Source organism: Serpentinimonas barnesii (assembly GCF_000696225.1).
In the GTDB taxonomy this organism is placed as follows: domain Bacteria; phylum Pseudomonadota; class Gammaproteobacteria; order Burkholderiales; family Burkholderiaceae_C; genus Serpentinimonas; species Serpentinimonas barnesii.
In genome coordinates, this window is sequence record NZ_BAWN01000015.1 from 1 (window position 1) to 193,941 (window position 193,941).

The 193,941-nt window shown below is 66.3% G+C and carries 188 protein-coding genes, 1 tRNA gene, 1 pseudogene and 1 riboswitch; of the genes and pseudogenes, 75 read left to right on the plus strand and 115 right to left on the minus strand.

Annotation, left to right across the window (positions count from 1 at the left end):
* Nucleotides 1-118 precede the first annotated feature (118 nt).
* Together SRAH_RS04975 and SRAH_RS04980 are read right to left on the minus strand one after the other, a co-directional pair.
* Nucleotides 119-1,039 carry a methyltransferase domain-containing protein gene (locus tag SRAH_RS04975; RefSeq protein ID WP_171816032.1) on the minus strand — a complete coding sequence of 307 codons (921 nt, stop codon included), beginning with the start codon at nt 1,037-1,039 and terminating at the stop codon, nt 119-121.
* 132 nt (nt 1,040-1,171) lie between these two features.
* Nucleotides 1,172-1,762 (minus strand): GspH/FimT family protein, encoded by a 591-nt coding sequence (locus SRAH_RS04980; RefSeq protein ID WP_029462247.1) that lies wholly within the window; start codon nt 1,760-1,762, stop codon nt 1,172-1,174.
* 182 nt (nt 1,763-1,944) lie between these two features.
* On the opposite strand from SRAH_RS04980, the gene SRAH_RS12010 reads away from it, so the two are divergent.
* From SRAH_RS12010 to SRAH_RS13125, 6 genes are all read left to right on the plus strand, one after another.
* Nucleotides 1,945-2,574 (plus strand): GspH/FimT family pseudopilin, encoded by a 630-nt coding sequence (locus tag SRAH_RS12010; RefSeq protein ID WP_052369095.1) that lies wholly within the window; start codon nt 1,945-1,947, stop codon nt 2,572-2,574.
* Nucleotides 2,571-3,065, plus strand: a complete 495-nt coding sequence (gene pilV, locus SRAH_RS04990; RefSeq protein WP_045476252.1) for a type IV pilus modification protein PilV — start codon at nt 2,571-2,573, stop codon at nt 3,063-3,065. Before SRAH_RS12010 ends, pilV begins: the two co-directional genes overlap by 4 nt.
* A gap of 4 nt (nt 3,066-3,069) precedes the next feature.
* Nucleotides 3,070-4,203 carry a prepilin-type N-terminal cleavage/methylation domain-containing protein gene (locus tag SRAH_RS04995; RefSeq protein WP_082210073.1) on the plus strand — a complete coding sequence of 378 codons (1,134 nt, stop codon included), beginning with the start codon at nt 3,070-3,072 and terminating at the stop codon, nt 4,201-4,203.
* The gene (locus tag SRAH_RS05000; RefSeq protein WP_045476254.1) at nt 4,200-4,823 is read left to right on the plus strand and encodes a pilus assembly PilX family protein; all 624 of its coding nucleotides are present in this window, start codon (nt 4,200-4,202) and stop codon (nt 4,821-4,823) included. Before SRAH_RS04995 ends, SRAH_RS05000 begins: the two co-directional genes overlap by 4 nt.
* An 11-nt stretch (nt 4,824-4,834) precedes the next feature.
* Complete coding sequence (locus tag SRAH_RS12015; RefSeq protein ID WP_045476256.1) at nt 4,835-9,280, plus strand: pilus assembly protein; 4,446 nt, start codon at nt 4,835-4,837, stop codon at nt 9,278-9,280.
* A 72-nt stretch (nt 9,281-9,352) separates the two neighbouring features.
* A complete protein-coding gene (locus tag SRAH_RS13125; protein ID WP_029462252.1) occupies nt 9,353-9,760 on the plus strand; it encodes a type IV pilin protein in 408 nt (135 codons plus the stop codon).
* A 38-nt stretch (nt 9,761-9,798) separates the two neighbouring features.
* Here the strand turns inward: SRAH_RS13125 and dnaE are convergent, their stop codons facing one another.
* Nucleotides 9,799-13,428 (minus strand): DNA polymerase III subunit alpha, encoded by a 3,630-nt coding sequence (gene dnaE / locus SRAH_RS05015; RefSeq protein WP_045476259.1) that lies wholly within the window; start codon nt 13,426-13,428, stop codon nt 9,799-9,801.
* 104 nt (nt 13,429-13,532) lie between these two features.
* On the opposite strand from dnaE, the gene SRAH_RS05020 reads away from it, so the two are divergent.
* Both SRAH_RS05020 and SRAH_RS05025 read left to right on the plus strand, forming a co-directional pair.
* Complete coding sequence (locus SRAH_RS05020; RefSeq protein WP_029462254.1) at nt 13,533-13,757, plus strand: addiction module protein; 225 nt, start codon at nt 13,533-13,535, stop codon at nt 13,755-13,757.
* Nucleotides 13,757-14,053 carry a type II toxin-antitoxin system RelE/ParE family toxin gene (locus tag SRAH_RS05025; RefSeq protein ID WP_029462255.1) on the plus strand — a complete coding sequence of 99 codons (297 nt, stop codon included), beginning with the start codon at nt 13,757-13,759 and terminating at the stop codon, nt 14,051-14,053. Before SRAH_RS05020 ends, SRAH_RS05025 begins: the two co-directional genes overlap by 1 nt.
* Nucleotides 14,054-14,065: 12 nt before the next feature.
* Here the strand turns inward: SRAH_RS05025 and SRAH_RS05030 are convergent, their stop codons facing one another.
* From SRAH_RS05030 to SRAH_RS05040, 3 genes are all read right to left on the minus strand, one after another.
* Nucleotides 14,066-14,620 (minus strand): flavodoxin family protein, encoded by a 555-nt coding sequence (locus SRAH_RS05030; protein ID WP_029462256.1) that lies wholly within the window; start codon nt 14,618-14,620, stop codon nt 14,066-14,068.
* Nucleotides 14,621-14,693: 73 nt separating this feature from the next.
* On the minus strand, nt 14,694-15,101 hold the full coding sequence (locus SRAH_RS05035; protein ID WP_029462257.1) for a DoxX family protein: 408 nt from the start codon (nt 15,099-15,101) through the stop codon (nt 14,694-14,696).
* Between the two features lie 35 nt (nt 15,102-15,136).
* Nucleotides 15,137-15,838 carry a pirin family protein gene (locus SRAH_RS05040; protein WP_029462258.1) on the minus strand — a complete coding sequence of 234 codons (702 nt, stop codon included), beginning with the start codon at nt 15,836-15,838 and terminating at the stop codon, nt 15,137-15,139.
* A gap of 180 nt (nt 15,839-16,018) precedes the next feature.
* On the opposite strand from SRAH_RS05040, the gene SRAH_RS05045 reads away from it, so the two are divergent.
* The 6 genes from SRAH_RS05045 to gluQRS all read left to right on the plus strand — a co-directional run bounded on the left by SRAH_RS05045 (nt 16,019) and on the right by gluQRS (nt 21,527).
* The gene (locus SRAH_RS05045) at nt 16,019-16,960 is read left to right on the plus strand and encodes a LysR substrate-binding domain-containing protein (protein ID WP_029462259.1); all 942 of its coding nucleotides are present in this window, start codon (nt 16,019-16,021) and stop codon (nt 16,958-16,960) included.
* 206 nt (nt 16,961-17,166) lie between these two features.
* The gene (locus tag SRAH_RS13130) at nt 17,167-18,000 is read left to right on the plus strand and encodes an energy transducer TonB (RefSeq protein WP_045476323.1); all 834 of its coding nucleotides are present in this window, start codon (nt 17,167-17,169) and stop codon (nt 17,998-18,000) included.
* A gap of 9 nt (nt 18,001-18,009) precedes the next feature.
* On the plus strand, nt 18,010-18,747 hold the full coding sequence (locus SRAH_RS05055) for a MotA/TolQ/ExbB proton channel family protein (protein ID WP_029462261.1): 738 nt from the start codon (nt 18,010-18,012) through the stop codon (nt 18,745-18,747).
* Between the two features lie 17 nt (nt 18,748-18,764).
* Nucleotides 18,765-19,172, plus strand: coding sequence for an ExbD/TolR family protein (locus SRAH_RS05060; RefSeq protein WP_029462262.1), 408 nt, complete (start codon nt 18,765-18,767; stop codon nt 19,170-19,172).
* Nucleotides 19,173-19,306: 134 nt separating this feature from the next.
* Nucleotides 19,307-20,416: an NAD(P)/FAD-dependent oxidoreductase gene (locus SRAH_RS05065; protein WP_029462263.1), complete on the plus strand. Its 1,110-nt coding sequence runs from the start codon at nt 19,307-19,309 to the stop codon at nt 20,414-20,416.
* A gap of 46 nt (nt 20,417-20,462) precedes the next feature.
* The gene (gene gluQRS / locus SRAH_RS05070; protein WP_076606986.1) at nt 20,463-21,527 is read left to right on the plus strand and encodes a tRNA glutamyl-Q(34) synthetase GluQRS; all 1,065 of its coding nucleotides are present in this window, start codon (nt 20,463-20,465) and stop codon (nt 21,525-21,527) included.
* Here gluQRS and SRAH_RS12020 read toward each other — a convergent pair.
* Both SRAH_RS12020 and SRAH_RS05075 read right to left on the minus strand, forming a co-directional pair.
* On the minus strand, nt 21,475-21,918 hold the full coding sequence (locus tag SRAH_RS12020) for a PIN domain-containing protein (protein ID WP_076606987.1): 444 nt from the start codon (nt 21,916-21,918) through the stop codon (nt 21,475-21,477). The two genes, gluQRS and SRAH_RS12020, sit on opposite strands and share 53 nt — an antisense overlap.
* 3 nt (nt 21,919-21,921) lie before the next feature.
* Nucleotides 21,922-22,158 (minus strand): type II toxin-antitoxin system Phd/YefM family antitoxin, encoded by a 237-nt coding sequence (locus SRAH_RS05075; protein WP_029462265.1) that lies wholly within the window; start codon nt 22,156-22,158, stop codon nt 21,922-21,924.
* A 135-nt stretch (nt 22,159-22,293) separates the two neighbouring features.
* On the opposite strand from SRAH_RS05075, the gene trmB reads away from it, so the two are divergent.
* The 3 genes from trmB (at nt 22,294) to SRAH_RS05090 (ending at nt 25,240) form a co-directional block, all read left to right on the plus strand.
* The gene (gene trmB / locus SRAH_RS05080; RefSeq protein ID WP_045476263.1) at nt 22,294-23,016 is read left to right on the plus strand and encodes a tRNA (guanosine(46)-N7)-methyltransferase TrmB; all 723 of its coding nucleotides are present in this window, start codon (nt 22,294-22,296) and stop codon (nt 23,014-23,016) included.
* Nucleotides 23,017-23,091: 75 nt separating this feature from the next.
* Nucleotides 23,092-24,255 carry a bifunctional diaminohydroxyphosphoribosylaminopyrimidine deaminase/5-amino-6-(5-phosphoribosylamino)uracil reductase RibD gene (gene ribD, locus SRAH_RS05085; protein ID WP_045476266.1) on the plus strand — a complete coding sequence of 388 codons (1,164 nt, stop codon included), beginning with the start codon at nt 23,092-23,094 and terminating at the stop codon, nt 24,253-24,255.
* Nucleotides 24,256-24,292: 37 nt separating this feature from the next.
* The gene (locus SRAH_RS05090) at nt 24,293-25,240 is read left to right on the plus strand and encodes a pseudouridine synthase (protein ID WP_045476337.1); all 948 of its coding nucleotides are present in this window, start codon (nt 24,293-24,295) and stop codon (nt 25,238-25,240) included.
* Nucleotides 25,241-25,315: 75 nt separating this feature from the next.
* On the opposite strand, the gene alaS is transcribed toward SRAH_RS05090, so the two are convergent.
* On the minus strand, nt 25,316-27,955 hold the full coding sequence (alaS, locus tag SRAH_RS05095; RefSeq protein ID WP_029462269.1) for an alanine--tRNA ligase: 2,640 nt from the start codon (nt 27,953-27,955) through the stop codon (nt 25,316-25,318).
* 59 nt (nt 27,956-28,014) lie between these two features.
* Between alaS and SRAH_RS05100 the strand changes: the two genes are divergently transcribed.
* Nucleotides 28,015-28,542 (plus strand): dihydrofolate reductase, encoded by a 528-nt coding sequence (locus SRAH_RS05100; protein WP_029462270.1) that lies wholly within the window; start codon nt 28,015-28,017, stop codon nt 28,540-28,542.
* Here the strand turns inward: SRAH_RS05100 and SRAH_RS05105 are convergent.
* A complete protein-coding gene (locus tag SRAH_RS05105; RefSeq protein WP_029462271.1) occupies nt 28,539-29,216 on the minus strand; it encodes an energy-coupling factor ABC transporter permease in 678 nt (225 codons plus the stop codon). The genes SRAH_RS05100 and SRAH_RS05105 overlap by 4 nt on opposite strands.
* Nucleotides 29,217-29,253: 37 nt before the next feature.
* The gene (ffh, locus tag SRAH_RS05110) at nt 29,254-30,639 is read right to left on the minus strand and encodes a signal recognition particle protein (protein WP_029462272.1); all 1,386 of its coding nucleotides are present in this window, start codon (nt 30,637-30,639) and stop codon (nt 29,254-29,256) included.
* Nucleotides 30,640-30,673: 34 nt separating this feature from the next.
* On the opposite strand from ffh, the gene SRAH_RS05115 reads away from it, so the two are divergent.
* The 4 genes from SRAH_RS05115 to SRAH_RS12325 are packed head-to-tail and all read left to right on the plus strand — an operon-like array spanning nt 30,674 to nt 35,278.
* Nucleotides 30,674-31,474, plus strand: a complete 801-nt coding sequence (locus SRAH_RS05115) for a cytochrome C assembly family protein (protein ID WP_029462273.1) — start codon at nt 30,674-30,676, stop codon at nt 31,472-31,474.
* Nucleotides 31,471-31,725 carry a PP0621 family protein gene (locus SRAH_RS05120; RefSeq protein WP_029462274.1) on the plus strand — a complete coding sequence of 85 codons (255 nt, stop codon included), beginning with the start codon at nt 31,471-31,473 and terminating at the stop codon, nt 31,723-31,725. Before SRAH_RS05115 ends, SRAH_RS05120 begins: the two co-directional genes overlap by 4 nt.
* A gap of 7 nt (nt 31,726-31,732) precedes the next feature.
* Complete coding sequence (locus SRAH_RS05125) at nt 31,733-33,469, plus strand: ATP-binding protein (protein WP_149028931.1); 1,737 nt, start codon at nt 31,733-31,735, stop codon at nt 33,467-33,469.
* Between the two features lie 27 nt (nt 33,470-33,496).
* Entirely contained in the window at nt 33,497-35,278 is a 1,782-nt protein-coding gene (locus SRAH_RS12325; RefSeq protein WP_045476269.1) for a sigma-54-dependent transcriptional regulator, read from the plus strand.
* A 47-nt stretch (nt 35,279-35,325) separates the two neighbouring features.
* Here SRAH_RS12325 and SRAH_RS05135 read toward each other — a convergent pair whose 3' ends face one another.
* From SRAH_RS05135 to SRAH_RS05195, 13 genes are all read right to left on the minus strand, one after another.
* Nucleotides 35,326-36,135, minus strand: a complete 810-nt coding sequence (locus SRAH_RS05135; RefSeq protein ID WP_029462277.1) for an energy transducer TonB — start codon at nt 36,133-36,135, stop codon at nt 35,326-35,328.
* Between the two features lie 38 nt (nt 36,136-36,173).
* On the minus strand, nt 36,174-36,704 hold the full coding sequence (locus SRAH_RS05140; protein ID WP_029462278.1) for a biopolymer transporter ExbD: 531 nt from the start codon (nt 36,702-36,704) through the stop codon (nt 36,174-36,176).
* A gap of 22 nt (nt 36,705-36,726) precedes the next feature.
* The gene (gene tolQ, locus SRAH_RS05145) at nt 36,727-37,449 is read right to left on the minus strand and encodes a protein TolQ (protein ID WP_029462279.1); all 723 of its coding nucleotides are present in this window, start codon (nt 37,447-37,449) and stop codon (nt 36,727-36,729) included.
* Nucleotides 37,446-37,910: a tol-pal system-associated acyl-CoA thioesterase gene (locus SRAH_RS05150; RefSeq protein WP_029462280.1), complete on the minus strand. Its 465-nt coding sequence runs from the start codon at nt 37,908-37,910 to the stop codon at nt 37,446-37,448. Before SRAH_RS05150 ends, tolQ begins: the two co-directional genes overlap by 4 nt.
* Before the next feature lie 13 nt (nt 37,911-37,923).
* Nucleotides 37,924-38,481: a transcription antitermination factor NusB gene (nusB, locus tag SRAH_RS05155; protein ID WP_045476271.1), complete on the minus strand. Its 558-nt coding sequence runs from the start codon at nt 38,479-38,481 to the stop codon at nt 37,924-37,926.
* Entirely contained in the window at nt 38,478-38,981 is a 504-nt protein-coding gene (gene ribH / locus SRAH_RS05160) for a 6,7-dimethyl-8-ribityllumazine synthase (protein WP_029462282.1), read from the minus strand. The genes nusB and ribH overlap by 4 nt, the downstream gene beginning before the upstream one ends.
* Before the next feature lies 1 nt (nt 38,982).
* Complete coding sequence (ribBA, locus tag SRAH_RS05165; RefSeq protein WP_029462283.1) at nt 38,983-40,116, minus strand: bifunctional 3,4-dihydroxy-2-butanone-4-phosphate synthase/GTP cyclohydrolase II; 1,134 nt, start codon at nt 40,114-40,116, stop codon at nt 38,983-38,985.
* Nucleotides 40,113-40,733: a riboflavin synthase gene (locus SRAH_RS05170; RefSeq protein WP_029462284.1), complete on the minus strand. Its 621-nt coding sequence runs from the start codon at nt 40,731-40,733 to the stop codon at nt 40,113-40,115. The genes ribBA and SRAH_RS05170 overlap by 4 nt, the downstream gene beginning before the upstream one ends.
* Nucleotides 40,734-40,737: 4 nt before the next feature.
* Nucleotides 40,738-41,187 carry a transcriptional regulator NrdR gene (gene nrdR / locus SRAH_RS05175; protein WP_029462285.1) on the minus strand — a complete coding sequence of 150 codons (450 nt, stop codon included), beginning with the start codon at nt 41,185-41,187 and terminating at the stop codon, nt 40,738-40,740.
* A gap of 96 nt (nt 41,188-41,283) precedes the next feature.
* Complete coding sequence (gene glyA / locus SRAH_RS05180; RefSeq protein ID WP_029462286.1) at nt 41,284-42,528, minus strand: serine hydroxymethyltransferase; 1,245 nt, start codon at nt 42,526-42,528, stop codon at nt 41,284-41,286.
* Between the two features lie 57 nt (nt 42,529-42,585).
* Nucleotides 42,586-42,774: riboswitch (ZMP/ZTP riboswitch) on the minus strand.
* A gap of 7 nt (nt 42,775-42,781) precedes the next feature.
* Nucleotides 42,782-43,780, minus strand: a complete 999-nt coding sequence (locus SRAH_RS05185) for a lytic transglycosylase domain-containing protein (RefSeq protein WP_082210075.1) — start codon at nt 43,778-43,780, stop codon at nt 42,782-42,784.
* Nucleotides 43,781-44,413: 633 nt separating this feature from the next.
* The gene (locus SRAH_RS05190) at nt 44,414-44,848 is read right to left on the minus strand and encodes a DUF1841 family protein (RefSeq protein ID WP_029462288.1); all 435 of its coding nucleotides are present in this window, start codon (nt 44,846-44,848) and stop codon (nt 44,414-44,416) included.
* A 43-nt stretch (nt 44,849-44,891) separates the two neighbouring features.
* Complete coding sequence (locus SRAH_RS05195; protein WP_029462289.1) at nt 44,892-45,530, minus strand: trimeric intracellular cation channel family protein; 639 nt, start codon at nt 45,528-45,530, stop codon at nt 44,892-44,894.
* 51 nt (nt 45,531-45,581) lie between these two features.
* Here SRAH_RS05195 and SRAH_RS05200 point away from each other — a divergent pair, with 51 nt between their 5' ends.
* Nucleotides 45,582-46,199 (plus strand): nucleotide-binding protein, encoded by a 618-nt coding sequence (locus SRAH_RS05200; protein WP_029462290.1) that lies wholly within the window; start codon nt 45,582-45,584, stop codon nt 46,197-46,199.
* Nucleotides 46,200-46,212: 13 nt separating this feature from the next.
* On the opposite strand, the gene SRAH_RS05205 is transcribed toward SRAH_RS05200, so the two are convergent.
* From SRAH_RS05205 to SRAH_RS05225, 5 genes are read right to left on the minus strand one after another with little or no spacing between them, the layout of a single operon-like run.
* On the minus strand, nt 46,213-46,701 hold the full coding sequence (locus SRAH_RS05205; RefSeq protein WP_029462291.1) for a tRNA (cytidine(34)-2'-O)-methyltransferase: 489 nt from the start codon (nt 46,699-46,701) through the stop codon (nt 46,213-46,215).
* 35 nt (nt 46,702-46,736) lie between these two features.
* Nucleotides 46,737-47,489: a ComF family protein gene (locus tag SRAH_RS05210; RefSeq protein WP_045476274.1), complete on the minus strand. Its 753-nt coding sequence runs from the start codon at nt 47,487-47,489 to the stop codon at nt 46,737-46,739.
* 54 nt (nt 47,490-47,543) lie between these two features.
* Nucleotides 47,544-48,560, minus strand: a complete 1,017-nt coding sequence (gene ilvC, locus SRAH_RS05215; protein ID WP_029462293.1) for a ketol-acid reductoisomerase — start codon at nt 48,558-48,560, stop codon at nt 47,544-47,546.
* A gap of 58 nt (nt 48,561-48,618) precedes the next feature.
* Complete coding sequence (ilvN, locus tag SRAH_RS05220) at nt 48,619-49,110, minus strand: acetolactate synthase small subunit (protein WP_029462294.1); 492 nt, start codon at nt 49,108-49,110, stop codon at nt 48,619-48,621.
* A 23-nt stretch (nt 49,111-49,133) separates the two neighbouring features.
* Entirely contained in the window at nt 49,134-50,912 is a 1,779-nt protein-coding gene (locus SRAH_RS05225; protein WP_029462295.1) for an acetolactate synthase 3 catalytic subunit, read from the minus strand.
* 301 nt (nt 50,913-51,213) lie between these two features.
* Between SRAH_RS05225 and SRAH_RS05230 the strand changes: the two genes are divergently transcribed.
* The 3 genes from SRAH_RS05230 to SRAH_RS05240 all read left to right on the plus strand — a co-directional run bounded on the left by SRAH_RS05230 (nt 51,214) and on the right by SRAH_RS05240 (nt 52,873).
* Nucleotides 51,214-51,783: an RDD family protein gene (locus tag SRAH_RS05230; RefSeq protein WP_029462296.1), complete on the plus strand. Its 570-nt coding sequence runs from the start codon at nt 51,214-51,216 to the stop codon at nt 51,781-51,783.
* A gap of 3 nt (nt 51,784-51,786) precedes the next feature.
* Entirely contained in the window at nt 51,787-52,197 is a 411-nt protein-coding gene (locus SRAH_RS05235) for a diacylglycerol kinase (RefSeq protein ID WP_029462297.1), read from the plus strand.
* Nucleotides 52,198-52,264: 67 nt separating this feature from the next.
* Nucleotides 52,265-52,873 (plus strand): LOG family protein, encoded by a 609-nt coding sequence (locus SRAH_RS05240; protein WP_029462298.1) that lies wholly within the window; start codon nt 52,265-52,267, stop codon nt 52,871-52,873.
* Between the two features lie 45 nt (nt 52,874-52,918).
* Here SRAH_RS05240 and SRAH_RS05245 read toward each other — a convergent pair whose 3' ends face one another.
* The gene (locus SRAH_RS05245; protein WP_029462299.1) at nt 52,919-53,257 is read right to left on the minus strand and encodes a P-II family nitrogen regulator; all 339 of its coding nucleotides are present in this window, start codon (nt 53,255-53,257) and stop codon (nt 52,919-52,921) included.
* Between the two features lie 50 nt (nt 53,258-53,307).
* On the opposite strand from SRAH_RS05245, the gene SRAH_RS05250 reads away from it, so the two are divergent.
* The 5 genes from SRAH_RS05250 (at nt 53,308) to SRAH_RS05270 (ending at nt 58,264) form a co-directional block, all read left to right on the plus strand.
* A complete protein-coding gene (locus SRAH_RS05250; RefSeq protein WP_029462300.1) occupies nt 53,308-54,024 on the plus strand; it encodes an ABC transporter ATP-binding protein in 717 nt (238 codons plus the stop codon).
* Entirely contained in the window at nt 54,021-56,375 is a 2,355-nt protein-coding gene (locus SRAH_RS05255; RefSeq protein ID WP_029462301.1) for an ABC transporter permease, read from the plus strand. Before SRAH_RS05250 ends, SRAH_RS05255 begins: the two co-directional genes overlap by 4 nt.
* Before the next feature lie 2 nt (nt 56,376-56,377).
* Complete coding sequence (locus SRAH_RS05260; protein ID WP_045476277.1) at nt 56,378-57,601, plus strand: efflux RND transporter periplasmic adaptor subunit; 1,224 nt, start codon at nt 56,378-56,380, stop codon at nt 57,599-57,601.
* Nucleotides 57,602-57,703: 102 nt separating this feature from the next.
* On the plus strand, nt 57,704-57,970 hold the full coding sequence (locus SRAH_RS05265; protein ID WP_029462303.1) for a type II toxin-antitoxin system ParD family antitoxin: 267 nt from the start codon (nt 57,704-57,706) through the stop codon (nt 57,968-57,970).
* Complete coding sequence (locus SRAH_RS05270) at nt 57,971-58,264, plus strand: type II toxin-antitoxin system RelE/ParE family toxin (protein WP_029462304.1); 294 nt, start codon at nt 57,971-57,973, stop codon at nt 58,262-58,264.
* Nucleotides 58,265-58,287: 23 nt separating this feature from the next.
* Here the strand turns inward: SRAH_RS05270 and SRAH_RS05275 are convergent, their stop codons facing one another.
* Complete coding sequence (locus SRAH_RS05275) at nt 58,288-60,036, minus strand: NAD+ synthase (protein ID WP_439645538.1); 1,749 nt, start codon at nt 60,034-60,036, stop codon at nt 58,288-58,290.
* Nucleotides 60,037-60,075: 39 nt separating this feature from the next.
* Nucleotides 60,076-60,618 carry an inorganic diphosphatase gene (ppa, locus tag SRAH_RS05280; RefSeq protein ID WP_029462306.1) on the minus strand — a complete coding sequence of 181 codons (543 nt, stop codon included), beginning with the start codon at nt 60,616-60,618 and terminating at the stop codon, nt 60,076-60,078.
* Between the two features lie 157 nt (nt 60,619-60,775).
* Between ppa and moaA the strand changes: the two genes are divergently transcribed.
* Nucleotides 60,776-61,927: a GTP 3',8-cyclase MoaA gene (gene moaA, locus SRAH_RS05285; protein WP_029462307.1), complete on the plus strand. Its 1,152-nt coding sequence runs from the start codon at nt 60,776-60,778 to the stop codon at nt 61,925-61,927.
* Nucleotides 61,928-61,974: 47 nt separating this feature from the next.
* Here the strand turns inward: moaA and SRAH_RS05290 are convergent, their stop codons facing one another.
* From SRAH_RS05290 to SRAH_RS05330, 9 genes are read right to left on the minus strand one after another with little or no spacing between them, the layout of a single operon-like run.
* Nucleotides 61,975-62,676: a M48 family metallopeptidase gene (locus SRAH_RS05290; RefSeq protein WP_029462308.1), complete on the minus strand. Its 702-nt coding sequence runs from the start codon at nt 62,674-62,676 to the stop codon at nt 61,975-61,977.
* Nucleotides 62,677-62,681: 5 nt separating this feature from the next.
* On the minus strand, nt 62,682-65,897 hold the full coding sequence (locus tag SRAH_RS05295; RefSeq protein WP_029462309.1) for a type I restriction endonuclease subunit R: 3,216 nt from the start codon (nt 65,895-65,897) through the stop codon (nt 62,682-62,684).
* A 9-nt stretch (nt 65,898-65,906) separates the two neighbouring features.
* Nucleotides 65,907-66,746 (minus strand): DUF3800 domain-containing protein, encoded by an 840-nt coding sequence (locus tag SRAH_RS05300; protein WP_029462310.1) that lies wholly within the window; start codon nt 66,744-66,746, stop codon nt 65,907-65,909.
* Between the two features lie 2 nt (nt 66,747-66,748).
* Nucleotides 66,749-68,161 carry a Shedu immune nuclease family protein gene (locus SRAH_RS05305; protein ID WP_029462311.1) on the minus strand — a complete coding sequence of 471 codons (1,413 nt, stop codon included), beginning with the start codon at nt 68,159-68,161 and terminating at the stop codon, nt 66,749-66,751.
* Entirely contained in the window at nt 68,161-69,363 is a 1,203-nt protein-coding gene (locus tag SRAH_RS05310) for a restriction endonuclease subunit S (RefSeq protein ID WP_082210076.1), read from the minus strand. The genes SRAH_RS05305 and SRAH_RS05310 overlap by 1 nt, the downstream gene beginning before the upstream one ends.
* Nucleotides 69,360-70,370, minus strand: a complete 1,011-nt coding sequence (locus SRAH_RS05315) for a virulence RhuM family protein (protein WP_029462313.1) — start codon at nt 70,368-70,370, stop codon at nt 69,360-69,362. The genes SRAH_RS05310 and SRAH_RS05315 overlap by 4 nt, the downstream gene beginning before the upstream one ends.
* The gene (locus SRAH_RS05320; RefSeq protein WP_076606989.1) at nt 70,367-71,296 is read right to left on the minus strand and encodes a BRO-N domain-containing protein; all 930 of its coding nucleotides are present in this window, start codon (nt 71,294-71,296) and stop codon (nt 70,367-70,369) included. The genes SRAH_RS05315 and SRAH_RS05320 overlap by 4 nt, the downstream gene beginning before the upstream one ends.
* Entirely contained in the window at nt 71,293-72,852 is a 1,560-nt protein-coding gene (locus SRAH_RS05325; RefSeq protein WP_029462315.1) for a type I restriction-modification system subunit M, read from the minus strand. Before SRAH_RS05325 ends, SRAH_RS05320 begins: the two co-directional genes overlap by 4 nt.
* Entirely contained in the window at nt 72,849-73,430 is a 582-nt protein-coding gene (locus tag SRAH_RS05330) for a restriction endonuclease subunit S (protein ID WP_029462316.1), read from the minus strand. The genes SRAH_RS05325 and SRAH_RS05330 overlap by 4 nt, the downstream gene beginning before the upstream one ends.
* 199 nt (nt 73,431-73,629) lie before the next feature.
* Here SRAH_RS05330 and gbd point away from each other — a divergent pair, with 199 nt between their 5' ends.
* Entirely contained in the window at nt 73,630-74,781 is a 1,152-nt protein-coding gene (gene gbd, locus SRAH_RS05335) for a 4-hydroxybutyrate dehydrogenase (protein WP_029462317.1), read from the plus strand.
* A gap of 17 nt (nt 74,782-74,798) precedes the next feature.
* On the opposite strand, the gene SRAH_RS05340 is transcribed toward gbd, so the two are convergent.
* The 7 genes from SRAH_RS05340 to SRAH_RS05370 form a co-directional block, all read right to left on the minus strand.
* A complete protein-coding gene (locus tag SRAH_RS05340) occupies nt 74,799-75,869 on the minus strand; it encodes a patatin-like phospholipase family protein (protein ID WP_029462318.1) in 1,071 nt (356 codons plus the stop codon).
* A gap of 11 nt (nt 75,870-75,880) precedes the next feature.
* On the minus strand, nt 75,881-76,693 hold the full coding sequence (locus tag SRAH_RS05345) for an HDOD domain-containing protein (RefSeq protein WP_045476280.1): 813 nt from the start codon (nt 76,691-76,693) through the stop codon (nt 75,881-75,883).
* 6 nt (nt 76,694-76,699) lie between these two features.
* Entirely contained in the window at nt 76,700-77,527 is an 828-nt protein-coding gene (locus SRAH_RS05350) for an HDOD domain-containing protein (RefSeq protein WP_029462320.1), read from the minus strand.
* 80 nt (nt 77,528-77,607) lie between these two features.
* Nucleotides 77,608-78,513 carry an SDR family oxidoreductase gene (locus SRAH_RS05355; protein WP_029462321.1) on the minus strand — a complete coding sequence of 302 codons (906 nt, stop codon included), beginning with the start codon at nt 78,511-78,513 and terminating at the stop codon, nt 77,608-77,610.
* Nucleotides 78,514-78,532: 19 nt separating this feature from the next.
* Nucleotides 78,533-79,549 carry an NADP-dependent oxidoreductase gene (locus tag SRAH_RS05360; protein ID WP_029462322.1) on the minus strand — a complete coding sequence of 339 codons (1,017 nt, stop codon included), beginning with the start codon at nt 79,547-79,549 and terminating at the stop codon, nt 78,533-78,535.
* A gap of 74 nt (nt 79,550-79,623) precedes the next feature.
* On the minus strand, nt 79,624-80,415 hold the full coding sequence (locus tag SRAH_RS05365) for an SDR family oxidoreductase (protein ID WP_029462323.1): 792 nt from the start codon (nt 80,413-80,415) through the stop codon (nt 79,624-79,626).
* A 48-nt stretch (nt 80,416-80,463) separates the two neighbouring features.
* Complete coding sequence (locus tag SRAH_RS05370) at nt 80,464-81,819, minus strand: hemolysin family protein (RefSeq protein WP_029462324.1); 1,356 nt, start codon at nt 81,817-81,819, stop codon at nt 80,464-80,466.
* Nucleotides 81,820-81,872: 53 nt separating this feature from the next.
* On the opposite strand from SRAH_RS05370, the gene SRAH_RS05375 reads away from it, so the two are divergent.
* Nucleotides 81,873-82,712: a symmetrical bis(5'-nucleosyl)-tetraphosphatase gene (locus SRAH_RS05375; RefSeq protein ID WP_029462325.1), complete on the plus strand. Its 840-nt coding sequence runs from the start codon at nt 81,873-81,875 to the stop codon at nt 82,710-82,712.
* An 83-nt stretch (nt 82,713-82,795) separates the two neighbouring features.
* On the opposite strand, the gene SRAH_RS05380 is transcribed toward SRAH_RS05375, so the two are convergent.
* Both SRAH_RS05380 and SRAH_RS05385 read right to left on the minus strand, forming a co-directional pair.
* Nucleotides 82,796-84,280, minus strand: coding sequence for a DEAD/DEAH box helicase (locus SRAH_RS05380; RefSeq protein WP_045476283.1), 1,485 nt, complete (start codon nt 84,278-84,280; stop codon nt 82,796-82,798).
* Nucleotides 84,281-84,382: 102 nt separating this feature from the next.
* Nucleotides 84,383-85,537: a fatty acid desaturase gene (locus SRAH_RS05385; protein ID WP_082210077.1), complete on the minus strand. Its 1,155-nt coding sequence runs from the start codon at nt 85,535-85,537 to the stop codon at nt 84,383-84,385.
* Between the two features lie 223 nt (nt 85,538-85,760).
* On the opposite strand from SRAH_RS05385, the gene rpsT reads away from it, so the two are divergent.
* Nucleotides 85,761-86,063 carry a 30S ribosomal protein S20 gene (gene rpsT, locus SRAH_RS05390; protein ID WP_029462328.1) on the plus strand — a complete coding sequence of 101 codons (303 nt, stop codon included), beginning with the start codon at nt 85,761-85,763 and terminating at the stop codon, nt 86,061-86,063.
* Nucleotides 86,064-86,267: 204 nt separating this feature from the next.
* Here rpsT and SRAH_RS05395 read toward each other — a convergent pair whose 3' ends face one another.
* Complete coding sequence (locus tag SRAH_RS05395) at nt 86,268-86,612, minus strand: DUF3579 domain-containing protein (protein ID WP_029462329.1); 345 nt, start codon at nt 86,610-86,612, stop codon at nt 86,268-86,270.
* 258 nt (nt 86,613-86,870) lie between these two features.
* Here SRAH_RS05395 and SRAH_RS05400 point away from each other — a divergent pair, with 258 nt between their 5' ends.
* From SRAH_RS05400 to grxD, 4 genes are all read left to right on the plus strand, one after another.
* A complete protein-coding gene (locus SRAH_RS05400) occupies nt 86,871-88,082 on the plus strand; it encodes an aspartate aminotransferase family protein (protein ID WP_029462330.1) in 1,212 nt (403 codons plus the stop codon).
* Nucleotides 88,083-88,141: 59 nt separating this feature from the next.
* On the plus strand, nt 88,142-89,104 hold the full coding sequence (gene argF / locus SRAH_RS05405) for an ornithine carbamoyltransferase (RefSeq protein ID WP_029462331.1): 963 nt from the start codon (nt 88,142-88,144) through the stop codon (nt 89,102-89,104).
* Nucleotides 89,105-89,117: 13 nt separating this feature from the next.
* The gene (locus SRAH_RS05410) at nt 89,118-90,368 is read left to right on the plus strand and encodes a BaiN/RdsA family NAD(P)/FAD-dependent oxidoreductase (protein ID WP_029462332.1); all 1,251 of its coding nucleotides are present in this window, start codon (nt 89,118-89,120) and stop codon (nt 90,366-90,368) included.
* 106 nt (nt 90,369-90,474) lie between these two features.
* Entirely contained in the window at nt 90,475-90,801 is a 327-nt protein-coding gene (gene grxD, locus SRAH_RS05415) for a Grx4 family monothiol glutaredoxin (RefSeq protein WP_029462333.1), read from the plus strand.
* Nucleotides 90,802-90,813: 12 nt separating this feature from the next.
* On the opposite strand, the gene SRAH_RS05420 is transcribed toward grxD, so the two are convergent.
* Entirely contained in the window at nt 90,814-91,443 is a 630-nt protein-coding gene (locus SRAH_RS05420; protein WP_029462334.1) for a lytic transglycosylase domain-containing protein, read from the minus strand.
* A gap of 17 nt (nt 91,444-91,460) precedes the next feature.
* Nucleotides 91,461-93,206 (minus strand): proline--tRNA ligase, encoded by a 1,746-nt coding sequence (locus tag SRAH_RS05425; RefSeq protein WP_029462335.1) that lies wholly within the window; start codon nt 93,204-93,206, stop codon nt 91,461-91,463.
* A gap of 194 nt (nt 93,207-93,400) precedes the next feature.
* On the opposite strand from SRAH_RS05425, the gene SRAH_RS05430 reads away from it, so the two are divergent.
* Both SRAH_RS05430 and SRAH_RS05435 read left to right on the plus strand, forming a co-directional pair.
* A complete protein-coding gene (locus SRAH_RS05430; RefSeq protein WP_029462336.1) occupies nt 93,401-94,093 on the plus strand; it encodes an RNA pyrophosphohydrolase in 693 nt (230 codons plus the stop codon).
* The gene (locus SRAH_RS05435) at nt 94,090-94,704 is read left to right on the plus strand and encodes a CNP1-like family protein (RefSeq protein WP_082210078.1); all 615 of its coding nucleotides are present in this window, start codon (nt 94,090-94,092) and stop codon (nt 94,702-94,704) included. Before SRAH_RS05430 ends, SRAH_RS05435 begins: the two co-directional genes overlap by 4 nt.
* 51 nt (nt 94,705-94,755) lie before the next feature.
* On the opposite strand, the gene proB is transcribed toward SRAH_RS05435, so the two are convergent.
* From proB to SRAH_RS05500, 13 genes are all read right to left on the minus strand, one after another.
* Complete coding sequence (proB, locus tag SRAH_RS05440; protein ID WP_045476287.1) at nt 94,756-95,934, minus strand: glutamate 5-kinase; 1,179 nt, start codon at nt 95,932-95,934, stop codon at nt 94,756-94,758.
* A 75-nt stretch (nt 95,935-96,009) separates the two neighbouring features.
* Nucleotides 96,010-97,080, minus strand: a complete 1,071-nt coding sequence (gene cgtA, locus SRAH_RS05445; protein WP_029462339.1) for an Obg family GTPase CgtA — start codon at nt 97,078-97,080, stop codon at nt 96,010-96,012.
* Nucleotides 97,081-97,181: 101 nt separating this feature from the next.
* The gene (rpmA, locus tag SRAH_RS05450; RefSeq protein ID WP_029462340.1) at nt 97,182-97,439 is read right to left on the minus strand and encodes a 50S ribosomal protein L27; all 258 of its coding nucleotides are present in this window, start codon (nt 97,437-97,439) and stop codon (nt 97,182-97,184) included.
* A gap of 13 nt (nt 97,440-97,452) precedes the next feature.
* The gene (gene rplU, locus SRAH_RS05455) at nt 97,453-97,764 is read right to left on the minus strand and encodes a 50S ribosomal protein L21 (protein ID WP_029462341.1); all 312 of its coding nucleotides are present in this window, start codon (nt 97,762-97,764) and stop codon (nt 97,453-97,455) included.
* A 75-nt stretch (nt 97,765-97,839) separates the two neighbouring features.
* Nucleotides 97,840-97,915, minus strand: a tRNA-Thr gene (locus tag SRAH_RS05460).
* Nucleotides 97,916-97,929: 14 nt separating this feature from the next.
* Nucleotides 97,930-98,415 (minus strand): ClpXP protease specificity-enhancing factor, encoded by a 486-nt coding sequence (locus tag SRAH_RS05465; protein ID WP_029462342.1) that lies wholly within the window; start codon nt 98,413-98,415, stop codon nt 97,930-97,932.
* A gap of 13 nt (nt 98,416-98,428) precedes the next feature.
* Entirely contained in the window at nt 98,429-99,040 is a 612-nt protein-coding gene (locus tag SRAH_RS05470) for a glutathione S-transferase N-terminal domain-containing protein (protein WP_029462343.1), read from the minus strand.
* A gap of 117 nt (nt 99,041-99,157) precedes the next feature.
* Nucleotides 99,158-99,910: a cytochrome c1 gene (locus SRAH_RS05475; RefSeq protein ID WP_029462344.1), complete on the minus strand. Its 753-nt coding sequence runs from the start codon at nt 99,908-99,910 to the stop codon at nt 99,158-99,160.
* Between the two features lie 22 nt (nt 99,911-99,932).
* A complete protein-coding gene (locus tag SRAH_RS05480; RefSeq protein WP_029462345.1) occupies nt 99,933-101,357 on the minus strand; it encodes a cytochrome b in 1,425 nt (474 codons plus the stop codon).
* Nucleotides 101,358-101,378: 21 nt separating this feature from the next.
* The gene (gene petA / locus SRAH_RS05485) at nt 101,379-101,975 is read right to left on the minus strand and encodes a ubiquinol-cytochrome c reductase iron-sulfur subunit (protein WP_029462346.1); all 597 of its coding nucleotides are present in this window, start codon (nt 101,973-101,975) and stop codon (nt 101,379-101,381) included.
* 134 nt (nt 101,976-102,109) lie between these two features.
* Nucleotides 102,110-103,126 (minus strand): 4-hydroxythreonine-4-phosphate dehydrogenase PdxA, encoded by a 1,017-nt coding sequence (gene pdxA / locus SRAH_RS05490; protein ID WP_029462347.1) that lies wholly within the window; start codon nt 103,124-103,126, stop codon nt 102,110-102,112.
* Nucleotides 103,123-103,929 (minus strand): Nif3-like dinuclear metal center hexameric protein, encoded by an 807-nt coding sequence (locus SRAH_RS05495; RefSeq protein WP_082210079.1) that lies wholly within the window; start codon nt 103,927-103,929, stop codon nt 103,123-103,125. The genes pdxA and SRAH_RS05495 overlap by 4 nt, the downstream gene beginning before the upstream one ends.
* A 63-nt stretch (nt 103,930-103,992) precedes the next feature.
* Entirely contained in the window at nt 103,993-104,178 is a 186-nt protein-coding gene (locus SRAH_RS05500) for a DUF3149 domain-containing protein (RefSeq protein WP_029462349.1), read from the minus strand.
* 108 nt (nt 104,179-104,286) lie between these two features.
* Here SRAH_RS05500 and SRAH_RS05505 point away from each other — a divergent pair, with 108 nt between their 5' ends.
* The gene (locus tag SRAH_RS05505) at nt 104,287-105,444 is read left to right on the plus strand and encodes a S1C family serine protease (protein WP_029462350.1); all 1,158 of its coding nucleotides are present in this window, start codon (nt 104,287-104,289) and stop codon (nt 105,442-105,444) included.
* 35 nt (nt 105,445-105,479) lie between these two features.
* Here SRAH_RS05505 and tatC read toward each other — a convergent pair whose 3' ends face one another.
* The 7 genes from tatC to hisI form a co-directional block, all read right to left on the minus strand.
* Nucleotides 105,480-106,271, minus strand: coding sequence for a twin-arginine translocase subunit TatC (gene tatC / locus SRAH_RS05510; RefSeq protein WP_029462351.1), 792 nt, complete (start codon nt 106,269-106,271; stop codon nt 105,480-105,482).
* 24 nt (nt 106,272-106,295) lie between these two features.
* Complete coding sequence (tatB, locus tag SRAH_RS05515; protein ID WP_029462352.1) at nt 106,296-106,829, minus strand: Sec-independent protein translocase protein TatB; 534 nt, start codon at nt 106,827-106,829, stop codon at nt 106,296-106,298.
* A 59-nt stretch (nt 106,830-106,888) separates the two neighbouring features.
* Nucleotides 106,889-107,143 (minus strand): Sec-independent protein translocase subunit TatA, encoded by a 255-nt coding sequence (gene tatA / locus SRAH_RS05520; RefSeq protein WP_029462353.1) that lies wholly within the window; start codon nt 107,141-107,143, stop codon nt 106,889-106,891.
* Between the two features lie 177 nt (nt 107,144-107,320).
* Nucleotides 107,321-107,680 (minus strand): histidine triad nucleotide-binding protein, encoded by a 360-nt coding sequence (locus tag SRAH_RS05525; protein ID WP_029462354.1) that lies wholly within the window; start codon nt 107,678-107,680, stop codon nt 107,321-107,323.
* 63 nt (nt 107,681-107,743) lie between these two features.
* Complete coding sequence (locus SRAH_RS05530) at nt 107,744-108,136, minus strand: DUF4870 family protein (RefSeq protein WP_232840991.1); 393 nt, start codon at nt 108,134-108,136, stop codon at nt 107,744-107,746.
* On the minus strand, nt 108,133-108,621 hold the full coding sequence (locus tag SRAH_RS05535) for a phosphoribosyl-ATP diphosphatase (RefSeq protein WP_082210081.1): 489 nt from the start codon (nt 108,619-108,621) through the stop codon (nt 108,133-108,135). The genes SRAH_RS05530 and SRAH_RS05535 overlap by 4 nt, the downstream gene beginning before the upstream one ends.
* 4 nt (nt 108,622-108,625) lie before the next feature.
* Nucleotides 108,626-109,057, minus strand: coding sequence for a phosphoribosyl-AMP cyclohydrolase (hisI, locus tag SRAH_RS05540; RefSeq protein ID WP_029462357.1), 432 nt, complete (start codon nt 109,055-109,057; stop codon nt 108,626-108,628).
* 329 nt (nt 109,058-109,386) lie between these two features.
* On the opposite strand from hisI, the gene SRAH_RS05545 reads away from it, so the two are divergent.
* Both SRAH_RS05545 and SRAH_RS05550 read left to right on the plus strand, forming a co-directional pair.
* Nucleotides 109,387-112,302 carry a ribonucleoside-diphosphate reductase subunit alpha gene (locus SRAH_RS05545; RefSeq protein WP_029462358.1) on the plus strand — a complete coding sequence of 972 codons (2,916 nt, stop codon included), beginning with the start codon at nt 109,387-109,389 and terminating at the stop codon, nt 112,300-112,302.
* Between the two features lie 103 nt (nt 112,303-112,405).
* Nucleotides 112,406-113,542 carry a ribonucleotide-diphosphate reductase subunit beta gene (locus SRAH_RS05550; RefSeq protein WP_029462359.1) on the plus strand — a complete coding sequence of 379 codons (1,137 nt, stop codon included), beginning with the start codon at nt 112,406-112,408 and terminating at the stop codon, nt 113,540-113,542.
* A 714-nt stretch (nt 113,543-114,256) separates the two neighbouring features.
* On the opposite strand, the gene SRAH_RS05560 is transcribed toward SRAH_RS05550, so the two are convergent.
* Genes SRAH_RS05560 through accB form a run of 5 tightly spaced genes read right to left on the minus strand, consistent with a single transcriptional unit; the run spans nt 114,257 to nt 118,891 of the window.
* Nucleotides 114,257-115,144: a carbohydrate kinase family protein gene (locus SRAH_RS05560; RefSeq protein ID WP_029462361.1), complete on the minus strand. Its 888-nt coding sequence runs from the start codon at nt 115,142-115,144 to the stop codon at nt 114,257-114,259.
* 18 nt (nt 115,145-115,162) lie between these two features.
* Nucleotides 115,163-116,122, minus strand: coding sequence for a DUF3426 domain-containing protein (locus SRAH_RS12985; RefSeq protein WP_029462362.1), 960 nt, complete (start codon nt 116,120-116,122; stop codon nt 115,163-115,165).
* Between the two features lie 25 nt (nt 116,123-116,147).
* Entirely contained in the window at nt 116,148-117,032 is an 885-nt protein-coding gene (gene prmA / locus SRAH_RS05570; RefSeq protein ID WP_029462363.1) for a 50S ribosomal protein L11 methyltransferase, read from the minus strand.
* Nucleotides 117,033-117,051: 19 nt separating this feature from the next.
* Nucleotides 117,052-118,401 (minus strand): acetyl-CoA carboxylase biotin carboxylase subunit, encoded by a 1,350-nt coding sequence (accC, locus tag SRAH_RS05575; RefSeq protein ID WP_029462364.1) that lies wholly within the window; start codon nt 118,399-118,401, stop codon nt 117,052-117,054.
* A 13-nt stretch (nt 118,402-118,414) separates the two neighbouring features.
* A complete protein-coding gene (gene accB, locus SRAH_RS05580) occupies nt 118,415-118,891 on the minus strand; it encodes an acetyl-CoA carboxylase biotin carboxyl carrier protein (RefSeq protein WP_029462365.1) in 477 nt (158 codons plus the stop codon).
* Nucleotides 118,892-119,046: 155 nt separating this feature from the next.
* On the opposite strand from accB, the gene pilB reads away from it, so the two are divergent.
* The 8 genes from pilB to SRAH_RS05620 all read left to right on the plus strand — a co-directional run bounded on the left by pilB (nt 119,047) and on the right by SRAH_RS05620 (nt 128,861).
* Entirely contained in the window at nt 119,047-120,777 is a 1,731-nt protein-coding gene (gene pilB / locus SRAH_RS05585) for a type IV-A pilus assembly ATPase PilB (protein WP_029462366.1), read from the plus strand.
* A 41-nt stretch (nt 120,778-120,818) separates the two neighbouring features.
* A complete protein-coding gene (locus SRAH_RS05590) occupies nt 120,819-122,036 on the plus strand; it encodes a type II secretion system F family protein (protein WP_029462367.1) in 1,218 nt (405 codons plus the stop codon).
* Nucleotides 122,037-122,312: 276 nt separating this feature from the next.
* Nucleotides 122,313-122,495, plus strand: a complete 183-nt coding sequence (gene hemP / locus SRAH_RS12025) for a hemin uptake protein HemP (protein WP_045476290.1) — start codon at nt 122,313-122,315, stop codon at nt 122,493-122,495.
* A 242-nt stretch (nt 122,496-122,737) separates the two neighbouring features.
* Entirely contained in the window at nt 122,738-124,972 is a 2,235-nt protein-coding gene (locus SRAH_RS05600; RefSeq protein ID WP_052369099.1) for a TonB-dependent hemoglobin/transferrin/lactoferrin family receptor, read from the plus strand.
* A 16-nt stretch (nt 124,973-124,988) separates the two neighbouring features.
* A complete protein-coding gene (locus SRAH_RS05605) occupies nt 124,989-126,068 on the plus strand; it encodes a hemin-degrading factor (protein WP_029462369.1) in 1,080 nt (359 codons plus the stop codon).
* Complete coding sequence (locus tag SRAH_RS05610; RefSeq protein WP_232840992.1) at nt 126,065-126,988, plus strand: heme/hemin ABC transporter substrate-binding protein; 924 nt, start codon at nt 126,065-126,067, stop codon at nt 126,986-126,988. The genes SRAH_RS05605 and SRAH_RS05610 overlap by 4 nt, the downstream gene beginning before the upstream one ends.
* Nucleotides 126,985-128,064 carry a FecCD family ABC transporter permease gene (locus SRAH_RS05615; RefSeq protein WP_029462371.1) on the plus strand — a complete coding sequence of 360 codons (1,080 nt, stop codon included), beginning with the start codon at nt 126,985-126,987 and terminating at the stop codon, nt 128,062-128,064. The genes SRAH_RS05610 and SRAH_RS05615 overlap by 4 nt, the downstream gene beginning before the upstream one ends.
* Nucleotides 128,061-128,861 carry a heme ABC transporter ATP-binding protein gene (locus SRAH_RS05620; RefSeq protein WP_029462372.1) on the plus strand — a complete coding sequence of 267 codons (801 nt, stop codon included), beginning with the start codon at nt 128,061-128,063 and terminating at the stop codon, nt 128,859-128,861. Before SRAH_RS05615 ends, SRAH_RS05620 begins: the two co-directional genes overlap by 4 nt.
* An 11-nt stretch (nt 128,862-128,872) precedes the next feature.
* Here the strand turns inward: SRAH_RS05620 and SRAH_RS05625 are convergent, their stop codons facing one another.
* The 5 genes from SRAH_RS05625 to SRAH_RS05645 all read right to left on the minus strand — a co-directional run bounded on the left by SRAH_RS05625 (nt 128,873) and on the right by SRAH_RS05645 (nt 134,038).
* Complete coding sequence (locus SRAH_RS05625; protein ID WP_045476293.1) at nt 128,873-130,216, minus strand: branched-chain amino acid ABC transporter permease; 1,344 nt, start codon at nt 130,214-130,216, stop codon at nt 128,873-128,875.
* Complete coding sequence (locus tag SRAH_RS05630; RefSeq protein WP_029462374.1) at nt 130,213-131,226, minus strand: branched-chain amino acid ABC transporter permease; 1,014 nt, start codon at nt 131,224-131,226, stop codon at nt 130,213-130,215. Before SRAH_RS05630 ends, SRAH_RS05625 begins: the two co-directional genes overlap by 4 nt.
* Before the next feature lie 6 nt (nt 131,227-131,232).
* Complete coding sequence (locus SRAH_RS05635) at nt 131,233-131,937, minus strand: ABC transporter ATP-binding protein (RefSeq protein WP_029462375.1); 705 nt, start codon at nt 131,935-131,937, stop codon at nt 131,233-131,235.
* Nucleotides 131,934-132,716, minus strand: coding sequence for an ABC transporter ATP-binding protein (locus SRAH_RS05640; protein WP_029462376.1), 783 nt, complete (start codon nt 132,714-132,716; stop codon nt 131,934-131,936). Before SRAH_RS05640 ends, SRAH_RS05635 begins: the two co-directional genes overlap by 4 nt.
* A 104-nt stretch (nt 132,717-132,820) precedes the next feature.
* Nucleotides 132,821-134,038 carry an ABC transporter substrate-binding protein gene (locus SRAH_RS05645; RefSeq protein ID WP_029462377.1) on the minus strand — a complete coding sequence of 406 codons (1,218 nt, stop codon included), beginning with the start codon at nt 134,036-134,038 and terminating at the stop codon, nt 132,821-132,823.
* 258 nt (nt 134,039-134,296) lie between these two features.
* On the opposite strand from SRAH_RS05645, the gene SRAH_RS05650 reads away from it, so the two are divergent.
* On the plus strand, nt 134,297-135,985 hold the full coding sequence (locus SRAH_RS05650) for a response regulator (protein ID WP_045476296.1): 1,689 nt from the start codon (nt 134,297-134,299) through the stop codon (nt 135,983-135,985).
* A gap of 32 nt (nt 135,986-136,017) precedes the next feature.
* On the opposite strand, the gene SRAH_RS05655 is transcribed toward SRAH_RS05650, so the two are convergent.
* From SRAH_RS05655 to SRAH_RS05680, 6 genes are read right to left on the minus strand one after another with little or no spacing between them, the layout of a single operon-like run.
* Nucleotides 136,018-136,845 (minus strand): lysophospholipid acyltransferase family protein, encoded by an 828-nt coding sequence (locus SRAH_RS05655; protein WP_052369100.1) that lies wholly within the window; start codon nt 136,843-136,845, stop codon nt 136,018-136,020.
* 22 nt (nt 136,846-136,867) lie between these two features.
* On the minus strand, nt 136,868-138,208 hold the full coding sequence (locus SRAH_RS05660; protein ID WP_029462380.1) for a dihydroorotase: 1,341 nt from the start codon (nt 138,206-138,208) through the stop codon (nt 136,868-136,870).
* Nucleotides 138,209-138,228: 20 nt separating this feature from the next.
* A complete protein-coding gene (locus SRAH_RS05665) occupies nt 138,229-139,182 on the minus strand; it encodes an aspartate carbamoyltransferase catalytic subunit (RefSeq protein ID WP_029462381.1) in 954 nt (317 codons plus the stop codon).
* Nucleotides 139,179-139,751, minus strand: coding sequence for a bifunctional pyr operon transcriptional regulator/uracil phosphoribosyltransferase PyrR (pyrR, locus tag SRAH_RS05670; protein ID WP_082210082.1), 573 nt, complete (start codon nt 139,749-139,751; stop codon nt 139,179-139,181). The genes SRAH_RS05665 and pyrR overlap by 4 nt, the downstream gene beginning before the upstream one ends.
* Nucleotides 139,748-140,191, minus strand: coding sequence for a Holliday junction resolvase RuvX (gene ruvX / locus SRAH_RS05675; protein WP_029462383.1), 444 nt, complete (start codon nt 140,189-140,191; stop codon nt 139,748-139,750). The genes pyrR and ruvX overlap by 4 nt, the downstream gene beginning before the upstream one ends.
* Nucleotides 140,188-140,916 (minus strand): YqgE/AlgH family protein, encoded by a 729-nt coding sequence (locus tag SRAH_RS05680; protein ID WP_029462384.1) that lies wholly within the window; start codon nt 140,914-140,916, stop codon nt 140,188-140,190. The genes ruvX and SRAH_RS05680 overlap by 4 nt, the downstream gene beginning before the upstream one ends.
* A gap of 24 nt (nt 140,917-140,940) precedes the next feature.
* On the opposite strand from SRAH_RS05680, the gene SRAH_RS05685 reads away from it, so the two are divergent.
* A complete protein-coding gene (locus SRAH_RS05685) occupies nt 140,941-142,452 on the plus strand; it encodes a cryptochrome/photolyase family protein (protein ID WP_029462385.1) in 1,512 nt (503 codons plus the stop codon).
* Here SRAH_RS05685 and SRAH_RS12030 read toward each other — a convergent pair.
* The 6 genes and pseudogenes from SRAH_RS12030 to SRAH_RS05715 all read right to left on the minus strand — a co-directional run bounded on the left by SRAH_RS12030 (nt 142,413) and on the right by SRAH_RS05715 (nt 150,690).
* Nucleotides 142,413-147,638 (minus strand): hybrid sensor histidine kinase/response regulator, encoded by a 5,226-nt coding sequence (locus tag SRAH_RS12030; protein ID WP_052369101.1) that lies wholly within the window; start codon nt 147,636-147,638, stop codon nt 142,413-142,415. The two genes, SRAH_RS05685 and SRAH_RS12030, sit on opposite strands and share 40 nt — an antisense overlap.
* 14 nt (nt 147,639-147,652) lie before the next feature.
* Nucleotides 147,653-148,681 (minus strand): annotated as a pseudogene (locus SRAH_RS05695) (methyl-accepting chemotaxis protein); the annotation flags it as partial.
* Nucleotides 148,682-149,067: 386 nt separating this feature from the next.
* Nucleotides 149,068-149,655 (minus strand): chemotaxis protein CheW, encoded by a 588-nt coding sequence (locus SRAH_RS05700; RefSeq protein ID WP_052369102.1) that lies wholly within the window; start codon nt 149,653-149,655, stop codon nt 149,068-149,070.
* 21 nt (nt 149,656-149,676) lie between these two features.
* Nucleotides 149,677-150,084, minus strand: coding sequence for a response regulator (locus SRAH_RS05705; protein ID WP_232840993.1), 408 nt, complete (start codon nt 150,082-150,084; stop codon nt 149,677-149,679).
* Entirely contained in the window at nt 150,056-150,457 is a 402-nt protein-coding gene (locus SRAH_RS05710; protein WP_029462390.1) for a response regulator, read from the minus strand. Before SRAH_RS05710 ends, SRAH_RS05705 begins: the two co-directional genes overlap by 29 nt.
* A 59-nt stretch (nt 150,458-150,516) precedes the next feature.
* A complete protein-coding gene (locus SRAH_RS05715) occupies nt 150,517-150,690 on the minus strand; it encodes a rubredoxin (RefSeq protein WP_029462391.1) in 174 nt (57 codons plus the stop codon).
* A 91-nt stretch (nt 150,691-150,781) separates the two neighbouring features.
* Between SRAH_RS05715 and thiD the strand changes: the two genes are divergently transcribed.
* Complete coding sequence (gene thiD, locus SRAH_RS05720; RefSeq protein ID WP_045476303.1) at nt 150,782-151,732, plus strand: bifunctional hydroxymethylpyrimidine kinase/phosphomethylpyrimidine kinase; 951 nt, start codon at nt 150,782-150,784, stop codon at nt 151,730-151,732.
* Nucleotides 151,733-151,750: 18 nt separating this feature from the next.
* On the plus strand, nt 151,751-153,058 hold the full coding sequence (gene hemL / locus SRAH_RS05725) for a glutamate-1-semialdehyde 2,1-aminomutase (RefSeq protein WP_029462393.1): 1,308 nt from the start codon (nt 151,751-151,753) through the stop codon (nt 153,056-153,058).
* A 39-nt stretch (nt 153,059-153,097) separates the two neighbouring features.
* On the opposite strand, the gene SRAH_RS05730 is transcribed toward hemL, so the two are convergent.
* The 5 genes from SRAH_RS05730 to exaC all read right to left on the minus strand — a co-directional run bounded on the left by SRAH_RS05730 (nt 153,098) and on the right by exaC (nt 157,082).
* Entirely contained in the window at nt 153,098-153,427 is a 330-nt protein-coding gene (locus SRAH_RS05730) for a type II toxin-antitoxin system RelE family toxin (protein WP_029462394.1), read from the minus strand.
* Entirely contained in the window at nt 153,414-153,665 is a 252-nt protein-coding gene (locus SRAH_RS05735) for a type II toxin-antitoxin system prevent-host-death family antitoxin (protein ID WP_029462395.1), read from the minus strand. The genes SRAH_RS05730 and SRAH_RS05735 overlap by 14 nt, the downstream gene beginning before the upstream one ends.
* Nucleotides 153,666-153,731: 66 nt before the next feature.
* A complete protein-coding gene (gene trhP, locus SRAH_RS05740) occupies nt 153,732-155,111 on the minus strand; it encodes a prephenate-dependent tRNA uridine(34) hydroxylase TrhP (protein ID WP_029462396.1) in 1,380 nt (459 codons plus the stop codon).
* A 64-nt stretch (nt 155,112-155,175) separates the two neighbouring features.
* Nucleotides 155,176-155,562 carry a DUF779 domain-containing protein gene (locus tag SRAH_RS05745; protein WP_029462397.1) on the minus strand — a complete coding sequence of 129 codons (387 nt, stop codon included), beginning with the start codon at nt 155,560-155,562 and terminating at the stop codon, nt 155,176-155,178.
* Entirely contained in the window at nt 155,562-157,082 is a 1,521-nt protein-coding gene (gene exaC / locus SRAH_RS05750; protein WP_029462398.1) for an acetaldehyde dehydrogenase ExaC, read from the minus strand. Before exaC ends, SRAH_RS05745 begins: the two co-directional genes overlap by 1 nt.
* 282 nt (nt 157,083-157,364) lie before the next feature.
* Here exaC and SRAH_RS05755 point away from each other — a divergent pair, with 282 nt between their 5' ends.
* Nucleotides 157,365-159,413 (plus strand): sigma-54-dependent Fis family transcriptional regulator, encoded by a 2,049-nt coding sequence (locus SRAH_RS05755; RefSeq protein ID WP_029462399.1) that lies wholly within the window; start codon nt 157,365-157,367, stop codon nt 159,411-159,413.
* Nucleotides 159,414-159,635: 222 nt separating this feature from the next.
* Here the strand turns inward: SRAH_RS05755 and SRAH_RS05760 are convergent, their stop codons facing one another.
* The 5 genes from SRAH_RS05760 to SRAH_RS05780 all read right to left on the minus strand — a co-directional run bounded on the left by SRAH_RS05760 (nt 159,636) and on the right by SRAH_RS05780 (nt 166,606).
* Nucleotides 159,636-161,153: a Fic family protein gene (locus SRAH_RS05760; RefSeq protein ID WP_029462400.1), complete on the minus strand. Its 1,518-nt coding sequence runs from the start codon at nt 161,151-161,153 to the stop codon at nt 159,636-159,638.
* Nucleotides 161,154-161,370: 217 nt separating this feature from the next.
* Nucleotides 161,371-163,962 (minus strand): bifunctional aconitate hydratase 2/2-methylisocitrate dehydratase, encoded by a 2,592-nt coding sequence (acnB, locus tag SRAH_RS05765; protein ID WP_029462401.1) that lies wholly within the window; start codon nt 163,960-163,962, stop codon nt 161,371-161,373.
* A gap of 24 nt (nt 163,963-163,986) precedes the next feature.
* Nucleotides 163,987-164,547: a hypothetical protein gene (locus SRAH_RS05770; protein WP_149028933.1), complete on the minus strand. Its 561-nt coding sequence runs from the start codon at nt 164,545-164,547 to the stop codon at nt 163,987-163,989.
* A gap of 34 nt (nt 164,548-164,581) precedes the next feature.
* The gene (locus tag SRAH_RS05775; RefSeq protein WP_045476310.1) at nt 164,582-165,598 is read right to left on the minus strand and encodes an HpcH/HpaI aldolase/citrate lyase family protein; all 1,017 of its coding nucleotides are present in this window, start codon (nt 165,596-165,598) and stop codon (nt 164,582-164,584) included.
* Nucleotides 165,599-165,619: 21 nt separating this feature from the next.
* A complete protein-coding gene (locus tag SRAH_RS05780; protein WP_029462404.1) occupies nt 165,620-166,606 on the minus strand; it encodes a malate dehydrogenase in 987 nt (328 codons plus the stop codon).
* A gap of 121 nt (nt 166,607-166,727) precedes the next feature.
* Here SRAH_RS05780 and SRAH_RS05785 point away from each other — a divergent pair, with 121 nt between their 5' ends.
* The 11 genes from SRAH_RS05785 to leuB all read left to right on the plus strand — a co-directional run bounded on the left by SRAH_RS05785 (nt 166,728) and on the right by leuB (nt 176,367).
* A complete protein-coding gene (locus SRAH_RS05785) occupies nt 166,728-167,519 on the plus strand; it encodes a GntR family transcriptional regulator (protein ID WP_029462405.1) in 792 nt (263 codons plus the stop codon).
* Nucleotides 167,520-167,686: 167 nt separating this feature from the next.
* On the plus strand, nt 167,687-168,121 hold the full coding sequence (sdhC, locus tag SRAH_RS05790) for a succinate dehydrogenase, cytochrome b556 subunit (protein WP_029462406.1): 435 nt from the start codon (nt 167,687-167,689) through the stop codon (nt 168,119-168,121).
* Between the two features lie 31 nt (nt 168,122-168,152).
* Complete coding sequence (sdhD, locus tag SRAH_RS05795; RefSeq protein ID WP_029462407.1) at nt 168,153-168,518, plus strand: succinate dehydrogenase, hydrophobic membrane anchor protein; 366 nt, start codon at nt 168,153-168,155, stop codon at nt 168,516-168,518.
* Nucleotides 168,519-168,521: 3 nt separating this feature from the next.
* Nucleotides 168,522-170,330 (plus strand): succinate dehydrogenase flavoprotein subunit, encoded by a 1,809-nt coding sequence (sdhA, locus tag SRAH_RS05800; RefSeq protein ID WP_029462408.1) that lies wholly within the window; start codon nt 168,522-168,524, stop codon nt 170,328-170,330.
* Between the two features lie 36 nt (nt 170,331-170,366).
* Nucleotides 170,367-171,071, plus strand: a complete 705-nt coding sequence (locus SRAH_RS05805; protein WP_029462409.1) for a succinate dehydrogenase iron-sulfur subunit — start codon at nt 170,367-170,369, stop codon at nt 171,069-171,071.
* A gap of 169 nt (nt 171,072-171,240) precedes the next feature.
* Nucleotides 171,241-171,537, plus strand: a complete 297-nt coding sequence (locus SRAH_RS05810) for an FAD assembly factor SdhE (protein WP_029462410.1) — start codon at nt 171,241-171,243, stop codon at nt 171,535-171,537.
* 54 nt (nt 171,538-171,591) lie between these two features.
* Complete coding sequence (locus SRAH_RS05815; RefSeq protein WP_029462411.1) at nt 171,592-172,902, plus strand: citrate synthase; 1,311 nt, start codon at nt 171,592-171,594, stop codon at nt 172,900-172,902.
* A gap of 87 nt (nt 172,903-172,989) precedes the next feature.
* On the plus strand, nt 172,990-174,411 hold the full coding sequence (gene leuC, locus SRAH_RS05820) for a 3-isopropylmalate dehydratase large subunit (RefSeq protein WP_029462412.1): 1,422 nt from the start codon (nt 172,990-172,992) through the stop codon (nt 174,409-174,411).
* A 24-nt stretch (nt 174,412-174,435) separates the two neighbouring features.
* Nucleotides 174,436-174,561, plus strand: coding sequence for an entericidin A/B family lipoprotein (locus tag SRAH_RS12040; protein WP_076606990.1), 126 nt, complete (start codon nt 174,436-174,438; stop codon nt 174,559-174,561).
* A gap of 27 nt (nt 174,562-174,588) precedes the next feature.
* A complete protein-coding gene (gene leuD, locus SRAH_RS05830; RefSeq protein ID WP_029462413.1) occupies nt 174,589-175,239 on the plus strand; it encodes a 3-isopropylmalate dehydratase small subunit in 651 nt (216 codons plus the stop codon).
* A 45-nt stretch (nt 175,240-175,284) separates the two neighbouring features.
* On the plus strand, nt 175,285-176,367 hold the full coding sequence (gene leuB / locus SRAH_RS05835) for a 3-isopropylmalate dehydrogenase (protein WP_029462414.1): 1,083 nt from the start codon (nt 175,285-175,287) through the stop codon (nt 176,365-176,367).
* Here the strand turns inward: leuB and SRAH_RS05840 are convergent.
* Nucleotides 176,364-176,735, minus strand: coding sequence for a DUF2784 domain-containing protein (locus SRAH_RS05840; protein ID WP_029462415.1), 372 nt, complete (start codon nt 176,733-176,735; stop codon nt 176,364-176,366). The two genes, leuB and SRAH_RS05840, sit on opposite strands and share 4 nt — an antisense overlap.
* 296 nt (nt 176,736-177,031) lie before the next feature.
* Between SRAH_RS05840 and asd the strand changes: the two genes are divergently transcribed.
* The 7 genes from asd to accD all read left to right on the plus strand — a co-directional run bounded on the left by asd (nt 177,032) and on the right by accD (nt 185,467).
* The gene (gene asd, locus SRAH_RS05845; RefSeq protein WP_029462416.1) at nt 177,032-178,141 is read left to right on the plus strand and encodes an aspartate-semialdehyde dehydrogenase; all 1,110 of its coding nucleotides are present in this window, start codon (nt 177,032-177,034) and stop codon (nt 178,139-178,141) included.
* 196 nt (nt 178,142-178,337) lie between these two features.
* A complete protein-coding gene (locus SRAH_RS05850; RefSeq protein WP_045476373.1) occupies nt 178,338-180,875 on the plus strand; it encodes a FimV/HubP family polar landmark protein in 2,538 nt (845 codons plus the stop codon).
* A 32-nt stretch (nt 180,876-180,907) separates the two neighbouring features.
* Nucleotides 180,908-181,693, plus strand: coding sequence for a tRNA pseudouridine(38-40) synthase TruA (gene truA / locus SRAH_RS05855; protein ID WP_029462418.1), 786 nt, complete (start codon nt 180,908-180,910; stop codon nt 181,691-181,693).
* Nucleotides 181,694-181,721: 28 nt separating this feature from the next.
* Entirely contained in the window at nt 181,722-182,393 is a 672-nt protein-coding gene (locus SRAH_RS05860) for a phosphoribosylanthranilate isomerase (RefSeq protein ID WP_029462419.1), read from the plus strand.
* Nucleotides 182,394-182,466: 73 nt separating this feature from the next.
* Nucleotides 182,467-183,708: a tryptophan synthase subunit beta gene (gene trpB, locus SRAH_RS05865; protein WP_045476314.1), complete on the plus strand. Its 1,242-nt coding sequence runs from the start codon at nt 182,467-182,469 to the stop codon at nt 183,706-183,708.
* A gap of 11 nt (nt 183,709-183,719) precedes the next feature.
* Nucleotides 183,720-184,547, plus strand: a complete 828-nt coding sequence (gene trpA / locus SRAH_RS05870; RefSeq protein WP_029462421.1) for a tryptophan synthase subunit alpha — start codon at nt 183,720-183,722, stop codon at nt 184,545-184,547.
* Between the two features lie 41 nt (nt 184,548-184,588).
* The gene (gene accD, locus SRAH_RS05875) at nt 184,589-185,467 is read left to right on the plus strand and encodes an acetyl-CoA carboxylase, carboxyltransferase subunit beta (RefSeq protein WP_029462422.1); all 879 of its coding nucleotides are present in this window, start codon (nt 184,589-184,591) and stop codon (nt 185,465-185,467) included.
* A gap of 7 nt (nt 185,468-185,474) precedes the next feature.
* On the opposite strand, the gene nagZ is transcribed toward accD, so the two are convergent.
* From nagZ to lepA, 9 genes are all read right to left on the minus strand, one after another.
* Complete coding sequence (nagZ, locus tag SRAH_RS05880; protein WP_029462423.1) at nt 185,475-186,581, minus strand: beta-N-acetylhexosaminidase; 1,107 nt, start codon at nt 186,579-186,581, stop codon at nt 185,475-185,477.
* On the minus strand, nt 186,578-186,973 hold the full coding sequence (gene acpS / locus SRAH_RS05885) for a holo-ACP synthase (protein WP_029462424.1): 396 nt from the start codon (nt 186,971-186,973) through the stop codon (nt 186,578-186,580). The genes nagZ and acpS overlap by 4 nt, the downstream gene beginning before the upstream one ends.
* Nucleotides 186,970-187,797: a pyridoxine 5'-phosphate synthase gene (locus SRAH_RS05890; protein WP_029462425.1), complete on the minus strand. Its 828-nt coding sequence runs from the start codon at nt 187,795-187,797 to the stop codon at nt 186,970-186,972. Before SRAH_RS05890 ends, acpS begins: the two co-directional genes overlap by 4 nt.
* 145 nt (nt 187,798-187,942) lie before the next feature.
* Nucleotides 187,943-188,725, minus strand: coding sequence for a DNA repair protein RecO (gene recO, locus SRAH_RS05895; RefSeq protein WP_029462426.1), 783 nt, complete (start codon nt 188,723-188,725; stop codon nt 187,943-187,945).
* Between the two features lie 127 nt (nt 188,726-188,852).
* Complete coding sequence (gene era, locus SRAH_RS05900) at nt 188,853-189,899, minus strand: GTPase Era (protein WP_082210087.1); 1,047 nt, start codon at nt 189,897-189,899, stop codon at nt 188,853-188,855.
* Between the two features lie 62 nt (nt 189,900-189,961).
* Complete coding sequence (rnc, locus tag SRAH_RS05905; RefSeq protein ID WP_045476316.1) at nt 189,962-190,672, minus strand: ribonuclease III; 711 nt, start codon at nt 190,670-190,672, stop codon at nt 189,962-189,964.
* Nucleotides 190,672-190,962 (minus strand): DUF4845 domain-containing protein, encoded by a 291-nt coding sequence (locus tag SRAH_RS05910; protein WP_439645540.1) that lies wholly within the window; start codon nt 190,960-190,962, stop codon nt 190,672-190,674. The genes rnc and SRAH_RS05910 overlap by 1 nt, the downstream gene beginning before the upstream one ends.
* Before the next feature lie 111 nt (nt 190,963-191,073).
* Nucleotides 191,074-192,039 carry a signal peptidase I gene (gene lepB, locus SRAH_RS05915; protein ID WP_029462430.1) on the minus strand — a complete coding sequence of 322 codons (966 nt, stop codon included), beginning with the start codon at nt 192,037-192,039 and terminating at the stop codon, nt 191,074-191,076.
* 14 nt (nt 192,040-192,053) lie between these two features.
* On the minus strand, nt 192,054-193,865 hold the full coding sequence (gene lepA / locus SRAH_RS05920) for a translation elongation factor 4 (RefSeq protein WP_029462431.1): 1,812 nt from the start codon (nt 193,863-193,865) through the stop codon (nt 192,054-192,056).
* Between the last annotated feature and the right edge of the window lie 76 nt (nt 193,866-193,941).

The window sequence follows — 193,941 nt, forward strand, 5'->3', positions numbered from 1 at the left end:
GCCGGGTGTGGCTGGATAAGGTCGAACACTTCGGGGCTGTGAAGCCAACGCTTGTCACCATTGTAGAGGACGATCGGCAGCACCGGGGGCAGGATTGACTTTGGAATGACACTCGGAATCAAGCCCTAGGGGGCCGGCGCAACAGGGTGCGCATGTCGTCGAGCGCCACGGTGCTGGATGCGGCCACCGGCACCCGGGGCGCTGCCTTGAGGGCGTGGCCATAGACCACTTCCACCGTCAGGCACAAGTGGCCATCGGCGTTGCGCGGCAGTTGCTGCTCCAGCGCGTGCAGCAGGCGCTGGCGGTGCGCGCGCCCACGCAAGCCTAGGGGGCGCTGCAGGTGCAGGTTGCGCCCGCCCTCGCGCAAATCCTGTAACAGGCGCTCGGCGCTGGGGTAGCTCAGGGTCAGGCGCTCCATGTCGAGCACCGGGGCATTAAAGCCGGCCTGCACCAGCATGTCGCCCCAGTCGTGCATGTCGGTGTAGGGCTGATGCGGCGGCGGCCAGCCCAGCGCCTGGTAGACACGGCGCAGCTCCAGCAGGGTGTCGGGCCCCAAGCCCGAGAAAAACAGCAGCCCCTCGGGGCGCAGCCAGTTGCGCCAGCACGCCAGCAGCGCCTGCGGCTGCGCGTACAGGTGCAGCGCCATATTGGCCCAGAGCAGATCGGCCTGACCGGGCTGCAGGGCGGCACTGCTGGCTTGGCCCTGCGGCTGCCCTTGCTCGTTCAGCGCCTGCCGCTGCGCCTCGGGGTAGCGTGCTTGCACCGCCTGCTGCGCCTGCAAGCCGCCCAGTGCCGGGTGCCAGCTTGCCCAGGTGCGGGGCCGCTGCACCAGCCAGTCCAGCCGCTGCGCCATGCGCTGGCCGATTTCCTCGTGCAGCCAAGGGCTTGCGGGGCGCTCCAAGCTGCGCCAGCGCTGCGCCGCCACCGGGTCGAGGTCGGGCACAGCGGCGGCTACCGACTGGGGCTCGGGGCGAGCCGCATTCGGCGCAAGGGCGGCCGCTTCGACAATGGGATCGACGGGATCAATGGGTGGGCGCATGGCAGGAAAAAATTTTGCGCAGTATAGGCCCACGCGTTCGATTTTCTGCTGGGCTGGCTGCCGGTGCCGCAGGGTGTGGGCACGGCCAAGGCCTGCCAAGCCGCCCCATGAACGGCGTGCGCACCGCGCTTGCTAGACGCAGTTTGCCACCACCGCCTGTTGCTGGCGCGGCCGGCCGTTGCGGCTGATCACGATCTGCACCGCGGGGCTCGGGCTCAAACCGGCCCGGCACAGGGTGAGGGTGCCGGCCTGAAAGGCCCCCGTCACCAGCAGCGTGTGCCCCTTGGGCATGTACGACACATAGCGCGCCACCGGCGCATTGCCCCGCACCAGCACCCCCATCGGCGCCGCCGAGCCCACGCGCAGCAGCGTTTCGCCATCTTCGCGCTGGGCGTTGCCGTTCAGGTCGGCAAACAGCAGCCAGCCCGCCGTCCACTGGTGCGCGGGGGCGTTGATGGCGTTGGAATTGGTGGCGCAGCGCTGATTGGGCGGGGGCTCGGGCCCAGCGCGGCACAGCACCATGCGCTGCCCCTGCTTGATGGCCTCGCTGCGCGTCAGGGCCAGCGCGCCAGCCAGCTCGGCCGCCGTGGTTTGCAGGCGCTGCTGCGCCACCATCTGCCCCAAGGCCGGGGCCGCCAGCGCCGCCAGAATAGCCAACAGCGCCAGCACCACCAGCGCCTCGATCAAAGTCACCCCACCCGCGTGCCGCCGCGCAGCCTTCATGAACCGCCCCTCCCCCCTTGGTTTGCGTTTTTGCGGCAGTCTGGCACAGCCCGCCGCGTGCGTCAAGGCCAGGGCTGGCGCCCCCAACCCCGCCGCCGCTGGCACTGCCGCCGAGCGGCTAAAAAGCGCCACTGGTCGGGCAGCACCATGGGGCTGCGGCGGCGTTGCACTATCATGCCAGCATGTTTGCACCGGCCCGCCTTCCCCGCCCACTGCGTGGCGTCACCCTGATCGAGGTGATGATCACGGTGGCCATTTTGGCCATCTTGGCGGCCATTGCGGCGCCGAGTTTTAGGGGCCTGATTGTGCGCAACCAGCTCAGCACCTTGAGCAACGAACTGATGGTGGCGTTCCAGTACGCGCGCTCCGAAGCCATCGTTTTGCGCGGCACCGTCACGGTGTGCAGCAGCGGCGATGGCGCAAATTGTGCCGCCGGCGGGGGGTGGGAGCAGGGCTGGATCGCCTTTCACGACCGCAATGGCGACGGCATCGTTACCCCGGCAGCCCTGCCCGCGGGGGGGGCACCGGCCATGCCCGCCGACTTGGTTTTGCGCACATGGCCCGCTGCGCCCCCGGGCTACACCGTGCGCTCCCATGCCAACATTGGTGCGCGGCTGCGTTACGACCCCCGCGGCCAAGCGCGCGAAACCGGCTTTTTCATCCTCTGCCACAACCTGCAATTGGTTGATGCACGCGCCATCGACGTCGACCTGCTGCGGGTGCGCCTAGCCACCGACCGCAACGGCGACCGCATCCCCGACAACGAAGACCTCATCCCCATGGGCAATTTCGCCAACTGCACCGCCACATGAAACCCGCCTCACCCAAAAGCCAACGCGGTGCCTCGCTGATCGAGGTTCTGGTGGCCTTTTTGCTGCTCTCGCTCGGGCTGCTGGGCATGTCGGCGCTGCAGATCAACGCGCTGCAAAACAGCCACAGCTCGCTGCAACGCAGCCAAGCCACCATGCTGGCGCACTTCATGATGGACGCCATGCGCGCCAACGCCGCCACCGCACGCACCGGCGGCTACAACCTCGGCGTGCTCGGCAACCCCGGCCCACCCGCCCTACCGAGCGTTCCGGTGTGCGTGGTGCCTGCCGCTGCCAGCCTGCCCACGCACGACCAGCGCGCCTGGATGCTGGCCATGCGCAATATTTTGGGCCAAGCCAATACCACCTGCGGCCTGATCAGTTGCGCCGCGGTGGCTGGTGGCACCCAATGCACCGTCCAAGTTTATTGGGACGACACCCGCGGCACCGGCGGCGCTGCGGCCCAAATGATCGAAATCCGCAGCCAACTCTGATGCCATGAAAACCCGCCCCCACTCGCCTGCGGGACTGCCCCCAAGCCGGCCTCTGCTCCCGGCCCAGCAAGCATGCGGTGCCAGCCACCACCCAAACAGGGCGCGGCAGCGGCAGCGCGGCCTGTCCTTGCTGGAGCTGTTGATTGCGCTGTTGCTGGGCTTGGTGTTGCTCGGTGCCGTGAGCACCGCCTACCTAGCCAACCGCCAGACCTTTCGCCAAGTGGAAAACCTGGCCCGCGTGAACGAGAATGCCCGCACCACCTTCGAGCTGCTCGGGCGCGAGCTGCGCGAAGCCGGGGGCACCCACTGCGGAGCCCGGGTGCCCACGGCCAACGTGGTGCGTGCTGCCGTCAACCCGCCGTGGTGGTCCGATTGGGGCCGGGGTTTGCAGGGTTATGAGTCCAACCAAGAACTGCCCGCAGCCCTGCCCCAAATCGACAACACCCCAAACCCCGCAGCAACTAGGCGCGTGCCCGGCACCGACGCGCTCATCATCTGGTCGGGCAGCGTCCTGCCCCCGGTCTCCATCGTCGTGCACAACCCTCCCGCCGCCTCCTTGCAAGTGGTGAACGCGAACCACGGTTTAAACGACGGCGACATCGTCATGGCCTGCGACATGGCCCAAGCGGCCATATTTCAGATCAGCAACTCCAACCCGGCCAACAGCACCATCGTCCACAACACCGGCGCGGTGGTGCAACCCGGCAACTGCCGCAGGGAACTCGGCCTCTCACCCGCCCCCCCACACGACTGCTCCACCGCTGGCAGCGACCATTCTTTTGCTGGCGGCGGCTTTCTGGGCCGCCTGAGCGCCAGCGCCTGGTACATCGGCTTCAACGGGCGCGGTGGCACCTCGCTCTACCGCGCCGCCTTGAGCAGCACCAACGGGGTAGCTGGTGCTGCGCCCGAAGAGGTGATCGAAAACGTTACCGACTTGGAGCTGCAATACTTGGAGCCCAACGCCGCCGGCGCCCTGCCGGCCGCTTACGTGGACGCCAACTTGGTCACCGACTGGAACCGGGTGCAGGCGGTTCGGCTTGAACCCACCTTCGTCACCGCCGAAGCCGTCGGCACCGACGGCAACCCCATCAATCGCCCGCTGCCCTTTGTGGTTGGCATCCGCACCCGCTTGCCATGAACGCCCTGCCCCACCCCCGCCCTGCCGTGCACCCGGCCCCGCCGCACCGCGCGCACCCCGAGCACGGCGTGGTGCTGCTGGTGGCGCTGGTGATGCTGCTGCTGGTCACCGTGCTGGGCCTGGCCTCGGTGCGCATGCTGACCATGGAAGAGCGCATGGCCGCCAACAGCTTTGACCGCAACCTGGCTTTCCAAGCCGCCGAAACCGCGCTGCGCGAAGGCGAAGCGCTAGCCGATTTTCAGTCGCTGGCCGCCAACGGCCCCAATGCGGGGTTTCCTGCGCAAGCCATGGTGTGCAACAACCTCAACAACGGGGCCTGCGCCAATGGCCTGTGCTCGCCACCCAACACCAATTGCAGCGCGGCACGCTGGGAGGACCCGGCTTTTGCCGGCTGGCGCAACGCCATCGGGGCGGTGTCGCCGCTGGCCACGGGCACGCCCCAGTTCTTTGTTGAACACCTGGGCTCCGGCTTCCCTTGCGACCCACAAAGCCCGACCCAAAACCTGACTTGCGAGCGCTACCGCATCACCGCCCGCAGCCACAACCCGGATGTCCAGGCCAACCCTGCCGCCGAAGGCCGCGCCGCCGTGGTGCTGCAATCGATTTACGCCGCCGAATGAGGAGAGCCGCCATGCTGCGCTTGACAACACCCACCCTGCACCACCTAGGCCAGCGCTGGCTGGCGCGCTTGGCCCTGTTGCTGGCTGCCACCGCCGCCCTGCTCAGCAGCTTGGCGCTGGCCAGCCCACCGCTGGGGGCCACCCCCGAAACCTCCGCCCCCCTGGGTGTGGTGCAAGCCGGCCGGCCGCTGGTGATGCTCACCATGGCGCGCGACCGCAGCCTATTCAACGAAGCCTACAACGACGCCAGCGACATCAACGGCGACGGCCTGCTGGACTTGCGCTTCAACCCCTCCATCATCTACTCGGGGCTGTTCGATTCGCGGCTGTGTTACGCCTACTCGGGCGTATCGGGTGCAGACGAGCGCCGAAACGACAACACCGGCCTGTTTCGCCCCGCCGCCCACGCCGTGCCCGACACCACCGCCCCCAGCCGCAACCTGCGCTGTGCCACCGCCAACCACTGGTCCGGCAACTGGCTCAACTGGGCCACCACCAGCCGCATCGACGCGCTGCGCGTGGTGCTCTACGGCGGCTACCGCGAGGTGGACGACGCCGACCAAACCATTCTGCGCCGTGCCTACATCCCACAAGACGCGCACTCTTGGGCCAAGGAATACACCAGCGTGGCGGTGGATGGCTACAACATTGAAGACTTCACCTCGCTGTCCGAACCCGAATCCGAAGGCAACATCACACGGCGCCACTTCTTTGGCAACCTCACCGACACCCACGGCCGCAACTGCAGCAACCTGAACGACTGCAGCGGCCGCGCCCCGCTGCTGCGTGTGATCACCAATGCCGAAAACGCCCGGGTCTGGCAGTGGGCCTCGACCGAGCGGCCGGTGCTGCACGAAAGCAGCAACATTTTCAACGGCACCCGCAGAGACCGCACCGTGCGCGTAGAAGTCTGCACCCCTGCCTACAACGCCGGTTGCAAGCGCTACCCAAACGGAAACTTCAAACCCGTGGGCCTGCTGCACGAGTTCGGCGAAAACAACGCCATGCACTTTGGCCTACTCACCGGGAGCTACAACCACAACCTAAGCGGCGGGGTGTTGCGCAAGGTGGTTTCCTCTTTTGCCAGCGAAGTCAACCCGGCCGACGGCACCTTCACCACCAACGCCACCATCGTTAACGCCATCGACGCGCTGCGCATTCGCGGCTTCAACAATGCTCGCAGCGACAACACTTACAGTGGCGGCTGGGTCACCACCCGAGCCATGAACCAAGGCGAGTTCGTCGATTGGGGCAATCCGGTGGGCGAGATGATGTACGAGGCGCTGCGCTACTTTGCCGGCCGCTCGGCAGCCACGGCAGACTTTGCCACCAGCGGCGGCACCGATGAGCATCTGGGCCTGCCCGTGGCCACTTGGGACGATCCCTTCTCGCTCACCAGCGGTGCGGCGCGCGCGCAATGGTGCGCCCGACCGAACCAGCTCGTGATCTCGGGCGTCAACCCCTCGTTCGACTCCGACCAACTGCCCGGCGTGGACCCGGCCTTTGGCAGCTTCAGCGGCGACCTCACAGGGCTGAATGTGAGCGCCATCGGCCAGACCATTGCCACGCACGAGCCGGGCATTATTGGCATGCGCTTCATCGGCCAAGTGGGCAGCACCTTCGATGGTGCCCCGACGGCCAAAAACGTGACGTCGCTGGGCAATATCCGCGGCCTCTCGCCCGAGGGGCCCACCCAGCAGGGCAGTTTCTACTCGGCCTCGGTGGGCCACTTTGGCCGCATCACCGACCTGCGCCCCGCCCTGCGGGGGGAGCAAAACGTAGACACCTTTGCCGTGGCGCTCAGCTCGCCGCTGCCCAGCATCGAAGTGCCGGCCCCGGGCGGGCGCATGTTCTCGCTGGTGCCGTTTGCCAAATCGGTCGGCGGCTCTGGCATCAGCAACGCCAGGGGCGATTTTCAGCCCACCAACCAGATCGTCGATTTTTATGTGGACACCATCGCCAACTCCTGCCGCCAAGCCAACGGTGGCGTGGCCTCGATGTGCGCCGACCACAACGTCAACATCAACGGCGGGCGCTACTTTGCGCGCTTTCGCATCAACTTCGAAGACGTGGAGCAAGGCGCCGACCACGACATGGACGCCATCGTCAGTTACGAGATTTCGATGCAGACCGATGGCCAGTTGCGCGTCGAGGTGATCCCTGTAAGCGCCGCAGGCGGCATTCAACACAGCATGGGCTATGTGCTCTCGGGCAGCACCGCCGACGGCGTTTATTTGGTGGTGACCGACGAAGCCATCGATCGCCCCTACCATTTGAACGTGCCGCCCGGGCGTGCGCCGGGCTTTTGCGACTCCACCCAGTCCGGCTGTGGCACGTTGCCACGCCTAGGCGGTGGCACCGGCAACGACCGCTCCGTCCGCTTCTTCACCGCCAGCACCGCCGGGGCCGCCAGCCTGCTGCCCAGCCCGCTCTGGCTGGCCGCCAAGTGGGGCGGCTTCAACGACCTCAACGCCAACCAGCGCCCCGATTTGCAAGCCGAATGGGACGCTGACCGCGACGGCGTGCCCGACACCTACTTTCTGGTGCAAAACCCAACGCTGCTGCGCGATTCGCTCAGCCGTGCACTCAACACCATACTGGAGCGCAGCGCGGCGGCCGGCAACGTGTCGGCCAACAGCACCTTCATCACCACCGAGACCGCCGTGTTCCAGTCGGTCTACAACAGCGCCAACTGGTCGGGCGATTTGCGCGCCTTCCCCATCGATGCCGCCACCGGCGTCGGGGCGGTGCCGCTGTGGTCGGCGACCGACGTGTTGCCCGCCCACGACATCCGCCGCTTGTTCACCTCCAACGCCGCCGCCAACAACCCGGCGGCCGTCGCCTTCAACTGGACCGGCTTGTCCGCGGCCCAGCGCAACCTGTTCGGCACCGACGACACCGCACGCCTGCGCGTGATCAACTACCTGCGCGGCGACGCCAGCCAGGAAATCCGCAACGGCGGCGCGCTGCGCAACCGCCCGACCACGCCGCTGGGCGACATCATCCATTCCTCGCCGGTCTTTGTGGCCGACAACAACACCGTCTTCGTCGGCTCCAACGGCGGCTTTTTACACGCCTTCAACGCCAGCACCGGCGTGGAGCGCTTTGCCTTCGCGCCCAGCGGCTTGTTGCAGCACATGGGCCAGTTGGCCAGCCCGGCTTATGCCCGGCGCTACTTCGTCGATGGTGAAATCGCCGTCTCGCAGCGCGCCAACACCGGCGGGCGCAACATCTTGGTGGGCATGCTCGGGCGCGGTGGCCGGGGGCTGTACGCGCTCGACGTGACCGACCCGGCCGCTTTCGGCAACGCCGGGGCTGGTGTGCTGTGGGAAAACTACGGTGCCTCAGACAACGACATGGGCTATTTGCTCGGCCGCCCGGTGATTGCCAGGGTCAGCGGCCGCAACCCCAACGACCCACCCATCGACGTGGTGATTTTTGGCAACGGCTACAACAGCCCCAACGGGCGCGCGGTGCTCTACGTGGTTAACCTGCGCACGGGTGCGGTCATCCGCAGGCTTGACACCATGGTCGGCACCCCCACCAACCCCAACGGCTTGGCCAGCCCGGGCTTGGCGCTCAACGCCGACGGCACGGTGCAGTACGTCTATGCCGGTGACTGGCAAGGCAATGTGTGGAAATTCGACCTGAGCGACCGCAACCCGATCCAATGGGCGTCCGCATTTCGCAGTGGGGGCAATCCAGCCGCCTTCTTCCAGGCCCGCGACCCCAGTAACCAGCCGCAGCCCATTACCGCGCAGATCACGGTGGCCACCAACACGGTGCAGGGCGACCCGCACTTTGGCAAGCGCTACGTGTTTTTTGGCACCGGCAGCTACATGCGCGCCGCCGACCCAGGCACCCTGCAGGTGCAATCGCTCTACGCCCTGATCGACGAGGGAGTGGCCATTACCGGGCGCAGCGCGCTGCGCCAGCGCAGCATCAACCAAGTGGGCACTTTCAACGGCCGCCCGGTGCGCACCTTCTCGCTGCCCACAGCGGGCGATATGGCGAACCAACGCGGCTGGTTCCTAGACTGGGCTGATCCACCCCATCCGCCCGGCACGCAACGCGGCGAGCGTGTGGTGAGCAGCGCACGCATTCTGCCCACCGTCGCGCCCAGCTTGGCGGTCAGCTCAATTATCCCCTTGGTGGATACGTGCGAACCTGGAGGCACTGGATTTCTGAACGTGTTCGACCCCTTTTCTGGCGGCGCAGTGGCTGCAGTGGGCCTGCTCGACGTCAACGAAAACAACACCTTTGCCGACGACAGGCTGGGTACGCAATTCATTGGATCGTTCGACCCCGGCATTGGCCTGCTGAGCGAACCGGTGCTGGTGGGCGACCGGCTGGTGGTGGGCGGATCGATGGCTCAAATCGCCGATGTGCGCGTGAACCGGACCTTGGCACCGGGTCTGCGCGGGCGCATTTCGTGGCGCGAGATCATTCCGCGCTAAGACCTGCCCCAATCAGCCGTGCCCAGCACCCCACAGCGCCCTTGGGTCCACCTTTTGCACCAGCCACAAGCCATGAACCACACCCCTGCCGCCCGCGGTTTCACCCTAATCGAGCTGATGATCGTGGTGCTGATCATCGGTATTTTGGCGGCGATCGCGCTGCCGAGCTACCAGCGGCACGTCACCGAAACGCGACGCGAAGCCGCCCAAGGCTGCCTGCTGGAGCTGGCGCAGTTTGCCGAGCGCCACTACACCACCAACATGAGCTACCTCGGCTTGGCGCTGCCCGCCACCCAGTGCCGCGCCGATTTGGCCGCGTTCTATGCCTTCAACCTCATCGGCGTACCCACCGCGCGCACCTACTCCATCCAAGCCGTGGCCCAAGGTGGCCAAGCCACACGCGACCCCAACTGCGTGACGCTGCGCATCGACCAAACCGGGGCCCAAACTTCGCTGCCGGCTGCTGCGGGTTGCTGGTAAAAGCGCCAGCGCCCCCGCCTAGCGGCCCCCCACCCCCCTCACTCATAAACCACCTCGGCGCGCCCTAGGTGCGCCTGTTCACCCCAAGCGGCCAGGGCGGCATCGCAGGGGTAGCACTGGAAGCGCTCTGGGTCCAGTTGCAGGGTGGCGCGCACGCTCTCGTATTCGAGCTCCAAGCGCAGCGGCAGGCCGCGCTGCACCGTCCCGAGTTCGGTCTGGTGCGGCCGGGCCGGGTGCTGGCGCAGCAGGGTGGCCACGTCGGGGGGCTGCGTGGGCCCCACGGCCACGCGCAGGTATTTGCCAAAGCGGCAGCGCGCGGCGGGCAGGTCCCAGACCTGCTGCACCTTCAGGCGCAGCCCGCCCGAGAAGCGGTCGGGCTGGGCCAGCACCTGCAGCAGCAGCAGTTCGTCGTCTTGCAGCAGGGCGCGGTGGGTGTTGAGCAGGGCTTCGTCGGCGCTGGCTTCGAGCACGGCGCTGCGGTCGTCGAGCTTAAAAATCGCCACTTTGCCGCGCTGACCGTTGATCACGCGCAAATCGCCCACAATGCCGGCCAGCAGCAGCGGCTCGCGGCTCTCGGCCACCTCGGCCAGCGGGGTGCGGGCGATACGCCGCACTTCGTCGGCGCTCTGGTCGAACAAGTGGCCAGAGAAGTAAAAGCCCAGGGCCGACTTTTCTTGCGACAGGCGCTCGCGCACGCTCCAGGGCGGCGCCTCGGCCAGCGCGGGCTCTTGGTCGCTGGCGCCGTGGCCGCCCGTTTCGCCGGGCAGGTCGAACAAACCGCTTTGCAAGGCGTTGGCCTGCTGGGCTTGGGCGAACTCGAAGGCGCGCTCGACCGAGGCCAGCGCGGCGGCGCGGTCGGGGTGCAGGCGGTCGAAGGCCCCGGCCTTGATCAGCGCCTCGACGGTGCGCTTGTTCAGGCGGCCGCGCTCGATGCGGGCGCAAAAATCGAACAGGCTGGTGAAGGGCCCCAGCACCTCGGCGCGCGGGCCCGCGCCCTGGCCGTGGCGCGCGGCCACGATGGCCTCGATGGCCTGCTGCCCGGTGCCCTTGACGGCCCCCAGGCCGTAGCGGATGCACTGGTCGCTCACTGGCTCGAAGCGATAGCCGCCTAGGTTCACATCGGGCGGCTCGAAGGCAAGGCCAAAACGCTGCGCGTCTTCGACCAGCAGCTTGAGCTTGTCGGTGTCGTCCATCTCCAGCGTCAAGTTGGCGCAGAAGAACTCGGCCGTGTAATGCACCTTGACCCAGGCGGTGTGGTAGGCCAGCAGCGAGTAGGCGGCGGCGTGCGACTTGTTGAAGCCGTAGCCCGCGAACTTCTCCATCAGGTCGAACACCTCGTCGGCCTGCGCCGGGCTTAGGCCCTGCCCGGCCGCGCCTTGGCGAAAGATGAGCCGCTGCTGCGCCATTTCCTCGGGCTTTTTCTTGCCCATGGCGCGCCGCAGCAGGTCGGCGCCGCCCAGGCTGTAGCCGCCCAGGATCTGCGCCGTCTGCATCACCTGTTCCTGATAGACCATGATGCCGTAGGTCTCGGCCAGCACCTGCTCCAGCAGCGGGTGCGGGTACTGCACCGGCTCGCGCCCGTGCTTGCGCGCCACGAAGCTGGGGATGAGGTCCATCGGGCCGGGGCGATAGAGCGCGTTGAGGGCGATCAGGTCTTCGAGGCGGCTCGGTTTGGCGTCGCGCAACATGCCTTGCATGCCGCGGCTCTCGAACTGGAACACGGCCTCGGTGCGGCCTTGCTGGAACAGGGCGTAGGTGGCGGGGTCGTCGAGCGCCAGCGTTTCGTAGGCAAAATCGGCCCGATCCGGGTGCCGCTGCACGATCAGCGCCTTGGCCTGCTCCAAAATGGTGAGGGTGGCCAGCCCAAGGAAGTCAAACTTGACCAGCCCGATGGCTTCCACGTCGTCTTTGTCGTACTGGCTCACGGCGGCGCTGCTGCCGGGCTGCTGGTAGAGCGGGCAAAAATCGGTGAGCTTGCCGGGCGCGATCAGCACCCCGCCGGCGTGCATGCCCACGTTGCGCGTCAGGCCTTCGAGCTTTTGCGCCAGCTCGATCAGTTGGCGCACCTCGTCTTCTTTGGCGATGCGCTCGGCCAGCAGCGGCTCCATCTCGATCGCGTACTGGTTTTTGTCGCCTTCGGGCTTGGGCCGGGGCGGGTATTGCAGCGTCACGCTCTGGCCGGGTTTGTTGGGGATGAGCTTGGAGATGCCGTCGCAAAAGCCGTAGGGGAAGTCGAGCACGCGCCCCACGTCGCGGATCGCCGCCCGCGCCGCCAGGGTGCCAAAGGTGGCAATCTGGCTCACCGCCGCCAGCCCGTATTTGCCCTTGACGTAGTCGATCACGCGGTCGCGGTTGGCTTGGCAGAAGTCGATGTCGAAGTCGGGCATCGAGACGCGCTCGGGGTTCAGAAAGCGCTCGAACAGCAGTTGGTAGCGCAGCGGGTCCAGGTCGGTGATTTGCAGCGCGTAGGCCACCAGCGAACCGGCGCCGGAGCCGCGCCCTGGGCCTACCGGGCAGCCGTTGAGTTTGGCCCAGAGGATGAAGTCGGAGACGATCAGGAAGTAGCCCGGAAAGCCCATTTTGATGATGGTGCCGAGCTCGAATTCGAGCCGCTCCTGGTAGCGCGGCTGCTGGCGCGCGCGCTCGGCTGGGTCTGGGTAAAGCTGCTGCAGGCGCTGCTGCAAGCCCCCTTGCGCGACGTGGCGAAAGTAGTCTTCGGTGCCCAGTTGCTGCCCGTCCACGGGCGGAATGGGGAAGGCGGGCAGTTGCGGCTTGCCCAGGCTTAGGCGCAGGCTGCAGCGGCGCGCGATTTCCAGCGTTTGCGCCAGCGCGTTGGGCAGGTCGGGAAACAGGGCCGCCATCTCGGCCCGGGTCTTGAAATGCTGCTCGCGCGTGAAGCGCCGGGGCCGGCGCGGGTTGCCCAAAATCTCGCCTTCGGCAATGCAGACGCGCGCCTCGTGCGCCTGAAAATCATCGGCTTCCAGAAACTGCACCGGGTGCGTGGCCACCAGCGGCAGCCCCAGCCGCGCCGCCAAGGGCACGGTGGCGCGCAGGTGCCGTTCGTCGTCGGGCCGGCCAGCGCGCTGCACCTCGAGGTAGAAGCGCTGCGCAAAAGTGCCCGCCAGTTGCTGCGCCAGCGCGGCGGCTGCGGCTTCGTCACCGGCCAGCAACGCCTGCCCCACCGGCCCGGTGGCAGCCCCGCTGAGCACGATCAGGCCCTCGTGGTGCTGGCGCAACCAATCCCACTTCAGCACCGCCTGGTCGCGCTGCACGTTGTGGCTCCAGGCGCGTGCCAGCAGCTCGCACAGGTTGAGGTAGCCGGCGTGGTTTTGCGCCAGCAGCAAGATGCGCGGCCAGGTGTGCTGCGCGGCGTGTGGCCCGGCTTGGGCGGCGCTGCCGGCCGAAGATACGGGCGCTTGCCCCAGCCCTTGTAGCAGCACCTCGGCCCCGAGCAGGGGCTGGATGCCTTTGCTGCGCGCCGCCTGGTAAAACTTGACGGCGCCAAAGAGGTTATTGAGGTCGGTAATGGCCAGCGCCGGCTGGCCGTCGGCGGCGGCGGCAGCGGCCACCGCGTCGATGCGCGTGGTGCCATCGACCACCGAGAACTCGGTGTGCAGGCGCAGGTGGACGAAGGCGGGGGCAGCGGGTGAATCAGGCAAATCAGACATGGGGCGATGATATGCCGGGTGCGGTGCTGTAGGGCTTGACGATCCTGCTCAGGGTGTTGCAGAGCACGCCGACCCAAGCCATAATTCACCCAACAGCCAAGCCCATGAACACCGCCGCCCTAAACTTCAAAGCCTTGCCCCTCTCCGAGCGCATCCAGCTCGTCGAGGACATTTGGGACAGCATTGCCCAAGAGACCCCCAGCCCCTTGCAGCTTGGGGCGCAAGAACGCGCCGAACTGCAGCGGCGCTTGGCCGAGCACCAAACCGACCCTTCCACCAGCATTCCGTGGGAGCGGGTTCGGGCCACGCTGTTCAAGACTGCAGACTGATGCGCTTGGTTTTTCGGCCCGAAGCGCAGGAGGAGTTGCTGGAGGCGCAAGCTTGGTATGAGTCGCGCGCGCTGGGGCTGGGCTACGAGTTTGCCCGAGCGGTGGATGCCGCCACCTCAAGCGCGCTGCGCACGCCACTGGCCTTCCCACGCATTGAAGCGCAGTTTCGGCACGTGATCCTGCGCAAATTTCCCTATTCGATCATTTACCACCTTGCCGGGTCGGACATCGTGGTGGTGTCGTGCTTTCACCATCGGCGCAGACCGGGAAGTTGGCTCCACGGTCTGCGCGACTAGGCTGGATGGGCCTCACCCGCGCCAGCGCACCGCCGCCGCCGCCACGCGCTGGCCAAACAGGCGCGCGGTTTCTAGGTCGCCGCTGAGCATTTCGTGCGCCCCGGCATCCGATGGGGTTTGGGCCATGGCACCGCTCGATGAACCGACGAAGTTCACATCGTTGCGTTGCGCTGCCTTGCTGTTGCTGGGCATCATGCCAGTGCCCACCCAAACGCCGCCGTGCTGCATCGCCAGCGTAAAGAGGTAGTGCAGGGTCGAGAGCTTGTCGCCGTTCATGGTGGCGCTGTTGGTGAAGCCGGCAAAGAGCTTGTCTTTCCACTTCTGCGCAAACCAGGCCTTGCTGGAGGCGTCGGCAAATTTCTTGAACTGCCAGCTCACGCTGCCCATGTAGGTGGGCGAGCCCATGACGATGGCGTCGGCGGCGTCGAGCGCCTCCCAGCCGCCTTCAGGCAGGTTGCCATCGGCGTCGATGGCCAGCAGTTGGGCCCCGGCGCCCTCGGCAACCGATTGCGCCATGCGCTGCGTATGGCCGTAGCCGGAGTGGTAAACAACAATGACTTTGCTCATGGGATGGCTTTCAAAAATGCGCCGACCGATGGGCCAGCGCGGGTTGAGGGGAAATCGAGATACTACGCTGCCCTTATGCCTTGCGGCGCGCGTCAAGGCTGTATGCACCGGCGCCCAATGCGGCCAAGGCCAACAGACCACCAACCACACCTATGTTTTTCATAAACATCAGTTGCTGCATCATTTGCTGCTCAGCCGGCATGGCCCAGTAGGCGTGAAAGTAAAAGGAGGCCACCAAAGTGAATCCGGCCAACACCAGCGCCGCATAGCGCGTGCCCAAACCCAAGATCAGGGCGATGCCGCACAACACCTCAATGGCAATGGCAAGGGCTGCGCCCAGTTCGGGAAAGGGCAAGCCGACTGATCCGATATAGGCCGCCGTACCGGAGAAGCCACCGATCTTGTTGATGCCAGCGGGAAGAAACAAGGCTGCCAACAAGAGGCGGGACAGCAGGGCGAGGGGGTTTTGCAGTGCGTTCATGGATATTGACTCAGGTTAAAAAAAAGATGCAAAAATCAGGCCGCCAGATCGAAGACCAGCACCTCGGCATCTTGGCCGTCGCTCAGCTTAAGTTGGGTCTCGGCTTGCAACAGGGCCGCATCACCACCTTGCAAGGCGGTGCCGTTCACGCTCAAAGCGCCGCGCACCAAGTGCACATAGGCCTTGCGGGCCGGGCTTAGCGCCAGCTCGGCCGCCTCGGCGCCATCAAACAGGCCGGCGTAGAGCGCCGCATCGGCGTTGATGTGCACCGATCCCTCGGCCCCGCCATGGCTGGCCACTAGGCGCAGGCGGCCGCGCTTTTGTTCATCGGCAAAGGTTGTTTGCTCGTAGCTGGGCGCCACGCCCTTGAGGCTGGGCTCAATCCAAATTTGCAGCAAATGCGTCTGCCCGCCGGGCTCGTGGTTGAACTCGCTGTGGCGCACGCCGGTGCCCGCGCTCATGCGCTGCACCTCGCCGGGGGCGATGGTTTCCACATTGCCCATGCTGTCGCGGTGTGCCAAGCGGCCTTGCAGCACGTAGGTGACGATCTCCATGTCGCGGTGCCCGTGGGTGCCAAAACCGCTGCCGGGCGCGATCCAGTCTTCGTTGATCACGCGCAGATTGCCCCAGCCCATGTGGGCCGGGTCGTAGTAGTCGGCAAAAGAGAAGGAGTGGCGGCTTTGCAGCCAGCCGTGGTCGGCATGGCCACGCTCGGCGCTGCGGCGGATGTGCATCATGGCGTTTCTTTCATCAAGTGTGGGGGCCTTGGTGTGGGCCATCCAGCCGCTAGGCCTTGCCGGTTTGGGGTGGCAGGGCCAGCGCTGGGGCCATGGCTAGACTGTAGGCCCTAGGGCAGGCTTGAAGGGCGTAAGGATTTGATGGCATCATTCGAATAATTTGAATACTCAGGTCACCCCATGCCCAGCCCCCGCAACGCCTTGTCGCCCGAAAACCTGCACCTGATCGGCACCGTGGCGCGCTGCGGCAGCTTGGCGGCGGCGGCGCGCGAGCTCGGCATGGTGCCCAGCGCCCTCACCTACCGCGTGCGCCAAGTCGAAGACGCGCTCGATGTGCTGCTGTTCGACCGCCGCTCGCGCCGCGCCACCCTGACCCGCGCCGGGCAGGAGCTGCTGCGCGCCAGCGAACACCTGCTGCGCGAGCTCGACGCGGTGGCACTGCGCGTGCGCCGCATCGCCACCGGATGGGAGCCTGAACTCACGCTGGCGGCCGATGCGGTGATCGCCAGCGCGCCGCTGTTTGACCTGTGCCACGATTTTTACGCGCTCGCGGCCCCGACGCGGCTGCGCCTGCGCACCGAAACCCTGTCGGGTACGCTCGAAGCGCTGCTGAGCGGGCAGGCCGATCTGGCCTTGGGCGTGGCACTCGATGGCAGCGGTTTGCCGGGGCTGCGCAGCGGCTTTTTGGGTGAAGTGGAGTTTGTGTTCGTGGTGGCACCGCACCATGCGCTGGCCGCTGCCCCCGAGCCGCTCACCCCGGCCACCATCCAGCCGCACCGCGTGGTGGCGGTGGCCGACACCGCGCCGCTGGGGCGCGGCCAGAGCGTGGGCCTGCTGCCGGGGCAGGATGTGCTGACCGTGCCCACCATGCAGCACAAGCTGGCGGCGCAACTGCGCGGCCTGGGTTGCGGCGCGCTGCCGCTGCCGCTGGTGCAAGGCCATTTGCAGGCCGGCACGCTGCTGCGCAAGCGCACCACCTTGCCCGCTCGGGTGTACCGCATCGGTTACGCCTGGCGCAGCGCAGACACCCCCGGCCCCGGTCCGGCCCTGCAGTGGTGGCTGGATCGGCTGGCCAACCCCGCCAGCGCCAGCGCGCTGCTGCAGCATGTGGGCGGTAGCTGAGCACCCGCACCCGCGCCCGCATCGGCCTGGTAGGCGCGGCGCGCCGCCTGCGCCATCAGGCCCGCCTAGCCGCACGCATCCGCCAATAGATGCCCAAATTATGCGAATGATTCCTATTTATAATCGAGCCAAGTCGCCCATAGTTTGATATGCTGCTTCGCCCACCCGGCCTCCCTCCGGGTGGCCCACCCGCCCTCAACAAGCCCATGCCCCTGCCCCATTCGCCTTGGCGCGCCCTTGTGCGCCCCCTCAGCGTGACCGCCGCCGTGCTGCTGGCGCACGCGGCGGCGCTGTGGGCCTTGCACAGCGGCTGGCGGCCGCCCGCGTCCACAACGGTGGAGCTGGCACGGGTGGAGGTCGAATTGCGCGCCCAAGCCCCTGGCGTTGCCGCTACGGCGCCAGCCCCGGCTGCCAGCGCGCCCACGGGGCCTGCACCGCGCGCCACGCCCGAGCGAGCGCCCCACCCTGAACCCCCGCCCCCTCCGGCACCGATGCCGACGCCGATGCCGACCCAGATGCAACCCGCACCGGCCAGCCCCAGCCCAGCATCTGATCGCCTACCGCAAGCGGCCCCGGTGCCACCCAACCCGCAAGGGGCTGCGGCTGCACCCGCCACCCCGCAGACCCCGCAGCACGCCGCCCCAAGCCAAGCGACACCGGGCAGCGCTGCGAGCGCCCAAGGCAGCAACAGCGCCGCAGCCCAAGGGCCGATCGAGGCGGCTGCGGGCCGCACAGCCGCCGCGCCCGCCGCACCGCAGATCGTACTGCCCTCCAGCAGCGCCGCCCACCTGCACAACCCGGCCCCGCCCTACCCGGTCTTGAGCCGCCGCTTGGGCGAACAAGGCCGCGTGCTGCTGCGGGTGCGCATCGAGGTCGACGGCAGCGCCTCGGCGGCACAAATCTACGCTTCCAGCGGTTTTGTGCGGCTGGACCACGCGGCGCAGCAGGCGGTGTTGCGCTGGCGTTTTGTGCCCGGCAGCCGCAACGGCGAGGCGCAGCCGATGTGGTTCCTCGTCCCGATTCATTTTGTTCTGGAGTAAAAAGCAAGCATGGAAACCCATTTCGGACTGACCTACGTCTGGCACCAAGGCGACTGGATCATACGCGGCACCGCCCTCGTGTTGCTGGGCATGTCGATTGCCACCTGGGTGGTGATCGTGCTCAAGGCACTGCACCTGCGCCAACTGCGTGCGCGTGCGCAAATGCTGGAAAACTTCTGGCACAGCAAAGACTTTGCTGAGGGCCTCAACAAACTCGGCGCCGACGGCCACAACCCCTTCTACCTGCTGGCGCTGCAAGGGCGCGAAGCCACCAGCCACATCCTGCACCTAGAAGGCGAACACCCGCGCCAACTGCACGACAACCTCGATGTGAGCGACTGGGTCACGCGCTCCTTGCGCAACGCGCTCGATGACAGCAACGCGCGCCTGCAGTCTGGCCTAGCCATTTTGGCCTCGGTCGGATCGACCGCGCCCTATGTCGGGCTGTTTGGCACGGTCTGGAAGATCTACCACGCCCTGATCGGCATCGGAGTGGGTGGCAGCGCCACCATCGACCAGGTCGCCGGGCCGATAGGCGCTGCGCTCATCATGACCGCGCTCGGGCTGGTGGTGGCGATTCCGGCCGTGCTGGGCTACAACGCCTTGCTGCGCGGCAACAAAGCCATCCAGCACCGGCTCAACCGCTTTGCCCACGACCTGCACGCCTACTTCGTGACCGGGCACCGGGTGGCCTCGAACCGCCCCGGCGCTGCCAGCCCGGCTCCGGCTCCGGCCAGTCCACGCTGACACGAGGCACCCCCACCATGGCCCCCTCCAACCTCGAGCCCGACCAGGGCGAACTGCACAGCGAGATCAACATGATTCCGCTCATCGACGTGATGCTGGTGCTGTTGATCGTGTTCATCGTAACCGTGCCCGTGATCACGCACTCCATCGATGTGCAACTGCCGCGCGCCGCCACCGAAGCCCATGCGCCGCAGCCGCAGGCGGTGCGCCTGAGCGTCGATGCGCAGGGCGGTTTTCACTGGAACGACACCGCCGTGCCCGATGCCGAGCTGATGCAGCGCCTGCACGCGCTGGCGCAGCAGGTGCCGCAACCCCCGCTGCATTTAGAAGGCGACGCCGCCGCCCGCTACGAGCGGGTGGCACTGGCCTTGGCCGCCGCCCAGCGCGCCGGCGTCGAGCGGCTGGTGTTCATCACACAGCCCTGAACCCTTGGGCCGGGGGCCAATCGCCGCCACTGGTTTTTTTGCTTGAATTTTCAAGCTGGGCCCGACTCGATCGCCTGTTCTCGGTGGCATGTGCTGGCGGCTTCGCTACACTGTGAGCACAACAGGAGATCACCATGACCCGAAAACCACGCCGCGAGGGCGGCACCCCCCGCACCACCCCGCCCGATCAGGCCCCACGGGCACGCCGCACCGCCGTCGTCGGCGCGGGCATGGCCGGTGTGGTGTGCGCACGCACACTGGCACAGGCCGGCCACGAAGTGCTGCTGCTCGACAAGCACCACAGCCCCGGCGGGCGCATGGCCACGCGCCTGACCGAGTTTGGCGGCTTTGACCACGGGGCGCAGTTTTTCACCGTCACCGACGAGCGTTTCAAAAAGGCCTTGGCATTGCAACCCGAGCTGGTCGCCCAATGGCAGGTGCCCACCGTGCGCGTGCTCGACACCCTAGGGCAGACACTGGCCAGCGCCAACACCATCGAGAAAGCGCGCTGGGTCGGGGTGCGTGGCATGAGCGAGCTGCTGCGCCAGTGGGCGCTGCCGTTGGCAGACGGCTCGCTCAAGGCCAGCAGCCACTACAGCGCCCAGGTGGTGGGCATAGAACCCGACGCCCTGCACCCCGAACAGTGGCAGTTGCGCTGCGCCGGTGGCGCGGGCTCGCAACAAGTGATTGGCGGCCTCGACCGCGTGCTGCTGGCGCTGCCAGCCCCGCAAGCGCAGGCCCTGCTGCGCGCCAGCGCCTTGGCCCCCGAGTGGGTGGCGGCGCTGGATGCGGTTGAAACCGCCCCCTGCTGGACGCTGCTGCTGGCTTTCGCCCAAGCCGCCCCGGGTGGCCCCGAACCCTTTGGCCCACACTGGCACGCCGCCAGCAGCGACCACCACCGCATCCGCTGGGTGGCGCGCGAAAACAGCAAGCCCGGGCGCTCGACCATCGAGCGCTGGACCGTGCAGGCCAGCCCGCAGTGGTCGGCCGAGCACCTGGAGGACGACGCCGAGCGCATCAAGGCCAAGTTGCTCAAAGGCTTTGCCGAAGTCACCGGCATCCGCGCCGAACCCACGCTGGCCCAGGTGCACCGCTGGCGCTACGCGCAAACGCTGCGCCCGCTCGGGCAGCCCTGCCTGTGGAACGCGGCGCTGGGCCTGGGCTTGGGCGGCGACTGGTGCCTGGGGCACCGGGTCGAAAACGCCTTCGTCTCGGGTCTGGAACTGGCCCTGGCTGCGGCTTGAGCGCATTGGGTGGCTGATTGCGCGGCCTGAGCGGGTTGATCGGGTTGTGAGCAGCAGCCCCAGCGGCTACTGCGGCCGCTTCGCCCCCACGCCCAGCGGGCCGCTGCACGCCGGCTCGCTGGTGGCGGCGCTGGCCAGTTGGCTCGACGCGCGCGCCCACCACGGCACCTGGCTGCTGCGCTTAGAGGACGTGGACCGCCCGCGCTGCGTGCCCGGTGCCGACCGGCTGATCGTGCAGCAACTCGCCACCTGCGGCCTGCTGCCCGACCAGCCCCCCACCTGGCAGAGCGACCACGAGGCACGCTACGCCGCCGCCTTGCACGCGCTGGCCGAGCGCGGCTGGGCCTACCCCTGCCACTGCAGCCGCTCGCGCATCGAAGCCGCGCAGGCCGCCGCTGGGCTGTTGCGCCAGCGCCATGCGCCGCTGGTCTACCCAGGCACTTGCAGGCCCGAGCGGCTGGCGGGTGGCGCCCAGGGCCTGCAAGGCCCCGAGCCCTTGGGCGCTGCCTGCGCTCTAGGCAGCCACGCCAACCCGAGCACGCCCTCCAGCCCCAACACCCCCGCTTGGCGGCTGCACGTGGGCCGGGTGCAGCAGGCGCTTGGCCTGCCCGAGATTGCGCACTGGCACGACCGCCGCCTTGGGGCCCAGCAACAAGCGCTGGCGCACGAGGTGGGCGACTTCGTGCTGCGCCGCGCCGACGGCCTCTGGGCCTACCAGTTGGCGGTGGTGGCCGACGACGCCGCACAAGGCATCACGCACGTGGTGCGCGGTGCCGACCTGGCCGACAACACGGCGCGCCAACTGCTGCTGCAAGCCGCGCTCGGCCTGCCCACGCCGCACTACCTGCACGCCCCGCTGGTGCTGGGCGCCGACGGCAGCAAGCTCTCCAAGCAAAACGGCGCCGCCGCGCTGGACCTGCACCACCCGTTGACCGCCCTCAACCAAGCTGCCACCGTGCTCGGCCTGCCTGCCCACGCCGGCCCCCTGCCGCAGGCGCTGGCCGACTGGACCGGGCACTGGGCGCGCTTCTGGGAGAAGAAAACCGTAGGCTGCCCCCTCACTGCAACAATCCAGTCAGTAGGGGCGAACGTGGCTCAACGAATGGATTGACCACAGTCACTCCGCGCCAGATAAAGCCATTCTGAAAGTCTTCCGAGAGCAGCAGCCGGCAGTGGTTCTCTGCGGCGACGGCCAAAATCAAGGCGTCCCACATCGGTAGCTGATGATCGACGGTCAAGTCGAGTGCCGACTGAAAAGCAAACCAGGTGGAATCTGCCACCTCGAAGCTGTCAGCCCAACTCAGCACCGCTGCGCGAGTTTGCGCGGCAGGGCGCTTGGCTTTGCCCGTCAGGATGCGAGAAAGCTCTCCCAGAGTCTGCGCCGGAAGGACAACTTTATTGCTGGACAGTCGCTCGATCAATTGCATGGCCGTGCTGCAGCGCAACTCATCGCCAAGCCCTTCGGCGTAGGCTAGGATGTTGGTGTCGAGGGCAACTCTCACCGCTCAGCCCTCGTACAACTCATCGCGCGTCCAATTGCGCGCCCCACTGGATTTTTGCTGACGCAGCCGTCCGAGCAAGTCGAGTTTGGCTGCCTCGCGTTCGCTGCAGCCAGAATGTGCGGGAGAAATGGTGGCAACCGGTTTGCCCCGCGACAAAACCGTAATGACTGCGCCGGTTGCGACATCGCGCAGCACGTTAGAAAAATGGCGATTGGCGTCGCCGGCAGAAATGGTTTTCATCTGGATTCCACAAAGTAGTGTTCAGCACTACATTATCGCCTAGGGTGCTATGCCTATGCGGACAGCCCTGCGGTGCTGCTTGATCCAGGGCAATCTTTAGCCCGCCTTGGGTGCCACCTGCCTACAATCGGGCGCGTGAAACCCGAAAGCCCCACCCCTGACTGCACTGGCGCCACCTCGCGCCCCCGAATCAAGAGCTTTGTCAAGCGCGGCGGGCGCACCACCACCGCCCAGGCGCGTGCTTGGGCCGAACTGGGGGCGCGCTACCTGCTGCCCTACGCGCCACAGCCGCTGCAACCCGAGCCGGTGTTTGGCCGCCAAGCGCCCTTGATTTTGGAGATCGGATTTGGCATGGGCGAGGCCAGCGCCCACATCGCCCGCTTGCGCCCTAGCGACGATTTTTTGTGCTGCGAGGTGCATGCACCCGGCGTGGGGGCGCTGCTCAAGCGCATCGACGAGCAGGGCCTGGGCAACGTGCGCATCGTGGCGCACGACGCGGTGGAGGTGCTGCAACACATGCTGCCCGAAGGCTCGCTGGCGGGCGTACACATTTTCTTCCCCGACCCTTGGCACAAGCTGCGGCACCACAAGCGCCGCCTGCTGCAGCCGCCGCTGGTGGCGCTGCTGGCCAGCCGCCTGCAGCCCGGTGCCTACCTGCACTGCGCCACCGACTGGCAGCCCTACGCCGAGCAGATGCTGCAGGTGCTGGGGGCCGAGCCGCTGCTGGCCAATACCGCCAGCGCCGCCGGCTTGGGCGGCTATGCCCCCAAACCCGACTACCGCCCCCTGACCAAGTTTGAGCAGCGTGGGCTGCGCCTGGGGCATGGGGTCTGGGATCTGGTGTTCGTGCGCCGCTGAGCGCTGCCGTCGCGGCCAAGCCCAAGCCCCGTCTGCCACCTCACGCCCCTCGCATCTGCTTGGCACCCCAACTCCATGAACGCCCTGCTCCCCACCAACTTCGACCCGCGCTGGCTCAACGGGCTGGACGCGCTGGCCGAGCAGTCCATCGGCCTGTCGGAGCCCAACCCGCGTGTGGCCTGCCGCATCATCGCCCCGGACGGGCGCGCTTTCGAGGGCCACACCCAGCACGCCGGTGGTCCGCACGCCGAGGTGATGGCGCTGCGCGCTGCGGCTGCCGCCGGGGCCGACCTGCGCGGGGGCAGCGCCGTGGTTACGCTGGAGCCGTGCAGCCACCACGGCCGCACCCCGCCCTGTTGCGAGGCGCTGATAGCAGCCGGGCTGGCGCGGGTGCTGGTGGCGCTGCCCGACCCCAACCCGCTGGTGGGCGGGCGCGGCATCGAGCGCCTGCGCGCTGCCGGGCTGGAGGTGCAGGTGCTGCCCCCCGCGCACCCGCTGGCCACGGCCACGCGCGAATTGAATCTGGGTTTTTTGAGCCGTATGGAGCGCGGCCGGCCTTGGCTGCGGCTCAAAGTCGCCGCCTCGCTGGATGGCCGCACCGCGCTGCCCAACGGGGCCAGCCAGTGGATTACGGGCACCGATGCGCGCACCGATGGCCACCGCTGGCGCCGTCGCGCCGGTGCGCTGCTCACCGGCATTGGCACCGTGCGCGCCGACGACCCCCGGCTCGACGTGCGCTTGGTGCCGACAGCGCGCCAGCCGGTGCGGGTGCTGCTCGATGCGCACCTGGCCGTTGACCCCCAAGCGCGCATGCTGCAGCCACCGGGGCCGGTCTGGCTCTACTGCGCCCGCGATGCCGCCAACACCCCCCACCGCGCCGCCCTGCAAGCGCTGGGGGTGCAGGTGATCGACTGCCCAGCCGCAGGCGCGCCGCTGCGCCTTGATCTGGAGCACCTGCTGCGCGATCTGGCTGCGCGCGAAATCAACGAGCTCCACCTAGAAGCCGGGCCGGGCCTGAACGGGGCCTTTTTGCGCGCCGGGCTGGTCGATGAGCTGCTGCTCTACCTGGCCCCGACCCTGCTCGGCCCCGGTGCCCCGCTGGCGCAGCTCGACGCGCTGCAAGCCCTCAGTGGCGGCCTGCCGCTGGCTTTCACCGACTGCAGCGCCATCGGCCCCGACTTGCGCATCCGCGCCCGCGTGCTGCCCCGGCCTGCGGACGGCGTGGGCGCCGGGCCGTAAAGCCGTGGCCCACGTTCCCAAAAACCCGGCCATCCCGATGCGCGGCGGGGTCTCGCCCAGTTGCCTGGCGCTGCCGCAGATGCGCCAACCGCCCTGGCCCACGCTGCTCGACTATCTGGCCCAGCGCCTGCCGCGCATCCCCCGCGCGCTGTGGCAACAGCGCCTAGCCGACGGCCTGGTGTGCGCCGAAGACGGCCGCGCCCTGGCACCCAACAGCCCCTACCTGGGCGGCAGCCGCATCTACTACTGGCGCGATCTGCCCGATGAGCCCCCCATCCCCTTCGAAGCCACGGTGCTGCACCGCTGCGCGCACCTGGTGGTGGCCGACAAGCCGCATTTTTTGCCCGTGACCCCGGGCGGGCGCTACGTGCAGCAAACGCTGCTGGTGCGCCTCAAACAGCAACTGGGCCTGCCCGATTTGAGCCCGCTGCACCGCCTAGACCGCGAAACCGCCGGACTGGTGCTGCTGTGCGTGCAGCCGGCCGAGCGCGACGCCTACCAGCGCCTGTTTCGCCAGCGCCAGGTGCACAAAGACTACGAAGCCATTGCCCCAGCCGCCCCGCACCTGGATTGGCCGCAGGTGCGGCGCAGCCACATCCGCGAGTGCGAAGGCGCTTTTTACAAAATGCACGAAGCCCTGCCAGACGAGGGCTGGCCCGACAACAGCGAAACCCACATCGACATGCTGGAGCGACGCGGGGCTTGGGCGCGCTACCGGCTGCAACCCGTGAGCGGGCGCCGGCACCAGTTGCGCGTGCACATGCTGGGGCTGGGCTTGCCGATCGTGGGCGACCAGTTTTACCCCGAGGTGCGGCGCGCGCCCGGCCAAGCCGAAGACTACGCCGAACCGCTGCGCCTGCTGGCGCGCGCCATCGCCTTCACCGACCCCATCACTGGGCAGGCGCGGCACTTCGAGAGCGCGCGCACGCTGGCTTGGCCCAGCGCTGCGAGCCCGAGCGCCAAGCTGCGCCCACCAGAAGGCTGACCCCACCGCATCGGCCAGCCAAACCGGGGCCGACTGACCCTGAAGACCCCCGGGTGCCCTAGGTTCGCGGCCGCCTCAAACCCGCTCGCGCACCCAGCCCGCCACACTGGCCAGCGCCTGCGGCAGCGCCTGCGCGTCGGTGCCGCCGGCCATGGCCAGATCGGGCTTGCCGCCGCCCTTGCCGCCCACCTGCTGCGCCACGAAGTTCACCAGCTCGCCCGCCTTGAGGCGGCCCATGCAGTCGGGTGTCACGCCAGCAGCCAACTGCACCTTGCCGCCCTCCACGGCGGCCAGCACGATGGCGGCGCTGCCCAAGCGGGCCTTGAGCCGGTCCAGCGTCTCGCGCAGCGCCTTGGCGTCGGCCCCTTGCAAGCGGGCGGCCAGCACCTGCACCCCGCCCACCTCGACCGCCTGCGCCAGCAGCTCATCGCCCTGGGAAGCCGCCAGCTTGCCCTTGAGCGCCGCCACCTCTTTTTCCAGCGCCCGCACCTGCTCCAGCACGGTGTGCAGGCGCGGCACCAGCTCGGGCACCGGGGCCTTGAGCGCCTCGGCCACCGCCGCCACGCTGGCCTCAAGCTGCTGCAGGTAGGCCAGCGCGTGCGCGCCGGTCACGGCCTCGATGCGCCGCACCCCGGCCGCCACCCCGCCCTCGGAGACGATCTTGAACAGCCCGATGTCGCCGGTGGCGCGCACGTGGGTGCCGCCACAGAGCTCGCGGCTGCTCCCTATATCGAGCACGCGCACGAATTCACCGTATTTTTCGCCAAACAGCATCAGCGCGCCAGACTGCTGGGCGCGCTCCAGGTCCATCAGCCGCGCCTCGGTGGCTTGGTTGGCCAGAATCTGCGCGTTCACCTTGGTTTCGATGGCGCGGCATTCGGCCTCGCTCAGGGGCGCGTGGTGCGCAAAGTCAAAGCGCGTGCGCTCGGGCGTGACCAGCGAGCCTTTTTGTTGCACGTGCTCGCCCAGCACCTCGCGCAAGGCCAGGTGCAACAAGTGGGTGGCGCTGTGGTTGCGCACGATGGCGGCGCGGCGCGCCTCGTCCACCTCGGCCAGCACGTGGTCGCCCACGGCCAGCGTGCCGGCCTCCAGTTGCCCATGGTGGCCATAGACATCGGACTTGATTTTTTGCGTATCGAGCACCGCAAAGTGCGCCGAGCCGCTGTGCAGGCGGCCGCTGTCGCCCACCTGGCCGCCGGATTCGGCATAAAAAGGCGTGGCCTCCAGCACCACCACCCCGGCCTGCCCGTGCCGGAGTTCGGCCACCGGCAGCCCGTCGTGGTAGAGCGCCAGCACCTTGGCGCTGGCCTGTAATGCGCCGTAGCCGACGAACTCGTTGCCGTGGCCCGCGTAGTCGAGCCCGCGCTCCATCTTGAACTTGCCCGCCGCGCGCGCTTGGGTTTTCTGGCGCTCCATGGCGGCGTGGAAACCGGCCTCATCCACCGCCAGGCCGCGCTCGCGGCACACATCGTGCGTCAGGTCGAGCGGGAAGCCGTAGGTGTCGTGCAGCTTGAAGGCCACGTCGCCCGGCAGCACGGCGTTTCCGCCGGCCAGCGCCGTTTCCAGCAGTTGCATGCCGTTTTCCAGCGTTTCGTAAAAGCGCTCCTCCTCGATCTGCAACAGACCGGCGATGCGCGCCGCGCTGGCGGCCAAGTGCGGATAGGCGCCGCCCATTTGCTCCACCAACTCGGGCAGCAGCCGGTGCAAAAACGGCACCATGCAACCCAGCTTGTAGCCGTGCCGGATGGCGCGCCGGATGATGCGCCGCAGCACGTAGCCGCGCCCCTCGTTGGCGGGCAGCACGCCGTCGGCGATCAAAAAAGCGCTGGCGCGCAGATGGTCGGCAATCACGCGCAGCGAAGGGCTTTCTGGGTCGGCCGTGCCGGTCACGCGCGCCGCCCCTTGCACCAAGGCCTGAAACAGGTCGATCTGGTAGTTGCTGTGCACGTGCTGCAACACCGCCGCCAGCCGCTCCAGCCCCATGCCGGTATCCACACAGGGCGCAGGCAGCGGCTTGAGCGTGCCGTCGGTCTGCATGTCGAACTGCATGAACACGTGGTTCCAGATTTCGATGTAGCGGTCGCCGTCGGCCTCGGGGCTGCCGGGTGGGCCGCCCGCCACCTCGGGGCCGTGGTCGTAGAAAATCTCGGAGCAGGGGCCGCAGGGGCCGGTGTCGGCCATCATCCAAAAATTATCAGACTGGTACTTGCCGCCCTTGTTGTCGCCAATGCGCACCACGCGCTCGGGCGGCAGGCCGATTTCTTGGGTCCAGATCTCGTAGGCTTCGTCGTCGTCGATATACACCGTGGCCCAGAGCCGATCGGCGGGCAAGCCATAGACTTGCGTGAGCAGCTCCCAGCCCCAGTGCAGCGATTCGCGCTTGAAGTAGTCGCCAAAGCTCCAGTTGCCCAGCATCTCGAAAAAGGTGTGGTGGCGTGCGGTATAGCCCACGTTTTCCAAGTCGTTGTGCTTGCCCCCGGCGCGCAGGCAGGCCTGCACCGAAGCCGCGCGCACGTAGGGCCGACGGTCGGTGCCCAGGAACACGTCCTTGAACTGCACCATGCCGGAGTTGGTGAACATCAGCGTCGGGTCGTTGGCGGGCACCAGCGGGCTCGAGGGCACCACGCTGTGGCCGCGCTGGGCAAAGAAGTCCAGAAAGGTCTGGCGAATCTCGGCCACGGAGGCCACGGGCGGGGTCAGGGTGCTGGAGGTCATGGTCGGGCGCTCGGTAAAAGCTGGCATTTTATTCGCCTGCCTCGGCTATGCTCACGCCCATGCGCCTGAACCTGATTTACGCCCGCGCCGCCAATGGTGTCATTGGCCTGCACAACCGCCTGCCCTGGCATTTGCCCGAAGATTTGGCGCACTTCAAGCGCCACACCTTGGGCTGCCCGGTGCTCATGGGCCGCGCCACCTGGGACGGCCTGCCGCCGCGTTTTCGGCCCCTGCCTGGGCGGCCCAATCTGGTGCTCACACGCCACCCAGAGCGCGCCGCTGCCCTGCAAGCCCAAGGGGCCCTGCCCTGCTCCAGCCTAGAGGATGCGCTGGCCCAGTGCGCCCAGATGCAGCCACCGCCAGCCGAGGTGTGGGTGATCGGCGGCGCGCAGCTCTATGCGCAAGCGCTGCCCTTGGCCAACCGGGTGCTGGCGACTGAAATCTGGGCCGACTTTGAGGGCGATGCCTACGCCCCGCCGCTGGGCCCCGAGTGGCAGGAGTGCAGCCGCGAGCCCCTTACCAGCGCCAGCGGCTTGCGGCTGGATTTTGTCTGCTACCAGCGCCAGCCGGTGCCCGCCAGCGGCTAGGGCCTAGGATTGGGTGGTTTGGGCAGCTTGGGCGGCGGCTGCAGGTAGCGCGCATCGGACCAAGTCGCCAGCCACTGCGGCGCAAAGGCCACGAACACCGCCACGATCAGGCCGGTCAGGAAGGCATCGCCCCAGGCCATGATCCAGCGCGCCACCAGCGCATGTTGCAGATTGTGCTGCCCCAGTGCGTGGTGGATTAGCTCGAACACCACCCCGGCCAGAAACACCGCCAGCGCCGTACCCAGAAAGGCTCGACCCAAGGTGTAAATGAAGATATTGGGCGGCAGCCAGCGTCGCAACCCGGCCCCCACCGCCAAAGCCAGCGTGGCCGGCACCAGCCCCATCCAGAACCACTGCGACAGCAGCTCGGGCAGCGCCGCATCGCCCAGCAGCCAGACCAGCAGCGCCACCAGCGCCAGCACCGGCACCGCCAGCGGCCAACCCAGCAGCAGCAACACCAGCGGGGCCCCGGAAAACTGCAAGGCCAGCCCCTGCGGCAAATTTTGCGGCATCAACCACAGCCAGGGCAGCAGCACCAGCGTGGCCAAGGTGGGCGTGAGCAAGGCCCCGCCAGCAAGCAAGCGCCAGGGCCGCATGGCCAGTGCCAGCGCCAGCGCCAGCAGGCCCACGCTGGCTTCCAGCCAAGTCAGTGCGCTCCAAGCTGCATCTTCCATGACTTGCCTTTGTACACAATCAGCGCGACCTGGCGGCCTAGCCGCGCATGCCCGGCAGCTTGGGCATGCCCATGCCACCCATGCCGCCGCCGAGTTGTTTCATCATCTTCATCAGGCCGCCGCCTTTCATTTTTTTCATCATGCCCTGCATCTGCTCAAACTCCTTGAGCAGCCGGTTCACCTCCTGCACCTGCACCCCGGCCCCGGCGGCGATGCGGCGCTTGCGCGTGGCCTTGATGAGCTCGGGCTTGCGCCGCTCGGTGGGCGTCATGCTGCAGATGATGCCCTCTTTGCGCCGCACCTCTTTGTCGGCGCGGTCCATGTCGGCGGCACCGGCTTTGGCCGAAAGCTGCGTGGGCAGCTTGTCGATGAAATTGGCTAATCCGCCCATTTTTTTCATCTGCCGGATTTGCTCCAGAAAATCTTGCAGCGTAAAGCCCTCGCCGCTCTTGATTTTGGCGGCAAATTTTTGCGCCTGCGCCACATCGACCCCGGCCGTAACCTGCTCGACCAGCGCCACGATGTCGCCCATGCCCAAGATGCGCCCGGCGTGGCGCTCGGCGTCGAAGGCCTCCAGCCCGTCGAGCTTTTCGCTCACCCCGGCGAACTTGATCGGCACCCCGGTCACGGCGCGCACCGACAGCGCCGCGCCGCCGCGCGCGTCGCCATCGAGCTTGGTGAGCACGATGCCGGTGAGCGGCAGCGCCTCTTTGAAGGCGCGCGCGGTGTTGATGGCGTCTTGGCCCTGCATGGCATCGACCACGAACAGGGTTTCGATCGGGTTCAGCGCCGCGTGCAGCGCCTTGATTTCGTCCATCAGCACCGCGTCGATCGCCAGCCGCCCAGCGGTATCGACCAGCAGCACGTCGAAGTGGTGCTTGCGCGCGTAGTCGAGCGCGGCGAGCGCGATCTCCAGCGGCTTTTGCTGCGCCGTGCTCGGGAACCACTCGGCCCCGGCCTGCGCCGTCACGGTTTTCAACTGCTCGATGGCGGCCGGCCGATAGACGTCGCCCGAAACGGTGAGCACTTTTTTCTTGCGCTTTTCGATCAGGTGCCGCGCCAGCTTGGCGGTGCTGGTGGTTTTGCCCGCGCCCTGCAAACCGGCCATCAGCACCACGGCGGGCGGTTGCGCGGCCAGATTGAGCTCACCCGTGGTGCCCGCGCCCATGGTGGCGGCCAGCTCTTTGTGGATGATGCCCACCAGCACCTGCCCCGGCGTGAGCGAACCCACCACCTCGGCGCCCAGCGCCTTGCCCTTGACGCGGGCAATGAAGTCGCGCACCACCGGCAGGGCCACGTCGGCCTCCAGCAGCGCCAGCCGCACCTCGCGCAGCATCTCGGCCACGTTGTCCTCGGTGATGCGCGCTTGGCCGCGCAATTCTTTAACCAGGCGTGAGAGTTTTTCGGTAAGGGCAGAGGCCATGCGGGCAATTGTGAGCTGGGTTTAAACTCCGAGCATGATACTCGCCACAAGCCCCTGGTGGAGCACCGCCCCTGCATTGGCGGCGGCGCTGGGCTACCTCGTGCTGGCGCTGGGTTCGCAGCGGCTGGAACGCCGCGCCATCAGCGCGCTGATGCTGCTGGTGTGGGCGCTGCATGGGCTGGCGCTGTTGGCAGCGCTGGGTGCAACGCCGGCGCGCTTTGGCTTTGCCACCACGCTCTCGGTCACAGCCTGGCTGGTGCTCACGGTGTATGCCATTGAAACCCGGCTCTACCCGCAACTGGCCACGCGCTGGACGCTGGCTGGCTTGGGTGCCCCGGCCGTGTTGCTGGCGCTGCTGTTTCCGGGACAGGCGCTGCCGGCGCTGCTCTCGGGCTGGCTGCCGCTGCACTGGGCGCTGGGCGTGGCCTCTTACGGCCTGCTCGGGGTGGCGGTGGCGCACGCCTGGATGATGCAGCGCAGCGATCAGCAAATGCGCAGCGGCCAGGCTTCCAGCCACGTGTTGCCGCTCTTGATGCTGGAGCGCATCACCTTTCGCTTCGTCGCCGCGGCCTTTGTGCTGCTCACCCTCACTTTGCTGGCCGGGGTTTATTTTTCTTGGCTGCTGCACGCCAGCGGCTGGGCTTGGACGCACAAGACCGTTTTCACCCTGCTCTCGTGGGCCGTGCTGGGGGTGCTGCTGCTGGGGCGCTGGCGCTACGGTTGGCGCGGCGGGCGGGCGGTGCGCATGCTCTACCTGGCGGCGGGCTTGCTGCTGCTGGGCTATGTGGGTTCGCGCTTCGTGATCGAAGTGCTGTTGCAGCGGGTGCCGGCATGAAGTACGCCTTGCTGGCGGTGGTGCTGCTGGCGGCCTTTTTCATCTGGCGCCACAAGCGGCGCCAGCGCCAGCGCGAGTTGCAACAGCAGCAGGCGCAGCGCCAGGCCACCGAGCGCGAACGCCAGCTTGGGCAGCCGGTGGCCATGACCCGCTGCCGCCACTGCGGCCTGCACCTGCCGCTGGCCGAGGCCACACAGGGCAAACTGGGGCACTACTGTGGGCCAGAGCACCGCCAGCACGCCGAAAACTGAGCCCGCTGTGCAAGCAGCCCATGCGGCCGACTTTGCGCCGACGTGGTTCTTGCCCGCTCCCGACCCGGCAGCGGCCGGGGCCTTGGGCTTCGACTCCAACCCCATCGAATCGAGCACCCGCCTCTGGCGCTATTTCATGCTGCTGCGCCTGCTGGTGGCGCTGGGTCTGACGGGCTGGATGCTCTGGTCCTACCTCCACACCGGCACCCCCCTGTGGCTGTTGCTGGTGTGTGGAGCCTATTTGTTTTCGACGGCGGCGGTGCTGCGCTGGAGCCGCCCGGCCAGCGCCGACTCGTTCTGGTCGGTCGGCTGGGGCCTGACCCTGTGGGTCGATCTGGTTTTTTTTGGCCTGCTGCAAACCCTGCACAGCGGCGTCATCAACTACATGCCGCTGTTCATCCTGCCCGTGTTGCTGGCCTCGGTGCTGGGCCCGCTGCGGCTGGCGCTGGGCAGCGCGGCCTTTGCCACGCTGGTGCTGTTGTTCGACGCGCTGGCGGGTGAACTGCTCGGGCCCCAGCAGGCCACCACCTACGTGCAAGGCGCCATCTCTGGGGCAGGGCTGTTCATCGTGGCCCTGCTGGTGCACCAATTGGCGCGCCGTCTAGGGCGCGAACAGGCCCAAGCCAGCCGCCACCGGGCCATGGCCGACGCGCAAGCCCAAGTCAATCAGATCATTGCCACCGGCCTGAGCGAGGGGGTGCTGGTGATCGACGCACGCGGCCAAATCTGGCACGCCAACCCGGCCGCTTGCGCCATGCTGGGTGCCCCGGGCGAGCAGCCGCCCTATGCGCTGTTGCCCGCCCTGCCCGCCTGGCCCCTGCTGTCGAATTGGAGCCGATCCTTGCTAAACAAAGGCAGCAACATGCATTGCACCATGCGCCTGCCCCGGTCCGGCCAGGAAGCGCTGCAGGTCCAGTTGCGTGCCCACATCAACTGGCCGGCACCACACAGCCCGGCGCAACCGGCTTGCGTCATCTTCATTGAAAGCCTGCGCGACGTCGAGGCCCGTGTGCGCAATGAAAAACTGGCGGCCATGGGCCGGGTGTCGGCGGCGGTGGCGCACGAAATCCGCAACCCGCTGGCGGCCATCAGCCAAGCCAACGCCCTGCTCACCGAAGAGGCCCTGACACCCGCTCAGCAGCGCCTGAGCACCATGATCGGACAAAACGCCAAGCGGCTGGGCCGCACCGTGGACGACATTCTGGAGCTGGCCAAGCTGCCGGCACGCCCCGACCTTGCCTTGCCGCTGCTGCAGCTTGACGCCGAGTTGTGCGTCATCGTGGCCGATTGGCAGTCTGTCAACCCAGACAATCGCCTGGCTTGGCAACCCGGTGCGCCCACGGCCACGGTGCACTTTGAGGCCGAGCACCTGCGCCGGGTGGTCGTCAATCTGCTCGACAACGCGCGCCGCCATGCCCCGCCAAATGCCACGCCCAACGCCCCCGCGCTGCAAGTCAGCACCCACCACAACCCCGATGGGGTCTGGCTGGAAGTCTGGAACGCCGGCCCCCCCATGCCAGACGAAGTCGAAGCGCACCTGTTCGAGCCCTTCAACTCCTCCCACAGCCGCTCCAGCGGGCTGGGTCTGTACCTGGCGCGTCAACTTTGCCAAGTCTATCGGGCGCAGCTCGACTACCAGCAGCAGAGCCGGCAAGGCAGCAACGGCCACTGCTTCGTGCTGCGCTGGAACGTGCGCCAAAATCCCAACGAGAGACGGCTGCCCCGGCCAGATCTGACCCTGTAAGCGCCCGCCACAACCCGACCCCTTGCCATGTCCGCTGCTGTCCCCACCCCCTCCCGCCTGCTCGTGGTCGACGACGAGCCCGACTTGCTCACGCTCTACGAGCTGACGCTGCGCAAAAGCGGGCATCAGGTCGCCGCCGCCAGCGATCTGGCGCAGGCGCGCGCGCTGCTGGCGGCGCAGCGCTTCGACGCCCTCATCACCGACATGCGCCTGCCCGACGGTTTGGGGCTGGAGCTGGTGCACGAACTGGCCCAGGCCGGCCGGCCCGAAAAAACCATCGTCGTCACCGCCTACGGATCGGCCAGCAACGCCGTCGAGGCCCTGAAAGCCGGCGCCTTTGACTACCTCACCAAACCCGTGGCCCCGGCGCAACTGCGCGCGGCGGTGGCCAATGCGCTGCAAGCCGCCCGCTCACCCTGCAGCGTGGCGCAGACCAACCCAGCCACATCCACAGCCCCTAGGGCCGGGCTGGGCCGGGGTGAGGAATCGGAACGGGTGACTGACGAACCCCGGCGCAGCGCAGTCACGGCCCCGGTGGCGGGGGCCGGGCTGGGCCGGGGTGAGGAATCGGAACGTGTGACTGACGAACCTTGGCGCCGCGCAGTCACGGCCCCGACGGCGGGGGCCGGGTTGGGCCGGGGTGAGGAATCGGAACGTGTGACTGACGAACCCCGGCGCCGCGCAGTCACGGCCCCGGTGGCGGGGGCCGGGCTGGGCCGGGGTGAGGAATCGGAACGTGTGACTGACGAACCCCGGCCCGGCCCGGCCCCCGCCGCCGCCGCCGCGACAGCCCCCGCCCCCGCCCTGCAGCAACTGGTGGGCCGCAGCCCCGCCATGCAGGCGCTGCGCGAGCGCGTGTTGCGGGTCGCGCGCAGCATGGCCCCGGTGCTGGTGCTGGGCGAATCGGGTACCGGCAAGGAACTGGTGGCGCGCGCCCTGCACCAATGCAGCCACCGCTGCGACGGCCCCTTTGTTGCCGTCAACTGCGGCGCCATCCCCGACACCCTGCTCGAAGCCGAGTTCTTTGGCGTGCGCAAAGGCGCTTACACCGGTGCCAGCGCGCACCGCGAAGGCTACTTTCAGGCGGCACGCGGGGGCACCCTGTTCTTGGACGAGATCGGCGATCTGCCGCAGCCGATGCAGGTCAAGCTGCTGCGGGCGGTGCAAGAGCGGCGCGTGCGCAGCCTCGGCGCCACCGACGACGAGGCGACCGATGTGCGGCTGGTCAGCGCCACCCACCTCGATCTCGAGCGGGCGGTGGCTGCGGGGCGCTTTCGGCAAGATTTGTACTACCGCCTGAACGTGATCGACCTGCACCTGCCCCCCTTGCGCGAGCGCCTCGACGACCTGCCCGAACTGGCGCAGGCCCTGTTGCAACGCCTGAGCGAGCGCAACGGCAACCCCAAGCCGCCCACGCTCAGCCCCGCCGCGCTGGCCCGCTTGGCCCAGCACCCCTTCCCCGGCAACGTGCGCGAACTGGAAAACCTGCTCGAACGCGCACTCGCCCTGCACCCCGGCCCCGTGCTCGATGCCGAAGCGGTCTGGACGCCGCCGCCCGCAGCACCGCGCGCTGGGACCGAAGCCAACCAAGGCCACACGGCTGATTTCAGCCCCACTCAACGCCCTGCAGGCGGCTGGCCTGCCGATGCCCCCGATGAACAGGCCCCCACCCGCGAGCAACTGCTGGCTTGGCTCAACCTGCACCGCTGGAACCAGTCGCGCGCTGCGCGCCAGCTTGGCTGGACGCTGGCCAAACTGCGCTACTGGATGCAGCGCCACGGCCTGAGCGATGCGACCAGCCAGAGCTAAACCACACCCAACACCCGCTGCTAACGGGCTGCAAAAGTCTGCAACGCTCAGTCTTGCGGCCTGAACCCCAGAATGAGTACGCTGGGAACGCGCCCGTCGGTGTCGCGTGGCAAACGCCCGGTGCGCTCAATCGCCCGCAGCACCGCCGCGTCCCAGCCGGCATGGCCGCTCGATTGCAGCAAGCGGGCGCTCAGGATGGTGCCATCGGGCAGCGCACGCAGCTCGACCTCGGCGCGCGGATTGGCGCCCAAAACCTCGGTGAACACGATGTTGGGCCGGATCGCAGCCGCCAAGCGACTGGCGTAGCCGGGGGAGGGGCTGGCGGCGGGCGCCGCTGCCGCCTGGCTGGCTGGCGCAGGCGCCGCCGTGGCCGCCGCACGGTCCATGATGCGTTCGAGGTTGCGCTGGCGCTCGGCTTCGAGCTGAGCCTCTTGCTGGCGCCGCTCGCGCTCGGCCTGCTGGCGCGCCTGCTCGGCTTGGCGCTGCTGCTGGCGTTCACGCTCGCGCTGCTGCTCGATGGCAATGGCCGCTGCGGGAGCGGGCGTTGGCGTCTGGACTCGGGTCACAGGCGGCGCTGGCAGAGGCGGGGTCGGTTGCGGTGCAGGAGGCGGCGCAGGTTCAGGCTGTGGAGCCTGGGGCACAGGCGCCAGTGCCGGGGCGGGTGGCGCCTGCGCCACCTGCGGCAGTTGTGCCCACAACTCGGCCTGCACCACTTGCACGGTGGGCTCTTGCTGCCAGTTCACGCTGGCGCTCAGCGCCAACAGCAGCAGCGCATGAATCGCCAAGGCCAGCGCCACCGGCAGGCGCCAGCGGCCCGGAGCCGGTGGGTTGAGGTCGGGTGGTGGGGTTGGGTGCATCCCGCGCTGCCAGGCTGTGCTCAGGGGGGCGGTGGGGTTCAGGGCGTGGCTTCTTGCACGGCCAGCCCGATGCGCGCCACCCCGGCGCGCTGCAGCGCGTCCATGGCGGTGATCACGGCTTCGTAGCGCACGCTCCGGTCGGCGCTGATGAGCACCGGGGCCGCGGCCGGTGTGGGTGCTGCATCCGCCGCAGCCGCTGCACCCTGGGCCGCAGCCGGTGTGGGTGCTGCATCCGCCGCAGCCGCTGCACCCTGGGCCGCAGCCGGTGCCGCCGCCTGCAAAGCCAGCACCCGCGCCGGCAGTTGCTCCAGCGTCACGGCTTGCGCCGGGCCGGCGGCGGCGCTGTCGCGCAGCTCGATCTGCCCTTGGGCGTCGATCACGATGTGGATGAAGCGCTCGGGCTGGCGCGCCGCCTGACCCACGCCGGGCAGCTCGATCTGCCCCGGCACGATCAGGGTGGCGGTGACCATGAAGATGATGAGCAGCACCAGCATCACGTCGATGAAGGGCACCATATTGATCTGGCTCATGGTGCGGCGGCCTTTGCCACGGGCGGCGACGGCGGGCATGGTGGGCTGTGCTCCGTGCGCCTCAGCGCGCGCCCACCGGGGACGCAGACGCCGCAGCGCCAGGCTGGCCGAGCGTGGCCACGTTGCGCTGCAAGATGTTGGAGAACTCGTCGATGAAGCTCTCCATGCGGTTGGCGGCGCGGTCGATGTCGTGCGCGAAGCGGTTGTAGGCCACCACGGCCGGGATGGCGGCAAACAGGCTGATGGCGGTGGCCACCAGCGCCTCGGCAATGCCGGGTGCCACCACCGCCAGCGTGACCTGCGCCATGGCCCCGATGCCGGTGAAGGCGTGCATGATGCCCCAAACCGTGCCAAACAGCCCCACGTAGGGGGCTACCGAGCCCACCGAGCCTAGGAAAGACATATTCGCTTCCAGTGCATCGACCTCACGCTGCAGGCTGGCGCGCATGGCACGGCGGGCGCCGTCGAGCAGAGCCTCGGGCTGGCTGACGCGGCGGTCGCGCAGCTTGTGGAATTCGCGCATGCCACTGGCAAAAATGCGCTCGGTCGGGCTGGCCTCGGGGGCGCGTTGCAGCGCGGCCTGGTAGAGCTCGCTGAGCTGGCCGCCAGACCAGAAATCGCGCTCGAATTCGTCGCTTAGGCGCTGCACGCGGCGCAGCAGCAGGCCTTTGCGAAAGATCGCGGCCCAGCTCAGGATCGAGGCCAGAATGAGCAGCAGCACCACCGCCTGCACCACCCAAGTGGCTTCAAGCATGAGCTGGATGACGGAAAAGTCCGGTTTCATGACTGGTTTAGCAAATGGACCAAGGCCGGCGGCAGGCGCAGCGGGCGCAGCGTGGCGGCATCGACCCAGCCGATGCGGATGCTGGCATCGCACAGCAGCTCGGCAACGGCGGGCTCGGAAGCTGCTGCTGCATCCCCCAGGTCAGCCTGACTGGCCTGCGGCGGCAACAGGCGCGCCTTCTGTTGCAGTGTCATGGAAGCACGCCCAAGTTCCGTGACGCGCGCGCTCACTTGCAACAAATCATCGAGCCGCGCCGGGCGGTGGTAGCGCAGCGCGGTTTCGGTCACCACAAACAGGCCGCCGGTTTGCTCGCGCAGGCGCTGCTGCTCCAGCCCCAGGCTGCGCAGCCATTCGGTGCGCGCGCGCTCAAAGAACTTGAGGTAGTTGGCGTAAAAGACGATGCCGCCGGCGTCGGTGTCTTCCCAATAGACGCGCACCGGCCAACGAAAGGTTTGTGACATGGTGGCGGTCGATTCAAGGGTGCGGCGCTTCGGGCGCGCTGGCGCCGACCGCGCCGACCGCGCGCGCCAGGCGCGCCGGGCGGCCTGCCGCATCGCGCTGCACCTCGGCACCGCGCCACTGCGGGGCCAGTTGGTTGAGCACGCCGTTCACGTATTTGTGGCCGTCGGTACCGCCAAACGATTTGGCCAGCTCGATGCACTCATTGAGCACCACGCGCCAGGGCACGTCGAGGCAGTGCTGCAACTCGTAGGCCCCGATCCACAGCACCGCGTGCTCGATGGGCGAGAGCTCTGCCAGCGGCCGATCCAGCAGCGGCGCCAGCGCCGCATCCAGCTCAGGCGCGCTGGCAATGCAACCATGCAGCAGCGCGTCGTAGTGGGCGCTGTCGGCCTTGTGAAAGCCGCTCAGCTCGCGCGTAAACAAGTCGATCTCGGTAGCGGCGTTGCGCCCCACCAAATGCTGGTACAGCGCCTGCACGGCGAACTCGCGCGAACGGGTACGCGCCGATTTATCGGCCGCCTTGCGTGGCTTGGGGGCCGAGGCAGGGCTGGGCTGGATGGGCTCGTTCATGCGCGCCCCTGGCTTTGCAAGAGCCGCGCCATTTCCACCGCCACCCGCGCAGCATCCTGGCCTTTTTCGATCTGGCGCGCTTGCGCCTGCTCCAGGTTTTCGGTGCTCAGCACGGCGTTGGCCAGCGCGATGCGGTAATCGAGCATGACCCGGCTGATGCCGGCCGCGCTCTCGTTGCAAACCAGCTCGAAGTGGTAGGTCTCGCCGCGAATCACGCAGCCCAGCGCCACCAGCGCATCGAAGCGCTTGCTGGCGGCCAGCGCTTGCAGCGCCAGCGGCAGCTCCAGCGCGCCAGGCACGTGCAGATGCTCGATCTGCTCGGCCGCCACGCCCAAGCGCAGCAGCTCGGCGCGGCAGTGCTGCGCCAGCGCATCGGTCACGCCTTGGTTGAAACGCGCTTGCACCAGCGCCACGCGCAGGCCGCTGCCATCGAGCGCGGCCCCTGGCCCGGCCGCACCCCCGGCCACGCTTTCGGCCCAGCCTTTGTCGGCACCTTGCATCTCAATGTCCTTTGTTCAAAAAACCCGTCACTTCCAGCCCGTAGCCGGTCATGCTCGGCATGCGCCGGGGCGTACCCAGCAGGCGCATTTTGTGTACCCCGCAGTGGCGCAAAATTTGCGCCCCGATGCCGTAGGTGCGCAAGTCCAGCCCGCCGCGGCCGCGTTCTGGGGCCTGGGCGGCGCGCGCCGTGCCCTCGAACTGCGCCAGCAACTGCTCGGCGCTCTCGCCGCAGTTGAGCAGCACCACCACGCCGCGCCCTTGCTCATCCATGTGGCGCAGGCTGGCCTCCAGCGACCACGAGTGCATGGCACGCCCGACTTCGAGCGCATCGAGCAGGCTCAAGGGTTCGTGCACGCGCACGCACACTTCGTCTTCGGGCGCCCAAGCGCCCTTGACCAGCGCCAGGTGCAGCGCCGGGCTGGTCTGGTCGCGAAAGGCGTGCGCGGTGAATTCGCCACTGGCGGTGAGCAGGCTGCGGCTGCCCAGGTGCTGCACCAGGCTTTCGGTGCGGCTGCGGTGCTCGATCAGGTCGGCGATGGTGCCGATCTTGAGCCCGTGTACGGCGGCAAAGCGCTGCAGATCGGGCAGGCGCGCCATGCTGCCGTCGTCGTTCATGATTTCGCAGATCACCGCCGCCGGGGTGCAACCGGCCAGTGCGGCGAGGTCGCAGCCGGCCTCGGTGTGGCCGGCGCGCAGCAGCACCCCGCCATCGACCGCTTGCAGCGGAAAAATGTGGCCCGGCTGCACCAGATCGGCGGCGCGGGCCTCGGGGGCCACGGCGGCTTGCACGGTGCGGGCGCGGTCGGCGGCCGAAATGCCGGTCGTCACGCCCTCGGCAGCCTCGATCGAAACCGTAAAGGCCGTGCCCATCTTGGTGCCGTTGCGCGCCACCATGGGCGGCAGTTGCAGCCGCTCGCAGCGCTCGCGCGTGAGCGTGAGGCAGATTAGGCCGCGGCCAAAGCGCGCCATGAAGTTGATCGCTTCGGGCGTGACGTGCTCGGCCGCCAGCACCAGGTCGCCCTCGTTTTCGCGGTCTTCTTCATCGACCAAAATCACCATGCGGCCAGCGCGCAGTTCGGCAACGATTTCAGAGACCGGGGCAATGACGGCCGGTTCGGGGCAAGGAGTGTTCATGGGGCAGTGGGGAGCATGCGTGCGACGTAGCGCGCGATCAGGTCGATTTCGAGGTTGAGCGGCTGGCCCGCTTGCAACTGGCCCAGCGTGGTGTGGGTGAGGGTGTGCCCGATTAGGTTGATGTGGCACTCGCAGCCCTCGGGGCGGTCGAACACGGCGTTCACGGTCAGGCTCACGCCGTTGACGGTGATGGAGCCCTTGGTGGCCAGGAACTTGCCCAGCGCCGCCGGAGCCAGCAGGCGCAGCGCCCAGCTCTCGCCCACCGGTGCAAAGTGCAGCACGCGCCCGACCGCATCCACGTGCCCGGTAACGATGTGGCCGCCGAGCCGGTCGTGGGCGCGCAAGGCTTGCTCCAAGTTGACCGGGCCGGGGGCGTCGAGCCCGGCGGTGTGCGCCAGCGATTCGGCCGAGACTTCGACCGTAAACGCGTGGGCCGCGAGATCGAGCGTGGTGACGGTCATGCACGCGCCGTTGAGGGCGATGCTGTCGCCCAAGCCCACCCCAGCCAAATAGCCCGGTGGGGTTTGAATGCACAGGCGCTTGCCGTGCTGCGCCGAAGGGCCAAGCGGATGGACGGCGGTGATGCGCCCCACCCCGGTGATGATTCCGGTAAACATGGGGCTATTGTCGCACTTCATCGACCAAGGTCTTGAACTCGTCGATGTCTTGGAAGCTGCGGTAGACGCTGGCAAAGCGGATGTAGGCCACCTGGTCGATTTTTTTGAGCTCGCGCATCACCATCTCGCCCAGGCGCTGCGAGGCCACCTCGCGCTGGCCGAGTTGCAGCAGGGTTTCTTCGATGCGCTCGATGGCGGCATCGATCTGCTGCGTGCTCACCGGGCGCTTGCGCAGCGCCAGCGCGAAGCTGGCGCGCAGCTTGGCGGCCTCGTAGTCGATGCGGCGGCCGTCTTTTTTCACCACCTGCGGCAGCGCCAATTCGGGCCGCTCGTAGGTGGTGAAGCGCTTGTCGCAGGCCGGGCAGCGGCGGCGCCGGCGCACGTGCTGCCCGTCTTCGGCCACCCGGGTTTCGGCCACTTGGGTGTCCGGGTGGGCGCAAAAGGGGCACTTCATGGCGCGCCGGGGCCGCTGTGGCCACAATGGGCCATTAGGCCGCCGCAGCCAGCGCAGCGCTGGCCTAGGCGCTGGGCGGGCGCAGCCACAAGCCGCTCAACCATAGACCGGGAAGCGCGTGGTCAGGGCGTGCACCTGGGCGCGCACCGCTTCCAGCTTGGCTTCGTCGCGCGGGTGCTCGAGCACGTCGGCCACCAGGTTGGCAGTCAGGCGCGCTTCTTCGTCCTTGAAGCCGCGCGTGGTCAGGGCCGGGGTGCCGATGCGCACGCCGCTGGTGACCATCGGCTTTTCCGGGTCGTTGGGGATGGCGTTTTTGTTGATCGTCATGTGGGCCCGGCCCAGCACCGCCTCGGCCTCTTTGCCGGTGATGCCCTTGGCGCGCAGGTCCACCAGCATCACGTGGCTTTCGGTGCGCCCGCTGACGATGCGCAGGCCGCGCTCGGTGAGCGTTTGCGCCATGATCTGGGCGTTGCGCAGCACCTGCTGCTGGTACAGCTTGAACTCGGGTTGCAGCGCCTCTTTGAAGGCCACCGCCTTGGCGGCGATCACGTGCATCAGCGGGCCGCCTTGCAGGCCAGGGAAGATGGCGCTGTTGATGGCTTTCTCGTGCTCGGCCTTCATCAGGATGATGCCGCCGCGCGGCCCGCGCAGGCTCTTGTGGGTGGTGGAAGTGACCACATCGGCATAGGGCACCGGATTGGGGTACACACCGGCGGCGATCAGACCGGCGTAGTGCGCCATGTCCACCATGAAAATCGCGCCCACTTCTTTGGCGATGCGGGCAAAGCGCTCGAAGTCGATGCGCAGGCTGTAGGCCGAGGCCCCGGCGATGATCAGCTTGGGCCGGTGTGTGCGCGCCTTGGCTTCCATGGCTTCGTAGTCGATGGCTTCATCGGCATTCAGGCCGTAAGAGATGGCGTTGAACCACTTGCCGCTCATGTTGAGCGCCATGCCGTGCGTGAGGTGCCCGCCTTCGGCCAGGCTCATGCCCAAAATGGTGTCGCCGGGCTTGAGGAAGGCCAGAAACACGGCCTCGTTGGCCGACGCGCCGCAGTGCGGCTGCACGTTGGCGGCATCGGCGCCAAAAAGCTGCTTGACGCGGTCGATGGCGAGCTGCTCGGCCACGTCCACGTACTCGCAGCCGCCGTAGTAGCGCTTGCCGGGGTAGCCTTCGGCGTATTTGTTGGTCAACTGCGTGCCTTGGGCCGCCAACACGGCAGGCGAGGCGTAGTTTTCGCTGGCGATGAGCTCGATGTGCTGCTCTTGGCGCACGTGCTCGGCTTGAATGGCGGCCCAGATTTCGGGGTCGGATTGTTCGATCAGGTGGCGGCGGTCGTACATGCAGGCAGTCCTTGGGGTCGGTCGGTGGAGGCTAAGGAATCGGACCCTTGGCGGGCCAAGGGCTGCCCAGGCGAACGGCTGAGAACGGCCCTGGATGGGCCGCCGTGCGCTCCCCCGTGGTAAAAGTTTCCACGTCGGCCCGCGTGGGTTGTGGCGCTGTTGTCGCAAGCACCGCCCACCCTTGCGGGTGCAAAGCGGCCATACACAAACAGCGCAGCGGGCCTATCGCCAGTCGCGCACGGCCCAAATTTTATCAGGCGGCTGGGAGCGAATCGCCCGGGTAGGGGGCGGTACCCGACTGCCTTGGCGGGCCAAGATCCAGGGTGGCGGGGGCCTTGGCCTCCAGCTCGGGGGCGGCCACAAGGGGGCGTTCTGGCGTGGATACGGCCGCAGCGTCGGCCTCGAGCCCCGGCGCTGGCGCTGCACCGACCGTGGCGGACGGCGCGTCGGCTGGGCCAGGGGCACGGGCCAGCGTTTGACGCTGCTGGGCATTGAAGCCAACCCGCTGGCCTGCAGCCACGAGGTGCAGCCGGTCGCGCTCCGAGAGCACGCGGTCGATGTAGTCGCGCCCGTCGGTGCTCACCGCCCCCACGTACAGGCGCAGCCCACCCTCGACCGAGCCGGAGCGGCGGATGGTGTCGCGCAGAATCATGGCCCCCACGCGCAGGTTGGTGAGCGGGTCGAACACCGCCATGTTGCCGCCAAAATCTTCCAGCTTGGCGCTGTGCACGCGCGTCATGACCTGCATCAGGCCCTGCGCGCCCACCGGGCTGGCGGCAAAGGGGTTGAAGCGCGACTCCATCGCCATCACGGCCAAAATCAGCTTGGGGTCGAGGTCGAGCTGCTTGCCCACCACAAAGGCTTCGGCCACCAGCGCGCTCATGGGCTCTTTGGCGACGCGGTACTTGCGGCTGAGCCAATTGGCCACCCGCTCTTGCTCATCGGGCAGCGCCTGCGGGTCGGACACCGTCACGCGGTCGATGGCCTGTGGGTCGACGGCCACCCCGAAGGCCGACATTTGGCGCTCCAGCAACCAGGCCAAGGCGCGGCTCTCGATGCCATCGCGCAACTGCGGCTGGGTGGCCAGCGCGAATGCCGCCAAGGCCAGCAACAGGCCCAGCAGCACCAGGCTGCCACGCGTCAGGCGCAGCAAAGGCCGCGCCAGCGCAGCCGCCGCCCAAGGCGTCCAAACGGACCCAGCTGACACAGCAGCGCCAGAGCCCGGAACGGGAGAGAGAGAGATGGCGTTCATGGTTTTCCTCATGGGGGCACACCGGCGCAGACCCATCGTCATTGCCAGTTCAGCCCCGATGGTTGGGCCGAGGGCGGGCTGCACAGGCCAGCGCTCGGACGGATCTGGTGCGGCCGCCCGAAGCGACTCAAGGGAAAACACCAGGCTGAAGATGCGCGGATGGTAGGGGCCTCAAAATACCTTGTCAAGCCTTAAAAAACGATGCTTCAAAATTTATAGCTATAAGCAGAAACCCGCCAAGGGGCCGGCACAGGCTTTGCGGGAGGAAACAGGCACCCGATGACATACAAAAAAATTCATCGGCAAAATTTTCGTCATAGTTTTATTTTTCTAGCCACCCACCGCCAGAGCCGCTAAAGTGGGGCTGTCTGTTTCGGCGCTTTGATCTAACCAGCCGGAGCCGACCACTGCCCGCGCCGGGGTTTTCCTCGGCGCCCGGCATTTGAAACGCAAGCAATCCCTTGCTTGCGACGCGGTGTGACGACAACACTCCGCCGCGTCACCGGGCCCGAAGTCCCTTCGGCCCAACGGCCTCAGTGGGTGCAGCCCGCTGGGGCCGTTTCGTTTGCTGTTGCTCCGCCAACCCTGCCTAGGCCGGCTCTGGCGTGGGCCATGCCTTGCCCACCCACGCAATCAGTCGGCCGTGGCGCGGCGGCGCACTTGGTCGAGGTAGGCGGCCCCGTCGGGTGGGGTGCCGCTGCGCTGGCTTTCCCAGATCATGCGCCCCAGGCACTCCATCACCTCATGCTGCGCCGCGTGCACGCTGCCCCGGCGCGCCGCCAGCAGCTCGACTGCCTGCCGGATGCCGGGCGGTTGGTCGATCGAGCACTGCTCGCTGATGCTCAGGTGCATCGAGAGGTGCAAAAACGGGTTGTCGCGCTGCGGCTCTGGCACGCCCATGGCTTGCAGGGCCGCGTCCAGATCGGCCAGATCGGCGTGGTATTCGGGGTGGCGCTCGATCCACTGCCCGGCCAGCACCTCGATCGGTTCCATCGCGGCTGGCTGGCCCAGCTTGGCATAGACGCCACAGAAAAATCGGCGCACATCGGCTTGTGAGGGTTCAAACATGGCCCGATTGTGGCCTCTGCGCGCCTTGGACGCTGCGCCGCCCTCAGATTTTCCAGGCCGGCACCACCCAATTGCGCCACAGCGCCAGCGCGCGCAACCCAAAGGTAAGCACCACGCACAGCAGCATGGCCTGCTCGGACGAACCGCTCCAGTGCCACCAACCCACATAAGCCCAGCCGCCCACAAAGGCGCAGATGGCGTAGGGCTTGTGGTCGTTGAAGGCGCTCGGGATTTCGTTGCACACCACGTCGCGCAGCACGCCGCCAAACACGCCCGTCACCACCCCCATCAGCACCGCCACCAGCTCGGGCATGCCGACCGCCAGCGCCTTGCTCACGCCGATGGCGGCAAACAGCCCCAGCCCCAGCGCGTCGGGCCACTGCATGGCGCGCTCGGTGGGCTCAAAATGGCGCTGGCGCATGAACAGCACCGCCAGCAGGCACAGGGCGAGCAAAAACCACAGCCAGTGCTGATGTTCGACCCAAAAGAAGGGGCGCTGGTCGAGCAGCAAATCGCGCAGGGTGCCGCCGCCAAAGGCGGTCAGAAACGCCACCGTGAACACCCCCACCAGATCGAGCCGCTTGTGCGCCGCCGCCAGCAAGCCCGACAAGGCGCCCGCCAGCACGGCCCCGGATTCGATCACGACGCTCAAGTGTTGAAACCAGTGCAGCAGTTCTTGCATAGGAGGCTAATGGTAGAGTGTCTGTCAAACGCTTTTTTCAGGAGCCACCACATGACCGTGATCGTTGTCGCCAACCCCAAGGGTGGCGTGGGCAAGTCCACCTTGTCCACCCAAGTGGCGGGCTACCTGGCCCGGCGCGGGCACACGGTGCTGCTGGGCGATTCGGATCGGCAGCAGTCGGCCAGCCGCTGGCTGGCGCTGCGGCCTAAGCAGGCGCGACCGATTGTGACATGGGATGCCAGCCACGGTGACAGCCTCAAGCCGCCCCCCGGCACCACCCACGTGGTGCTCGACACCCCAGCAGGCCTGCACGGGCGCGATCTCAAAGAGGTGCTCAAACGCGCTGACAAGCTGCTGATTCCGCTGCAGCCGAGCGTGTTCGACATCATGGCGACGCAAGACTTCGTGGCCGAGTTGCAAGAGCGCCGCCGCAGCGTCGGCTTGCCGATCGGGGTGGTGGGGATGCGGGTCGATGCGCGCACGCACTCGGCCGAGAAGCTGCGCAGCTTCGTCGAGGGCTTGGAGCTGCCCGTGCTGGCGTATTTGCGCGACACGCAAAACTACATTCACCTGGCGGGCCAAGGGCTGACGCTGTTTGATGTGGCGCCGGGGCGGGTGCAGCGCGACCTCGAACAGTGGCTGCCGATCTGCCGCTGGCTGGAGCACTGAAACCCGCAAGCGCTCACGCGCCGCTGGCGGCGGGCACGCCACCGGCAAACCCCTGCTGGCGCCAGGCCTCGAAGGCCACCACCGCCACCGCGTTGGACAGGTTGAGGCTGCGCTGACCCGGCCGCATCGGCAAGCGCAGTTGCTGCGCCGGCCCGATTTTAGCCAGCAATTCGGGCGGTAGGCCGCGCGTCTCGCACCCAAAAACGAACCAGTCGCCGGGCGCGTAGCGCGGCTCATAGGCCGAGCGCTGGGCCAAGCTGCTGAAGGTGAACAGGCGCTGCGGATCGGGCCGCTCCTGTGCCATAAAGGCGGCCCAGTCGCGGTGCAAGCGCAGCGCGGCGTATTCGTGATAGTCCAGCCCGGCGCGGCGCAGCAGCTTGTCGTCCAGCGAAAAGCCCAGCGGCTCGATCAGGTGCAGGGTGCAGCCGGTGTTGGCGCTCAGGCGGATCGCGTTGCCGGTGTTGGGCGGGATTTCGGGGTGTACCAGGACGAGGTTGAACATGGGGGGCGCGGTGCTTTGTGGGTGCTGTGGCCGCATCAATCCAGGCGGTTGAGCAGGGTTTGGGCCTGGTCGGCGTCGATCACCGGTTGCGGGGCCGGGGTGCGCGCAAACACCAGCGCGCTCACGCGCACCGCCCCGGCGTCGAGCAGGTGGCGCGCAGCGGCCTGCAGGGTGGCCCCGGTGGTGAGCACGTCATCAACCAACACCCAGTGCTGGCCAGCCAAGGCGCTGCGCTGGCTGGGGTTGACGGCAAAGGCTTGCTGGGCGTGCGCCAAGCGCGCGGCGCGGCCGAGTTCGTGCTGCACCTGCCGGGTGTCGCGGTGCAACAGGGCCGCAGGCAGCGCCGGCAAGCCGCTGGCGCGCTGCAACGCATGCGCCAGCTCCCACGCCTGGTTGAAGCCGCGCTCGGCTTGCCGGGCTGGGCTGAGCGGAATCGGGATCAGGCCGTCGGCTTGGGTGAGCAGATCGTGCGCCTGCGGGTTTTGCAGCATCAGTTGCGCCAGCGCATGGCCCCAAGCCGGTTGCGAGCGAAACTTGAACTGCGCCACCAGATCGACCCACGGCCATTCGTAGCTGACTCGCGCCACGCACTGGGTCAGTGGGCCGGGTCCGGCTTCGGTGCAGCGTATGCACAGGGCCAGCCCGGGCGCCAGCGGCAAGGCGCACTGCGGGCAGCGTGGCAACAGGCGCGCATACTGGCCGCAGCAGTCTGGGCAGACGGCGCTGCGGCCCCACGTGCGGCAGACGGCGCACAGGGTGGGCAAGGGCAGGCGGTGCAGCCAGCGCATGGTCAGCCCGAGACAGGCGGAGGGGTGCGCGGCGGCGCCGCAGCGGCCAAGGCTTTAGTTGCGGCTCTGGTCCACCAGCTTGTTTTTGGCAATCCAGGGCATCATGGCGCGCAACTGGCCGCCCACCACCTCGATCGGGTGCTCGGCCGTGTTGCGCCGCCGCGCCGTCATGCTCGGGTAGTTCAGGCTGCCTTCTTGGATGAACATCTTGGCGTAGTCGCCATTCTGGATGCGCTTGAGGGCATTGCGCATGGCCTTGCGCGACTCTTCGTTGATGACTTCGGGGCCGGTCACGTACTCGCCAAACTCGGCGTTGTTCGAGATCGAGTAGTTCATGTTGGCGATGCCGCCTTCGTACATCAGGTCCACGATCAATTTCAGCTCGTGCAGGCACTCGAAGTAGGCCATTTCGGGCGCGTAGCCGGCTTCGGTCAGGGTTTCGAAGCCCATTTTCACCAGCTCGACCGCACCGCCGCACAGCACCGCTTGCTCGCCAAACAGGTCGGTTTCGGTTTCTTCCTTGAAGCTGGTCTGGATGATGCCGGCCTTGCCGCCGCCGTTGGCCATGGCGTAGGAAAGAGCCAGATCGCGCGCCTTGCCGGACTGGTCTTGGTGCACCGCCACCAAGTGCGGCACGCCGCCGCCTTGGGTGTAGGTGTTGCGCACCGTGTGGCCAGGGGCCTTGGGCGCGACCATCCAGACATCGAGGTCGGCGCGCGGCACCACCTGGTTGTAGTGGATGTTGAAGCCGTGCGCAAAGGCCAGCGAAGCGCCTTTCTTCATGTTCGGCTCGATGTTGTTTTTGTAGACGGCGCCGATCTGCTCATCGGGCAGCAGCACCATCACCACGTCGGCGGCGGCCACGGCCTCGTTGACTTCCAGCACCTTCAGGCCGGCCTTGCCGACCTTGTCCCACGAGGCGCCGCCCTTGCGCAGGCCCACCACCACCTTGACGCCGCTGTCGTTGAGGTTTTGCGCGTGCGCGTGGCCCTGGCTGCCGTAGCCGATGATGGCCACGGTCTTGCCCTTGATCAGGCTGAGGTCACAGTCTTTGTCGTAGAAAACTTTCATGCTCGAGGCTCCAAAAAAAGAAGGGGGGGGATGGGTGATGATACGGGTGCGCGGGCCTTCAGACCCGCAAGATGCGCTCGCCGCGCCCGATGCCGCTGGGGCCGGTGCGCACGGTTTCCAAGATAGCGCTGCGCTCGAGCGCCTGCAAAAAGGCGTCGTTCTTGGCTTGGTCGCCGGTGAGCTCGATGGTGTAGCTCTTGTCGGTCACGTCGATGATGCGGCCGCGAAAGATGTCGGCCATGCGCTTCATCTCCTCGCGCTCCTTGCCCACCGCGCGCACTTTGACCAGCATCAGCTCGCGCTCGGTGTAGGCGCCTTCGGTCAGGTCCACCACCTTGACCACCTCGATCAGGCGGTTGAGGTGCTTGGTGATCTGCTCGATCACCTCGTCAGAGCCCGTGGTCTGGATCGTCATGCGCGACAAGGAGGCGTCTTCGGTCGGGGCCACGGTGAGCGACTCGATGTTGTAGCCACGCGCCGAAAACAGCCCCACCACGCGCGACAGGGCACCGGCTTCGTTTTCCAGCAGGACAGAAATGATGTGTTTCATGGTTTGCACTCCAGAGCCTGGCCTTAAAGGTCTTCGCTGCCGAGCAGCATTTCGGTGATGCCCATGCCGGCTTTGACCATGGGGAAGACGTTTTCGGTCGGGTCGGTGCGAAAGTCCATGAACACGGTGCGGTCCTTGAGCGCACGCGCCTCGCGCAGCGCCGGCTCCACATCCTGCGGGCGCTCGATCAGCATGCCGACGTGGCCATAGGCCTCGGCGAGCTTGACGAAGTTGGGCAGCGCGTCCATGTAGCTGTGGCTGTAGCGGCCCGAGTATTCGATCTCCTGCCACTGGCGCACCATGCCGAGGTAGCGGTTGTTGAGCGAAATGATCTTGATCGGGGTTTCGTACTGCAGGCAGGTGGACAGCTCCTGGATGCACATCTGCACCGAGCCTTCGCCGGTGACGCAATAGACCTCGCTCTCGGGCCGCGCCAGCTTGATGCCCATGGCGTAGGGCAGGCCCACGCCCATGGTGCCCAAGCCGCCGGAGTTGATCCAGCGCCGTGGCCGGTCGAACTTGTAGAACTGCGCCGCCCACATCTGGTGCTGCCCGACGTCGGAGGTGACGTAGGCGTCGGCGTCGCGGGTCATGTTCCAGAGCGTTTCGATCACGTATTGGGGCTTGATCACGTCCGAATTGCCGCGCTCGTACTTGAGGCAGTCGCGGCTGCGCCAACCTTCGATGGTTTCCCACCAAGCCGCCAGCGCGCGCCCATCGGGCCGCACCGGGCTTTCTTGCAGCATGGCGAGCAGCTCGGTGAGCACCTCGCGCACATCGCCCACAATCGGCACATCGACCTTGACGCGCTTGGAAATGCTCGACGGGTCGATGTCGATGTGGATGATCTTGCGCTCGTTTTGGGCAAAGTGCTTGGGGTTGCCGATCACGCGGTCGTCAAAGCGCGCCCCGACGGCCAGCAGCACATCGCAGCTCTGCATCGCATTGTTGGCTTCCAGCGTGCCGTGCATGCCCAACATGCCGAGAAACTTGCGATCGGTTGCCGGGTAGGCGCCCAAGCCCATCAGGGTATTGGTAACCGGAAAGCCCAGCAGCTCACACAGGGCGCGCAGCTCGGGCACGGCGTTGCCCAGCAGCACCCCGCCGCCGGTGTAGATGTAAGGCCGCTTGGCCGCCAGCAGCAGTTGCAAGGCCTTGCGGATTTGCCCGCCGTGGCCCTTGCGCACCGGGTTGTAGGAGCGCAGACTGACCGACTCCGGGTAGCCGCTGTAGGCAATTTTCTTGAAGGACACGTCCTTCGGAATATCGACCACCACCGGGCCGGGGCGGCCGCTGCGCGCCAAGTAAAAGGCTTTTTTTAGCGTCAGCGCCAGGTCGCGCACGTCTTTGACCAGAAAGTTGTGCTTGACGATGGGGCGCGTGATGCCCACCGTGTCGCACTCTTGGAAGGCGTCGAGCCCGATCGCGGCCGTGGGGACCTGACCGGTGATGATCACCATCGGGATGCTGTCCATGAAGGCGGTGGCGATGCCGGTGACAGCGTTCGTTACCCCAGGGCCGGAAGTGACCAGCGCCACCCCCACGTCGCCGGTGGCTCGGGCGTAGCCGTCGGCGGCGTGCACCGCGGCCTGCTCGTGGCGCACCAGCACGTGCTGGATGGTGTCTTGCTTGTAGAGTGCGTCGTAGATGTAGAGCACGGCGCCGCCGGGGTAGCCCCAGAGGTAGCGCACGTTTTCGGCCTGTAGGGCGCGCACGAGGATTTCGGCGCCCATCAGTTCTTCGGGGCTGCCGGGAGTGCCAGGGCTGGATGCCAGGCCGGATGCGGATTGTTTGATTTCCATTTGATGAACCTTTCGGGTATTTCTCTGACGAAAAACCTTGGGTGCCTCTGAGCCAGCCCTTGTGGAGCCGCTTTGAGACTTAAGGCCAAAGCCATGGCGGAAAAAACCGCGCAACCTTGACCCGTTTGCCGTTTGAATTGGGTAAGCGCGCATTATGGCATGTTCGGCTGCGGCCCGGCCTGCGTTGCACCCCGACATTGCGCCACGTTGCAGCCGCATCACTTGCCGGGTGCGACAATGCGCCCCGATTCGCCTCTCCGCCTGCACGCCGCCACCCGCTTCTTCCGCCGCCACCCCGCACATGAGCAAAAACCGACCCGCCTCTCCGGCCCAGCCAGAATCCCCCGCCGCCCCGGACCAGGCCAAACCAGCCGCCGCCACCCTCAGCGCCCCCTCGCTGCGCCGGCGCATGGCCTGCTGGCTGTACGAGGGCACGCTGATGTTTGGCGTGATCTTCATGTCCGCGCTGGCCTTTGGCGTGCTCACCGACAGCCGCGATCCGATGCAAAACCGGCACGCGCTGCAAGGCTTTTTGTTCCTGATCGGGGGCCTGTATTTCGCTTACTTCTGGCACAAGGGCCAGACGCTGGCCATGAAAACCTGGCACATTCGCGTGGTAGACCACGCCGGGCGACCGCTGCGGCTGGCGCACGCGCTGTGGCGCTACGTGCTGAGCTGGGTCTGGTTTGCGCCGCCCATGGTGCTGGGTGCGCTGCTCGGTTTGGAAGTGTCATGGATTTTGTGGATGATGTTGGCTTGGGTGCCCCTCTACGCGCTGTTGGCGCGCTGGCACCCGCAGCAACAGTTTTGGCACGACGCCTGGGCCGGCACGAGGCTGATCCATGCACCCCCAACCGCACCCAGCGCCTGATCGATGAACGAAGAACCCGCCCTGCCCCACCTGGACCCGGTCACACAAGAAAAGCGACGCGGCATCTTGCGCCTCTGGAACGCCATGGGCTACTCGCTTATGGGGCTGCGCGCCGCCTGGGACGAATCGGCCTTTCGCCAGGAGTCGCTGGCGGCCTTCATCATGGTGCCGGCGGCGTTTTGGGTCGGGCGCGACTGGGTCGAGGTTGGGCTGCTGGTGGGCACCGTGCTGCTGGTGATGATCGTCGAGCTGCTCAACACCGGCATCGAGACCGCCATCGACCGCATCGGACCGCAATGGCACCACCTGTCCAAACGCGCCAAAGACATGGGCAGCGCCGCCGTGCTGCTGAGCCTGCTGCTGTGTGGTGGGGTTTGGCTGGGGGCGCTGCACGCGCGTTTCTGGGGCGGCTAGCGGCCCCGGCCTCGGCGGCGCCTCCGGCTTGGCAGACGCCTTGGCCGCATGACACAATGGCGGCATCATGTACACATCCCCCGCCCCTTTGGCCGCCCCGGCCTTCTCGCTTTGTGTCTTTTGTGGCTCGCGCAGCGGCGAAAACCCGCACTTCGCCCAGGCGGCGCAAGCGGTCGGGCAGTGGATCGGCCAGCACGGCGGCCAACTGGTCTATGGCGGCGGCAACAACGGGCTCATGGGCCTGCTGGCCGACGCGGCGCTCGACGCCGGGGCCCGCGTGGTGGGGGTGATTCCGCAAAGCCTAGAGATCAAGGAACACGCCAAGCGCGAGTGCACCGAACTGCACGTGGTGCCCTCGATGCACCGGCGCAAGCAGCTCATGGCCGAACGCGCCGATGCCTTCCTCATCCTGCCCGGCGGCATCGGTACGCTGGAAGAATGGTTTGAGGTCTGGAGCTGGCGCCAGCTTGGTTACCACGACAAACCCATCGGGGTGCTCAACGTGGACGGCTTTTACGACCCGCTGCTGGCTGCGCTGGGGCAGAGCGCGCAGGCCGGCTTCATGGACACTTGGCAACTGGACCTGATCCAGATTTCCTCCCGCATCGAGGCGCTGCTGCCCGCGCTGGTGCAAAACGCCGGTTTTGCGCCGCCGGATCGGCTGGAGCAAATCTGAAAACCCGTCGCGCGGCCGCCCGTGCTTCTGCGGCGGGCGCTGCGCTCAAATCGCCGTGTCGTCCTGCTCGCCGGTGCGGATGCGCACCACGCGCTCGACCGGGGTGACGAAAATCTTGCCATCGCCGATCTTGCCGGTGCGCGCGGCGCGGATGATGGCATCGACGCAGCGCTCCACGTCTTCGGACTTGAGCACCACGTCGATGCGCACCTTGGGCAGAAAATCGACCACGTACTCGGCCCCGCGGTAGAGCTCGGTGTGGCCTTTCTGGCGCCCAAAACCCTTGACCTCGGTCACCGTCAGGCCGGTCACGCCCTGCTCGGCCAGTGCCTCGCGCACTTCTTCGAGCTTGAACGGTTTGATGACGGCGGTGATTTGTTTCATGCGCAAGGGCTCCAACGAAATATGACTGGCCTGACTTTATCATGCATCCCATGACTGCTGCGGCCGAACCGGTATTTCGTGCGCGCGCCCTGTGCAAGCACTACCCCATGGGCGAGGTGCAGGTGCAGGCGCTGCGCGGCATCGACCTCGACTTGTACCCAGGCGAGTTCGTGGTGCTGCTGGGGGCATCGGGCAGCGGCAAATCGACCCTGCTCAACATCCTGGGTGGGCTGGACCGCCCCAGCAGCGGGCAGGTGCAGTGTCAGGGCCACAAGCTGGACGCGGCCGACGAGGCCGAACTGACGCGCTTCCGACGCGCCTCAATCGGCTTCGTGTTCCAGTTCTACAACCTCATCCCCAGCCTGACGGCGCTGGAAAACGTGCAACTGGTGACCGACATCGCCTCCGACCCCATGCCGGCCGCGCAAGCGCTGGAATGGGTCGGGTTGAGCGAGCGCCAGCACCATTTCCCGGCCCAGCTCTCGGGCGGCGAGCAGCAGCGGGTGGCGATTGCGCGCGCCATTGCCAAGCGCCCGGCTGTGCTGCTGTGCGACGAACCCACGGGCGCGCTCGATTCGCGCACCGGGGTGCGGGTGCTGGAAGCGCTGCGGCGCATCCACCAGCAGCTCGGTGCCCTGACGGTGGTGATCACGCACAACGCGGTGATTGCCGACATGGCGGACCGCGTGATCTACCTGAGCGACGGCCGGATCGAGCGCGAACTACGCAACCCGGCCCCCAAAGCGCCGCAGGAGTTGCACTGGTGAAAGCGCTGCAGCGCAAACTGCTGCGCGACGCCTGGCAGTTGCGCGGCCAGGCGCTGGCGATTGCGCTGGTGGTGATAGGCGGCATCGCCACCCTGGTGATGGCGCTGAGCAACTACCAGGCGCTGCAGCAGACGCGCGAGCGCTTTTACGCCGAACACCGCTTTGCCGACTTGTTTGCCAGCCTGCAGCGCGCGCCCCTGACCCTGCTGCCCGAGCTGGCCGCCCTGCCCGGCGTGCACCAAGCCGAAGGGCGCGTGCAGGCGCTGGCGCAACTGGAGCTGGCCGGCTTCGAGCGCCCCATCACCGGGCAACTGGTTTCACTGCCGCAGCACCCCGGGGGCCTGAACCAGTTGTACCTGCGCAGCGGCCACTGGCCCGCCCAGCCCTGGGAGGCGGTGCTGGGCGAAGCCTTCGCGCTGGCGCACGGCCTGCAGGCGGGCGATGCGCTGGTGGCGATCGTCAACGGCCGCCGCCAGGCGCTGCGCATCAGCGGCATTGGCCTCTCGCCCGAGTTCACCTACCCGGTGCGGCCGGGCGACCTGTTCCCTGATTTTGTGCACTTCGCGGTGCTGTGGCTGCCGCACGACACGCTGGCCGCTGCGCTCGATCTGGAGGGGGCCTTCAACCAGTTGGCGCTGGAGCTGGCCCCCGAGGCCACCGAGGCGGATCTGATCGCCGCCGTGGACCGGCTGTTGCAGCCCTATGGCGGCCGCGGCAGCCACGGGCGCGACTTGCAGTTTTCGCACCGCTTGCTGGAAGAGGAGTTGCTGGGCTTGCGCACCATGTCGCTCCTGTTTGGCCTGATCTTTCTGGGCGTGACGGCGTTTTTGCTCAGCGTGGTGAGCGCGCGCCTGATCCGCACCCAGCAAGAGCAGATCGCGCTGCTCAAAGCCTTTGGCTACCGCAACCGGCAGATCGCGGCCCATTACGCCAGCCTGGTGCTGCTGCTGGTGAGCGTGGGCGTGCTGCCCGGGCTGGCGCTGGGGGCCTGGCTGGGGCGCGGCATGGCCGAGCTCTACGCCAGCTTCTACCACTTTCCTTTTTTGGACTGGGGCCTGCGGCCCGAGCTGGTGTTGCTGGCCTGTGCCTTTGCGCTCAGCGCCGCTGCCCTAGGCACTGCGGCCGGCCTGTGGCGCGCCTGGCGGCTGGCCCCGGCCGAGGCCATGCGCCCGCCCAGCCCAGCGCGCTTTGCCCACTCGCGCAGCGAAAGGCTGCTGCCCAGCCGCTGGCTGCCGCCGTCGGCGCGCATGGTGGCGCGCCAGTTGGAGCGCCACCCTGGGCGCACGCTGCTTTCGGTGCTGGGCATCGCGCTGGCGGGCGGGATTTTGATCCTGTCGCGGCTGCAAGCCAGTGCCATCGACGAAATCGTGCGGGTGCAGTTCGATTTGGTGCAGCGCGAGCACATCAGCCTGGTTTTCACCCAAGCCACCCCGAGCAGCGCCCTGGCCGAACTGGCCAGCCTGCCGGGCGTGCTGGCCGTCGAAGGGGTGCGGCACAGCCCGGTGCGGCTGCGCCACGGGCCGCGCAGCTTCGTCAGTGCGGTGCAGGGGCTGCCGGCGCAGAGCGAGCTGCGGCGCGTGCTCGATGCCAATCTGCAAGCGGTCGAACTGCCGGCCCAGGGCCTGCTGCTGACCGAGCACCTGGCGCAGAGGCTGGACATCCGCCCTGGGCAGACGCTGCAAGTGGAGTTTCTGGACGGCCGCCGCGACACCCTGTGGCTGCCGGTGGCTGGCACGGTGCAGGAATACTTGGGCGTGGGCGTGTATGCGCGGCTCGACTGGCTCAACGCCTTGCTGCTCGAAGGCGAGCGGCTCACCGGCGCCCTGCTGCGCATCGACCCGGCGCAGGAAAGCGCGCTGCTGCAGGCGCTGCGCCAGCGCCCCGGCGTGGCCACCGTGAGCGAGCAAGAGCGCGCCATCGCCGCCTTCATGGACACCATGGCCGAAGGCCTGCTGACCTTTGGCCTGATCATGACGCTGCTGGCCTCCAGCATCGCGGTCGGGGTGGTCTATAACGCGGCGCGCATCACGCTGGCTGAGCGCGCGCGCGATCTGGCCAGCCTGCGCGTGCTGGGCTACACCCCGCAAGAGGTGCGCGACCTGCTGCTGGGCGAGCTGGGCGCGCTGGTGCTGCTGGCGCTGCTGCCCGCCTTTGCCATCGGCTACGGCCTGAGTGCGCTGCTGGTGGCGGGGATGCAAAACGAGCTGTTTCGCATTCCGCTGGTCGTCACGCCGCAGGCTTTTGCCTTGGGCGGCTTGGTGATGCTGCTGGCCTCGGGGCTGGCGGCTTGGTGGGCCCTGCGCCGCCTGCGCCAACTGGACCTGGTGGCCGTGTTAAAAACCCGGGAGTGAAAATGACCCATCCCCTGCCCTCTGCCCCCTGGCTGCGCTACCTGCTCGCGGCCGCCGTGTTGGCGGCCTTGCTGGCGCTGGCGCTGTGGCCGGCGCGCCACCTGGTGGACCACGCCACGGTGCAGCAGGGCACGGTGCGCGAGAGCTTCGAGGCCGAAGGCCGCGCCCGCATGCAACAGCGCTTTGTGCTGAGTGCGCCGGTGGCTGGCGTGGTGGAGCGGCTGGAGTGGGAGCCCGGCGAGCGCGTGCAGGCCGGGCAGGTGCTGGTGCGCTTGCGCCCACTGGCCAGCCCGGCGCTGGATGCGCGCAGCCGCGCCCAAGCGCAGGCGCAGGCCGCAGCGGCGCAGAGCGCCTACGCAGCCGCCCAGGCCGAAACCGCAGCGGCCGCCCAAACGGCCCAACTGGCCGCCAGCGCCGCCGATCGCGCAGAGGCGCTGGCGGCGCAGGGCATGGTGTCGACCGCGGCGCTGCAGCAGGCGCAAGCGCAGCGCGAAGCCAGCGCGCAACGCGCACAAAGCGCGCAATGGAGTCAGGGCAGCGCCCGCTACCAGCGCGACGCCGCCCGCGCCGCCTTGCTGGCGCACGACCCGGCGCGCCCCGCAGAGGCGGCGCTGCTGCTGCGCGCCCCCATCGACGGCGTGCTGCTGCGGCGCCACTTGCAGAGCGAGCGCGCCGTGGCGCTGGGTGAGCCGATCTTGGAGCTGGGCAAACCGCAGGCGCTCGAAGCCGAGGCCGATGTGCTGTCGGCCGACGCGGTGCGGCTGCGCCCCGGCATGGCGGTCGAGCTGCTGCGCTGGGGCGGCCCGGCCACGCTCCAGGCTGAGGTGCAGCGCATCGAGCCGGCGGCCTTCACCCAGGTGTCGGCGCTCGGGGTGCAGGAGCAGCGGGTGCGGGTCTGGCTGGCGCTGCGCGACGAGCCCGCCGCTTGGGCGGGCTTGGGCGAGGGCTACCGGGTGCAGGCGCGCTTTGTGCTGCGCGCAGTGCCCGAGGCCCTCTACCTGCCCAGCGCCGCCGTGTTTCGCCACGGTGGCACGAATGGCCCCCGCACCGAACCCGGCTGGGCGGTGTATCGCATCGAAGGGCAGCGCGCCCGCCTGCAAGCGGTGCAACTGGGCCTGCAGGGCGAAGGCCGGGTGCAGGTACTGGCTGGGCTGCAAGCGGGCGACCAAGTGGTGCTGCACCCGCCGCGCCAGCTCAGCGATGGCGCGCGGCTGCGGCTGCGCTGAGCGTTGACCGCACAGTCCACGCTCCTTTGACCCTTGCGAACCTTTGCCAGCGTCAAGCGCATCCTGATAAACTGCGCACCTATACCAGCGCGAGGTGAATTTATGGGCATAAACGTGAACTTGACGCCTCAACTCGAGGATCTTGTGCGCTCAAAGCTCAGTTCCGGGCTGTATTCCTCGGCCAGTGAGCTTGTGCACGAGGCGCTACGCCTCATGCAAGCACAGGACCACCTGAGGCAGGCCAAACTCCAAGAGCTTCGACTAGAGGTGTGCAAGGGTCTTGACAGTGGACCGAGTCAGCCTTGGGACGCCGATGCGCTCAAGCGCAAAGCACGCTCCCGGCTGTCGGCCAAGGTGGCCAGTTCGTAGATGGCGCGCGTCACCCGTCGGCCGCTAGCCGAGTCGGACATCCTGGAGATCTGGCAGTTCATAGCAGATGACAGCGTCGCAGCCGCAGACAGGTGGATCGATGAGCTGGACGAGAAAATGGCCCTGTGGGCCACGCAACCGATGATGGGCCGAGCCAGGGATGATCTCGCTCCAGGCCTTCGCAGCTTGGCCTTGGGCAGGTACGTCGTTTTCTTCGTGGCGCTCGCCGACGGCATCGATGTCGTGCGCGTCATGCATGGGGCGCGTGACATCGACAACACCTTTGCGCTCTAAGCACGCCCGCGCATGCGGCCTATTCAGCCCCGGTAGCGGTTGGTGTTGGGGTAGCGCCAGTCTTTGCCAAAGCTGCGCGGCGTCACGCGGGTGCCCAAGGGGCCTTGGCGGCGTTTGTATTCGCTCAGGCGCAGCAGCCGCAGCACCTGTTCCACGGCGGCTTGCGGGTAGCCCGCAGCGATGATCTCGGCCGCGCCTTGCTCTTGCTCCACGTAGCGCTCGACGATGGCGTCGAGCAGCTCGTAGGGCGGCAGGCTGTCTTGGTCGGTCTGGTCTGGGCGCAGCTCGGCGCTCGGCGGCCGGGTGATGATGCGCTCGGGGATCGGGTTCGAGCCGCCGCCGCAGGGGTCGTGGGCGTTGCGCCAGCGCGCCAGCTCAAAAACCCGGGTTTTGGGCACGTCCTTGAGCACGGCAAAGCCGCCCGCCATGTCACCGTAGAGGGTGCAGTAGCCGGTGGCCAGCTCGCTCTTGTTGCCGGTGGTGAGCACGATGGCGCCAAACTTGTTGGACAGCGCCATCAGCAGCGTGCCACGGATGCGCGCCTGCAGGTTTTCTTCGGTGAGGTCGGGCGCACGGCCTTCGAACAGGGGTTCGAGCGTGTGCAGCAGCGCCTCGAACACCGGCTCGATCGACACCTCCTGGTGGCGCACGCCCAGGCGCGCGGCCATCTCGCGCGCGTCGATGAGCGAAATCTCGGCGCTGTAGGGCGAAGGCAACATGAGCGTGCGCACGCGCTCGCGCCCCAAGGCATCGACCGCCAGCGCCAGCACCAGCGCCGAATCGATGCCGCCTGAGAGGCCCAGCAGCGCCCCCGGAAAACCGTTTTTCTCCACATAGTCGCGCAAGCCCAGCACCAGCGCCTGCCACAGCTCGGCCAACGGCTCGGGAACCGGGGCCACCGGGCCGTTGAGCCGCCAGGGACTGTGCGGCGCGGCAATGGCATCGAGGCGCAACAGCTCGGGCGCAAAACTGGCGGCGCGCGCGGCCAAGCGGCCGTCGGCATCGAGGGCGAAGCTGCGGCCCTCGAACACCACCTCGTCTTGCGCCCCCACCAGGTGCGCATAGACCAGCGGCAAGCCGGTCTCGGCCACGCGCTGGCGCATCACCTGCTCGCGCTGCGCGCCCTTGCCCCAGTGGTAGGGCGAGGCGTTGAGCACCAGCAGCAGCTCGGCCCCAGCGGCCTGGGACTGCGCGGCGGGCTCGGGGTACCAGGCGTCTTCGCAGATCAATAGCCCCATGCGCAGCCGCTGCCCGTGCCCGGTGGGCAGATCGAACACGCCCACGTCCTGGCCCGGCACGAAGGTGCGCTGCTCATCGAACACCAAGTAGTTGGGCAGCTCGCGCTTGGCGTAGCGCAGCAGCACCCGCCCATCGGCCAGCACCGAGGCGGCATTGAGGCAGCGCGTGCGGCCGTGGCCGCCGGAGGGCTCGTCGGCGGGGCTCGGTGGCACCAGCGCCGCCGGGTGCCCCAGCACCAGGTGCAGCCCAGGCCAATCGGCGCTCAGTCGCGCCAGTTCTTGCAGCGCCGCCTCGCAGTCGGCCACGAAGGCGGGCCGCAGCAGCAGGTCTTCGGCTGGGTAGCCGCACAGCGCCAGCTCGGGCGTGAGCAGCAGCCGCGCGCCTTGGGCGTGGGCCGCGCGCGCCGCCACCGCAATTTGCTGCACATTGCCAGCCAAGTCACCCACAACGGGATTGAGCTGCGCCACGCAGAGGGGCAGCGACGCGGTGACGGGCGCAGCCAAGGGCACCGAAGCAGCCAAGTCAGCAGGCAAGGCAGTTAACACAACAGCGCGTTCGTATTCTCGTGCGCCTCAGCCCTGCTGCTGCTCTTTCTCGTAGGCCGCGATGCCGTCGCGGATTTCCTGGTGCGCCGCTTCCAGCCCGTCCCAGCCCAGCACCTTGACCCACTTGCCGGGGTCGAGGTCCTTGTAGTGCTCGAAAAAGTGCTCGATCGCCTTCAGGCTGATCGGGTTCAGGTCCGACAGGCTTTGCCACTGCGAGTACAGCGGCAGGATTTTTTCGGTGGGCACCGCCAGCACCTTGCCATCGACGCCGCCTTCGTCCTCCATTTTCAGGATGCCCAGCGCGCGGCACGGCACCACCACCCCGGGCGGCAGCGGTACCGGCGTGATCACCAGCACATCCACCGGGTCGCCGTCACCCGAGATGGTTTTGGGCACGTAGCCGTAATTGGTCGGGTAGTGCATCGCCGTGTTCATGAAGCGATCGACGAAGATGCAGCCCGAGGCCTTGTCCACCTCGTACTTGATCGGATCGCCGTTCATCGAGATTTCGATGATGACGTTGAAAATGGCGGGCGCTTTGTTGCCAGGGGTGACGTGGTCGAGTGACATGATTGAAACGGCCTGTGATGAAGAATGGAATGGGCTAAGCAAACAAAGCGGCCACGCGATACACTGGCAGCCGACAGCGCTTGCTGCCACACAGCATTGAAGCCGATTTTACCGTCGCCAAACTGACTGGCAGCCTCTTGGTATAAGCTTGCAACCCATGTCCGAGCGCATCATCCCCTTGGTCAACGCCTTCAAGCCCGGCCTGCTGGTGCCCGCGTGGCCCAAGGGCGGGCCTGCTGCGCCACCCCGCGGCGAGCTGCTCGACGCGCTCGGGCGGCCGCTGCGCGATCTGCGCATCAGCGTCACCGACCGCTGCAACTTTCGCTGCAGCTACTGCATGCCGCGCGAGGTGTTTGACAGCCAGCACCGTTATTTGCCACACGCCGACTTGCTCAGCTTCGAGGAAATCACGCGGCTGGCGCGGATTTTTGTGGCGCACGGGGTGCGCAAGCTGCGCCTGACCGGCGGCGAGCCGCTGCTGCGCAAAAACATCGAATCCCTGATCGAGCAACTGGCGCAACTGCGCACGCCCGACGGCCAGCCGCTCGACCTCACCCTCACCACCAACGCCAGCCTGCTGCAACGCAAGGCGCGCAGCCTCAAGGCCGCCGGGCTGCAACGCATCACCATCAGCCTCGATGCGCTCGACGACGCGGTGTTCAAGCGCATGAACGACGTCGATTTTCCGGTGTCCGACGTGCTGGCCGGCATCGACGCCGCCGAGGCCGCTGGGCTGGGGCCGATCAAGATCAACACCGTGGTCAAGCGCGGCAGCAACGAGCACCAGATCGTGCCGCTGGTGCGCCACTTCCGTGGCCGCCCCTTGGCGCTGCGCTTCATCGAGTACATGGACGTGGGCTGCAGCAACGGCTGGCGCATGGACGAGGTGCTGCCCAGCGCGGCGGCGCGCCAGTTGATCGAGGCCGAATTGCCGTTGCTGCCCCTGCCCGCCAGCAATGCGGGCGAAACCGCCGAGCGCTGGGGCCACGCTGGGCCCGATGGCCGCCACGACCCGGCCCTGGGCGAAGTGGGCTTCATCAGCAGCGTGACGCAAGCCTTTTGCCGCGACTGCAACCGCGCCCGCCTCTCGACCGAGGGCAAGGTGTATCTGTGCCTGTTTGCCACCCAAGGCTACGACCTGCGCGCCCTGCTGCGCGGCGGGGCCAACGAAGCCGACTTGGCCGCGGCAATAGCCGCCATCTGGCAGCCCCGGCGCGAGCGCTACTCGGAGCTGCGCGCCAGCCTGGCTGCTGCGGCGCGCGCGCCCGAAGCCGGCCAGCGCATCGAGATGAGTTATATCGGGGGCTAGGGAGTCCCTGCAAATCTGGGGGGCCATGTGCCCTCCTTGTGCCCCCTTCACAACAGCGCCGCTTCCAGCCGCTGCTTGCGTTGTTCCCAGTCCGGCAGCACCTGTCCGAGCAGCTTGAAGAACCGTGCATCGTGGTCGCGGTGTTGGGTATGGCAAAGTTCGTGGACCACCACGTACTCGACGCAGGGGCGGGGGGCGCGCACCAGGCTGACGTTCAAGGTCATGGTACCGGCGCGCGACAGGCTGCCCCAGCGGGATTGCATGGCGCGCACGATCAGACGCGGTTGCTCCACTGCCTTGAAGTGGAGCAGGTGGGCGTCCAGCACTTCGCTGAACACCAACCGTGCACGGTCGAGATACCAGCGGTGCAACAATGCCTTGACGCGCTCGGGTTCCGGCTCGCCGGGCAACACGGCCAGAAGCTGGCCGCGTGTCAGCTTGACGCTGGCCGAATCTCCCTGCGCCAGCTTCAGCCGGTACTGACGGCCGAGATAGAGATGCGATTCCCCATTGACGTACTGTCGGGCAGGTGTCCGGGGGCGGTAGCGCTCGAACTCGGCCAGTTGCCGGCTGATCCATGCTGCCCGTTTCTGCACCCGCTGCGCAATCAGTGCCTCGGGGCAATCGACAGGTGCGCAGACCAGCACGCGGCTGTCTGGATGCACCTCGATAGCCAGGGTCTGCCGCGATGCCAGAAAGCGCACCTCGTAGCGGATCGTGTCGCTGCCGTAGCTCAGCGTTGCCGTCATCGTCTTCACCCTGCCATCCGGTGGCGGGCGAGTTGCATCGTCTTCTCGATGATCTCGTCCATCTCTTTGGTGGACAGGGCAATGCCCCGCGTGCCCTTCACCTCGTCGTAGAGGTAGTCGTCGATCTCGTTCATGGTCCGGCGCTGGGCGTCGAGGTCATCCCAGTAGCCCACCTTGCGGTTGCGGCGAAAGATATCCCACACCGCCATGGCGGCTTCGGCGGCGGTGGTCTGGGCCTGCTCGGTGTCGCTCAGGTGGATAGCCACGAAGGGGCGCAACAGGCCATAGACGGCCGCCGCGTCGGCGTCGCCGTTCAGTGCCGGTGGCAGGTCATCGCCCTTGCGCGACACCACAGCGTCTTTGATCTCGCTGACGCGCCGCAGGTATTCCAGATCGGACACGCGCTTGGCACGGTAGTCGTCGATGGCCTGCTGGATCAGCTTGGAGAATTTTTCGTAGAAAGCCGGGTCCTGCTCCAGCCGTTCGCTGATAGCGCGCTTGGTGGCGTGGGCGATCATGTCGGCCTTGGCTCCAAGGTTTTTCTCGCTGCCCGCGCCTTGCTCCTCGACCACCTTCTGGAACGCCGTCTCGTCGAAGATGTTCACCGGCGCGTTCAGCCGCACCACCTCGGAGGCCGAGATATGGGTGTCCAGCAGCTTCTGGATGCGCGGTTCGAAGTCGCGGTAGTCCACCGATTCGGCATAGCGCAGCTTCACCGCCGCCTTCAGATTGACGAAGCGTTTGAGGTCGTTCTTGTAGGCGCGCAGCTTGTGTTCGGGTATCTCGGTGATGAAGCGCTCGCTGGACAGCGCGATGGCCAAGGTCTTGGCGTAGGCCGACAGCCGTTCGTAGAACCCGGCGCGCAATTTCTCATCGGCCAGCAATTGCTCGAAGGCTTCCTCGTCGTGGCGGTTCTTCACCGTCTTGAACAGGTCCCACAGCTCGGCATGGCGCTGCGGCAGCGCCTTGGTTTCTTCATGGATCGAGCTCAGCGCACCGTCCAGATCCTTGGCATCGAACCCGTCCAGGGCACTGTAGGTGGTCAGCGCCTGATCCAGCTCGCCCAAGACCCCCACGTAGTCGATGACGTAGCCGAAGTCCTTGGTCTTGCTACCCGACTCGTCCTCGTACAACCGATTCACCCGGGCGATGGCCTGCAGCAGGGTATGGTCCTTGAGCCGCCGCGCCAGATACAGCACGGTGTTGCGTGGCGCGTCGAAGCCGGTCAGCAGCTTGTCCACCACGATCAGGATTTCCGGCTCGTCGCCGTTCTTGAACGCGTTGACAATGGTTTTGTTGTAGTCCTCCTCCGAGCCGTAGCGCTTCATCATGCGCTGCCAGAACGCTACTACCACATCAGTAGATTCCTCGACGTCGATCTCATCGAAGCCTTCGCGCTCGTCGGGTGGCGAGATGATCACCTCGCTGGTGACCGCGCCCAGCTCGTCCAGAAATGCCTTGTAGCGCAGCGCCGCCGCCTTGTTGGGCGCCACCAGTTGCGCCTTGAAGCCGGTGCCCTGCCAGTTCTGGCGGTAATGCTCGCTGATGTCGAAGGCGCGCATGTAGATCACCTGCTCGGCCTTGTTCAGCATCTCGGCGCGGGCGTACTTCTTCTTCAGGTCGGCCTTCTGCGCGTCGCTCAGCCCCAGGGTGTGGCGCTCAAACCAGATGTCGATGGCGGCCTGGTTCTGCTCCAGTTCCACCATGCGCCCCTCGTAGAGCAGCGGCACGATAGCCCCGTCGGCCACCGCCTGGTCAATGGCATAGGTGTGGATCACGCCGCCGAACTTGGCCACGTCGCTCTTCTCGCGGGTCAAGAGCGGCGTGCCGGTGAAGCCGATGTAACAGGCATTCGGGAACATCTGGCGCATGCGTGCCGAGTAACTGCCCAACTGGGTGCGCTGGGTTTCGTCCACCAGTACGAAGATGTCGGGCGAGGCATCGCTGAACTTCCTGTAGGCCAGCGCCTTGTCGAACTTGTGCACCAGCGTGGTGACGATGTGCGCCTTGCCGTCGGACATCAGCTCCACCAGATGGCGCCCACTCTCGGCCCGGTCGGGCGAAAGCCCGCAAGCCGCGAAGGTGTTGCCGAGTTGCTTGTCCAGATCCACCCGGTCGGTCACCAGCACGATGCGCGGATTGCGGATGGCGGGCTCCAGCGCCAGCGCGCGCGCCAGCATCACCATGGTCAGCGACTTGCCCGAGCCCTGGGTGTGCCAGACGATGCCGCCGCGGCGGCGGCCAGCGTCGTCGGTCTGCTTGACGCGGGCGAGCACCTCGCGGATGGCAAACACCTGCTGGTAGCGCGCGATCTTGCGCACGCCACCGTCGAACACGGTGTAGCGCCATACCATCTCCAGCAGGCGCTCGGGGCGGCACAGCGCGTAGAGCGTGCGGTCCTGCTCGGTCGCCTGCCGGCCAACCAGGTAGGGCGCCTCTTCCTCGCGCACGCCCAGCTCGGCAAAGGCCAGATCGAACAACGAGGCCTTGACCGACTCCGGCAACGGGCGTTCCAGCAGTGGCGCCAGCTCTGCGTCCGCCACCTCCTCCTTCCACTTCGACCAGAACTTGGCCGGGGTGCCGGTGGTGGCGTAGCGGGCCTCGTTTTTGTTCAGCGCCAGCAGCGTTTGTGCATAGGTGAACAGGCGCGGGATGTACTCGTCGCGCTGGTTGCGGATGGTCTGCGAGATGGCCTGGCCCACCTCGACCCTAGGCGACTTGCACTCGATCACCGCGAAGGGGATGCCGTTGACGAACAGCACCACATCCGGCCGGCAAGTCTCGACGCTGCGGCTGCGCTCCACCGCAAACTCGGCCGCCACGTGATAGACGTTGTTGGCCGGATTGCGCCAGTCCACGTAGTTCAGCGTGAAGCTCTTCTGGTCGCCCTCTATGGACTGCTCCAGCGCCACGCCCAGCGACAGCAGGTCGTACACCGCCTCGTTGGTCTTGAGCAGGCCGTCGAACTTGACGTTCTTCAGGCGCTGGATGGCGCTCTGGAGGTTCTCTTCGCTGAACAGGTAGCTGCCGCCCTTGTGCTGGATGCGGTTGAGCTTCTTCAGTTGCTCGCGCAAGACCTCCTCCAGCAGCACATTGCTGGTGCGGCCAGCCCGCGCAGCCAGCGCCTGGGCGGGCGTGAGGTATTGGTAGCCCAGGTTGACCAGCACCTGCAGCGCCGGGATCTGGGAGAGGTATTTTTCGTCGAAGCGGAAGCTGTCCATCGTCATACCCTAAAGCGCCCAGGCGGGGTGCTTGACCGCGTTGAAGAAGTTGATGCACTCGGCATCGGGTGTGCGGCCCAGCCGCCCGCGTTTGGCATCTAGTCTGGTTACCAGACCAGCATAGAAGGCCTGCTCGCCGGCCCAGGCTTCCGGTTGCGTCGTGAGCTCCAGATAACGGCGATACACATAACTCACTGCATCCGCCACCTGCACTAGCGAGGAATGCTGTGACTTGATCGCAAAGGCGGTATTGATGATGTGGTTAAAGCGTTCAGGGTGCTTCAAGTCGCTCCACTGATTCTTGCCTTTGACCTTCTTCGTCTGCTGGTACAAGGCGTCGAACCATGGCTCTGCGAGATAGAGCCCGTCCGACACCTTGGGCATGTGAGCCTTGTTGTCGTCGAAGATGAGGACGGTCAACCCTTTGTTGTTGGACGTGCTCTGCATCTTCTTCTGGATCAGCCCGCTGACGAACATCCCGCTGAGCGCCCAGTAATTTCCGGCGCATGGCGTGATGTAAGTGCCGCTGGCGCAGGCCGCATTGAAGCGTTCGAACGACATCCCGAAGCCATAGATCGACGAGACTTCCGCAGCCAGCGCGCACATGTCGCTGAGGAACTGTTTACGGTCGTCGGCAGACACCGTATTCCAGCCGCCACGGCCATTTATGAAGGCCTTGGTCTTGAGCTCGTTCGGCACGCTAGGATGCTTGGCCAGAAAGGCAGCCAGTTCCTGATCGAAGCGACTGGTGTACTTGCGCAGGCGGTAGGCATCGATTAGCAGGCCCGCCATGACGAACACATCACCTTCCTCGGTGCTGCCAGACTCGTCGATATAGGCAAACTTCATGATCAGATCTCCGCTTCGGCCGCGCGCAGAAAGGCGCTTAGCTGTTTGAGTTTCTCCAGCAGCTCGTCGAAGGTCACGATCTCGACATCCTTGGAATTGCGCCGGAATAGCTCGAAAGACTTCTTCCGGTTATCGCCATCGGGCGTCTTGCCAATCACGAGGTAGCAATGCACGGCGTAGGACTCGATGTCGTAAAGCCGGGTGTTGTCCTTGATCTGGGCAATCTGCTTTTGAAACTGGTACCTCTGATCGAGCGCCTGATTGATCGAACCCGACAGGTCGGCCGACGGCGTGTAAACGCCATCGCGAAACGGTGTCTTGTTGAGAATCGACGTCTGTGGCGTCTTGATCTCGAAGATCGCCGTGTTGTTGGTCAGGCTGTTCTTCACCAGAAAATCAGTGATCTTCTCCCCGTCGCCCGACAGCTTGCGTCCACCGACCGATGCCTGGTCCCGCACCTTGATCACGGGATAGCCGAAGGCCATGTTCAGGATGAAGGGATTCTCGTTGAAGAAATCCTGCCAGCGACCTTCGACAAGGTTCCCGCCAAGCATCCCCTCATATCGGGTGATCAGGGCTTCAAGCGTCACCAGCTCGATGTCGCCGCGTAGCTTCGCCAGCTTCTCCGGCTGATCCTCGGCGATATCGGCGGCATGGCTGGTCAAGGCGCCGATCACGGCGTTCTGGTCTTCCTCGGACAACTCCTCTTTGCCCTCCGCCACGGCGGTGAAGAGCTTGCGATAGGGGTGTCGGCCTGTTTTCGGGTCCTGCTTCGGCACCCCGAGCCGTTCCGCGAGGATGTTGTGGGCAGCAGTCCATTTCACGGCACGGACAGCAGATTGCGCGTGGCGGTCAATCTTGTTCAGTTCGACGCGCGCCTGCTCGAAATCCTGTGTGGAGATGTAGAAGATCCCGTCGCCGTCCTGGGTGGGACCGGTGGCGTGTTTGTCGGTGATGACTATTTCGCTGCAATCCGACAGCGCTTCCACCGCATCGATGATGAATCGGTATGGCTTTGCGAGCCCAAGCCCGTAGGCGTAGTCCTTGGTGAAAGTGGGGGGTAGATTCTCCAGGACATCGCGCACGTCCTCCGGTGTCGAAGTCGCGTCCCAGCCGACCCCGGAGATGATGTCTGTGTCATCGAGAGTGATGCGCTCGATCTGGCCATATTTCGGCTTCAGGAAATCGGATCGGTCGCCGAATGTGCTGAGCGGATAGATCGTCAACAATTTGTGCTGGCCGTTGATCTCCAGTAGCTTGGTTCTGTAGCTATTGGCTTGCGCCGGGTCGAGCCTTGCCTCCACCAGACTCCGCTCGGGCGGTATGAAGTAGACCTCGACGAAGTTGGGATGGACCTCCTCGACCTCTAGGGTGCCATCGCTATCCGGGTCATGCTGTCGGAAACCGATCGCCATCAGTTAGCCTCCTCTTGAACTGGCAGCCGCCACTGGCCGGTGAGTAGCTTTTGCATCAGCCCGCGCTTTTGCGACTTGAGCGCCGCGACGGACTGGCCGAGCAGGTCGATCTCCTCGCGCAGGGCGTTGAGGTAGCGGGCGATGGCGGTTTGGGTGTGGAGGGCCGGCATTGGGATGGGGAGCGCCATGAGCTGGCTCTCAGAAATTTCCTTTTGCCCTGTGCCACCCATCACCCTCTCAATTTTCTTGTAATGGCTGGGGCGGCTCAGATAGAAAAAAACATACTCGGCAGAAGCCTTCTCCGGGTGGAAGCTAAGGCTCGTTATTGCACTCGATGCTAGTGACCCATTCAGGTCTTTCGGCACAATTCCGAAGCCCCCGTTATGGATGTTCTGTCTACCGACAAGAAGTTCACCTGCATTCCTTCTGAAAATGGGGCGGCCATTCTTTGTCGGTGCCTGCTTCTGTCGTTCGTTTTTTTCAATGCCTTTGCAGTAGAGCCTAACCAGAACGTAGACGTCATTGGCTTGCGGCGCTTCGGGAAGCTTCTGTGGTACGTAAGAGATGTCGCCGAGCCGGCATCTCCTTGGAGTCGTTCGATATTCCGAGAAAAGGCGCGACAGTTCGTGGCTGTAATGCCGCTCCTTTGCCGCGATCAGTTGCTCGGTCTTCTGGATGGCATCGTACCATTCAAGAAGTAGCGCGGCAATTGATGCTTGCTCAAGTATCGGAGGAACAACTACGGGGATCGACTCAACCGTTGATTGGTTGATCTTCTTCATGCTGCCACTTGTGCCGGTGGCATGCTGTCGAATGAACTTGATTGCCGCATCGCTCTGAAGATACGTCTCCAAGTAAGGCGGATTCACTTTTTCGCAGTCCGGACGAAACCTCATCATCAAGTCTGGATATGAGCAGTTCTCAAGCTCCCCACGGAAAACACCGACGCGGCCAACCTTGTCGAACGTGTTCGAACGGCTGATCAGGAAATCACCGGGCCGCAGCATGAACTTGTCGACAAGCGGATTGTTTGCGGGCGCGGGCTTAGGTTCAGACAGGTCAAGCCCGCGACCATCAAGTGCTGACAAACCGAGTACCCATTTGCCGGTTGGTAACTCGGGGCAGACTGGTGAGTAGCCATTGCGAGGTGTACCTTCTAGGAGCTCACCAAGCGGCACGATGTCGAACTTCCTGCGCTTCATTTCCTCTTCCCCCGCCCTTTGCCTTCCAGTTGCCGCTCGGTCTGTTCCAGCGCCGCGATATCCTCCGCATCCGCCGCCAACCGCGCCGCCTCGCGCCGATTGGCGTCGAAGCTCTCGTAGCGCTCCAGCGCCAGCTTCTCCGCCACATCTGCGCGCAGCTTGCCGGCGTGGCTCAGCACCTCGCGTTCGTTGAACTGCAAGAAGGCGTCGAGCTTGTCCTCCCAGTCGCGCATGCTCAGGGTGCGGCGGCGGCTTGCCTGGTCTTCGGCGTAGTCGAGGTACATGACGACGATGCGGTCCAGCGCCTCGATCTCGTCTTGGCTCAGGTAGTTCTTGGCGATGGTGACGTCCTGCTTGCGCACCCGGCCCCCGGCCCAAGTGCTCAGGCCCATGTGGGGCAGGGCGGGGTCGGCGCGACCGGCGATGAGCTCGGGCGCAGTGTGGCCGGTGACGGCCCACAGCATCTTGTTCTGCACCTTCTTGAAGAACAGTTGGGCGGCCTCGGACTGGCTGTCGTAGTCCACGGCGGTGGCGTAGATGTCGCGGATCTTCTGGTAGAAGCGTTTCTCGGACGCACGGATGTCGCGGATGCGCGCCAGCAGCTCGTCGAAGTAGTCCCAGCCGCCGGGCTCCTTGAGCCGGGCGTCGTCCAGCACGAAGCCCTTGACCAGGTACTCGCGCAGGTGGGTGGTGGCCCACTGGCGGAACTGGGTGCCGCGCGGGGAGCGCACCCGGTAGCCGACGGCCAGGATCAGGTCGAGGTTGTAAGCCTTTGTTTGGTAGTTCTTCCCGTCACTGGCAGTGGTCAAGTATTCCTTGACGACTGCCGGCGACAGCTCGCCCTCGGCCAGAATGTTCTTGATGTGCAGGCTGATGTTCTGTTTGGACGTGTCGAACAGGGTGGCCATTTCGAGCTGTGTCAGCCAGACGGTGCCGCCCTCGGCGCGCAACTGGATGGCAGTGCTGCCGTCATCCAAGGTGTAGAGGATCAGTTCGCCGCCGCTCATGGCTTCTTCCCTGCTTTCCTGGGCAATGGCGCAACGGGCGCTTCGGAAACCTCTGCGCCCGGGGGTGCCAGATGGGCCGGATGGGCCAGATGGGCCAGATGGTTTTCGGGGCTGATGACGGGCTGGCCCGACTTCGCCTCCAGTTCCTTGCGTGCATTGCCGGCCACTGCGCCTCCTTCCTTGGCGGCGGTCTTGTTCTGCTGGAACCCTTGCGCATCCTTGCGCTTGGCGATTTCGGTGGTGCTGGCCTCGCCGAGCATGGTGAAAATCAGCTCCAGATCGGTCATGTGATCGCGCAGGTTGGCGGCCTTGGCCTGCTCCAGACCCTTGAGCTTGCGGTGGTCCCCGGGCGTGACGCCAAAGGTGGCGCGGGCGATCTCGGCGGTGAGGATCGAGTATTCCCGGCCTTCATTGACGCCGCGCTGCTTCCATTCGTCGGTGAGGGCGCCGCGCACGGTGATGGAACGCAGGCGCTTCTCGATCCAGTCCTTGGGATAACCCTTGGACTCGTAGAGCGCGCGCGCCCGGGCACTGGCGAGTTCCGGGTCTTCGATCTCCTTGACGCGCTCGTAGCCCACCTGGGCGAGCCAGCGCTTGAACGGTTCGGCCTTGGGCGAGGGAATGGACTGGATGATGCGCAACAGACCTTCGGTGTTGGCACAATCGGTAATGCGTTGCTTGCCGTCCGGCGCAGACAGCTTCAACCCGTGACAAAACGTCACGACTTCGCTGGCCTCCGCCCCAAGCCGCTGCTTGAGTTTGCGCCAGTAGGCACCGGCATCGACGCTTTCGGTAAGGACCTGACAGACATCGACGACGGAGAACCACCACTCGTTCTGGTGCCAGGTGCGGCGGATGGCTTGCTCTTGGAAAACGATGATTCGGCCTTCGCTGCCCGGATTGGCTGCGGTGGCTTTCTTGCTCATACGCCCAGCTCCTTGAGGTACTGCTTCATCCGCGTGCGCACCTCGGCCAGCTCGCCCTCTAGGCGCTCGATCTCCTGCTCGACCGCGGCCACGTCGATCTCTTGCTCTTCCTCGAAGGTGTCCACGTAGCGCGGGATGTTGAGGTTGAAGTCGTTGTCGGCGATCTCCTGCAGGCTCGCGACATGGGCGTACTTGTCCACCGGCTGGCGAGCCCGGAAGGTGCCCAGCACCTTGGCCATGTGCTCGTCGAGCAGGGTGTTCTGGTTCTTGCCGCTCTGGTAGTCGCGGCTGGCGTCGATGAACAGCACGTCTTGGCAGTCTTCGCGGATGCCGCCCTTTTCGCGGGCACGATCGAACACCAGAATGGCGACCGGAATCGATGTAGTGGGAAACAAATTGCCCGGCAGCCCGATGACGGCATCGAGCAGGTTCTCCTCAATCAACGCGCGGCGGATGCGACCTTCGGCACCACCCCGGAACAGCACGCCGTGCGGCACCACCACGGCCACGCGGCCTTCTTGCGGCAGCGCGGTTTCGATCATGTGGGTGATGAAGGCGTAATCGCCCTTGGACTTGGGCGGCAATCCGCGCCAGAACCGGCTGTAGCGGTCGGCCTCGACTTCTGCACCGCCCCACTTGTCGAGGCTGAAGGGCGGGTTGGCCACCACCACGTTGAAGCGCATCAGGCGGTCGGCCTCTACCAGCGCCGGGCTGTTGATCGTGTCGCCCCATTCGATGCGGGCGGCGTCCTTGCCGTGCAGGAACATGTTCATGCGGGCCAGCGCCCAGGTGCTGCCGTTGACCTCTTGGCCGAACAGGGCGAAGTCGCGGCTGCCCTGCGCTTGCACCAGCGCGGCGACTTCGATCAGCAGGCCGCCGGCGCCGCAGGTGGGGTCGCAGATGCGATCCCCTGGCTTGGGCGCGGCCAGTTGCGCCAGCAGCTTCGATACCTGCTTGGGCGTGTAGAACTCGCCGGCCTTTTTGCCAGCGTCGGAGGCGAAGCGCTCGATCAGATAGATGTAGGTATCGCCGATCACGTCCTCGGACACGCGCGAGGGGCGCAGGTCGAGCTTGGCGAAGTCGTTGAGCAGGTTTTCCAGCCGACGATTGCGGTCCTTGGTCTTGCCGAGATTCGCTTCGCTGTTGAAGTCAATGTTACGAAACACGCCTTCGAGCTTGGCCTTGTTGGCCTCTTCGATGTGGTCGAGCACGATGTTGATCAGCTCGCCAAGGTTGGCGGCCTTGCGCCGCTCGTACAGCGCATGGAAGTCGGCCAGAAAGCGGTCGGTGACTGCGCCGCTCTTCTCGTCCTTGAACTCGACGTAGGGCAGGATGAAGCGTTCGCGCGCAAGCCGGCGGCGGATGCGCTCCTCGTCGTTGCCGTATTCTTTCTGGAACTCGGCGTAGTGGTCGGCCCACAGGTCGCTGATGTACTTCAGGAACAGCATCACCAGGATGTAGTCCTTGTACTGCGCCGGGTCGATGACGCCGCGAAAGGTGTCGCAGGCGGCCCAAGCGGTGTTGTTGACTTCTTGTTGGGTGAGCGGGTCGGTCATGGGGTGGCCCTTTCTGGCAATGGGTGGGCAAGTTTCATCAGCATGTGCATGGTCAGGCGCTGGCGCAGGGTGGCGATGCGGGCCAGCAGCATTTGTTCTTGTTCGGCCAAGGCAGCGGCTTGCACGATGCGCTGCTGCGCGGCCAGCGAAGGCAGCGCAACTTCCAGCGCCTTCAGCGCTTCGGCGCTTATCATCCGTACCGAGGTGCCCTCGGCCAGCGCTGCCAGTTGGGCCTGGGTGGCCGGCGCGTTGAGGTACCAGCACAGGTAGGCTGGCAACACACCATGGGGCCGGATCAGCAGCATGGGCGCCGAGAGCACGGCCCGATCGATGCCTTGCGCGACCAGCGCCACGCCATTGCTGCGGCCCCGCGAACGCAACAGCAGATCGCCCGCGCGCAGCAGGTGGTGGGTCTTGCCCTTGGGCAGCGTTACCCGGGTGGCCTCTTTGGTGTGCAGCAGGTTGGCGTCGTCGATGTCCTTCATCTGGATCACGGCGACATCGCCCTGCGGGTCGTGCTCGAGGCGCGACCGGAATGGGTAGCCCATCTGCACTTCAGCCAAGCCGCCAAGCTTCATGGTTGCAAAAACGCCGTTACGACAATCATCATGGACGCGATTTTAGGTGGCCAGATTGCGGATGTCAAGTAAAAGTAATAGCGTTACTACAAATTTTCTATTGCCCCCCTACCCTGCAAACCGCACAGGGAGCCTATCGCCGCAGCGGCAGCAAGGGCTATAGTCGAGGACCAGCACACCCCCACCCGGAGACTGCCCCATGGCCCAGATTTTTTACCTGACCCAGATCCAGATCGAGCTCGGCGCCCTGTGCCTGCTGGCCAGCGAGTGCGAGCGCGTCGGCATCGGGCGGCCCTTGATCGTTACCGACGCCGGGGTGCGCGCCGCCGGGCTGCTGGAGCGCGCCGTGGCGGCGCTGGGCCTAGGGGGCACCGCCCTGCCCCACGCGGTGTTCGATGCCACCCCCAGCAACCCGACCGAGGCCGCCGTTCGCGCCGCCGCTGCGGTCTATGGGCGCGAGCGCTGCGACGGCCTGATCGCGCTCGGCGGCGGCAGCGCCATCGACTGCGCCAAGGGCGTGGCGATTGCCGTAGCGCACCCGGGGCCGCTCAAAACCTATGCCACCATCGAGGGCGGATCGGCCAAAATCAGCGCCCAGGTGCCGCCCTTGATCGCTGTGCCCACCACCGCTGGCACCGGCAGCGAAGTGGCGCGCGGCGCGATCCTGATCGTGGACGACGGGCGCAAACTCGGCTTTCACAGTTGGCATTTGCTGCCCAAGGCGGCCATCCTCGACCCGGAGCTCACGCTCGGGCTGCCGCCGCTGCTCACCGCCGCCACTGGCATGGACGCGATCGCGCACTGCATGGAAACCTTCATGGCCAGCGCCTTCAACCCACCGGCCGACGGCATCGCGCTCGACGGGCTAGAGCGCGGCTGGGCGCACATCGAACGCGCCACCCGCGATGGGCAAGACCGCCAGGCGCGGCTGCAGATGATGAGCGCCAGCATGCAGGGCGCAATGGCCTTCCAAAAAGGGCTGGGCTGCGTGCACTCGCTCAGCCACAGCTTGGGTGGCGTGCTGCCACGGCTGCACCACGGCACCCTGAATGCGGTGTTTTTGCCCGCCGTGCTGGCCTTCAATGCCAGCGCCGCAGCGGTGCAGCAAGAGCGCCGCCTGGAGCGCATGGCGCAGGCCATGGGTTTGGGCACCGACGCACAAGCCCTAGGCCCGGCCATCCGCGCCCTGAACCAGCGCCTAGGCTTGCCCAGCGGGCTGGCGGCCATGGGCGTGGGCCGCGAGCTGTTTGAGCGCGTGATCGAAGGCGCCTTGGCCGACCACTGCCACAAAAGCAACCCGCGCCTGGCCAGCGCCGACGACTACCGCGCCCTGCTCGAAGCCTCGATGTAAACCGCGAGGCAAAACCGCTACAGCGGCCGCACCTGCGAGGGGTCGGGCCGTTGCAGCCAGGCGTCGAATTCGTCGGCCAACTGCTGGCTGGCCGAAGCCGCGCGGCTCCAAGCCTGCACCCGCGCCCCCAGATCGCTGCCGTAGCGCTCAAAATCGCTGCGATCGGGTAGCTTGCCGTGCGGCAGCGTGCGCAGCCAGTCCGGGTTGGGGGCCAGCACCAAGGTGCGGTCCAGAAACGCCGTGCTGCGATGGCGCCACTTGAGCGCCTTGTCGAGCCAGCCCGGCACCAGGTGGCGCTGAAAGTGCGGGTACAGCACCAGGCCGCGCTCGGGCCGCCAGTTCAGGTGCAAGTGGTAGTCGGTGATGCCGCCGTCCCAGTAGGCGCCGCGGGGCGCGCCGGCGATGTCGGGCACCGCCTGCATGGCAAACGGCACCGAGCAACTGGCTTGCAGCGCTGGCAGCAGGTTGCGCTCGTCAAGCCCAATCTGGCGCGTGCGCAAATCGGTGCTGGCAAAGGGCAAGGCCGCCCCCGGGGTCGAAAACACCACCCGCTCCAGCCACGCCCCCAGCGCTGGGCGGTGCAGCGCGTTGCTCAGCCAGGCCCCGAGGTAGCCCGCTGGGGTGAGCCAGCGCTGTTCGCGCCGCAGCACATGGCGGCCGCGCGAGGTGAGCACATGCAGCCGGTAGCGCGGGTGTGCCAGCACCTGCTGCAAGCGGCCGGCGTAAAAAAGCTGCAAATTGTGCGCAAAGCGCTCGCTCACGTGCGCCGCCGTGGGCCGTTTGCGCCCCGGCGGCAGCTCAAAGTGCTGGCGGATGTAGCCGTGCTCAAAGCGCTCGAAGGCCTGGGCGCAATCGTCCAAACAGGCCGTGGCCATGCGCCAAGCCCCGACCGAGGCCCCCACGAGGTCGATGGTCTGCGCGCTGTGCGCCAGCCAATGGCCAAAGATGAAGCGGTCCAGCGGCCCCAAAATCAGCCCCTTGGGGCCACCGGCAGCCCCGGCCACAATGCCCACGTCCTGCGCCTGCAAACCCTGGGTTTGCAAATGGCGCAGCGCGGCTGGGCCGGCGTAGAGGCGCAGCGCCTGCATGCCCGTGGCCATCAGAGCCCCGGCAGTTGATCCAGCCCGGCCACGTCGGGCGCAACCAGCAGGTCCGGGTCCAGCCCCAGCGCCTCGCCCACGTCGTCTGGGTAGTGGTCGATCAGCTCGTTGGGGTGGTTGCCCGCCAGCAGCAGGCGCGCGCGCCAGCTCGCTAGGTGCACCACCGCCGCCAGCGGTTCTTGTTCGGCCGCCGCCAGCGGCTCGGCGTGCTGTGCGATGGCTGTCACCAGCAGGCGCGGCAGGCGCCAGTGCTGCACCAGCGCGGCACCCGTTTCGGCGTAGCTGTAGCCCAGCGCCAGCCGTTGGGCGGCGGCGCGATCGAGCGCAAACACGCCCACGCGCTGGTTCAGGTCGGCCATGGCCTCGGGCAGCCCCATGTGCAGCACCAGCTCGCCCACGCCGTGCAGCAGGGCAGCGGTGAAAGCCAGGTTGGCGTCAAGCCGGCGCGGGGTGCAGACCAGCCGGGCCACGGTGGCGGCGGCAAAGCTGAAATGCCAGAATTTGTCTAGGTTGATGCCGCTCACGGCATGAAAGCTGGCATTCAGGGCGGCGGCGATGACCAGCGCGCGCACCTTGTTGAGCCCCAGCACCGTGATGGCCTCGCGCACCGTGCCGACCGGGCGCAGCAGCGCAAAAAAAGAGGAATTGGCCTGCCGCAGCAGGCGCGCCGTAAGCACCGGGTCGTGCTCGATGTCGCGTGCCAGCGCGTCGAAATCGACCTCATCGAGTCCAAAGGTCTGGATCAGCCTGGCCGCCAGTTCGGGCACCACCGGCAAACTCTGGGGCTGCTGCAGCAGCTCGTCGAGGCGCATGGCGACTCAGCCCAGAAAAGCCGACAACTCGCCCGCCGAGGTCCAGTCACTGGGGTCTTTATCGAGCACCATGTCAAGGTCCAGCCCCAGCAAAATCGCCACCACTTCGGGGAAGGTGGCCGCCATGCCCTCGCGGTCGAGGTTGATTTCTTGGGCGCGCGCGCGCCACGCTGCCATGTGCACGATGCCCGCCAGCGGTTCGTAAATGTCGCCCTCAAAGGGCAGCAACTGGTGCTGGAGCGCGCGCACGATCAACTCGGGGAAATCCCATTTGGCGGCAAAGGCGGCACTCACGTCGGCGTAGGTGTAGCCCAACACGGCGCGCTCGGCCTCGGCGCGCTTCATGTCGAAGGGCGAAACGCTCCAGTCGATGCGGGCGATTTCATCGGGCAGGCCGATGTGCAGCACCAAGTCGCCCACCGCATGCACCAAGCCCGCCGTGAAGGCCGCGCCCTCGTTTTGACGCATGCTGCGCGCCAGGGTGCGGCAAATTTTGGCGCTGTTGAGGCTGTAACGCCAAAATTGCTCCAGATTCACACCGGGCACGTTCTTGAAGCTGCGCCCCAGCGCCACCGCCTGCACCGTGGTGCGCAATTGGTTGAAACCCAAGATGTTGACGGCATCCTGCACACTCAAAATCTCGCGCGAGAGGCCAAAAAAGGCCGAATTGGCCAGCTTAAGCAAGCGCGCGGTGAGGGCCGGGTCGGTGCTGATGGACTCGCTGATGCGGAGTGCATCGGGCTCGTCTTTGTTGAGCTCGGCCGTCACCTCGGACACCACTCGTGGAATGCTGGGCAGTGCCTTGGCGTGGGCAAGGAGTTCTTCGAGTTGCATGGGGCGCTGAGTAGGGGAATCGTATGGCTGGGCAGTATAGTGGAGCGCCAAGGCTTGGCTGCATGGCGCGGGGACCACACTCAGCCCGACCGCAGGGCCGCGCGCAACTGCTCCCCCACCTGCGGCCGCTCGGCAAAGGGGTCGGGCGGGTTGCGGCCCTGCACGATCGCCTGCCAGCGCGCCTGCACGTTGCCCAGCGCCTGCGGGTGGCTGTAGAGGTAAAAGTCGCCGCTGTCGAGCGCGGCCATCACCTGGGCCGCCACTTCAGCCGCCGTCACCTTGCCGCTGCCCACGGCCTTGTCGCTCATGGCCTGCCCGATTAACTGACTGCGCGTGGGGGCCTCGGCGGCCCATTGGGCCGGGCGGTTGCGCTGGCTCTGGCTGATTCCAGTGGGCACGTAGTAGGGGCACAGAACGCTGGCGCGCACCTGCTGCGTCACCAGCGCCAAATCTTGGTACAGGGTCTCGCTTAGGGCCACCACGGCGTGCTTGCTCACGTTGTACACGCCCATATTGGGCGGCGTGAGCAGGCCGGCCATGCTGGCGGTGTTGACGATGTGGCCCCGGTAGGCTGGGTCGGCTGCGGCGGCGGCCAGCATCAGCGGCGTAAACACGCGCACACCGTGGATCACGCCCCAGAGGTTGACGCCCAGCACCCAGTTCCAATCGGCTACGCTGTTTTCCCACACCAGCCCGCCCGCGCCTACCCCGGCGTTGTTGAACACAAAGTGTGGCGCGCCAAAGCGCTGCTGCACCGCTGTGCCCAGGGCGTCCATGGCGGCGGCGTCTGACACGTCGAGCACCTGCGCCAGCGTCTGCACCCCCAGCGCGTCGAGTTCAGCCACGGCGCGTTGCAGGGCCTCGGCCTGCACATCCACCAGCACCAGCTTCATGCCCTGCTGCGCCGCCAGCCGCGCCACTTCCAGCCCAAAGCCCGAAGCGGCCCCGGTGATCAGCGCCACCTGGCCCTGCCTATGCATGTTCATTGCCTTGCCCTTTGGGTGCTCAAACCAGCCGCACCAGTTGCTTGCCAAAGTTCTGCCCCTTGAGCAGGCCCAAAAAGGCCGCCGGGGCCGATTCGATGCCCTGCGCGATGGTTTCGCGGGGCCGAAAACGCCCGCTGCCCACCAGTTGCCCGAGCTCGGCCAGCGCGGGCGGCCAGTCTTGCATGTGTTCGCTGACGATGAAGCCTTCTATGCGCAGGCGGTTGATCAGGATCAGCGCCGGGTTCAGCAGCGGCAGCGGCTGCCCCTCGTAGCCCGCGATCATGCCGCAGATGGCGATGCGGGCAAAGGCGTTGCTGCGCAGCAGCACGGCGTCGAGCACGGCCCCGCCGACGTTCTCGAAGTGCCCGTCGATGCCCTGCGGGCAGGCGGCCTTCAGGGCCTTGGCCAGCGCCAGGTGGTCGGGGTGCAGGCGGTGGTCGATGCAGTCGTCAAAGCCCAGTTCTTCGCGCACATAGGCGCATTTGTCCGGGCCGCCCGCAATGCCCACCACGCGGCAGCCGCGCGCCTTGGCCAGCACGCCCACTGCGCTGCCCACCGCCCCGCTGGCGGCGCTCACGGTCACGGTTTGGCCCGGTTGGGGGTTGATGATGCGCACCAGCCCATACCAGGCTGTGACGCCGGGCATGCCCACCGCGCCCAGGTAGTGACTCAGGGGTACGTGGGTGGGATCGACCCGTTGCAGCACACCGGCCTGCCCGGCATCGACCACGCTGTGCTGCTGCCAGCCACCCATGCCGACCACCCAGTCGCCCGGCTTGTAGCGGGGATGGCGGCTCTCCACCACTTCGCCCACGGTGCCGCCGATCATCACCTCATTGAGCGGCTGCGGCGCGGCGTAGCTCTTGCCCTCGTTCATGCGCCCGCGCATATAGGGGTCCAGGCTCAGGTAGTGGTGGCGCACGCGCACCTGGCCGTCTTGTAAGGGCTCAAAGGGCAGGGTTTCGAGCCGGAAATGCTCCAGGCCGGCTTGGCCTTGCGGGCGTGCGGCGAGCACGATGCGGGTGTTGGTGTTCATGTGAAATTTCCTTGTAGGCCATTGTTCGATTGAGCAACCCAGGGGCGCGGGAGGGGGTCAGACTGGGGGGGCTTTCAGCCGCCGACGACGGCGCTCACGCCGCCATCCACCGCCAGCCACTGGCCCGTGATGTGCTTGCCGGCGGCCGAGGCCAGCAGCAGCGTCAGGCCCTTGAGGTCTTCGTCGTCGCCCAGGCGGCCCAGCGGCGCGTGTGCGGCCAGCCGCTCCTCGCCCAGCGCCTCCAGCGTGCCGCGCGTCATGCGGCTGGGGAAAAAGCCCGGGCAAATGGCGTTGACGCGTATGCCGTGCGGCCCCCACTCGGCCGCCAGCGCGCGGGTGAAGTTGAGCACCGCCCCCTTGGAGGTGTTGTAGGCGATGGTGTTCATGCCGCGCGGGTTGCCACCCAAGCCCGCAATCGAGGCCAGGTTGATGATGCTGCCGCGCCGGCGCCCGATCATGCAGTGTTTGGCCAGATACTGGCTGAGCAGAAAATAGCCGCGCACGTTGAGGTTCATGACCTTGTCCCAGGCTTCGATGGGGTGCTCCTCGGCCGGTGCGCCCCAGGCGGCCCCGGCGTTGTTGACCAGCACATCGACCGCGCCCAGGCGCTGCAGCGCCTCGGCACCCAAACGCTCCAGATCGGCCTGCTTGGCGCAGTCGGCCACGATCCACTGCGCCTCAATGCCTTGGCCCTTGAGCTGCTGCGCCGCGGCTTCGAGCTCATCGCTCTTGCGCGCCACCAGCAGCAGGCGCGCGCCGGCCTCGCCCAGCGCCTGCGCCATTTGCAGCCCGAGGCCGCGCGAGCCTCCCGTCACCAGCGCCGTCTGGCCGCTGAGGTCGAACAATTGTTGCACCGTGCGTGTCATGGGTTTGGGTCTCCGTGTGGGTTGATCGAAACGAAGACCATAACCCAATCAGCCCTCGGGTGCTGACTCCTGCATGACACGGCAGACGCGCACGCCGTCGATGCGGCGCCCGTCGAGCCGCAGCACCTCGAAGCGCCAGCCCGCCACCTGCACCGCCTCGCCCACCTCCAGCAGCTCGCCGGCGACGGTCTGCATCAGGCCGCCCACGGTGTTGTAGCGCTCTTTGTCCTCGTCGGGCAATTCATCGATTTCCAGCCGCACCTTGAGCTCGTGCGCCGGCATCGCCCCATCGACCAGCCACGAGCCATCTGGCTGCGGCCTGGCCCAGGCGTTGAGCGGCGTCTCGGGCGAGAGCTCGCCGGTGATGGCCTCCAACAAATCCAGCGGCGTGAGCACGCCCTGCACCTCACCATACTCATCGACCACGAACACCATGCGCGTGGCGCGGGCGCGAAACTGCTCCAGCAGCTCCATGCCGCTCAGGGTTTCAGGGACAAAAATGGGGGCCTCGATCTGGCGCGACCAGTGTCCGGCCGGGTCGGGCCGATCCGCTTGATTGGCTAGCTCCCGCTGCGCCTGCGCCTGCTCCTGCGCCTGCCACGCCAGCGCCACCAACTGCGGCAAGTGGATCACGCCCAGCACCTCTTGCAACCCGCCACGGCAGACCGGGTACCACGAGTGCCCGCCCTGTTGCGCGCGCAGCAGCGCGGTGTGAACCGGGTCGGCGGCGTCTAACCACAGCACATCCGGGCGCGGCACCATGATCGAGGTCAGGGGCCGGTCGTCGAGCAAAAACACATTGCGCACCATGCGGTGCTCTTGCGCCTCGATGATGCCCGCGCCCACGCCCTCTTGCAGGCTGGCGTCGATTTCGGCCTCGGTCACTTGCTGCACCGCCTGGTTGTCGATGCGCAGCAGCTTGAGCACCCCGAGCGTGGTGTGGGTGAGCAGCCAGACAAAGGGTTTGGTCGCCTGCGCCACCACGGTCATGGGGCGCGCCATCCAGCGCGACACCGTCTCGGGGTAGAGTTGCCCGATGCGCTTGGGCACCAGTTCGCCAAACACGATGGTGATGAAGGTGATCACCAGCACCACAATGGCCGTGGCGCTCAGGCTGGCGCTGCCGTCCGAGAGCCCCCAACCGACCAGCACGGCGGCCAGATCGTCGCTAAAAGCCGCTTCGCCGACGATGCCGTTGAGCATGCCGATGGAGGTGATCCCCACCTGCACCGAGGACAAAAACTGGGTTGGGTTCTCCATCAGCCCGAGCGCGGTCTGAGACCCGCGGTCGCCGCTCTCGGCCATGGCCAGCAGCCGCGCCTTGCGGCTCGAAGCCAGCGCCAGCTCCGACATGGCAAAGGCGCCGTTGAGCAGCGTGAGGAACAGAATCAACAAGGCGTCCATAATCCAAAATTGTCCGTTGAGCACCCCGGCGGTGCTGTTTGTGAGTCCGCTTTATGCCAAACTACCTGATCGGCGACGTGCAGGGCTGCGACGCCGCGCTGCAGCGCTTGCTGCACAAAATCGATTTTTCGCCCAGCCGCGACACACTCTACCTGCTGGGGGATTTGGTGAACCGCGGCCCGGATTCGCTGGCCGTGCTGCGCCGCCTGCGCGCCCTTGAAGGCGCGGCGCAGTGCCTGCTGGGCAACCACGACCTGCACTTGCTGGCGGTGGCACACGGGGTGCGGCCACCCAGCCGCCACGACACCTTGGGCGCCGTGCTGCAAGCCCACGACCGCGCCGACCTGCTGCACTGGCTGCGCCAGCGCCCGCTGGCCTTGCAGGTGCAGGGCTGGCTGCTGGTGCACGCCGGCGTGCTGCCGCAGTGGACGGCGGCGCAAGCACTGGCCTTGGCCAACGAGGTGTCGGCCGTGCTGGCCAGCCCCGAAGGGCCGCGGTGGCTGCAACAGATGTACGGCAACCAGCCCGAGCGCTGGAGCAATGGGTTGCAAGGGGCCGAGCGCTGGCGCGTGATCGTCAATGCGCTCACCCGGCTGCGCTTTTGCACCCCCGAGGGCCGCATGGAGTTTGCCAGCAAAGACGGCTCCGCCGCCCCCCCGGCCGGCTACCTGCCGTGGTTCGAGGTGCCGGGTCGCCAGACGGCGGGCACCTCCATCGCCTTTGGTCATTGGTCCACCTTGGGGCTGTTGCAACGGCCAGATTTGCTGGCGCTCGACACCGGCTGCGTCTGGGGCGGCTGCCTGAGCGCGGCCCGGCTGCCTGCTGACGCGTCGGGGCTGGCAGCGCAGCTCATTGCCGTCGAGTGCCCGCAGGAGCAAAAACCGGGGCGTTGAAAGCCCCCTGAGCGATGAGTCGGGCGCACGACGCCCGACAGCTTGGCCGCGAGCATTGCGCCAGACGCTAAAAACCTGGCGGCTTAGGAGACCGGTTCGGGCTCGGGCTGGCGCTCGCATTCGGAGCCAACTGGCACCGGGGCCGCCGCCTTGAACAAGGCTGCCACCTTGCGCTTGGAGCGGATGAACGGCGACACCGAGCGCCCCCCCGTAGCCGTTTTGGCAGACTGAAGCTCCCACTCGGGTTTGGCCTCGGGTGCCAGCTTGGGCTGATACGGCTGCTCAAAGAAGGGGTCGGCGGCCGGGCGCGCTGCGCGCTGCGGCGGCGGGCGCAAGCTGCGCGCTTCGGCGCTGCCGCGCGGGTCGTGCCAGAGGCGCTGGCCGTCGTTGATGCGACCTGGGTCGCCACCGAAGCGGCGCCGGTCGGACTCCAACTCCAGCGGCTCCACCTCGACCTTTTTACCGAGCAGCTTTTCGAGCTCGGCCAGCGATTTGGTGTCGCGCCCGCAGACGAATGAAAAGGACAAGCCCGAGGCCCCAGCGCGCCCGGTGCGGCCGATTCGGTGCACATAGTCTTCGGCGTTGAAGGGCAGGTCGAAGTTAAACACCGCGGGCACGTCTTTGATGTCGAGCCCACGCGCCGCCACGTCGGTGCAGACCAGCAGTTGCACCTCGCCCTTTTTAAAGGAATCGAGCGCTTTCAGGCGTTCATCTTGGCTTTTGTCGCCGTGCAAAGCGGTGCTGTTGAGGCCGTCGTGCTCCAGCGAACGCGCCAGCCGCGCACAGCCGAGCTTGCTGTTGACGAACACAAAAGCCTGCCCAATTTCGCGCTCGCGCAGCACCTGCTTGAGCGCTTGCAGCTTGTCGTTCTCTTCGACGCGGAAAAACCGCTGCTCGATGGTGGCGGCGGTGGCATTGGAGCGCGCCACCTCGATGGTGACGGGGTCTTGCAGGTAGCTCGAGGCCAGGCGCTTGATTTCGGGCGAAAAGGTGGCCGAAAACAGCAAGGTGGTGCGCTGCTTGGGCAGGTAGGAGAGGATGCGCTGCAGATCGGGCAAAAAACCGATGTCGAGCATGCGGTCGGCCTCGTCGAGCACCACGTACTCGACCTGGTTGAGCACGCAGTTTTTGGCTTCGATGTGGTCGAGCAGCCGCCCTGGGGTGGCCACCAGCACCTCGACGCCGCGCTTGAGCTCAGCGGTTTGGGGCTTCATGTCCATGCCGCCAAACACCACCGTGCTGCGCAGCTCGGTGTATTTGGCGTAAAGCTCGATTTGCTGCGCCACCTGCACCGCCAGCTCACGCGTGGGCAGCAACACCAGTGCGCGCACCGGGTGCCGCGCTGGCGACGTGGAGCTGCTGGCGTGCTTGAGCAGGCGCTGCAGCAGCGGCAGCGAAAAGGCGGCGGTTTTGCCGGTGCCGGTCTGGGCCGCGCCCATCACGTCGCGGCCTTGCAGCACCACCGGTATCGCCTGCGCCTGGATCGGCGTCATGGAGGAAAAGCCGAGATCGGCCACGGCACGCGCCAAAGGCTCGGCCAGCGAAAGTTCAGAAAAAGCAGGATTCATCTAAGGCGGATTGTCGCACCACATCGTGACAAAGCAAAAAATCGAAAGCGGGCGTGTTGTTGCACGCCCACAAAGCCAGCCAAATGTGGCTTGGGCGGCAACTCAAGCAGCTGCGTAAGACGGCGCCTGGGCGCTGGTTGGGCGGCCTTGGAAATCGGTCCAGCAGCGCTGGGTGAAGTCGTAGAGCTTGCACTTGCGCGCGGTATCAAAGTACCAGCGCCAACTGAACTGCTGGATGATGATGCGCCCGGGCAGCATGTCTTCGAGTTTCTGTTGCGCTTCCTTGAGCTTGTACAGCGGCACGCTCATGTCCACGTGGTGCGCGGTGTGCTCCATGATGTGGTGCACCAGCGCCCCGATGCGGTAAGGGAACTGCAGGTGCACCGTGGTCGAGACGAAGGGCGCCGCCTTGGCCCACAGGTGCTTGTCGTCGTGCCACTGCACACTGGTGTGGGTGTGGTGCACGTAGACCACGAAGCCAATCATGGCGTTCCAGAACAAAAACGGCAGCACAAAGCCCATGACGATCAGCAGCCAAATCGGCTGCCCGGTGGCCACGGCCGCCCACACCAAGCCCGCGTTCCAGAGCAGCGCCACTGCCGAGACGAACACCCCGTCCCAGACGAACTCCGAGCGCTGCGTGCCCATATAGGTTTTGCGCGGGAAGAACATGCGCAGCCACCACATTTCGATCAGGTAGTACAGCGCCGGACCCCAGCCACTGCGGTAGATGCGCTCCAAGGCGCGGCGGCCGGGCGAGAGGGCCTCGAACTCGGCCTTGCTCAGGGGGGCCCAGACGAAATCCACCCCCTTGAGGTTGGTGTAGCCGTGGTGCACCACGTTGTGGCCCACTTCCCACAGGCTGTAGGGCGTGAGGGAGGGGATCATGGCGATGCGCCCCAGCACCCGGTTCAGACCCCGGTGCGGGGTGTAGCTCTGGTGGCAGGCGTCGTGCCCGATGATGAACAAGCGCCCGATCACAAAACCCGCCGCCAACGCACACAGCAGCTTGGCCCACCAGGCTTGCAGCAAGATGGTGCCGGCGATCAGGGCGGCAAAAATGGCCCAATCGAGCACCAGCAGCGCCACCGCAACGGCGGTGCGTCGCTCGGCCAGCGGCGTGATCCAGCCGCGAATGACCTTGCGGTGCGGCAGCGGCGCCCCGACGGGGACAGGGCGCTCGGAGGCAGCAGCGGCTGCACCGGCGGTAGCTTGGAGCGGCTGCGCGCCGCTGAGGGGATCTGGTGAAGTGTGCATCGATGAACGCAGGGGTTAAAAACGCCCGATCGGACGGCGCGTGGGACTCGCCTAGGCAACTACCGACTAGACCTAGGCATTTTATTGCGTTCTAACCTACAGCAACTTGACAGGCCGCAAAGACATCAAAACGCTCCTGTCCTACTCTACACGACAATCGGCTTCCTGGCTATAATCTTGGGTTTTGCTGGCAACATCCACAAACAACTTAAGGAATTCACACATGGCCACCAAGCCCAAGAAAAAGAACCCGCGCTTGGCGTCTGGGCGCAAACGCGCACGTCAAGACGTCAAGCTCAACGCCGCCAACACCTCGCTGCGTTCCCAATACCGCACCGCCGTCAAGAAGGTCGAAAAGGCCGTTTTGGCTGGCGACAAAACCCAAGCCTCTGCGCTCTTTGCCCAGATGCAAGGCGTGGTGGACTCGATTGCCGACAAGGGCATTTTCCACAAAAACAAGGCCGCTCGCGACAAGAGCCGCCTGTCGGCCAAGGTCAAAGCCCTAGCCAGCACCGCAGCGGCCTGAGCCAAACTCAGACCGACCGCCCAGGCTTGGGGGCCGCTAGTCCCCCTGCACAGCCTGCCGTTTGAACCGGGTGCGCTGCCAGCAAATCCCGCTCGATCGCAAAAAACCGCCACCGGCCCCGTGCCTGCTGGCGGTTTTTTCTTGGGCTGTGCTCAGGCCTGCGCTTGGAGCGCGTCGGGCTCTGGCGGGGCGGTGGATAGCCCGCTATGGGGCGGGTGCGCTGGGTGCTGTTTGATCAGCGGCAGCGTCGGGCAGCAGGCAGGCCTCGACCACTTGCAAATCGTTGTCGCGCGCAAAACCGAGCACGAAATCCCACGCCATCGGGTCGTAGTCGCGCAAAGCGGTGTTCAGCACCACACACTTGACGCCATTGATGACCTTGGGTATGCACCAGGGCGAGTACCCCAAGTGCGCACCCGGCACCCGCCCCGCCGGGTGAAAAGGGCTCATCACGCCAGACAGCCGCTCGGCCCAGTCGCTCGGACGAAAAGGCTTGCCGTTGCGGGTCAGGCCCTGGATAAAGACTTCATTGGCGCTCGGAGAGACCATGGGGGTACTGGCCCAAAAAGGATGGCGCACCAGCCGCCGCCGAGGATCGCTCGCCGCACAGGGTGCACCGGTTGAGACCGATGGGTAATGCGAAGTATTCTATCTTATATAAGACTTGGTGGTTGCGGACGCCCGCTGCTCGCGCAGCAGCGCCTACAATGAACCCCGCTGCGCCCGGCCGGCTTGGCTGCGCGCCTGCTCCGCCCTTGTGGGCGCCCCCTTTTTTCAGCAACCCTTTTTTCGTCCAGGACCCGATCCATGCTCCCAGCCGCCCCGGTTCAACCGCACGTCATGAACACCTATGGCCGGGTGCCGATTGAGCTCTCCCACGGCCAGGGCTGCCGGGTTTGGGATGTGCACGGCAAGGCCTATTTGGACGCGCTGGGCGGCATCGCCGTCAACACGCTCGGGCACGCGCACCCCAAGCTGGTGCCGGCGCTGCAAGCGCAGATCGGCCGCCTGATGCACATCAGCAACTACTACTACCACGCCGCCGCAGAAGAGCTGGCGCAGATGCTGGTGCAGCGCTCGGGCCTGAGCAATGTGTTTTTCTGCTCCAGCGGGCTGGAGGCCAACGAGGCTGCGCTCAAGCTGGCGCGCAAGTTTGGCCACGACAAGGGCATCGCCCGGCCCGAGATTGTGGTCTATGAAAAGGCCTTTCACGGCCGCTCGATTGCCACCCTGAGCGCGACCGGCAACCCCAAGGTGCAGGCCGGTTTCGGGCCGCTGCTGGAGGGCTTCATTCGGGTGCCGCTCAACGACGTCGAGGCGATCCGCCGCGCCACCGTGGGCAACCCCAACGTGGTGGCGGTGTTCCTGGAGGCCATCCAAGGCGAAGGCGGCGTCAACCCGGCCAGCGCCGAGTACCTCCAGCAGGTGCGCGCCCTGTGCGACGCCCACGACTGGCTGCTGATGATCGACGAGGTGCAGTGCGGCATGGGGCGCACCGGCAAGTGGTTTGCACACCAGTGGGCCGGCATCTTGCCCGATGTGATGCCGCTGGCCAAGGGCCTGGGCTCGGGGGTGCCGATCGGGGCCGTGGTGGCGGGCCCCAAGGCGGCGCAGTTGTTCCAGCCCGGCAACCACGGCAGCACCTTTGGCGGCAACCCGCTGGCGCTGCGGGCGGGCATCGAAACCATCCGCATCATGGAAGAAGACGGGCTGCTGGAGCACGCCGCCCGGGTGGGCTTTCAGTTGCAAACGCTGTTGAGCACGCAGTTGATGCGCGTGCCCGGCGTGCGCGAGGTGCGCGGCAAGGGGCTGATGATCGGCATCGAGCTCGACCGCCCCTGCGCCGCGCTGGTGAACCGCTGCGCCGAGGCCGGGCTGCTGATCAGCGTCACCGCCGACCGCGTGATCCGCTTGGTGCCACCGCTGATTTTGAGCGGGGCCGAGGCCGACGAGATCGCTGCCCTGCTGGTGCCGCAGATCAAGGCCTTTCTGGCCGAAACAGCGGCGGCTGCGGCCTAAAACCGCGCCCTGCACCGCCCTGCCTTGCACCCCCCTTCACGCCCTTGGAACCCGCGCCCATGAACCCCGCCGCCCCGCCGCTCAAGCACTACCTGCAATTCAAGGATTTCACGGCCGCCGAGTACGCCTACCTGTTCGAGCGCACCTGGCTGATCAAGCGCAAGTTCAAAACCTACCAAAAGCACCACAGCCTGTGCGACCGCACGCTGGCCATGATTTTCGAGAAAGCCAGCACGCGCACCCGGGTCAGCTTCGAGGCCGGCATGTACCAGATGGGCGGCAGCGTGGTGCACCTGACCACCGGCGACAGCCAGCTCGGGCGCGCCGAACCCATCGAAGACAGCGCGCGCGTGATCAGCCGCATGACCGATCTGGTGATGATCCGCACCTACGAGCACAGCAAGATCGAGCGCTTTGCGGCGCATTCGCGGGTACCAGTGATCAACGGCCTGACGAACGAATACCACCCCTGCCAGATTTTGGCCGACCTGTTTACCTGGCTCGAACACCGGGCCGCCCGCGCCGATGGCGGCATCGACGTCGGCGCGCTGCGCGGCATTCGCGTGGCCTGGGTGGGCGACGGCAACAACATGGCCAACACCTGGGTGCAGGCGGCGCAGGTGCTGGGCTTCAAGGTGCATGTGAGCACGCCCAGCGGCTACGCCATCCGGCCCGAGGTGGCCGGTGTGAGCGCCGACGACGCCTGCTGGCAGGCCTTAGCCGACCCGCTGCAAGCCTGCGCCGGAGCCGATCTGGTGACCACCGACGTCTGGACCAGCATGGGCTTCGAGGCCGAAAACGAGGCCCGTCGGCAGGCCTTCGCCGCCTGGTGCGTAACCCCGGCGCTGATGGCGCAAGCCCACCCCGAGGCGCTGTTCATGCACTGCCTGCCCGCGCACCGGGGCGAGGAAGTGGCGGCCGAGGTGATCGATGGGCCGCAGAGCGTGGTCTGGGACGAGGCCGAAAACCGCATGCACGTGCAAAAAGCCCTGATGGAATACCTGCTGCTGGGGCGGCTGTAAGCCCCATGCCTGCATGAGCCTTGTTTTCGATGTGGCCATCGTCGGCGCGGGCGCGGCCGGCTTGTTTTGCGCCGGCATCGCGGGCCAGCGCGGGCTGCGCGTGCTGCTGCTCGATCACGCGCCCAAGGTGGCCGAGAAAATCCGCATCTCCGGCGGCGGGCGCTGCAATTTCACCAACCGCGACCTCGACCCGCGCCAGCCGCAGCGCCATTTTCTTAGCGACAACCCGGCCTTTTGCCGCTCGGCGCTGGCGCGCTACACCCCGGCCGATTTCATCGCGCTGCTGCAACGCCACGGCGTGGCGTGGCAAGAAAAACACAAAGGCCAGTTGTTTTGCACCCGCTCGGCGCAGGACCTGATCGACCTGCTGCTGCGCGAATGCGCCGCCGGTGGCGTGACGCACTGGCAGCCTTGCCGCGTGCTGCACGTGGCGTATAGCGACCACAGCGCCCATGCCGAGGGGGTCGCCGCCCTGCCCTACACCCTGCAAACCGAGCGCGGCAGCGTGACTTGCCGCTCGCTGGTGGTGGCCACTGGCGGCTTGCCGGTGCCCAAAATCGGGGCCAGTGACTGGGGCTTGCGGCTGGCGCAGCGCTTTGGTTTGGCCTTGGTAGAGCCCCGGCCAGCGCTGGTGCCGCTCACATTCGAGGCCGCGGGCTGGGCCCCCTATGCCCACTTGGCCGGGCTGGCGCTGCCGGTGCGCGTGGCCACAGGCAGCAAAAAGCAGGCCATGGCTTTCGACGAAGACCTGCTCTTTACCCACCGCGGCCTGAGCGGCCCGGCGGGGCTGCAAATATCGAGCTACTGGAACCCCGGCCAGCCCTTGCGCATCGACCTGCACCCCCAGGCCCGGCTCGACGCCGCGCTGCAAACGGCCAAGGCGGCGGGCGGGCGCAAGCTGCTGCCCAAGGCATTGGCGCAGCACCTGCCGCAGCGCCTGTGCGACACCTGGACGCAGCACCGGCCCGACTGGCAACGCCCCTTGAGCGATTGCAGCGACAAGGCGCTGGCGCAACTGGCCGAGAGCCTGCACCACTGGACCCCCAGCCCCAGCGGCGACGAAGGCTGGGCCAAGGCTGAAGTGATGCGCGGCGGCGTGGATACGCGCCAGCTTTCCTCACAAAGCCTGGAGTCCAGCCAGCCGGGCTTGTATTTCATCGGCGAAGTGGTGGACGTGACCGGCTGGCTTGGCGGCTACAACTTCCAGTGGGCTTGGGCCAGCGCGCACGCCTGTGCACTGGCTTTGCCTTGCGGCCCACGCTGACACGGGCGTAGGGGAAACCAGGCGTGGGCAGCGCTCGCAAAGGCCTTGGGCGATAATCGGGCCCGTTTCCCATCCACGGCCCCATTCCTTTGCACCGGCAACCCCCATGACTGACACCCAACAACGCATCGACAGCTTGGTCAAATCGCACGACGTCGTGCTGTTCATGAAAGGCACCGCTTCCTTCCCCATGTGCGGATTTTCGGGTCGGGCCATGCAAATCCTGAAAGCCTGCGGCGTCGAGTCCAGCGCCGTCAAGGCCGTCAACGTGCTCGACGACCCAGCCATCCGCCAAGGCATCAAAGACTACAGCAACTGGCCCACCATCCCGCAACTGTATGTGCGCGGCGAGTTCATCGGCGGCTCCGACATCATGATGGAGATGTACGAGTCGGGCGAACTGCAGCAGGTGCTGTCCGCCTCCAAGGTCTGATTTCGGCGCCCTTTAGGCCAGCCGCCAGCGCTGCTGCGCCGCAAACACCGCGTTCGGGTAGGGGCTGCGGCCGCGGCTGCCGTTGTAGCGGCCCAGCGCCAAAAACAGATCGCCGCGCTCGCGGTCGAGGTAGTGGCGCATGATCACGCAGCCAAAGCGCAGATTGGTTTTGAGCTGAAACAGGCCGCCCACGTCGCCATCGCCGATCAAACGCGCCCAAAACGGCATGATCTGCATATAACCGCGCGCCCCCACGACCGAGATCGCAAACTGCCTAAAGCCGCTTTCGACCTGGATGAGGCCCAGCACCAGCGACTCGTCGAGCCCGGCGCGGCGGCTCTCGTACCACACCGTTTGTAAAAACTCGACCCGCTGTTGCAACTCGGGCTTGCGCCGCGCCAGCCGTGGGCTGATCTGCGTCAGCCAGCGCAAATAGGCCAAGCGCGCTTCGGTGCTGGCGAACTCGGGCTCGGGCGGGTCGTTGAACTCCACGGCGGCGCGCAAGGCATGGCGCACCGAGTCGGCCAGCGGCTCCTCCAACTGGCTGGCCGCCACCGGGCGCAGCGGCCAAGCGGCCGAGGCCGCGGCGGCGCAGCCCAAGGCGGCGCTGGCCCAGCGGCGGCGGCTCCAGCCCGAGGTCATATCCATACCCCTTGGGTTCACAAGCCCAGGCGCTGGCGCAGCCACGGCAGCGCCTCATTCAGCGCCAGCTTGCTGGCTTGCGCCTCGCGCCGGTGCTGGTACTCGATCTGGCCCTCTTTGAGGCCCTTGTCGCCCACCGTCAGGCGGTGCGGAACGCCGATCAGTTCCCAATCGGCAAACATGGCCCCTGGGCGCTCGCCGCGGTCATCCAGCAGCACATCGACCCCCAGCGCCTTGAGTTCGCCATAGAGCCGCTCGGCCGCCTCGCGCACCGCAGGGCTGCGATCCATGCCGATCGGGCAGATCACCAGCGTGAAGGGGGCGATGGCGTCGGGCCAGATGATGCCGCGCTCGTCGTGGTTTTGTTCGATCGCCGCTGCGGGCAGGCGCGTGATGCCGATGCCGTAGCAGCCCATCTCGAACGGTTTGGGCTTGCCGTCTTCGTCCAGAAACGTGGCGTTCATGGCGCGGCTGTATTTGGTGCCGAGGTAGAACACATGCCCGACTTCGATGCCGCGCTCGATTTGCAGCTCCCCGGCCCCGTCGGGCGAGGGGTCGCCCGGCAACACGTTGCGGATGTCGGCCACGCAATCGGGCTCGGGCAGGTCGCGGCCCCAGTTCACGCCGGTGAGGTGGTGGTCGGCTTGGTTGGCGCCGCAAACCCAGTCGGCCATCAGCGCCACTTCGCGGTCGGCCACCACTTGCACCGGCAACTTGAGCCCCAGCGGCCCAAGGTAGCCGGGACGGGTGCCAAAGTGGGCCACGATCTCGGCCTCGGTGGCAAAGCGGTAGCCCAGATTCAGCCCCGGCAGCTTGCCCACCTTGACCTCGTTCATGTCGTGGTCGCCGCGCAGCAGCAGCAGCCAGATGCGGCTGGCGATGATTTCGTCGCGCTCGTTGATCTCCTCGGTGGCCAGCACGATGGACTTGACGGTGCGCGCAAGCGGCAAGCCGAGCAGCGCCGCCACGTCGGCGCAGGTGCTTTTGCCCGGCGTCGGGGTGAGGGTGAGCGGCTGGCTGGCCGACGGGCGCGGCCCGGCCGGGGCCAGTGCCTCGGCTTTTTCGAGGTTGGCGGCGTAGCCGCTGTGTGGGCAATAGACGATGGCGTCTTCGCCGGTGGCGGCAATCACCTGGAATTCTTCGCTCAGGTCGCCGCCGATGGCCCCGCTGTCGGCCGCCACGGCGCGGTAGCGCAGCCCGAAGCGCTCAAAAATGCGCCGGTAGGCCGCCGCCATGGCCTGGTAGCTGGCTTGGGCCGCGTCGCGGTCGCGGTCGAAGCTGTAGGCGTCTTTCATGGTGAACTCGCGGCCGCGCATCAGGCCAAAGCGCGGCCGCCGCTCGTCGCGAAACTTGGTCTGGATCTGGTAAAAATTTTTCGGCAACTGCTTGTAGCTGCGCAGTTCCTGGCGCGCGATGTCGGTCACCACCTCTTCGCTGGTGGGCTGCACCACGAAGTCGCGCTGGTGCCGGTCTTGGATGCGCAGCAGCTCAGGGCCCATTTTTTCGAAGCGCCCGGTCTCTTGCCACAGCTCGGCCGGTTGCACCACCGGCATGCTGAGCTCGATCGCTCCGGCGGCGTCCATTTCCTCGCGCACGATGCGCTCGACCTTGCGGATCACGCGCAAGCCCATGGGTAAATAGGTGTAAATGCCTGCCCCGAGCTTTTTGATCAGGCCGGCGCGCAGCATCAGGCGGTGGCTGGCCACTTCGGCGTCGGCCGGGGCTTCTTTGAGGGTGGAGATAAAGAACTGAGAGGCTTTCATGGGGCTTTGTGGCTGATGACCCGATGCACCGCCACCCCGTCCAAGGCAGAACCGCGCACGGCGGCACGACCGCACCGGCGCCGCAACCCAAGGGTTCAGCCAGGCCCGGATTTGGCCAGCGCCGACCTCGGAAATGCCACCAGCGCGTGCGCCAGCGGTGCATAATCGAGTCAGTTTAAAAATTGGGGTTGATTATGCTTGACAGAGACGGCTTTAGGCCGAACGTCGGCATCATTCTGCTCAACCAGAAGAACCAGGTGTTCTGGGGCAAACGCATCCGCACCCACTCTTGGCAATTTCCGCAAGGCGGCATCGACCGGGGCGAGTCCCCCGAGCAGGCCATGTTTCGCGAGTTGCACGAAGAGGTCGGACTCAAGCCCGAGCATGTGAGCATCGTGGCCCGCACACGAGACTGGTTGCGCTACGAGGTGCCGGACCGCTACATCCGCCGCGAGGCGCGCGGTCACTACAAGGGCCAGAAACAGATCTGGTATTTGCTGCGTCTGCTCGGCGGCGACTGGCTGCTCAACTTGCGCGCCAGCAACCACCCAGAGTTCGACGCCTGGCGCTGGCACGACTACTGGGTGCCGCTGGATGTGGTGGTGGAATTCAAACGCGGCGTCTATGAAATGGCGCTCACCGAGCTGGCGCGGCATTTGCCCGCTGACGCACGCCCACGCAGCGCTCGCTCTGCGCTGCGCCCACGCGCCAGCTTGGCCGCCCCAGGCCAGCCCGACCCATCCGGCGCGGCAAGTGGCAGCGCGGGTCTGGCACACCTGATGCCACCGCACATGGAGCTCCCCCCGGGTGCCGTTTTCGACCCCGTCCCCCAGTTTGAGGGCAGCATACCCACGCCCCTACACACCGATCGGTCCTCCACCCCATGAGCACGCTCCACCTGTCTGCCCCCCTTGCGCCCAAGCGGGCCGTTTCTGCTGCCCGGCAAGCAGGCAGTGGACGCCTGCGTTGGATGGCGGCTTGGGCACTGGGCGCCAGCTTGTTGGCAGCCTTGGCCCCCGCGCAGGCCCAATTTTTGACCGAAGGCGAGCAGTGGCAGGAAGGGTCCGTCCCGCCGGCGCCCCCCTTCAGCACCCTGGGCTTGGTGCCCTTCGAGGTCGGGGTGGATTCGCCGCTGCGCTTTGGCTTGGTGCCCGATGCGCTGCAGCTTGGCGCCGACGGCGTGATTCGCTACGTGGTGGTGGCACAAAGCGCGAGCGGCGCGGTCAACGTGCTCTACGAGGGCCTGCGCTGCCGCACCCAAGAGATGCGCACCTACGCGCGCTGGTCGCCCACGCAACTGCCGCTGCCCACCCCCTTTGGTGCCGAGGCTGGCCAGTGGCGCAGCGCCGGCGAGACCCGCTGGCAAGGCTGGCGCGACCACGCGGCAGGCCGCCCGGCTTGGGCGCTGGCGCGCGCCGGTCTGTGCGACGGGGCCGCCCCCAACGGCCGCCCGGCGCAGATGCTGCAAGCGCTGCGCCAAAACCCGCCGCTGCGCTGAGCCGTGCCGCACCCGGGGCGCGGCGCCCGCGCGCTTGGTTCGCGCAGCCGCTCAGCCGCTGCGGCTGGTGAGCACCAGGTTGTCGCGGTGGATCATCTCGGCCTCGGCGGCGTAGCCCAGCAGGCGCTCGAAATCCGCTGAAGATTTGCGGCACAGCAAGCGCGCTTCGGCGGCGCTGTAGTTGGCCAGGCCGCGCGCCAGCTCGCTGCCATCGGGTGCGCGCAGCGCGATCACGTCGCCGCGCGCAAACTCGCCCTCGACCGCCGTCATGCCAATCGGCAGCAGGCTCTTGCCCTCTTGCACGATCTTGGCGGCGGCCCCGGCATCCAGCCGCACCGCGCCGCGCAATTGCAAATGGTCGGCCATCCACTGCTTGCGCGCTTGCAGCTTGGGTGTATCGGACAACAAACAGGTGCCGATCGGTTCGCCTGCTAGCAGGCGCAGCAGCGCGTCGGGCTCGCGCCCCCAGGCGATCACGGTGCTGGCGCCCGAGCCCGCAGCGCGTTTGGCGGCCAAAATTTTGGTGATCATGCCGCCGGTGCCGATGCGCGAACCGGCCCCGCCCGCCATGGCTTCGAGCTCCGGGTCGCCCGCACGCGCCGCCGCGATGAAGCGCGCATCCGCTTGTTTGCGCGGGTCGGCGCTGTAGAGCCCTTTTTGGTCGGTCAGGATCACCAGCAGGTCGGCCTCGACCAAGTTGGCCACCAGCGCGCCCAGGGTGTCGTTGTCGCCGAACTTGATCTCGTCGGTGACCACGGTGTCGTTCTCATTGATCACCGGCAGCACCTGGTGCGCCAGCAGCGTGAGCAGGGTCGAGCGGGCATTCAGGTAGCGCTCGCGGTCGGCCAGGTCGGCGTGCGTGAGCAGCACCTGCGCGCTGCGCAGCCCGAGCTGGCGCAGCTTGCTTTCGTACATCTGCACCAGCCCCATCTGGCCCACCGCCGCCGCCGCTTGCAGCTCGTTGATGGCTTTGGGGCGCACCGCCCAGCCCAAGCGCTTCATGCCCTCTGCAATGGCGCCGCTGCTGACCATGATCAGCTCGCGCCCCTGCCCCACCAAGGCGCTTAGCTGCACGCTCCACTGACCAATGGCGGCCTCATCGAGCCCGCGGCCCTCGTTGGTGACGAGGCTGGAGCCGACCTTGACCACGATGCGCCGCGCCGCGCGCAAGCGCTCGGCCACGGCGGCTTCGGTGACGCGCCAATCGGGCGCTGGGCGGGCTGGATCCATGGGAGCAAAAAAGATTGGGGTGACTAAGGGGATGCCGGCAGCAGGCCTGAGTAAGCCGGGGCAGGGCTTAAGGGCTTAGGGGCTGACTTGGGGCTCGAAACGCGGATCGACCTCGACCGGTGGGCGTTCGGCCACTTGGCTGGCCGCAACGTGCTGGTAGATTTGCTGCACCAGGCGCTCGCAGCCCTCGCGCGTAAGGGCCGAAATCTCAAACACCGGCCCCTTGTGGCGGTAGCGGCGCACGAAATCGCGCACCCGCTGCGCGCGTTCTTCGGCGGGCACCATGTCGAGCTTGTTGAGCACCAGCCAGCGTGGCTTGGCGTGCAAGGCCGGGTCGTATTTTTTCAGCTCTTTGACGATAGCACGCGCCTGCAGCACCGGGTCCACCGCCGCGTCAAAGGGGGCCAGATCGACGATGTGCAGCAGCAGCCGGGTGCGCTGCAGGTGGCGCAGAAACAGGTGTCCGAGCCCGGCGCCTTCGGCCGCACCTTCGATCAGGCCCGGCAGGTCGGCGATCACAAAGCTTTTTTCCGGCCCCACCCGCACCACGCCAAGGTTGGGGTGCAGCGTGGTGAAGGGGTAATCGGCGATCTTGGGGCGGGCGTTGGAAACGGCGGTGATGAAGGTCGATTTGCCGGCGTTGGGCATGCCCAGCAAGCCGACATCGGCCAACAGCTTGAGTTCGAGCTGCAGGTTGAAGCGCTGGCCCGGGTAGCCGGGGGTTTTTTGGCGTGGGGCGCGGTTGATCGCGCTCTTGAAGCGCAGGTTGCCAAAGCCGCCATCGCCGCCCTTGGCCAGCAGCACCAGTTGCCCGGGCTGCAACAACTCGTGCAACAAGGCCCCGCTGTCGGCGTCGCGCACCAAGGTGCCGACCGGCATTTTCAGCACGATGTCTTCACCCTTGTGGCCAAACATGTCGGAACCCTTGCCGTGCTCGCCGCGCTGGGCCTCAAACTTGCGCGTGTAGCGAAAGTCAACCAGCGTGTTGAGGTTTTCATCGGCCAGCGCGTAGACGTGGCCGCCACGGCCGCCGTCGCCGCCATCGGGGCCGCCGAATTCCTTGTATTTTTCGTGCCTAAAGGAGGCGCAACCGCTGCCGCCATCGCCCGCTGCAACCTCGATCCTGGTTTCGTCAACAAACTTCATGGCCGGATTGTCGCTCAATCGTAAAAAAAAGAAAGGCCCGCAGCTGCGGGCCTTTGCGAAACTGGGCCGACCCCGACGAGGCGGGGACCGCTAACAGCCTTTTAGCTGGCCTTGACGCTGATCACCTTGCGGTTGAGGGCGCCCTGAACAGAAAACCCCACCGTGCCATCGACAGTGGCAAAAATGGTGTGGTCTTTGCCGATGCCGGTGCCGGTGCCGGGGTGGAATTTGGTGCCACGCTGGCGCACGATGATCGCGCCGGCCGAGATTTCTTGGCCGCCAAACACCTTAACGCCCAGCATCTTGGGTTGTGAGTCGCGGCCGTTGCGGGTTGAGCCGCCGCCTTTTTTCTGTGCCATGGTGTGCCGCTCCTTAAGCCTGGATCGAGCCGATCTGCAGCTCGGTGAAGTTTTGCCGATGGCCTTGACGCTTCTGGTAGTGCTTGCGACGGCGCATCTTGAAGATGCGGATTTTGTCGCCACGACCGTGCGAGACCACAGTGGCTGTGACCGTTGCGCCGCTGACCAAGGGCGTGCCAACCTGGATGCTGTCGCCGCTGCCGACGGCCAACACCTGGTCGATCACGATTTCTTGGCCCACGTCCGCAGCAATCTGTTCTACTTTAAGTTTTTCGCCAACGGCAACGCGATACTGCTTGCCGCCGGTTTTTATGACCGCGTACATTGGAAACCTCAAATGGTGATTTCTTCGGGCTGATTCCCAAAGAATCGAGCATTATACCAAAAACGGGTGGGATGATGGTGCCGCCTGTCGGATTCGAACTGACGACCTACCGCTTACAAGGCGGTTGCTCTACCAACTGAGCTAAGGCGGCACAGGGTGCGTATTCTACTTCACGCGCCGCAACGCTGGCCGGCCACCGGGGCCGCCACCCGGCTTGGGCGGATCCGATGAAGCCTCCGAGTCGTCCGAGTCCAAGCCCAGCTCAGGGGCGTCGGCTTCGACCACTTTCAGCCCCACGCGTGCGCCCTCTTCCTCGGTTTGCAGCAGCGGCGCAGGCGCTTCAAAAGCCATGCCCTGGCCGTTTTCATGGGCGTAAATGGCCAGCACATGGTCGATCGGCACCTGCACCTCGCGCGGCACACCGCCAAAACGGGCCTTGAACTCGATCGTCTCGTTGCCCAGTTGCAGGTTGCTGGTGGCCTCGTAGCTGGTGTTGAGAACGATTTTCCCCTCTTGCACGAACTCGCGCGGCACCCGCACGGTGGCGTCGACCGCCACCACCAGGTAGGGCGTAAAGCCGTTGTCGCTGCACCACTCGTGCAGGGCACGAATCAGATAAGGCCGGGTAGAAGGCAGAGGGTCCTGACTCATGGCGGCTCAGCCCTTATTTGCGCATCACTTTTTCGGACGGGGTGAGCGCCTCGATATAGGCCGGGCGCGAGAAAATGCGCTCGGCATACTTGAGCAGCGGCGCGGCGTTCTTGCTCAGCTCGATGCCGTAATGGTCGAGGCGCCACAGCAGCGGCGCAATCGCCACGTCGAGCATCGAGAAGTGATCGCCCAGCATGAATTTGTTTTTCAGAAACACCGGGGCCAACTGGGTCAGGCGGTCGCGGATGTGGCTGCGGGCCTTGTCGATCGACTTGTCGCCACTCTTGAGGCTGCGGTTTTCCAGCACCGAGACGTGGACGAACAGCTCTTTTTCAAAGTTGAGCAAAAACAAACGCACCCTGGCCCGCTCGACCGGGTCGCCCGGCATCAGTTGCGGGTGCGGGAAGCGCTCGTCGATGTATTCGTTGATGATGTTGGACTCGTACAGGATCAGGTCGCGTTCGACCAGGATCGGCACCTGCGCGTAGGGGTTCATGAGCGCGATGTCTTCTGGCTTGTTGTACAGGTCGACATCGCGGATTTCAAAGTCCATGCCTTTTTCAAACAGCACGAAACGGCAGCGGTGCGAGAACGGGCAGGTGGTGCCCGAATACAAAACCATCATGGGCTAAGGCTCCTAGCTAGAAAAAACAAACAGTGGTGCACCCCATCGCCTCGAAATGCGGGGCGGGGCAGACCACTGTCAAGAGCAGGCCGGGCGCAAGCACTGGGCCTGCCGGAATTATTTGATGTCTTTCCAATATTCCTTGTTCAGGCGCCAAGCCAGAACGGTAAAGCCGGCCAAGAACAAGAGCACAAAAATCCCCAAGGTTTGGCGCTGGTCTTTGGCGGGTTCGGCCATCCAGTCGAGGAAAGCCACCAATTCGGCCACCGAGCGGTCAAATTCTTCGGGGCTTTGGGTGCCGGGTGTCACCTGCTCCCAGCCGGCAAAAACCTGGGTGCTGCTGCCATCGGGGCCGGCCACCGTTTGCATCACGGGTCGGCGCTCGCCTTGCAAATACCACAAGGGGTTGGGCATGGCGATGGTCGGGAAGGCCTTGTTGTTCCAGCCGTGAGCGACGGTGTCATCGCGGTAGTAGGAGCGCAACATCGTGTAGATGTAATCCGTACCACCCGAGCCCGCGCGCGAGCGCGTGATCATCGTCAGGTCGGGCGCCGCCTTGCCCCAGAACACCTTGGCGTCGGCCGGGCTGATCGCCGCTTGCATCAGGTCACCCACGCGCTCGCCGGTGAACATGAGGTTATCCCGAATCTGGCGCTCGGTCAGGCCCAGCTCTTTGAAGCGCTTGTAGCGCTCAAAGGAGGCCGAGTGGCAGCTCAGGCAGTAGTTGACGAACAGGTGCGCTCCGCGTTGCAGCGCCTCCAAATCGTTGCTCAGATCGGGGGCCTGATCAAGCGGCGCCGAGCCCTTGGCCGCCACCGCACCCGAGATCAGTCCAAAGGCCAACAGGCAGGCCACAATCCAATTTTTCATTTTTCTAGACTCCTGCGCTGGTTCAGTGGGGGGTGAAGGTCACGCGGCTGGGCACGGGCTTGAAGTCGCCCCAGCGGCTCCACCACGGCATCAGCAGGAAGAAGCCGAGGTAGAACAAGGTGCCAAACTGCGAGAATCGGGTGCTGAGGGTCGAAGGTGGCAGCACCCCGAAATACGTCAGAATGAAAAAGTTGAGCACAAAAGCGCCGTAGAGGTATTTGTTCCACGTTGGGCGGTAGCGGATCGAAGCCACAGGTGAGCGGTCAAGCCAAGGCAGGAAGCACAGGATCACGACGGCCGCACCCATGATGACCACGCCCCAGAACATGGCGTCTAGGCCCAACAGCATGAGCGACCCCACGACGGCACCACCCAGCACCAAGGCTTTGCCCTTGGTGCCAAAGCCGGCGCGGAAGATGCCGTGGAAGGCCGCAAACCAGACGGCTGCGGTCAGGACGTACATGAACTCGGTGGTGACGGCGCGCAGCATGGAGTAGTAGGCTGCAAAGTACCAGACCGGAGCGATGTGCGCTGGTGTCACCAGCGGGTCGGCCGGAATCAGGTTGGTGTACTTGAGGAAGTAGCCGCCGCCGGAGGGCGCAAAGAACACCACCGCCGAAAAGATCATCAGAAACACGCCCACACCCATCAGGTCGTGCACCGAGTAGTAGGGGTGGAAGGGGATGCCGTCGACCGGCTTGCCGGAGGCGTCTTTGAGCTTTTTGATCTCGACGCCGTCGGGGTTGTTGGAACCCACTTCGTGCAGCGCGATGATGTGCGCCACCACCAAGCCCAGCAGCACCAGCGGCAGGGCGATCACGTGCAAGCTGAAAAAGCGGTTCAGGGTGGCGTCGCCGACCACGAAGTCGCCGCGGATGAGCAGCGCCAGATCGGGGCCGATGATGGGAATGGCCGCGAACAGGTTGACGATCACCGCCGCACCCCAGAACGACATCTGACCCCAAGGCAGCAGGTAGCCGGTAAAGGCGATTGCCATCATGGCCAGCAGAATGCCGCAGCCAAAGAGCCAGATCAGTTCGCGTGGGCGCCGGTAGGAACCGTAGATCAGGCCACGGAACATGTGCATATAGACCACGATGAAGAAGAACGAGGCCCCGGTGGAGTGGATGTAGCGGATCAGCCAACCCCACTCGACTTCGCGCATGATGTACTCGACCGAGGCAAAGGCCACCGGCACACCGGCCGCGTTGAGCGTGGCGTCGGGCTTGTAGTGCATCACCAAGAAGATGCCGGTGACGATCTGGATCACCAGCACCAGCAAGGCCAGCGAGCCGAAGAAGTACCAAAAGTTGAGGTTCTTGGGCGCGTAGTATTCGGCCAAATGCTCTTTGTAGAGCTTGCTCAGGGGGAAGCGGTTGTCGACCCAGTTGAGCAGTTGCTCACCCGCTGGAGCGTTGGGGGAGATTTCTTTGAATTCGGCTGCCATGATCTTCCTCTAATCGCCGCTTCAGGCTTGCTGGTCTTCGCCGACCAACAGCAGGGTGTCGGACAGGTACTGATGGGGTGGGATTTCGAGGTTGTCGGGGGCGGGCATGTTGGCAAACACGCGCCCCGAGAGGTCGAAAGCCGAGCCGTGGCAGGGGCAGAAAAAGCCACCTGGCCAATCGCTGGGCAGCCCCGGCTGGTCGCCCGGGGTGAAACGGGAGGTGGGCGAACAGCCGAAGTGGGTGCACACGCCCACCGCGACCAGAAACTCAGGCTTGATCGAGCGGTTGCGATTGCGCGCGTATTCGGGTATGGGGAACACGGTGCGCTCGGACTCGGGGTCGGCCAGACGCGGCTCGATTTTTTCGAGCGAGGCGATCATTTCGGGCGTGCGGTGCAAAATCCAGACCGGGCGGCCGCGCCACTCGATCACCATTTTCTCGCCCGGCTGCAAGCGAGAAATATCGACCTCGACCGATGCACCGGCGGCGCGGGCGCGCGCCGATGGCTGAATGGAACTGACGAAGGGAACGGCGACCGCAGCTGCCCCCACGCCGCCCATGGCGCAGGTGGAAATCAGCCAAACACGGCGACCGTTGTCAACGGTGGCTTCGCTCATGGGTATCTTTCTGTGACGTGAGAACTCGGCTACCCGCACGGCGCGCGCTGGATGGAAACCAAGCAGCGCATCGGGTCAACCCTGATTGTAAGGGATTGTCACCACACAATCGGGGGCATGGCCCTATGCCGCACTCAGGTGGAAGCCGCCCCCAGCGCCGCTTCAAGTGCAGCCATTAAACTGGAGGGATCGGCCCTGCCGCTGCCCGCCAAATCGAAGGCGGTGCCGTGGTCGGGACTGGTGCGCAAAAAAGGCAGGCCCAGCGTGGTGTTGACGCCCTGCTCCAGCCCCAGATACTTGACCGGAATCAGGCCTTGGTCGTGGTACATGGCGACCACCACATCGAACTCGCCCCGGCGCGCGCGCATGAAAACCGTGTCGGGCGCAAAAGGGCCTTGGGCATCGATGCCCGCCGCCCGCGCAGCCTCGATGGCGGGGGCGATGTGTTCAATTTCTTCGCGCCCAAACAGACCCCCCTCGCCCGCGTGCGGGTTCAGACCCGCCACCGCGATGCGGCAATGGGGTCGGCCCAACACCTGCGAAAAATGCCGGTGCGTCAGGTGCACCGTTTGCAGCACCTGCGCCTGGGTGACGCAATCGATGGCAGCACGCAAGGGCACGTGAATGCTCACCAAGACCGTGTGCAACTCGGCGTTGGAGAGCATCATGCGCACCGGCACCTGTTCAATGCGCTGGCCTAGGTGCGCCGCGGTGAGTGCCTGCAGCATCTCGGTGTGGCCGGGGTAGCCGATGCCGGCGGCGTGCCACGCCGCTTTGTGGATGGGGGCCGTGACCAGTGCGGCGGCTTCGCCCCGCAAAACCGCTAGGGTGGCCCAATCGACGGCCGCATGGGCCGCGCGCCCGGCCACGGCGCTGACCTGGCCCAGCGGCGGCAACTCAGCCATGGGTGGCAGGGCCAGCAGCGGCAGGCAACGCGGCGGCAACGCGGTGGCTTGCTGGAAATTTTCCAGCGGCGCCAACGGCAGCAGGCCGCCGCTCAGGGCCACGGCACGGCGCATCACGGCCAAGTCGGCCACCACCACGCAGCGGCGGGACCAGTCGGGCCGCAAGCGAAACACCTGCGCAATCAGCTCCGGCCCGACGCCGGCCGGGTCGCCCATGCTGATGGCGATTGGGCGCGAAGCACTCATGCGGGGTTGTCGACGTCGATGAACTGGTGTGTGAGGCCCAGCTCGGCCGCCACCGCCGCCCCCAGTGCGGGGGCGCCGTAGCGCTCGGTGGCGTGGTGGCCGCAAGCTAGGTAGGCCACGCCGCATTCGCGCGCCAAATGGGTTTGCGGCTCCGAGAGCTCGCCGGTGATGAAGGCATCGACCCCGGCGGCAATGGCCGCCTCAAAATAATCTTGTGCACCGCCGCTGCACCAGCCGATGCGGCGCAGTGCGCGGCCTGGCGCGTCGATCAGCGTCACGGGCCGCCCCAGGCGCTGTTGCACATGCGCCGCCAGCGCGCGGGCGTCGGGGCATTCGGTGTGGCCGACGAAGCCCAAATCTTGTTCGCCGAAGCGGCCCCAGCCATCGGCCAGCGGGCTAAAACCCAAGCGCTGGGCCAGTTGGGCGTTGTTGCCCAGGCTGGGATGCGCATCAAGGGGCAGGTGGTAGGCCAGCAGGTTCACATCGTGTGCCAGCAGCAGGGCCAGGCGCTGCTTCATCCAGCCAGTGACGCAGGCGCTCTGGCCGCGCCAGAACAGGCCATGGTGCACCAAAATGGCGTCGGCCCCGGCCTCAATGGCGCGCTCGATCAACTCGCGGCTGGCGGTGACGCCGCTGACCAGGTGCCGCACCCGCGCCCGGCCTTCGACCTGCAGGCCGTTGGGGCCGTAGTCTTTGAAGCGTTCGGGCTGCAGCGTGGCGTCGAGGTGGCGCAGCAGCAAGCCGGTTTCGACCGCTGGTGCAGTGGAACAGGAGGCAGGGGATGCGGCTAAAGATGTGGACATGGCGCAGGCTCACCGGACACTAAACGTGCCCGATTGTCGCACCCCTACCCCGCAACGGGGAACTCAGGTCTGACCCGAGGGACGGCCTGCCTGACCTTGTTTCTGGCGCTGTTTTTCCTCACGCTCCGACTCTTCCATCTTGGTGACAAAATAGCGATAAAACCAAGCCGCCATGACGATCACGCCGATGATCGTGACGATGCTCAGCACGCCGTAGCTGGTGGAAAACAATTCAATCCAAGCGTCCATGACCTCTCCAATCGTGTGTGTATTGCCGGTGCATCGCATTAGAACCCAGTTTTGTGGCAGGCTTTTTGACGCAGGTCAAACTGGCTGCGCTTCGGGCGGCGCGCAACCATGAGGCGCTACTGGCTGCTGTTTTCCCAGACCGTGACGGTGTTGCTGGCGGCGTGGTTCGTGGTCGCCACCTTGCAGCCGCAGTGGTTGCAGCGCCCGGCGCTGATTCGCACCGTCCCGCTGCTGGAAGCCCCCGGCGCAGTGCGCAGCGAGGCGGTGGCTGCGGCCAGCTTGAGTGCGGCCGCACAGGCGGCCGCCCCGGCCGTGGTGAGCATCAGCGCACGCCAAGCCCCACGACAGCACCCGCACGCCGACGACCCTTGGTTTCGCTTCTTTTTTGGCGACCAAGGGCCGCGCACGCCACAAACCGGGCTCGGCTCTGGGGTGATCATCAGCAGCGCCGGCCACGTGCTGACCAACCACCACGTGATCGCCGAAGCCGAAGAAATCGAGGTCCAGCTCAGAGATGGCCGCCAAGCGCTGGCCCGGGTGGTAGGGACCGACCCAGACACCGACTTGGCGGTGCTGCAAATCGATCTGCCCGATCTGCCGGTGGCGGTGCTGGGCGACTCTGACGCGCTGCGCGTAGGCGATGCGGTGCTGGCCATCGGCAACCCCTTTGGGGTCGGCCAGACGGTCACCGGGGGCATCGTCAGCGCCTTGGGGCGCACGCAACTGGGCATCAATACCTTTGAGAACTTTATCCAGACCGATGCCGCCATCAACCCCGGCAACTCGGGCGGCGCGCTGGTGGATGTGCAAGGGCATTTGATCGGCATCAACACCGCCATTTTTACGCGCTCGGGCGGCTTTATGGGCATCGGTTTTGCCATCCCCACCTCCACGGCGCGCCAGGTGCTGGAGGCGATCGTGCGCGATGGCGCGGTGACACGCGGCTGGATCGGGGTTGAGCCGCAAGCGATCTCGCCCGAATTGGCGCAGCACTTTGGCTTGCGCCGCGCGCAGGGGGTGCTCATCATTGGGGTGCTGCGCAACGCGCCAGCGGAGCAGGCCGGAATTCGGCCCGGCGACGTGGTGCTGAGCGTGGCCGGGCAGCCGGTAGCCGACGTGGCGGCCTTGCTGGCGGCGGTGGCCGCCTTGCCGCCGGGGCAGGTCACGCCATTGCAAATTGAGCGCCAAGGCGAGTCGCTCACGCTGCAGGTAACACCTAGGCGGCGCCCGCCTCCACCGCCTGCAACCGAAGCCAACGGGCGCTGAAAACGCGCAGCGGCACCCGCAAGCTCAGAGCCGCCCTAGGCCTTGTCGGCGGCCTCGGGTTCCTCGGGCGCGCGGCTGAACTTGCTAAACCACCGAGCCCCCCAGATGCCCACTTCGTACAGGATGCACATCGGGATGGCCAGCGCCAGTTGCGAGATCACGTCGGGTGGCGTGACGATGGCGGCGATGACGAAGGCCAGCACGATGAAGTAGCCGCGAAAATCTTTCAACTGCTGGATCGTGGCGAAATTGAAACGCACCAACAGCATCACCACCACCGGCACCTGAAACGCCAGCCCAAACGCCAGGTAGAGCGACAAGATCGCCTGAACGTACGAGGCGATGTCGGGCGTGGCGGCCACACTGTCCGGAGTGAAGCCTTGGATGAAAAAGAACATCTGGTCGAGCACAAAAAACTGCACGAACCCGATGCCGATGTAGGCCAGCAGGCTGCCGATAAAAATCAGGGGCAGGGCAAAACGCTTTTCGTGGCTGTACAGGCCGGGGGCCACGAAGGCCCACATTTGGTACATGAGCCAAGGCAAGGCGACGATCATGGCCGACATCAGCAGCACCTTGAGCGGCACGAAAAAGGGCGAGAAGACGCCGACCGCGATCAGCTTGGCCTCGGGCGGCATGTGGTTGCGGATCGGAACGGCGATGAAATCGATCAACTCCCCCGGCCCCGGCCAGATCGCCAGCCCGATGGCGCACAACACCACCCCGGCCAGGCTGTAGAGGATGCGGTCGCGCAACTCGACCAAATGCTGCACGAAAGGCAGTTCGGTGCCGGCGAGTTCATCCGCTTTGGGTTTGGGGTCTGACATGGGTGCTGTGCTGTGCGTAGAGGGTCAGAGCGGTCGCGCTGTGGAGCTGGAGCCCGTAGAGCCGGAATAAGGCTTGGGCCGGTGCCGCGCCACGCGCGCAGCGCCCGACTGCACGAAGGAGCGCTGGCCGGTGCGCGCCTTGTACCACTTGGGCACCGACTGCTGCTTGAGCCTGAAGCTCTTTTTGGGGCGCTGAAATGGGGGGTAGACCGAGTGCCCGAGCGAGTATGCGGCGCTGGGATCGACGCGCGGCGCCTCGCCCGGCTCAAGCGGCTCGTTGCCTTCCAGCCCGGCCGTGGCATCCATCCAGTCTTTCTCGAAGCTGCCAACGCCAGACTGCACTTCGCGCGCCGCACCCTCGACCGATTCTTTCATTTTTTTGAGTTCGTCGAGGTCCATGGAGCGGTTGACCTCGGCCTTGACGTCGGCCACGTAGCGCTGCGCCTTGCCCAGCAGGGCGCCGACGGTGCGCGCCACCCGTGGCAGCTTCTCGGGTCCGATCACCACCAAAGCCACGACCGCAATCAGGGCGAGCTCGGAAATTCCAAAATCCAGCATGCAAGGCTTTCAGTGCAGCCCGCCGCAGGCCCAAGCCGACGGCAGGCGCGGCGCGTTCATCAAAGCTTGGTCTTGGCTTCGACGTCGATGGTGTTTTTGTCAGCGGCCACCGGGGTCTGCCCGACTTGGGCAGAGGTGGTGTTGGTTTGGGCCGGGTCGGTTTGCGTGCCGTCGCCCGCTTGCTTCATCCCATCTTTGAAACCCTTGACGGCTCCGCCCAGGTCGGAACCGATGTTTTTGAGCTTTTTGGTGCCAAACACCAAGACCACCACCAGCAAAACAATCAGCCAGTGCCAAATCGACAAACTTCCCATGACAAACTCCTGCGTCGGGGCTGAAACTGCCCCGGGTTAAGTGGATTCCAAGCTGGGCCAATGGTTCACCGCTGGCCGAAGCGGCTATTGTCACCGATATGGGTGACAACTCGGGGAAAGCAAGGCCAACAAGGGTAAACCCTTGCCTTGCGCTGCAGGACCGGCCCAGTCAGGCTCTTAGCCCCTGTGCCAAGGCCGTGGCCCGCCCATCACGTGCACGTGCAGGTGCTGCACCTCCTGCCCGCCTTCGGCGCCGTTGTTGCAGACGATGCGAAAGCCGCCCTCGGGCCAAGGGCGGCAGCCTTGCTCCAGCGCCAACTTGGGCGCCAGGCACATGAGCTTGCCCATTAGCCGCTCGTGCTCGGGCCCGAGCTGTGCCATAGAAGGCAGGTGCAGCTTGGGCACCAGCAGGAAATGCACCGGGGCCCAGGGGTGGATGTCGTGGAAGGCGTACACATCGTCGTCTTCGTAGACCTTGCGGCTGGGAATCTGGCCGGCGATGATTTTGCAAAAAATGCAGTTCGGGTCGTGGCTCATGGGGTTTGCAAAAAGGTGGCGGGTACAGGGCTTGAGCGGGGCTTAAATAGGGCTTACAAGGTTTCAGAGCGGCAGCGGCTTGCGGTCGTTCCAGTACAAAAAGCCTTTGACCAGCCGGTAGATAACCCAAACCGTGGCGACGAAGAAAATGGCAAAACCGACCACCAGCACCATGGTCAGCGCCCCCAGCACAAACCAAAACAGGCCCCACCAGAAGGTGCGGATCTGCCAGCGAAAGTGGCTTTCGTAGATCGTGCCGGTGGCGTCTTCGCGCTTGACGTAGTTGATGACGATGGCGATGATGGCCGTCACCCCAAGCAGCCACGACAGGGCGTAAAGGGCGTAGATGATGAGCGTGAGCTGGCGCAGGCTGGCGAGCTCATCGGGCGTCTTGCCGCCGAGGTCTGGGCTGGCGGCGGGGCTGGTGCCCGGGCGGAAATCGATGGGCTCGTTCATGGGGGGCTTGGCTGCGGGGAGGGCCCCGACTGGTGCGGAGGGTGCGGGTGCCGCTCTTGCGGTCCCTGTTCTTGCTGGCGCTGTTGCAGCTTGCGCAAGGCCTTTTCTTCCAAGCCGCTAAGGCCTTCGCGGCGCGCCAGCTCGGCGGTGATGTCGGCTGGCGAGAGGCCGAAATGCGCCAGCGCAATCAGGCTGTGAAACCACAGGTCGGCCATTTCACCCACCAGCGCCTGCGCGCTGCCGTGGCCGTGCTGCAAGTCTTTGGCTGCCATGAGGGTTTCGCCGGCTTCTTCGGCGATTTTTTTCAGGATCGCGTCCGGCCCCTGGTGCAGCAGGCGCGCCACGTAGCTGCGCGCCGGGTCGCCGCCTTGGGCGGGTTTGCGCGTCTCGATCAGGGCGGCCAGGCGCAGCAGGGTGTCGTCCGCGCTGGTGCGGGGAGCGGCGGCCTCGCGGGCCGGTGTGGGGGCGCAAGCGGCAGGGTTCATGCGGTCAGCGGTAAATCGATTCGGGGTCTTTGAGCACCGGCTCCACGGTCAACCAGCGCCCATCGGCCGGGCCGGTGGTGGCGGCTTGCGCGCCGTCTAGGGGCTGCCAGCGCAGGTAAAAGCAACTGTGGCGGCCGGTGTGGCAGGCGATGCCGGGCTGGTGCCCGAGCTGGGTGACCTTGAGCAGCAGCACGTCGGCGTCGCAGTCGAGCCGGATTTCGTGCACCTGCTGCACGTGGCCAGATTCTTCGCCTTTGTACCAGAGCCTGGCGCGCGAGCGGCTGTAATAGACCGCACGCCCCAGGGCGGCGGTTTGCGCCAGCGCTTCGCGGTTCATCCAAGCCAGCATCAGCACGTCGCCGCTGCTGGCCTCTTGGGCGATCACCGGCACCAGCCCTTGGGCGTCCCAGCGCACGGCGTCAAGCCAGTCTGTCATGTTTGCACGTACTCCGTTTGAGGGCCAGAAACCCGGCGTGGCGCCAGTCTGCGCCCATTGTGGCACAGCCCAAGGGCCTCCCGCTCCGTCCATGGCTGGTGCTGGCAGCACCTTGGGCTGGGTCCGCCGAGCGGGCGCATCGGTGTTTTCCCTGGTTGGCAGGGGCATGGGCCGCAACATTTCTGATCCGGCTTGAACCGGCAGCAAATTTCACCGCTACACTAGCGCTAGTGTTTTTGCATGGATAAAGCCACTACGGGTAGTGGCCCTGCCATTCCAGCGCCCCCCGATCCTGCGGCTTCATCGACCGTCCATCTACGAGGAACCCTATGTCCATTGCCCCCATGGCATCCACAGCCGAACGCCCTATTTTCGCAGCTCCCAGCCCCGAAGCCGCGCGCGCCAACCCCAGCACCCACCTGCCCCACTACCAGATCATCCGCCGAAACGGCTCGGTGGTGCCGTTCGAGCCGGGCAAGATCGCGGTCGCACTCATGAAGGCCTTTCTGGCCGTGCGCGGGGCCCACGGGGCTGCCTCGGCCAGCGTGCGCGAGGACGTGGAGCAACTCACCCAGGCCGTGGTGCGCGCCCTGTTGCGCTCGCGCCCGGCCGGAGGCACCTTTCACATCGAAGACGTGCAAGACCAGGTCGAGCTTGGCCTGATGCGCGGCGGCCACCACGAGGTGGCGCGCGCCTACGTGCTGTACCGCGAGCGCCGCGCCCAGGAGCGCGCCGCCAAACAAGCCAGCGCCAGCGCCGAACGCGCCACGCCGGTGCTGCACGTGAGCGCCGACGGCCAGCGCCGGCCGCTGGATTTGGCCCGCCTGCAAGCCCTGATCGGCAGCGCCTGCGCCGGGCTGGGCGAGGCGGTGCGGCCCGAGCCCATTGTGGCCGAAACGCTGCGCAACCTCTACGACGGCGTGCCGCTGGCCGAGGTGTACAAGGCCGCCATTCTGGCGGCGCGCACCCGCATCGAGCTCGACCCCGACCACACCTACGCCACCGCCCGGCTGCTGCTGCACACCATCGCGCAAGAGGTGCTGGGGCAAGACCTGACGCAGCCCGAGCTGGCCGCGTGCTACCCCGAGGCCTTCCCGGCCTGCATCAAGCGCGGCGTTGAGGCCGAGCTGCTCAACCCCGAGCTGCTGCAATTCGATCTGCCCCGGCTGGCGGCGGCGCTCAAGCCCGAGCGCGACTTGCAGTTTGACTACCTGGGCCTGCAAACCCTGTACGACCGCTATTTTTTGCACCAGCACAAGCGCCGCATCGAGCTGCCGCAGGGGTTTTTCATGCGCGTGGCGATGGGGCTGGCGCTCAACGAGATCGAGCGCGAGGTGCGCGCGATCGAGTTCTACGAGGTGCTGTCGCGCTTCGACTTCATGAGCAGCACCCCGACCCTGTTCAACAGCGGCACCCGGCGCTCGCAGCTATCGAGCTGCTACCTCAGCACCGTGCCCGACGAGCTCGATGGCATCTATGAGGCGATCAAGGAAAACGCGCTGCTGTCCAAGTTTGCCGGCGGGCTGGGCAACGACTGGACCCGCGTGCGCGCCCTGGGCGCCCACATCAAGGGCACCAACGGCGAATCACAAGGCGTGGTGCCGTTCCTGAAAGTGGTCAACGACACCGCCGTGGCGGTCAACCAGGGCGGCAAGCGCAAGGGCGCGGTCTGCTGCTACTTGGAGACCTGGCACCTGGACATCGAGGAATTTCTGGAACTGCGCAAAAACACCGGCGACGACCGGCGCCGCACGCACGACATGAACACCGCCCACTGGATTCCGGACCTGTTCATGAAGCGGGTGCTGGAAAAGGGCGACTGGACCCTGTTTTCGCCCCACAGCGTGCCCGATCTGCACGATCTGGTGGGCCCGGCCTTCGAGCGCGCCTATGTGGCCTACGAAGAAAAAGCCGCCCGGGGCGAGATCACGCCCTACCGCAAGCTGCCCGCCTCCGACCTGTGGCGCAAGATGCTCACCATGCTGTTCGAGACCGGCCACCCCTGGATCACCTTCAAAGACCCCTGCAACCTGCGCAGCCCGCAGCAGCACGCCGGCGTGGTGCATTCCTCCAACCTGTGTACCGAAATCACGCTCAACACCAGCGACAGCGAAATCGCAGTTTGCAACCTCGGCTCGGTCAACCTGGCGCAGCACCTCACCAACTGCCCCAGCGGCTCCGGTGCCAAGGTGCTCGATCACGACAAGCTGCGCCGCACCGTGGCCACCGCCATGCGCATGCTCGACAACGTGATCGACATCAACTACTACGCGGTCAAAAAGGCGCGCGATTCCAACCTGCGCCACCGCCCGGTGGGGCTGGGGATCATGGGTTTCCAAGATGCGCTCTACCAAATGCACACCCCCTACGCCAGCCCGGCGGCGCTGGACTTTGCCGACCAGAGCATGGAAGCCGTGTGCTACCACGCCTACTGGGCCAGCAGCGACCTGGCCGCCGAGCGCGGGCGCTACTCCAGCTACACCGGCTCGCTGTGGCAGCGCGGGGTGCTGCCGCTGGACTCGCTGGAGCTGCTGGCGCAGGCGCGCGGCGGGCACCTAGAAGTCGATCGCAGCCAGACGCTGGACTGGGACGCGCTGCGCGCCAAAATTGCCCGCGACGGCATGCGCAACGCCAACTGCGTGGCCATTGCGCCCACGGCGACGATTTCCAACATCGTCGGCGTCGATGCCTCGATCGAGCCCTGCTTTGGCAACCTGTCGGTCAAGAGCAACCTCTCGGGCGAGTTCACCATCGTCAACAGCTACCTGGTGCGCGACTTGAAGCGCCTCGGGCTCTGGGACGAGGTGATGCTGCTGGACCTGAAGCACTTCGACGGCTCGCTGCTGCCCATCGACCGGGTGCCGGCCGAGCTCAAAGACCTCTACCGCACCGCCTTCGAGATCGAACCGGCCTGGCTGGTGGAAGCCGCCGCGCGGCGCCAGAAGTGGATCGACCAGGCGCAAAGCCTGAACCTCTACATGGCCGGCGCTTCGGGCAAGAAGCTCGACGAGACCTACAAACTGGCCTGGCTGCGCGGGCTCAAGACCACCTACTACCTGCGCACCACCAGCGCCACCCAGGCCGAAAAATCCACCGGCCGCGTGGGCCAGTTGAACGCGGTGGCCATGGGGGCGGCGGCAACGGGCAGTGTGGCAGCCACCGCCAGCAGCCTAGAGGCACCCAGCCCGGCCACCGACGTGAAGTTCTGCGCCATCGACGACCCGGGCTGCGAAGCCTGCCAATGAAGCGGCTGTGATGCATCGGCACCACACGTCAGCGTACAAAAGCCGTTGCAGGTGCTTGCATTTTTCGCCAAACTTTTCATAATCCGACTTAAAGGAAAACCCCATGCTGAACTGGGATGATCACCCCGAACCGGCCCTGCAAGCGGTGCCCCTCACCCCTGCCCGGCCCGCCCCTGCTGCCACGGCTCGCGCTGCCACCCCAGCCGTGCCAACCCCCGCGCACCAGCGCATCAACGCCTCTGACAAGCGCATCATCAACGGCCAGACCGACGTGAATCAACTGGTGCCCTTCAAATACAAATGGGCCTGGGAAAAATACCTCGCCTCCTGCGCCAACCACTGGATGCCGCAAGAGGTGAACATGAGCCGCGACATCGCGCTCTGGAAAGACCCCAAGGGCCTGACCGAAGACGAGCGCCGCATCATCAAGCGCAACTTGGGCTTTTTTGTCACGGCCGATTCGCTGGCAGCCAACAACATCGTGCTCGGCACCTACCGCCACATCACCGCGCCCGAGTGCCGCCAGTTTTTGCTGCGCCAGGCCTTCGAAGAGGCCATCCACACCCACGCCTACCAGTACATCGTCGAGAGCCTGGGGCTGGACGAGGGCGAGATCTTCAACGCCTACCACGAGATCCCCTCGATCCGCGACAAAGACGAGTTTTTGCTGCCCTACATCGACACCATCATGGACCCGGCCTTTGTCACCGGCACGCCCGAGGCGGACCAGAAGCTGCTCAAAAGCCTGATCGTCTTTGCCTGCCTGATGGAGGGGCTGTTTTTCTACGTCGGCTTTGCCCAGATTTTGTCCATGGGGCGGCAAAACAAGATGACCGGCGCCGCCGAGCAGTACCAGTACATCCTGCGCGACGAGTCCATGCACTGCAACTTTGGCATCGACCTGATCAACCAGCTCAAGCTGGAAAACCCGCACCTTTGGACCCCGGCCTTCAAGGCCGAGATCAAGGCGCTGTTCGAGCAGGCGGTCGAGCTCGAGTACCGCTACGCCGAAGACACCATGCCGCGCGGCGTGCTGGGGCTCAACGCCTCCATGTTCAAGGGCTATTTGCGCTACATCGCGAACCGGCGCGCAACCCAGATCGGGCTCGAGGCGCTGTACCCGAACGAGGAAAACCCGTTTCCGTGGATGAGCGAAATGATAGACTTAAAGAAGGAGCGCAATTTCTTTGAGACGCGCGTGATCGAGTACCAGACCGGCGGCGCCCTGTCTTGGGATTGATGCCGCCACCACTCGCTGGCTGCGGAGTTCGCCGCGGACGCAGCGCCATTGTCAAACTGCAACAACTGAACAAGGAGAAAAAGATGGCACCTGCAAAAAAAACCGCAGCAGCGGCTCCCGAAGCGACCCCGGCCCCTGCGGCGGCCCCGCCCCGCCCAGCGCGCAAGTCCGTGAAACCCGCGACTGCGGCAGCGCCCCCAGCGGCTGCGCCTGCCAGCAAAAAAACGCCCGTTAAAGCTGCGCCGGCTCCAGCACCGGCGGCGCCGGTTGCCGTCACCCCGGCTAAAAAACCAGCAGCCAAAAAACCAGCTTCTGCCGCCGTGGCGGCAGCCGTGAAGGCGCCAGCCCAAGCCGCAGCTAAAGCGCCTGCAACCAAAGCCCCCGCAGCTAAAGCCCCCGCAGCTAAAGCGCCTGCAGCCAAAGCAAAAGCCCCCGCAGCCAGCGCAGCGGCGCCGGTTGCGGCGCAGCCCGCTGTGGCGCCCAAGCCCAAGGTGAAAGCCGAGAAAGCCGAGAAAACAGCAAAACCGGCCAAAGCCACCAAGGCGCCCAAAGCAGACCAAGCAGAAAAACCCACCAAGGCGGGAAAAGCCACCAAGGCAGTGAAAGCCGACCAGCCCGCCAAAGCGGCGGCGCCGGTTCAGCCCCCGCTCAACCCCAAGGCGGCTTGGCCTTTCCCGACCGGCAAAAAACCCTGACCCCCGACGGGGGTGGGTTTCAGATCTCGAAACGGTAGTTCTGGCCGCCGCGTGAGGCGATTTTCTCGGCCCCCATGCGGTTGCCGAGTTCGACGCTGCGCTGCAAATCCCAGCCCTGCGCCAAGCCATAGAGCAAGCCGGCGCGCAGCGCGTCGCCGCAGCCGGTCGGGTCCAGCACCTCGCGCGCCGCCACCCCCGGCACGCGGCTGCACGCGCCCTGCTGCCACACATCGCAGCCTTCACCGGCCAGCGTGATCACCAGCCCGCGCAAGCGCTGCGACAGCTCGGCGTGTCCGAGGCCGGTGCGTTCGCTCAGCATGCGCGCCTCGTAGTCGTTGAGGGCGGCCCAGTCGGCCAGCTCGATGAAGCGCAGCAGCTCGGGGCCGTCGAACATCGGCAGCCCTTGACCGGGGTCGAACACAAAGGGCACCCCGAGGGCGTGCAACTGCTCGGCGTGCTCGATCATCGCTTGGCGCCCGTCGGGCGAAACGATGGCCAAGCTGGCAGCCGGCGCGGCGGTGATCGGGTTCTGGTGCGCCAGCGCCATGGCGCCGGGGTGAAAGGCGGTGATCTGGTTGTTGTCGCGGTCGGTCATGATCATGGCCTGCGCGGTGTAGTGCTGGCTCACCCACTGCACCGCGCCGGTGTCGATGCCCAGCGCCTGCATCCGCTCCAAGTAATCTTGCCCGTCGTTGCCCAGCGCCGCCACCGGGCGCACCTGCACCCCCAACTGGCGCAAGCCATAGGCGATGTTGCCGGCGCAGCCGCCGTGCTCGCGCCGCAGGGCCGGCACCAGGAACGAGACGTTGAGGATGTGCAACTGCTCGGGCAGGATTTGCTCGGCAAAGCGGCCCTCGAAAGTCATGATGGTGTCAAAGGCCAGCGAGCCGCAAACGAGGATGGTCATGGTGCAAGTTGTAGTGATTCAGGGGTAAAACAAGATGGCGCGGTAGCCGGTCATGACGCGCCCTTCGATGCCCTCAAAGGCGAGCTCGAATTGCAGCGACCACTCGGCCCCGGCGGCCAGGGTGGCGGTGGGGCGGGGCCATTCGTGCGGCAGCAGCACCCGGCGCACCAGCACCTGGTCGTGGATGTCGGTCAGGGTGAGTTCGATCGCCGGGCTGGCCACTTCCAGCGCCGACTGGTTGCGCAGCACCAGTTGAAAGCCGTACAGGCCAGGGCCTAGGCGCAGCAGCACCGAGCTGTCGATCACCACGTCGTTGGGGCTGGCGGGCAAGGTCTGCTGACAATCGAAGGTCTGGCACAGGCTCTCGAGCACCGGCTGGGCGGCGGGTATTTCGCGCGCAATCGGGGCGCGCCACTGGTAGACCGCTTGCAGGCCCAGCAACAGCGCCAGCACCGTGACGGTGACCAGCAGCAGCAGCCGCGTGGCAGGGCGCCGCCAAAAGGCCTGCCGCTGCGCCTTGCGCACAAAGGAGGGCAGCGGTGGCAAAGCGCTGCCCTGCGGCCCCTCCGAGGCGGAGCTCGGTTCGGGGTCGTGCAAGGGAGGCGCTGGCGGGGGTTCGGGCAGTGCTGGCTCTGGCAAGGGCGGTTCTGGCCGAACCGGCTCTGGCGCCAAGGTCTCGGTCACATGCGCATCGGGCAGGGTATCGGGCTGCAGGGCAGCCATGGGCGGCGCACTTGCCTCCTCACGACCCGCCGCAGGCTCTGAGGACGCCTGTTGCGGATCGGCTTGCGCCCGCTGCGATGCAGAGCGCGGGGCAGCCACTGGGTCGAGCCCGGGCACCCACGGTTGCAAATCGAGGTTGGCATCAAAAATCTGACCGCACTGGCCACAACGCACCCAGCCGTCGGAAATTTTGAGCTGGTCTGACACCACCTTGAAAGTGGTCGCACAGGCTGGGCAACGGGTGATGAAGCTCATGCTTCGATTATTGCAGTGCGACGCCTCAGGGCGCGCGCGCCGTCAACAGAACCCAGCCATCTTCGGCATCGGCAATCTGCAAGGACAACCACGGTGCGTAGGCGGCTTGCAACTCGCTGGCCTGGCGCTCCAAAATCCCCGACAGCACCAAATGGCCGGCCGGGCCGACCAAGCCGGACAACAGCGGCGCCATCAGCTTGAGGGGCGTGGCCAGTATGTTGGCCAGCACCACGTCGTAGGGGCCTTGGGCCCGATCGGGCAAACCGGTTTGCAACTGCACCTGGTTGTGCACGGCGTTGAACTGTGCCGTCTGCACCGCCACCGGGTCGATGTCCACCGCATCCACACGAGGCGCAGCAAACTTGGCCGCTGCAATGGCCAAAATGCCCGAGCCGCAGCCGTAATCGAGCACCCGCAGGCCCGCCAGCGGTTGCTGCGCGATCCAGCGCAGGCACATGCGGGTGGTCGGGTGGGTGCCGGTGCCAAAGGCCTGCCCCGGATCGAGCCGGATCACGTGCTGCGCGGCTGCGGGTACCTCGTGCCAACTGGGTACGATCCAGAAGCTGGGCGTGATGGGCACCGGTTCGAATTGGGTTTGCGTCAGGCGCACCCAGTCGGTCTCGGCCACCGGGCGCAACGCAGCCACCTCGCAACCTTCGAAAAAATCTTGCGCCCGCAGCAATTGCTGCGCTTCGCAAGCCGCCGCTTCGCTGGCAAACAGCGCCTGCACTTGCGAGCGCTGCCAGCCGGCCTTGGGCGCGGGCAGGCCGGGCTCGCCAAACAGCGCCTGCTCGGCCGGGGTCTGCGCATCGGCGTCGGTAACCGAGACGCTGAGCGCATCGAGCGCCTCCAGCGCCTCGCTCAGCTCCTCGACCTGCGCCTCGGGGGCCAGCAACAGCAGCTCGAACAGCGTGGCAGCGTTTTCTTGTTCAGCGCTCACGTTGTGCCAACCAGGCTTCGAGGTAGTGGATGTTGGTGCCGCCGGCCTCGAAGTTGGCGTCCACCAAGATCTCACGGTGCAAGGCGATGTTGGTCTTGATGCCCTCGATCACAGTCTCAGACAGGGCCGAGCGCATGCGCGCCAGCGCCTGCTCGCGCGTGTCGCCGTGCGTGATGAGCTTGCCGATCATCGAATCGTAGTTGGGCGGCACCATGTAGTGGGTGTAGATGTGCGAATCGACCCGCACCCCAGGCCCACCGGGCGCGTGCCAGGCGCTGATGCGCCCCGGCGAGGGGGTGAACTTGTAAGGGTCTTCGGCGTTGATGCGGCACTCGATGGCGTGCCCGCGCAGCTCGATCTGGCGCTGCGTAAAGGGCAGTTTCTCGCCCGCCGCAATGGCGATCTGCTGGCGCACGATGTCGATGCCGGTCACGGCCTCGGTGACGGGGTGCTCGACCTGCACCCGGGTGTTCATCTCGATGAAGTAGAACTCGCCGTTTTCGTACAGAAACTCGAAGGTGCCCGCACCCCGGTAGCCGATCTTCTTGCACGCCGCCGCGCAGCGGTCGCCAATGCGCTCGATCAGGCGCCGCGCAATGCCGGGTGCCGGGGCTTCTTCGATCACCTTTTGGTGCCGCCGCTGCATCGAGCAGTCGCGCTCGTGCAAATAGACCGCGTTGCGGTAGTTGTCGGCCAGCACCTGGATTTCGATGTGGCGCGGGTTTTGCAGGAATTTTTCCAGATAGACCTCGGGGTTGCCAAAGGCGGCCCCGGCTTCGGCCTTGGTGGTCTGCACCGCGTGCAGCAGCGCCGCTTCGGTGTGCACCACGCGCATGCCGCGCCCGCCGCCGCCGCCAGCCGCCTTGACGATAACCGGGTAGCCAATGCTGCGCGCAATGCGCTTGACTTCGGCCGCGTCGTCGGGCAGCGCCCCTTCCGAGCCCGGCACGCAAGGCACGCCGGCGCGGATCATGGCCTGCTTGGCGGCCACTTTGTCGCCCATGGTGCGGATGGCCTCGGGCGTGGGGCCGATGAAGACGAAGCCGCTTTTTTCCACCCGCTCGGCAAAGTCGGCGTTTTCGCTTAAAAACCCGTAGCCGGGGTGGATGGCTTCGGCGTCGGTGACTTCGGCCGCCGAAATGATGGCGGGCATGTTCAGGTAGCTCAAGGCCGAAGGCGGTGGGCCGATGCACACCGCTTCGTCGGCCAGCTTGACGTATTTGGCTTCGCGGTCGGCCTCGGAGTAGACCATCACCGCCTTAACCCCCAGCTCGCGGCAGGCGCGCTGGATGCGCAGGGCGATTTCGCCGCGGTTGGCGACCAGGATTTTTTTGAACATGGCGGCCGGGCCCTCACTCGAGCACGAACAAGGGCTGCCCGTACTCGACGGCCTGACCGTTTTCGGCCAAAATCTGGGTCACCGTGCCGGCATGCTCGGCTTCGATTTCATTGAGAATTTTCATGGCCTCCACGATGCACACCGCTTCACCCACCTTGACCGCCTGCCCGACCTCGACAAAGGGCTTGGCCCCTGGGCTGGCGGCCCGGTAAAACGTGCCAACCATGGGCGATTTCAGCACCACGCCCTTGGGCGCGGCAAGGGCGGGCTGCACCGGCGCTGGCACCTCGGCGCTGCTGCTGGGCGCAGCGGGTGCCACCGGGATGACCGGGGCCAGCGCAGCCACGGCAGCAGGTGCCGCGACCGGCTGTGGCGCAAGGGGCGGGCTCTTGACGATGCGCACCTTGCCCTCGGCCTCGGTGATCTCGAGTTCGGATACATTCGACTCCGAAACGAGGTCGATCAGGGTCTTGAGTTTGCGCAAATCCATGTCAGTTCCTAAATCAGTGCCAAAATGCGTCGAAATGAAGGCATCGAGGCAAAAGCAGGCGCGAATATACACGAACTTGCGCAGTCTACTAGGCTCCATCCGAAGTCCGGCCACCCCCTTCCATTGACACCCGCCCGCAGCGACAGCCCCCACCGATGATCGACACCGAAGCCCCTGTCTCCTCCATGGCCTTGCCGGGGCTGGCGCGCGCCTTGGTGGCCGCCGGCACCCTGACCCAGCAAAGCGCCGAAGGGCTGTACGCCAAGGCCCAGGCCCACAAAAGCAGCTTCATTGCCGAGCTGGTGGGCAGCGGTGCCTTAAGCGCCAGCGAATTGGCGCACACCATGTCGCGCACCTTTGCCGCGCCGCTGATCGATCTCGACGCCATCGACGTGCAGCGTCTGCCCAAAGGCGTGCTCGACCCCAAGTTTGCCAAGCAGTACCGCATCGTGGTGTTGAGCCGGCGGGGCAACCGCATCACGGCGGCCACAGCCGACCCCACCCACACCGAGGTGGCTGAAAAAATCAAGTTCACCACCCAACTTTCGGTGGACTGGGTGATCGCCGAACTCGACAAACTGGGCAAACTGATCGACAGCACCAGCGCCAGCGCCAGTGAAGCGATTGAGCACATCGTGGGCGGCGATTTTGAATTCGAAGACGGCGCGCTTGAATTGGCCACCGCCGAGAGCACCGAGAAGGTCTCGGCCGAGGTCGAAGACGCGCCGGTGGTGCGCTTTTTGCACAAAATGCTGCTCGATGCCTACACGATGCGGGCATCAGACCTGCATTTCGAGCCCTATGAGCACTTTTACCGGGTGCGCTTTCGCATCGACGGCGAGCTGCGCGAAATCGCCTCCCCGCCGGTGGCCCTGAAGGAAAAGCTGGCTTCACGCATCAAGGTCATCTCAAAACTCGACATCGCCGAAAAGCGCGTGCCGCAAGACGGGCGCATGAAACTCAAGGTCGGGCCCGACAAATCGATCGATTTTCGGGTCAGCACCCTGCCCACGCTGTTCGGTGAAAAAATCGTCATCCGCATCCTAGACCCGAGCAGCGCCCAAATGGGCATCGATGCGCTGGGCTACGAGGCCGACGAAAAAGCCCTGCTGCTGGAAGCCATCAGCCGCCCTTACGGCATGGTGCTGGTGACCGGCCCCACCGGATCGGGCAAAACGGTGTCGCTCTACACCTGCCTCAACATCCTGAATCAGCCCGGCGTCAACATCTCGACCGCCGAAGACCCCTCAGAGATCAACCTGCCCGGTGTAAACCAGGTCAACGTCAACGAAAAGGCCGGCCTCACATTTGCGGCCGCGCTCAAGTCGTTTTTGCGTCAAGACCCCGACATCATCATGGTGGGCGAAATCCGCGACCTAGAAACCGCCGACATTGCCATCAAGGCGGCCCAGACTGGCCACTTGGTGCTCTCGACCTTGCACACCAACGACGCCCCCGGCACCCTGACGCGCCTGATCAATATGGGGGTGCTGCCGTTTAACATCGCATCGAGCGTAAACTTGGTGACCGCACAGCGGCTGGCACGGCGCCTGTGCAAGCAATGCAAGCAGCCGCACGAGGACTTGCCCGAATTGGCGCTGCGGGAAGCCGGATTCAAGCCCGAAGAGCTCGACGGCAGTTGGATGCCCTACCGACCCGTCGGTTGCTCGGCCTGCCACAATGGCTACAAGGGGCGGGTTGGCATTTATCAGGTGATGCCGATCAGCGAGGCGATGCAGCACATTATTCTGCGCGGCGGCAGCGCGCTCGAAATTCAAGCCCAAGCGCGCACCGAAGGCATACGCACTTTGCGCGAATCGGGGCTGCGCAAGGTTAAACTGGGCCTCACTTCCCTAGAGGAAGTGTTGGGCTGCACCAACGATTGAATGCGCAGGCCCGTACCTGCACCAGACTTCAAGAGGGAATCATGGCAACGGCGACCACCAAAGGCATCAAAGAATTTGTATTCGAGTGGGAGGGCAAGGACCGCAACGGCAAAGCCGTGCGCGGAGAGGTGCGCGCCGCCGGTGAAAACCAGGTGCAAGCCACCTTGCGCCGCCAGGGTGTATTGGTGCAAAAGGTCAAAAAACGCCGCACCGCTTCGGCCAAGCGCATCAAGCCCAAAGACATCGCCATTTTCACGCGCCAACTGGCCACCATGATGAAAGCCGGTGTGCCGCTGCTGCAATCCTTTGACATCGTCGGACGCGGCAACCCCAACCCGAGCGTGAGCAACCTGCTCAACCAAATTCGCACCGACGTGGAAACCGGCACCTCGCTCAGCGCCGCCTTTCGCAAACACCCCATGTACTTCAATGCGCTCTACTGCAACCTGGTGGAAGCGGGTGAAGCGGCCGGTATCCTAGAAGATCTGCTGGACCGGCTGGCCTCGTACATGGAAAAAACCGAGGCCATCAAGAGCAAGGTCAAGTCGGCCCTGATGTACCCGGCGGCGGTGGTTGTGGTGGCCTTCGTGGTGGTGGTGGTGATCATGATCTTTGTCATCCCGGCCTTCGAGGAGGTGTTCTCATCCTTTGGCGCCGACCTGCCGGCCCCGACCATGCTGGTGATCGCCATCAGCGAGTTTTTTGTGGCGTATTGGTGGATCTTGTTTTTGGCTTTGGGCGGCGGCTTTTATTTTTTCATGCAAGCTTGGAAGCGCAACATCAAGGTGCAGCGGGTAATGGACCGGGTGCTGCTGAAAATGCCGGTGTTTGGCACGCTGGTAGAAAAGTCCACCGTGGCGCGCTGGACCCGCACCATGTCCACCATGTTCGCCGCCGGGGTGCCGCTGGTGGAGGCGCTGGACTCGGTCGGAGGGGCCTCGGGCAACAGCCTGTACGCCGACGCCACTTCGCAAATCCAGCGCGAAGTCTCCACCGGCACCAGCCTGACCATGGCCATGAACAACGCCCGCATCTTCCCCTCCATGGTGCTGCAGATGACCGCCATTGGCGAAGAATCGGGTGCGCTCGACCACATGCTGGGCAAGGCGGCCGATTTTTACGAGCAAGAAGTCGACGACATGGTGGCCGGCCTGTCGAGCCTGATGGAGCCCATCATCATCGTGGTGCTGGGGGTGATCATTGGTGGCATCGTGGTTTCGATGTATCTGCCGATCTTCCAGCTCGGGCAGGTGGTCTGAGCGGACTGCTGCGCGGCCATCTTCTTGGCCCTGCGCAGCGCCCCGTGGCCAGGCCCAGAGCCAAGCGCTGTTAGCGCCAGACCGCCCCTGTGCCGGCCCTGTGCCGGCCCTGTGCCGGCTTGGTGCCGGCTTGGTGCCGGCCTGGTGCCGGCCTGGTGCCGGCCTGGTGCCGGCCTGGTGCCGGCTGGGTAGCCGTTTGGAACCATGAAATGTGCTCGTGCCAGATTTTTACCAACGCACTTGCGAATCGTTCGCATTTGTGCTTATAATCAATCCATGCACTCCGTTCCCTGCCCTTCTCTTTCCAGCCCGGCCGAGCTGCGCCACGATGCTGCGCCTGTGCGCCGCCTGTCATTTGCACAGTTGAGCGCTGGTGCGCGCGAGGTGCAGATCGAACACGCCGGGCAGGTTTACCGCCTGCGCCTAACGGCGCAAAACAAGCTGATCTTGACCAAGTAAAACCAGCCACCTAGGTTGCAAACGCCTTTACAGCCCTACACAGCCCCACCGACCGCCCACAGCCAAGCACCCCAGTCAACACCCCCCAGCCAGCCAGTGGCCACCGCTTTGTGGTGTCGCGAGCCAGCCAGTTTTTTAGCAACTTCTGGTACCGCCTCGTGAACCGCCCAGCCCGAACCCCATCACCCTCCCCGGCTCCCGCCCCTTCGCCCTCCCCTGCCACCATTGCTTCGTACTTTGCGTTGCAACCGGTCGCGCTGGCCTGCCTTCTGGCATCCGGCTATGGCTGGGCCCAGACACCTGCTGCCCCCCTTGCCAGCAACCTGCCGCCGCCGAGCGTCACCAGCACCCTCGATACCGTGGTGGTCACCGGCGCGCGCGCCGAGCGCGAAGTGGGCGATGTGCCGCAGCGCATCGACGTGATCGAAGGCGCGGCGCTGGACCCCACACGGGCGCAAGACATCCGCGAACTGGTGCGCGACCTGCCCAACGTGGAAGTGCGCCGGGCCCCGCAGCGCTTTGGCGCCGTTCTGGGCTCCACCGGCCGCGACGGCAATGCCGGCTTCAACATCCGTGGCCTGCAAGGCAACCGGGTGCTGCTCACCGTCGATGGCATGCGCATGCCGCGCGAGCTGGTCGGCGGAGTGCTGGGTTCGGCCGCCTTTGGCCGCGACTACTACGATCTGGGGCTGATTTCCCGTGTGGAAGTGGTGCGCGGCGCCACCTCGGCCCTATACGGCTCTGACGGTTTGGGCGGCATGGTGGCGATGTTCACCCTGCAGCCCGAGCAACTGCTGCAACCCGGCCAATCATTCGGCGGCCGCCTGAGCCTGCGCGCCGACACCGAGGACGACAGCCAAGGCGTGGGCCTGACGCTGGCCGCAGTGGCCAGCCCACAATGGCAGTGGCTGGGCAGTGTGCAGACTGGGCGCGCCGGCGCACTTGACAACCAAGGCACGAATGAGGCCGCCAACAGCACCCGCACCGCCCCCAACCCGCAGCGCGACCGCAACCACTCCCTGCTGGGCAAGCTGGTGTTCACGCCCGGCGGCGGGCAAAGCCACACCTTCACGGCCGAACACATAGACAAATCCACCGACGTCCAAGCCCTGAGCGCAAGGGGCGTAAATCCGGCCACCCCCGGTGCCACACGCGACTTGCAAGGCAAGATGGAGTCGAGCCGCACCCGCCTGAGCTGGGACGGCCAGATCCCATTGCGATCGGCATGGGCCGACCAACTGCGCGCCAGCGTGGGCGTGCAGCAGGCCGAAAAGCGCGAAGTGGCCACCGAACAACGCACCCCCAGCGGGGCCAACCCCGCCACCTTCCGGGTGCGCGATGTGATCTATTGGGAAGACATTTTGCAGCTCTCGCTGCAAGCCGAACGCAGCCGCGAGCTGGGCCATGGCTGGGCCCACAAGCTGGTCTATGGCGTCGAGCTGGCGCGCACTGAGATGGAGAACCTCAGCACCGGCGTGGCGCCGCCGGCTGGTGAGACCTTCCCCCTGCAGCGCTTCCCGACCACGCGCGACACCACCTCGGCGCTGTTCATACAAAGCGAATTCATCAGCGAGCGCTGGAGTCTGATCCCGGCGCTGCGCTACGACCGCTTCGACATCGACGCCCAAGAAAGCCCCCTGTTCCAGCGCCCGCTGGCCGATCTCTCGGGCGATGCGCTCTCGCCCAAGCTGGGTCTCATCTTCAGGCCGCAAGCGCACTGGCAGATTTTTGGTAACGTGGCGGCGGGTTTCCGCGCCCCCAGCCCGCTGCAGCTCAACAACTTCTTTGAAAACCTGGTTGGTACGGCACCCTACCGCACCATCCCCAACCCCAATCTGCGGCCCGAGCGCAGCCAAACCGTTGAACTCGGTGCGCGCGGCCAGCACGGCGCTGTGCAATGGCAGGCCACCGCCTTCAGTGGGCGCTACCGCGATTTCATCGAAGACCAGGTGGCCGTGGGTGGCAGAGGAACCGTCGCCGATCCGCTCACCTTCCAGTCGATCAACCGGGGCCGGGTGCGCCTGAGCGGCTTCGAGCTCGATGGGCGCTGGGCCCTAAGCCCGGCCACCACACTGCGCGCCAGCTACGGCCAGACCGAAGGCCGTGATACGGTGCTCAATCAGCCGCTGAACTCGGTCAACCCCGAGCGGCTGGTGCTGGGGCTGGAGCACCGCGTGCAGCAGTGGACGCTGGGTGCGCGCCTGACGCACACCGCCGCCAAAGACCAGGCCGACATCCAAAACACCCTCACCGGCGGCGCGGTGCAATTTGCCACGCCGAGCTGGACCACGCTCGATTTGAGCACCAGCTGGCAAATCACCCGCAGCACCCGCCTGAGCGCCGCGCTCAACAACCTCACTGACCGCAAATACTGGCACTGGGGCAATGTGCAGGGCCTGGCAGGCAATTCCGCGGTGCTCGATGCCTTCACTTCCCCCGGACGCAGCCTCTCGCTGTCGCTCGTGAGCAGTTTTTAACCGGAGCCCATAGACCATGAACATCGCAGAAATCCGCAACGCCTACCAAGCCGCCCGCGCCAAGGGGCTGCGCGCCCGCGACGCCGCCGAACACATCGGCCTCAGCGAGGGGGCCGCGCTGGCGGCGCACCTCGGCAACCACGAACAGCCCACCCGCAGCGTGGCCTTGCGTCCAGACTGGCTGGCGCTGCTCAAATCGCTGCAAGCCTGCGGCCCGCTGCTGGCCCTGACGCGCAACCGCAGCGTGGTGCACGAAAAAACCGGGGTCTATGAAAAATTGTCGGCGCAAAACGAGGTCGGGCTCGCCCTAGGCAAAGAGATCGACCTGCGGCTGTTCTTCAAGCAGTGGCACGCCGGTTTGGCCGTGACCGAGCTCCATGCCGATGCCGACAAACCGGCCAGCAGCAGCCTGCAATTCTTCAACCGGCATGGGCAGGCGGTGCACAAGGTCTTCCTGCGTGACAGCAGCGACCGCGCGGCTTGGCAAGCGGTGCTGGACCAGTGGCAAGACCCGCACGCAGCCACACCGGCGTTTGATCCGCCCACGGCAATAGCACCCAAGACCGCCGAGCCTGCCGTCGACGCCGCCGCCTTTGCTACAAGCTGGGCCAACATGAGCGACGTGCACCAGTTTTTTCCGCTGCTGCGCGAGTATGGGGTGGAACGCCAACACGGCTTGCGGCTGGTCGAGGGCCGCTTTACGCGCCGCGTCAACCACGGCTCGGTGCGCCAGATGCTGATGGAAGCCGCCTTTGACAACACCCCAATCATGGTTTTCGTGGGCAGCAGCGGCTGCATCCAGATCCACAGCGGGCCCATCAAGCGCGTCGAGCCGCTGGAAATGCGCGGCCAAGTCTGGCTCAATGTGCTCGACCCCGGCTTCAACCTGCACCTGCGCGAAGACCACATTGGCACCGTCTGGGTGGTGGAAAAACCCAGCAGCGACGGCACCATCACTTCGCTGGAGGTGTTCGACCAGCAAGGCGAGCTGATGGCGCTGTTTTTTGGTGCCCGCAAACCGGGCCATCCCGAGCTGACTGAGTGGCGCCATCTGCTGGCGCACCTGACGGGGGTGGAGGAAGGTTCGCTGTCATGATGGCTCTCACCAAGGCTGCCCGGGCGGGTTTGCGACGGCGCAATTGGTTGGCCGGCGGCGGCGCTGCGGCGGTGCTGGCCGCCTCAGCGGCTCTGGCCTGGCCCGGCACGGCGCAGGCCCGCAGCGGTACGCGCTCGACGCGCCTGATCACGGTCGGTGGCAGCCTCACCGAGGCGGTGTTTGCGCTGGGCGCGCAGGCCCAACTGGTGGGCACCGACACCACCAGCCTATACCCCGCAGCGGCGCAGGCCACGCCCAAGGTGGGTTATAAGCGCCAGCTCTCGGCCGAGGGCTTGCTGGCGCTGCGCCCAGACGTGGTGCTGGCCTTGGCGGGCTCTGGCCCGCCGCTGGTGCTGACGCAACTGCGCGCGGCCCGGGTGCAGGTGGAATTGGTCGAGCGCCGTCACGAGTGGGACGACGTGCGGCGCACGGTGCAGGCGGCTGGGCGCGCCACCGGACAGGAGGCGGCGGCACTGGAGTTGCAGCGCCAGCTCGACCAACGCTGGGCCACGGTGCGCGCGCGCATCCAGGGCCACACAGGCGTGCGGCCACGGGTGCTGTTCATCATGGCGCACGGCGGCAGCCCGCTGGTGGCTGGTCGCCAAACCGCCGCCCACGCCATGCTGACGCTGGCCGGGGCAGACAATGTCATCAGCGGTTTCAACGGCTTTAGACCCATGACGGCCGAATCGATGGCTGCCGCCGCCCCAGACGCCATCGTCACCACCACCCAGAGCCTTGAAGCCATCGGGGGCGAGTCCGCGTTCTGGCAGCGCCCCGAATTGAGCCTCACCCCCGCTTGGCGGCGCCGCCAAGGAGGCGCTGCGCTGCTGCACCAGGACGCGCTGGCGCTGCTGGGCTTTGGACCGCGGTTGCCGCAGGTGCTCGAAGAACTGCACCAGGGCTTGCTGCGGGTATGAACACGCTGGTCCTCAAACGCAGCGGCGCTGCCTGGCACAGCCAACGGCCCAGCGGCCCCCTCGTGCTGGCTGGCCTGACACTGGCGCTGCTGCTAAGCCTGCTGTGGGCCAGTGGCCAGGGCGCCTTTGGCTTGCCCCTGCGCGAACTGCCGGCCGTGCTGGCAGCAGCGCTGTGGCCCACTGGCGAGCGCAGCGCCGCCGAACTGGTGTTTTTCAACATCCGCCTGCCGCGGCTGGTGCTGGCCGTGGCCGCTGGGGCCGGTCTGGGGCTGGCCGGGGCGCTGATGCAAGGCTTGTTTCGCAACCCGCTGGCCGACCCGGGGCTGATCGGCGTCAGCAGCGGGGCCGCGCTGGCCGCCGCCTTTGCCATTGTGCTGGGCAGCCTGTGGTGGCCCGAAGTGCCGCTGGCGCTGGGCACCTGGCCGCTGATGCTGATGGCCTTCTTGGGCGGTGTGGTGGTGACTGCCCTGATCTACGCGCTCGCGCTCGGCGAAGGCGGCACCCGCGTGGGCATCATGCTGCTGGCCGGCATTGCCATCAACGCACTGGCCGGGGCCGGCATCGGGCTGCTGAGCTACCTGGCCACCGACGAGCAGTTGCGCAACCTGCAGTTCTGGATGCTGGGCAGCCTGGGTGGGGCGCGCTGGGAGGCGGTGTGGGTGGTGGCGCTGATCACCTGCCTGAGCGCGCTGCTGGCGCTGCGGCTGGCGCGCCCACTCAACGCACTGGCGCTGGGCGAGGCCCAGGCCACCATGCTCGGGGTGCCGGTGGAGCGCCTCAAGCTGCTGTGCGTGCTGCTCACCGCGTTGGTGGTGGGTGCCATCACCGCCACCACCGGCATCATCGGTTTCATCGGCTTGGTGGCACCGCACATCGTGCGCCTGCTGGCCGGGCCCGATCACCGCTGGGTGCTGCCGGGTTCGGCGTTGCTCGGGGCCACCCTGGTCTTGTTGGCCGACGCCTGGGCACGCACCGTGATCGCGCCGGCCGAGCTGCCGCTGGGCATCATCACCGCCTTGGTCGGGGTGCCGTTCTTTTTGCTGCTGCTGCGCAGCGCCCACGCCCGCACCCTATGAACACGGCACCGCACGGGCTACAAGCCCAAAACATAGGCGTGCACCTGCACGGCCGCACCCTGCTCGATGGCATAGCCTTGCACCTTGCGCCGGGCCAAGTGGGGGTGATTCTGGGCCCCAACGGGGCCGGCAAATCGACCCTGCTCAACGTGCTCGGCGGCCTGCTCAAGCCGCAAGCGGGTGGGGTCTGGCTCGACGGCGAGCGCCTAGGCCGGGGCAACGCCGCCGCGCTGGCGCGCCGCCGCGCCTACCTGCCCCAAGAGCTGGTGCCGGCCTTTGACTTCACGGCGCAGGAAGTGGTCGAGCTTGGGCGCTACCCACACCGCCTGCAGCCCGCTGCCGACGAGGCCGAGATCGTGCGCGCTGCGCTGCAGCACTGTGCGGTGGCGCACCTGGCGCAGCGCAGCATCCGCCAGCTCAGTGGTGGCGAGCGGGCGCGGGTGCAACTGGCGCGCACGCTGGCCCAGGTCTGGCACCCCTGTCCAAGCGGGCGCAGCAACTGGCTGCTGCTCGACGAACCCACCGCCGCGCTCGATTTGCAGCACCAGCACGCCACCTTGGCCACCTTGCGCCAGTGGAGCCGCAGCCGCAGCGCCGGCGTGCTGCTGGTGCTGCACGACCTCAACCTGGCGCTGCGCTACGCCGACTTCTGCTGGGTGCTGCAAGACGGGCGCCTGCTAGGCCACGGCACTCCCAACGAGGTGCTGCAGCCCGCGCTGGTGCAAGCGGTCTGGCAGGTTCGGACCCACGCCGTGAACGACCCGGCGGGCGTGGCGCAATTGCTGCTGGCGGCTTGAGGGCTTGAGGGCTAGCGGCGCAACGAATGCGGCTGTTCGCTGCGCTCGGGTATCAGCCCGTGCGGCCTGAAGCGCAGCACCAGCAGCAAAATCATGCCCATGACCATGAGCCGGATGTGCGCTGCACCTTCAAGCAAGTGGGCGCGCAGCCAGCTTTCGGCCGGCAGGGTGCCGGTGATGATGTCCATCAGCCACAGCCCGATCGGCTCGGCCTGGACCCAGAAGAACCAGATCAGGAAGCCGCCCAGGATCGCACCCATGTTGTTGCCCGAGCCGCCCACGATCACCATGACCCAGATCAGGAAGGTGAAGCGCAGCGGGTTGTAGGCGTTGGGGGTGAACTGGCCGTCGATGGTCACCAGCATGGCGCCGGCCACGCCGACGATGGCCGAACCGAGCACGAACACCTGCAGGTGGCGGCCGGTTACGTCTTTGCCCATGGCTTCGGCGGCGGTCTCGTTGTCGCGGATGGCGCGCATCATGCGGCCCCAGGGCGAGTGGATGGCCGTTTGCGCCAGCCAAAACAGCAGCAGCAGCACGCCCAGCGCCAGCCCCAGATAGCCCAGCTTGACGATGTAGGAGGCCAGGTCCGGCACCTCGGTGCCCAGACGCAGCGCCCATTCCTGCAGCCAGGCGGTTTGCTGCAGGTCGATCTCTTGCGGCAGCGGGCGCGGCAGGCCGTTGACGTTGTTCACGCCTCGGGTGAGCCACTCCTCGAAGCGCAGCAGCGAGAGGATGATCTCGGCAATGCCCAGCGTGGCAATGGCCAGGTAGTCGGAGCGCAGGCCGAGCGTGATCTTGCCGATCATCCACGCCGCCCCGGCCGCGAACAGGCCGCCCACCACCCACGAGAGCATGATGGGCAAGCCAAGACCTCCGAGGTAGCCGGTGGCGGCCGGGTTCACGGCTTCGATCAGCTCCACCGCGGGGTCGAAAAAGTGCCGGGTGATGAAGTAGCCGCCGAGCAAAATCACCGCCATGGCCCACATGCGCGCGCGCCCACGCTGCATGCGCTTATAGACCACGAGGGCCACCAGCAGCGTGGCCAGCGAGAGCAGCACCGAGGTGATGATGCCCGAGCCACCGGCCTGCCAGGCTTCTGGGGTGGGTGGCATCGAAACCAGCACCGCCGCGATGCCGCCGAGCGCGGCAAAGCCCATCAGCCCGACGTTGAACAGCCCGGCGTAGCCCCACTGCACATTCAGCCCCAGCGCCATGATGGCACCGATGACGCAGTAGATCATGATGGTCAGCGCCAGCGACCAGCTTTGCAGCACACCCACCAGCACCAGCGCCAGCCCCATCAGGCCAAACAGCAGCGGCGCATTGGCCTTGTGATTGATCCAGGCATTCATACCGATTTACCTCCGAACAGACCGGTTGGCCGGATCAGCAGCACCAACACCAAAATGACGAACGAAACCGCAAACTTGTAGTCGGTTGAGAGCAGTTGCATCAGGCCCTCGGGCTCCCAGGCTTCGGGGCCGAGGTAGTCGAACACGCGCCGCCAAGCGTAGGTGAGCAACACCTCGGAGAAAGCGACGATGAAGCCGCCCGCAATCGCCCCCAACGGGCTGCCCAGCCCGCCGACGATGGCGGCGGCAAAGATCGGCAGCAGCAACTGGAAGTAGGTGAAGGGCCTAAAGCCCTTGTCGAGCCCGTACAGCACCCCGGCCACGGTGGCCAGCGCCGCGGCCAGCACCCAGGTGATGAGCACCACCCGCTCCGGGTTGATGCCCGAGAGCAGCGCCAGGTTTTCGTTGTCGGAGTAGGCGCGCATCGACTTGCCGGTGCGGCTGCGCTCCAGAAACCAAAACAGCGCCACGACGATCAGCACCGCCGAGACCAGCGTGAGCGCCTGGCTGGTGCGCAAGGCGATGCCCTGCTCCAGCCCGGTGAAGTCGCGAAACTGCGCCACGGTGAAGATGAAGCGCTCGCCGTCGGCAAAGTGCTGCTCGCCCGGCCCGATGACGAAGCGCACGATGCCGTTGAGCAGGAACATCACGCCCACGGAGCAGATCAAAAATACCACCGCCGGGGCTTTTTTGACCCGGTGGTAGCGATAGACCCAGCGGTCCGAGAGCAGCACGAAGCCGACCGTGACCAGCACCGCCACCGGTATGGCCAGCAGCGCCGTGGGCAAAAAGCCCAAGCTTACGCCCTGCGACTGCAGCCACCAGGTGAACAAAATGGCGATCATGGTGCCAAAGGCCATGGTGTCGCCGTGGGCGAAGTTGGAAAAGCGCAAAATGCCATACACCAGCGTCACGCCCAGCGCACCCAGCGCGAGCTGGCTGCCGTAGGCGGCTGCGGGCAGCAGCACGAAGTTGGTGAACATCGCCAAGGCGTTGAAAATATCTTCCATGGCTGCTCAGCCTCCGAGGAAAGAGCGACGGACTTCGGGGTTGGCCATCAAGGCCGCGCCGCTGTCGGTGAAGCGGTTGCTGCCCTGCACCAGCACATAGCCTTTGTCGGCAATGTTTAGGGCCTGGCGGGCGTTTTGCTCGACCATCAAAATGGCGATGCCGGTGCGCGCGATTTCGATGATGCGGTCAAACAACTCGTCCATCACGATCGGCGAAACGCCCGCAGTGGGCTCGTCGAGCATCAGCACCTGCGGCTGCGTCATCAGGGCGCGCCCAACCGCCACCTGCTGGCGCTGCCCACCCGAGAGCTGGCCCGCGGGCTGGCGGCGCTTTTCCTTGAGCACCGGAAACAGCGCATAGACCTGCTCCAGCGAGGCGCGGATGTCGTCGCGCCGGATGAAGGCCCCCATTTCGAGGTTTTCTTCCACGCTCATGGAGGTGAACACATTGTGCGTTTGCGGCACAAAGCCCATGCCCGCCAGCACGCGCTGCTGCGGGCTGAGCGCCGTGATGTCGGCGCCCTTGAAGCGCACCTGGCCGTGGCGCAAGTTGAGCATGCCAAAAATGGCCTTCATGGCGGTCGATTTGCCGGCCCCGTTGGGCCCGACGATGACGGCAATCTCACCCTGTTCGACCGCGATGGTGCAGCCGTTGAGGATGTCGCTGCCGCCGTAGCCGCCGGTCATGTTTTCGCCGATGAGAAAGCTCATTGGACTGCCCCCGGTTTGTTTTTCAGGCCACGGCCCAAGTAGGCTTCGATCACCTGCTCGTTGGCGATGACTTCGGCGGCGCTGCCACGCGCCAGCACCCGGCCTTCGGCCATCACGATCACCGGGTCGCACAGTCGGCCGATGAAGTCCATGTCGTGCTCGATCATGCAAAAGGTGTAGCCGCGCTCGCGATTCAGGCGCACGATCGCGTCGCCCAAGGTGTTGAGCAGGGTGCGGTTCACGCCGGCCCCGACTTCATCCAGAAAGACGATTTTGGCCTCGGTCATCATGGTGCGGCCGAGTTCGAGCAGTTTTTTCTGCCCGCCCGAGAGGTTGCCGGCCAGTTCGTCGGCCACGGCCTCGATTTGCAGAAAGGCGATCACCTCGTCGGCCTTGGCGCGCACCGCTTCTTCCTCTTGGCGCACCTGGCTCGGGCGCAGCCAAGTGCCCAGCAGCGTTTCGCCGCTCTGGCGCGGCGGCACCATCATCAGGTTTTCGCGCACCGTGAGGGTGGCAAACTCGTGCGCGATCTGGAAGGTGCGCAGCAGGCCACGGGCAAACAGCGCGTGCGGCGGCAGGCCGGTGATGTCCTGCCCGTCGAGCAGCACCTGGCCCGCGGTGGGCTGGTAGTGGCCGGCAATGACGTTGAACAGCGTCGTTTTGCCGGCACCGTTGGGCCCGATCAGCCCGGTGATGCGGCCGGCTTCGATGGTGAGCGACACGTCATCGACGGCGCGGATGCCACCGAACTGCATCCGTAGGTTTTTGACTTCTATCATGGCAACAAAACAAACGGCCCGCACCGGGTGGGCGGACCGTTTTTTAGGCGTTGAAGGGTCAGCCAGCGCCCCGGTGCTGGGGCGGCTGGCTGGTGGCGTAGGGATCAGCGGAAACCGGTGGTTTCCATGCGGCCGTTGCGCACCTCGATGAGCCTGAAGGCGCCGGCTGCTTCGCCGGGGGCCACCAAGCGCACCGCCGAAGCGCCTTCGTAGTTGATGCGACCGCCTGCGGCCAGAATGCGCAGGCCGCGTGCCAGATCACCGGCGTTGATGGTCTCGCCGGGGCCATTGGCAATGGCCATGATCTGCTCTTTGACGCGTGCGCTGTCGGTCGAGTTGGCGGCCTGCATGGCCAGCAAAATCAAAGCGGCGGCGTCGTAGGACTCGTAGGTATAAGGGCCAACGCGGATGTTGGCCGCGCGCGCCAATTGCTCAAAACGCGTGCCACCGGGGCTGTCGGCACCGGGCTTGGTGCCAAAGGAGCCGTTGAGCCCTGCACCGATGGCCGGTGCCAGGCTGTCGCCGATCATGCCGTCGGGCAGGAAGAAGCGGGTGAAGGCGCCGCTGTCGAGCGCCGAGCGGATGATGCCGCGCCCGCCTTGGTCCACATAACCGGCCACGATCAGGATCTCGCCCCCGGCTGCGGCCAGCGCCGCCACTTCGGCGGTGTAGTCGCCCTTGCCGTCTTCGTGCGCGGCGGCAATGGTGATGCGGCCACCCAAGCGCTCGAAGTTGCTGCGGATGTGGCTGGACAAGCCGCGGCCGTAGTCGTTGTTGGTGAAGGTCAGGGCGGCGCGGGAAATGCCGCGCTCGCGCAGCAGCTCGGCGATCAATTCACCCTGGCGCGCATCCGACGGGGCGGTGCGGAAGAACAGGTCGTTGTCGCGCACGCCGGTCAGGGCGGGCGAGGTGGAGGATGGGGAAACCATCAGCACGCCACGCGGCACAGCGACGTTTTGCAGCACGGCGGTGGTGGCACCCGAGCAGTCGGCCCCGACGATGGCGCTGACGCGCTCGGCGGTGATCAGGCGCTGCGCGGCGGCGCTGGCGGCGGCGGCATCGACGCAGGTGGAATCGGCGCGCACGGCTTCGACGCGGGTGCCGCGCAGGAACAAGCCACTGGCATTGACTTCACGAATGGCCAGCTCGGCGCTGGCGGCCATGCCGGGCGTGAGCGATTCGATCGGGCCGGTAAAGCCGAGCAAAATCCCCAAACGAACCGGGTTGGCGGCGGCGCCAGCAGCAGCAGGCGCCGGGGTTTGGGCCTGGGCCGCAAAGGCCAAGGAGGCCGCTAGGGCGGCGACGGTGAGGATCTTTTTCAAGAATGGCTCCTGGTAAGGAAATAAATGCCGGGCAGGCCGCCCGTAGGCACATCTAAGGTGTGAATCTTAGCAGCAGTTAAGCCAGCATTCATGAAACTGACACGTCAGCAAGGGTAAACCACGGACCCTCGACCCTTGCTCACATCCGGCTTTGCGCTGGTGCTGCAGCGCCTGCAAGCAAACCGCAACGCAGGAGCGCCCAACGGGCAATCCGGGTTAAAGTCACACATACCCTCCGCTGCGGCCACCCACGCACCCATGAACAGCCCCTCTGCCCTGCCAGCGCTTGCCCTCGCGCCAAGCCAACCGAAGGAACTGCACCAGTCGGCAGCCTTGGTGGTCGATGGCAACCCAAACACGCGCATGACGCTGGCGGGCCAGTTGCGCACCATGGGGCTGCAATCGGTGAGCCAGACCAGCCGCATCAGCGAAGCGCGGCGCGAGTTGGAGCGCAACCCCTTCGATGTGGTGATTTGCGGTGACCAGTTCCCCAAGGATGGCAGCAACGGCCAAGACCTGCTCGACGATTTGCGCCGCAGCGGCCTGCTGCCCTACGCCACCGTCTTCATTTTGTTGACCGATGAAGCCACCTACCTGAAGGTGAGCGAAGCGGCCGAATCGTCGGTGGACAGCTACATCGTGCGCCCCTACTCGGCCGGCAGCCTGGGCGACCGGATCGCGCAAGCCCGCCTGCGCAAATCCGCGTTGCAGCCGATCTACGCCGCGCTGGAGGCCCGGCAAACCGATCTGGCGGTGCAACTGGCGCGCACCCGGTTGGCCGAGCGCGGGCCGCAGTGGCAGCAAGCTGGCCGCCTAGGGGCCGAGGTGTTGCTGCGCCTGAGCCGCTTCGAGGAAGCGCAAGCGCTGTTCGCGGCCTTGTGGCAGGCCGACCCAAAGCCGTGGGCCTTGTTGGGCGTGGCGCGCACGCAACTCGACGCCGGCTCACCCAACGCCGCCTTGACCACGCTGCAGGAATTGCTCGAACTCGAACCCAACTACCCAGAAGCCTACGATGTGCAGGGCCGGGTGCAAATGGAGCTGGGCCAGTTTCAGGCTGCCCTTGCCAGCCTGCAAACGGCCTTGTCCTTCACCCCACTGGCCATCGGGCGCCAGCAGCGTCTGGGGATGTTGGCTTTTTTTGCGGGCAACCGGGCCCAATCGGTCAATTTGCTGGAGCGCTCGACCCAGCTTGGGCTGGACTCCAAGATGTTTGACAGCGAGTCGCTGGTGTTGCTGGCGCTGGCGGCCTTTGCCAACCAGCAGCCGGCGCAACTGGAGCGCCACTTGGCCGAGTTGCGCAAGCGCTTGCGCGCCCAATCCGATGACTTGCGCCTGCAGCGCTTTACCGACCTGGTGGCCGCCTTGTCGTTTTTTCAGCAAGGCCAGCCCGAAAAAGCGCGCAACCTGGTTTCCGTAGCCTGCAACCGGGTCATGGAGCCCAGCTTTGACATGGAGGCAGCACTCAACCTGTTGTGCGCGCTGAGCGGGCTGGAGCGGCGCCAAGCCGGCTGGCTGGACGAAACGGGCGTGATCGACCGCATCGGGCGCCGCTTTGCTACCAGCAAGGCCATGGGCGACCTGCTGAGCAGCGCAGCCAGCGCCCATCCACCCTTTGCCGAGCGCCTGCAGCAGGCCCAAGACGACATGGTGCAACTGATCGAGCGCGCTCTCAAGACGGCCAACAACGGCTCGCCACAAAGCGCCCTAGAAGACCTCTTGCGCACGGCCGAGGCCACGCACAATGCGCGCGCCGTCGAATCGGCTTGGCTGGTGCTGCAGCGCTACGGCTCCAGCTTGGCCGGGGCCGACGAGCTGCGCCAGCGCATTGGGCAACTGCGCACCGACTACGGCACGGCGCGCAACAAACCGGCCTTGGGCGACCCCCGGCTGCGCCCGACGGGTGGGGTCAATCTGGGCGCACTGGACCGCCCAGCAGCGCCTGCCTGAGGACCCCGCAGCCACCGGCTGCACCCCGGCACTCATGTCGCTTTTTGAGGTGTTTTTTCTGGTGTTTTTTTCCAGCGCGGCGGCTCGCCCGTGCGCGGCAACAAGGGCTGATTGGCCAAACGCCCAATTTCGACCCGCAGCGACTCGGCCCAGGCGCGGCGGTCGCGCCCTTGTGCGGTGTCGGGCTCGCCCCAGTGCACCACGGCCTGCAAATCGCTGGCGCTGACGATGCGCCAGACCGAAGTGAGCAAATTCGCTTTCCCAATATAGACTGCCGCATCGTGGCGTGGCGCCTCGCCCAGCAGGGCATGGCCGTCGCCTCGAAGATAAACCAGCCCGACCGGCAGGATGGGGCAGTCGGCCTCGAGCGCAGACTGCAGCAGCGACGCATGAAAGGGCATGATGCCTTGGCCGTCGCCGGTGGTGCCCTCTGGGAACAAGGCAATCAAATCGCCATCGCGCAATGCGGCGGCCGTCTGCTGCGCCACCCGCAACGCGTCGCTGCGCTTTTGGCGCTCGATGAACAAGGTGCCCGCCCCAATCGCCAAAAGGCCAATCACAGGCCAATGCCGCACCTCGGATTTGGAGATGAAACGGCACGGCTGGCTGGCGTTGATAAGCAAAATGTCAAGCCACGAAATGTGGTTGGCCAGCACCAACAGCGGCCCTGCGGCCGGTGGCTCGCACAGCACCTGCAGCCGCACCCCCATGATGCGCAGCGCCTGGCGCGTCCAGTCGCGCGCTGTCACTTGGCGCGCGGTTGCGGACAAACCGGGAAAGCGCCAACGCACAAGGTACAAGCCCACTGCGATATGCAGCAGCAGCCGCAGCAAGCGCCAGACAGCGCGCACAAACCTCATGGGTCGTCGCTCCACCGGCGTGTCAAGCCTGCCCGGGCAGGGCGGCCGCTTCAAACACCACCTGCCCGCCCACCAGCGTGGCGCGCACACTGGCCGGCAGCTCGCGGCCCTCGAACGGGGTGATTCGGCCTTGGCTGCGCAGCCCAGCCCCGGCCACCGTCCAGGCGCGCTGCGGGTCGATCAGGCACAGGTCGGCCACCCCGCCTTCGCTGACGCGCCCCAAACTGGCCTGCAAAGTGCCCAAGCTCGCCCCCAGCACCCGCGCCGGCCCGGCCGTGAGCACTTCGAGGGTGCGCAGCAGCGGCACTTGCTCCTCGGCCGCCCACTGCAAGGCCAGGCCCAGCAGCAGCTCGACCGCGGTCGCGCCCGGCTCGGCCTCGGCAAAGGGCTGCACCTTGGCGTCGGCCGCCACCGGGTTGTGATCCGACACCAGCGCGTCGATGCTGCCATCGGCCAGCGCGGCGCGCAAGGCGGCGCGGTCGCTGGGCTGGCGCAGCGGCGGCTGCAGGCGCGCGCGGGTGTCGTAGTGGCCGATGTCGGCGTCGCACAGGTGCAGGTTGTGTGCGCTCACATCGCACGTGAGTGGCAGGCCGTCGGCCTTGGCCTGGCGCACCAGCGCCACCGCCGCCGCCGAACTGAGCCGGCACAGGTGCAGGCGCACGCCCGGCCCGGAGCTGGAGGCGCTGGCCTGCACGCCGCGCAGCAGCTCCAGCGCGGTGTGCACCGCCAGCACCTCGGCCGCCACCGGTATGCCGCTCAGGCCCATGCGCGTAGCCAGCGGGCCACTGGCCACCACCCCTTGGCCGAGCCAAAAGTCTTGCGGCCGCAGCCAGACGCTGTAGCCAAAGGTGGCGGCGTACTGCAGGGCGCGCTGCAACACCTGGGTGTTGACGATGGGCACCTCGGCCTGCCCAAAACCCACGCAGCCGGCCTGGCTGAGTTGCACCATCTCGGTTAAGGCCTCGCCCTTCAAGCCGCGCGTGAGGGCACCGAGCGGAAACACCCGCGCCTGGCGCAGCTTTTGCGCGCGCGCTTTCAGCATGTCCACCAGGCCGGGTTCATCCAGCACCGGGTCGGTGTCGGGCGGGCAGACCAAGCTGGTGACGCCACCGGCCAGCGCCGCCCCGAGCTCGGTTTCCAACATGCCGGCGTGCTCCTGCCCCGGCTCGCGCAGGCGCAGGCACAGGTCCACCAAGCCAGGCACGACCCAGCAGCCGCGGGCGTCGAGCACGCGCTCGGGCGCAAAGTCGGGCCGCACCGGGCCGATGCCGATGATGCGCCCGGCGGCAATGGCCACGTCGGCCACCCGGTCGGTCTGGCTGGCCGGATCGATCAGGCGTCCGCCCTGTATCAGTATCTTCATGTTTGCTGCTCCACAGGCGGTTAGGCTTCGTTGGCGGCGACGATGCCCATCACCGCCATGCGCACCGCGATGCCGAAAGTCACCTGCTCCAGCACCACGCTCTGCGCGCCATCGACCACGCTGGAGGCGATCTCGACACCGCGGTTGACCGGCCCCGGATGCATCACGATGGCATCGGGCTTGGCCCAGCGCAGGCGCTCGGGCGTAAGGCCAAAGCGCTGGAAATACTCTTGGCTCGACGGCAGCAGGGCCCCGTTCATGCGCTCGTTTTGCAGCCGCAGCGTGATCACCACGTCGCAGCCGCGGATGCCTTCTTCGAGCTCGTGGCAGACGCGCACCCCCATGGCGGCCAGATCGGGCGGCACCAGCGTGCGCGGCCCGACCACCCGCACATCGGGGCAACCCAGCGTGCGCAGGGCGTGGATGTCGGAGCGCGCCACGCGCGAATGCAGCACGTCGCCCACAATGGCCACCGACAACCGGCTGAAATCGCCCTTGTGGTGGCGGATGGTGTACATGTCGAGCAGCCCCTGCGTGGGGTGGGCGTGGCGCCCGTCGCCGGCGTTGATCACGTGCACGTGCGGGGCCACGTGCTGCGCGATCAGATACGGTGCGCCCGATTCGCTGTGGCGCACCACGAAGATGTCGGCCGCCATGGCGCTCAGGTTGGCGATGGTGTCGAGCAGCGATTCGCCCTTGGCGGCCGAGCTGCGCGCGATGTCGAGGTTGATCACGTCGGCCGACAGGCGCGTGGCGGCGATTTCGAAGGTGGTGCGGGTGCGCGTGCTGTTTTCGAAAAACAGGTTGAACACGCTTTTGCCGCGCAGCAGCGGCAGTTTTTTGACTTCGCGCTGGTGCACGCCGACGAAATTGGCCGCCGTGTCGAGGATGTGCGTCAAAATTTCGCGCGGCAGCCCTTCGGTCGAGAGCAGGTGAATGAGCTCGCCGTGGCGGTTGAGTTGTGGGTTGTTCATGCCGCGCCCTCCTGCGCCTTGCTGCCGGGTGTGGGGCCGGTGGCTGCGGTTTTGGATGCGGTTTCGGCAGCCAGCTCGAAGTCGAAGCCGCCCTCGGGGCGGCGCACCAGCTCGAAGCGCAGCGCCGCATCCAGCGGCAGCCGCACGGCGGCAAAGTCGGGCGCCAGCGGCAGCTCGCGCCCGCCCCGGTCCACCAGCACCGCCAGCCGCACGCAGGCCGGGCGGCCGTGGTCATAGAGCTCGTTGATGACGGCGCGCAGCGTGCGCCCGGTGTGGATCACGTCGTCGATCAGCAGCACCTGGGCCCCGTTGACCTCAAACGGCAGCCGGGTTTGCGAGCCGTGTGCGCGCAGGCCGCGCTGGGCGTAGTCGTCGCGGTGCAGCGTGGAAGAAATGACGCCCGCTGGCCCCGGCAGGCCCAGCTCGCGCTGCAGGCGCTCGGCCAACCAAGCGCCCCCGGTGGCTACGCCAACCAGGTGCAGGGGGGTGGCGCTGCCCGCCCCCAGGGCTTGCACGCCGCGCTTGAGTTCGGCATACAGCAGCTCGGCATCGAGTGGCAAATGGCTCAAGGCAGACTCCTCAAAAATTGCTCCAAAATGATGCAGGCGGCGGCGGCGTCGGCGTCGTGTGCGCCCAGGCTGTGCGCCTCGGTGCTGCTGTAGCGCTCATCGACTTCGTACACCGGCAGCCCAAAGCGGCCGCGCAACTGGCGCGCAAACTTTAAGGCCAAGGCGGTGTTTTCGTGCGGCGCGCCGTCGGGGTGGGTGGGGATGCCGACCACCAGCGCGTCGGGTTGCCACTCGCGCAGGCGCGCTTCGATCAGGGGCCAGCGCGCCGCCCCTTCGGCGCGCAGCGTGGACTGGGCGGTGGCGCTGCGGGTGAGCCGATTGCCGGTGGCGACCCCGGTGCGCTTGCGCCCCCAGTCAAAGGCCAAAAACAGGCGCTGACTGTCTGGCACGACCGCAGCCGGTGCGGCGCTTGGCAACGCGGCAAGACCGGCCGCGCTCATGCATGCCCCGCGCCCGGGGCCAGCATCCACGGCTGCAGACCCAGCAGGGCCATGGCCTTTTCATAACGCTGCGCCAGCGGGGTATCAAAAATCAGGGCCGGATCGGCGTCCACTGTCAGCCAACTGTTCTCACCGATCTCGGATTCGAGCTGCCCCTCGCCCCACGAGGCATAGCCCAAGGTGAGCAGCATCTTGGCTGGCCCGGCGCCGCAGGACAGGGCTTCGAGCACATCGCGCGAGCTGGTCATCTCCAGCCCACTGCCCGCAATTTTGAGGCTTGCCGCATAGGCGCTGGGCAGCGCGGGCACCGCCTTGTGCTGTGCCTCATCGGGTGCGGGCGCACCGCGCTCGGATTCGGGATCGGACTCGAGCCCGGCCAGCGCCTCGCGCAGGGCACGCGCCACCGCCGGCGGGGTCTCGTCGCTGCCCACCGCCTGCACCGCGCCCATGGCCGGGTGCAGCACAAAGCCGCGGTCGGTTTGCAACGGCCCGCCGAGCAGCACCTGCTGCTCCGCCAGTTCGCTGCGGCGCAGGGGCAAGTCCACCTTGTCAAACAACTCGCCCACCGTGAGTTCACTGGCTTTGTTGATGATCAGGCCCATCGCCCCGCGCGGCGTGTGCTCGCACAAAAACACCACGCTGTTGCCAAAAAGCTCGTCTTTTAGGCCCGGCATGGCGATCAGAAAGTGGTGGGTCAGGTTGGTGGGTGCAAAATCCGCAGTCATGCCACGCATTCTAAGCGCCCACCCATGACCCTCACTCCCAAACCCTACCCCAGCGGACTGGTCTGGCTGCGGCGCGACCTGCGCGCCCACGACCACGCCGCGCTCACCCAAGCGCTGCGCCAGTGCCAGCGCGTTTGGTGCGCCTTTGTGTTCGACACCGACATCTTGCAGCCGCTGCTGGAGCGGGGCTTGCGGGCCGATCGGCGCGTCGAGTTCATCCACGAGTCGCTGATCGACCTCGACGAACAACTGCGCGCACTCGGGCGCAGCAACGGCACCGAAGGCGTGGGGCTGCTGGTGCGCCACGGCCGCGCCAGCGAGGAAATCCCGCGCCTGGCCACGCAACTGGGGGTGCAGGCGGTGTACGCCAACCTCGACCACGAGCCCGCCGCGCTGGCGCGCGATGCCCAGGTGCGCGGCGCGCTGGCTCACGCGGGCGTGCTGCTGCACATGGGCAAGGACCAGGTGGTGCGCGAACACCATGAAGTCTTGAACCAAGGCGGTCGGCCCTTTACTGTGTTCACGCCTTACAAAAAAGCCTGGCTGCAAACGCTCAGCCCCTCGGATTTGCAGCCCCACCCCGTGGAGCGCTATGCCGACGCGCTGGCGCCCTGCCCGCCTGCTTTGAGCGCCGGGGTGCCGACGCTGGAGGCGATTGGTTTTGTGCCCAGCAACCTGCGCGAGCTCAAGATCCGCACCGGCAGCCGTGGCGCGCTGGCGCTGCTGGAAGATTTTTTGGCGCGCATCGAACACTACGGCCAAGCGCGCGACTACCCGGCCCTCAAAGGCCCGAGCTACCTGAGCGTGCACCTGCGCTTTGGCACCCTGAGCATCCGCCAGGTGGCGCGGCTGGCCCACGAGCTGCACCAACAAGGCGTGGCCGGCGCCAGCACCTGGCTGAGTGAACTGATCTGGCGCGAGTTTTACCAGCAGATTCTGGCCCACTTCCCGCACGTGGTCGAGCGCGCCTTCAAGCCCGCCTACGACCGCATCCGCTGGGAGCACGGCAAGGCCGCGCAAGCGCACTTTGCCGCCTGGTGCGCGGGGCAGACCGGCTACCCGCTGGTGGACGCAGCCATGCACCAGCTCAATCAGACCGGCTACATGCACAACCGCTTGCGCATGGTGGCGGCCAGCTTTTTGTGCAAAGACTTGGGGCTGGACTGGCGCTGGGGCGAGCGCTACTTTGCCGAGCACCTGATCGACTTCGACTTGGCCTCCAACAACGGCGGCTGGCAGTGGTGCGCCTCCAGCGGCTGCGACGCCCAACCCTACTTTCGCATTTTCAACCCGGTGCTGCAGAGCGAAAAGTTCGACCCCCAAGGCAAGTTCATCCGGCGCTACCTGCCGCAACTGGCGCGTCTGCCCGAGCCGCGGCTGCACGCACCATGGCGCGCCCCGGCAGCCGAACTTGAAGCGGCTGGCGTGGCGCTGGGACGCAACTACCCCAGCCCACTGGTGGACCATTTCGAGGCGCGCCAGCTCACGCTGGAGCGCTACGCGGTGGTGCGCGCCGAGTCCGAACCCGCGGGCTGAGACCGGTGGGCCCGCACGCAGGCCGCATGCACCAGCGCCAGCAGTTCGGGCTCGGCATAGGGCTTGCCTAGGTAGTGCTTGACCCCTAGCGCGAACGCATGCTGACGGTGCTTGTCGGCTAGGCGCGAGGTGATCATGATGACTGGCAACTCGGCCCAACGCGGTTCTTGGCGCATTTGTTGCAGCAGCTCGAACCCGTCCATGCGCGGCATTTCGATGTCGCACAGCAACAGCGCCGGGATCTCTTGGGCCAGCCGCTGCAGCGCTTGCACCCCGTCGGCCGCCAGCGCCACCCGGTAGCCCTCCCGCTGCAGCAGGCGTTGCGTGACGCGGCGCACCGTGATGGAATCGTCCACCACCAGCACCAGCGGCGCCGCCGCGGCTCCAGTGGGTGCGGCCACTGCAACCGCAGCCTGTGCCGAAGTCGCTTGGCTGCGCTGCTGCTGCACCCAGTGGCGCGCCGCGTCGGCACACAAAGCAGTCAAGGCAACCGGGTTGTAGATCAGGCACACCGCCCCCGAGGTCAGGACGGTGGCCCCGGCCAAGCCTGGCAGACCGGCCAAAGGGGGGCCCAAGGGTTTGAGCACCACCTCTTGCTGACCCAGCACCTCATCGACGTGCCAAGCCACCCGCTGGCCAGCGCTGTAGCACTCCAGCACCGACCACTGCCGCGCCAATTGCGACGGCTCGTCGGTGCTTTCGGCCGACAAGGCCAACAAGGCGCCGGCCCAATGAAAAGGCATCGGCCCGGTGTCGGCCGACCAGCGCGCGCTGGCATAGGCCGCCGTGAGGGCGTCGGCTTGCACCCGGTGCACCTGGTGCACCCAGTCGGCCGGCACACCAAAAACAAACTCACCGACCCGCACCATCAGCACCTGGCTAAAGCTGCTGCTGCGCGCCAGCCAGAGCCGAAACGCGCAACCGCCTTCGGGGGGTGCCAGGCAGTCGATGCGCCCGCCCAATGCCAGCACCTCGTTGCGCACCGCGTCCAGCCCAATGCCGCGCCCAGCCACCTCGGTGACTGCGCTGGCGGTGCTCAGGCCCACGGCAAAAATCAGCTGCTGGGCAGCTTCGAGGCTCCACGGCTGCGCCTGCGCATGCAGACCCAAGGCGATGGCGCGTTGGCGTATGCGCTCGCTGTCGAGCCCGGCGCCGTCGTCGCTGACCGTGATCGAGAGGTCGTTGTCGTGCGCTTGCAGCGCAATCACGATCCGACCCGGCATCGATTTGCCCAACTGGTGGCGCTGCACATCGGTTTCCAAGCCATGCACCACGGCGTTGCGCAACAGGTGTTCGAGCACGGGCGCCAAGCGCTCGAGCAGGCCGCGCTCCACTTCGATCTCGCCCTGCTGGATCTGCAGCTCGACTGTCTTGTCACAGTCTTCGGCCGCCAAGCGCACCGTGCGCTGCAGGCGCTCGGCCAGCGAATCAAAAGCCACCAGCCGGCTGCGCAGCAAATCGCGTTGCAGCTCGCGGGTCTGACGCGTTTGTGCGGCCAAATTGCCCTCGGCCGACTGCATGGCGCGTTGCAACTGGTGTTGCACCGTGGCCACGTCGTTGACGGCCTCCGCCATCAACCGCGTGAGCTCTTGGGGCCGGGTGTAGCGGTCGAGTTCGAGCGGGTCGAAACCCGTTTCGGTGGCAGCGCTGGGCACGCCCGTGGGCGACAAAGGGGTCTCGGTCTGCAGCTCGAGCTCGCGCAACTGGCTGCGCAATCGGGCCACGTTAGAGGCCATGTCTTGGAACGAACGGCGCACGAGCAAGAGGTCTGCCTCGAGCCGGGTGCGGCTGTGGCTGACGTCGGCCGCATGCAAAACGAGGCGATCGAGCCAGTCGGCGCGCACCCGCAGGGTATGGCTTGTCGTGGACGGTTGGGCCGCTTCGGACCAAAACCCGGTGCTCTTGTGGCTGCTTGGGCGCTGCACTGGCTCGGCACTGACTTTGACGCTGCTGCGGCGCAATTGCGTCAAATCAGATGCAATTTTGTCAAATTCTGGCTGCAAGGCGCGCAGGGCCTCGGATTGCGGCACCTCGGGCAGCGCCAGCAACTCGCTTTCGAGCCGGTGCAGCCGCTCGCCCAGTTGCAAGGCCCCTGCCAGCCGGGCACTGCCCTTGAAGGTGTGCAAAAGGCGCAACAACTCGCTGCGCGCTGTGTTGTGCTGCGGACGGGCCGACCACTGGCGCAGCGCCGAATGCAGCTGCGGCAACAGCAACTGGGCCTCGTCCTCGAAAACCGCGAACAAATCGGGGTCGAGCGCGAAAGCGGCCGGGGATTCGATCAGCGTTCGCAGGGCGCTTGCAGACCCGCGTTCGGTCTGACCCAAGGACTGCGACCCGGCAGGCAGCGCCACGCTGGCCAGCCCGGCCAAGATTTCGGCGGAAGGGTCGCGCAAAATACCGGCTGCGAATTGGTGCAAGATGCCTTGCACTTGCTGCACCGCCTCAGTCAGGAGCGCATGCGCCGCGAGCACTGGGTGGGTGGATGAAGCATGGATTTTTCCTGCATCAGGCCGCGCCGCCAAGCGTTCAAGCGCCTGCTCGATCGCACGCGCCAGCTGTGCCAATCCTTCGTGGCCCACCGTGGCCGCCCCCCCTGCCAGCGCATGGGCCAGTTGCGACAGCAGCTCCCATTGGCTTGGTTCGGCCTCGACCGAGCTTGCGCCGGGCCGCAGCGCCGCCAAGCCTTGCATCAGCCGCTGCAACCAGTTGTCGGCCTCGGTCAAAAAAACGTTGAATAGATCGAGATCGATGCGCAGCGTCCCGACCAGCTTGACCGGCTGATCGAGCACCGGCGGCATGGTCAAGGCTTCGCGCAACACCGGCACCTGCTCGGGCTTTGGTGGCAAACGAGGCGGCAAGGTGGTCGTCGCGTCCAGCGGCACGGCAGGCGGCGCTGGTGGGGCCGGTGGAGCGGGTGGGGCAGAAAGCGGCTCGTCGGTGGCCAGCGGCGACTCAAGGCCCAGTGCCAACCGAATCTGCTGCAGCGTGGCGCCGCACTGCAGCAACACATCCGGACTGGCCGGCAGGCGATCGGCCAGCCGCACATTGAGCATCTGCTCCATAGTCCAAGCCAACTGCCCCACCGCGGTTTGCCCGACCATGCGGGCGCTGCCCTTGAGGGTGTGAAAGGCACGGCGCACGGCCAGCAGCTCGGGCGCACTGCTGGGCTGGTTGTGCAACTGGGCCATGCCCTGCTCGATCTGCTCACACAGGGCTTGTGCCTCGGCCACAAAAACCCCAAGCATGTCGTCGTCGCCGTCGTCGCCGCTGTCAGCGGTGGCTGGCGCTTGCACTGCCTGCGCGGGCGGTGGCGCATGGGGCTGCAGCTCGGGGGGCAAAGCCGCACTCGCGGGGGGCGTTTCGGCACCGTTCTGTGGCAGCGCTGTGGCTGCCGAGGCCGTGGGCATCAGCGCCTGCAGGCGTTCAGTGGCCGGGTCGAATGCAAAAGCAGCGGCCGCCTTGCGCCCGGCTTGCTGCGCCAAGGCCTCCAGCATCAGCCCCAAGGCCGAAAAATTGTGCGCCAGCCACTGCGTGGACTCGGGCTCGGGCGGTGGCGACTCGGCTGCGGAATCCAGCGCCCAAAGTCGGCGCCGCATGGCGCCAAGGGTTGCCACCACCGGCTCCAAATCCAGCCATTCGGCCACTTTTTGCAGGGCGTCGATGCGCGACCAGATGCCGTCCGGCATGTCCAACGGGGCGCTTTGCGTGTTCGATAGCCAATCATCCAGTGCCCGCTCGACCTCGATCAAATCGCCCCGCATCTGCAACAGCAGGGCCGCTTGGCTTTGGCGCTCGCTAAAACCCCGGTAACGCTCAACCATCCACAGCGGGGTGTGCGCCAAGGGCAAGCCCAAGGCGCAGTTGTGCAAGCGCTCCATCAGGTCTTGCTGGCGCGTGCGCCATGCGCCGTCGTGGGCATCGAAGTCGTCGAGCTCGGCGCCCAAACACAGCAGGCTGCTGCAAACCTCCAAGGCCAAGCCAGACGGCCAAGTGGCTGGGTCGTGCTTGAGTTGCTCAGCCAACTCGGACCATGTGCGGCTCCAAGAGCGGTCGGCTGGGGCCGGCTCGGATGAAAACGGGGACAAGGCGTCGAGGCAAGTGCCCAAGCGCTGCAAAGCGAGCCCGGCCGCTGCGCTGCTGTCTCCTGCGCTCCAGCGCTCCCACGCCTGCTGGGCCGCATTGAGCGCAGCAAGTGCTTGGTGCAGACTAAGCGCATCCCTCTGCCCCAACGGCTCTTGCTCTGGCAGCGCACCAGCGGCTGGCCGCTGCCAAGCATAAGTCTGCCAAATTGCGCTGAAATACGCCCAGTCTGGCCGCTGCCGATCATGCGGCACGCGAGCGATCAGATACAAGAGTTCATGGGTGGGCCGCACCCATTGCTCGACACGGCCCGATTCCATGGCCTTGTACTGTGACAGGACGCCGGCCACAGCCCGCTTGAGGTAGACGCTGTCGGTCAGGCCCTCACCGCTCAGGGCTTCGAAACAGGCCGCAGCGGCGAGCCAGTATTGCTGCGCCTCGGCTCCAGTGGCTGCGCGCGCCAAGCCCCCGGCCAGCGGCACCAAAGCGGCTGCGGCAAGCGGGTCTCGGTTTTTGACCACCGCCAACACATGGCGCTCGATCCGGGTGCGCAGCGCCGGCTCTGGGTTCAGTGGGGCTGGCGCTTGGTCGGGCACGGGTGCATGGCGCGGCTCGCAGTCCCATAAATCGGCCGGATGGATGCGCACCGCACCGGCCAACTGCTGCCAAGCCAGGTAGGTGGGAAACAGGGCATCGGACGAGACCGGGCGCTGGCGCAACTCCCGCCAGAGGCAGTCTCGCAATACCCGACAGCCGGCGCTTACGGCTGCCGCCGCCTCGGCAGTGGCCAGCGCGGGCTTTAGTGTCAGTTGCCTGACCGCCGACTCGAGGGCACGCAAGGTTCGCGCCGCAGCGCTCAGCTCCACCAATTCAAGCGCACCCACCGCCTGGTGCAACTGTTGGCCCAGCAGGCGCAGCTCGCTGCTGTCGACCTCGGCCAAATCGCCGCCCCGTGCAGCAGCGTTGTCGGACACAAAGCGCTGCAGCGTGGCGTCGGCGGCTTCAAGGCACTGGTGCAGTTCCTCAAAGACCCAGCTCAAAGGGCCGCTGTCGCTCGCGGGAACAGGGGCGAAGGCTGGCGGCGCAGCACCGTTGGGGGCGTTCATGGCGGGTATCACGCCTAGGCAATCGTAAAGCGGGCCACCGACATGCGCAGCTCGTTGGCCAACTGAGTCAACTCGCGCAATTGCTGCACCGTGGCACGGGTGCCTTCACCGGTTTGCTCGGTGACGACAAAAATGCGCTGAATCTGGTTCGCCGTTTGCCCTGCCAGCTCGGCCTCATGGGTCGCCGAGGTGGCGATTTGCACAATCAAGTCGGCCACCTGGAACGACAAGCGGTCGATTTCTGCCAGCGCCGCACCGGCGTTGTCAGAGCGCCGCGTGCCTTCGACCACCTCGCGGGTGGAGCGCTCCATGGCCAGCACGGTGTCTTGGGTGTCGGTCTGAATGGCGCGCACTCGGGCCGTGATCTGGCGCGTCGCTTCGGCGCTGCGCTCGGCCAGCCGTTGCACCTCTTCGGCCACCACCGAAAAGCCGCGCCCGGCCTCGCCCGCTGCGGCGGCTTGGATGGTGGCGTTGAGCGCCAGCACCTGCGTTTGTTCGGCCAGGTCATCGATGAACTCGGTGATTTCGCCAATCTCTTGCGAGGACTCGCCCAGGCGCTTGATGCGTTTGGCCGTCTCTTGCATCTGGTGGCGAATGCGGTTCATGCCCTCGATGGCCTCATGCACCGCACGCGACCCGGTTTCGGCCGCCACGCGGGATTGGCGCGCCGCGCTGGCCGCACCCTGCGCCTGTTGCGACACGTGGCTGATGCGGGCAGCAATGTCGAGCACCGATTGCGAGGTTTGTCGAATCTCGTGCAGCTGCTCGGTCGAAGCGGCCAGCAGCTTGATGGAGGTGTCTTCAGCCCGCTCGGTGGTTTCGCCCACCCGCAGGGTGGTGATTTGCACCTGCTGCACCAAACTGCGCAGCTCTTCGACGGTGTAGTTGACCGAATCGGCAATGGCCCCGGTCACGTCTTCGCTCACCGTGGCTTGCTGCGTCAGATCGCCCTCGGCCACCAGCTGCAGTTCGTTCATCAGTCGCAGAATGGCGGCTTGTGCCGCATCGTTGATGCGCCGCGCTTCCAGCTCTTGGGCGCGCGCCAGCGCCTCGGATTGCACCAAGGCCTGCTGTTGCGCCACGGCAGCCCGTTGCAGCTGAGCCAGCATGACCAGTGCGCACAGCACCGCCGCGAAACCAAAGCCAGCCGCCACCACGCCCCAAGCCCCTATGGGCAAATTGTGCGGCACCGCCCACTCGGGATTGAACCAGCCCTGCATCGCCGCCAGCACCATCAGCATCAGGGACAGCAACAAACTGACCCACCAGTGACTCGCGCCCCACCAAGACAGGTCCTCCGTCGCGATTCCCTCTGCAGGTTCCTCGCCGGGCTTTACATCGTGCACAACGACAGCAGCCGCCGCCTCGGCCGGCGTGCTGTCGACCTTGGCAGGGAATAAACGACGCAACACAGCAAACATGGGCGACCTCAGGTGAGCAGCGGCACAGCAGGCACAGCAGGCACAGAACGGGAAAATCCGGGTAAAAGCAAATCTTGGAACGCCGCTGAAGCGCACAGCGCAGGCAAATCCAGCTCCAGCCACTGCTCGCCTTGGGCATCGCGAGCGAGGCGACTGACCCCGGGCGGGTAGCGGCCTTCGGTGGACCCGAACTCCAAATCATTGTCGTGGCGCAGACCGTACAGCCGATCGACGCACAGCGCCGCATGGACGCCCATGGCGGGGTTGAACCCGACCCAATAGGCGCCTGCCTGCTCAACCGGCGCTGGCGCTGGCGCTTGGGGAGCGCAATCGAGTAGACGCGACCAATCAAAAATCAAGCACATGGTGCCACGCATATCGGCCACGCCAACCACCCAAGGCTGGCCGTGCGGCAAACGTTGCAACGGTGTCGGAACGAAAATTTCACCCGCTTGTGACAGCGGCAACAAAACGCGCACACCCTGAAAACCCAGCGCCAGCCAACCCGCCTGCTGGGGCCGTTGGCTGGCCTCGGCCAGCTTGCGGGCCAGCTCGGTCTCGAAAGACTGCAGCGAGGGGCGCTTGGAAGGATTCATGGGAAAGGTCTGGCTGTGGCTTTAGGCCAGCGACTCGATGCGGGACAACAGCAATTTGGTATCCACCGGCTTGGTGAAATAGTCGAGCGCGCCTTGACGCAAGCCCCATGCCCGGTCCGACTCAAGGTTTTTGCTCGAACAGATGAACACCGGCACCTTGCCGTACTGCGGGTGGCGCGCCAAGTTGCGCGTAAGGGAAAAGCCGTTGGTGCCGGGCATCACCACGTCCATCAAAATCAAGTCCGGCACCTGCTTGCCCAGTTCCAGCATCGCTTCTTCGGCACTTTGCGCGGTGCGCACCCGGTAGCCACTTCGCCACAGGAATTTGCACAGGTGAAGCAATTCGGTGCGCGAATCGTCAATCAGAAGGATGTTTCGAACCATGGCACAAACAAGAAGATCAGGAAGCGGTTGGCAAAAGCGCCGCATGTTGCTGCACGGCCTGCAGCAACTGCTTGCGGTCAAAGGGTTTGCCCAAGTGGTCGTGGGCACCCGCCAAACGACCACGGGCAAGGTCAAAGACACCGTCTTTGGAAGACAGCATCAGCACCGGCACATGGGCAAAGCGGGGGTTGCGCCGAATGATGGCGCAGGTTTGATAACCGTCTAGGCGCGGCATCAGGATGTCGCAAAACACCAGGTCGGGCATGAAATCGTGCAACAAGGCCAGCGCCTGGTAGCCGTCTTCGGCCAACAACACCTCGTGGCCGCCTTCGCGTAAAAACCGTTCGGCGCAGTGGCGCACAGTTTGGCTGTCATCGACCACCAGCACTTTGCAAGATCTTTTGAAGGTTTCCAGCATGACACGTCTTGGTGGTTCGGCCTAGGCACCCAACTGGCTCAAGAGCGGCCGCACAGCCATCACAAAGCCACCATTTCAAAGTCGTCCTTGCGCCCGCCACACTCGGGGCAGGTCCAGTTCATGGGCACATCTTCCCAGCGCGTGCCGGGGGCCAAGCCGTGCTCGGGCGCACCCGCCGCCTCGTCGTAAACCCAGCCGCAGATCAGGCACATCCAAGTTTTGTGAGCGCTCATGATTTAAAAGTGCTTGACATAGAATGCACTCATTGTATCCAGCCCCACCGGCTTTTCTAGGTCTAGGCCGCCAGCGACCCAGACGCCTTGCATGAGCTCCGTTTTGTCCTCATCCTCGCCCTCTACTCCGTCCGCCGAGGCGGCTGCCGAAGCCAGCCTGCCCTGCGTGCTCACCTTCAACGCCAACGATCCCAGTGGCGCGGGCGGCTTGTCGGCTGACATCACCGCCATGTCCAGCGCCTCCTGCCACGTGCTGGCGGTGGCCACCGGCTGTTATGTGCGCGACACCCGCGCCATCCACCAGCACGTGGCGCTGGACGACGAACTGATCGACGACCAGGCGCGCTGCGTGCTCGAAGACATCACGCCGCAAGCGATCAAGGTCGGTTTCGTGGGCAACGCCGACAACCTGGCCACGGTGGCGGGCCTGCTGAGCGATTACGCCCACATTCCGGTGGTTTGCTACCTGCCCGACCTCACTTGGCTCGACGAGGTGGAACGCGAGAACTACCTCGATGCGCTGGCCGAACTGGTGCTGCCGCAAACCAGTGTGCTGGTGGGCAACCACCACACCCTGAGCCGCTGGCTGCTGCCCGACTGGTCTGATGATCGGAGCCCAAATGCGCGCGAGATCGCCGCCGCAGCGGCCATGCACGGCGTGCCCTTTACCTTGGCCACCGGCTTCAACACCCCCGACCAGCACCTCGAAAGCCACTTGGCTTCCCCCGAAACGCTGCTGGCCAGCGCCCGCTTCGAGCGCTTTGAAGCCACCTTCAGCGGCGCGGGCGACACCCTGTCGGCGGTGCTGTGCGCGCTGCTGGCGGGTGAGACCGACCTGCAAGCCGCCTGCGCCGAGGCCCTGAACTACCTCGACCAGTGTCTGGAGGCGGGCTTTCAACCCGGCATGGGCCACGCCGTGCCGAACCGACTGTTTTGGGCTCTAGATGAAGATGCGCCCCCCGACAACGAAGCCGACCCCGACGATTCGACCCCTCCGGCGCAACAGCTCGAAGGCTTTCCCACCCCATCCCGCACCCACTAATCCAGCCCTGCCCCGACCATGACCGACCGCAACCTCGCCCTGCTGCAACGCGCCCGCCAGCTCATCCCTGGCGGCGTCAATTCGCCCGTGCGCGCTTTCAAGGCCGTGGGCGGCACGCCGCGCTTTGTGCAACGCGCCCAAGGCGCCTACTTTTGGGACGCCAACGGCCAGCGCTACATCGACTACATCGGCTCCTGGGGCCCCATGATCTTGGGCCACGGGCACCCGGCGGTGCTGGAAGCGGTGCAGCGCGCCGCCCTCGACGGCTTTAGCTTTGGCGCCCCGACCGAGCGCGAAATCGAGCTGGCCGAAGAAATCGTCAAGCTGCTGCCCAGCATCGAGATGCTGCGGCTGGTGAGCTCGGGCACCGAAGCCGGCATGAGCACCATCCGGCTGGCGCGCGGGGCAACCGGGCGCAGCAAGATCATCAAGTTCGAAGGCTGCTACCACGGCCACGCCGACGCGCTGCTGGTCAAGGCCGGCTCGGGCCTGGCCACCTTTGGCCACCCCACCAGCGCCGGTGTGCCACCCGAGGTGGTGCAGCACACCCTGGTGCTCGAATACAACAACCTGCCCCAGCTCGAAGCCGCCTTTGCCGAACACGGCCCCGCCATCGCTTGCCTGATGATCGAACCCATTGCCGGCAACATGAACTTCGTGCGCGCCAGCGTGCCCTTCATGCGCCGCTGCCGCGAGCTGTGCAGCCAGCACGGCGCGCTGCTGGCCTTCGATGAGGTGATGAGCGGCTTTCGCGTTGCGCTCGGCGGCGCGCAGAGCCTGTATGCGCAGCACATCCCCGGCTTCGAGCCCGACCTCACGGTGCTGGGCAAGGTGATCGGTGGCGGCATGCCGCTGGCCGCTTTCGGCGGCAAACGCGCCGTGATGGAGCAACTGGCCCCGCTGGGCGCGGTCTATCAGGCCGGCACCCTGAGCGGCAACCCCGTGGCCACCGCCTGCGGCTTGGCTACGCTCAAAGAGCTCCAGCGCCCCGGCTTTTTCGAGGCCCTGGGGGCGCGCACGCGCAGCCTGGTGCAGGGCCTGAGCGCAGCCGCCAACGCGGCCGGCGTGCCCTTTTGCACCGACAGCGAAGGCGGCATGTTTGGCTTCTTTTTGCTCGACCAGTTGCCGCAAAACTACGCTGCCGTGCTGCGCACCGACAGCGCGCGCTTCAACCACTTCTTTCACGCCATGCTCGATCGCGGCGTCTATTTCGCCCCGGCGCTGTACGAAGCCGGCTTTGTCAGCGCCGCCCACACCGAGGCCGATGTGCAGGCCACGGTGGAGGCGGCTCGGGCGGTGTGGGCGGGCGCGCACACGCCTTCGTAAAGCCCTTGCAGCCAGAACTGCGCTCGAATTTTTCGGGTGCTATGGCTGCGCAATCAAGCGCTCGATGGCCGCGCGGTAAGCGGCCCCATCTGCGCGTTTGGCCACGGCCAGCACGAGCAAGACCAAGACCTCATCCTCAACCCGATAGATCAGTCGATAGCCCTGCTTGAGGAGTTTGATCTTGTAGCAGTTGCGCAAATCGCGATGCAGCTCGGCACCCGGCACATGGGGCTGCTCCAGGCGCTTGGCCAGCAGTTTTTTGAAGACGGTTTTGACACTGCCGTCCAGCGCATTCCATTCTTCCAGAGCGGCCGGCAGGAATTTGAGCCGGTATCTTCTTTGCTTGGCTACAGCCTCAGAGCTGCTCAAGATCGACCTCGACCGCGCTGTCGATCAGCGTCAGGCGCTGGCGGGCCAGACTCACCAACTCACGCTCGCCCAGCTCTTCGACCAGTGCCTCAAAGAGCTTGGGGGTGATCATGTAGAAAGCCGGGCGGTTGTGGTTGAGCACGGCCACGGGCTTCTCACCAGCCGTGCGCAGCACCTGTGCCGGGTTGCGTTTGAACTCCGACATGCTGATGGAATGGTCGGCGTAGATCGAATCCATGATCCGCTCCTCTAATGAATGGCTACAAATATAGCACCCAATTCAGCGCCGCTTTAAGCGCTCCCCTCACCCCAACAAACGCGCCAGCAGCGCCCCCTCAGTTGGCTGCCCAATCCCCAGCGGCACGTACACGTGCAGCGGGTTGCCGGGGGCCACTTGCAGCGGCGTGCCGTCCAGGCCCTGCATGGCCTCTAGGGTGATGATGCGGTTGCCGCCGGGGTGGATGACTTCGATCAGGTCGCCCACGGCGAAGCGGTTTTTGGTCTCGACTTCGGCCCAGCCGTCGGCGCGCAGGCCGCGCACTTCGCCCACGTAGTGGCTGCGTTGCAGTTGCGAGTGGCCGCTGAGGTAGTTTTGGTAGTCCTGCGCCGGGCGGCGCTCCAGCAGGCCGCCGGTGTAGCCGCGGTTGGCCAGCCCTTCGAGTTCGAGCAGCAGTTGCGGGTCAAACGGCCGGCCGGCCAGCGCGTCGTCGATGGCGCGCCGATACACCTGCGCCGTGCGCGCCACGTAGTACAGGCTCTTGGTGCGGCCCTCGATCTTGAGCGAATCGACACCGATGCGGCACAGCCGCTCGACGTGCTCGACGGCGCGCAAGTCTTTGCTGTTCATGATGTAGGTGCCGTGCTCGTCTTCCATGATCGGCATCAGCTCGCCGGGGCGGGCCTTTTCTTCGAGCAGATAAACGCGCTCGGCGGCCGGGTGGCGCGCGCCGCTGCCGCAGGTGGAGAAGGCGCCCTCGGCCTCGGTGCGGGCTTGGGCAAAGTCGAAATCGGCCTCCAACCGCTGCACCGGCACCGCCTCGCCGGTAACCGGATCGACCTCGGCGGCTTGGGTGCCGTACTCCCAGCGGCAGGCGTTGGTGCAGGTGCCTTGGTTGGGGTCGCGCCGGTTGAAGTAGCCGCTCAGCAGGCAGCGCCCGGAGTAGGCGATGCACAGCGCGCCGTGTACGAACACTTCAAGCTCGATCTCGGGGCATTCGTTGCGGATGGCCTCCACTTCGTCGAGGCTGAGCTCGCGCGACAAGATGATGCGCCGCACCCCGACGCGGTGCCAGAACTTGACCGCCGCCCAGTTGGTGGTGTTGGCCTGCACCGAGAGGTGGATCGGCACCTCGGGCCACTTCTCGCGCACCTGCATGATCAGGCCGGCGTCGGCCATGATGAGCGCATCCGGCTTGAGCTCGATGATCGGCTCGATGTCGCGCAGGTAGGTGCGCACCTTGTCGTTGTGGGCGATCAGGTTGCTGGTGACGAACAATTTTTTGCCGCGCGCACGCGCCTCGGCCATGCCCTGGGCGAGTTGTTCGAGGCGGAATTCGTTGTTGCGCGCGCGCAGCGAGTAGCGCGGCTGGCCGGCATAGACGGCGTCGGCGCCGAAGTCGTAGGCGGCGCGCAGCTTGTCGAGCGAGCCAGCCGGCAGCAGCAGTTCAGGGGCTTTGAGGGTCATGGGGCGTATTTTCGGCGTTTTTGCTATTCCCTGGTGCGCGCCCGGCCCCGGCCCCTGCCCCGCCCTACCCGGCCCCCTCAAGCTGCAAGGCCGCCAGTTCCTCGTCCGTGAACACGCGCGAGCGGGTGTGAAAGGCGCGCCCCAGCGGCCCTTCGAGCGAGAAGGTGCCGCCAGTGCCCTCGATCACGTCAATGATCAGTTGCGTGTGCTTCCAAGTCTGGTACTGTGCCGTGCCGATGTAGAACGGGCAGCCGCCGATCTGACCCAGATAGACGTCGCCGCCGCCGATCGTCAGCTCGCCCAGCAGGTAGCAGTTGGCGGCGCTGTTGTCGCAGCAGCCGCCAGACTGGTGAAACATCAGCCCCGGCCCGTGCAGGCCTTTTAGCTGCTCGATCAGTTCCAGCGCCGCCGGGGTGGCGACGACTTTCTCGACCGTGGCGGCTTGGCGCATCAGAAAAACCCCAGCTTGTTTTCGCTGTAGCTCACCAGCAGGTTCTTGGTCTGCTGGTAGTGGCCCAGCATGGCTTTGTGGTTTTCGCGCCCGATACCGGACTCTTTGTAGCCGCCAAAGGCTGCGTGCGCCGGGTAGGCGTGGTAGCAGTTGGTCCAGACCCGGCCGGCCTTGATGGCGCGGCCCATGCGGTAGGCCACGTTGCCGTTGCGGCTCCAGACCCCGGCCCCAAGGCCGTACAGGGTGTCGTTGGCAATGGCCAGCGCCTCGGCTTCGTCTTTGAAGGTGGTCACGGCCAGCACCGGGCCAAAAATTTCTTCCTGGAAAATGCGCATCTTGTTGTGGCCCTTGAACAGCGTGGGCTGCACGTAGTAGCCGCCGGCCAGATCGCCGCTCATTTGCGCCTGCGCGCCGCCGATCAGCACCTGCGCGCCCTCTTGCCGCCCCAGATCGAGGTAGCTGGTGATCTTGGTCAGTTGCTCTTTGGAGGCTTGCGCGCCCAGCATGGTCTCGGTATCGAGCGGGTTGCCCTGCTTGATCGCCGCCACACGCGCCAGGCAGCGCGCCATAAAGGCGTCGTAGATCGATTCGTGGATCAGCGCGCGCGAGGGGCAGGTGCAAACCTCGCCCTGGTTGAAGGCAAACAGCACCAGCCCTTCGATCGCCTTGTCGAGAAACGCATCGTCCTTGTCCATCACGTCGGCAAAGAAGATGTTGGGCGATTTGCCCCCGAGTTCGAGCGTGGCCGGAATCAGGTTGTTGGCCGCCGCCTGCGCGATCACGCGCCCGGTGCTGGTCGATCCGGTGAAGGCGATTTTGGCGATGCGCTTGCTCTGCGCCAGCGGCAGGCCGGCCTCGCGCCCATAGCCGTTGACGATGTTGAGCACGCCCGGCGGCAGCAGGTCGGCGATCAGCTCGATCAAAATCAGCAGGCTGATGGGGGTGGACTCGGCCGGCTTCAAGACGATGCAGTTGCCAGCGCCCAAGGCCGGCGGAATTTTCCAAGCGGCCATGAGGATGGGGAAGTTCCAAGGGATGATCTGCCCCACCACGCCCAGCGGCTCGTGGATGTGGTAGGCCATGGTTTGGCTGTCAATCTCGCTGATGCCGCCTTCTTGCGCGCGGATGCAACCGGCAAAATAGCGAAAGTGGTCGATCGCCAGCGGGATGTCGGCGTTGAGCGTTTCGCGGATCGGCTTGCCGTTGTCCACCGTTTCGGCGTAGGCCAGCAGTTCCAGGTTTTGCTCAATGCGGTCGGCGATTTTGAGCAACACGTTGGCGCGTTCTGTCACCGAAGTCTTGCCCCAGGCGTCGGCGGCGGCGTGGGCGGCGTCTAGTGCCAATTCCACGTCTTCGGCGGTGGAGCGGGCGGCGCGCGTATAGACCTTGCCATTGATCGGCGAGATCACGTCGAAGTACTGGCCCTTGACCGGGGCGACCCATTGGCCACCGATGAAGTTGTGGTACTGCGGCTTGTAGGCGATCTTGGCACCTGCGGTGCCGGGGGCTGCGTAGATCATGCTGTCTTCCTCTGTGTTTGGGGTGATTGCGAACTTTGCCGATGTGGCACCCATCTCTTATCAAGTTCCGTGCCAGCCCTGCCAAAAATCGCAACCCATTGATTTTCTTGAATGCATGCACATTCAACCAAGGCCAGCATGCGATCGCCTCCTGTTTCAAAACACGACACCTGTCACAAAATTGGACAATTAAAAGGGGGCCGTGGCACAAGCCTTGCGTCTGCCCCGGCTTGTGCCTATACTGGCCCCAGAGCCCGCACAAGGGCCTAGGAGACAGACCCCATGCCCGCATCCCAGCCCGACTGGCCACTGCGCAAAATCCGGCAACATTTGCTCGATCACGGTTGCTGCCCGCCCGGCACCCTGAGAGAGGGCTTGGCGCGCTCGTGGCAACGCAGTCTGGCCGCTGGCCTCTCGCCGCTGGCTTCAAGCAAGCGCACCGATCACTTGGGCGAGGCGCAGTTGCGCCACTTGCGTGCCAGCCAGCACGCGCTGCTGGCGCACTCGCTGCCGGTGATGGAATACCTGTTCGAGCAAGTGCGCCCCGTTCCCAGCATGGTGATCTTGGCCGATTCGGGCGGCACCTTGCTGCACACCTTGGGCGAGGGGCAGTTTTTGGGCAAGGCCGAGCGCGTGGCCTTGTCGGCTGGCGCCACTTGGCACGAAGCGCAGCGCGGCACCAACGCCATCGGCACCGCCTTGGCCGAAGCCGCCGCGGTCGAAATCAACGGCGCCGAACACTACCTGGAGCGCAACGGTTTTTTGACCTGCGCGGCAGCGCCCATTTTTTCTGGCACCGGGCAGTTGTTGGGGGTGCTCGACATTTCGGCCGAACACGGCCACCGCAACCCCTACAGCCTGGGGCTGGTCAACACCGCCGCCCGCAGCATTGAAAACCGCCTGCTCTGCGCCCAACACAAGGGGCTGACGCGGTTGCACCTGCACCCACGCGCCGAGGGCATCGGCTCCTTGGGTGAAGGCATTGTGATCGTCTCCGACGACGGCTGGCTGATTGCCGCCAACCGCAGCGCCCGCGAGTGGCTGCGCCAAGGCGCCGCACCCTTGGGTGCCCTGCGGCTGGAGCAGTTTCTGCCCCACAGCGTGGAGCAACTGCAGGCCCTACAGCGCCGCCACCCGCAGCAGCCGCTGGCGCTCACTTTGCACGATGGCCGCAGCCTGTTTGCCCAATTGCACGCCGAGCCAGCCGTTTTGCACCTGCTGCCTGCGTCTGCGCAACCCGCCCCAAGCGCAGCGTCTGGCCCTGCCGCAGCCACTGTCCCCGCAACGCCACCGCCCACCACCGCCGACGACCCGCTGGCCCGCCTCGACAGCGGCGACGCGCGCTGGCGCTTGGCCTGCGCCAAGGTGCGCCGCATCCTCGACAAGCCGATCGCTCTGCTGATACAGGGCGAATCTGGCGTCGGCAAAGAGTGGCTGGCGCGCGCCGCCCACGCCAGCGGCCCGCGGCGCGCGCAGCCCTTCGTGGCGCTCAACTGCGCCGCCCTGCCCGAAGGCCTGATCGAAGCCGAACTCTTTGGCCACGCCCCCGGCGCCTTCACCGGCGCCAAGCGCGAAGGGCACACTGGCCTCTTGCGCCAGGCCCACGGCGGCACCCTGCTGCTGGATGAAATCGGCGACATGCCGCTGGCGGCGCAATCGCGCTTGCTGCGCGTGCTGCAAGAGCGCGAAGTCACCCCGCTCGGAGCCAGCAAGGCGCTGCCGCTGGATTTTTTCCTGATCTGCGCCAGCCACCGCCCGCTGCGCCCAGAGGTCGAGGCCGGGCGCTTTCGCGCCGATCTGTACTGGCGCATCAACGGCCTCACGGTCGAGCTGCCGCCGCTGCGCCAGCGCAGCGACTTTGATGCCCTCACCGCCCGACTGTTGCAAGGCATCGAGTCCGGGCGCGGCTTGGCGCTCAGCCCCGACTTGCTGCAAAGCTTTAAGCAGCACCACTGGCCCGGCAACCTGCGCCAATACGCCAGCGTGCTGCGCACCGCCTGCGCCATGCTGGAGCCGCACGAGCGCGTGCTCGACTGGCCGCACCTGGCCGACGACATTCGCGCCGAGCTGCAAGCCGCCTGCTCCGGCCCTGCCGCCACCGCAAGCACAGCCCCAGTGGCAGCTACGGCCCGTGCGGCCCCAACGGCCCCGTCTGGCCCGCAGCCCCTGCCCCCACTGGCCACGGCGCTACCCCACAGCCTGATCCAGCTCGAACAGGCTGCCGTGCAACAAGCCCTGCTCGGCAGCCGGGGCAACGTCTCGCAAGCGGCGCGCACCCTAGGCATCAGCCGCCAAACCCTGTACCGCAAACTGCAGGCGCTGGGGGCTTGAAGTTGGGGGGCTGAGGGGGCGTGGAGTCCTCACCCGGCGCTGGGATGGGCCTCAAGCTGCTGGGCCTGCAGGCGAACGCCCTCAAGCAAAACACCGCTCCAAGCAATGAAAGAATGGTACGCTACCCCGTCAGCGATGACGGGCGTGGATTGAAACCAAGAGAACGCCGCACTTCGCGCCCCCTTGGCCGGGCTCTCTCCCGCCATCGCGGGTCGCCGCATCCTATCCCGCCAACTCACCCCGCCGGATGGCCTGGCGCGCGGTACACAGCGCGTCTATGGCCTCAAAAACCCTTACAGGTACCCGATCGGCATATGTTTTGCGCTTGCCCCTGGAGATCGCACCCCCGTTTTGGAGCGCTATGGCAATCAGCGTGGAAAGGTCGGCGTCGCGCACGTCGTGATCATGCTTGATCTGCTTGTAAATCGCATCAAAATCGCCCAGCCACTGTGCCTGCCTCAGCAGATCTTGCTCTAGGGCCACCTGTGCCATGCTCAAGGTGAACTCCGCCGCAGCCGTCAGGTCCATAAACCGAAAGGCTTCGTCGGCATGGGGCTTCCAGGTAAAGAAGTAATCCTCATCCCCGGCCCACAACACCTCACACAACTCGCGTGCGGGTGCGCTGAAGTCCACTAGCGCCTGGAGGTACTCGTCTTCGTGCCGTTTCATGGCCACCGAAATGGGGAGAACCACCGCCCGTGGCAACGCGCCGGATTGGCCAAGGCAGTGGTGGATGAGAAACCGAGACAGGCGGCCATTGCCGTCCATGAAGGGATGGATGAAGACAAAGCCAAAGGAGACGATGGCCGCATGCACCAGGGGGTCTAGCTCCTGCGGCTTGCGGTTGGCCAGATCCATCAACCCGTCCATGAGAGCAGGAACCCGTTCGGGCTTGGGCGGCACATAGCGCACGCCAGCGGCACCGACACCTTTTTGCAAGCGATTTTGCTCGGAGCGAAACTCGAATGCCTGGTCGAATTCGTTGGTGATGCTCAGGCGCTGCAGTTCACACAGCAGATCTTGCGTCAACTCGTGCGCATCTCCGGCGTGCTTGAGCAGGCTCACGAATGCCTGGGCTTTGTCTCGGCTAGGCACTTCGCCCTCGATGGCGAAGGAGCCTTCGGTCTCGCTCAAGTAGGCCCAGCCCAGCGCCCTATCCAAAACCTCGATCCCAATGTTTTGTGCAAATTGGCGGGCTTGCGCCAGAATGTCTTGCTCCAGCAGGCGCTGCAAAGCCGGGGTTCTGCGCACTGTTGGACAAAACCCGATCTCGCCCAAACCGTTGAAGTCCATGCGCCATTTCGCACTTCGTCGCGATGCGCCCACACAGTAGCGCTGGGGATCAAACACGGCTTGGTAGGGCGCTGTGATCACCGCATCTCCCTGGCTGAGATTTTCCCCGGTCACCAGCTCCCAGAGGTGGCAAGCGGTCCGGACATACACCCCATTCGGGGTCGCGGCGTGCGCAGCCTCCATATCTGCCGCAGGAACCTGCTTGAGACCGGCCGCCAGCAGGTACAGGTTGACCCCTTCGTACTTCAAGGCAAAAAGGAGGTGGCCCAGTAGGGTGTCGGGCGGTGCCATGCGCGCTGGCACCATCAGGGCACCTGATGGTGTCGCAAGCATCGACTGGGTCGCCGCCAAGTGGGCTGCTCTGGCACCCAGGAAGGAGGGCAGTCGCAAGCGATCGCGCAGCCAAGCATAGCCAAGCAGGCCTGTGTTTTTTTGTAGTGAGCTCATTGCAGACGCGATTTTCTATAGCAGCGTGTGATTTTCTATAGATTGGGGCCTTGACGCAACTTTATTTATAGCGCATCAGCCGCCAAGGTCGGCGCATCCCTAGCCAAACCAAAAAAAACGGCCCCGCAGGGCCGTCGCAAACCTTTTTACCTCTGCAGCGCAGCAGGTGCGGGCCAGCCGCACGCCACCCAGCGCGCCGCCGGCCCTAGGCCACGCCTCAGACCGCCACTTCCTTGGCGGTTGCGGTGTATTCGGCGATCTGGTCGAAGTTCAGGTATTTGTAGATCGCTGCGCCGTCTTGGTTCACCACCCCCATGGCGGCGTGGTATTCGGCCACGGTGGGCAGCTTGCCCAGCTTGGAGGCGATGGCCGCCAGCTCGGCCGAGGCCAAGAACACGTTGGTGTTCTTGCCGAGGCGGTTGGGGAAGTTGCGCGTGCTGGTCGAGACCACGGTCGCACCTTCGCGCACCTGCGCCTGGTTGCCCATGCACAAGCTGCAGCCGGGCATTTCGGTGCGCGCACCGGCGGCGCCGAAGTTGGCGTAGTGGCCCTCTTTCATCAGCTCGCTGGCGTCCATCTTGGTGGGCGGGGCCACCCAGAGCTTGACCGGAATGTCGCGCTGGCCCCCGAGCAGCTTGGCGGCGGCGCGGAAGTGCCCGATGTTGGTCATGCACGAGCCGATGAAGGCTTCGTCGATCTGGGTGCCGGCCACGTCGGACAGCACCTTGGCGTCGTCCGGGTCGTTGGGGCAGCACAGGATCGGCTCTTTGATCTCGGCTAGGTCGATCTCGATCACGGCGGCGTATTCGGCGTTGGCGTCGGCTTGCAGCAGCTTGGGCTGGTCCAGCCATTGCTGCACTTTCTCGATGCGGCGCGCTAGCGTTTTGGCGTCTTGGTAGCCGTCGGCGATCATGTTTTTCATCAGCACGATGTTGCTGTTGAGGTATTCGATCACCGGCTCGGGGTTGAGCTGAATGGTGCAGCCCGCCGCCGAGCGCTCGGCCGAGGCGTCGGAGAGCTCAAAGGCTTGCTCCACCTTGAGGTTGGGCAGACCTTCGATTTCCAGGATGCGGCCCGAGAAAATGTTTTTCTTGCCCGACTTGGCCACCGTGAGCAAGCCGGCCTTGATGGCGTAGAGCGGAATGGCGTGCACCAAGTCGCGCAGCGTCACGCCGGGTTGCATCTGGCCTTTGAAGCGCACCAGCACCGATTCGGGCATGTCCAGCGGCATCACGCCAGTGGCGGCCCCGAAGGCCACCAGGCCGGAACCTGCGGGGAAGCTGATGCCGATCGGAAAGCGCGTGTGGCTGTCGCCGCCGGTGCCCACGGTGTCGGGCAGCAGCAGGCGGTTGAGCCAGGAGTGGATCACGCCGTCGCCGGGGCGCAGCGCCACGCCGCCGCGGCTGCTGATGAAGGGCGGCAGCTCGCGGTGCATTTTGGCATCGACCGGTTTCGGGTAGGCCGCGGTGTGGCAAAAGCTCTGCATCACCAGATCGGCCGAGAAGCCCAGGCAGGCCAGGTCTTTGAGCTCGTCGCGCGTCATGGGGCCGGTGGTGTCCTGGCTGCCCACGGTGGTCATGCGCGGCTCGCAGTAGGTGCCGGGGCGCACGCCTTGGCCTTCGGGCAGGCCCACGGCGCGGCCCACCATTTTCTGCGCCAGCGTAAAGCCGGCTTGGGTGGCCTTGGGTGCGGCGGGCAGGCGAAACAGCGTGGACGCGGGCAAGCCCAAGAACTCGCGCGCCTTGGCGGTGAGCGAGCGCCCAATGATCAGGTTGATGCGGCCGCCTGCGCGCACTTCGTCGAGCAGCACCTCGCTCTTGAGCTCAAAGGTGGTGAGGGTGGCGCCGCCCTTGAGGATTTTGCCCTCGTAGGGCAGGATGTCGATCACGTCGCCCATTTCGAGCCGGCTCACATCGACTTCAATCGGCAGCGAGCCCGAATCTTCTTGGGTGTTGAAGAAGATCGGGGCAATCTTGCCGCCCAGCGTGACGCCGCCAAAGCGCTTGTTGGGCACGAAGGGGATGTCTTGCCCAGTGGCCCAGACCACCGAGTTGGTGGCCGATTTGCGGCTGGAGCCGGTGCCCACCACATCGCCCACGTAGGCCACCAGATGGCCTTTTTTCTTCAGCTCTTCGATGAACTGCATCGGGCCGCGCTTGCCGTCTTCTTCGGGCTTGAAGGCCGCATCGGGGCGGGTGTTTTTGAGCATCGCCAGGTAGTGCAGCGGGATGTCCGGGCGGCTCCAGGCGTCGGGCGCAGGCGAGAGGTCGTCGGTGTTGGTCTCGCCGGGCACTTTGAACACGGTCACAGTGATCTGCTTGGGCACTTCGGGGCGGCTGGTGAACCACTCGGCCGCGGCCCAGCTTTGCATCACCTCTTGCGCCCGGGCGTTGCCGGCCTTGGCCTTGGTGGCGACGTCGTTGAAGAAGTCGAACATCAGCAGGGTTTTCTTCAAGGCGGCGGCCGCCACACCCGCGACTTCGGCGTCGTCGAGCAGGTCGATCAGGGGGTGTACGTTGTAGCCGCCGACCATGGTGCCCAGCAGTTCGGTGGCGCGGGCCTTGGAGAGCAGCCCGACGGCGATGTCGCCATGCGCCACGGCGGCCAAGAAGCTGGCCTTGACCTTGGCCGCGTCGTCCACCCCCGGCGGCACGCGGTGCGTAAGCAGGTCGAGCAAAAACTCGGCTTCGCCGGCGGGCGGGTTTTTGATGAGCTCGATCAGCTCGGACACCTGTTTGGCGTCCAGTGGCAGCGGCGGAATGCCGAGTGCGGCGCGCTCGGCGGCGTGTTGGCGGTAGGCTTGCAACATGATTATCACTCCAGAAAAAAAGGTTTAGTTAGCGGGTGGCCGCTGGGCCACATCGAACAGGCTGGGGCCGGGGTTGCGCTGCATGGCGGCGGCCACGGCCTGCTGCACGGCGTTGGCGCAGTCGTCGAGCAGGCGCCGGCCTTGGCGTTGATTGAGCAAAATGGATTTGTTGGCCAACTGCAGCCAGACCACGCCTTGGGCCCGGTCTTCGAGCCGGATGGCGCCGGTGCTGGTTTCCACCGGGCGCAAGCGGTAGGTCTGCCGATCCAGGCTAAGGCGGAAAAAGCCCGGCTCTTGCGCGTCGGCCTCGATGCGCACGCTGCGCCCTTGGGCACAGCTCTTGCTTCCCACGTGCACCAGCGCGGCCGTGGCCCGTTCGCGCTCGCTCAAGGGGGTGTCGGCCGGGGTGCCGGCTTGCACCGTGGGCACGGAGCGGCCGCTGCCTTGTGCGTGGGCCGTTGCCAAGGCGCCGCCGGCCAGCAGGGCTGCAAGCAAGCTCAGACCGAGCACAGACCGAGATACCCGCAGGGCGCGGGGCCTGCCACTGGCCGAAAGCAAGGAAATTTGCATAGCATTCGATGGCATGGCAGGCTCCTGTTAAAAAAGTAGCGGGCGGTGCTCAAGGGCGCAGGTGCTGCACGGTCGGTGGCGGCACAAAAAACCGAGCCAACGCCGCATCGAGCGCGGCCCCGGTTTGTTGTGCGCGCTCCAGCACTTGCCAATGGTAGCGGTAGCTGGCGCGGTCGTGCAATTGCCCTTGGTGCGAGATGGGCGCCCAATCGGCCTGCGCTGCCGCCAGAATAATCGCGGTGGCCAGATCGAGCTCGTCGGCCGGCGGGGCAAAGGCTTGCAGGATGGGCTCGATCTGCTGCGGGTGGATGCTCCACATGCGGCGGTAGCCAAACTCGTGCGCCGCCCTGTGCGCCGCCTGGCGCAGCGCGGGCAGGTCCTTGATTTCGGTGACCACGCAGTGCGCGGGCACCTTGCCGTGGGCATGGCAGGCGCTGGCGATTTCGAGCTTGGCGCGGCGCACCAGCGGGTGGCTGAACTGGCCCTGCACCCCCATGGCCGAGGCTGGAATGGCCCCGCCGTGCGCCGACACAAAGTCCATCAGGCCAAAGCTGATCGACTCCACGCGCGCGTGCGCCGCCAGCTCGAACGCCTGGTGCAGCGCCAGCGGCGACTCGATCAGCACATGCAAGGGCAGCGTCGTGCCCCCAGCGGCATCCACCGCTAGCACGGCGCGCTGCACATCGGCCAGCCCCTCGACCTTGGGCAGCATCAGGTAGGCCAGCCGCGCCCCGGCTGCACCGACGATGGTGGCCACATCGGCCTCGAAAGCCCGATGATCGACCGGGTGCACCCGCACCCCGACGCGTGGCTGAACCGCAGCGGTCCAATCCAGCCCCTGCAACAGCTCGACCACCCGCGCCGCGTGCTCGGCCTCGCCGCCCACGGGGGCGCCGTCTTCGCAGTCGAGCGTGACATCGAACACGCAGCGGCCGTGGCGCTGGCTGTATTCGGCCTGCAGCGCCAGGCTTTTGCGCATGCGCGCCGGCACGCCGCTGTAATGGTCGCAAACCGGCAGCAAGCGCTGGCCGGCTTGGGGACCCAACAACACGTCGCGCGGGTGCATGGTGCGGCTGCCTGGATGCAATTACAGCAGGTGCCGCACCCCGTCTTGCTCACCTTGGAGTTCGGCCAAGGTCTTGTTGATGCACTCTTGGCTGAAGGCGTCGATCGGCAGTCCTTCGACGATCTGGTAGTCGCCGCCCGAGCAGGTCACGGGGTAGCCGAACATCACCTCTTTGGGGATGCCGTATTCGCCGTTGGAGGGCACGCCCATCGTCACCCACTCGCCGCCAGTGCCCAGCGCCCAGTCGCGCATGTGGTCGATGGCCGCATTGGCCGCCGAGGCCGCCGACGACAGGCCGCGCGCTTCGATGATGGCCGCGCCGCGCTTGCCCACCGTGGGCAGGAACACGTCTTTGTTCCATGCGTGGTCGTTGATCATGTCTTTGACCGAGGCGCCCGCAATGGTGGCAAAGCGGTAGTCGGCGTACATGGTCGGGCTGTGGTTGCCCCACACCGCCAAGCTCTTGATCGAGGCCACTGGCTTGCCGGTTTTGGCCGCCAGTTGGCTCAGGGCGCGGTTGTGGTCCAGCCGCAGCATGGCGGTGAAGTTGCGCGCCGGCAGGTCGGGGGCCGACTTCATGGCGATGTAGGCGTTGGTGTTGGCCGGGTTGCCCACCACCAGCACTTTAACGTTGCGGCTGGCGACGGCGTTGAGTGCCTTGCCCTGGGCCGTGAAGATCGCGCCGTTGATGGCGAGCAACTCGGCCCGCTCCATGCCGGGGCCGCGCGGACGCGAGCCGACTAACAAGGCGTAGTCGGTGTCTTTGAAGGCGGTCATGGGGTCGCTGTGCGCTTCCATGCCGGCCAGCAGCGGGAAGGCGCAGTCGTCGAGCTCCATCATCACGCCCTTGAGCGCTTTTTGGGCTTTTTCGTCGGGGATTTCGAGCAGCTGCAGGATCACGGGCTGATCCTTGCCCAGCATTTCACCGGAAGCGATGCGAAACAGCAGGGCATAACCAATTTGGCCAGCGGCACCGGTGACGGCCACGCGAACGGGCTTCTTGCTCATGTAAACACTCCAAATAATGCACAGGTTGAAAAAAAGCGCTCGATGACCCGAGTGTACCCCGGCTTGCCCTGCGCGTCAATTTGTCTTGTGTCTTATATAAGATATGATTGGGGCAACGCATATGGGTTCCGCCTTATCCTCCACCGCACCTGCTCCGGGCGCCAGCGACGGCAGTTCGGCTGCAGCCACGCCCGCCTTCAGCCCCTTGTACCAGCAAATCAAGGCGCTGTTGTTGCACAGCTTGCAAAACGGCGAATGGAAGCCGGGCGAGCCGATTCCGAGCGAGGTCGAGCTGGCGGCGCGCTTTCGTGTCAGCCAGGGCACGGTGCGCAAAGCCATCGACGAACTGGCCGCCGACAACCTGCTGCGCCGCCGCCAAGGCAAGGGCACTTTTGTGGCCACGCACGCCGAGCAGCACGTCTCGTACCGCTTTCTGCGCCTGCACCCCGACCGCGGCAACCCCGACGCCGACGGCCCAGCCGAACGCCAGATTCTGTCATGCCAGCGCCTGCGCGCCCCGGCCGACGTCGCCGTTGCACTGGGCTTGCGCGCGGGCGACACGGCGGTGCAGGTGCTGCGCGTGCTGGCCTTTCAGGGCCGGCCGACCATCTTGGAGCAAATCTGGCTACCCGGCACGCCCTTCAAGGGGCTCACGTTAGAGGTCTTGACGCAAGACCAAGGCCCGATGTACGCGCTGTTCGAGAGCCAATTTGGCCTGAGCATGGTGCGCGCCGAAGAAAAGATTAAAGCCGTGGCTGCCGACCCAGAGGCCGCCGAGCGCCTGGGTGTGGCACCCGGCACGCCGCTGCTGAGCGTCGAGCGCATCGCCTACACCTACCACGACACCCCGATGGAGCTGCGCCGCGGCCTGTACCGCACCGATCACCACCACTACCGCAACCATTTGAGCTAAGCAAGACCAAGCCAAACATAACCATAGACCGACCGCGCAAATGTTGCGTTGCAATAGAATCCGACAGGTCGACGTCAGGGTTATCGTGCAGACTCAAAAATTGACCCGAACGCCCTTACCGCCTCCTCCGCTCCATCCGCACCACACCCCAACCACAGGTCCACACCATGGCTGAATCGCGCACCACACCGCGGCCCGAGTTTCGCAACATCAACGCCTTCAGTGATCTGCCCAGCTACCGCCTGCCGGCAGCGGGCTGGGTCTCGATCCTGCACCGCATCAGCGGCTTGCTGCTGTTTTTGCTGCTGCCTTTCATCGTCTGGATGTTCGACACCTCGCTCTCATCCGAGCTGTCCTTTGGCGTGTTTGCCTCGGCCTTCACGGCCGGCATAGCCTTCGTGCCGGCCTGGTTCGTCAAGCTGGTGGTGCTGGCCCTGATCTGGGCCTTTTTGCACCACCTGATCGCGGGCCTGCGCCACGTTTACATGGACGCCACCCACAGCGTGGGCAAAGCCTTTGGCAAATCCTCTGCCGTCGCCACCTTGGTGCTTAGCCTGGGCCTCACGGCTGCGCTGGGCGCCAAGCTGTTTGGCCTGTACTAAAAACCACAGCAAACCCTAGGAGCACATCACCATGGCAGTCAACTACGGTTCCCGGCGCAACGTCAGCGGCGCCCACTACGGCTTGCGCGACTGGCTGATGCAGCGCGTCAGCGCCACCCTCATGGCCTTGTTCACCCTGCTGCTGCTGGCGCAGGTGCTGCTGGTCAGCGGCCCGATCGGCTACGAAGTCTGGGCCGGCATCTTTGCCCAAACCTGGATGAAGTTCCTCACCTACGCCCTGATCGTGGCGCTCATCTGGCACGCCTGGGTGGGGGTGCGCGACATCTGGATGGACTACGTCAAACCGGCCGGGCTGCGCCTGGCGCTGCATGTGTTCACGCTCGTCTGGCTGGTCGGCTGCGCCGGCTGGGCCTTCCAAGTGCTCTGGAGACTCTGATTCATGGCTGCTCTCACCTCTTCCCTGCCCCGGCGCCGCTTTGACGTCGTCATCATCGGGGCCGGCGGCTCCGGCATGCGCGCCTCGCTGCAACTGGCGCGCGCTGGCCTCAACGTGGCTGTGCTCTCCAAAGTGTTCCCGACCCGCTCGCACACCGTGGCGGCGCAAGGCGGCATTGGGGCATCGCTCGGCAATATGAGCGAAGACAACTGGCACTACCACTTCTACGACACCGTCAAGGGCTCCGACTGGCTCGGCGACCAAGACGCGATCGAGTTCATGTGCCGCGAAGCACCCAAAGTGGTCTATGAGCTGGAACACTTCGGCATGCCCTTCGACCGCAACCCGGACGGCACCATCTACCAGCGCCCCTTTGGCGGCCACACCGCCAACTACGGCGAAAAACCGGTGCAGCGCGCCTGCGCCGCCGCCGACCGCACCGGCCACGCCATGCTGCACACCCTGTACCAGCAAAACGTGGCGGCGCGCACCACCTTCTTCGTCGAGTGGATGGCGCTCGACCTGGTGCGCAACGCCGACGGCGACGTGCTGGGCGTGACCGCGCTCGAAATGGAAACCGGCGAAACCTATTTGCTGCAAGCCAAAACCACGCTGCTGGCCACCGGCGGTGCCGGGCGCATTTTTGCCGCCTCTACCAACGCCTTCATCAACACCGGCGACGGCCTAGGCATGGCAGCGCGCGCGGGCATCCCGCTGCAAGACATGGAATTCTGGCAGTTCCACCCCACCGGCGTAGCCGGGGCCGGGGTGCTGCTCACCGAAGGCTGCCGTGGCGAAGGCGCGATTCTGCGCAACGCCAGCGGCGAGCGCTTCATGGAGCGCTACGCCCCCACCCTCAAAGACTTGGCCCCGCGCGACTTCGTCAGCCGCTGCATGGACCAAGAGATCAAGGAAGGGCGCGGCTGCGGCCCCAACAAAGACTACATCAACCTCGACATGACGCACTTGGGTGGCGACACCATCCTCAAGCGCCTGCCCTCGGTGTTCGAAATTGGCCACAACTTTGCCAACGTGGACATCACCAAGGAACCCATCCCGGTGGTGCCCACCATCCACTACCAGATGGGTGGCATCCCGACCAACATCCACGGCCAGGTGGTGCTGCCCGACGGCAGAGGCGGCCAGCGCCCGGTGCAGGGCCTGTACGCCGTGGGCGAGTGCGCCTGCGTATCGGTACACGGAGCCAACCGGCTCGGCACCAACTCGCTGCTCGACCTGCTGGTGTTTGGCCGCGCAGCCGGCAACCACATCGTCAACACGCTGGAGCGCAAGGCCGAATTTGCCGACCTGCCGGCCGACGCCGCCGACCGCTCACTGGCCCGGCTGGCCCGGCTCGACACCTGCACCGAGGGCGAATACGCCCAAAACGTGGCCGACGATCTGCGCACCACCATGCAGCAACACGCCGGGGTGTTCCGCACCCAGGCCAGCATGGACGAAGGGGTGGGCAAGGTCAATGCGCTGCGCCAGCGCGTGCAGGCCATCGGCCTGAAAGACAAATCCAAGGTTTTCAACACCGCCCGCATCGAGGCGCTGGAAGTGGAAAACCTGATCGAAGCCGCCCAAGCCACCATGAGCTCGGCCGCCGCCCGACGCGAGTGCCGCGGTGCCCACACCGTGAACGACTACGAGCGTGCCGCCGACGACGCCGAGTTCCCGCTCGGCCGCAACGACCGCGACTGGATGAAGCACACCCTGTGGCACAGCGCCGACAACTCGCTCAGCTACAAGCCGGTCAACCTCAAGCCACTCACGGTGGCCTCGGTTCCGCCCAAAGTCCGCACCTTCTAAAGCTGCCGACGCGCACCCCACCCGGAGCACCTGAACATGGCCCTACGCACCTTCAAAATCTACCGCTACGACCCCGAGCGCGACGCCAAGCCCTACATGCAGACCCTGCAAGTGGAGCTGAGCGGGCACGAGCGCATGCTGCTCGACGCGCTGATGAAGCTCAAGGTTGTCGATCCCACGCTCTCGTTTCGGCGCTCCTGCCGCGAAGGCGTGTGCGGCTCCGACGGCATGAACATCAACGGCAAGAACGGCTTGGCCTGCCTGACCAATATGAACACGCTCAAGGGCGAGATCGTGCTTAAGCCGCTGCCCGGGCTGCCGGTGGTGCGCGACCTGATCGTGGACATGACGCAGTTTTTCCAGCAGTACCACAGCATCAAGCCGTATTTGATCAACACCAGCCAGCCGCCGGAAACCGAGCGCCTGCAGTCGCCCGAGGAGCGCGAAGAGCTCAACGGCCTGTACGAGTGCATTCTGTGTGCGAGCTGCTCCACCGCCTGCCCGAGCTTTTGGTGGAACCCCGACAAATTCGTCGGCCCGGCCGGTTTGCTGCAAGCCTACCGCTTTTTGGCCGATAGCCGCGACCAGGCCACCGCCGAGCGGCTCGACAACCTCGAAGACCCGTACCGCCTGTTTCGCTGCCACACCATCATGAACTGCGTCGATGTCTGCCCCAAGAGCCTGAACCCGACCCAGGCGATAGGCAAGATCAAGGAAATGATGGTGCGGCGCGCCATCTAACGGTATGACCCCCACGCTTGCCACTTCGTGCGCTGCGCTGCCCCCCGAGGGGGCTGCCCCGCCTTGGGACGGCCCGGCGGCGGAAGGCATGGCCCCCACGCTTGCCACTTCGTGCGCTGCGCTGCCCCCCGAGGGGGCTGCCCCGCCTTGGGACGGCCCGGCGGCGGGGCTGGCCTCCACGCTTGCCGACGCCGACCCGATTGATGAGCGCGCGCTCAGCAAGCTGCGCTGGCGCTGCAGGCGCGGCTTGCTGGAAAACGACCTGCTGCTGGAGCGCTTTTTTGCTCGCATGGGGACCTCGATCAGCCAGCGCCAGGCGCGCGCCATGCACACCCTGATGGACTTGTCCGACCCCGACTTGCTCGATTTGCTGCTCTCGCGCAAGCCCCCCGGCCCCGAGCACAGCAGCGCCGAGGTGCTGGAGCTGCTGCAGCAGTTGCGCCCGGTCGCGCAGCAGCCCGCCTAGCCCGATCCCCCCAAGTTTTAGCCCCTTTTACCCTTCACCCCATAAGGATGTCGCATGAAACTCGCTGACCACAAAGCCACCCTGTCCTTTAGCAACGGGGCTCCGAGCATGGAGCTGCCGGTTTATGCCGGCACCATCGGCCCGGACGTGATCGACATCCGCAAGCTCTACGGCCAAACCGGGATGTTCACCTACGACCCGGGCTTTCTCTCGACCGCCTCGTGCCAGTCGGCCATCACCTACATCGACGGCGACAAGGGCGAGCTGCTCTACCGCGGCTACCCGATCGAGCAAATCGCCACCCAGTGCGACTACCTCGACACCTGCTACCTGCTGCTCAACGGCGAGCTGCCCAACGAAGGCGAGCGCAACGGCTTTCACAAGCTCATCCTGAACCACACCATGGTCAATGAGCAGATGCAGTTCTTCATGCGCGGCTTCCGGCGCGACGCGCACCCCATGGCCGTGCTCACCGGCTTGGTGGGCGCCTTGTCGGCCTTCTACCACGACAGCACCGACATCAACAACCCGGAACACCGGCGCATCGCCGCCATCCGCCTGATCGCCAAAATGCCGACCCTGGTCGCCATGGCCTACAAATACGGCGTCGGGCAGCCCTATATGTACCCGCGCAACGACCTGTCTTACGCCGGCAACTTCCTGCGCATGATGTTTGGCACCCCGTGCGAAGACTATGTGGTCAACCCGGTGCTGGAGCGCGCCCTCGACCGCATCTTCATCCTGCACGCCGACCACGAACAAAACGCCTCCACCTCCACCGTGCGCCTGTGCGGCAGCTCGGGCACCAACCCCTTTGCCGCCATCGCTGCCGGCGTGGCCTGCTTGTGGGGCCCGGCCCACGGCGGCGCCAACGAGGCCTGCCTGAACATGCTCGAAGACATCCAGGCCAGCGGCGGCATTGCCAAAGTGGGCGAGTTCATGAACCAGGTCAAGGACAAAAACTCGGGCGTCAAGCTCATGGGTTTTGGCCACCGTGTGTACAAAAACTACGACCCACGCGCCAAAATGATGCAGGAAACCTGCAACGAGGTGCTGGGCGAGCTCGGACTGGAAAACGACCCGCTGTTCAAACTGGCCAAAGAGCTGGAAAAAATCGCCCTCGAAGACGACTACTTCGTGCAGCGCAAGCTCTACCCCAACGTCGATTTCTACTCCGGCATCGTGCAGCGCGCGATTGGCATTCCGGTCAAGCTCTTTACCGGCATCTTTGCGCTGGCGCGCACCGTGGGCTGGATTGCCCAGCTCAATGAGATGATCGGCGACCCAGAGTATAAAATTGGCCGTCCGCGTCAGTTGTTCACCGGCTCACCCCGGCGCGACGTGCCGACGCTGATTAAGCGCTGATTCTTCAGACCCAGCCCGGCCCCCACCCGGCCCCGCTCTGCTTGGCGTGAGCGGGGCTTTGTCACCACCTGAAGGCACTGCCCACGCATGGGACGCACGCTCTACGACAAAATCTGGGACGAGCACGTCGTCCACACCGAGCCCGACGGCACCGCCGTGCTCTACATCGACCGGCACCTGGTGCACGAAGTCACCAGCCCGCAGGCCTTCGAAGGGCTGCGCGAGGCCGGGCGCAAGGTCTGGCGCGTCAGTTCGGTGGTGGCCACGGCCGACCACAACACCCCCACCACCGGCTGGGAGTTGGGCTACGAGGGCATTGCCGACCCGATCAGCAAAGAGCAGATCACCACGCTCAACACCAACATCGCCGAGTTTGGCGCCGCCGCCTTCTTCCCCTTCATGCACCCGCGCCAAGGGATCGTGCACGTGGTGGGGCCAGAAAACGGCGCCACCCTGCCCGGCATGACCGTGGTCTGTGGCGACTCGCACACCTCCACCCACGGCGCTTTTGGGGCGCTGGCGCACGGCATCGGCACCAGCGAAGTCGAGCACGTGCTGGCCACCCAAACGCTGCTGGCCAAAAAGGCCAAGAACCTGCTCATCCGCGTCGAGGGCCAACTGCCCCAGGGCTGCGGCGCCAAAGACATTGTGTTGGCCATCATCGGCCGCATCGGCACCGCGGGCGGCACCGGCTGCACGATCGAGTTTGGCGGCAGCGCCATCCGCGCCCTGTCGATCGAAGGCCGCATGACGGTCTGCAATATGGCGATCGAGGCCGGGGCCCGAGCCGGCCTGGTGGCGGTGGACGAGAAAACCATCGCCTACCTCAAAGGGCGCCCGCTGGCCCCCAGCGGCTTGGAGTGGGAGCAGGCCGCTGCCTACTGGCGCACCCTGCAATCCGACCCGGACGCCGTTTTCGACTCCGTGGTCGAACTCGACGCAGCCCAGATCGCCCCCCAAGTGACCTGGGGCACCTCGCCCGAAATGGTGCTGCCGATCACCGGCCGCGTGCCCGACCCGGACCAGATCAAAGACGCGGGCCAGCGCGCCGCCGTGGAACGCGCGCTCAGCTACATGGGCCTGCAACCGGGCCAGCGCCTGGCCGACCTGAGTGTGGACAAGGTGTTTATCGGCTCGTGCACCAACAGCCGCATCGAAGACCTGCGCGAAGCCGCGGCCATGGTGCAAAAGCTGGGCCAGAAAGTGGCGCGCAACGTGCGTCTGGCGCTGGTGGTGCCCGGCTCCGGCCAAGTCAAGGCGCAGGCCGAGCGCGAAGGCTTGCATGAGATTTTTCGCGCCGCGGGCTTTGAGTGGCGCGAGCCCGGCTGCAGCATGTGCCTGGCCATGAACGCCGACCGCCTAGAGCCAGGCGAGCGCTGCGCCAGCACCAGCAACCGCAACTTCGAAGGCCGCCAAGGGGCGGGGGGCCGCACCCATTTGCTCAGCCCAGCCATGGCGGCGGCGGCGGCCATCGCTGGCCACTTCGTCGATGTGCGCCCTTACGCCTGAATTCCCTCACCCAGGAGTTTTGCCATGAAACCCGTCCTTACCCTGTTGCTGCTGGCCGCCAGCCTGACCTTGAGCGGCTGCTCGACCATTGCCGGCATCGGCAAAGACGTGCAGCGCGGCGGCCAGATCATCCAGGACGCCGCCCGCTAGGCCGCGCCCGCACCCCTTACGCCCCCGATGCAAGCTTTTACCGTACACCAGGGCCTGGTGGCTCCGATCGACCGCGAAAACGTCGACACCGACGCCATCATTCCCAAGCAGTTCCTGAAATCGATCCGCAAGACCGGTTTTGGCCCCAACCTGTTCGACGAGTGGCGCTACCTCGACGTCGGCCAGCCGGGGCAAGACCCGGCCAGCCGCCGCCCGAACCCCGATTTCGTGCTCAACCAGCCGCGCTACGCCGGGGCCTCGGTGCTGCTGGCGCGCAAAAATTTTGGCTGCGGCTCCAGCCGCGAACACGCGCCCTGGGCGATCGAGCAGTGCGGCTTTCGGGCCCTGATCGCCCCCAGCTTTGCCGACATTTTTTTCAACAACTGCTTCAAAAACGGCCTGCTGCCGATCGTGCTGCCCGAGCCGCAGGTGGCGCAGCTGTTCGACGCGGTACACGCCTTCCCCGGCTACCGCCTGACCATCGACTTGCCGCGCCAGTGCATCGTGCTGCCGCAGGGCGAAGAAATCGCCTTCGAGGTCAACGCCTTTAGAAAGCACTGCCTGCTCAACGGCCTCGACGACATCGGCCTGACGCTGCGCCACGCCGACAAAATCCGCAGCTTCGAAGCCGAGCGCCTAGCCACCAAACCGTGGCTGAACCGCACCTGGCTGGGCTGATCTCGCCCGCCCCCTTTGTTTCCCCCACGCACGCCCCCCCACCCCATGAAAATCGCAGTCCTTCCCGGTGATGGCATCGGCACCGAAATTGTTGCGCAGGCCCTGGCGGTGCTGCAAGCACTGGAATTGCCCTTCGAGTTCGAGCACGCCCTGGTGGGCGGGGCCGCCTACGCCGCGCACGGGCACCCGCTGCCCGAGGCCACGCTCAAGCTGGCGCAGCAGGCCGACGCGGTGCTCTTTGGGGCCGTGGGCGACTGGAAATACGACCAGTTGGAGCGCCACCTGCGCCCCGAGCAGGCCATTTTGGGGCTGCGCAAGCACCTCGGGCTGTTCGCCAACTTTCGCCCCGCGATCTGCTACGAGCAACTGGTGGATGCCTCCAGCCTCAAGCCCGAGCTCATCGCCGGGCTCGACATCCTGATCATCCGCGAGCTCACCGGCGACATTTACTTTGGCCAGCCGCGCGGGCGCCGCATCGCCAGCGACGGCCTGTTCCCCGGCAGCGAAGAAGCCTTCGACACCATGCGCTACAGCCGGCCCGAAATCGAGCGCATCGCGCACGTGGCCTTCAAGGCGGCGCGCCAGCGCGGCAAGAAAGTCACCAGCGTCGATAAGGCCAACGTGCTGGAAACCTTCCAGTTCTGGAAAGACGTGGTGACCGAAGTCCACGCCCAGTACCCCGACGTGGCGCTGGAGCACATGTACGTGGACAACGCCGCCATGCAACTGGTCAAGCGCCCCAAGGCCTTCGACGTGGTGGTGACTGGCAATATGTTTGGCGACATCCTCTCGGACGAAGCGGCCATGCTCACCGGCTCGATCGGCATGTTGCCCTCGGCCAGCCTGAACGAGCGCGGCCAGGGCCTGTACGAGCCCAGCCACGGCAGCGCCCCCGACATCGCCGGCCAAGGCATTGCCAACCCGCTGGCCACCATTTTGAGTGCCGCCATGCTGCTGCGCTACTCGCTGCGCCAAGACGCCGCGGCAGCGCGCATCGAGGCCGCGGTGCAAAGCGTGCTGGCGCAAGGGCTGCGCACCCCCGATATTTACCGCGAAGGCTGCACCCGCGTCGGCACGGCGCAGATGGGCGCGGCGGTGGTGGCGGCGCTGCGCGCGCAGGCAGGCTAAGCCCGTGTTTGGCGGCGCCGGCGCAACACCCAAGCGTAGATCACCACGTTAAAAATCAGCACCAGCGCCCCGAGCACAAACTGCAACTCGCGCGTCAGCCCCTCGGGGTAAATGACGGCCAGCAGATAGTGCTCGATGAAGCCGCCCTCCACCCCCGCCTGGCCGGCCAGCGCCCGAAAGTGGTTTTCGATGTCGGTCAAGGGGCATGGGGCCCCGGCCAGCATGACAAAAAAAGCCCATGCGGCGCAAGGCAGTTGCAGCCACGGCACCCAGCGCCACCGAAGCGCCAGCACCGCCCCGAACACCGAAAACACGATGTAGAGCAGGTGCAGCGACAGCACCAGATCGGCAGCCAGACGGTAGAGCATGGGTGAAGACTATCGCAAAACCCTGACCCGCGCATGCAAAACCCGAGCAAAATCCGATCCCTAAACCCGGCTAGAATGGCTACCCATGTTTATGCACTGCGCGCCCGCATTCCACGCAACCCCTGCCTCCCGGCCGGGCTGGGCGGTGCGCGCCTTCATCAAAACCACGACCGGCTGAACACAGCCCGGTTCGTCGCGCCCCCACCCGGCCAGACGAGCCGGGGCAGCTGGTTTAACAGGCGGTCTGCCATGCGGCCCGCCACTGCAGCGATTTTTTAACTGAAAGGGCGTTTGTCATGAGCAAAGTGGTAGGTCTGGTCGGCTGGCGCGGCATGGTCGGTTCGGTGTTGATGGACCGCATGAGCGCCGAGGGCGACTTCGCGCACATCGATCCGGTGTTTTTCTCCACCTCCAACGCGGGCGGGGCTGCGCCGGAGCAAGCCCGCACCCAGCGCACGCTGCAAGACGCCAACGACCTCGCGGCGCTGGCGCGCTGCGACATCATCCTCACCTGCCAGGGCGGTGACTACACCAAAGCCGTGTTTGCGCGCCTGCGCCAAAGCGGCTGGCAAGGGCACTGGATCGACGCCGCTTCGGCGCTGCGCATGGAAGATGACGCGGTCATCATCCTCGACCCGGTCAACGAGGGCCTGATCCGCAACCGGCTGGCGGCGGGCGGGCGCAACTGGATCGGCGGCAACTGCACCAACTCGATCCTGCTCATGGGCTTGAACGGCCTGTTCAAGGCCGATCTGGTCGAGTGGGTCAGCTCCATGACCTACCAGGCCGCTTCGGGCGGCGGCGCCAACCACATGCGCGAGCTGCTGCAAGGCATGGGCGTGTGCCACGCCGCCGTGGCCAACGAATTGGCCAACCCGGCCAGCGCCATACTGGAAATCGACCGCAAGGTGGCGCACGCCATTCGCCACGAGGTGCCGCGCGAGTATTTCGGTGCCCCGCTGGCCGGTGGCCTGATTCCGTGGATCGACGCGCAGCTCGACAACGGCCAGTCCAAAGAAGAATGGAAAGGCCAGGCCGAGGTCAATAAAATTCTGGGCACGGCGCAGACCATCCCGGTCGATGGCCTGTGCGTGCGCATCGGGGCCATGCGCTGCCACAGCTTGGCGCTCACGCTCAAGCTCAAGCAAGACCTGCCGCTGGCCGAGATCGAGACCCTGATCCGCAACGGCAACCCGTGGGTCAAGTGGGTGCCCAATGAGCGCGCCGCTTCGGCCCAAGAGCTCACACCCGCCGCCATCACCGGCGGCCTGCAGGTGGGGGTGGGGCGGGTGCGCAAGCTCAACATGGGGCCGCAGTACCTGTCGGCGTTTGTGATCGGCGACCAACTGCTGTGGGGCGCGGCCGAGCCGCTGCGGCGCATGCTGCGCATCCTGTTGGCGGCTTGAGGGTATAGTGGCGGTTGAATGATCGACGGTTTGTTGCTCCGATGCAACGATCAGCGCCTCATTTGACCGCAACCGGGCTTCCGCACGGATTCAGGCTGAATCTGAGCTTGTCAATGCAAGCGCTTGATGTTATGGTCAAATGGCTTTGCAAATGCCAGAGGTGTTTGTGCCTTACTACCCTTCCAAATTGCACCCCATGGGACCCAAAACCCTAGCCAGCAGCAAGACTCCCCACACCAACCAGCGGCTGCGCTGGCGCCCGTTGGTGAGCGCGGTCGCAATCGCGGCCGCCCTCACGGTGTCGGCAAGCCAGGCGTGGGCCGTGGCGCTGGGGCGGGTGACGGTTCAGTCGCAGCTGGGGCAACCGCTGCGCGCGGAAATTGAATTGCCCCAATTGTCTGCCCAAGATGCGGCAACCTTGCAAGCCAGTGTGGCGGCACCGGAGCGCTTCCAAGCGCTCAACTTGAGCTTCAATCCAGCCCTCAACGACGTGCAGTTTCGGCTGGTCGTTCTGCCCGACGGGCGCAGCGTGTTGCGCCTAAGCAGCAACACCGCCATCACCGAACCCTTCCTCGACTTGCTGGTGCAAGCCAATTGGGCCAACGGGCAGTTGCTGCGCGGCTACACGCTGTTGTTCGACCCGCCCAACCTGCGCCCTGCCACCGAACCGCTGCCGCCGGTTGCTGCCGTGGTGGCGCCTCAAATACCAGCCCCACCGACGCCTGCGCCCGTTCCCACGGTAACGCAAGTGCGTCCGGCGGTACCACTGCCCCCCGCCGCCCCCCCGCGAGCGGCCGCTGCACCCACGACTCCACCCACCCAAGCGCCCCCGGCTGCCGTGCGCGCACCCGCACCCGAGTCCGTTACGGTGCGCCGTGGCGATACGGCGGGTCGCATTGCTCAGGCCCACCTGCCGGCTGGGGTCTCGCTCGACCAAATGCTGGTGGCGCTGCTGCAAGCCAACCCCGACGCCTTCATGGGCGCCAACGTCAACCGGCTGCGTGCCGGGGTCGTGCTCGATTTGCCCGATGCCCAAGCCGCCAGCGCCACCCCGGCCCCCGAGGCGCGCCGCATTGTGCAGGCCCACAGCCGCGACTTCAACGAGTTCCGGCGTCGCTTGGCGGCATTGGCGCCCGCCCAAGTGGCGCCTGAAGCCACCCGTGCTGCAGCCGGCGCGGTGCAAGCCGAGGTCGCCGACCCGCGGCCTGCTGCCACGGCGCAAGACCGTTTGACGCTGGAGCGCGGCACCCTGCCCGACACCGCTGCCGACCAACTGGCCCAAGCGCGGCAACAGCAGGCTGCACAGCAGCAAGCCGCCGAGCTCGAGCGCAATCTGCAAGAGCTCGAACGCCTGCGCCAGGCTGCGCTGGCCGCTGCCACCTCACCCGCCCCAGCGGCTGCCACCACGGCCCCGGCAGCCACCGCTGCCCCGGTTGCACCTGAAACCGCTGTTCCGCCCACAGGGCCGACCGTTGAGGTGGCGGCCGCAGTCGCACCGCCGGCTCCCCCGGCACCGGCAGCCGAGCCGCCGGCCCCGCCAGCCCCCCCCTTGGCAGAAGCCGCTGCACCCAGTTTGGTGCAGACCCTCACCACCCACCCGCTGGCGCTGCCCGTCGCCGGAGGGGCCGCCGCCCTGCTGTTGCTGGGCTTGTTGGCCGCACGCATGCGCAGCCGGCGCCAGCAAGAGCGGGGCGCCTTGGACGACCGGGACGATCCGCAGGCGCTGGACACAGAACACGACCCGTCGAGACACCCCGATACCGAGGCTCCGGCCACTTCGATGATGTACTCGCCCAGCCAGCTCGATGCCGGTGGAGACGTCGATCCGGTGGCCGAAGCCGAGGTGTACCTGGCCTACGGCCGCGAAAAGCAAGCCGAAGACATCCTGGTCGAAGCCATCCGCCTGCACCCCGAACGCCAACCCGTGCACCTCAAGCTGCTGGAAATCTATGGCCAGCGGCGCGATGTGGCCGCCTTCAACGACGCTGCCAAGGTGCTGCATCTGGTCAGTGGCGGCACAGGCGACGCCTGGGATCAGGCGCGCGAGGCCGGGCTGCTGCTCGACCCCGACAACCCCCTCTACCAATGGGCCCCCTCCAGTGCCATGTCCGGTGCGACCGGTTCGGTTTTGCCCGACATCAATCTGGATTTGGAACCCCCACCGCCTCCTGCCACACCGGCTGCTGAGCAAACCGCCGATCCTGCCCCTGAACCGCAGCCGGCGGCAACTGCCGCGAACGACGAGTTGGATGCCCTGCTGATGGGCCAGCGCAAACCCACCACCCAAGCCGAACAAGCCATCGACTTCGATTTCGACCTCGAACCCGCTCCCTCCTCTGCACCCGCACCCAGCCCCACCGCGACCAGCGAGGCGGCGCCTCCGCCTCCTGCTGCTGCATCCGCGCCGCAGGGGCTCGACTTCGATCTCGACCTGAGCGATTTCGATGCACCCGCGCCCCAGCCGCCCGCTTCAGCGCCTGCACCCGCTCCCGAGCAAACAGCGGCTTCCGACCCACTCCCTGCCAGCCTGAAGGACTTGTCGCTCGACCTCGACCTCGACCTCGGCCTCGACACACAAGGAGCCGACCCCTTGGAGACCAAGTTGTCGCTGGCACAAGAGTTCGATGCCATTGGTGACACCGACGGGGCGCGCTCGCTGGCGCAAGAAGTCGAGCAAGAAGCCACCGGGGCGCTGAAAGAGCAGGCGCGGGCCTTCTTGGCGCGCATCGGCTAAAGCCAGACCCCCTCTCGGAAGGCCCACGCACTTTGCGCCTCGCGCTTGGCATCAGCTACTGCGGCAGCGCCTACCAAGGCTGGCAGAGCCAGACCGGCGGCCAGACGGTGCAAGACCGCCTGCAGGCGGCGCTGGCCGCCTTCACCGCCACCCCGGCCGTGAGCACCCTGTGCGCCGGCCGCACCGATGCCGGCGTGCACGCCCTGATGCAAGTGGTGCATTTCGACACCCCGATCGAGCGCCCGCTGCACGCTTGGGTGCGCGGCTGCAACCGCTACCTGCCGCCCGACATCGCCATCCAGTGGGCGCAGCCGGTGCCCGATGCCTTCCACGCCCGTGCCAGTGCGCTGGCGCGCCGCTATGTGTATGTGCTGCTCGAATCGCCCGTGCGCCCCAGCCTGGAGCACGGCCGCGCCGGCTGGGTGTTTAGGCCGCTGTCGCTGCCCGCCTTGCAAGCGGCGGCGGCGCACCTGCTGGGCCGGCACGACTTCACCAGCTTTCGCGCCTCCAGTTGCCAGGCGCTCAGCCCCGTCAAGCACCTGCGGCGGCTCGACATTTCGCGCCACGGAGCCTACTGGCGCTTCGAGTTCGAGGCCGACGCCTTTTTGCACCACATGGTGCGCAACCTCATGGGCTGTCTGCTGGCCGTCGGCCAAGGCCTGCACCCGCCGGAGTGGATTGCCGCCGTGCTGGCAGCGCGCAGCCGCGCCGTCGCCGCCCCCACCTTCGCCCCCGATGGGTTGTACTTCCTCGGCCCGGTCTATGCCCCGCACTGGGGCCTGCCGAGCCAGGTGCCGGGGCTGGACTGGCTGCCCTAGACCCGCGCTCATCAAGCCATTGCCCGCCATGCCCCACCGCACCCGCATCAAAATCTGTGGCCTCACGCGAGCCGCCGACCTGCGCCACGCTGCCGCCGCCGGGGCCGACGCCGTGGGCTTCGTGCTCTACCCGCCCAGTGCGCGCGCCCTCACTCCCGCGCAAGCGGGCGAGCTGGCGCGGCTGCTGCCCTCCTTCGTCATGCCGGTGCTGTTGTTCGTGAATCCGAGCGCGGCCGAGGTGCAGGCGGGGCTGGCGGCGGTGCCGCAGGCGCTGTTGCAGTTTCATGGTGACGAAACCCCCGCCCAGTGCCAAGCGCTGGCTCAGGGGCGGCCCTATCTGCGTGCGGCGCGCATTCCGCTGGGCGCCGACGCGGCGCGCTTCGATCTCCTAGAATACGCCCAGCAACACGCCGGCGCGCAAGCGCTGCTGCTCGACGCCCAGGTGCCGGGCTATGGCGGCGCCGGCCACGCCTTCGACTGGACAGCCTTCAATTGGTCACACCCCGCACTAAACGCCAGCTCTCGCCTCGTTTTGTCTGGTGGGCTCACACCTGCAAACGTGGCCGATGGCGTGCGCCTGCTGCGCCCGTGGGCGGTTGATGTGAGCTCGGGCGTGGAAGCCGCGCGCGGCATCAAATGCCCCGAACTGATCGAGCGCTTCATCGCCGCCGTGCGCTTGGCCGACGCGGCCGCAGCCTGACCCGCTCCTGCCCAACCTTGCCCCGGCCGGCCCACCCCGAGGCCGACCCGCCGCCCCTACACAACCAAGCACCATGTCCACCGCCCCACCCCTCTACCAGCAGCCCGACCCCAGCGGCCACTTCGGCCCCTATGGCGGCAGCTTTGTCAGCGAAACCCTCACGCACGCCCTGGCCGAGCTGCGCTCCGCCTACGCGCACTACCAGCACGACCCCGAGTTCCTGCGCGAATTCCACTACGAGCTGGCGCACTTCGTCGGCCGCCCCTCGCCCATTTACCACGCCGCGCGCAGCAGCCGCGAGCTGGGCGGGGCGCAGATCTTTCTCAAGCGCGAAGACCTCAACCACACCGGCGCGCACAAGATCAACAACGTGATCGGCCAGGCCATGCTGGCGCGGCGCATGGGCAAGCCGCGCATCATCGCCGAGACCGGCGCCGGCCAGCACGGCGTGGCCACCGCCACCATCTGCGCCCGCTACGGGCTCGAATGCGTGGTCTATATGGGCGCCGAAGACCTCAAGCGCCAGATGCCCAACGTCTATCGCATGAAGCTGCTCGGCGCCACCGTGGTGCCCGTCACGTCTGGCAGCCAGACCCTCAAGGATGCGCTCAACGAAGCCATGCGCGACTGGGTCACGAACGTGGAGCGCACCTTCTACATCATCGGCACCGTCGCCGGGCCGCATCCCTACCCGATGATGGTGCGCGATTTCCAGCGCGTCATCGGCGAGGAATGCCTGCAACAAATGCCCGCCCTGCTGGCCGAACTCGGCCTGCCCGGCAACGGGGCCGAATTGCAGCCCGATGTGGTGCTGGCCTGCGTCGGCGGCGGCAGCAACGCGATGGGGATTTTTCACCCCTACCTGGAGCACCCGCAAACACGCCTGATCGGCGTCGAGGCCGCCGGAGACGGGCTGGAGAGCGGGCGCCACTCCGCCTCGCTGCAAAAGGGCCTGCCCGGCGTGCTGCACGGCAACCGCACCTACGTGCTGCAAGACGAAGACGGCCAGATCGTCGAAACGCACAGCGTCAGCGCCGGGCTGGACTACCCCGGCGTCGGGCCCGAGCACGCTTGGCTCAAAGACAGCGGCCGCGCCGAATACGTGGGCGTCACCGATGAGCAAGCGCTGGCCGCCTTTCACCGCCTGTGCCGCCGCGAGGGCATCATCCCGGCGCTCGAATCCAGCCACGCGCTGGCCTACGCCTTCGCGCTCGCCCCCACTATGCGAGCCGATCAATCGATTTTGGTCAACCTCTCGGGCCGTGGCGACAAAGACCTCGGCACCGTGGCCGAACTGGCAGGAGTCACGGTATGAGTCGCACCCCCTTGAGCCGCATCCCAGCCACCTTCGCGCGCCTGCAAGCGCAGCAGCGCAAAGCGCTCATCCCCTACGTGACGGCGGGTTTTCCGCAGGCCGACTGCACCCCGGCGCTGATGCACGCGCTGGTGCAGGGCGGTGCCGACATCATCGAGCTTGGGGTGCCCTTTTCCGACCCCATGGCCGACGGCCCGGTGATCCAGCAAGCCGGTGAACGCGCGCTGCGCGCCGGCGTCGGGCTGGCGCAGGTGCTGGCCATGGTGCGCGCCTTTCGCACCCACGACCCCCACACCCCGGTGGTGCTGATGGGCTACGCGAATCCGGTTGAGCGCTACCAGATCAAGCACGGTGCCGGCTCCTTTGCGCGCGACGCCGCCGCCGCCGGGGTGGATGGGGTGCTGATCGTCGATTACCCGCCCGAGGAGTGCCAGCAATTTGCCGCCGAGCTCAAAGCCCAGGGGCTGGACCTGATCTTTCTGCTGGCCCCCACCAGCAGCGAGGCGCGCATGGCCGAAGTCGGGCGCGTGGCCAGCGGCTACGTCTATTACGTCTCGCTCAAGGGCGTGACCGGGGCCGGGCACCTCGACACCGCCGCCGTGGAAGCGATGCTGCCGCGCATTCGTCGCCACGTGCACATCCCCGTGGGCGTGGGCTTTGGCATCCGCGATGCCGCCAGCGCCTGCGCCGTGGGCCGCAGCGCCGACGCCGTGGTGATCGGCACCCGCCTGATCCAGTTGCTCGACGCCGCCGCACCCGGCCAGACCGAGGCCGTGGCGCGCGCCTTCATGGCCGAGCTGCGGCTGGCGCTGGATGGCTTGAAGGGCAATCAGGGATAATCAGCGCCGTTGTTTGCCTCCACCCAGCAAGGAAAGTCCGCATGTCCTGGCTCGAAAAACTGCTCCCGCCCAAAATCAAGCGCGCCGACCCGGCCGAGCGCCGCAGCATGCCCGAGGGGCTGTGGCTCAAGTGCCCCAGTTGCGAGGCCGTGCTCTACAAGAGCGACCTGGAAAGAAACCTCAACGTCTGCCCGCACTGCGCGCACCACCACCGCATTGGCGCCCGGGCGCGCCTGAACGCCTTCCTGGACGCAGAAGGCCGCTACGAAATCGGGCAAGAGGTGCTGCCGGTCGATGCGCTCAAGTTCAAAGACAGCCGCAAATACCCGGAGCGGCTCAAAGAGGCGCTGGAGCACACCGGCGAGACCGACGCCCTGATCGTGATCGGCGGCTCGGTGCAGGGCATCGACCTGGTCGCGGCCTGCTTCGAGTTCGAGTTCATGGGCGGCTCGATGGGCTCGGTTGTGGGCGAGCGCTTTGTGCGCGGGGTGGAGGCGGCGATCGAGCAAAAAGTGCCCTTCGTCTGCTTCACCGCCACCGGCGGGGCGCGCATGCAAGAGGGGCTGCTCAGCCTGCTGCAAATGGCCAAGACCAACGCCGCCCTGACGCGGCTGGCCAAAAAGGGCCTGCCCTATATCAGCGTGCTGACCGACCCGACCATGGGCGGGGTGAGCGCCGGTTTTGCCTTTGTGGGCGACGTGGTGATCGCCGAACCCAAGGCGCTGATCGGCTTTGCCGGGCCGCGCGTGATCGAAAGCACGGTGCGCGTCAAGCTGCCGGAGGGCTTTCAGCGCGCCGAATTTTTGCTCGGCAAAGGTGCCTTGGACCTTATTTGCGACCGGCGCGAGCTGCGCCCCACCGTGGCCAATGTGCTGGCCATGCTGCAGCGCCAGAGCGCGGACGCGGTGCTGAGCAGCTAAGGCACAGCTAGGGCAGCAAGGCCAGCGCCTGCATATAGCGCGGGCTGCGCATCAGCTCGTCCCAATCGGGCGCGGCGGCAGCGGGCAGCAAATCGAGGCGGCGCTGCTCGCCCAAGCCGCTGGGCTGCCAGCGGCCTTCAAGCTGGGCTTGGCTCAGGCCGTCGATCAACTCGTCGATGGGATCGCCGCCCTCGACCACGCTCTGGTTGCACAGCAGCACCAGGTCGCAGCCGGCTTGCAGCGCCACCAGCGCGGCTTCGGTGTAGCCCAGCTCGCGCCCGTCGAGGCGGCGCGCCCCGGCCATGCTCAGGTCGTCGCTGAACACGGCGCCGCCAAAGCCCAAATGCTGGCGCAAAATGCCCTCGATCCAGCGCGCCGAAAAACCGGCCGGGCGGCTGTCGATCTGCGCATAGACCACGTGCGCGGGCATGACGGCGTCTAGGCTGGCCTGCAACCAGCCATAGGGCGCAGCGTCGGCGGCCAAAATAGCGCCCAGGCTGCGCGGATCGAGCGGGATTTCGAGGTGCGAATCGGCCGCCACGTAGCCGTGCCCAGGAAAGTGTTTGCCGCAGTTGCGCATGCCCGCTTGCAACAGGCCGTGCATGAGCGCCTGCGCCAGCACACTCACGATGCGCGCATCGCCCGCCAGGGCGCGGTCGCCGATCACGGCGCTGCCGCCGTAATCGAGGTCCAGCACCGGGGTGAAGCTCAAGTCCACCCCGCAGGCGCGCAACTCGGCCGCCAACACGTAGCCGCAGGCGGTGGCGGCGCGGCAGGCGGCGAGTGCGGCGGCGCCCGGCAGATCAGACGCTGCGCCTGGCCTTGGCTCAGTCTCGCCCAGCCACATCTGCCCCAGGGCGCGCATGGGCGGCAGGTGCGTAAAGCCATCGCTGCGAAAGCGCTGCACCCGCCCACCTTCGTGATCGACGCAAATCAGCAGATCGGGGCGCACTTTTTTGATCTGGCGGCACAACTTGCTCAGTTGGGCGCGGCTCTCCCAGTTGCGGCCAAACAGGATGATGCCGCCCACCAGGGGGTGCGCGAGGCGGCGTTTGTCGGTTTTGCTCAGGCCGGTGCCGGCCACGTCGATGATCAGGGGGGCGTGTTGCATCATGGGTTTTGCTCCACCACCACAAAGCTGGTGGCATAGTCGCTCTCATCGCTGAGGCTGATGTGGGCGCGCAGCCCACGGGACTCGAACCACAGCAGCAAGCTGCCGTGCAGGTGCAGCGTGGGTGCGCCGCTGGGCAGGTTGAGGATTTCGCAGGCGCGCCAGCTCATGGGCTGGCGCAGCCCCAAGCCGATGGCTTTGCTGAAGGCTTCCTTGGCGCTAAAGCGCGTGGCCAAGTAGCGCAGACCGCGCTCGGGGCTGCGTGCGCAGCGCTGCTGCCAGATGGGCAGCTCTTGCGCGCCCAGCACGCGCTGGGGCAGGCGCTCGCCGTGGCGCTGCAGCGCGGCGCGCATGCGCCGGATGTCGCACACGTCGGTGCCGATGCCAAAGATCATGGCGCGGGGTGGTCTTGGCTGCCGCTGGCAATGGCCGCCAGATAGCCCCGCACCGTGGCGCTGTAGCCGAGTTCGAGCGCGTCGGCGATCAGGGCGTGCCCAATCGAAACCTCGGCCACCGGCGGCAAGGCGCGCAAAAAAGGCCCGAGGTTGGCGCGGTTGAGGTCGTGCCCGGCGTTCACCGCCAGCCCGGCGGCGTGCGCGGCCTGCGCGGCGGCGGCGTAGCGCTGCAATTGCGCCTCCAGGGCTGCCCCGGCCCCCTCCCCTGCCGCATACGCTGCCGCATACGCCGCCGCATAGGGCTCGGTGTAAAGCTCCACCCGCTGCGCCCCCACGGCGCGTGCCGCCGCCATCTGCTCCGGGTCGTCGGCATCCATGAACAGGCTCACGCGCACCCCCAGCGCCAGCGCCTGCTCGATCAGTGGGCGCAAGCGCTCGGCATCGGCGGGGAAGTTCCAACCGTGGTCGCTGGTGAACTGGCCCACGCTGTCGGGCACGAAGGTGAGCTGGTGCAGCGGCAGGCCGCGTGCGCGCACCTGGCGCGCCACATCAAGCAGGTTGTGTAAGGGGTTGCCTTCGATGTTGTATTCGCGCTGCGGCCAGTGCTGCAGCAGCTCGGCCAGATCGAACACATCGTGCAGGCGGATGTGGCGCTCGTCGGGCCTTGGGTGTACGGTGATGCCTTGCGCCCCAGCTTCCAGGCAGGCTTGCGCGGCGCGGCACACGCTGGGGATGCCCAGATGGCGGCTGTTGCGCAGCAGTGCCACCTTGTTGAGGTTGACCGACAAGGCGCAGCGGGGGGCAAAATCGGCAGCAGGTGGCATGAGCAATGGGGCCGGCAAGGCGATGGGGTTAAGGCTAGGCGAGCGGGCTTGGAGTCAGATTCGGGTCGGATTCTGGGTCGGCTTCGGATTCGGATTCGCTTCAGGGCAGGCCGCAGCGCGGTGCCGATCCAGCCCGAGGGCCAATTCAGACCGGCACCACCGCGCGGCTGCCCACGAAGCGCTGCACCTGCTGCGCCCAGCGCCGCGTCTGGAACTCGCGCACCCCGCTATGGTAGTGCAAGGCGGCACGCAGCTGGCGCCGCAAGGCCCCGCTGCGGTCTTGCTGGCACAGGGGCAGCAAGCTGGGCCAGACCGAGCCCTGCTGCAAGGCAGCGTGCAGCGCCAGCCAATAGTCCGCGCTGCAGGCCGCCGCTTCGCCATCACCCGCAGTGTCTGGCACCTCTCGCAAGCCGCCCTGCACCTGCAACTGGTAGCGCGCCTCGGGGCGCAGCGGCTGCAGGCTGGCGGCGTCTTGCTCCAGCGCGGGCAACCAGCCCAGCTCGCGCAGCAGCAGCAGCTCGAAGGCGCGCAGCACCCCCGCCTGCGGTGCTGCGGCGGCCAACAAGGCCAGCGCCTGCGCGTAGTGGTCGTACAGCGTCGGGTGCGGGTCTTCGCGCGCCAGCAGCTTGAGCAACAGTTCGTTGAGGTAATAACCCGCCAGCAAGGCCTCGCCCGGTGGCAGCAACTGCCCGCCCTGCCACTGCGCAGCCTTGAGCGTGCGCACCTCGGTGGCACCGCCCCAGCTCAGGTGCAGCGGCAGCAGCGCCAGCAGCACCGAGCGAAACTGCGAGGTCGGGCGTTTCACCCCCTTGGCCACCAGCGCCACGCGCCCGTGGTGGCGGCTAAACACCTCCAAAATCAGGCTGGATTCGCTCCAGTCGTGGCGCTGCAGCACAAAGGCCGGCTCCTCGTGCACCCGCTTGTTCATGAGCGTCTGCGGCGCAGCGTGGGGGCCACGAACTCAGCGCCGGGCCGCCCCAAGCTGAATTCGCTCCCCCTCGGGGGGCAGCAAGCCGCGCAGCGGCGCAGCGTGGGGGCTCGCTCCCACCGCTTCATCACTCGTAACCAAAGGAGCGCACGCGCGCCTCGTTGTCGGCCCAGCCCGAGCGCACCTTGACCCACAGTTGCAAAAACACCTTGCCGCCCCAGAGCTTTTCCAGCTCTTGGCGCGCCTCGCTGCCGATGCGCTTGAGCTTTTCGCCACCCTCGCCGATCACCATGCCCTTGTGGCCCTCGCGCTCGACCACGATGGTGGCGGCGATGCGGCGCAATTCGCCCTCTTGCGTGAACTGGTCGATCTGCACCGTGCTGGTGTAGGGCAGCTCGTCGCCGGTGAGCCGAAACAGCTTTTCGCGCACCATTTCGGCCGCCATGAAGCGCTCGCTGCGGTCGGTCAGGGCGTCGGCGTCGTGCAGCCATTCCTGCTGCGGCAGGTATTTTTCCACGATCGCCAGCAGGCGCTGCACATCGCGCGGGCTCTTGGCCGACATGGGCACGTACTCGGCATAGGCGCGGCGCTGCTGCATTTGCAACAGCCACGGCGCCAACTCGGCGCGGCTCTGCACGGCGTCGAGCTTATTGGCCAGCAGCAGCGTGGGCACCTGCGGCGGCAGCAGCGCCAGCACCTGCGCATCGGCTGGGCCAAAGCGCCCGGCTTCGACCACAAACACGATCAGATCGACATCGGGCAAGGTGCCGAGCACGGTTTTGTTCAGGCTGCGGTTGAGCGCGTTGCTGTGCCGGGTCTGGAAACCGGGGGTGTCGACGAACACAAACTGGCTCGCCCCTTGCGTGAGCACACCGGTGATGCGGTGCCGCGTGGTCTGCGCCTTGGCCGAGGTGATGCTCACCTTTTGCCCCACCAGCGCGTTGAGCAGGGTCGATTTGCCCACATTGGGCCTCCCGACGATGGCCACCAGCCCGCAGCGGCGCGGCCCTTCTGGGGTGCTGGCTGGCACACTGGCAGCCACTCCCGGCCCCGCGCCTGTTGCAGCACCCTGCACAGCACCCTCCTCGGCTACAGGCTCAGGCGTGCCCAGTGCCTCGTCACCGGCCGGTGCACCCGCCTTGCCAGGCAGCTTGCCCAAGGCCTGCGCCAGCATGGCCTCGAGTTCGTCGGGGCTTTGGGGCGCGGGCGTGGCGCCAGTGGGGGATTTGCGTGCAGTCATGGGGTATCGTTCTGGAGTTGTTGCAGCATCTGCGCGGCGGCGGCTTGTTCGGCGGCGCGGCGCGAACTGCCTGTGCCACGCACGCTTTGGCCGGTTTCGCTGATTTGGCACTGCACCTCGAAGGTCTGCACATGCGCCTGCCCCAGCGTGGCCACCACGGTGTAGAGCGGCAGCTTCATTTTGCGCCCTTGCAGCCATTCCTGCAAGGCGGTTTTGGCGTCTTTGCCGTGCGCGCTCTGGCCCGGGCGCAGGTCGATGCCGGCGTACAGGCGGCGCACCAGCGCTTCTGCGGGGGCAAAACCGGCGTCCAGATAGACCGCCCCGAGCAGCGCCTCCAGCGCATCGGCCAAGATCGAGGGGCGCTGGCGCCCCCCGGAGCGGGATTCACCCTCGCCCAGGCGCAGCAGCTCGGGCAGGCCGAGCTCGAGCGCCAGCCGGTGCAGCGTCTCTTGCCGGACCAGATTGGCGCGCGTGCGCGACAGTTCGCCCTCGTTGTGGCTGTCTAGGCGCTGGTACAGCAGGGCGGTCACGGCCAAGTTGAGCACCGAGTCGCCCAGCAGTTCGAGCCGTTCGTTGTGCTCGGCGGCAAAGCTGCGGTGCGTGAGGGCGCGCAGCAGCAGCGCGGGGTCGGCAAAGCGGTGCCCCAAGCGAGCCTGCAAGGCCAGCAGGGGTTCACGCGCCGCCCCACCCACGTCGGCAGGTCGCATCAGTGGCTGCGGCCCTGGTATTTGAGCACGAGATAGGCCGGCCCAAACAGGTGGATTTCCTCTTGGTAGGCAAACTCCACCAGCAGGCGCTCGTTGTCGCGCGTGATGACCAGATCGGAGCCGGTCACGGCGTCGAAATAGCCCACCGTGCGCGACCGCTCAAAGGCCGTGCGCACCTCGAGTGGGGTCTGGCCGGTTTCGACGGCGTGCTTCATGGCACGCAACACCGACTGGTATTCGATCACCGTGGGCGCGACCCGCGCCGCCAGCACGCCCAGCGCGGCCACCACAATGCCAATGAGCACAATGCCCAAGAAACTGATCCCACGCTGCTGACGCTTCATGTGCGAGCTCCGATTGATGTGAATCCGGGCATCTTAATCAATTGCAACCGCATTGCATCACTCAAAAGCCCCGATGCGGCCCAAATCGCCAAAATTCATCCAAACAAAGAAGGCCTTGCCGACGATATTGGCTTCGGGCACAAAGCCCCAGTAGCGCGAATCGAGCGAGTTGTCGCGGTTGTCACCCAACACGAAGAAGTGCCCGTCCGGCACGGTGCAGACCACGCCTTCAATGCTGTAGCGGCACAGATCGCGGTGCGGAAAATCAGCCGCACCGGGGATGAAGGCTGGCAGGCTCGGGTCGATCAGGGTGCGCACCGTGCGGCCGCTGATGGATTCGGCGTACTGCAGCGAGTGGCGCATCGAGTCCGGGTCGTAGAACTGCGGCAGCGGCTGGCGCGGCACTTCGACCCCGTTGATGCTCAGGCGCTTGTCAAGGAAAGCCACCTCGTCGCCCGGCACGGCCACCACGCGCTTGATGTAGTCCAGATTGGGCTGCGGCGGGAAGCGAAACACCATCACATCGCCGCGCTCGGGGGCGTTGTTGGACAGGATTTTGGTGTGGATCACCGGCAGGCGCACACCATAGTGAAATTTGTTCACCAAAATCAGGTCGCCCACATGCAGCGTGGGCAGCATCGAGCCCGATGGGATTTTGAAGGGCTCGAACAAAAAGGAGCGCAGCAGAAAAACGATCAGGATCACCGGAAACAGCCCGGCGGTCCAGTCCAGCCACCACGGTTGCAGCAGCAGCTTGTGCTGCGCCTCCTGGATATCGACCGCGTCGCCCTTGATTCCTAGGCGCGCCCACTCGGCCTCGCGCTGGCGCTGCTGCTCGGCCAGTTGCTGCGCGGCGGCACGGCGCAGCGGCAAGAAATGCCAGCGCTCGGCCACCCAGTAGGCCCCGGTCACCACCGTGGCGAGAAACAGCAGCAGCGAAAAATTGCCCTGCACCAGCCCCAGGTACCAGGCCAGCCCATAGCCGCCAAAGCCGGCCAGCACCACCCCGGTGAGGGCGGCCATGCCCGATTCGCGGCTCATTCGTCCACCTGCAAAATGGCCAAAAACGCCTCTTGCGGCACCTCGACCGATCCAATCTGTTTCATGCGTTTTTTGCCCGCTTTTTGTTTGTCCAGCAGCTTGCGCTTGCGCGAAATGTCGCCGCCGTAGCACTTGGCGATCACGTTTTTGCGCAGCGCCTTGACCGTTTCGCGGGCAATGATGTTGGCCCCGATGGCGGCCTGGATGGCCACATCGAACTGCTGGCGGCTGATGATCTCGCGCATCTTGGCCACCACCGCGCGCGCCCGAAACTGCGACTGGCTGCGGTGCACGATGATCGAGAGCGCATCAACCTTGTCGCCGTTGAGCATGATGTCCACCTTGACCACGTCGGAGGGGCGGTACTCTTTGAACTCGTAGTCCATGCTGGCATAGCCACGGCTCACCGACTTGAGCTTGTCGAAAAAGTCGAGCACGATCTCGCCCAGCGGCAGCTCGTAGGTGAGCATGACCTGCTTGCCGTGGTAGGCCATGTTTTGTTGCACGCCGCGCTTCTGGTTCGCCAGCGTCATCACCGCGCCCACGTATTCCTGCGGCATGTACAGGTGCACGGTGACGATGGGCTCGCGGATTTCCTGGATGCGCCCGACTTCGGGCATTTTGGCCGGATTTTCCACTTCCAGCAGCTCGCCGTCGCCGCGCAGCACCTGATAGACCACGCTGGGCGCGGTGGTGATGAGGTCTTGGTCGAACTCGCGCTCCAGCCGCTCTTGCACGATCTCCATGTGCAGCAGCCCCAGAAAACCGCAGCGAAAGCCAAAGCCCAACGCCTGCGAGACTTCGGGCTCGTAGTGCAGCGCGGCGTCGTTGAGTTGCAGTTTTTCGAGCGCGTCGCGCAGCTCCTCGTACTCGCTGGCTTCGCTCGGGTACAGGCCGGCAAAGACCTGCGGCTGGATTTCCTTGAAGCCCGGCAGCGCCTCGGTGGCCAGTTGCAAATTGGCCCCGCTGCTGCTCTTGATGGCGGTGAGCGTGTCGCCTACCTTGGCCGCCTTGAGCTCGCGGATGCCCGCGATCACGTAGCCCACCTCGCCGGCGCGCAGCGCCTCGCGCGGCACGTTGCTGGGGGTGAAAACGCCCAGCTTCTCGCAGCTGTAAACGGCCTCGGTGGCCATGAGTTTGATGCGGTCGCCGCGGTTGAGGCGTCCATCGACCACGCGCACCAGCATCACCACCCCAACGTAGTTGTCAAACCACGAGTCGATGATCATGGCGCGCAGCGCCGCATCGGGCTGGCCACGCGGCGGCGGCACCTTGGCCACCACCAGCTCTAGGATGTCGTCTATGCCCATGCCGGTTTTGGCCGAGCAGGGAATGGCGTCGGTGGCGTCGATGCCAATCACGTCTTCAATCTCTTGCCGCGCCGAATCTGGGTCGGCTTGCGGCAAATCCATTTTGTTGAGCACCGGCAGCACCTCCACGCCGAGCTCGAGCGCGGTGTAGCAGTTGGCCACCGTTTGCGCCTCCACCCCTTGGCTGGCATCGACCACCAGCAAGGCCCCTTCGCAGGCGCTCAGGGAGCGGCTCACTTCGTAGGAGAAATCGACGTGGCCGGGGGTGTCGATCAGGTTCAGGTTGTAGGTCTGGCCGTCGCGGGCGGTGTACTGCAGCGCCGCCGTCTGCGCCTTGATGGTGATGCCGCGCTCTTTCTCCAAGTCCATCGAGTCGAGCACCTGCGCGCTCATTTCGCGATCGCTCAGCCCACCGCAGCGCGAAATCAAGCGATCGGCCAGCGTGCTCTTGCCGTGGTCGATGTGGGCGATGATGGAGAAGTTGCGGATGTGCTTCATGGGGGAGAAAACTGAACGGGTGCGCACTGGCGGGCGCACCCGAGGCCTGCGCTAAAACCAGCAGGTCAACCCGCCA

Excerpts from the sequence above, each read along its gene's own strand:
- SRAH_RS04975 (WP_171816032.1), bottom strand. The coding sequence starts at position 1,039 with ATGCGCCCACCCATTGATCCCGTCGATCCCATTGTCGAAGCGGCCGCC.
- SRAH_RS04980 (WP_029462247.1), bottom strand. The coding sequence starts at position 1,762 with ATGAAGGCTGCGCGGCGGCACGCGGGTGGGGTGACTTTGATCGAGGCG.
- SRAH_RS12010 (WP_052369095.1), top strand. The coding sequence starts at position 1,945 with ATGTTTGCACCGGCCCGCCTTCCCCGCCCACTGCGTGGCGTCACCCTG.
- pilV (WP_045476252.1), top strand. The coding sequence starts at position 2,571 with ATGAAACCCGCCTCACCCAAAAGCCAACGCGGTGCCTCGCTGATCGAG.
- SRAH_RS04995 (WP_082210073.1), top strand. The coding sequence starts at position 3,070 with ATGAAAACCCGCCCCCACTCGCCTGCGGGACTGCCCCCAAGCCGGCCT.
- SRAH_RS05000 (WP_045476254.1), top strand. The coding sequence starts at position 4,200 with ATGAACGCCCTGCCCCACCCCCGCCCTGCCGTGCACCCGGCCCCGCCG.
- SRAH_RS12015 (WP_045476256.1), top strand. The coding sequence starts at position 4,835 with ATGCTGCGCTTGACAACACCCACCCTGCACCACCTAGGCCAGCGCTGG.
- SRAH_RS13125 (WP_029462252.1), top strand. The coding sequence starts at position 9,353 with ATGAACCACACCCCTGCCGCCCGCGGTTTCACCCTAATCGAGCTGATG.
- dnaE (WP_045476259.1), bottom strand. The coding sequence starts at position 13,428 with ATGTCTGATTTGCCTGATTCACCCGCTGCCCCCGCCTTCGTCCACCTG.
- SRAH_RS05020 (WP_029462254.1), top strand. The coding sequence starts at position 13,533 with ATGAACACCGCCGCCCTAAACTTCAAAGCCTTGCCCCTCTCCGAGCGC.
- SRAH_RS05025 (WP_029462255.1), top strand. The coding sequence starts at position 13,757 with ATGCGCTTGGTTTTTCGGCCCGAAGCGCAGGAGGAGTTGCTGGAGGCG.
- SRAH_RS05030 (WP_029462256.1), bottom strand. The coding sequence starts at position 14,620 with ATGAGCAAAGTCATTGTTGTTTACCACTCCGGCTACGGCCATACGCAG.
- SRAH_RS05035 (WP_029462257.1), bottom strand. The coding sequence starts at position 15,101 with ATGAACGCACTGCAAAACCCCCTCGCCCTGCTGTCCCGCCTCTTGTTG.
- SRAH_RS05040 (WP_029462258.1), bottom strand. The coding sequence starts at position 15,838 with ATGATGCACATCCGCCGCAGCGCCGAGCGTGGCCATGCCGACCACGGC.
- SRAH_RS05045 (WP_029462259.1), top strand. The coding sequence starts at position 16,019 with ATGCCCAGCCCCCGCAACGCCTTGTCGCCCGAAAACCTGCACCTGATC.
- SRAH_RS13130 (WP_045476323.1), top strand. The coding sequence starts at position 17,167 with ATGCCCCTGCCCCATTCGCCTTGGCGCGCCCTTGTGCGCCCCCTCAGC.
- SRAH_RS05055 (WP_029462261.1), top strand. The coding sequence starts at position 18,010 with ATGGAAACCCATTTCGGACTGACCTACGTCTGGCACCAAGGCGACTGG.
- SRAH_RS05060 (WP_029462262.1), top strand. The coding sequence starts at position 18,765 with ATGGCCCCCTCCAACCTCGAGCCCGACCAGGGCGAACTGCACAGCGAG.
- SRAH_RS05065 (WP_029462263.1), top strand. The coding sequence starts at position 19,307 with ATGACCCGAAAACCACGCCGCGAGGGCGGCACCCCCCGCACCACCCCG.
- SRAH_RS05075 (WP_029462265.1), bottom strand. The coding sequence starts at position 22,158 with ATGAAAACCATTTCTGCCGGCGACGCCAATCGCCATTTTTCTAACGTG.
- ribD (WP_045476266.1), top strand. The coding sequence starts at position 23,092 with ATGAACGCCCTGCTCCCCACCAACTTCGACCCGCGCTGGCTCAACGGG.
- SRAH_RS05090 (WP_045476337.1), top strand. The coding sequence starts at position 24,293 with ATGCGCGGCGGGGTCTCGCCCAGTTGCCTGGCGCTGCCGCAGATGCGC.
- alaS (WP_029462269.1), bottom strand. The coding sequence starts at position 27,955 with ATGACCTCCAGCACCCTGACCCCGCCCGTGGCCTCCGTGGCCGAGATT.
- SRAH_RS05100 (WP_029462270.1), top strand. The coding sequence starts at position 28,015 with ATGCGCCTGAACCTGATTTACGCCCGCGCCGCCAATGGTGTCATTGGC.
- SRAH_RS05105 (WP_029462271.1), bottom strand. The coding sequence starts at position 29,216 with ATGGAAGATGCAGCTTGGAGCGCACTGACTTGGCTGGAAGCCAGCGTG.
- ffh (WP_029462272.1), bottom strand. The coding sequence starts at position 30,639 with ATGGCCTCTGCCCTTACCGAAAAACTCTCACGCCTGGTTAAAGAATTG.
- SRAH_RS05115 (WP_029462273.1), top strand. The coding sequence starts at position 30,674 with ATGATACTCGCCACAAGCCCCTGGTGGAGCACCGCCCCTGCATTGGCG.
- SRAH_RS05120 (WP_029462274.1), top strand. The coding sequence starts at position 31,471 with ATGAAGTACGCCTTGCTGGCGGTGGTGCTGCTGGCGGCCTTTTTCATC.
- SRAH_RS12325 (WP_045476269.1), top strand. The coding sequence starts at position 33,497 with ATGTCCGCTGCTGTCCCCACCCCCTCCCGCCTGCTCGTGGTCGACGAC.
- SRAH_RS05135 (WP_029462277.1), bottom strand. The coding sequence starts at position 36,135 with ATGCACCCAACCCCACCACCCGACCTCAACCCACCGGCTCCGGGCCGC.
- SRAH_RS05140 (WP_029462278.1), bottom strand. The coding sequence starts at position 36,704 with ATGCCCGCCGTCGCCGCCCGTGGCAAAGGCCGCCGCACCATGAGCCAG.
- tolQ (WP_029462279.1), bottom strand. The coding sequence starts at position 37,449 with ATGAAACCGGACTTTTCCGTCATCCAGCTCATGCTTGAAGCCACTTGG.
- SRAH_RS05150 (WP_029462280.1), bottom strand. The coding sequence starts at position 37,910 with ATGTCACAAACCTTTCGTTGGCCGGTGCGCGTCTATTGGGAAGACACC.
- nusB (WP_045476271.1), bottom strand. The coding sequence starts at position 38,481 with ATGAACGAGCCCATCCAGCCCAGCCCTGCCTCGGCCCCCAAGCCACGC.
- ribH (WP_029462282.1), bottom strand. The coding sequence starts at position 38,981 with ATGCAAGGTGCCGACAAAGGCTGGGCCGAAAGCGTGGCCGGGGGTGCG.
- ribBA (WP_029462283.1), bottom strand. The coding sequence starts at position 40,116 with ATGAACACTCCTTGCCCCGAACCGGCCGTCATTGCCCCGGTCTCTGAA.
- SRAH_RS05170 (WP_029462284.1), bottom strand. The coding sequence starts at position 40,733 with ATGTTTACCGGAATCATCACCGGGGTGGGGCGCATCACCGCCGTCCAT.
- nrdR (WP_029462285.1), bottom strand. The coding sequence starts at position 41,187 with ATGAAGTGCCCCTTTTGCGCCCACCCGGACACCCAAGTGGCCGAAACC.
- glyA (WP_029462286.1), bottom strand. The coding sequence starts at position 42,528 with ATGTACGACCGCCGCCACCTGATCGAACAATCCGACCCCGAAATCTGG.
- SRAH_RS05185 (WP_082210075.1), bottom strand. The coding sequence starts at position 43,780 with ATGAACGCCATCTCTCTCTCTCCCGTTCCGGGCTCTGGCGCTGCTGTG.
- SRAH_RS05190 (WP_029462288.1), bottom strand. The coding sequence starts at position 44,848 with ATGTTTGAACCCTCACAAGCCGATGTGCGCCGATTTTTCTGTGGCGTC.
- SRAH_RS05195 (WP_029462289.1), bottom strand. The coding sequence starts at position 45,530 with ATGCAAGAACTGCTGCACTGGTTTCAACACTTGAGCGTCGTGATCGAA.
- SRAH_RS05200 (WP_029462290.1), top strand. The coding sequence starts at position 45,582 with ATGACCGTGATCGTTGTCGCCAACCCCAAGGGTGGCGTGGGCAAGTCC.
- SRAH_RS05205 (WP_029462291.1), bottom strand. The coding sequence starts at position 46,701 with ATGTTCAACCTCGTCCTGGTACACCCCGAAATCCCGCCCAACACCGGC.
- SRAH_RS05210 (WP_045476274.1), bottom strand. The coding sequence starts at position 47,489 with ATGCGCTGGCTGCACCGCCTGCCCTTGCCCACCCTGTGCGCCGTCTGC.
- ilvC (WP_029462293.1), bottom strand. The coding sequence starts at position 48,560 with ATGAAAGTTTTCTACGACAAAGACTGTGACCTCAGCCTGATCAAGGGC.
- ilvN (WP_029462294.1), bottom strand. The coding sequence starts at position 49,110 with ATGAAACACATCATTTCTGTCCTGCTGGAAAACGAAGCCGGTGCCCTG.
- SRAH_RS05225 (WP_029462295.1), bottom strand. The coding sequence starts at position 50,912 with ATGGAAATCAAACAATCCGCATCCGGCCTGGCATCCAGCCCTGGCACT.
- SRAH_RS05230 (WP_029462296.1), top strand. The coding sequence starts at position 51,214 with ATGAGCAAAAACCGACCCGCCTCTCCGGCCCAGCCAGAATCCCCCGCC.
- SRAH_RS05235 (WP_029462297.1), top strand. The coding sequence starts at position 51,787 with ATGAACGAAGAACCCGCCCTGCCCCACCTGGACCCGGTCACACAAGAA.
- SRAH_RS05240 (WP_029462298.1), top strand. The coding sequence starts at position 52,265 with ATGTACACATCCCCCGCCCCTTTGGCCGCCCCGGCCTTCTCGCTTTGT.
- SRAH_RS05245 (WP_029462299.1), bottom strand. The coding sequence starts at position 53,257 with ATGAAACAAATCACCGCCGTCATCAAACCGTTCAAGCTCGAAGAAGTG.
- SRAH_RS05250 (WP_029462300.1), top strand. The coding sequence starts at position 53,308 with ATGACTGCTGCGGCCGAACCGGTATTTCGTGCGCGCGCCCTGTGCAAG.
- SRAH_RS05260 (WP_045476277.1), top strand. The coding sequence starts at position 56,378 with ATGACCCATCCCCTGCCCTCTGCCCCCTGGCTGCGCTACCTGCTCGCG.
- SRAH_RS05265 (WP_029462303.1), top strand. The coding sequence starts at position 57,704 with ATGGGCATAAACGTGAACTTGACGCCTCAACTCGAGGATCTTGTGCGC.
- SRAH_RS05270 (WP_029462304.1), top strand. The coding sequence starts at position 57,971 with ATGGCGCGCGTCACCCGTCGGCCGCTAGCCGAGTCGGACATCCTGGAG.
- ppa (WP_029462306.1), bottom strand. The coding sequence starts at position 60,618 with ATGTCACTCGACCACGTCACCCCTGGCAACAAAGCGCCCGCCATTTTC.
- moaA (WP_029462307.1), top strand. The coding sequence starts at position 60,776 with ATGTCCGAGCGCATCATCCCCTTGGTCAACGCCTTCAAGCCCGGCCTG.
- SRAH_RS05290 (WP_029462308.1), bottom strand. The coding sequence starts at position 62,676 with ATGACGGCAACGCTGAGCTACGGCAGCGACACGATCCGCTACGAGGTG.
- SRAH_RS05295 (WP_029462309.1), bottom strand. The coding sequence starts at position 65,897 with ATGGACAGCTTCCGCTTCGACGAAAAATACCTCTCCCAGATCCCGGCG.
- SRAH_RS05300 (WP_029462310.1), bottom strand. The coding sequence starts at position 66,746 with ATGAAGTTTGCCTATATCGACGAGTCTGGCAGCACCGAGGAAGGTGAT.
- SRAH_RS05305 (WP_029462311.1), bottom strand. The coding sequence starts at position 68,161 with ATGGCGATCGGTTTCCGACAGCATGACCCGGATAGCGATGGCACCCTA.
- SRAH_RS05310 (WP_082210076.1), bottom strand. The coding sequence starts at position 69,363 with ATGAAGCGCAGGAAGTTCGACATCGTGCCGCTTGGTGAGCTCCTAGAA.
- SRAH_RS05315 (WP_029462313.1), bottom strand. The coding sequence starts at position 70,370 with ATGAGCGGCGGCGAACTGATCCTCTACACCTTGGATGACGGCAGCACT.
- SRAH_RS05320 (WP_076606989.1), bottom strand. The coding sequence starts at position 71,296 with ATGAGCAAGAAAGCCACCGCAGCCAATCCGGGCAGCGAAGGCCGAATC.
- SRAH_RS05325 (WP_029462315.1), bottom strand. The coding sequence starts at position 72,852 with ATGACCGACCCGCTCACCCAACAAGAAGTCAACAACACCGCTTGGGCC.
- SRAH_RS05330 (WP_029462316.1), bottom strand. The coding sequence starts at position 73,430 with ATGAAGCTTGGCGGCTTGGCTGAAGTGCAGATGGGCTACCCATTCCGG.
- gbd (WP_029462317.1), top strand. The coding sequence starts at position 73,630 with ATGGCCCAGATTTTTTACCTGACCCAGATCCAGATCGAGCTCGGCGCC.
- SRAH_RS05340 (WP_029462318.1), bottom strand. The coding sequence starts at position 75,869 with ATGCAGGCGCTGCGCCTCTACGCCGGCCCAGCCGCGCTGCGCCATTTG.
- SRAH_RS05345 (WP_045476280.1), bottom strand. The coding sequence starts at position 76,693 with ATGCGCCTCGACGAGCTGCTGCAGCAGCCCCAGAGTTTGCCGGTGGTG.
- SRAH_RS05350 (WP_029462320.1), bottom strand. The coding sequence starts at position 77,527 with ATGCAACTCGAAGAACTCCTTGCCCACGCCAAGGCACTGCCCAGCATT.
- SRAH_RS05355 (WP_029462321.1), bottom strand. The coding sequence starts at position 78,513 with ATGAACATGCATAGGCAGGGCCAGGTGGCGCTGATCACCGGGGCCGCT.
- SRAH_RS05360 (WP_029462322.1), bottom strand. The coding sequence starts at position 79,549 with ATGAACACCAACACCCGCATCGTGCTCGCCGCACGCCCGCAAGGCCAA.
- SRAH_RS05365 (WP_029462323.1), bottom strand. The coding sequence starts at position 80,415 with ATGACACGCACGGTGCAACAATTGTTCGACCTCAGCGGCCAGACGGCG.
- SRAH_RS05370 (WP_029462324.1), bottom strand. The coding sequence starts at position 81,819 with ATGGACGCCTTGTTGATTCTGTTCCTCACGCTGCTCAACGGCGCCTTT.
- SRAH_RS05375 (WP_029462325.1), top strand. The coding sequence starts at position 81,873 with ATGCCAAACTACCTGATCGGCGACGTGCAGGGCTGCGACGCCGCGCTG.
- SRAH_RS05380 (WP_045476283.1), bottom strand. The coding sequence starts at position 84,280 with ATGAATCCTGCTTTTTCTGAACTTTCGCTGGCCGAGCCTTTGGCGCGT.
- SRAH_RS05385 (WP_082210077.1), bottom strand. The coding sequence starts at position 85,537 with ATGCACACTTCACCAGATCCCCTCAGCGGCGCGCAGCCGCTCCAAGCT.
- rpsT (WP_029462328.1), top strand. The coding sequence starts at position 85,761 with ATGGCCACCAAGCCCAAGAAAAAGAACCCGCGCTTGGCGTCTGGGCGC.
- SRAH_RS05395 (WP_029462329.1), bottom strand. The coding sequence starts at position 86,612 with ATGGTCTCTCCGAGCGCCAATGAAGTCTTTATCCAGGGCCTGACCCGC.
- SRAH_RS05400 (WP_029462330.1), top strand. The coding sequence starts at position 86,871 with ATGCTCCCAGCCGCCCCGGTTCAACCGCACGTCATGAACACCTATGGC.
- argF (WP_029462331.1), top strand. The coding sequence starts at position 88,142 with ATGAACCCCGCCGCCCCGCCGCTCAAGCACTACCTGCAATTCAAGGAT.
- SRAH_RS05410 (WP_029462332.1), top strand. The coding sequence starts at position 89,118 with ATGAGCCTTGTTTTCGATGTGGCCATCGTCGGCGCGGGCGCGGCCGGC.
- grxD (WP_029462333.1), top strand. The coding sequence starts at position 90,475 with ATGACTGACACCCAACAACGCATCGACAGCTTGGTCAAATCGCACGAC.
- SRAH_RS05420 (WP_029462334.1), bottom strand. The coding sequence starts at position 91,443 with ATGACCTCGGGCTGGAGCCGCCGCCGCTGGGCCAGCGCCGCCTTGGGC.
- SRAH_RS05425 (WP_029462335.1), bottom strand. The coding sequence starts at position 93,206 with ATGAAAGCCTCTCAGTTCTTTATCTCCACCCTCAAAGAAGCCCCGGCC.
- SRAH_RS05430 (WP_029462336.1), top strand. The coding sequence starts at position 93,401 with ATGCTTGACAGAGACGGCTTTAGGCCGAACGTCGGCATCATTCTGCTC.
- SRAH_RS05435 (WP_082210078.1), top strand. The coding sequence starts at position 94,090 with ATGAGCACGCTCCACCTGTCTGCCCCCCTTGCGCCCAAGCGGGCCGTT.
- proB (WP_045476287.1), bottom strand. The coding sequence starts at position 95,934 with ATGGATCCAGCCCGCCCAGCGCCCGATTGGCGCGTCACCGAAGCCGCC.
- cgtA (WP_029462339.1), bottom strand. The coding sequence starts at position 97,080 with ATGAAGTTTGTTGACGAAACCAGGATCGAGGTTGCAGCGGGCGATGGC.
- rpmA (WP_029462340.1), bottom strand. The coding sequence starts at position 97,439 with ATGGCACAGAAAAAAGGCGGCGGCTCAACCCGCAACGGCCGCGACTCA.
- rplU (WP_029462341.1), bottom strand. The coding sequence starts at position 97,764 with ATGTACGCGGTCATAAAAACCGGCGGCAAGCAGTATCGCGTTGCCGTT.
- SRAH_RS05465 (WP_029462342.1), bottom strand. The coding sequence starts at position 98,415 with ATGAGTCAGGACCCTCTGCCTTCTACCCGGCCTTATCTGATTCGTGCC.
- SRAH_RS05470 (WP_029462343.1), bottom strand. The coding sequence starts at position 99,040 with ATGATGGTTTTGTATTCGGGCACCACCTGCCCGTTCTCGCACCGCTGC.
- SRAH_RS05475 (WP_029462344.1), bottom strand. The coding sequence starts at position 99,910 with ATGAAAAATTGGATTGTGGCCTGCCTGTTGGCCTTTGGACTGATCTCG.
- SRAH_RS05480 (WP_029462345.1), bottom strand. The coding sequence starts at position 101,357 with ATGGCAGCCGAATTCAAAGAAATCTCCCCCAACGCTCCAGCGGGTGAG.
- petA (WP_029462346.1), bottom strand. The coding sequence starts at position 101,975 with ATGAGCGAAGCCACCGTTGACAACGGTCGCCGTGTTTGGCTGATTTCC.
- pdxA (WP_029462347.1), bottom strand. The coding sequence starts at position 103,126 with ATGAGTGCTTCGCGCCCAATCGCCATCAGCATGGGCGACCCGGCCGGC.
- SRAH_RS05495 (WP_082210079.1), bottom strand. The coding sequence starts at position 103,929 with ATGTCCACATCTTTAGCCGCATCCCCTGCCTCCTGTTCCACTGCACCA.
- SRAH_RS05500 (WP_029462349.1), bottom strand. The coding sequence starts at position 104,178 with ATGGACGCTTGGATTGAATTGTTTTCCACCAGCTACGGCGTGCTGAGC.
- SRAH_RS05505 (WP_029462350.1), top strand. The coding sequence starts at position 104,287 with ATGAGGCGCTACTGGCTGCTGTTTTCCCAGACCGTGACGGTGTTGCTG.
- tatC (WP_029462351.1), bottom strand. The coding sequence starts at position 106,271 with ATGTCAGACCCCAAACCCAAAGCGGATGAACTCGCCGGCACCGAACTG.
- tatB (WP_029462352.1), bottom strand. The coding sequence starts at position 106,829 with ATGCTGGATTTTGGAATTTCCGAGCTCGCCCTGATTGCGGTCGTGGCT.
- tatA (WP_029462353.1), bottom strand. The coding sequence starts at position 107,143 with ATGGGAAGTTTGTCGATTTGGCACTGGCTGATTGTTTTGCTGGTGGTG.
- SRAH_RS05525 (WP_029462354.1), bottom strand. The coding sequence starts at position 107,680 with ATGAGCCACGACCCGAACTGCATTTTTTGCAAAATCATCGCCGGCCAG.
- SRAH_RS05530 (WP_232840991.1), bottom strand. The coding sequence starts at position 108,136 with ATGAACGAGCCCATCGATTTCCGCCCGGGCACCAGCCCCGCCGCCAGC.
- SRAH_RS05535 (WP_082210081.1), bottom strand. The coding sequence starts at position 108,621 with ATGAACCCTGCCGCTTGCGCCCCCACACCGGCCCGCGAGGCCGCCGCT.
- hisI (WP_029462357.1), bottom strand. The coding sequence starts at position 109,057 with ATGACAGACTGGCTTGACGCCGTGCGCTGGGACGCCCAAGGGCTGGTG.
- SRAH_RS05545 (WP_029462358.1), top strand. The coding sequence starts at position 109,387 with ATGTCCATTGCCCCCATGGCATCCACAGCCGAACGCCCTATTTTCGCA.
- SRAH_RS05550 (WP_029462359.1), top strand. The coding sequence starts at position 112,406 with ATGCTGAACTGGGATGATCACCCCGAACCGGCCCTGCAAGCGGTGCCC.
- SRAH_RS05560 (WP_029462361.1), bottom strand. The coding sequence starts at position 115,144 with ATGACCATCCTCGTTTGCGGCTCGCTGGCCTTTGACACCATCATGACT.
- SRAH_RS12985 (WP_029462362.1), bottom strand. The coding sequence starts at position 116,122 with ATGAGCTTCATCACCCGTTGCCCAGCCTGTGCGACCACTTTCAAGGTG.
- accC (WP_029462364.1), bottom strand. The coding sequence starts at position 118,401 with ATGTTCAAAAAAATCCTGGTCGCCAACCGCGGCGAAATCGCCCTGCGC.
- accB (WP_029462365.1), bottom strand. The coding sequence starts at position 118,891 with ATGGATTTGCGCAAACTCAAGACCCTGATCGACCTCGTTTCGGAGTCG.
- pilB (WP_029462366.1), top strand. The coding sequence starts at position 119,047 with ATGATCGACACCGAAGCCCCTGTCTCCTCCATGGCCTTGCCGGGGCTG.
- SRAH_RS05590 (WP_029462367.1), top strand. The coding sequence starts at position 120,819 with ATGGCAACGGCGACCACCAAAGGCATCAAAGAATTTGTATTCGAGTGG.
- hemP (WP_045476290.1), top strand. The coding sequence starts at position 122,313 with ATGCACTCCGTTCCCTGCCCTTCTCTTTCCAGCCCGGCCGAGCTGCGC.
- SRAH_RS05605 (WP_029462369.1), top strand. The coding sequence starts at position 124,989 with ATGAACATCGCAGAAATCCGCAACGCCTACCAAGCCGCCCGCGCCAAG.
- SRAH_RS05610 (WP_232840992.1), top strand. The coding sequence starts at position 126,065 with ATGATGGCTCTCACCAAGGCTGCCCGGGCGGGTTTGCGACGGCGCAAT.
- SRAH_RS05615 (WP_029462371.1), top strand. The coding sequence starts at position 126,985 with ATGAACACGCTGGTCCTCAAACGCAGCGGCGCTGCCTGGCACAGCCAA.
- SRAH_RS05620 (WP_029462372.1), top strand. The coding sequence starts at position 128,061 with ATGAACACGGCACCGCACGGGCTACAAGCCCAAAACATAGGCGTGCAC.
- SRAH_RS05625 (WP_045476293.1), bottom strand. The coding sequence starts at position 130,216 with ATGAATGCCTGGATCAATCACAAGGCCAATGCGCCGCTGCTGTTTGGC.
- SRAH_RS05630 (WP_029462374.1), bottom strand. The coding sequence starts at position 131,226 with ATGGAAGATATTTTCAACGCCTTGGCGATGTTCACCAACTTCGTGCTG.
- SRAH_RS05635 (WP_029462375.1), bottom strand. The coding sequence starts at position 131,937 with ATGAGCTTTCTCATCGGCGAAAACATGACCGGCGGCTACGGCGGCAGC.
- SRAH_RS05640 (WP_029462376.1), bottom strand. The coding sequence starts at position 132,716 with ATGATAGAAGTCAAAAACCTACGGATGCAGTTCGGTGGCATCCGCGCC.
- SRAH_RS05650 (WP_045476296.1), top strand. The coding sequence starts at position 134,297 with ATGAACAGCCCCTCTGCCCTGCCAGCGCTTGCCCTCGCGCCAAGCCAA.
- SRAH_RS05655 (WP_052369100.1), bottom strand. The coding sequence starts at position 136,845 with ATGAGGTTTGTGCGCGCTGTCTGGCGCTTGCTGCGGCTGCTGCTGCAT.
- SRAH_RS05660 (WP_029462380.1), bottom strand. The coding sequence starts at position 138,208 with ATGAAGATACTGATACAGGGCGGACGCCTGATCGATCCGGCCAGCCAG.
- SRAH_RS05665 (WP_029462381.1), bottom strand. The coding sequence starts at position 139,182 with ATGAACAACCCACAACTCAACCGCCACGGCGAGCTCATTCACCTGCTC.
- ruvX (WP_029462383.1), bottom strand. The coding sequence starts at position 140,191 with ATGAGCGCGGCCGGTCTTGCCGCGTTGCCAAGCGCCGCACCGGCTGCG.
- SRAH_RS05680 (WP_029462384.1), bottom strand. The coding sequence starts at position 140,916 with ATGACTGCGGATTTTGCACCCACCAACCTGACCCACCACTTTCTGATC.
- SRAH_RS05685 (WP_029462385.1), top strand. The coding sequence starts at position 140,941 with ATGACCCTCACTCCCAAACCCTACCCCAGCGGACTGGTCTGGCTGCGG.
- SRAH_RS12030 (WP_052369101.1), bottom strand. The coding sequence starts at position 147,638 with ATGAACGCCCCCAACGGTGCTGCGCCGCCAGCCTTCGCCCCTGTTCCC.
- SRAH_RS05700 (WP_052369102.1), bottom strand. The coding sequence starts at position 149,655 with ATGAATCCTTCCAAGCGCCCCTCGCTGCAGTCTTTCGAGACCGAGCTG.
- SRAH_RS05705 (WP_232840993.1), bottom strand. The coding sequence starts at position 150,084 with ATGCGGCGCTTTTGCCAACCGCTTCCTGATCTTCTTGTTTGTGCCATG.
- SRAH_RS05710 (WP_029462390.1), bottom strand. The coding sequence starts at position 150,457 with ATGCTGGAAACCTTCAAAAGATCTTGCAAAGTGCTGGTGGTCGATGAC.
- SRAH_RS05715 (WP_029462391.1), bottom strand. The coding sequence starts at position 150,690 with ATGAGCGCTCACAAAACTTGGATGTGCCTGATCTGCGGCTGGGTTTAC.
- thiD (WP_045476303.1), top strand. The coding sequence starts at position 150,782 with ATGAGCTCCGTTTTGTCCTCATCCTCGCCCTCTACTCCGTCCGCCGAG.
- hemL (WP_029462393.1), top strand. The coding sequence starts at position 151,751 with ATGACCGACCGCAACCTCGCCCTGCTGCAACGCGCCCGCCAGCTCATC.
- SRAH_RS05735 (WP_029462395.1), bottom strand. The coding sequence starts at position 153,665 with ATGGATTCGATCTACGCCGACCATTCCATCAGCATGTCGGAGTTCAAA.
- trhP (WP_029462396.1), bottom strand. The coding sequence starts at position 155,111 with ATGACCCTCAAAGCCCCTGAACTGCTGCTGCCGGCTGGCTCGCTCGAC.
- SRAH_RS05745 (WP_029462397.1), bottom strand. The coding sequence starts at position 155,562 with ATGCGCCAAGCCGCCACGGTCGAGAAAGTCGTCGCCACCCCGGCGGCG.
- exaC (WP_029462398.1), bottom strand. The coding sequence starts at position 157,082 with ATGATCTACGCAGCCCCCGGCACCGCAGGTGCCAAGATCGCCTACAAG.
- SRAH_RS05755 (WP_029462399.1), top strand. The coding sequence starts at position 157,365 with ATGCCCGCATCCCAGCCCGACTGGCCACTGCGCAAAATCCGGCAACAT.
- SRAH_RS05760 (WP_029462400.1), bottom strand. The coding sequence starts at position 161,153 with ATGAGCTCACTACAAAAAAACACAGGCCTGCTTGGCTATGCTTGGCTG.
- acnB (WP_029462401.1), bottom strand. The coding sequence starts at position 163,962 with ATGTTGCAAGCCTACCGCCAACACGCCGCCGAGCGCGCCGCACTCGGC.
- SRAH_RS05770 (WP_149028933.1), bottom strand. The coding sequence starts at position 164,547 with ATGCCATCGAATGCTATGCAAATTTCCTTGCTTTCGGCCAGTGGCAGG.
- SRAH_RS05775 (WP_045476310.1), bottom strand. The coding sequence starts at position 165,598 with ATGCACCCGCGCGACGTGTTGTTGGGTCCCCAAGCCGGCCAGCGCTTG.
- SRAH_RS05780 (WP_029462404.1), bottom strand. The coding sequence starts at position 166,606 with ATGAGCAAGAAGCCCGTTCGCGTGGCCGTCACCGGTGCCGCTGGCCAA.
- SRAH_RS05785 (WP_029462405.1), top strand. The coding sequence starts at position 166,728 with ATGGGTTCCGCCTTATCCTCCACCGCACCTGCTCCGGGCGCCAGCGAC.
- sdhC (WP_029462406.1), top strand. The coding sequence starts at position 167,687 with ATGGCTGAATCGCGCACCACACCGCGGCCCGAGTTTCGCAACATCAAC.
- sdhD (WP_029462407.1), top strand. The coding sequence starts at position 168,153 with ATGGCAGTCAACTACGGTTCCCGGCGCAACGTCAGCGGCGCCCACTAC.
- sdhA (WP_029462408.1), top strand. The coding sequence starts at position 168,522 with ATGGCTGCTCTCACCTCTTCCCTGCCCCGGCGCCGCTTTGACGTCGTC.
- SRAH_RS05805 (WP_029462409.1), top strand. The coding sequence starts at position 170,367 with ATGGCCCTACGCACCTTCAAAATCTACCGCTACGACCCCGAGCGCGAC.
- SRAH_RS05815 (WP_029462411.1), top strand. The coding sequence starts at position 171,592 with ATGAAACTCGCTGACCACAAAGCCACCCTGTCCTTTAGCAACGGGGCT.
- leuC (WP_029462412.1), top strand. The coding sequence starts at position 172,990 with ATGGGACGCACGCTCTACGACAAAATCTGGGACGAGCACGTCGTCCAC.
- SRAH_RS12040 (WP_076606990.1), top strand. The coding sequence starts at position 174,436 with ATGAAACCCGTCCTTACCCTGTTGCTGCTGGCCGCCAGCCTGACCTTG.
- leuD (WP_029462413.1), top strand. The coding sequence starts at position 174,589 with ATGCAAGCTTTTACCGTACACCAGGGCCTGGTGGCTCCGATCGACCGC.
- leuB (WP_029462414.1), top strand. The coding sequence starts at position 175,285 with ATGAAAATCGCAGTCCTTCCCGGTGATGGCATCGGCACCGAAATTGTT.
- SRAH_RS05840 (WP_029462415.1), bottom strand. The coding sequence starts at position 176,735 with ATGCTCTACCGTCTGGCTGCCGATCTGGTGCTGTCGCTGCACCTGCTC.
- asd (WP_029462416.1), top strand. The coding sequence starts at position 177,032 with ATGAGCAAAGTGGTAGGTCTGGTCGGCTGGCGCGGCATGGTCGGTTCG.
- SRAH_RS05850 (WP_045476373.1), top strand. The coding sequence starts at position 178,338 with ATGGGACCCAAAACCCTAGCCAGCAGCAAGACTCCCCACACCAACCAG.
- SRAH_RS05860 (WP_029462419.1), top strand. The coding sequence starts at position 181,722 with ATGCCCCACCGCACCCGCATCAAAATCTGTGGCCTCACGCGAGCCGCC.
- trpB (WP_045476314.1), top strand. The coding sequence starts at position 182,467 with ATGTCCACCGCCCCACCCCTCTACCAGCAGCCCGACCCCAGCGGCCAC.
- accD (WP_029462422.1), top strand. The coding sequence starts at position 184,589 with ATGTCCTGGCTCGAAAAACTGCTCCCGCCCAAAATCAAGCGCGCCGAC.
- nagZ (WP_029462423.1), bottom strand. The coding sequence starts at position 186,581 with ATGATGCAACACGCCCCCCTGATCATCGACGTGGCCGGCACCGGCCTG.
- acpS (WP_029462424.1), bottom strand. The coding sequence starts at position 186,973 with ATGATCTTTGGCATCGGCACCGACGTGTGCGACATCCGGCGCATGCGC.
- SRAH_RS05890 (WP_029462425.1), bottom strand. The coding sequence starts at position 187,797 with ATGCCACCTGCTGCCGATTTTGCCCCCCGCTGCGCCTTGTCGGTCAAC.
- recO (WP_029462426.1), bottom strand. The coding sequence starts at position 188,725 with ATGAACAAGCGGGTGCACGAGGAGCCGGCCTTTGTGCTGCAGCGCCAC.
- era (WP_082210087.1), bottom strand. The coding sequence starts at position 189,899 with ATGCTGGCGCAGGCCTTGGGCAAGCTGCCTGGCAAGGCGGGTGCACCG.
- rnc (WP_045476316.1), bottom strand. The coding sequence starts at position 190,672 with ATGCGACCTGCCGACGTGGGTGGGGCGGCGCGTGAACCCCTGCTGGCC.
- lepB (WP_029462430.1), bottom strand. The coding sequence starts at position 192,039 with ATGGCCGCCCTCACCGGGGTGGTGCTGGCCGGCTTTGGCGGCTATGGG.
- lepA (WP_029462431.1), bottom strand. The coding sequence starts at position 193,865 with ATGAAGCACATCCGCAACTTCTCCATCATCGCCCACATCGACCACGGC.